General features: G+C 38.9%; 193 protein-coding genes and 1 tRNA gene (1 of these 194 running past the window's edge). 119 read left to right on the top strand and 75 right to left on the bottom strand.

Annotated features, from left to right (window positions below):
• Window positions 1-118 precede the first annotated feature (118 nt).
• Window positions 119-189 (top strand) — tRNA-Cys (locus QNI15_RS03955).
• 139 nt (window positions 190-328) lie between these two features.
• Window positions 329-1,693, top strand: coding sequence for a phage integrase SAM-like domain-containing protein (locus tag QNI15_RS03950; RefSeq protein WP_314030638.1), 1,365 nt, complete (start codon window positions 329-331; stop codon window positions 1,691-1,693).
• 653 nt (window positions 1,694-2,346) lie between these two features.
• Here QNI15_RS03950 and QNI15_RS03945 read toward each other — a convergent pair.
• From QNI15_RS03945 to QNI15_RS03925, 5 genes are all read right to left on the bottom strand, one after another.
• Entirely contained in the window at window positions 2,347-3,657 is a 1,311-nt protein-coding gene (locus tag QNI15_RS03945; protein ID WP_314030636.1) for a hypothetical protein, read from the bottom strand.
• 369 nt (window positions 3,658-4,026) lie between these two features.
• Window positions 4,027-5,406, bottom strand: coding sequence for an AlbA family DNA-binding domain-containing protein (locus QNI15_RS03940; RefSeq protein WP_314030635.1), 1,380 nt, complete (start codon window positions 5,404-5,406; stop codon window positions 4,027-4,029).
• A 220-nt stretch (window positions 5,407-5,626) separates the two neighbouring features.
• Window positions 5,627-5,998, bottom strand: a complete 372-nt coding sequence (locus QNI15_RS03935; protein WP_314030633.1) for a DUF3846 domain-containing protein — start codon at window positions 5,996-5,998, stop codon at window positions 5,627-5,629.
• A gap of 48 nt (window positions 5,999-6,046) precedes the next feature.
• Entirely contained in the window at window positions 6,047-6,262 is a 216-nt protein-coding gene (locus QNI15_RS03930) for a hypothetical protein (RefSeq protein WP_314030632.1), read from the bottom strand.
• A 64-nt stretch (window positions 6,263-6,326) separates the two neighbouring features.
• The gene (locus QNI15_RS03925; protein WP_314030631.1) at window positions 6,327-6,707 is read right to left on the bottom strand and encodes a hypothetical protein; all 381 of its coding nucleotides are present in this window, start codon (window positions 6,705-6,707) and stop codon (window positions 6,327-6,329) included.
• A 135-nt stretch (window positions 6,708-6,842) separates the two neighbouring features.
• On the opposite strand from QNI15_RS03925, the gene QNI15_RS03920 reads away from it, so the two are divergent.
• The 16 genes from QNI15_RS03920 to QNI15_RS03855 all read left to right on the top strand — a co-directional run bounded on the left by QNI15_RS03920 (window position 6,843) and on the right by QNI15_RS03855 (window position 22,231).
• Complete coding sequence (locus QNI15_RS03920; RefSeq protein WP_314030630.1) at window positions 6,843-7,226, top strand: DUF2493 domain-containing protein; 384 nt, start codon at window positions 6,843-6,845, stop codon at window positions 7,224-7,226.
• 386 nt (window positions 7,227-7,612) lie between these two features.
• Entirely contained in the window at window positions 7,613-7,909 is a 297-nt protein-coding gene (locus QNI15_RS03915) for a helix-turn-helix domain-containing protein (protein ID WP_314030628.1), read from the top strand.
• 90 nt (window positions 7,910-7,999) lie between these two features.
• On the top strand, window positions 8,000-8,977 hold the full coding sequence (locus QNI15_RS03910; protein ID WP_314030627.1) for a putative phage abortive infection protein: 978 nt from the start codon (window positions 8,000-8,002) through the stop codon (window positions 8,975-8,977).
• Between the two features lie 47 nt (window positions 8,978-9,024).
• Window positions 9,025-11,178: a KAP family P-loop NTPase fold protein gene (locus tag QNI15_RS03905; protein ID WP_314030625.1), complete on the top strand. Its 2,154-nt coding sequence runs from the start codon at window positions 9,025-9,027 to the stop codon at window positions 11,176-11,178.
• A gap of 606 nt (window positions 11,179-11,784) precedes the next feature.
• Window positions 11,785-13,623, top strand: coding sequence for an ATP-dependent nuclease (locus QNI15_RS03900; RefSeq protein WP_314030624.1), 1,839 nt, complete (start codon window positions 11,785-11,787; stop codon window positions 13,621-13,623).
• 465 nt (window positions 13,624-14,088) lie between these two features.
• A complete protein-coding gene (locus QNI15_RS03895) occupies window positions 14,089-14,301 on the top strand; it encodes a hypothetical protein (protein WP_314030623.1) in 213 nt (70 codons plus the stop codon).
• 108 nt (window positions 14,302-14,409) lie between these two features.
• A complete protein-coding gene (locus QNI15_RS03890; RefSeq protein WP_314030622.1) occupies window positions 14,410-14,703 on the top strand; it encodes a hypothetical protein in 294 nt (97 codons plus the stop codon).
• A 154-nt stretch (window positions 14,704-14,857) separates the two neighbouring features.
• Window positions 14,858-16,342: a hypothetical protein gene (locus tag QNI15_RS03885; RefSeq protein ID WP_314030620.1), complete on the top strand. Its 1,485-nt coding sequence runs from the start codon at window positions 14,858-14,860 to the stop codon at window positions 16,340-16,342.
• Window positions 16,343-16,441: 99 nt separating this feature from the next.
• Window positions 16,442-17,500, top strand: a complete 1,059-nt coding sequence (locus QNI15_RS03880) for a hypothetical protein (RefSeq protein WP_314030619.1) — start codon at window positions 16,442-16,444, stop codon at window positions 17,498-17,500.
• Between the two features lie 79 nt (window positions 17,501-17,579).
• Complete coding sequence (locus tag QNI15_RS03875; RefSeq protein ID WP_314030617.1) at window positions 17,580-17,867, top strand: transposase; 288 nt, start codon at window positions 17,580-17,582, stop codon at window positions 17,865-17,867.
• 154 nt (window positions 17,868-18,021) lie between these two features.
• Window positions 18,022-18,171 carry an IS3 family transposase gene (locus QNI15_RS38960; RefSeq protein WP_390902156.1) on the top strand — a complete coding sequence of 50 codons (150 nt, stop codon included), beginning with the start codon at window positions 18,022-18,024 and terminating at the stop codon, window positions 18,169-18,171.
• A 76-nt stretch (window positions 18,172-18,247) separates the two neighbouring features.
• Window positions 18,248-18,499, top strand: a complete 252-nt coding sequence (locus QNI15_RS03870) for a DDE-type integrase/transposase/recombinase (protein WP_314030914.1) — start codon at window positions 18,248-18,250, stop codon at window positions 18,497-18,499.
• Window positions 18,500-18,614: 115 nt separating this feature from the next.
• The gene (locus QNI15_RS38955) at window positions 18,615-18,821 is read left to right on the top strand and encodes an integrase core domain-containing protein (RefSeq protein ID WP_390902158.1); all 207 of its coding nucleotides are present in this window, start codon (window positions 18,615-18,617) and stop codon (window positions 18,819-18,821) included.
• A 378-nt stretch (window positions 18,822-19,199) separates the two neighbouring features.
• Entirely contained in the window at window positions 19,200-19,505 is a 306-nt protein-coding gene (locus QNI15_RS03865) for a helix-turn-helix domain-containing protein (RefSeq protein ID WP_314030615.1), read from the top strand.
• Between the two features lie 136 nt (window positions 19,506-19,641).
• Window positions 19,642-20,847 carry a phospholipase D family protein gene (locus tag QNI15_RS03860; RefSeq protein WP_314030614.1) on the top strand — a complete coding sequence of 402 codons (1,206 nt, stop codon included), beginning with the start codon at window positions 19,642-19,644 and terminating at the stop codon, window positions 20,845-20,847.
• On the top strand, window positions 20,840-22,231 hold the full coding sequence (locus QNI15_RS03855) for a hypothetical protein (protein WP_314030612.1): 1,392 nt from the start codon (window positions 20,840-20,842) through the stop codon (window positions 22,229-22,231). Before QNI15_RS03860 ends, QNI15_RS03855 begins: the two co-directional genes overlap by 8 nt.
• 3 nt (window positions 22,232-22,234) lie before the next feature.
• On the opposite strand, the gene QNI15_RS03850 is transcribed toward QNI15_RS03855, so the two are convergent.
• Window positions 22,235-26,458: an NACHT domain-containing protein gene (locus tag QNI15_RS03850; RefSeq protein ID WP_314030610.1), complete on the bottom strand. Its 4,224-nt coding sequence runs from the start codon at window positions 26,456-26,458 to the stop codon at window positions 22,235-22,237.
• A 387-nt stretch (window positions 26,459-26,845) separates the two neighbouring features.
• Between QNI15_RS03850 and QNI15_RS03845 the strand changes: the two genes are divergently transcribed.
• The 5 genes from QNI15_RS03845 (at window position 26,846) to QNI15_RS03825 (ending at window position 28,940) form a co-directional block, all read left to right on the top strand.
• Complete coding sequence (locus tag QNI15_RS03845; RefSeq protein ID WP_314030609.1) at window positions 26,846-27,265, top strand: hypothetical protein; 420 nt, start codon at window positions 26,846-26,848, stop codon at window positions 27,263-27,265.
• Window positions 27,266-27,430: 165 nt separating this feature from the next.
• On the top strand, window positions 27,431-27,757 hold the full coding sequence (locus QNI15_RS03840; RefSeq protein WP_314030608.1) for a hypothetical protein: 327 nt from the start codon (window positions 27,431-27,433) through the stop codon (window positions 27,755-27,757).
• 2 nt (window positions 27,758-27,759) lie between these two features.
• Window positions 27,760-27,945 carry a hypothetical protein gene (locus QNI15_RS03835; RefSeq protein WP_314005108.1) on the top strand — a complete coding sequence of 62 codons (186 nt, stop codon included), beginning with the start codon at window positions 27,760-27,762 and terminating at the stop codon, window positions 27,943-27,945.
• An 82-nt stretch (window positions 27,946-28,027) separates the two neighbouring features.
• Window positions 28,028-28,318: a hypothetical protein gene (locus QNI15_RS03830; RefSeq protein ID WP_314030606.1), complete on the top strand. Its 291-nt coding sequence runs from the start codon at window positions 28,028-28,030 to the stop codon at window positions 28,316-28,318.
• Between the two features lie 100 nt (window positions 28,319-28,418).
• Complete coding sequence (locus QNI15_RS03825) at window positions 28,419-28,940, top strand: N-acetylmuramoyl-L-alanine amidase (RefSeq protein ID WP_314030604.1); 522 nt, start codon at window positions 28,419-28,421, stop codon at window positions 28,938-28,940.
• Between the two features lie 194 nt (window positions 28,941-29,134).
• On the opposite strand, the gene QNI15_RS03820 is transcribed toward QNI15_RS03825, so the two are convergent.
• From QNI15_RS03820 to QNI15_RS03810, 3 genes are all read right to left on the bottom strand, one after another.
• A complete protein-coding gene (locus tag QNI15_RS03820; RefSeq protein ID WP_314030602.1) occupies window positions 29,135-29,689 on the bottom strand; it encodes a hypothetical protein in 555 nt (184 codons plus the stop codon).
• Between the two features lie 285 nt (window positions 29,690-29,974).
• Window positions 29,975-30,571: a hypothetical protein gene (locus QNI15_RS03815; protein ID WP_314030601.1), complete on the bottom strand. Its 597-nt coding sequence runs from the start codon at window positions 30,569-30,571 to the stop codon at window positions 29,975-29,977.
• Between the two features lie 131 nt (window positions 30,572-30,702).
• Window positions 30,703-32,349, bottom strand: coding sequence for a leucine-rich repeat domain-containing protein (locus tag QNI15_RS03810; RefSeq protein WP_314030599.1), 1,647 nt, complete (start codon window positions 32,347-32,349; stop codon window positions 30,703-30,705).
• 607 nt (window positions 32,350-32,956) lie between these two features.
• Here QNI15_RS03810 and QNI15_RS03805 point away from each other — a divergent pair.
• The 7 genes from QNI15_RS03805 to QNI15_RS03775 all read left to right on the top strand — a co-directional run bounded on the left by QNI15_RS03805 (window position 32,957) and on the right by QNI15_RS03775 (window position 47,629).
• Window positions 32,957-36,397 (top strand): hypothetical protein, encoded by a 3,441-nt coding sequence (locus QNI15_RS03805; RefSeq protein ID WP_314030598.1) that lies wholly within the window; start codon window positions 32,957-32,959, stop codon window positions 36,395-36,397.
• Between the two features lie 129 nt (window positions 36,398-36,526).
• Window positions 36,527-37,753, top strand: coding sequence for a hypothetical protein (locus QNI15_RS03800; RefSeq protein ID WP_314030596.1), 1,227 nt, complete (start codon window positions 36,527-36,529; stop codon window positions 37,751-37,753).
• Between the two features lie 125 nt (window positions 37,754-37,878).
• Window positions 37,879-39,633 carry a hypothetical protein gene (locus QNI15_RS03795; protein WP_314030595.1) on the top strand — a complete coding sequence of 585 codons (1,755 nt, stop codon included), beginning with the start codon at window positions 37,879-37,881 and terminating at the stop codon, window positions 39,631-39,633.
• A 92-nt stretch (window positions 39,634-39,725) separates the two neighbouring features.
• Window positions 39,726-45,224 carry a DUF6443 domain-containing protein gene (locus QNI15_RS03790; protein ID WP_314030593.1) on the top strand — a complete coding sequence of 1,833 codons (5,499 nt, stop codon included), beginning with the start codon at window positions 39,726-39,728 and terminating at the stop codon, window positions 45,222-45,224.
• 1 nt (window position 45,225) lies between these two features.
• Window positions 45,226-45,795, top strand: a complete 570-nt coding sequence (locus QNI15_RS03785; protein ID WP_314030591.1) for a hypothetical protein — start codon at window positions 45,226-45,228, stop codon at window positions 45,793-45,795.
• A gap of 205 nt (window positions 45,796-46,000) precedes the next feature.
• Window positions 46,001-46,996, top strand: coding sequence for an RHS repeat-associated core domain-containing protein (locus QNI15_RS03780; RefSeq protein ID WP_314030589.1), 996 nt, complete (start codon window positions 46,001-46,003; stop codon window positions 46,994-46,996).
• Between the two features lie 6 nt (window positions 46,997-47,002).
• Window positions 47,003-47,629 carry a hypothetical protein gene (locus QNI15_RS03775; RefSeq protein ID WP_314030587.1) on the top strand — a complete coding sequence of 209 codons (627 nt, stop codon included), beginning with the start codon at window positions 47,003-47,005 and terminating at the stop codon, window positions 47,627-47,629.
• Between the two features lie 513 nt (window positions 47,630-48,142).
• Here QNI15_RS03775 and QNI15_RS03770 read toward each other — a convergent pair.
• Window positions 48,143-48,334 carry a hypothetical protein gene (locus QNI15_RS03770; protein WP_314030585.1) on the bottom strand — a complete coding sequence of 64 codons (192 nt, stop codon included), beginning with the start codon at window positions 48,332-48,334 and terminating at the stop codon, window positions 48,143-48,145.
• Between the two features lie 92 nt (window positions 48,335-48,426).
• Between QNI15_RS03770 and QNI15_RS03765 the strand changes: the two genes are divergently transcribed.
• The 8 genes from QNI15_RS03765 (at window position 48,427) to QNI15_RS03730 (ending at window position 53,658) form a co-directional block, all read left to right on the top strand.
• Complete coding sequence (locus QNI15_RS03765) at window positions 48,427-49,533, top strand: RHS repeat domain-containing protein (protein ID WP_314030913.1); 1,107 nt, start codon at window positions 48,427-48,429, stop codon at window positions 49,531-49,533.
• 14 nt (window positions 49,534-49,547) lie between these two features.
• Window positions 49,548-50,117, top strand: a complete 570-nt coding sequence (locus QNI15_RS03760) for a hypothetical protein (RefSeq protein WP_314030583.1) — start codon at window positions 49,548-49,550, stop codon at window positions 50,115-50,117.
• A gap of 232 nt (window positions 50,118-50,349) precedes the next feature.
• The gene (locus tag QNI15_RS03755; RefSeq protein ID WP_314030582.1) at window positions 50,350-50,547 is read left to right on the top strand and encodes a hypothetical protein; all 198 of its coding nucleotides are present in this window, start codon (window positions 50,350-50,352) and stop codon (window positions 50,545-50,547) included.
• A gap of 44 nt (window positions 50,548-50,591) precedes the next feature.
• Entirely contained in the window at window positions 50,592-51,086 is a 495-nt protein-coding gene (locus QNI15_RS03750) for a hypothetical protein (RefSeq protein ID WP_314030581.1), read from the top strand.
• Between the two features lie 512 nt (window positions 51,087-51,598).
• Entirely contained in the window at window positions 51,599-51,721 is a 123-nt protein-coding gene (locus tag QNI15_RS03745) for a hypothetical protein (RefSeq protein WP_314030580.1), read from the top strand.
• 22 nt (window positions 51,722-51,743) lie between these two features.
• On the top strand, window positions 51,744-52,142 hold the full coding sequence (locus tag QNI15_RS03740; protein WP_314030578.1) for a hypothetical protein: 399 nt from the start codon (window positions 51,744-51,746) through the stop codon (window positions 52,140-52,142).
• Window positions 52,143-52,401: 259 nt separating this feature from the next.
• Window positions 52,402-52,830 carry a hypothetical protein gene (locus QNI15_RS03735; RefSeq protein ID WP_314030577.1) on the top strand — a complete coding sequence of 143 codons (429 nt, stop codon included), beginning with the start codon at window positions 52,402-52,404 and terminating at the stop codon, window positions 52,828-52,830.
• 456 nt (window positions 52,831-53,286) lie between these two features.
• Entirely contained in the window at window positions 53,287-53,658 is a 372-nt protein-coding gene (locus QNI15_RS03730) for a SnoaL-like domain-containing protein (RefSeq protein ID WP_314030575.1), read from the top strand.
• A gap of 399 nt (window positions 53,659-54,057) precedes the next feature.
• On the opposite strand, the gene QNI15_RS03725 is transcribed toward QNI15_RS03730, so the two are convergent.
• On the bottom strand, window positions 54,058-54,759 hold the full coding sequence (locus QNI15_RS03725) for a helix-turn-helix transcriptional regulator (protein ID WP_314030573.1): 702 nt from the start codon (window positions 54,757-54,759) through the stop codon (window positions 54,058-54,060).
• 128 nt (window positions 54,760-54,887) lie between these two features.
• Entirely contained in the window at window positions 54,888-56,894 is a 2,007-nt protein-coding gene (locus QNI15_RS03720; protein ID WP_314030572.1) for a PAS domain-containing protein, read from the bottom strand.
• Between the two features lie 268 nt (window positions 56,895-57,162).
• Here QNI15_RS03720 and QNI15_RS03715 point away from each other — a divergent pair, with 268 nt between their 5' ends.
• The 3 genes from QNI15_RS03715 (at window position 57,163) to QNI15_RS03705 (ending at window position 60,026) form a co-directional block, all read left to right on the top strand.
• On the top strand, window positions 57,163-57,339 hold the full coding sequence (locus QNI15_RS03715; RefSeq protein WP_314005143.1) for a winged helix-turn-helix transcriptional regulator: 177 nt from the start codon (window positions 57,163-57,165) through the stop codon (window positions 57,337-57,339).
• Between the two features lie 266 nt (window positions 57,340-57,605).
• Entirely contained in the window at window positions 57,606-58,949 is a 1,344-nt protein-coding gene (nhaA, locus tag QNI15_RS03710; RefSeq protein WP_314030570.1) for a Na+/H+ antiporter NhaA, read from the top strand.
• A 120-nt stretch (window positions 58,950-59,069) separates the two neighbouring features.
• Window positions 59,070-60,026, top strand: a complete 957-nt coding sequence (locus tag QNI15_RS03705; protein WP_314030568.1) for a calcium/sodium antiporter — start codon at window positions 59,070-59,072, stop codon at window positions 60,024-60,026.
• A 600-nt stretch (window positions 60,027-60,626) separates the two neighbouring features.
• Here QNI15_RS03705 and QNI15_RS03700 read toward each other — a convergent pair.
• Window positions 60,627-61,415 carry a molybdopterin-dependent oxidoreductase gene (locus QNI15_RS03700; RefSeq protein WP_314030567.1) on the bottom strand — a complete coding sequence of 263 codons (789 nt, stop codon included), beginning with the start codon at window positions 61,413-61,415 and terminating at the stop codon, window positions 60,627-60,629.
• 20 nt (window positions 61,416-61,435) lie between these two features.
• Entirely contained in the window at window positions 61,436-62,122 is a 687-nt protein-coding gene (locus QNI15_RS03695; protein ID WP_390902155.1) for a cytochrome b/b6 domain-containing protein, read from the bottom strand.
• Window positions 62,123-62,462: 340 nt separating this feature from the next.
• Between QNI15_RS03695 and QNI15_RS03690 the strand changes: the two genes are divergently transcribed.
• The 4 genes from QNI15_RS03690 (at window position 62,463) to QNI15_RS03675 (ending at window position 64,566) form a co-directional block, all read left to right on the top strand.
• Window positions 62,463-63,062 carry a sigma-70 family RNA polymerase sigma factor gene (locus QNI15_RS03690; protein ID WP_314030565.1) on the top strand — a complete coding sequence of 200 codons (600 nt, stop codon included), beginning with the start codon at window positions 62,463-62,465 and terminating at the stop codon, window positions 63,060-63,062.
• A gap of 29 nt (window positions 63,063-63,091) precedes the next feature.
• The gene (locus QNI15_RS03685) at window positions 63,092-63,367 is read left to right on the top strand and encodes a zf-HC2 domain-containing protein (RefSeq protein ID WP_313982087.1); all 276 of its coding nucleotides are present in this window, start codon (window positions 63,092-63,094) and stop codon (window positions 63,365-63,367) included.
• Window positions 63,368-63,441: 74 nt separating this feature from the next.
• On the top strand, window positions 63,442-63,783 hold the full coding sequence (locus tag QNI15_RS03680) for a hypothetical protein (RefSeq protein WP_314000922.1): 342 nt from the start codon (window positions 63,442-63,444) through the stop codon (window positions 63,781-63,783).
• A gap of 96 nt (window positions 63,784-63,879) precedes the next feature.
• A complete protein-coding gene (locus QNI15_RS03675) occupies window positions 63,880-64,566 on the top strand; it encodes a peroxiredoxin-like family protein (RefSeq protein WP_314000920.1) in 687 nt (228 codons plus the stop codon).
• A 442-nt stretch (window positions 64,567-65,008) separates the two neighbouring features.
• On the opposite strand, the gene QNI15_RS03670 is transcribed toward QNI15_RS03675, so the two are convergent.
• On the bottom strand, window positions 65,009-66,313 hold the full coding sequence (locus QNI15_RS03670; protein WP_314030563.1) for a spondin domain-containing protein: 1,305 nt from the start codon (window positions 66,311-66,313) through the stop codon (window positions 65,009-65,011).
• Between the two features lie 619 nt (window positions 66,314-66,932).
• The gene (locus tag QNI15_RS03665) at window positions 66,933-67,568 is read right to left on the bottom strand and encodes a PH domain-containing protein (RefSeq protein ID WP_314000916.1); all 636 of its coding nucleotides are present in this window, start codon (window positions 67,566-67,568) and stop codon (window positions 66,933-66,935) included.
• Window positions 67,569-68,230: 662 nt separating this feature from the next.
• On the opposite strand from QNI15_RS03665, the gene QNI15_RS03660 reads away from it, so the two are divergent.
• The 5 genes from QNI15_RS03660 to QNI15_RS03640 all read left to right on the top strand — a co-directional run bounded on the left by QNI15_RS03660 (window position 68,231) and on the right by QNI15_RS03640 (window position 75,724).
• Window positions 68,231-69,742 carry a serine hydrolase domain-containing protein gene (locus QNI15_RS03660; protein WP_314000914.1) on the top strand — a complete coding sequence of 504 codons (1,512 nt, stop codon included), beginning with the start codon at window positions 68,231-68,233 and terminating at the stop codon, window positions 69,740-69,742.
• 96 nt (window positions 69,743-69,838) lie between these two features.
• Window positions 69,839-70,153 carry a hypothetical protein gene (locus QNI15_RS03655; RefSeq protein ID WP_313982125.1) on the top strand — a complete coding sequence of 105 codons (315 nt, stop codon included), beginning with the start codon at window positions 69,839-69,841 and terminating at the stop codon, window positions 70,151-70,153.
• Window positions 70,154-70,402: 249 nt separating this feature from the next.
• On the top strand, window positions 70,403-70,741 hold the full coding sequence (locus QNI15_RS03650) for a YrdB family protein (protein WP_314000912.1): 339 nt from the start codon (window positions 70,403-70,405) through the stop codon (window positions 70,739-70,741).
• Window positions 70,742-71,970: 1,229 nt separating this feature from the next.
• Window positions 71,971-74,517, top strand: a complete 2,547-nt coding sequence (locus QNI15_RS03645; protein WP_314000910.1) for a DUF5686 and carboxypeptidase-like regulatory domain-containing protein — start codon at window positions 71,971-71,973, stop codon at window positions 74,515-74,517.
• Window positions 74,518-74,584: 67 nt separating this feature from the next.
• A complete protein-coding gene (locus tag QNI15_RS03640) occupies window positions 74,585-75,724 on the top strand; it encodes a BamA/TamA family outer membrane protein (RefSeq protein ID WP_314030562.1) in 1,140 nt (379 codons plus the stop codon).
• Between the two features lie 219 nt (window positions 75,725-75,943).
• Here QNI15_RS03640 and QNI15_RS03635 read toward each other — a convergent pair whose 3' ends face one another.
• The gene (locus QNI15_RS03635; RefSeq protein WP_314030560.1) at window positions 75,944-78,940 is read right to left on the bottom strand and encodes a beta-L-arabinofuranosidase domain-containing protein; all 2,997 of its coding nucleotides are present in this window, start codon (window positions 78,938-78,940) and stop codon (window positions 75,944-75,946) included.
• A 475-nt stretch (window positions 78,941-79,415) separates the two neighbouring features.
• Here QNI15_RS03635 and QNI15_RS03630 point away from each other — a divergent pair, with 475 nt between their 5' ends.
• Window positions 79,416-80,276 (top strand): aldo/keto reductase, encoded by an 861-nt coding sequence (locus tag QNI15_RS03630; RefSeq protein ID WP_314000904.1) that lies wholly within the window; start codon window positions 79,416-79,418, stop codon window positions 80,274-80,276.
• Between the two features lie 84 nt (window positions 80,277-80,360).
• Window positions 80,361-80,756, top strand: a complete 396-nt coding sequence (locus QNI15_RS03625) for a (R)-mandelonitrile lyase (RefSeq protein ID WP_314000902.1) — start codon at window positions 80,361-80,363, stop codon at window positions 80,754-80,756.
• Between the two features lie 446 nt (window positions 80,757-81,202).
• On the opposite strand, the gene QNI15_RS03620 is transcribed toward QNI15_RS03625, so the two are convergent.
• On the bottom strand, window positions 81,203-81,910 hold the full coding sequence (locus tag QNI15_RS03620) for a hypothetical protein (RefSeq protein WP_314000900.1): 708 nt from the start codon (window positions 81,908-81,910) through the stop codon (window positions 81,203-81,205).
• A gap of 629 nt (window positions 81,911-82,539) precedes the next feature.
• Here QNI15_RS03620 and QNI15_RS03615 point away from each other — a divergent pair.
• The 4 genes from QNI15_RS03615 to QNI15_RS03600 all read left to right on the top strand — a co-directional run bounded on the left by QNI15_RS03615 (window position 82,540) and on the right by QNI15_RS03600 (window position 87,614).
• On the top strand, window positions 82,540-83,973 hold the full coding sequence (locus QNI15_RS03615) for a TlpA family protein disulfide reductase (RefSeq protein WP_314030558.1): 1,434 nt from the start codon (window positions 82,540-82,542) through the stop codon (window positions 83,971-83,973).
• Between the two features lie 158 nt (window positions 83,974-84,131).
• The gene (locus tag QNI15_RS03610; RefSeq protein ID WP_314030556.1) at window positions 84,132-84,587 is read left to right on the top strand and encodes a hypothetical protein; all 456 of its coding nucleotides are present in this window, start codon (window positions 84,132-84,134) and stop codon (window positions 84,585-84,587) included.
• Between the two features lie 407 nt (window positions 84,588-84,994).
• Window positions 84,995-85,843 (top strand): DUF6624 domain-containing protein, encoded by an 849-nt coding sequence (locus tag QNI15_RS03605; protein WP_314000895.1) that lies wholly within the window; start codon window positions 84,995-84,997, stop codon window positions 85,841-85,843.
• 247 nt (window positions 85,844-86,090) lie between these two features.
• Window positions 86,091-87,614 carry a T9SS type A sorting domain-containing protein gene (locus QNI15_RS03600; RefSeq protein ID WP_314030555.1) on the top strand — a complete coding sequence of 508 codons (1,524 nt, stop codon included), beginning with the start codon at window positions 86,091-86,093 and terminating at the stop codon, window positions 87,612-87,614.
• Window positions 87,615-87,768: 154 nt separating this feature from the next.
• Here the strand turns inward: QNI15_RS03600 and QNI15_RS03595 are convergent, their stop codons facing one another.
• The 4 genes from QNI15_RS03595 to QNI15_RS03580 all read right to left on the bottom strand — a co-directional run bounded on the left by QNI15_RS03595 (window position 87,769) and on the right by QNI15_RS03580 (window position 89,745).
• Entirely contained in the window at window positions 87,769-88,317 is a 549-nt protein-coding gene (locus tag QNI15_RS03595; RefSeq protein ID WP_314030554.1) for a dihydrofolate reductase family protein, read from the bottom strand.
• A gap of 138 nt (window positions 88,318-88,455) precedes the next feature.
• Window positions 88,456-88,734 carry a hypothetical protein gene (locus QNI15_RS03590; protein WP_314030553.1) on the bottom strand — a complete coding sequence of 93 codons (279 nt, stop codon included), beginning with the start codon at window positions 88,732-88,734 and terminating at the stop codon, window positions 88,456-88,458.
• Window positions 88,731-89,048, bottom strand: coding sequence for a hypothetical protein (locus QNI15_RS03585; RefSeq protein WP_314030551.1), 318 nt, complete (start codon window positions 89,046-89,048; stop codon window positions 88,731-88,733). Before QNI15_RS03585 ends, QNI15_RS03590 begins: the two co-directional genes overlap by 4 nt.
• Before the next feature lie 115 nt (window positions 89,049-89,163).
• On the bottom strand, window positions 89,164-89,745 hold the full coding sequence (locus tag QNI15_RS03580) for a dihydrofolate reductase family protein (RefSeq protein ID WP_314030549.1): 582 nt from the start codon (window positions 89,743-89,745) through the stop codon (window positions 89,164-89,166).
• Between the two features lie 312 nt (window positions 89,746-90,057).
• Here QNI15_RS03580 and QNI15_RS03575 point away from each other — a divergent pair, with 312 nt between their 5' ends.
• From QNI15_RS03575 to QNI15_RS03545, 7 genes are all read left to right on the top strand, one after another.
• Window positions 90,058-91,002 carry a ligand-binding sensor domain-containing protein gene (locus QNI15_RS03575; protein ID WP_314030547.1) on the top strand — a complete coding sequence of 315 codons (945 nt, stop codon included), beginning with the start codon at window positions 90,058-90,060 and terminating at the stop codon, window positions 91,000-91,002.
• A gap of 176 nt (window positions 91,003-91,178) precedes the next feature.
• Window positions 91,179-92,270 (top strand): alkaline phosphatase, encoded by a 1,092-nt coding sequence (locus QNI15_RS03570; RefSeq protein ID WP_314030546.1) that lies wholly within the window; start codon window positions 91,179-91,181, stop codon window positions 92,268-92,270.
• A 23-nt stretch (window positions 92,271-92,293) separates the two neighbouring features.
• Window positions 92,294-92,602: an immunity 53 family protein gene (locus QNI15_RS03565; protein ID WP_314000875.1), complete on the top strand. Its 309-nt coding sequence runs from the start codon at window positions 92,294-92,296 to the stop codon at window positions 92,600-92,602.
• 264 nt (window positions 92,603-92,866) lie between these two features.
• Window positions 92,867-93,952, top strand: coding sequence for a Gfo/Idh/MocA family protein (locus tag QNI15_RS03560; RefSeq protein WP_390902157.1), 1,086 nt, complete (start codon window positions 92,867-92,869; stop codon window positions 93,950-93,952).
• Between the two features lie 323 nt (window positions 93,953-94,275).
• Complete coding sequence (locus tag QNI15_RS03555; protein ID WP_390902154.1) at window positions 94,276-95,271, top strand: aldo/keto reductase; 996 nt, start codon at window positions 94,276-94,278, stop codon at window positions 95,269-95,271.
• A gap of 122 nt (window positions 95,272-95,393) precedes the next feature.
• Window positions 95,394-96,707, top strand: coding sequence for an XdhC family protein (locus QNI15_RS03550; protein ID WP_314000874.1), 1,314 nt, complete (start codon window positions 95,394-95,396; stop codon window positions 96,705-96,707).
• Window positions 96,708-97,101: 394 nt separating this feature from the next.
• Window positions 97,102-98,001, top strand: a complete 900-nt coding sequence (locus tag QNI15_RS03545; RefSeq protein WP_314000871.1) for a helix-turn-helix domain-containing protein — start codon at window positions 97,102-97,104, stop codon at window positions 97,999-98,001.
• Between the two features lie 153 nt (window positions 98,002-98,154).
• Here QNI15_RS03545 and QNI15_RS03540 read toward each other — a convergent pair whose 3' ends face one another.
• The 4 genes from QNI15_RS03540 to QNI15_RS03525 all read right to left on the bottom strand — a co-directional run bounded on the left by QNI15_RS03540 (window position 98,155) and on the right by QNI15_RS03525 (window position 102,961).
• Window positions 98,155-100,395 carry a xanthine dehydrogenase family protein molybdopterin-binding subunit gene (locus QNI15_RS03540; protein ID WP_314030542.1) on the bottom strand — a complete coding sequence of 747 codons (2,241 nt, stop codon included), beginning with the start codon at window positions 100,393-100,395 and terminating at the stop codon, window positions 98,155-98,157.
• 36 nt (window positions 100,396-100,431) lie between these two features.
• Window positions 100,432-100,887: a (2Fe-2S)-binding protein gene (locus QNI15_RS03535; RefSeq protein ID WP_313982159.1), complete on the bottom strand. Its 456-nt coding sequence runs from the start codon at window positions 100,885-100,887 to the stop codon at window positions 100,432-100,434.
• A gap of 254 nt (window positions 100,888-101,141) precedes the next feature.
• Complete coding sequence (locus tag QNI15_RS03530; protein WP_314030540.1) at window positions 101,142-101,927, bottom strand: helix-turn-helix domain-containing protein; 786 nt, start codon at window positions 101,925-101,927, stop codon at window positions 101,142-101,144.
• Entirely contained in the window at window positions 101,924-102,961 is a 1,038-nt protein-coding gene (locus QNI15_RS03525; protein WP_314000865.1) for an SDR family oxidoreductase, read from the bottom strand. The genes QNI15_RS03530 and QNI15_RS03525 overlap by 4 nt, the downstream gene beginning before the upstream one ends.
• 316 nt (window positions 102,962-103,277) lie before the next feature.
• On the opposite strand from QNI15_RS03525, the gene QNI15_RS03520 reads away from it, so the two are divergent.
• The 13 genes from QNI15_RS03520 to QNI15_RS03460 all read left to right on the top strand — a co-directional run bounded on the left by QNI15_RS03520 (window position 103,278) and on the right by QNI15_RS03460 (window position 122,492).
• The gene (locus QNI15_RS03520; RefSeq protein WP_314000863.1) at window positions 103,278-104,342 is read left to right on the top strand and encodes a sensor histidine kinase; all 1,065 of its coding nucleotides are present in this window, start codon (window positions 103,278-103,280) and stop codon (window positions 104,340-104,342) included.
• Between the two features lie 133 nt (window positions 104,343-104,475).
• Complete coding sequence (locus QNI15_RS03515) at window positions 104,476-105,984, top strand: TlpA family protein disulfide reductase (protein ID WP_314000861.1); 1,509 nt, start codon at window positions 104,476-104,478, stop codon at window positions 105,982-105,984.
• 35 nt (window positions 105,985-106,019) lie between these two features.
• Window positions 106,020-106,715 (top strand): LytR/AlgR family response regulator transcription factor, encoded by a 696-nt coding sequence (locus tag QNI15_RS03510; protein ID WP_314000859.1) that lies wholly within the window; start codon window positions 106,020-106,022, stop codon window positions 106,713-106,715.
• 220 nt (window positions 106,716-106,935) lie between these two features.
• On the top strand, window positions 106,936-107,586 hold the full coding sequence (locus QNI15_RS03505; RefSeq protein ID WP_314030538.1) for an RNA polymerase sigma-70 factor: 651 nt from the start codon (window positions 106,936-106,938) through the stop codon (window positions 107,584-107,586).
• Window positions 107,587-107,662: 76 nt separating this feature from the next.
• Window positions 107,663-108,730 carry a FecR family protein gene (locus QNI15_RS03500; RefSeq protein ID WP_314000855.1) on the top strand — a complete coding sequence of 356 codons (1,068 nt, stop codon included), beginning with the start codon at window positions 107,663-107,665 and terminating at the stop codon, window positions 108,728-108,730.
• Between the two features lie 100 nt (window positions 108,731-108,830).
• Window positions 108,831-112,421 carry a SusC/RagA family TonB-linked outer membrane protein gene (locus tag QNI15_RS03495; protein WP_314030536.1) on the top strand — a complete coding sequence of 1,197 codons (3,591 nt, stop codon included), beginning with the start codon at window positions 108,831-108,833 and terminating at the stop codon, window positions 112,419-112,421.
• Window positions 112,422-112,515: 94 nt separating this feature from the next.
• Window positions 112,516-114,135 (top strand): RagB/SusD family nutrient uptake outer membrane protein, encoded by a 1,620-nt coding sequence (locus QNI15_RS03490; RefSeq protein ID WP_314030534.1) that lies wholly within the window; start codon window positions 112,516-112,518, stop codon window positions 114,133-114,135.
• 78 nt (window positions 114,136-114,213) lie between these two features.
• Window positions 114,214-115,356, top strand: a complete 1,143-nt coding sequence (locus tag QNI15_RS03485; protein WP_314000849.1) for a SusE domain-containing protein — start codon at window positions 114,214-114,216, stop codon at window positions 115,354-115,356.
• 17 nt (window positions 115,357-115,373) lie between these two features.
• Window positions 115,374-116,519: a SusE domain-containing protein gene (locus QNI15_RS03480; RefSeq protein WP_314000847.1), complete on the top strand. Its 1,146-nt coding sequence runs from the start codon at window positions 115,374-115,376 to the stop codon at window positions 116,517-116,519.
• 180 nt (window positions 116,520-116,699) lie between these two features.
• Entirely contained in the window at window positions 116,700-117,875 is a 1,176-nt protein-coding gene (locus QNI15_RS03475; protein WP_314030532.1) for a glycoside hydrolase family 76 protein, read from the top strand.
• Between the two features lie 129 nt (window positions 117,876-118,004).
• On the top strand, window positions 118,005-120,305 hold the full coding sequence (locus QNI15_RS03470) for a GH92 family glycosyl hydrolase (RefSeq protein WP_314030530.1): 2,301 nt from the start codon (window positions 118,005-118,007) through the stop codon (window positions 120,303-120,305).
• A gap of 297 nt (window positions 120,306-120,602) precedes the next feature.
• Window positions 120,603-121,250 (top strand): FadR/GntR family transcriptional regulator, encoded by a 648-nt coding sequence (locus QNI15_RS03465; protein WP_314000841.1) that lies wholly within the window; start codon window positions 120,603-120,605, stop codon window positions 121,248-121,250.
• 42 nt (window positions 121,251-121,292) lie between these two features.
• Window positions 121,293-122,492, top strand: a complete 1,200-nt coding sequence (locus QNI15_RS03460) for an MFS transporter (RefSeq protein ID WP_314030528.1) — start codon at window positions 121,293-121,295, stop codon at window positions 122,490-122,492.
• 191 nt (window positions 122,493-122,683) lie between these two features.
• Here QNI15_RS03460 and QNI15_RS03455 read toward each other — a convergent pair whose 3' ends face one another.
• Complete coding sequence (locus QNI15_RS03455; RefSeq protein ID WP_314030526.1) at window positions 122,684-123,337, bottom strand: hypothetical protein; 654 nt, start codon at window positions 123,335-123,337, stop codon at window positions 122,684-122,686.
• Window positions 123,338-123,341: 4 nt separating this feature from the next.
• Window positions 123,342-123,848, bottom strand: a complete 507-nt coding sequence (locus QNI15_RS03450) for an RNA polymerase sigma factor (protein ID WP_314000835.1) — start codon at window positions 123,846-123,848, stop codon at window positions 123,342-123,344.
• Between the two features lie 294 nt (window positions 123,849-124,142).
• Between QNI15_RS03450 and QNI15_RS03445 the strand changes: the two genes are divergently transcribed.
• Window positions 124,143-124,829 carry a DUF421 domain-containing protein gene (locus tag QNI15_RS03445; RefSeq protein WP_314000833.1) on the top strand — a complete coding sequence of 229 codons (687 nt, stop codon included), beginning with the start codon at window positions 124,143-124,145 and terminating at the stop codon, window positions 124,827-124,829.
• A gap of 82 nt (window positions 124,830-124,911) precedes the next feature.
• Here the strand turns inward: QNI15_RS03445 and QNI15_RS03440 are convergent, their stop codons facing one another.
• Together QNI15_RS03440 and QNI15_RS03435 are read right to left on the bottom strand one after the other, a co-directional pair.
• Window positions 124,912-127,554, bottom strand: a complete 2,643-nt coding sequence (locus tag QNI15_RS03440) for an ABC transporter permease (protein ID WP_314030525.1) — start codon at window positions 127,552-127,554, stop codon at window positions 124,912-124,914.
• Window positions 127,551-127,886, bottom strand: a complete 336-nt coding sequence (locus tag QNI15_RS03435; RefSeq protein WP_313982180.1) for a PadR family transcriptional regulator — start codon at window positions 127,884-127,886, stop codon at window positions 127,551-127,553. Before QNI15_RS03435 ends, QNI15_RS03440 begins: the two co-directional genes overlap by 4 nt.
• Window positions 127,887-128,342: 456 nt before the next feature.
• Between QNI15_RS03435 and QNI15_RS03430 the strand changes: the two genes are divergently transcribed.
• Complete coding sequence (locus QNI15_RS03430; RefSeq protein WP_314030523.1) at window positions 128,343-131,756, top strand: VCBS repeat-containing protein; 3,414 nt, start codon at window positions 128,343-128,345, stop codon at window positions 131,754-131,756.
• A 113-nt stretch (window positions 131,757-131,869) separates the two neighbouring features.
• On the opposite strand, the gene QNI15_RS03425 is transcribed toward QNI15_RS03430, so the two are convergent.
• Complete coding sequence (locus tag QNI15_RS03425) at window positions 131,870-133,726, bottom strand: glycoside hydrolase family 2 protein (protein WP_314030520.1); 1,857 nt, start codon at window positions 133,724-133,726, stop codon at window positions 131,870-131,872.
• A gap of 283 nt (window positions 133,727-134,009) precedes the next feature.
• On the opposite strand from QNI15_RS03425, the gene QNI15_RS03420 reads away from it, so the two are divergent.
• Together QNI15_RS03420 and QNI15_RS03415 are read left to right on the top strand one after the other, a co-directional pair.
• Window positions 134,010-134,546 carry a leucine-rich repeat domain-containing protein gene (locus QNI15_RS03420; protein WP_314000825.1) on the top strand — a complete coding sequence of 179 codons (537 nt, stop codon included), beginning with the start codon at window positions 134,010-134,012 and terminating at the stop codon, window positions 134,544-134,546.
• A gap of 56 nt (window positions 134,547-134,602) precedes the next feature.
• A complete protein-coding gene (locus QNI15_RS03415; RefSeq protein WP_314030519.1) occupies window positions 134,603-135,334 on the top strand; it encodes a leucine-rich repeat domain-containing protein in 732 nt (243 codons plus the stop codon).
• 46 nt (window positions 135,335-135,380) lie between these two features.
• Here the strand turns inward: QNI15_RS03415 and QNI15_RS03410 are convergent, their stop codons facing one another.
• Window positions 135,381-136,616 (bottom strand): hypothetical protein, encoded by a 1,236-nt coding sequence (locus tag QNI15_RS03410; protein WP_314000819.1) that lies wholly within the window; start codon window positions 136,614-136,616, stop codon window positions 135,381-135,383.
• 334 nt (window positions 136,617-136,950) lie between these two features.
• Between QNI15_RS03410 and QNI15_RS03405 the strand changes: the two genes are divergently transcribed.
• Window positions 136,951-137,862: a hypothetical protein gene (locus QNI15_RS03405; RefSeq protein WP_314000817.1), complete on the top strand. Its 912-nt coding sequence runs from the start codon at window positions 136,951-136,953 to the stop codon at window positions 137,860-137,862.
• Between the two features lie 135 nt (window positions 137,863-137,997).
• On the opposite strand, the gene QNI15_RS03400 is transcribed toward QNI15_RS03405, so the two are convergent.
• Window positions 137,998-138,414, bottom strand: a complete 417-nt coding sequence (locus tag QNI15_RS03400) for a DUF1761 domain-containing protein (protein WP_314000815.1) — start codon at window positions 138,412-138,414, stop codon at window positions 137,998-138,000.
• Window positions 138,415-138,807: 393 nt separating this feature from the next.
• Here QNI15_RS03400 and QNI15_RS03395 point away from each other — a divergent pair, with 393 nt between their 5' ends.
• Window positions 138,808-139,497 (top strand): helix-turn-helix transcriptional regulator, encoded by a 690-nt coding sequence (locus tag QNI15_RS03395; RefSeq protein ID WP_313982186.1) that lies wholly within the window; start codon window positions 138,808-138,810, stop codon window positions 139,495-139,497.
• 512 nt (window positions 139,498-140,009) lie between these two features.
• Here QNI15_RS03395 and QNI15_RS03390 read toward each other — a convergent pair.
• Window positions 140,010-140,936 (bottom strand): DUF808 domain-containing protein, encoded by a 927-nt coding sequence (locus tag QNI15_RS03390; protein WP_314000811.1) that lies wholly within the window; start codon window positions 140,934-140,936, stop codon window positions 140,010-140,012.
• A gap of 425 nt (window positions 140,937-141,361) precedes the next feature.
• On the opposite strand from QNI15_RS03390, the gene QNI15_RS03385 reads away from it, so the two are divergent.
• The 6 genes from QNI15_RS03385 (at window position 141,362) to QNI15_RS03360 (ending at window position 150,138) form a co-directional block, all read left to right on the top strand.
• Complete coding sequence (locus QNI15_RS03385) at window positions 141,362-144,070, top strand: c-type cytochrome (RefSeq protein WP_314030517.1); 2,709 nt, start codon at window positions 141,362-141,364, stop codon at window positions 144,068-144,070.
• Window positions 144,071-144,100: 30 nt separating this feature from the next.
• On the top strand, window positions 144,101-144,901 hold the full coding sequence (locus tag QNI15_RS03380) for a 3-keto-disaccharide hydrolase (protein WP_390902153.1): 801 nt from the start codon (window positions 144,101-144,103) through the stop codon (window positions 144,899-144,901).
• A 472-nt stretch (window positions 144,902-145,373) separates the two neighbouring features.
• On the top strand, window positions 145,374-146,672 hold the full coding sequence (locus QNI15_RS03375) for a peroxiredoxin family protein (protein WP_314000807.1): 1,299 nt from the start codon (window positions 145,374-145,376) through the stop codon (window positions 146,670-146,672).
• Between the two features lie 172 nt (window positions 146,673-146,844).
• Complete coding sequence (locus tag QNI15_RS03370; protein WP_314030515.1) at window positions 146,845-148,692, top strand: MutS-related protein; 1,848 nt, start codon at window positions 146,845-146,847, stop codon at window positions 148,690-148,692.
• 201 nt (window positions 148,693-148,893) lie between these two features.
• On the top strand, window positions 148,894-149,601 hold the full coding sequence (locus tag QNI15_RS03365; protein WP_314030513.1) for a hypothetical protein: 708 nt from the start codon (window positions 148,894-148,896) through the stop codon (window positions 149,599-149,601).
• Window positions 149,602-149,823: 222 nt separating this feature from the next.
• Window positions 149,824-150,138 (top strand): GNAT family N-acetyltransferase, encoded by a 315-nt coding sequence (locus QNI15_RS03360; RefSeq protein WP_314030512.1) that lies wholly within the window; start codon window positions 149,824-149,826, stop codon window positions 150,136-150,138.
• A 263-nt stretch (window positions 150,139-150,401) separates the two neighbouring features.
• Here QNI15_RS03360 and QNI15_RS03355 read toward each other — a convergent pair whose 3' ends face one another.
• The 4 genes from QNI15_RS03355 to QNI15_RS03340 form a co-directional block, all read right to left on the bottom strand.
• Window positions 150,402-150,617 carry a hypothetical protein gene (locus QNI15_RS03355; RefSeq protein ID WP_314030511.1) on the bottom strand — a complete coding sequence of 72 codons (216 nt, stop codon included), beginning with the start codon at window positions 150,615-150,617 and terminating at the stop codon, window positions 150,402-150,404.
• 544 nt (window positions 150,618-151,161) lie between these two features.
• Window positions 151,162-153,558: a GH92 family glycosyl hydrolase gene (locus QNI15_RS03350; protein ID WP_314030509.1), complete on the bottom strand. Its 2,397-nt coding sequence runs from the start codon at window positions 153,556-153,558 to the stop codon at window positions 151,162-151,164.
• 416 nt (window positions 153,559-153,974) lie between these two features.
• Complete coding sequence (locus QNI15_RS03345) at window positions 153,975-154,712, bottom strand: SDR family oxidoreductase (protein WP_314030508.1); 738 nt, start codon at window positions 154,710-154,712, stop codon at window positions 153,975-153,977.
• 74 nt (window positions 154,713-154,786) lie between these two features.
• Window positions 154,787-155,677, bottom strand: coding sequence for an AraC family transcriptional regulator (locus QNI15_RS03340; RefSeq protein ID WP_314030507.1), 891 nt, complete (start codon window positions 155,675-155,677; stop codon window positions 154,787-154,789).
• A gap of 81 nt (window positions 155,678-155,758) precedes the next feature.
• Between QNI15_RS03340 and QNI15_RS03335 the strand changes: the two genes are divergently transcribed.
• Window positions 155,759-156,688 (top strand): leucine-rich repeat domain-containing protein, encoded by a 930-nt coding sequence (locus tag QNI15_RS03335; RefSeq protein WP_314030505.1) that lies wholly within the window; start codon window positions 155,759-155,761, stop codon window positions 156,686-156,688.
• 109 nt (window positions 156,689-156,797) lie between these two features.
• Here QNI15_RS03335 and QNI15_RS03330 read toward each other — a convergent pair whose 3' ends face one another.
• The 8 genes from QNI15_RS03330 to QNI15_RS03295 all read right to left on the bottom strand — a co-directional run bounded on the left by QNI15_RS03330 (window position 156,798) and on the right by QNI15_RS03295 (window position 163,589).
• Window positions 156,798-157,787 (bottom strand): aldo/keto reductase, encoded by a 990-nt coding sequence (locus tag QNI15_RS03330; protein WP_314000788.1) that lies wholly within the window; start codon window positions 157,785-157,787, stop codon window positions 156,798-156,800.
• Window positions 157,788-157,853: 66 nt separating this feature from the next.
• Complete coding sequence (locus tag QNI15_RS03325; protein WP_314000785.1) at window positions 157,854-158,714, bottom strand: AraC family transcriptional regulator; 861 nt, start codon at window positions 158,712-158,714, stop codon at window positions 157,854-157,856.
• A gap of 220 nt (window positions 158,715-158,934) precedes the next feature.
• Window positions 158,935-160,215, bottom strand: a complete 1,281-nt coding sequence (locus QNI15_RS03320) for a hemolysin family protein (protein WP_314030502.1) — start codon at window positions 160,213-160,215, stop codon at window positions 158,935-158,937.
• 221 nt (window positions 160,216-160,436) lie between these two features.
• Window positions 160,437-160,850 carry a hypothetical protein gene (locus tag QNI15_RS03315; RefSeq protein ID WP_314000783.1) on the bottom strand — a complete coding sequence of 138 codons (414 nt, stop codon included), beginning with the start codon at window positions 160,848-160,850 and terminating at the stop codon, window positions 160,437-160,439.
• A gap of 197 nt (window positions 160,851-161,047) precedes the next feature.
• A complete protein-coding gene (locus tag QNI15_RS03310; protein ID WP_314030500.1) occupies window positions 161,048-161,425 on the bottom strand; it encodes a hypothetical protein in 378 nt (125 codons plus the stop codon).
• Between the two features lie 154 nt (window positions 161,426-161,579).
• Window positions 161,580-162,161 carry a hypothetical protein gene (locus QNI15_RS03305; protein WP_314000779.1) on the bottom strand — a complete coding sequence of 194 codons (582 nt, stop codon included), beginning with the start codon at window positions 162,159-162,161 and terminating at the stop codon, window positions 161,580-161,582.
• On the bottom strand, window positions 162,151-162,663 hold the full coding sequence (locus QNI15_RS03300) for an RNA polymerase sigma factor (protein WP_314030498.1): 513 nt from the start codon (window positions 162,661-162,663) through the stop codon (window positions 162,151-162,153). The genes QNI15_RS03305 and QNI15_RS03300 overlap by 11 nt, the downstream gene beginning before the upstream one ends.
• Before the next feature lie 200 nt (window positions 162,664-162,863).
• Window positions 162,864-163,589, bottom strand: coding sequence for a hypothetical protein (locus QNI15_RS03295; RefSeq protein WP_314030497.1), 726 nt, complete (start codon window positions 163,587-163,589; stop codon window positions 162,864-162,866).
• Window positions 163,590-163,997: 408 nt separating this feature from the next.
• Here QNI15_RS03295 and QNI15_RS03290 point away from each other — a divergent pair, with 408 nt between their 5' ends.
• The 8 genes from QNI15_RS03290 (at window position 163,998) to QNI15_RS03255 (ending at window position 172,494) form a co-directional block, all read left to right on the top strand.
• A complete protein-coding gene (locus QNI15_RS03290) occupies window positions 163,998-166,727 on the top strand; it encodes a TonB-dependent receptor (RefSeq protein WP_314030496.1) in 2,730 nt (909 codons plus the stop codon).
• Window positions 166,728-166,818: 91 nt separating this feature from the next.
• Complete coding sequence (locus tag QNI15_RS03285; RefSeq protein WP_314030494.1) at window positions 166,819-167,865, top strand: hypothetical protein; 1,047 nt, start codon at window positions 166,819-166,821, stop codon at window positions 167,863-167,865.
• A 60-nt stretch (window positions 167,866-167,925) separates the two neighbouring features.
• A complete protein-coding gene (locus tag QNI15_RS03280; protein WP_314030492.1) occupies window positions 167,926-169,059 on the top strand; it encodes a phytase in 1,134 nt (377 codons plus the stop codon).
• Between the two features lie 336 nt (window positions 169,060-169,395).
• On the top strand, window positions 169,396-170,013 hold the full coding sequence (locus tag QNI15_RS03275; RefSeq protein ID WP_313982222.1) for a hypothetical protein: 618 nt from the start codon (window positions 169,396-169,398) through the stop codon (window positions 170,011-170,013).
• 301 nt (window positions 170,014-170,314) lie between these two features.
• Complete coding sequence (locus QNI15_RS03270; protein ID WP_314000767.1) at window positions 170,315-170,611, top strand: hypothetical protein; 297 nt, start codon at window positions 170,315-170,317, stop codon at window positions 170,609-170,611.
• Between the two features lie 358 nt (window positions 170,612-170,969).
• Entirely contained in the window at window positions 170,970-171,560 is a 591-nt protein-coding gene (locus QNI15_RS03265; RefSeq protein WP_314030490.1) for an RNA polymerase sigma factor, read from the top strand.
• Window positions 171,557-172,000, top strand: coding sequence for a hypothetical protein (locus QNI15_RS03260; RefSeq protein WP_314030489.1), 444 nt, complete (start codon window positions 171,557-171,559; stop codon window positions 171,998-172,000). Before QNI15_RS03265 ends, QNI15_RS03260 begins: the two co-directional genes overlap by 4 nt.
• Window positions 172,001-172,077: 77 nt before the next feature.
• Window positions 172,078-172,494 carry a hypothetical protein gene (locus QNI15_RS03255; RefSeq protein WP_313982227.1) on the top strand — a complete coding sequence of 139 codons (417 nt, stop codon included), beginning with the start codon at window positions 172,078-172,080 and terminating at the stop codon, window positions 172,492-172,494.
• A 132-nt stretch (window positions 172,495-172,626) separates the two neighbouring features.
• Here QNI15_RS03255 and QNI15_RS03250 read toward each other — a convergent pair whose 3' ends face one another.
• Both QNI15_RS03250 and QNI15_RS03245 read right to left on the bottom strand, forming a co-directional pair.
• The gene (locus tag QNI15_RS03250) at window positions 172,627-172,944 is read right to left on the bottom strand and encodes an HNH endonuclease (protein WP_314030488.1); all 318 of its coding nucleotides are present in this window, start codon (window positions 172,942-172,944) and stop codon (window positions 172,627-172,629) included.
• Window positions 172,945-173,318: 374 nt separating this feature from the next.
• Window positions 173,319-174,839, bottom strand: coding sequence for an RteC domain-containing protein (locus QNI15_RS03245; protein WP_314030487.1), 1,521 nt, complete (start codon window positions 174,837-174,839; stop codon window positions 173,319-173,321).
• Between the two features lie 68 nt (window positions 174,840-174,907).
• On the opposite strand from QNI15_RS03245, the gene QNI15_RS03240 reads away from it, so the two are divergent.
• From QNI15_RS03240 to QNI15_RS03230, 3 genes are all read left to right on the top strand, one after another.
• Entirely contained in the window at window positions 174,908-175,282 is a 375-nt protein-coding gene (locus tag QNI15_RS03240; RefSeq protein WP_314030485.1) for a hypothetical protein, read from the top strand.
• 24 nt (window positions 175,283-175,306) lie between these two features.
• Window positions 175,307-176,089 carry a hypothetical protein gene (locus QNI15_RS03235; RefSeq protein ID WP_314030483.1) on the top strand — a complete coding sequence of 261 codons (783 nt, stop codon included), beginning with the start codon at window positions 175,307-175,309 and terminating at the stop codon, window positions 176,087-176,089.
• A gap of 78 nt (window positions 176,090-176,167) precedes the next feature.
• Window positions 176,168-177,400, top strand: a complete 1,233-nt coding sequence (locus QNI15_RS03230) for a hypothetical protein (protein WP_314030481.1) — start codon at window positions 176,168-176,170, stop codon at window positions 177,398-177,400.
• Between the two features lie 157 nt (window positions 177,401-177,557).
• Here the strand turns inward: QNI15_RS03230 and QNI15_RS03225 are convergent, their stop codons facing one another.
• The gene (locus tag QNI15_RS03225; protein ID WP_314030479.1) at window positions 177,558-178,124 is read right to left on the bottom strand and encodes a cupin domain-containing protein; all 567 of its coding nucleotides are present in this window, start codon (window positions 178,122-178,124) and stop codon (window positions 177,558-177,560) included.
• Between the two features lie 413 nt (window positions 178,125-178,537).
• Here QNI15_RS03225 and QNI15_RS03220 point away from each other — a divergent pair, with 413 nt between their 5' ends.
• Complete coding sequence (locus QNI15_RS03220) at window positions 178,538-179,620, top strand: leucine-rich repeat domain-containing protein (protein ID WP_314030477.1); 1,083 nt, start codon at window positions 178,538-178,540, stop codon at window positions 179,618-179,620.
• A gap of 45 nt (window positions 179,621-179,665) precedes the next feature.
• Here QNI15_RS03220 and QNI15_RS03215 read toward each other — a convergent pair whose 3' ends face one another.
• Both QNI15_RS03215 and QNI15_RS03210 read right to left on the bottom strand, forming a co-directional pair.
• Window positions 179,666-180,004, bottom strand: a complete 339-nt coding sequence (locus QNI15_RS03215; RefSeq protein WP_314030475.1) for a hypothetical protein — start codon at window positions 180,002-180,004, stop codon at window positions 179,666-179,668.
• On the bottom strand, window positions 180,001-180,588 hold the full coding sequence (locus QNI15_RS03210) for an RNA polymerase sigma factor (RefSeq protein ID WP_314030912.1): 588 nt from the start codon (window positions 180,586-180,588) through the stop codon (window positions 180,001-180,003). The genes QNI15_RS03215 and QNI15_RS03210 overlap by 4 nt, the downstream gene beginning before the upstream one ends.
• A 131-nt stretch (window positions 180,589-180,719) precedes the next feature.
• Here QNI15_RS03210 and QNI15_RS03205 point away from each other — a divergent pair, with 131 nt between their 5' ends.
• Both QNI15_RS03205 and QNI15_RS03200 read left to right on the top strand, forming a co-directional pair.
• A complete protein-coding gene (locus QNI15_RS03205) occupies window positions 180,720-181,067 on the top strand; it encodes a DUF6249 domain-containing protein (RefSeq protein WP_313982238.1) in 348 nt (115 codons plus the stop codon).
• A gap of 83 nt (window positions 181,068-181,150) precedes the next feature.
• Window positions 181,151-181,771, top strand: a complete 621-nt coding sequence (locus QNI15_RS03200; RefSeq protein WP_314030473.1) for a DUF3471 domain-containing protein — start codon at window positions 181,151-181,153, stop codon at window positions 181,769-181,771.
• A gap of 127 nt (window positions 181,772-181,898) precedes the next feature.
• Here the strand turns inward: QNI15_RS03200 and QNI15_RS03195 are convergent, their stop codons facing one another.
• The 4 genes from QNI15_RS03195 to QNI15_RS03180 form a co-directional block, all read right to left on the bottom strand.
• Window positions 181,899-182,570 carry a DUF4241 domain-containing protein gene (locus tag QNI15_RS03195; protein ID WP_314030471.1) on the bottom strand — a complete coding sequence of 224 codons (672 nt, stop codon included), beginning with the start codon at window positions 182,568-182,570 and terminating at the stop codon, window positions 181,899-181,901.
• 421 nt (window positions 182,571-182,991) lie between these two features.
• The gene (locus tag QNI15_RS03190) at window positions 182,992-183,681 is read right to left on the bottom strand and encodes a hypothetical protein (protein WP_314030469.1); all 690 of its coding nucleotides are present in this window, start codon (window positions 183,679-183,681) and stop codon (window positions 182,992-182,994) included.
• 567 nt (window positions 183,682-184,248) lie between these two features.
• On the bottom strand, window positions 184,249-184,560 hold the full coding sequence (locus QNI15_RS03185; protein WP_314000735.1) for a hypothetical protein: 312 nt from the start codon (window positions 184,558-184,560) through the stop codon (window positions 184,249-184,251).
• 3 nt (window positions 184,561-184,563) lie between these two features.
• Window positions 184,564-185,349: a serine hydrolase domain-containing protein gene (locus QNI15_RS03180; RefSeq protein ID WP_314030467.1), complete on the bottom strand. Its 786-nt coding sequence runs from the start codon at window positions 185,347-185,349 to the stop codon at window positions 184,564-184,566.
• Window positions 185,350-185,954: 605 nt separating this feature from the next.
• Between QNI15_RS03180 and tkt the strand changes: the two genes are divergently transcribed.
• The gene (tkt, locus tag QNI15_RS03175; protein ID WP_314030465.1) at window positions 185,955-188,015 is read left to right on the top strand and encodes a transketolase; all 2,061 of its coding nucleotides are present in this window, start codon (window positions 185,955-185,957) and stop codon (window positions 188,013-188,015) included.
• Between the two features lie 415 nt (window positions 188,016-188,430).
• Here tkt and QNI15_RS03170 read toward each other — a convergent pair whose 3' ends face one another.
• Together QNI15_RS03170 and QNI15_RS03165 are read right to left on the bottom strand one after the other, a co-directional pair.
• A complete protein-coding gene (locus tag QNI15_RS03170; protein WP_313982248.1) occupies window positions 188,431-188,622 on the bottom strand; it encodes a cold-shock protein in 192 nt (63 codons plus the stop codon).
• 504 nt (window positions 188,623-189,126) lie between these two features.
• The gene (locus tag QNI15_RS03165) at window positions 189,127-189,318 is read right to left on the bottom strand and encodes a cold-shock protein (RefSeq protein WP_313982249.1); all 192 of its coding nucleotides are present in this window, start codon (window positions 189,316-189,318) and stop codon (window positions 189,127-189,129) included.
• 200 nt (window positions 189,319-189,518) lie between these two features.
• Between QNI15_RS03165 and QNI15_RS03160 the strand changes: the two genes are divergently transcribed.
• Entirely contained in the window at window positions 189,519-190,478 is a 960-nt protein-coding gene (locus QNI15_RS03160; RefSeq protein WP_314030464.1) for an IS5 family transposase, read from the top strand.
• A 347-nt stretch (window positions 190,479-190,825) separates the two neighbouring features.
• Here QNI15_RS03160 and QNI15_RS03155 read toward each other — a convergent pair whose 3' ends face one another.
• The 14 genes from QNI15_RS03155 to QNI15_RS03090 form a co-directional block, all read right to left on the bottom strand.
• Complete coding sequence (locus QNI15_RS03155; RefSeq protein ID WP_314030463.1) at window positions 190,826-191,332, bottom strand: hypothetical protein; 507 nt, start codon at window positions 191,330-191,332, stop codon at window positions 190,826-190,828.
• A gap of 21 nt (window positions 191,333-191,353) precedes the next feature.
• On the bottom strand, window positions 191,354-191,947 hold the full coding sequence (locus QNI15_RS03150) for a DUF6892 domain-containing protein (RefSeq protein WP_314030461.1): 594 nt from the start codon (window positions 191,945-191,947) through the stop codon (window positions 191,354-191,356).
• Between the two features lie 5 nt (window positions 191,948-191,952).
• The gene (locus QNI15_RS03145; RefSeq protein WP_314030459.1) at window positions 191,953-193,536 is read right to left on the bottom strand and encodes a WGR domain-containing protein; all 1,584 of its coding nucleotides are present in this window, start codon (window positions 193,534-193,536) and stop codon (window positions 191,953-191,955) included.
• A gap of 49 nt (window positions 193,537-193,585) precedes the next feature.
• Window positions 193,586-194,671, bottom strand: coding sequence for an ATP-dependent DNA ligase (locus tag QNI15_RS03140; protein ID WP_314000725.1), 1,086 nt, complete (start codon window positions 194,669-194,671; stop codon window positions 193,586-193,588).
• Between the two features lie 54 nt (window positions 194,672-194,725).
• Window positions 194,726-197,734, bottom strand: coding sequence for a DUF4132 domain-containing protein (locus QNI15_RS03135; RefSeq protein ID WP_314000723.1), 3,009 nt, complete (start codon window positions 197,732-197,734; stop codon window positions 194,726-194,728).
• Between the two features lie 56 nt (window positions 197,735-197,790).
• The gene (locus tag QNI15_RS03130; RefSeq protein WP_314000721.1) at window positions 197,791-198,591 is read right to left on the bottom strand and encodes a lipoyl domain-containing protein; all 801 of its coding nucleotides are present in this window, start codon (window positions 198,589-198,591) and stop codon (window positions 197,791-197,793) included.
• A gap of 338 nt (window positions 198,592-198,929) precedes the next feature.
• Entirely contained in the window at window positions 198,930-200,321 is a 1,392-nt protein-coding gene (locus tag QNI15_RS03125; RefSeq protein ID WP_314000719.1) for a hypothetical protein, read from the bottom strand.
• 138 nt (window positions 200,322-200,459) lie between these two features.
• Window positions 200,460-201,098: a hypothetical protein gene (locus QNI15_RS03120; protein WP_314000717.1), complete on the bottom strand. Its 639-nt coding sequence runs from the start codon at window positions 201,096-201,098 to the stop codon at window positions 200,460-200,462.
• Between the two features lie 193 nt (window positions 201,099-201,291).
• Window positions 201,292-204,282 (bottom strand): DUF4132 domain-containing protein, encoded by a 2,991-nt coding sequence (locus tag QNI15_RS03115; RefSeq protein WP_314030457.1) that lies wholly within the window; start codon window positions 204,280-204,282, stop codon window positions 201,292-201,294.
• A gap of 423 nt (window positions 204,283-204,705) precedes the next feature.
• Window positions 204,706-204,888 carry a hypothetical protein gene (locus tag QNI15_RS03110; protein ID WP_313982263.1) on the bottom strand — a complete coding sequence of 61 codons (183 nt, stop codon included), beginning with the start codon at window positions 204,886-204,888 and terminating at the stop codon, window positions 204,706-204,708.
• A gap of 144 nt (window positions 204,889-205,032) precedes the next feature.
• Complete coding sequence (locus QNI15_RS03105) at window positions 205,033-205,407, bottom strand: hypothetical protein (protein ID WP_314000713.1); 375 nt, start codon at window positions 205,405-205,407, stop codon at window positions 205,033-205,035.
• Window positions 205,408-205,502: 95 nt separating this feature from the next.
• Window positions 205,503-206,183: a response regulator transcription factor gene (locus QNI15_RS03100; RefSeq protein WP_313982264.1), complete on the bottom strand. Its 681-nt coding sequence runs from the start codon at window positions 206,181-206,183 to the stop codon at window positions 205,503-205,505.
• A 114-nt stretch (window positions 206,184-206,297) separates the two neighbouring features.
• Window positions 206,298-206,528, bottom strand: a complete 231-nt coding sequence (locus tag QNI15_RS03095; protein ID WP_314000711.1) for a hypothetical protein — start codon at window positions 206,526-206,528, stop codon at window positions 206,298-206,300.
• 108 nt (window positions 206,529-206,636) lie between these two features.
• Window positions 206,637-208,010 carry a HAMP domain-containing sensor histidine kinase gene (locus tag QNI15_RS03090; protein WP_314030455.1) on the bottom strand — a complete coding sequence of 458 codons (1,374 nt, stop codon included), beginning with the start codon at window positions 208,008-208,010 and terminating at the stop codon, window positions 206,637-206,639.
• 275 nt (window positions 208,011-208,285) lie between these two features.
• On the opposite strand from QNI15_RS03090, the gene QNI15_RS03085 reads away from it, so the two are divergent.
• From QNI15_RS03085 to QNI15_RS03070, 4 genes are all read left to right on the top strand, one after another.
• The gene (locus QNI15_RS03085) at window positions 208,286-208,972 is read left to right on the top strand and encodes a hypothetical protein (protein WP_314000707.1); all 687 of its coding nucleotides are present in this window, start codon (window positions 208,286-208,288) and stop codon (window positions 208,970-208,972) included.
• 189 nt (window positions 208,973-209,161) lie between these two features.
• Window positions 209,162-210,538, top strand: a complete 1,377-nt coding sequence (locus QNI15_RS03080; protein WP_314030453.1) for a hypothetical protein — start codon at window positions 209,162-209,164, stop codon at window positions 210,536-210,538.
• A 1,237-nt stretch (window positions 210,539-211,775) separates the two neighbouring features.
• Complete coding sequence (locus tag QNI15_RS03075) at window positions 211,776-212,576, top strand: DUF5684 domain-containing protein (protein WP_314005427.1); 801 nt, start codon at window positions 211,776-211,778, stop codon at window positions 212,574-212,576.
• A 45-nt stretch (window positions 212,577-212,621) separates the two neighbouring features.
• Complete coding sequence (locus tag QNI15_RS03070) at window positions 212,622-213,158, top strand: hypothetical protein (protein ID WP_314005429.1); 537 nt, start codon at window positions 212,622-212,624, stop codon at window positions 213,156-213,158.
• 1 nt (window position 213,159) lies between these two features.
• On the opposite strand, the gene QNI15_RS03065 is transcribed toward QNI15_RS03070, so the two are convergent.
• The 4 genes from QNI15_RS03065 to QNI15_RS03050 all read right to left on the bottom strand — a co-directional run bounded on the left by QNI15_RS03065 (window position 213,160) and on the right by QNI15_RS03050 (window position 217,491).
• Window positions 213,160-213,618 (bottom strand): hypothetical protein, encoded by a 459-nt coding sequence (locus tag QNI15_RS03065; protein WP_314005431.1) that lies wholly within the window; start codon window positions 213,616-213,618, stop codon window positions 213,160-213,162.
• Window positions 213,619-214,050: 432 nt separating this feature from the next.
• Window positions 214,051-214,647 (bottom strand): hypothetical protein, encoded by a 597-nt coding sequence (locus QNI15_RS03060; protein ID WP_314030451.1) that lies wholly within the window; start codon window positions 214,645-214,647, stop codon window positions 214,051-214,053.
• 12 nt (window positions 214,648-214,659) lie between these two features.
• The gene (locus QNI15_RS03055; protein WP_314005434.1) at window positions 214,660-215,532 is read right to left on the bottom strand and encodes an NAD(P)-dependent oxidoreductase; all 873 of its coding nucleotides are present in this window, start codon (window positions 215,530-215,532) and stop codon (window positions 214,660-214,662) included.
• A gap of 255 nt (window positions 215,533-215,787) precedes the next feature.
• Window positions 215,788-217,491, bottom strand: a complete 1,704-nt coding sequence (locus tag QNI15_RS03050) for a T9SS type A sorting domain-containing protein (protein WP_314030449.1) — start codon at window positions 217,489-217,491, stop codon at window positions 215,788-215,790.
• A gap of 785 nt (window positions 217,492-218,276) precedes the next feature.
• Here QNI15_RS03050 and QNI15_RS03045 point away from each other — a divergent pair.
• The 10 genes from QNI15_RS03045 to QNI15_RS03000 form a co-directional block, all read left to right on the top strand.
• The gene (locus tag QNI15_RS03045; protein ID WP_314005440.1) at window positions 218,277-220,673 is read left to right on the top strand and encodes an ABC transporter permease; all 2,397 of its coding nucleotides are present in this window, start codon (window positions 218,277-218,279) and stop codon (window positions 220,671-220,673) included.
• 244 nt (window positions 220,674-220,917) lie between these two features.
• Window positions 220,918-221,805, top strand: a complete 888-nt coding sequence (locus QNI15_RS03040) for an NAD(P)H-binding protein (RefSeq protein WP_314005441.1) — start codon at window positions 220,918-220,920, stop codon at window positions 221,803-221,805.
• An 86-nt stretch (window positions 221,806-221,891) separates the two neighbouring features.
• Window positions 221,892-222,806 (top strand): helix-turn-helix domain-containing protein, encoded by a 915-nt coding sequence (locus QNI15_RS03035; protein ID WP_314005443.1) that lies wholly within the window; start codon window positions 221,892-221,894, stop codon window positions 222,804-222,806.
• 148 nt (window positions 222,807-222,954) lie between these two features.
• Window positions 222,955-223,533 carry a Crp/Fnr family transcriptional regulator gene (locus QNI15_RS03030; protein ID WP_314005446.1) on the top strand — a complete coding sequence of 193 codons (579 nt, stop codon included), beginning with the start codon at window positions 222,955-222,957 and terminating at the stop codon, window positions 223,531-223,533.
• Window positions 223,534-223,707: 174 nt separating this feature from the next.
• Window positions 223,708-224,565: an SDR family oxidoreductase gene (locus tag QNI15_RS03025; protein WP_314005447.1), complete on the top strand. Its 858-nt coding sequence runs from the start codon at window positions 223,708-223,710 to the stop codon at window positions 224,563-224,565.
• Window positions 224,566-224,621: 56 nt separating this feature from the next.
• Complete coding sequence (locus tag QNI15_RS03020; protein ID WP_314005448.1) at window positions 224,622-224,996, top strand: nuclear transport factor 2 family protein; 375 nt, start codon at window positions 224,622-224,624, stop codon at window positions 224,994-224,996.
• A 333-nt stretch (window positions 224,997-225,329) separates the two neighbouring features.
• A complete protein-coding gene (locus QNI15_RS03015) occupies window positions 225,330-225,701 on the top strand; it encodes a glyoxalase (protein ID WP_314005451.1) in 372 nt (123 codons plus the stop codon).
• Window positions 225,702-225,832: 131 nt separating this feature from the next.
• Entirely contained in the window at window positions 225,833-226,648 is an 816-nt protein-coding gene (locus QNI15_RS03010) for an SDR family oxidoreductase (RefSeq protein ID WP_314030447.1), read from the top strand.
• Between the two features lie 98 nt (window positions 226,649-226,746).
• On the top strand, window positions 226,747-227,649 hold the full coding sequence (locus QNI15_RS03005; protein WP_314030445.1) for a helix-turn-helix domain-containing protein: 903 nt from the start codon (window positions 226,747-226,749) through the stop codon (window positions 227,647-227,649).
• 152 nt (window positions 227,650-227,801) lie between these two features.
• On the top strand, window positions 227,802-230,686 hold the 5' portion of the coding sequence (locus QNI15_RS03000; protein ID WP_314030443.1) for a S41 family peptidase. Its footprint extends 406 nt past the window's final position; only the first 2,885 of its 3,291 coding nucleotides appear in the window; it begins with the start codon at window positions 227,802-227,804; its stop codon lies beyond the right edge, outside the window.

Raw genomic sequence — 230,686 nt, 5'->3', positions numbered from 1 at the left:
CCTCAGGCAGGCTTTTTTGCTTTTAAAGTATATTTTTTTGTGAAAGATTTTTTTTCTGTGGCGCTAATTGTTTGGAAAATGTAATATTATTCCTACTTTTGCGTCACGAAAAACGAATGGTCCTGTGGCCGAGTGGCTAGGCTGAGCTCTGCAAAAGCTCCTACAGCGGTTCGAATCCGCTCGGGACCTCACTCTACTGAATAGGCTTGATTTACTGCATGTAAATCAAGCCTATTTGCTTTTTAAGCGGTTCCTGTTGGATTAGCTGGATTACCCGTCGGTTACTCGTTCGGTTACTCGGTTACTCACCTAAATTTTTACCAACACCATGTACACCTTTTCGTTATTATTCTGGCTCAAGAAGGGCCGCCAGCCTGAAACCCGTACTATTTCTTTACGCATTACCGTTTCCGGTATAAGTGTAGAGTACTCCACCGGAATTAAGATTACTCCGGAGCAATGGGATAATGAAATCAAACGTGTAAACCTGCGAGCTTTTTCTACCAAAGAAAGGCCCTTGGCTGTTCAACACAATAAACGCCTGGACGAGATAGAAGAAGGTATTCGTCAGATCGAAAAAGAATTTCGTATCAAGAAGAAAACCATCACTGCCCAAATCCTTAAAGACGCTTACGAAGGCGGAGCTGTTACTGCAAAAGAAATGCAGTTTCTGGAAGTGTTTGACATCTACCTAGCTGAGATGGAAAGCAAAGTAGGCTTGGTAGGAGAGAACTCTGCTGAAACACTACGTACCTACAAAACCCGACGCCTCAATGTAGGTGATTTTGTCGAATCTGAGTTTGGGAAGAAAGACATCTATCTTTCAGAAATAAAAAAAGACTTTAATGAAAGGTTCAAGCTACATCTGCAAACCCGTCACTACTGTAAACAACTTAAGAAAATAGGCTTGGGTTTTGGACAGATCAAGAAGCATTTGGAAGCTGTAGAGAAGGTATTGGAGTTTGCTCAGCGTCGGGATTATATCCAACAAGTAAACATTCATAAGGTGACTGTGAAAGTGCATTTGTTTGAAAACAAAGAGAAAGTGTTTCTGACCAACGATGAGCTGATCCGTTTGCAGAATCATACCTTTACACTAGAAGATTTGGAAAGAATTGGGTACCCACATGCAGAGCGGAATGATATTGTTTTGCAGACCATTCGGGAATGTGCGGATTGTTTTATAGTGGGTTGCTGGACTGGCTTGGCATATAGTGAACAGGAGATATTGAATGAGCAGGATCATATTCATATGGGTATGGACGGGCGTAAATGGATTAAGATTATCCGTAAAAAGCAAAAGCACCTGAATCCTAAGTTTACCTGGATTCCTATTTTGCAAATGCCTCAACAGATCTTTGCCAAGTATAAAGACCATGCACTTTGTCAGTTGAAAAATCGCTGTCTACCAGTACCCTCCAATGCAGAATACAACCGAACCTTAAAGCTGATTTCTCAGATACTGGGTTTTAATAAGTTGTTGACAGTGCACGTAGCCCGCAAAACCTTTACTACATTGTTTGTTAATTCTGTGCAAAATCCTCAAATGGCAGCTTTGATTTTAGGAGATACTGAAGAGGTGATGAAACAGCATTATCTATCTGTTCAGCATCAGACCATTTCTGAAAAGATGGGAGAGTTTGAGCGGACAATGCAGGAGAAGCAACAGGAATGGGTGAGGAAAAGTAGCTAACTCTCCCAAGAAATGATAAATGGACTACCTGACTCATAACTAGGTAGTCTCTGGTTTAAGCCCATACTGGTCAAACTAAGAATCAAAGGGTTACGATTTGAAGAAGTCGTACCCCTTTTTTATTTGTATATAATTTGCATCTATCCTAACGATGCGGAACTTGCCTTATATTTAAGATAAATAATTAGGTAATTGCAGAAGAGACATATTTGTAGAAACAGAAAAGTTATCTGACCAATAGATCAGAAGATTCCGCGTGTGACTTTTGTAGATACAATTGATTATCAGATTTCTAAAATGAAAGATATAATAGTATTTTTCTTGCCCAATAAATACATATCTTAAATTTGAGCTAGACATTTTCATCAATTCAGGCAGCGACAAGTCGAGCAACGGGCCATGAACAATGGCAGAAGGGCAGCAGAAAATTGCCAGCTACAAAACCAGTCCTGGAGTTTTCCACAATTCACAGTTTTGGTAGTAGTAATTGAAAAAATATTTAATTCAAATTTTCTCTCTCAAACTTGTTTGAAAACGGGGGAGTCGACATGGATAACTTTATCGTGTTACCCACAAGTGCTTCACTATAATAGCAATAATTTAAGATTTTTAAAAGGAAATTAACTATAGCGCTTCTTTTGAGCCTTCACATATTAATTTGTTATGACTTTAGGCGAAATTAAAATTTTATCATACTCTTCAGAAAGTATATTTTCATCAATAGCTAGCTCATCTAATATCAACTTAAATTTCGCTTTTACAAAAGATATGGTATTCAACTTTTGATCATTACCAGAGAAGATCCAAGAAGGATAAAGATATTCTTCTCTCTTTCTTAATTCTAACTGATTAATTATTGTAATTTTAATCGAATTCCAGATATCTACTTTTTCACGTTCTAATTTCTTAAAGATTTTATTCGCTATTTGTTTTTGAAGAAATTTATTGCTTCGTCCTTTATCACAATATATAATTAAATAATCTTGTGCAAGTCTTAGTAGACCCTTATTTGTGTATGTTTCAAATAGAAAATTTATTAGCATAGAGGCTGTGTTTTCTTCATCATAAGATCCAAGGTTTTCTTTAAGATGTATTAGCGCAATCTTTGTTATTTCAATTTTATCTGTTTTCGCAATTTTATTTATAATAGTACTTTTATGGTTTTTGATCTTTTCGAGAAATGAGAATTTAGTATAATCTTTCCAATGTCTACTTTTAAGTTTATCAACCAGTTGACTAATAAAATAATCTGTTTCATTATCTAGACAAAAATTAACTAGAATATCATATTTTTGTTGTTTTAGATAATCGGTTTGAGCGACATTAAAAATATTAAGAGTATTTTTACTTAATTTAATAGAAGGTGCTGATTGTTGCAATATAATACTAAATTGTACCGTAATTGTTTGATCTAGAAGACATGATACTATTGTTTGCCATCCGGAATTTTGAGTTTTTCCATTCTTCCTAGGTAGGCTTTGATATTCGGAAGTGTTGGAATAACATCTATTCATCGTTGAAGCTTGCTGAAAAGTATACCAGATAAAATCATTAATTGCTACTTTTTTTTCAATTAAATCAAATATGTTGTCTTCACCATGAATTACAATACAAGTTTGCCTTAATCCATTTCTAACAGATGATATAATATTGTCATTAAGTGTGTTATATGAGATAAATACTCCGAGTGTTCCTTCAATTTTCGAATTAACCTTTCCAAGAAAACTGAATAATTTAGAAGCTGCTAATGTAGCAGTCTTTTCCCATTTGGCTTCAATAAGGAAGATTCTTGAATGAACTTCAATTGCTCCATCAATTTGTTGTTCATTATCAGCAGTTTTGTACGAATTTGTTAGAAGTATATTTTGATCTTCACAGATTTTAAGAATTAATTTTTCAAATTCAAATCCTCTTTTTCTAGGTTTTAAAGTTTTTATCTCATCAAACTTTTGTTTATAGTCCATTTTTTAGAGTAATAATTAATAAAATAAATTTCCCCAATTTATACGGTTAATCTTTCTGTAAGCGAGCTAGATAGATAATCGAAAGCTCATGAATGGTGTTTTAATAATGTAAGGTAATAGATTTGAATAGAGCTATATAGATTACATTCTTTTACTTAAATATGTGAGAAAAGAGATTATTTGGCTTTTATCGTGCTTTTATAGTCTTTGAATAGTACAATACTTAGGATGGGATTGCTCAACTCGATGCGGATATGCACTACTGTAGACTCATTGATTTCCTGAAATAGAATTATTTTATTTAATAATTGTCTTTTTTGTTTTGTAAGAGCTGCAAGGTTGTTTTTATAAACTTTTACGTAAAAACTTTCATTTCTTAAATAAATAGTCGTCTAATATACAAGCACAAATTCTAAATGTTTGTGAAGCGTTTGATTGTTTTTTTACATTATTAGCCCTTCGTAGTTGCTCAACAAAATACCCAGGTTCTTGCATTATTTGATTCTTGGTTAAATTTGTAAAAGCCTCAAGAGTAAGTTTTAATAAATCACCAGAATAATAGTTGTCACTCAAAAGCCTTATATTTCTTAAACTGTTATAAATCATTGTTCTTTTTACTTGCATTTCTTTATTAATATTAAGATTAATACCTCTAGACTCAACTATTGATTGAATATTTTCTCTTAATGATAAAGAATCATCAATTGGGTCTTCTAAGTCGTTAAGGATTTTGCCTATAGAGCCATATTTATACTCTCCTAATCTTTCAATTACCTTATTTCTTGTATTTTCATTAACTTCTTTTTCTGTGTTTCTAATGTATTCAAGTGCTTCTAGTGAAGATTTATCCATTAAACTAATAAAGAAATGTATTGGGAGATACTGAGTTGTTTCACGCAATACCTGATCTAACATTGTTTCTGGGTGGTCACATTTATTAGAAAAGAAGGTGTCAAAAATTGCTTTTTGGGTTATTACATAAGGGACATGTTTTTCTTTGATAGTTTTTTCTTGATCTACCTCAATTTGTCCTTTGATAATATAAGCTGGTGCACCTTCATCATCCACTAATTTTCCTTCTTTAATTAGATTTAGCTTATGCAAAATCCCTTCACTTAGGTAAAGTTTTAAGTTATCTTCACTTGATTGAATTTCTCCTGTCCTTGTGTTTAAAATAGCTATATTTTCATTACCCAATTCTACTATTTTTTGAAAAGTCTCAATTGTTTTAGTGATTTTATTAGTTATTTCAGTGAGTAATATCTTACGAAGTTCGCCTGCACCTATTCTACCTGTTACAGCTGAATATCGAAAATAAATTTCTCCCATATTGGACGTACCTGCATTCACCTTAAAAATAATAGGTTTGGAAGATGCTTCTTGGACTAATAAAAAACCAATAAGCTTTCCAATATATCTTTGTGTAAAGAATAAAAAATCAACTTGTCCGTCAAGTGAATCCCTTACTGGAACACTAACATATCTATTATCAAGATTTTCATATTCATCCTTTATTCCCACTAATTCTTTGTTATCAGGGTCTATTCCAAAGATTAAAACTCCTCCAATATTGTTTGCAAAACCCGATATTGTCTTCAGATAGTCTTTATTAATAATTTGACTTGAAGTTTGTAAAGATTTCTTAAATTCAATCTGATTATCTTCCTCCCAGGCTGTCATTGGATTTGATTTTGTGAAATCTACACTACCATAGAAGCCATCCAAGATTGCTTGTTTTTCAAGAACCATATGAGTTTTTTACGAAAGAGTACGTGTTTGTAACTTTTATAATGTAACTGCAATTTGTAGGTTCTTATATTGATATGAAAGGGTATTTTTACGGTATTTTAAAGGAATATTTACAGTATTGTTCATGTTTAAGAAAAATATTATATAAATAATAAATAGATGAGTATTTAAAATTGGTATTTCACTAATGTGAAATACCAATTTATCTAAGGAGTTTTTTCTAAAGTGAAATAAACGTAATTTCTGGCTCTGAGTTTGATTCACCTTCTTTATAAAAAGTGATATTCTCCTTCACCCAATTTATAAAGTTACATCTGACACTGGCAGTATTGCCCATTGTATCAGCACCTACTATCATTCCATTGCCTGCTATGGGTTTTCTGAATCCAGACAAAGACCAGTAGCCAGGATGCTCATTGTATAAGCCATCATCATCTACATAACATCCGTGATACTCATCCAAATGAAAATGTGAAACCAGATCACAATGAATATGTTCATAAAACGCGTTGAGAGTATCCACTTCAGGGATTTCAACAATATATACTGATTGAGTAGCAACGTCTATTTTTATAGCTTGTATAGTATTCATGAGTAATAAAAAATGAAGTGAAAAATGAAAGAGAAAGGAATGCTACCATTAGGCAGCATCTGAAAAACGGTATTCGTCCCGGCCAAACTCCCAGCATTCCAGGCGCAGGTTTTCATACAAATTAGGATCTTCAAAAAATGGAAGTAGCTGTACATCTTCTGATCTGGCAGTAAGGCCACTTATCATCACATCGTCATCTTCCGGACTATAGATATATTCAATGAGCAGACCCGGATACTTTTTAGAGGAATGGTAAGATTTCATATATTTGCACCAATTATTTTTATTGTTATTTGAGACAGGCCCGCTCCATAGAGCGGGTTTTGTTTTAAGCAGCAGGCTTCTTTCCTTCAGGCCAGAGTGGAATAATTCTAGCTCCTGTTTCCTTCTCTCTTTCTGCAACTCTGGCAGGTTCCAGCAAATTCATGCTGTACTGAATCTGAAAAAGCTGCATCAATTTCTTGGTTGCCTTAATCTCTGCATTGGTGAACTCATATACTTGTATTTCATGAATTAAGCCTAACTCATTGTCTATTGCAAAGCGTTCTTTGCAGACTGAAACTGTAAGAACTTCGTAGCTAACATAGTTGTCCAGGATGGTAACAACCCGGCAGCGTGCAGATGATCCGCTACCAAACACACCGATAAAGGTGTGAGCTCCTTGCACCTTATAGGCACGACGAGCAAGTGATGACTGATTTGATTTCATTCTTATGTTTTATTGTTATTTGATAGTATAAATATAACATTTAATATTGTTTTTTGCAACTTTATATACAGTTATAATTGTTTTATATGTGTATTTTAAGTAGTTTTATACAATAAAAATAGTTATATTTGTGCTATGAAACTAGCAATAACAGGAAGTAGAAGCATAGAACACTGTACTGAGTTATTGGCAGAATTAGAAAGACTGCCCATTACAGAACTGATACATGGCGGAGCTGTAGGAGTTGATCAACTCGCAGCCAACTGGGCAACAGCTAAAGGAATCAAAGTAACAGAAATAAAGCCCGACTACCAACGGTATGGAGCAGGAGCTCCACATATACGCAACGCAGAGATTATACAAAGAGCTGACAAAGTACTAGCCTGTTGGGATGGAGAAAGTAAAGGCACTGCCAGCACCATAAAGAAAGCAGATGCAAAGGGAAAACTGCTCAAAGTAATTTTGTATAGAAATGTAAAACAACCAGAACTATTAAGTAATCAGATAGTGCTCTTCTAATAGGAGGCTAAAGACTCCATAAGTGGCTAACCCGACGAAGGAAAAAATCAAAATCCGCCACCTGCGTGGAAACGCAAATAAAATCTTAGCCGAATAGTTTTGATGTGAAGATACGGAACGGCCAGCTAGCTAACCCGCATAAAGACAAAAGACAAAACCGCCAAAACAAAAAAGCGGCAGCCACACGCATAGACGGCACCAGGCAGGCAAGGCCGAGCGAAGCGAGCTCTGTAGTAGCCTTGACTGCCTGGTGATGGCTGTGCATCTTGTTTTTGTTTTGGTGGTTTTGTTCCTCTATTTTGCGGGTTAGCTAGCTGGTTTTAGACGCGAAACAGCGAATTGAGTTGTTAACCAAAATCAAGTATACTTTTATAAACCTATACCATATGAAAACACCTGGAGAGATTCTGGACGAAATAGTAGAAGCATTGGGGATTAATTATGTAGACCTGGCAAAATCCATAGGCGTAAGCCGTCCGGATATATTTTACAATGTAAGAGCAGGCAGAGCGAAACCAAGCTACGAAACATTACAATCCATTGCCAACGCCTATCCTCAAATCGACTGTCGGTTTTTGTTGACAGGACAGGGAAAACCACTTGTTAAAACAATAGAAGCTCCAAAGGATGAGTTTAAGGAATACATTAAGCGTATTCTGAAAGAGATTAATGAGGAGAATTAAATGTATATATTTCACGGAAAATATTTTAGATTTAGAGACATATATAAAGGTCAATCTGTAAGTGCTATATAGATTTCTTCTTGTCTCATTATGAATTCTTCGAAGAATAATAATTATGAACGAAGGGCTAGACGTTTTATTCGTTTTGCCATTTGTATTTTTATCTTTTTAACCCTTGTATTTATTTTTAACTCAACAGAGTTATATTTTGGAAAAATTGATCCTGCTATTTGGGGGCAATTTGGTGATATTGTTGGAGGATTGATCGGAACTATATTTTCCTTGGTTGGAGTCTATCTTCTTTTTGAGACGCTAAAGGAACAACGAGATACTTTTGTAAAACAACAAATTGAAACCCGTTTTTTCGAGTTACTCCAATTACATAAAAGCAATGTCGAGGAAATGGAATATAGAGATAAACGAGGGAGAGCGGTATTTAACATCATTAAAGATGACTTTCATTATTTATTTGACTATGTTGGAGAGGAGATTTATACTGAGGCCAAAGCAAAAGAATCGGGCAAATCTAGTAAGGAATGGCAAAGTGCATGTATAGAGATAGCCTATCAAATTCTGTTCTATGGATTGGAAAAAGAATCTTTTCAACACAGGAAGAATTCTCTAAAAAGTATTATTACAGATCTGGCTTTATTTGATAAACTACACTATAGATATCTAGACCCTTTGCTTTCTGAACTCAAAGAAAAAGGGATTGAATATGATTTAATATGGTTAGTTTATGAAGGTCATCAAGCCAGACTTGGACATTATTACAGACATCTTTTTCAAGTGGTTAAGTATATTGATAATCAACAGCTTTTGTCAGATACTGAGAAATATCATTACATAAAAGTATTAAGGGCTCAATTATCTACTCAAGAACAGGCATTATTACTTTATAACTCCCTTTCTAATATGGGAAGTCCATGGAAGGTGAACGAAAATAGAGAAGCAGATCTAATTACTACTTATCATCTTATAAAGAATATTCCAGCAAAATATACAGGTGTAATAAACCCAAAGGAGTATTATCCGGATGTAGATTATGAAGATAAACAATCATTCTGAGTAAATACAATCCATTAATTATTTCACAACATACCTAGCTTTGTAGAATGAATGTTGAATTTCTTTCTGATAATCCTATAACAAAGGCAGAGGATGATAAATTGCAACGTTATACGTTTTCAATGCAAATTGCCAATATTATTTTAAATAGAAGAGATAAAGATAGCCTAACAATAGGAATTTTTGGAGCATGGGGTGAGGGAAAGACATCTGTTCTTAACTTTATTCAAACAGCTTTAAAAGATTCAACGCTAGGAAGTGATGTCATTATTTTAGATTTCAATCCTTGGCGTTACATAAATGAAAATACATTACTGAGATTCTTCTTTAAAAAGGTGGTTACTGCTTTAGAGACAGATTCAATGTTATCTAGTAGTAAGGATAGTGAGGAGCTAAGAAAGTTTAGGAATGGCGGAATGGATATTTTGAAAGACCTTTCGCAGATAGGAGATAACATTAGTGATCTGGATCTTGAAAGCATCAAAGCTAGAATTGATAAATATTTAAGTAACCATAATAGAAAACTGGTAGTATTTATTGATGATATTGATCGGCTTGATAACAAGGAGATTTACACAACTTTTCAATTAGTTCGTTTAATAGGAAATTTTGCTAATACCACTTATATTCTAGCTTTTGATGAACAAATAGTAGCCTCAGCTATTGGGGAAAGATTTGGAAAAGGTGGCTATGAATCAGGAAGAAGTTTTCTGGAAAAAATAATTCAGGTTCCATTAAAACTTCCTAAAGTAAGACAAGGAGACCTAAATCTGTATTGTATTGAGCTTATTACTCATAACCTTTTACATATTGGAATCGAGCTGTCTGAGAAAGACTATCAACGTTTTTACAATTTATTTACTTCATATCTCTCAATAAGACTAAGTACTCCAAGGCAAGCAATAAGGTATAGTAATGCTTTACTGTCTGTAATGCCATTACTTGAGGGAGAGGTAAATAGAGTTGATTTGATGCTAATGGAGGCAATAAAAGTTTTATATCCTAAACATTATAATTTCATTTATGAAAATGAAGATTTGTTTGTTGGGAATTTAGTGCAAGAAAGACGTAATCAACACTATAAAAACCAACTCCAAACACTTACCACTTTTCTGAACGAAAAAGAGATCCAAGCAATTGAAGATCTTTTAAACATCTTATTCCCATTGACAAGGGACGAAGATCATATTGTATGGATGGAGAATGAGGATTATACAAAGGAACCATATTTAAGGCTAGTAACAGGAAAGCACATTGCTTCTGCAATCCATTTTAACAGATATTTTTCATATTCATTAGGCAAAGATGAGTTATCAGATTTAGCATTTGAGAAGTTTATTCAAAATTTATCTTCACATTCATTGGAAGAGAATACAAAACATATGGAGTCTTTGATTAATCAAAGTTCACCTAGTACTTTCTTTGAAAAATTGAGATTACTAGAATATGACAAAGGATTAAGAATAGAAATCGCTAGGCTATTGACAAAGATTATCGCAATTAATAGCCAAATGTTTCCTGGATCATCCAACATAATTACCTATTATGACCGATATCATACAATTAAAGCAAGAGTAGGTGCTTTTATTTATGCGTTAATTCGAAAATATAGTACTGAACAAGTGTCTCAGTTCGAATGGGCAAAAGAATTAATGATTGTCTCACAACCATTTGATTTCGCATATAATATAAATAGTTGGTTAAGAAGTGGAGAAGATGAACAAGAACAACTATTTACCTATCAACAATATGTTGAACTGGCTAAAGTATTGAAGGATAGGGCTATAGCAGAGGCTGGTAATAGTCCTATCTTTGTTATTTTGCCAGATTTAACTGCCGCTTATCTATTACGGTCATGGGCTGAGTATAATAAACGAGAAATGCATGAATATGTTGAGAGTTTTTTGAAAAATGATTCTTCAAATGTCAAAGCATTAATACGGTCTTTTAGCCGTACTGGATATAGTAGTTTATATCCAGATCCCTTTAAAATAAATTTTGAGAAAAATGATTATCTACACTTTAGAAATATTTTCGATGTAGATTTTGTATACGAAATAATTAAAAAGGAATATAATATTGAGTATCCTCTCAGAGATATTATTTGGAAAAAGGATTATGAGAATGGCCTTACAGAGAATGATTTAATAAATCATTTTGTCCATTGGTATGGACTTGATCAACAAGGGCAACTTTTATAAACCATTAAAATTTATGGGTAATTGTAACAACGCTCTATTATCTCAATCACGAGTTTGGGCTCTAACTGCGAAAAAAGCACTCAAGAAGCTTGCAAATACTAATCCGCAAGATCATGAAAAGATCCAAACGTTTAAGGATATGTATTTTGCTGCCCTTAATCAAAGCAACAGACTTAGTAGCGAAGCAAGTTTAAGAAATAACAAAATTAATGAGATAATTGCTCAAGCCAGATCAAGTCAACAAGGTCTTATAAATTACCTAAACTTGATTCATGAAATACCGTCCAAGGTATAATCTGTCAACAAGGATTGGAAATTTATTATCTTGTCAATACTATATTTGAGGTATTTTGAAATATAAAAGCTGGCTTTTAAGCCAGCTTTTATATTTTATCAGTTGTAGGTCTGATAAATAATGACATCCATGCGAGATCTCATCATAACTAAAATAATGTTTAATAAATACCGTAAAAATACCCTTGTTGAGTTAATAAGTTTAATACACATTGCATTTTAAGTTGATACATTCTGTAGAAAAGGTATACTTCGGACTACAAGATATGTGGTTGCTTTAGGTTTTTATTACTCACATTATTTGCATTATTTATGTTGTTAACGCAGGCCATCATTAAGAATTACAGAGGTATAAATGGAATTAAAACAATATCATTTAATAGTTTCAATTGTATAATTGGTCGTAATGATGCTGGTAAGTCAACAATTCTGAAGGCTCTAGATGTATTTCTTAATGAAAGCAAGTTGAGCAGAGCAGATTTCAATATTGATACTGACGACAATCAATTGGCAATTGAACTTATATTTGATACCAGAGAGAATCAGATTTTTTTAGGAGAACAAATAGCAACGACTTTAAAGAAGGAGGAATTAGTTGATGAAGCAGGTTTTTTGCGTATTAAAAAAGTATGGAATGTTACTGATACTAGTATAAGTAATGTTAAAACTTTTATTTATAGAAAAAAGTATGGAGGAATCTATGATTTGATTACTAAAACCGAACCCCAACTCATAGAATTATGTAGAGATAATTGGATTGAAACCTCAAAAGGAAATGGAGAAACATATAACAATGTTGAGAAAAGAGAAAAGTTGCGAGTGAAGTGGCAAGAAAATTCAATTCCATATTCATATGAATATGAGGACATCCCATCAACAGGTTCATCAAAGATAAAACAGATAGGAGATTCTATTAAAGAGGCTTTGCCTGCACTACAATATTTTAAAGCTGATACATCTTTATCTGACAATGATACTGCTATCCAAAAATTTTTTAAAGATACAGCTTCAAATCTTATTTACGATATAATAGACATTGCTGAAGTTGAAAGAACAATTGAGAAGAAACTAGGAACTGTACTAGCCGCGATTACTAACAAAATCAACTCTATAGTAAAAGCTGAGGAAAAAGTAGCACCAAAAATAACTTATGATTGGAGTAAAATTGTTTCTACTTCTTTTGTTAGTAGTGCTTCTGGAACCAGCATTCCTTTATCATCAAGAGGGGATGGGTTTAGAAGAATTACGATGATGTCCTATTTCGAATATCTCGCAGAAAATAATCGAACTGACGAATCACAACAAATTATATTTGGATTTGAAGAACCCGAGACCTTTTTACACCCAGCAGCCCAAATTGACCTCTTTGAAAAATTAATGTCTCTTACTGAGAATAATTATCAGGTCGTTATTTCTACCCATTCACCTACAATTGTTTCTAGTAGCAAAACAGAAAATCTTATTCATATTTCCAGAACAGGACATGAATATAATATAATTCAGGGGGATATAGATTTTAAAGAATTAGCAAAAGATTTAGGAATAAAGCCAGATAATACATTCACTCCTTTATTTTCAACTTCAAAGTTGTTGTTCTTAGTGGAAGGGATAGATGATGTACAAGCCATGCATCACCTAGCAAAATTGTATAAAGAAAATAACTTGATTCAGGCTTCTTTTAAGGAACTTGATATTACGATTATTCCACTTGGAGGATGTGATAGCGTTCAGCATTGGGTCAATCTTGATTTGTTTACCAAGTTAAGTAAACCATACTTCATCTTTCTGGATAGTGATACGCCAGATAAGTATAGTACTTCTCCCAATCAAAGTAAGTTATTAGCAAATAGTCTAATTGAAGGACAGGATTTTCTTGTTTCCAGAAAACGTTCATTGGAAAATTATATACATCATACAGCTTTAAAAAGACTTGTTCCCAAATCACAATTATCATATGGGGATTTTGATCATGTGAAAAATTTATGTAAAGCTTATCCTGATGATATTGTAAGAGGTCTCATAGGTGGTAAAAATGTAACAGAGAAACATTTTTGCAGTTTAAATTTTGATGAAGTAAGAATGACTTGGAATGGTGAAGACGGGGATGAGTTCTTACACATATATAGTATTATTGTCAACAAACTAAGATAAAATATATAAAAGCTTCTTTTCCTATTAGAAAATCTTTTTGGTATAATTTTGCCTCAGTCATTTTTTATTTAAGCTATCTATAAGAACTTTCTATTTTGCATCACGTAGCTCCACTTTTATATAAATAGCTAGTATAAAAGTGGAGCTATCGTTCTTGTTATTATCAGCCCACTTTATATTATTCTCACTTTCTTGAATTATAAATCTATAAGTAGCTCCATTTATTCGAAATTGCAATAAATCAGGATTAGATAGACTGAATTGTCAAAAAAACACTTCCCATATATCCAAGAAAAATCATAAAAATTTAATTTTTACTATATATTCTACTTATTTTATTTGCACCTGTTATCGGTTTGGGTTATTTTTGCTTTTAGAGATTCGGACCTGAGAATTGATCAAATTTAGGGCTGAATTTTCACTAGTCTATTTACTTTTTTTAGTGCTTCAAACCGTACAACTTTCATGAGAACCGTAAAATTATCCGTCGAAAAAGGTGTTCCTATTGGCCATTTACGCACAAAAGCTGCTTTATTGCAGAAACGATCCTTTCCTTTTTTGTTACACACGCTTCTGTTACCTGTAAAAAGCCTTCTGGCAAGTGCCTTGTTTGTGTGTAGTAGTACCCCGTTATTTTTTAGTAATACCCCAAGTATCCCCAGTCGACCGGGACACTAACCTGCCCTCCGCAAAAAAGTACAATTATCCAGTTGTACACCCTGCCTCTGCATTCTTTTCACATTATTCATTTTTTTTATTCCTATCCAGGTATATACTATGGACTTATTGCGCATACCCCAGGTACTCGAACAATTACAAACTGAGTTGGCCTCATTACAGGCAGAAGTAAGACGATTGCAAGCCAGTCACACCGGTCAGGCCAAACGCATCACCATGGCTGATGCCGAAAATCAACTGGGCGTTTCGCGCTTTCATATTCGCAGACTGATCGGAGCCGGTATCATTCAGAGTGGTCAACGCATTGGTGCTGGCAAAAATGCCAAGTGGACCTTTGACTATCAGGAGATTTTACATCTGGTCAAAAACCCGTCGTTCCTCAACATCGAATCTGTTTCCTAAGTACAGGTAATCTCTTTGTCGTTTCTCATTCCCAATGCACAGGAATTGCTTCTGGCTGCATTTGCCTGATCTAACCATCAGGTGGTGGAATTCTATTGCCTAAACCCAATCGTCTAATTCATTCATCTTTTCACCCTTTTTATCACATATCACTATGCAATACACACTTGTTTATCATGACCTGCTTGAACACTTTGATCTTTCAATGCCTGAATACGCACTGGTATATTTAATTGATGGATTGTCGGCTCAAAACGGATGGTGTTTTGCCTCACGGGAGGAAATGGCCAAACGGGTTCGGATGGGTTCGCGCTGGGTATTTAACTCCTTGCATCAGCTAACAGAAAAAGGCTTGGTGGAGGTGGATGAAAAGTCACGCTTTATCCGGGCAAGCAAAGCCTGGAAAGATGCCTTTCGCAAATGCCAGAAAGAAGGAGGATTACCTACCCTCACTTCTGAGCCAGATGCCGAGCTAGATATTGAAGCTTTGTATAAAATTCACAAGCGAAACATTCAGTTAAAATACAGAGAGTCGGTGCATAATTCATCTGATGGTCATGCACAAGCTACACATGTACAACCTATACAAGAGCCTGTGAACAGTTTGCAGACTGATACTGAACAGAATCAGGATACTATGCCACATTTTCACATTACCCATGCAAAGAAGGATACTCAGCCTATGCAGTCTTCACAGAGTAGTTCTGTCCAAACGATGAACGTACCTGTGAAAGATATGCATACTACTGAAATGAGTAAGCAGACAGGTTCTGAAATTCCAACAGAGGCATCTGGTACAATCATGCAGTTGGGTTCTGAACAAACTAGTGAGCAGCTTATGTATTTGGATCGCTTGGCTTGTGAACCAAATGCACACTATAATAACATATATAGTAACAGTAATAATTACAACTATAAAAACAAAAATAATAACAATACAATAACAGAAAAAAGCGCATGCGCGCAAGATTTTCAATTTTCAAATCAGGAAGAGTTTTCTCAAAAAGAAAAAGCAGGGGAGAAGCTAGAAAATTTTTTGAAGAGCGAAGAACAGAACCAAACTGTTGTAGAAGCTGCTATAGTAACCCCTCCCCAGGTTGCGCCGGCCCCCTCCCCTAAGAAAGATACTCAGTCCGAAGGTCTCCCTATCCTAAAAGTAAGCAAGCCCCAACACGCCGGCCAGCAGAATGAACCTATGCAAAATGTTCATAGCCTTAAAACCGATTCTAAGGCTACTCCAGTCGATCCGTGTCTTGTGCCCTGTCGAGAGGGTTATCTGAGACAGTTCGTGGCTTATAAATGGGTCTATGGGCGCGACGACAAGTTTCTCAAACAGGTATTGGAACAGATCCGCTACAAAATCGCTGTACAATGGCAGCAACCCGATCTAAATCTGGCAGAGATTCCTGATGAATCAGTAATCCATTCCTTCCAGAGCCTACTGGAAAAGATTCCTACCTGGTATCGGGACAATGGGCATACAACACCAAACGACCTGAACCGGTTTTTCGAAAAGTACTATGCCGCTATCAAGTCAGGCAATGGGGGAGGGGATCGGGGACCTTTTGCGCCTTTGCAGGATCAGGAGTATGAAACGGTGCAGTTGCTACTCCAGTCCAGGGGAAGACATAACCGATAGAGTCTACAGAACTTCCGGTGTATGAGACTGTTCCGCACCAGAGGCTACAAACACTATAATTCCCATTTAATTTTTATACACTTTTTTAAACTGTAAGCTATGACAACGATTCAACGTGGGAACACGGTTCCCTCCTCTGGTTCTCAATCGCAATCGGGTTTTTTGTATGAGAAAAGCCTGCTCAAACAGGCTGATACCCGCATTGACCGCCTGCTGGAATGGCAACGGCAAAACAATCTGCCTGTGCACCTTACGACCGACAAAAAATACCAGATCTATGCCTCTACCTTGCTTGAAGCGGTGAATGGGATAGCACAGAAAGATGAGGCCATTCTGTACAATACCCAGCGACTGGATGCAGACCTATCGGCCATCATTGCACAGATGCATCAGTACGCTACCTGTGAAAATGCCCTGCGAGCTCCGTCTCTGGATGTATTTGCCCGATCACAGAGCGATGAAACCGTAAATCGATTGTTGTTTGTGCTCATCAAGCAGTTTACCGAATCGGTTACTGTCAAACATACGCCAGCACTGACACAAACGGTAGAAATGGCAAGTCTGGTACAACTGGAGTTCAGGGATCTGTCACTGACCGATGTGCTGCTATGCCTTCGTAATACCAAAAGTGGTAAGTATGGGCAGCTCTATGAGTCATTTGATTTTATCAAGCTAGGGGAGTTTCTGCGAAAGTACCGTCAGGAAAAAGAAGCCTTGCGTGATCAGAAACACAAAGACCTGAAGTATTCGCAAAGTTCGATTTTGTATGACATTGTGAGCAACCTGGACAAAGCCCCTGAACAGTTCAGAGAGCCTTTCCAAAGCCTGTCTGCTCAGAAGATTGCCCAGAAGTTGTCAGCCGAACAGGACACCAAATCAACCACAACCAACAGGCCTGAGATAGGGGTAGACCTGGATGCAGTATTTGCAGAGGCAAACAAACCCACTTCCAAAATGCCTCGGCCTAAGCCGTTGACAGAAAGCGAAAACCGCCAGCGAATTATAGCTGAGCTGACGCTGTATATGGACCATATGACCGAACAGGAATACCTCTATTATGTGGATTACTACGAAACGTACCGACAACCTGAATTGGTCGAATGGCTCAAGGCAGAATGGAAGAAGGTTCAGGAAAAATCCAAAACCAAAGCATCTTAAACAGAGGGTAAAAATGTGCTACTCCCCAAATTTAGGACCACTAGTTAAGATGAAAAATAAAAACTAAACTAGTGATCAAATGAAAGGAAAACGCAAAAAATATACGGCCAGCTTTAAGGCTAAAGTAGCTCTGGAAGCCATAAAAGACAAGCAAACTTTAGCGGAATTATCCAAGAAGTTTGAGGTTCATGCAAATATGATTAGTAAGTGGAAGCAAGAGTTTTTGGAGAAAGCTACCTCTATTTTTGAAAAGGATTCTGAGCAAGAATCAGAAGAAAAGATTGATCCTGATCCCTTATATGCTCGAATAGGAAGGCTTGAATTAGAAAATGAATTTCTAAAAAAAAGCTTGAAAAAGCTTCATTAACTGAGCGTAGATCCATGATAGAGCGAGAAAATCAACTTAGCATTCGGATTCAGTGTGTTTTACTGAAGCTCCATCGAAGTGGACTCTACTACCAGGCAGCAACAGAAACAAGTGAAAATTTAGCGAACCCAGATGCAGGCTCTGTCGCGGGTTAATGAGACTATTGGATGAGCGTTATCTAAACTTTCCAACTGAGGGCGTTTTGCAAATGCAGGATTATTTGCGATCTGAGGGATATGTAGTTAATCATAAACGAGTCAGAAGACTTTTACGAATGACGTTGCAGAGACAATGGGAATATTAGCTATTTATCCCAAGCCCAATCGAACCTGAGATCAAGTCTCATTTGAGGTTCAAGTAAATTAGGAAAAGCAGAATATATTTATCCATATTTACTTAAGAATCTGTTCATTACAGAAAAGAATCAAGTTTGGCAAATAGATATTACGTACATACCTATGAGTAAAGGTTTTATGTATCTGGTTGCAATTCTAGATGTTTACTCCCGTTTTGTGGTAGGTTGGGATATTTCCAATAGTATGCAGGCTGAATGGGTTATTAATACGTTACAGATAGCTATTATCTCTTATGGAAAATGTCAAATTATCAAATGGAGCATGACGCTCCGATGATCAAGGTAGTCAATTTACCTGCAAAAAATGGGTTGAGTATCTGAAAAATGAAAACATTCAAATTTCTATGGATGGAAAAGGAAAACCTCAACCAGGCTTGATCTGGGATTGAGCTATCGACAATGTTTTTATTGAGCGTTTGTGGAGAACGGTAAAATATGAATACCTTTACTTAAATCCTCCAGAAGATGGCTGGCAATTGTATCAAGGGCTAAGCGAGTTCTTTGAAAGGTACAATTATCAAAAACACCACCAAGGCATTGGTCGGAGCACACCAGCTTCACGATTTTATTCAATAAAGGTAGAATCTGTTTTCAACTAAGAATTACCACTTGTTGGTCCTAACATTAGGGAGTACCTCAAAAGCAATTATCTGGAATGTTGACCGGAGTTATGTTCACACTGAGTAGTGACCGTAACTCCGGTCACTCAGAAGAAATATCCGAACTATGGTCAAAATTGTAAACGATAGTTGAGTAACCAGAGAAATGTTCAGCAAGGCAAGTGAACAGAAATCAAATCACTTTTCAAAATGACCGGAACTTTGTTCGCTTTTGGTTTTGACCAGAGTTCCGGTCGTTTTTCGTTTTGACTGGAATACCAGTCGCTTTCCAGAAATATTCGATCTCTGTTCACTTTAGAGAATGACCATACTTCCAGTCAAACTCTTGGCTGACCATAGTTCCAGTCACCAACCTGCATGACCGTACTTCCGGTCAGCAGACAAGCAACTAAATACACACGAAACCAAACCAGCCATACCATGAATCTAAAAGACATCGGCGAACGCATCCGCCTCTTTCGAATGGACATACTCAACCTCTCCCAACGCGAATTTGCGCAACGCATGGGAGTAGCCCAGGGCAATCTGTCTTCTCTGGAAAAAGGTCACCAGCTACCAAGTTGTTTTTTTCTCTGGTGCTTACATGCCACCTATCAGGCCAATGTGCATTGGCTATTTACTGGAGTAGGAGAGCCGGTGGTGAAAAATGCAATATCTAGTTAAGAAATACCTCATTTGGGGTATTGACATTAAGCAAGTAAAACACTCCTTTTACTTGCTTAAATTAACAGAATATAATTAATTGATATTGAATTTAGAACAACTTGATGATAAGCCTTCTGGAAATATCTTTTTTATCATGAAATTAATTATAACTCCAAATGAACTCAGTAAGGAGTTTGAACGTCTTGCAAAGCAATACAATGAATATTATTGGACTGTAGCATGGGCAGGGGCCAGTTCTAAACAATTTGATAACTTAAGAAACAATCAAGACAAAATTCGAAAAATTGTTGTTGGGTTGCATTTCTACCAAACTCATCCTGATTTTATTTCCTTCTTCCTTAAAAACGAATATGTTCGTTTTGTCCAACAACCACAAGGTACATTTCATCCTAAAGTTTATCTGTTCTACAATACAAACGAAGATTGGGAAATACTAATTGGAAGTGCAAACTTCACTAATGAAGCTTTTACTAAAAATACGGAAGCTATTACTCTTATTAAAAGTAGCGATGATCCTAAAAATGAAGTATTAAAAACTGCATTTGGGTTAGTCAATTCAGCCTGGAATGATGCAAGACAATTCACAGAAAAGGAACTTGAAAATTATCAAAAAACATGGAAGAATCTCCGTCCAAAGCTCAATAGTCTTTCAGGATTATACCGAAGTACAGGAAACCGTAAAGTAAAGCCCATTTATGAAGTACCAGTCACACATATGACATGGGAAGAATTTATTGAAAGAGTTAGGACTATAGATCCTGATGGTGTAAAGAGACGGCTAAAAGTAATCGAAACCACTAAAAAAATGTTTGAACGAAAAGTACATTTCTGTGATCTTACAGATGATGAAAGAAAGTTTATTGCAGGAATTCCCAATAAATTTAATAAAAATGATCGTGAAGAGATTTGGGCATATTTTGGAAGTATGAGAGGGGCTGGGATTTTTAAGAACAGGATTATTGAAAACGATAAGAATATATCATCAGCTTTAGATCAAATTCCATTAAAGGGACAGATAACCAGAGCGCATTATGACAATTACATACAATATTTTACTAAAGCATTTGATGGAGATTACATCGCTACTGCAACAAGGCTTTTAGCGATGAAAAGACCTGATACATTCTATTGTCTAACTTCCAAAAATCAGAAGCAGTTTTGTAAAGACTTTGATTTAGTTTATTCAAATATAGATTATATAGGTTACTGGGAAGATGTAATTGAAAGAATTTATGATTCAGAATGGTGGCTTAATCCAAAGCCTACTACACAGGAAGAAATAGAAATAAGTGAGGCAAGAGCAGCCTATCTGGATGCGATCTATTATGAATATGAGTAACGCAGTGAAGTTTAACTCTTTCTTATTATTTCAAATGATTGATTCTTTTACAAATCTTCCGCAAACAATTGTCTCACCACTTGCTATTGATACACCCAATCAAGCAATCACATTATATCAAAGTGAATTCATTTTACAACAAGATCAATATACCTCAACTGTAAATGGTACGATTAGCCTTAATTGGTTTCCACGACCAGGTGTCATTTTTAAAGGTATAGTACAAACCAATCTGAAAGATGTCTTTTTGATGATGCAATCAAGTAAGGGTCTGGAAGTAGTTGTTGATGGGTTAGTAGTGTCAAAAGCTATATTGACAAATCATTCTTCTTCTGAGTCTTCAACTTTGGCTGGAAAATGTATAGGGGAAATGATTCTGAATGATAAGTCTGTTTCTGTTGACAAAGTACGATTTGTAGTTCCGAATCTTCGTGATTTTCATGGAGAAGTAACACAATCTTTGTTAGATTCAGGAAAGCTAAAAGCATTTAATAGTAGATTATACTTTGAAAATAATTCTTTTGAAATTGTTCTGGATAAATCCCCGCAATTTCCAGTTATAAAAAAACTACTCGAATCACAAGGCGGTTATGCTATACTTTACTCAGGAGAAATAATAAAAAAGAAAGGAGCAATCAATTATCAAGATGCCCAAGATCTGATTAGTTGTTTTTCTCGATTTCTAGCTTTTTTAAATGGTAGGCGGACTAGCCCAATTTTATTAGAAGGTATTTTTGATGAGGAAGTCAAATGGACAGAAGTTTCTCCACGAATTATTGATCAATACACTCATTATGTTCCTTCCTGGCCTACTCAGCATTCCACAACTGGCCTAAATGAGTTATGGCAAAACTTTTCCAAATTGTGGGCTGAGGAAGAAGATTTTATTGTAACAGCACTCCACTGGTATGTTGAGGCTAATGGCAATTCTGGATTTGTAGAGGGATCTATTGTAATGGCCCAAACTGCATTAGAACTGATTTATAATTGGTTAATTATAGAGAAAAAGAGAATGATTATAGGTCAGGATGCAGAAACGCTTTCAGCGGCTAATAAAATCAGACTTATACTTTCACAATTGAAAATAAGCCCACAGGTTCCAATTGCTCTCTCTTCATTACAGTCATATGTCAGTAGTGAAAAGTTAGAAGACGGAGTCGAAGCATTCGTTCAAATCCGTAATGCGATTATCCATTCTCAAAGTAAGAAGAGAAAAACGCTGGCTGAAATAAGCAATAACGCAAAATATGAAGCCCTTCAAATGGCACTTTGGTATATTGAAGTTTCTTTGCTTTATATTTTTAGTTATAAAGACAAATATTTCAACCGTTGCTCTGGCGAACAATGGGCAGGACAAGGGGAAGAAGTAGTACCTTATATATAATAATCATATGCTACAATCCAAAATAAAACTTCTTAAAGTTGCCATTGAGTTTGAAAGTGTTAATGCTTGTTGTTCAAAATGTAATCTCATAGCTTCAATTGATCTCAATGTTGAACTTTGTGGTATAGGAAAATGATTACCATAAAACCAGCCAACTAAATAAAGTCCATGTTGAGCTTTATAGTGATTCAAATAGTCATCTCTTAACTGTTTTTCCATAGCATTTTCTAGTTCTCTATGCCAACAACCTTTTGTTTCAATAACAACTTGTACAATGTCTTGTGTGTATGGGACAAAAGCAGAAACATAAATATCGGTTCGTTCTCCATCCCCTAATCCTGTACCTCTTTTAATCTCTACTTCTCTTTGCGCAATTATCCCTCTATTATGCAGGTCTTCCTCTAAATGATTTTTTACATAATCAGATAGTTGATTTTCATCTTTGTGTGTTGGTTGTATATTAGTATTCCAGAGAAACTGTGCAGCCGGTGTTTCACCTTGAAGTTTTTTCTGGAGCCGATCTAATGATTGACAGACAATTTCTAGAAGATCATTTCCATTATTGACAAATCGTTTGTCTTTATTTTGTAATACTTTTTTAAGAATACTAGGATGTTCAGGTTTCCATGTATTCTTTCTCATATTTTCTTTTGCATCAATCAACCTCCAAGGAAGATAGATCTCATTTGGTAAAGATTCAATTACATTGGAAAGAACATTTATTGATTCTATTGACCCATATTGAATAAGATATGTCAAACAACTATTCCTAATATCTGCAATATGATCACGATCTGAAGGTGAGTAAGCTCCATCATGTATAGGATCTTCATCGGTTGGAAATACTTGATATAACCATATCAATAATTCCCCTAATTGAGGCAGTATCATTGATCCATTAAACATGGAAGGTATTTCTCTGCCTCGAATGTGATAGGCAGTAGATAAAAATAACTTCTCACCTAGCCCTATATCAGACTTTATTAGTTTAAGAATACTATCCCAGCCAAATAGATCACCATGAGCAATCATCAGTCCGCCACAAATAACATTTAAAATATCAGGCTCATCCTTAGGTACAGATAAATCTCCAACCTTCTCTAATATGTAATCTTTAATATAGTTAAACTGTTCTTTAACCATGTATTTAAGAATCGAATGCTTATTATCAATCCTGTTTTTGTCATCATTAAGTATATCAATAAGGATCTGAGCCGTATTCTTGTCAAAGAATTTTGATGAGAGTAAGGATAATTTCTGTAGTTCAGTATAAATAAGCCCATGGTCGTTATTCATCTGCTCGAGAAGTAATTTTAACTGAATTTGAAACTGACCATAATTCTTTTCATGATATGCATTTGCAAGAAGTAAATCTGTTTCTGACGCTTCACTAGATCTATCAAGATATGACCATAAAATCATTGAGCCCCAATGATCGTAGAAGTCAAAGGGTAAGTTGTTAATAAAGCCAGGATTATAGGTTAATATTAAATGTAATGCTTTACACTCATGTATAGTGGAATAAAATATCTTTCCATTTCGAAAGTCAGAGATTGAATATCTTTTATTTTTTGTGCTATCAAAGATCCTATAGGCTTCTTTGATAATATCTTTTTGCAATTCCTCTGATAACTCATGCCATACACCCAACTTTGCAATATTTAACTCGAAATGATTTTCATAATATTCGCCATCTTTCTTAATTAAACTAACATAGTACATAAGTTGGTACCAAGATTTTAAATCAGCATCTTGTTTTTGTACAGATTTGAGCTCTTTGTTAATTTGTTCAAAAGGGGAAAACTTTGATTCCCTTTTTTCTCTCTTAACCCGTTGTTTTTCATATTTTTCAGAATCTTGATAGTATTTTATTGTTTCTTTTATATCTTCAGATTCCAAATCGATAGGTTCAAGGTATCCTTTGAAACTTTCCTTAAATTCTGTAAATTGATCAGCAAGAGAAAAAATGGTTTCAACATATTGTTGTGAAAGGGTATTAATAGGGAGAATAGATCTTATCAATAGAGAGATTTTACTTCTTACAGCACTTTCCTTTTCAATTTGCAAGATCTCAATTAACCAATCCCAATCCGATAAGATAATCAGTGGATTGCTGTCATGTATTCTAGTAAGTCTAAAAATTAATTTCTCATCTATTAACTTGATAACCTCATAAGTTACCTTTCTTCTAATAGAATCATCAGATATGACAGAAACCTTGCGATAGAGCGAGAGTAATTTGATTAGAAATTTAGCGAGTAAGTGAGCTATTCCATCAATGTAGGATTGGCTCCAGGCTTTATTAAGCAAATTGTCTATGAATAATTCGAAATCATGATTGTGATTATTTATATTCGTTTGTATCACGTTGTTGGATAGAAAGGCATTAAGAGCTATTTCTAAATCATGGTCAGGTATTTGTTCTGCCAATTGATCAATGAAACTTCTGTAAGCATGTCCTTTACTCCGCTTTTTAAACTCAGTTAATCCTTCAATAACTGTGGTTACAGAAACCACTCTTGGATAAATAATTTTTAAAATAGTACCTTTAAGATCATCATATATGTCTTCTTCCTGAGGCTCTAAGCCAAGATGGACCAGTTTTTTTATCCAATTGTCGTCTTTGGTAATAGCTAAAGCCTCAACAGCATAAGTACGTAATCCTATTGTTTCGGTTTTATCTTCAATTACTTTCCAAAGTTCTTCTTCTAGTCCATAGACTTTACAAGCTTCTATAATTCTTGTCGTTAAGCGACGTACAACATAATTTTTTGTCTTATCTTCAAGATATGGCTTGAGTTGAGAATCAATCTGAGAGTGAAATAATTTGGGGTAAAAGGTCTTGTCCTGCCATTCATCTGCAATCTCCTTTTTATCCGTCAAATTCAGCAACGCATCCACAATAATTCGCTTTTTCTCATCGTCTAATAGATGATCCTCTATTCGTAAAATAAGTTTTGGTTGAGTCTGAATTATAAGTTCAAGAAATTCGGGATTCATGCTGCATAACCATATTGCAGTTTCTTCCAATTGTGGCACCAACTGATAAGGAGAATATTCGGTTGATAAGAAAAGCTGTTTTAATTGTGTAATAGGTAAATGTAGTAGATATATATGCCAAGCAGCTAGGAATTCTTCATAGGTTTTATGCGACCAAGTTAGTAAACCATTACTTGTAGCCGAGAAAAGGCTTGTAACTTCTAAAACTTCCCTAAATGCGCTATCATCAATAGAATGATCATCAACATTTATCTGGAAAGAATCCGTTATAAAACTACTAGGAGACAGAGCTTCTGTGGTAGTGTGATCCCAATCTTTGGCTATGCCTGCTTTATTGGAGAATGTTGTATAAGCAGCTAAACGGGATGCAATGAGAAGACGTTTTTTAGGATCAAGTTTTCCGGTTTTTCCAGAACGTTTTCTTTCTTTATTAGTTTCAATACAGAGTCTTTCACAACCTGTTTGATAAATATCAGACTTTAAAACACTCTTCTGATTTAATTGACCCTCTTTGAATGATTGTAATAAAAATTGAAGAGTAATGGGCTTGATAGCCATAGCAGCTAATTGCAAACTAGTTAACCGCTCAATAAATAAATCCTCATCTAGTTCGTTTATCTTAGCAGCTTCTCGTGCTTGTGCTTGAGATAATAAGGCTAATTCGAATTGAAATACATTATTTTCATCTGATCCTTTTGGATTAAATATAGCTTTTAGTTCTTCTGTAAAGGAACTATCCCATACGGCAGTTCTACATGTAATTCTAAGGTTGAAGTTTTTATAATGTTCACCGGATTTTTGTTTGACACTTTTTAACCATTCCCGAATTGCTCCATATAGAACAGGAACATGTAATAGGGCTTCATCTAGACTATCGAGAATGAGAAAGAAATCTTTCTGATAATTAACTTCCTCCCAATGTTTAAAAGCTTCACTGGTTTCGATAGCTTTGATAATATTATCACTATTACTATGAATATTCAAAGGCTGTAAAGCAAATAAGCTTTCTGGATTAGTAGGCTTATATTCGTTTATTACGGTACTTTTTCCACTTCCTGGCTCTCCCATTAATATTAAACATTGCTTATCTTCAAGTTCTTCGATTTTGAATGCATTCTTGGTAGTGTAAGGACCATCATTTAACTGATAAAATGGAAATCCGTAATAATCGTGATTTCTAGTAGTTCCTGTTGAAACCCAAACTCGCTGCCAAGGATAAGTAACCATTTAAATGTGTGTTATTTTATGCAATATCTATTTTCTACTGTAGTCTTGCAATCCCCGAAAGTGGGTAATTTTAGGTATGTATCTACTTGCGAGTTACTTGTTAATCAAACTCTGTTTTGCCAATACCATACTTACTACATAGTCTTCAATTGACTTTAAAATCTGATTTATTTTGTTGTTAGACGACCATTATAATTGGGTGACCATAGATCGGATGATCCGAACTATGGTCAGTTTTGTATTGTCCAAATCCCGATCTTTGTATCACTAATCCGGTCAGAAAAAGACAACGCAACCGAAACTTTTTACCCTGTCCATTCTTCTGCATCCGGATATTTTTTTATCTGTTTTTTTAACTATTTTTTTCATCTAACCCTTTTTCAACCTATGGCACTAAGTGTAGCCTTATTAACCTCACAAGCCGATTGTGACAAAGTCCTTGATGAGCTGTCAGGCATCAAAGGCAATCTGGAATTTCGTCAGATTTCGCTTACCCGCAGCAAAGACAATGCAGCCGACAGAGCGTCAACCATCGATGCAGACCTGGCTGCTGCTGAAGCAGAGGTAGAATCGTTGATTTCGATCATCGCAGCCCTTCCTGAAAGTGCCACCAAAACCGAGATGGAAAACCGGAAGGTACGTGCCGACTATCGGTTGTTCACGCTACAGCAACGGAAGGCTCAGTTTGGTACTACGGCTGTGATTTTGTATGAATCCGAGTTGGGAGAGATTGAACAGCGATTGTCTGTGGTAGATGGCTCAATGAGTGAAGTAACCACTCGTAAAGCTGCTTTGCCAGCAGGCTAAACGATAGGCAACGAGTATACGCAGAGGCAGCGTAGACAATAGCAGAATAGGTTGGTGGTTTTGGGGAAGCAGTTTGGTCATTGGCCAACTGCTTCTTTTGTAACCGTTCTGTTGTGAGTACGTTTAGCTGGTTCTGCTTTGTTTCACCCTTTATTCATTCGTTTTATGAAACTACTGATTCTGATTTCGGCTTTGTGTTTTGTGGTGGGTTTGGCTAGTGGCCTGTTTGTAGAGCATCATTTTAATCTGCCTGAAGTATATGATTGTGAAGTGATTGACTACAGCCAGATTGAGCAAATTGTAGCCAAACAGGTAGCCAGTCATCCGGTGCAAATGCTGGATGTAGAGAAGATCAAACATGTCAAGAGCTTTACCTATGCACCTATCTATTCTGCGCAGCTTGTCCCACTAACTACGGGAGTGACAGTTCAGGATTCGGTCTTAAAACAGATCATTACACAGGCGGCTTTTCTTCATCCTAAACCCAAGTAGATATGGCAAAATCGATATACGACTATATTCAGTTTGTATTGGACAACTGGAAAACATCCACTCTTGGGCTCTTTACCTTTTCAGGATACCTGCTCTGGATGATCAACCGGATCGACACACAATCTTTCGTTTCGCTACTGGCTTTTATCTCTACTGTCGGATTCTTCTCTATGCGAGATCCCAAGTAATACCCCAGAGGACAGACATAGCGTTGTCCTCTGGTTTTTATCCTTCTTACTTATCCATTACTCTTTATCAAACCCTACCAAAATGACTATCGCAACTACTGCCGTTCAACCTGTTTGTGAATCAAACCTAACCGTTGACAACATCTGTCTGACCCTTGCCAAAGAACAGTTAGCCTTTGAGAAAAAGCTGCTTGAAAACGAAAACCAGCGCCTGCAATTACTACTCGAAGATACCCAGCTACAACTGGAAATGCTCAAGGAACAAAACGAAGAGCTGGAAGGTGAAAACCAGGATCTGCATATGGAAGTCACCGAACTGATCGATCAACTCACCGATCTGACAGACCGGGTTGATGAGCTAATTGTCCTATAATCACCCACAACCATACTCACTCACAGGATCATTTGGGTTGTTCAACAATCCGAATGATCCTTTCCTCAAACATCGCTTCACCCGCTAAATCACCCCAACCATGAAATTCCAATACTTAATCATTCACTGCACCGCCACTCCCGCCGGACGCTGGGTATCTGCCGAAGACGTTAAACGCTGGCACACCAAACCCAAACCCTACGGCAACGGCTGGAAACAAGTCGGCTACTCCGATCTGATCCTGTTAGATGGCTCGCGTCACCAGTTCGTCAAACATAACAACGACCAGATAATAGACTCTTTTGAGATCACCAATGGGGTAGCAGGCATCAACTCCATTTCCAGACATCTGTGTTATGTAGGCGGTCTGGATTCTTCCCACAAAGCCCCTCTAGACAGCCGCACCCCTCAACAGATCTCAACCATGTTGGACATAATAGGAGAAGTGCTATGCTATGCACCCAATGTCAAAATTGCTGGGCATAATCAATTTGATAACAAAGGCTGTCCGAGCTTCTTTGTCCCAACCTGGCTCAAGCAGCTAGGCATCCCCGAACATAACATCGAGTGGCGTGATCCGTTTGGCTATGAACGGTATTTTAAACAGCAATGGAAACGATAAAAAATGCAAAAGCCGACTCTGTAAAAGTCGGCTTTGTTATTTAAAATCAGTGACAATATTAACTCAATGGATTTTTTACCTGTACGTAAGGATGTATAGGTACATTTCTGCTGTTTAACCTTATTTCTGTTGACTTTAAATAGCCTTCTTCAGATGAGTTGGGTAAATAGCAAGTTGAGATAATTGGTATTGTTTTACCTGAATTTATTAAAAAAGTTATTTAAATTTACTCCAACACCTGCAACATTGGGTTTTAGTTCAATATTATCTAAATCCCATAACTTCTGCCAAAAGGTTTCTTTTTCCCCGGAATTCAATTTTTTTTCTTTTTTTATACTTCTTCGTAGTGCATCAAGCTTTGATTTGAATTCAGGAGTATAGTCTGACTTATTTAAATAGTTTTCCTCAAAATTCTCTAGTTCTTCAGTGAATGTCAATGGATGAGTTTCTATAAATTTATTGCAAATCTCAATATGTAACCAAATAGATAAACTACGTAGTCTAGACTCATAACCTGTTAGTTTTAAATCTCCATCTTCTATTACTAAATCTCCGTTTTCAATAACTAAGTCATCTTCTTTCTGAAGATCGTTTAGGAGGTAATGAATATCTTTGTATAGAATTTCAATAAAATTGCGGTTTTCGCTTCGTAATGGTTCTAAAACCTTTTCTATATACTCGTCTAAAGACTTTTTATCTGTATTTCTAATTTCCTCAATAAGAGTTAAATAATCATCACGTTTTAGCATAGTTTAGTAAAGGTGTAGCCATAGTGGCAGATTAACAATAGTTTTAAAATTAGTTTTGATAGAATTAATATCTGAAGATAAGTTTTACAGGCCTTTAAGTTGCATTACAAGGAAACAAAAAATTAATTAGTAATCAGCTTGGACAATGAGATAGAAATTTCTATGTCAAATATTGAATATAGAGTTAGTTTGTACCTGAATGCTATTTTTTAAGTTTTAGAATAACAAGAACTCATAACTATGCGATTAAAGATTTGTTTTCTGTAGTTTAAACTGATAATACTTTTACTTTTTTCCTCCCCCTAATCCAGCTCCCAGACGAAACACCCAGGGAGAATTATAAAGCTGTTTATTAAAATCGTTGTTGTTGTAATTAAAGTTATAGAGCACTGTGATCTGGAAAAACGATTTCCCACCCGTATTCATGTTTAACGACAATCCCGCCAGAGGGTTCACCACCCAGTCACGCCTTTTGTCTTCTCTGTCATCAAAATAAGGGTAATTCAATGCCTCAGTCTCTGCCTGTAAGAACAAAGGCTTATATAATCTTCTGGCTACAAATACCCTGCCTCCATATACATGCATCGGACCCGGTTTACTAGTAGCCACTGGAGAAACCAACCCTTCTTTGTTGTAAATATAGGTAGGACCCAAACCTGCTACCAGGTTGTCTGTGAATTTATACCCCAACAGGGGAGAAGCATTGATCAGTAGCGGTTTAATCTGAAAGCTGACATTGCCAGCAAATACCCACGGCCTGTTTTTTGCCTTTTTCTTTTGATCGCTTCGGGGAGTATACAACGAATCGGATTTACTCGTCTGTGCTAGAAGAGGTGTAGTTGCCAGAACAAGAAAACAGAGTAAAAGGAGGAAAGATTTCATTAAGACATTTCAAGGTAGGTATGGAAGCAAACAGGGCAGTTCTAGGATGTTAATGCCCTGCTTTTAGTATACGGTTAGGTGGTGTATTATACTCTGATAGATCAGAGTTTGATGTGTTATAATCAGATGTATTATAGTCCAGACAGCGAAACCACTTTGGTTTTCATCAGACTCATCCGGAGCTTATCCAGTTCAGTTCGTGACAGAAACTGAGTAGGTAATTTCAGATCATGCAAGCTGCTTAAGCCATTAATCTGCTCTGGCAACGAAGTAATCTTATTGGACCAGACATCGAGTGATTCTAATTTCTCGAGTCCGCCAATGGAAGACGGCAAGCTCGATAACTGATTGGCTGACAGATCCAGTGAGGAAAGGTTTTTCAGTTTACCAATGGATTCGGGCAAACTGCTCAGTTTTCCTCCTGCCAAATTCAATTCTTTCAGATTGGCTAGTTCGCCAATAGACGAAGGAAGTTCAATGAGTGGATTTTCATTCAACGAAAGGGATTCTAGTCCTTTGAGTCCATCCAGAGCAGGCAGTGTTTGTAAAGCGTTCTGGGACAGATTCAATGACTGAAGCTTTTCGAGTTTACTGATGGATTCGGGCAGTGAGGTTAGTTTATTTCCAAACAGATTCAACTTTTCCAGTTTGGAAATATCTCCCAGAGAGGATGGCAGTTTCTCCAGCTTATTTCCCATCAGATTCAACTGTTCCAGGTTATCAAGCTTTCCAATCGATTCTGGCAGAGAAGTTAACTGGTTGCCTGTTAGATTCAGCGATTTCAATGAAGATAAATTGCCTAGTTCTGCCGGCAGAGAAGAAATCCGGTTCTGTAACGCTGTTAGCGATTCAAGTTTGGAAAGATTACCTAGTTCAGATGGCAGCTTTTCGAGTGGATTGAGTGAGAGATTCAGGTTTTGCAGGTTGGGCAGCTTTCCAATTGAAGCAGGTAACTCCTTGATCGAATTATTAATCAGTGACAAATCCTGCAATTTAGTTAGCTTAGTAATCTGATTGGGCAGTGTCGTGAGTGCCCCATTGTCTACCGAAAGCGATTGCAGATTTTTCAGACTACCAATCGATTCAGGTAGCTGAGTCACTTTGCTCAACGCTAGTTTATACACCTGATCCGGATGAGCTAGCGCTTCTTCCAGTGACTGAAAGGTTTTAGTCATAGCCAGTTCATCTTTGGAAAGCAGGCGATTAAGTTCTGCATTACCCCGAATTTGCAGGCTTTTCAGATTAGGCAACGAATCGATCTTTTCAGGTAGAGACGTCAGCTTGTTATGAGTCAGCGAAAGAAATTGTAGCTCTTTGAGTTGAGTAATCGATTCTGGCAAAGAAGAGAGTTGATTTGAATCGGCTTTGAGCACCTGCAGTTGTTTCAGATTTCCAATTTGAGATGGAAGTGTTTTCAGATGTGAACCTGATAGATCTAATACTTTCAAATTAGGAAATGAGCCAATTGAAATAGGTAGAGAATCTAGATTAGCTAGTTTAAGCTTATAAATCTTCTTAGGATTTTTGAGAGCTTCTTGCAAGGAAGTATATACTGGAGATTTTACAAAAGCGAGTGAGTCTGTTCTATTTACATCAGAAAGAGCCTTGCCTTTGTTGTTTTTTGTGTTGGTAACCGTACTTGATTTAAAGGAGGAATGGGTACCAGTCTGTCCATTTAGGTTGTTTATTCCTACTGTTTCTATAGCTGTCAGTAAGAGTAAATAGAAAAAGATTTCTTTTGTAAAGTATATATAAAAACAGGTAGATAAATGGTTCATAGGATAACAAAGTGAGAAGGTGGTTTCTGGTTAAGTAATATTTATACTTATATGGCTGCCTGTCAAATAATTAGTGTTTTTTGGCTTTGTTTTTCATGTAATAAAATGCAAATATATTGATAATTTTTGATCTATTCTTTGAAAAAATAAAATTAAATATTCAAGCTTTAGTTGATGTGATATTCATGAACTATTAAGTATGAAAAGTTGATTTTTTTTGATTTTATGGCATATAACTAGTAGAAATTTTGATTATTTATTGATTAAAAGTAAATGATGTTTACTTTTAATTCATTTTTGACACTAGCCTATTTGTTTTTGTTTTTCTAATTTTTACATGTAATATAAATATTTTTTTTCGACTAAATATTTGCTTTTCAACAATCCCTAAAAGACCTTTGCGGCCTAATAGTTTACTCCTAATTCCTTTTCCGAAAAGCCATCATCATATTTTATGAGAAAATCATTTATAAGAAACAAGATATTTGCGAATTTTTCGATTCTGTATAATTTATGCTTTTTTTTGACATGTTCTTTTGTTGCGAATGCTCAATCAAGCGTTGAAAGAAATAACGTAATTCCTACAGAACCCACGATTGCTTCTTTGATGAAGTTTACTGAGGTTCCTATTACTTATTTTAACGGTACAACAGATGTAAGTATACCCATTTATACTTTTCAGTCAGGTGATATCAAAATTCCCATTACCTTGGCCTATCATACTAGCGGCATAAAAGTAACGGAAGAAGCTAGTTGGACAGGTTTAGGCTGGAATTTGCAAGTCTCAGGAGCTATAGTGCAAAGTATTATGGGAGTACCGGATTCATCACAAACAATGATGGATCCGGTAAACCCTAATTTTCCACCTTTTATAAACACTGATACCATTGCTCATCATGTGATTAATAATGGTACCTGTTTTAAAAATGAAAATGGCGTATTTGTAGATCGAAGAGGAGATCTGACTTCAACAGGAGGTGATTGTACTATTCCACATGATTCAAGGGACTTGAAGAGTGTTGAGTTTGACTTATTCTCATACAACTTTTTAGGGCATTCTGGAAAATTTATTATACCAGGTAGAGCTTACACAAATCAACCTCTAACTCCATTAGATCAAAATAACATCCAATTTAGTCGCTATAACACATATGGCTTTATGGCCAGAACGCCAGATGGCTTTACCTACATTTTTAATGATATTGCCATGACTTCTACTTTAGCTTTCCCTGGTCGATCAGGGGTAGATAATCAGACAGATTCATATACTTATTATCTGAGTAAGATTATTTCGCCAACAGGCAAAATTGTGGAGTTCAAATATAGAAAGGTGCTTTCTAGAATAGCACCAACTGGTAGTCATACTTTTAGATCAAGCCGACTTGGAATTGTTACTCCATATCCTCGCTGGAAATACACTGAAGATCCAGGGATTTATGTTTCTCTTTATATGACTACAATAGAGACCTTATATCTGGAAGAGATTCAAGCGGACAACGGATCTGTTAAATTTATTTCCAGTTCCAGATTAGATATTGAGAATGGTCTTAAACTGGATGCAGTTGAGATATATCAAAAAGGAAATACGATCCCCCTAGAAAAAGTATTATTCAATTATGATTATTTTATGAGTGGTGATACAGGTTCTTCCATTATCCCTTCTGGAAGCGTGCATCCTGATTATCCTTCTGAATATATGGGAAAAAGGTTAAAGTTATTATCTGTAAAAACAAATGATTTGCCACCATATGTTTTTACATATGATTCAACCCCTCTGCCCAGTAAAATATCCTCATCTCAGGATATATGGGGCTATTACAATGGGAAATATAATGTTAGTCTGATACCTTCTTATGAATTAGTACAATATTTTCAATCTGGTTTGTATCCAAGTTTTTTTGAAGACAACGAGATAGGATTTAATGAGCAACTTGGTGATAGATGGGCTGATCCCGTTTATATGCAAGCTTGCATTTTAAAAAAGATCACTTATCCTTTGGGAGGGTATACTTCCATAGCATATGAACCTAACACATTTATACCTCCAATCCGGGAGATAGTAGTCACACAAGATGTAAGTAAAGGGGCAGCAGACATAGGAGTGGGTGTTAAATCAACAGATATTGAGCTTGTGAGTATAGGGAAAGATGCGTCGGGAAATGAAATTCTTAATCCAGTTAAACTCGAAATAACACTTTTGTGTTGTGGAGATCAGGCAAACTGTGGAATGTGTTCAAGTTATTGCAACCCCTATACAGATGATGTACGATATAAGGGTCGAAGTATATATTGTTTGTTGGAAAAGTACGATCCTGCTACAGATAAATGGATTTTATCTGATGATAATATATTTGACAGAAATCATCCAGCTTATTCCACTCAAATATCCTGTCAATATACAGTTAATAAAAGTTTAAGTCCCGGTAAATATAGAATTACAGCCAACTATCCGGATGATTTTGTGCCAGGCAGCCCTGGTAATAAAATGGCAACAATAACCATGAAATATAAGATACCTGATCCTACAAAAAGGCGTAGTATAGGTGGTGGTTTGCGTGTTAAAAATATCATCAATTATACAGAAGATAATAAAGTAGCAAATGCTCGTTATATGAGCTATTCAGAAGGTACGCTTATGACATTACCTATTTTCTTCCTAGAACCTAGTTTTCGACCGAATACGTCATTTCCTTTTGATGAACTTCCTTGTGTATATAATCCTGTATTGATATGTGGCGCCTGTATACAAGGAATTATTGTTCCATTCGATTATTTTTCAAAATCTATATATTCTAATCCTGTAAGTCCTCATTCTTACTCTGCACAAGGTGGATTAGTAGGTTACAGCCAAGTTACTATTGAGTATGATGAAAATAAAAAAAAGGGGAAGACTGTTTATTCCTATAATTTAACGCAGGATTCCTATGATAGAAGTATCCGTATAGCAGGTATACCCTCTGTTCATAGTCTCAAAAATGGGTCTATTAGTGAGATTATAGATTTTAAGTATGAAAACGAAACATATACACCTGTAAAGAAAATATCAAATGATTATAGAATTGATGGGAGTAAACTATACTGGTTATTTAGAACAGATTATTTTTATTCCTATGCTGCTTGTGCTACTGGAGAAAATCCTTCGTTAATTGATCTGGTAACGAGGCAAGAGGTGTATGACCCCAGGAGAGTGTATACTTATTTTTATCCCCTTCAAAGTGGACATCTTAATCTGATTAAAAAAACAGAAATAGTATATGACACAGATAAAGAAATCCGTGTTTTATCACAATACAGATATAATAAAAATCATCAGACTATTGAAGAAAAAGCATATAGTAGTAATAATCTTCCTTTAAGTAAAATATATTCCTATCCATCTGACTATAAGGTTGCTAATGGTATATTGAAAGAAATGCAAGATCGGAATTTGATCATATATCCTGTTGAGACGCTGACAAAAGTAAATAATAAAGTTACTCAAGGTATATATAATGAGTATTATTTGCATGACAATATCATCTCTCTTGGTCAAGTCCATGCTTTAGAAACAAATGTACCAATAGATAATTTTGTAGAATCTAAAGAAAATAATAGTAAAAGTGATCTCTATGTTCCTAAATTACTTAGTCAATACAATAAGTATGGCAATCTGATCTCACAGGCAAAAACAGATGATATACCTATTGTCTATTTGTGGGGCTATAACTCCAGCAACCTCATTGCTGAAATTAAGAACGCTACTTTTTCAGATGTATTATCAGCCCTCAAATTGGATCAACTTACATTGAATCAATATGCTAGTGAGCAAACTCCTTCTGAGAAATATACTCAAAAAGTGAATGATCTACGTCAAAATTTGCCTACTGCATTAATAACCACCTATTCCTACTTGCCTTTGGTAGGAATGAAAACAATGACAGGGCCTGATGGTAAAACACTTACTTATGAGTATGATTCTTTACAAAGGCTACATCTTTTAAAAGATCACAAAGGGAATATCATCAAGCAATATCGTTACCATTATCAGGGGCAGGCTCCATTAGATTAATTGATTTTCTATATGCTGGCTAATATAAATCTAGTTAGCCAGCTATTCTCATTCTTATTTTGGATTAACCATTCCTTGAACAAGGAAGCTCATATCCTTTTGCTTTTACCTATTACCTCTGTAGTTATCATGCATATACTGAAATTCTTTATCTATATTTTACTTTGCCTCTGGCCTATCATAGTGTTCGCTAAAATACATGAGCCTAAAAGGGTATATCACTTACCCTGTGATAGTATTTCATCTTCCAGCCAATCGGCAAAGAAAGTTGAAGTAAATCTACGCACGCAAGGAGGATTGCAGGTGGTGGGTTGTTCCCAAACCAAAGTGGCCATGCGTTTAGCCTCTCAGTCATCTACTCTAACTGCTACACAGGCTAATACCCTGCCTCAAGAGCAAACTGCCTCTGCCTTTGTGACCAATACTACTTCCGACAAAAAGCTGGATACACTCTTATACCGGTTAGAAAGCATGGATGGGTGGCATGTATTTTCCAAAGAAAGTGATGCCATTCATCAGAAGTTGCAACTTGCCTTACCCGATAATTACCAACTCAGTTCGAAGGTCGAAAAGGGAGATGTGTCTCTTTCAGGAGTGAATGCCACTGTTGATATGCAAATCGGGCAGGGTAACCTGAGTGCTTCCCAATTACAGGGATATCTGTATGCTACTTTGCAGGAAGGTAATTGCACTGTTTCCAATGCTACACTAGAGGGAAGCCTCTCTACTCAGAAAGGCGATATTCTACTTTCAGATGTGAGTGGGATGCTTCAGGCTAGTAGTCAGACTGGTAAAGTAATCTATCAGTATTCACCTGCTTTTCTCTCACAGAAAGGCACAGGCTTTCGTCAGCAGATTCTCTTTGGAGATCTGCAAATCAGCTCCTTGCCTGTGAATGCTTCCTTTGCGCTGGAAAAAGGCAATGTACAGATTGATCAAGCCAAAAAGAATGTGGACCTGGCGGTTAAGCAGGGAAATATCACTATTGGTTCTGCCTTAGGTAATTCTGTGAGTGCCGTTACCGAGAAAGGCAATATCTCTTATACGCTTTCTTCTTCAGTCAGTGAGCAAAAGCTGATTCTGGTCGCTGCGCAGGGAGATATTACCCTAACCTTACCTTCCGGTTTTGATGGGGCACTGCAAGTCCATCTGGTTCAAACTTCTTCTGAAAATATATCTTCTGTAAATACATCCATGATCAGTGAATGGGAGGTAGGAACTGTACAGGAAGGAATTCAGCAAGATGCCAATGGACTATTGCTAAGTAAAGAAAGTCACTGGAATAAGGCAGGCACAGGTAAGATTACCATTTATCTGAAAGCGACCAATGGAAAGATCTATTTGAAAAAGGCATGATGGCTAATTAATCTGATGAATGCAGAACAGATGGATAATTGACTCCAACCTGTTAGAGTCTACAAACAAATCTATACTACTCGATTCTTACTACTACCATTCTTACTACCGAAAATACACAAACTATGTATATTCCTATTCTTTCTGCTGTCTTCTCAGTTAGTATGTCGGTTATTAAACGACATACTAAACAAAAGGGCCAGCAGGTAAACCAAAAGCGAAGCTATTTCCATTTCTTTTATATACTACTTCTAGGGAGTCTGCTGCTATCCTTTAATAGCCAGGCAGCATCTTACACCTGGAATGGATCTGTAAGCACAGACTGGAATACGGCTGCCAACTGGACACCAGCGGCTGTACCGGCTTCGACGGATGATGTGACGATTAACACCGTGAGTGTGAACCGCTACCCGGTTTTAGCGGCCAATACAACCCTGAACAGTTTTACCCTTAATTCGGGTAGTATTGACCTGGCTGGATTTATCCTCACCTGTAATGGGACAACCACCCTCAAAGGAGGAACGTTTGGCTCTTCGCTCACCAAAGGCGAGATTAAAGCGCTGGGTGGTACTACTTCCTTTGGCTCGGCTACTACGTCGGTTACCATCAATACACTGGTGACCGTGATCGGACCCGTAGTTTCCGGCATGCAAAATACCACTTTCAATGAGATCGTAAATATTACCAAAAATGGAGGCTATCTGGAATCAGCTAATGGCAATAATGTCTTTAAAGAGAATGTGACTATTACCATGACCGATGGGTTGCGCTGGGCACTGGCTCAGAACTATCCCGATACTTTCTATAAAGACCTGACCATTACCATTAATAAACCCAATTGGAATTATGGAGTTGTGATTGGTAAAAGCGTTTACAAAGGCAATATTACCACCAACATTCTCACTGCCGGAGTGTATCTGTATGGCACACAGGAGGCGACAGGTAAACTGATAATTGGTCAGTTAGGGGTGCAACCCTATTTGTATCTGACTAATTTCATCAGTCAGACAACCGATCCTCTACTGATCGAACTAGCCGGATTACCAGGGGGAGGGAACGGAGGATGGGTAACGCTGGAAAATTGTGTGTTTTATGGGGATGTGCGATTGGCAGGTTATCAGCTTTCCTATAAGGGGTGCACATTTTTTAGAAGAGCGATCCTGCAGAGAAGTACCTGGGTCAATGGAGTGCCCAATCCTGCCCGGGCCAGCGATTGGACTACTTCCTGGACACCGACAGCCAACATCCCAACACCTGTTGCCAATCCGGTCAATATTGGTTCAGATGGCATTTTGCTCAATACCTTTCACGGACCGGTTTATATTATGGGAATAGGCTGGACAATCAGTGGATTGGGCAATACGACTGTACGCTCTGTGTTTAATGAAGAAGTTACGATAAACAATGGTGCCAATGGGTATACGTTTAATATCTCAGCCAATACAACAGCGGATGTGTTTAATAAGAAACTGATTCTGACAGGATCAGGGTACAATATGCGTTTTGGTACCAATGGCGCAGTAACCACATTAGGTGAAGGTGTTATCCTGGATGCCACTGGTTTGTATGGGGGATTGCAGTTGGAAAAGATTGTTTTCAAGGGAACTACTGAGAGGCAATTAACGCTGACAGGCACAACATCGGCCTATTTTGGAACTGGCTTTGTCAGTGAAGGTCCGCTGACAGTGACAGCTCCCCATCTGTATTTTAATGGAGGTAAGTTTTTAAAGTCCTCCACTTTCACCAAAACAGTGGCAGGGGACAATGTCAGCACAGGTGGGAATGTGTTTACCGATAAAGCGCTGATTCGTAACCGGGCTTCTTCAGGAACCATTCAGATGGCTACTCAAGTCAAAGATCAGACTGTAAAAAGCCAGTAGTTCTCAGATAGAAAGCTTGATAGACTGCCTGTCTGATTCTTTATCCTTTACAACCTTATTGATCTTCTATGTTTTTGTATATACAAGTTAGTATGAAACCGATTTTTTCCTGGCAAGGTTACCGAATGGGTATACTTATGCTGGTTTTATTGTGCAGTAGCTTATTGGGGAGTGGATGGGCTACCTATGCTCAAAGTGTACCCAAAGAGCTGAATCTGAACTCGTATCAGTCTCCGGCCCGTGCCAGTGAGAAAATCAATGTCTACTCCGGGCTGGGTATTGGAGCTGGAGCGGATCTGGATATGCAGATTGTCACACCTTTGAGTGGGGAGCTGCCTGCACAGGAAAAAGCCCTGATTACCACCGTGGCCAATCAGGTCATTTCAGTGGGAGAGTGTGCTTCCCTTTCTGCCACCGCCAGTTCAACCGCTGGCAATGCGTTGCAACTGGATGGAGTCAATGACCTTTTGAGCATGGGAACTGCTTCAACGCTTGCTTTTGAATACAATCAGAAATTTACCATTGAAGCCTGGTTTAAAACCTCTTCGGCTGCTGCTCAGATGATCGTGGCTAAAATGAAGAATACAGCTCCTTATCGGGGTTATAACCTCTATATCAGCAGTGGCAAACTTTCCGTTCATCTTTTGAACACCGTATCTACCAATGGATTTCAGGAAATTACCCAGAACAGTTTTGCGGATGGCCAGTGGCATCATGTAGCCTGGGTCTATAAAGGAACCGGTACGGCTGCCGGCAGTGAGATTTATGTCGATGGAGTCCAACAAACTACTACCGTTTCCTATGATACTGGTATAACAGCTACCACAATAGATAATACGACACCGTTTGTGATTGGAGCGCGGACTAATGCCTATTACTTTGCCGGACAGATCGATGAAGTCAGAGTGTGGAATACCGACAGAAGTCAGGCCGATATTCAGGCCGCTTATCAGCAGAAAACAGATCCTGCCAGTGCCAATCTGGTTGCTTACTGGTCGATGGATGATTCACCTGTGAGCTCTACGATTGCCAATAGTGTAAGTGGTGGGATTACCGGAACGCTTTACAATGGAGCTGTGCTGATCGCTTCCACACTGAATCTGAAAACAAGCAATGCCGCTCTTACCTGGACACAGGAAGAAGGACAGACCACAGTGTTAACTCCCCAGACAGATGGGAGCATTCCTATCTGTCCCCAGACTGCAGGCACGTATCGCTACAAGGTAAAGCTTGAAAATGACAATACCCTGGCTGAAACCGTAACCATCACCGTACAGGAAGCCCTGCCTTCGGTAGGATTGCCAGCTGAAACCGATCGCAACTTTGTAGTGGAAAACACCATTCTCAAAGAAGGACAAACCGATGAGAATACGATTAAGAACCTCTCAGCCAAAGATCTCTCTCAGAAAATATCCTATGTGGATGGTTTGGGAAGGCCGATTCAATCAGTGGCAGTACAAGCCGCACCGGAAGTGAATGGAGAACGCAGTGATATAGTCACTCCGGTTGTTTATGATAATTTTGGCCGGGAAGTTCTCAAATATCTGCCCTATGCCGCATCGGCAGTTAATGCCTCCAACCCCCAACTTCATTTTCAGTCAAATGCTGTAAACAATCAGAAACTGTTTTACGACCAGTTAAAAGGAGAAGGACCTGCCTATGCTGAAACAGTCTATGAAAACTCTCCCTTAAACAGGGTGCTGGCTCAAGGGGCTGTAGGTACAGACTGGCAGATAAATAACAGAGTAGATCTATATGCTACCGAGAATAAAATTGCACGCAAAACAGAGCGAACCAATTTTGAAAATGAAGTGCGTTTATGGAGTTATGATCCCCTTAGTGGCATCGCCTCAAGTCAGAGTGGGAGTGCTGGCTATTATTCTCTTGTGACTACGAATGGGCAAAGTGAGGGACAACTTTCTGTTGTAGAAGCCACAGATGAACATGGTAAAAAAACAATAGAATACAAAGACAAAGAAGGCCAGCTAGTGTGTAAACGGGTACAAAGTAGTAGTAGCCCTGCCTCATTAACAAATCTAACCGAATCACAAACTTCTGGTTGGGCTACCACCTATTATATCTATGATGATTTTGGTCTTTTGCGCTATGTTATTCCTCCCAAAGCCACGGATCAGATTGAGCAGTCAGGTGTGTATTCGGTTGGGTTTAATGATCCGATTACCCAACAATTGCTTTTTGCTTATGACTATGATGAGCGTAAGCGCTTAATCCGTAAACAAGTACCGGGAGGTGGACTTTCCCAGATGGTTTACAATAGGCGGGATGAACTGGTATTGACTCAAAGTGCTTTACAAGGTTCTGCCCTTGGATATAAACCCAATTCTTTTGCTCAGGATCGAATTACTAATCAATGGAGTTTTACCAAGTATGATGCCTTTGGTCGGGTAGTAATCACAGGAACCTGGATTGCTCCACCTGGAGTTACCCGCCTGGATTTACAGGATCAGGTTAATGGTCAAACTCAGCTATGGGAGACTCGTAGTACAGAAAGAATTACCTCTTCTGAAATTTCTGCCAATAACACAGGGTACAGTCACGATGCTTTTCCTAAAACAGGTTTTATACCACAAATCATCACCTTTTATGACGATTACAATTTCTTACCTGAAGTAACTAGCCTGGCCTATAACACTCAGGTAATTCCGGCAAACTTTAACTCGAGTGCAGATAATGAGCTTCGCGGGAAAACAACGGGTACTTATACAAGCCTTTTGGAAACACCTACCGGACAGACCATAAAAGGGCTCATGAGTACAATCTATTATGACAGTTATGGGCGGGTGATTCAGACGTTGGCTGAGAATCATCAGGGAGGAATAGATATCTCAGCTAGCCGCTATGATTTTTCAGGTAAAATACTCGAAACCTTTACCCGACATCAGAATCCGGATGTATTGGATCAGAGTAGGCAGACACTGACCACTCGTACCCGCAATCAGTATGATCATGGGGGTAGAATCACAGCTTCCTACCAGAAAATAGGCACCGGCGTAGAAGAAAAATTATCGGCTATTACCTACAATGCCATTGGTGAAATGATACAAAAAAAGCTAGGTCAATATTCGCCTGCCTATGGTAGTACTTCTTCAGAAGGAAACGCACTGCAAACTGTCGACTACAGTTATAATATCCGGGGTTGGATGACTGCTATTAATGGAGGTACGCTCGCAGGAGGCGATAGTGATGATAAGTTTGCGTTAGCCCTTTCCTATACTAATCCGCTTTCGGGTGGCCAAGGGCAGTTTAACGGAAATATCTCCTCCCAAAAATGGATATCCAAAGCAGATGGCATAGAAAGAAGTTACAATTACTTCTATGACGGGATGAACCGTATCACTTCTGCTACCTATGCTTCTACTAAGAGTGGAGAACACTATGATATGCCACTGGTCTCCTATGACAAAAACGGCAATATTGAGAAACTTATCCGGCTGGGAATGATTGCCGGAACAGCTAGCAGTGCCACCGGTTGGGGAGAAGTGGATAAATTATCCTATTATTATCAGGGCAATCGTCTGTTTAATGTAGCGGATGATGGCCAGTATAAAAATACGGGTTTAGCCGGAGATTTTAAAGATGTAGCCAATCTTTCAACAACAAAGGAATATGACTATGATGAAGCGGGAAATATGTTCGCTGATGCCAATAAAGGCATTCAGAGCATTCTCTATAATCAGTTAAATCTGCCTACTTACATTCAATTTCAGAATGGAAATACGATAACCTATTTCTATACCGCAGCGGGTGTGAAATATAAAAAGACGACTAGTACAACTGTTAACACGGATTATATAGCAGGGATGGTGTATGAAAGCAGAAAGTTGCAGTTTGTACCTACAGCGGAAGGAAGAGCTTTACCTCCCGAACTGGTAGGAACTACCGATTTTGCCTATGAATACCACTACCAGGATCATTTAGGTAACCTGAGAGTAGCTCTCCGGGAAGCTGCACGTATCGCTCCTTTTTATGCCACAATGGAAGATTCTCGCAAGGAGTACGAAGAAAGCCAGTTTGAGAATCTAGCTACTACTCGTAATGGGGAAAGGGCTCGTACTGGAAATAAAGCTGCTAAACTCTATTCTTCTGCTTCTTCCCCTACAACTGCTCCCGCATTGGGACCATGGAAAACGTTGTATGTAAAGAAAGGAGATAAAATTGATGCAGAGGCATTTGCTAATTATGCATCCAATAGTTCTTCGGGTACTCCAGTAGGTTTGTTTGCCTCACTAGGTAATACTGCCAATTCAACCCCTGCAACGGGTAGTGAAACTAATAAAAATATTTTTACTAATTTACAGATAGGACTCAGTCATAATTTTGCGATGCCACAGGCAGGATCAGAGCCGGTAGGATATCTAAAAATGCTCATCTATGATAAAAACTATCAGCTAACATCAGCCAGGATTCGTCAAATTACTGAGGCAGCAGAAGAGGGTTGGGAAGATTTACATTTATCCTATGTCGCACAAGATGATGGCTATGTGCAGATTCTGGTAGCTAATGAAAGTGAAAGTCCGGTTTGGTTTGATGATATCAAAATTAGTTACAGCAGGGATCTGATTGTCCAGGAAAATCATTATGATCCATGGGGACTCAATCTGGTCGGCATTGAAACACAGGGGAATCCAAATTATCAGTTTCAATATACTAGTAAAGAGAAGCAAGAGGAGTTAGGTCTCAATTGGATGGATTATGGCGCAAGAATGTACGATGCACAACTCGGTCGTTGGCATGTTATTGATCCATTAACTGACCAAATGCGAAGATTTAGCCCTTATACATATACTTTTGATAATCCAATAAGGTTCATTGATCCGGATGGTATGGCACCCTCATATAATTGGGGTACAAAACGTTATGAAGAAGAGGATGGTACCGAAGTAAATTGGGATTATGTACAGAATTACTATAGTATAGGTACTTATTCTAGTACAAAAGGTGAGCCATTAACTGTTGATAAACTAAGAGAAATTGCTAAAAGAAATGGTGTCACTGATTTAATTGAAATTGGAGATGTTTTTGAAAATGCATTTTTTGAAGCTGCACAAGGGTGGGTCAAGTACAATGACAAGCCAACCAAGGATAATAACTTTAAAACCTTAGAGTTTCAAAGCAATGTTAGAAAAGAGTTTGTGAGACCTGATGGTCTTGGGCCTACTGCGACATATTGGTTTGGCACAATGAAGAACCGAGTGGAAAATAGTGCGTTTTATGATACAAAATCAGGCGGTACCCTTTTAGATGAGAATTATAGTGAAGATAATCCCAAACAATTATTAGCGATGTTAGAAGTTCTGAGTAGGAGCCCCGCAAAAAGCTTTGGAAATGCAACACTATTTTTAATCACTCCGTATGGCGTTCCTGTCAGTTTGAGACAAAAAGCCCAACAGTATGGTGTTAATGTTATAATGATTCATCCAACACTATATTCCAATGGAAAAATTGCTTTTGAAAAAGCATATATCCATTACGCTGTTCCACATGGTTCTTTTGGGCAATTTGGAGGAAGTGTTGAAATCGGAACAGTATTGGGTTTTACTAAAGCTGTTGACTTAAAATGGAAAAAATAATATGCAAAACTACATTTTATTAATCGGAATTGTTTTTTTTACTATATTCAAATCGTATTCTCAAAACAATATTTCAAAAATGAGCATATCTGAAAACTTTAATGATTGTATAAAGATAAATCGTTCGGATGGTGTTGAGCCTGATTTTTTAAATAAAATAACTGATTATAATAATCTGCTTATACAAAAACTACAAAGTGATTCTGTTATTCTAAATGGAAAATTAGAAAGCATAGCTGAGCTTGAAAAGATGATGAATATCATTTTTAATCAAGATTCTTCTTTTGCTGCAGACATGAAATTTGCAATTTTGGCATATTGCGGTGAAGTTATTCGTAGAGAAGTTAATGGAGAGTGGGATCTTTTATTAGTTAAAGATGAGATAGGAGAAAGATATTTTCCAGTTATTAAATTTAATGATACAGAATACGATTTTTATGGGCATATAGAAGACTATTTTTTAAAACAAAAAGAATCTCGTAGATCCCTATATACAATTATTAATTCAATTGTAAAACCTGTACATCTTCCTGTAGAAAAAATGAATTCATGGTTTTTTCCTCGCCTATAGCTTCTTTCTATAGAAGAAAGTCTTTTGTATTAAAAGTACAATTTGAAATTAAAAATTAGTCTAGCTAAAAAATGTGGTCGGGAGAAATTTCGACCTTTTTTTATGAGAAAAATGATCTTTAAACCTTTAAAAAAGATACATTTCAACAATTCTCTATAACATTTGTAGCTTCAATATTCGAGTTCATTTATGAGCAGAGCTACATTTGTTCCATGTAGCCACAGAAGACGGGTATGTGCAGATTCTGGTAGCTAATGAAAGTGAAAGTCCGGTTTGGTTTGATGATATCAAGATTAGTTACAGCAGGGATCTGATTGTCCAGGAAAATCATTATGATCCATGGGGACTCAATCTGGTTGGTATTGAAACGGGGGGAAATCCGAATCATAAGTTTCAATATAATGGGAAAGAAAAGCAAGAGGATTTTGGGTTGAACTGGATGGATTATGGAGCCAGGATGTATGATGCACAGTTAGGTAGATGGCATGTGATTGATCCAAAAGCAGATTCTATGCGTCGGTGGTCTCCCTATAACTATGCCTTTGATAATCCCATGCGTTTCATTGACCCAGATGGAATGGTTCCTGGTGATATATATTCTTCAACAGGGGAACATCTAAAAAATGATGGAAAAGATGATCATAAAGTCTATGTAGTAGATAACAGTAAACTAGTTAAAGGAGATGGTGTGATAAAATGGGCAGTGAAAGATCAAGTCGAAGTACAAGGATTAACTAATGAAGAATTAAATCTAAGAGCTTCTCTTACAACATTAAAGCAAACAGAAGCCGGAAGTAGTAATCCTTCCTTAGATTACAATAGTTGGAATCATGGTAAAAACTTCACAGAAGATTCATATGAAGAAAATCCTGATGCATACAATAAACATCCAGGAACAAATCCTTCTAGTGGGGGATCAGCAGCAGGCGCATATCAGTTTCTCAAAAGATTCTACAATGAAGCTGATTTTAGCCCCCAAAATCAAGATAAGGCGGCAGTAAAGAATATGACTTCTTCTAGTTATGCTGCCGCAACATCGGGAGATATGGGTGATTTTAAAAATACAACTTCAAGTAGGTGGACATCTTTACAACATTGGACTGCTCCTCAATTACAAAAAGTTTTTAATTCAGCAAGAGCACAAGAGTTATCAGGAAAGTCAACGATTGCTACTCCCGTTGGTCAACTATTAAGAAAATAAATAATTATGCTAAATACTAATTATCTCTCACAAGCAAAACTGATTATAGCTGTAGTTTTATTTATACTCTTAGGATGTAAAAATGAATCTACTAAGGGCACTTCTGTAGTTTTCAAGCAAACAACAAAGACTAATCTTGTAAATTCTATTTCAGAAGAAACTGTGATAAAAACGCTAGAAAACAACGTCTATTCCTTAAGGCTAGAAACTCGTTTTTCTACTGATACATTGGATATCGTTGATTATAAAGAAGATATTTATAGTAGTCCCATTATCTTACATCAAAAATTATATTTTCTTAATCATGATAAAGTGATTAAGGATTATAAGTTGCCTTTCAGATATATAGAAAAAAGAACCATACATAAAAATAAGTTAAATGCTTTGCAAACTCCTATATATGAAATCTGTTTATACAAAACGAAAACAGCGGACTATTATCTAGTATCTGGATCAGATTATTGTAACGGTTCAGAATGTCCAGAGTTCACTGGGATTTATGCTATGTCTGGACAAATGATTTATGAGGGATTTTCAACTATAGAAAACAAAACTTCTCTACAGGAAATACTTTTGAAGTATAATATTAAATTAGATACTCTAGCACACTGTATAAAAACTGATCAATATTAAGTTCTAATCTGTCAATTACCTATAAAATACCGTAGACTCTATCTAAACATTTAATAATAACTTTGACTATCATAAATGTCAGATAACTAGATTCATATAAAGCCCTCATTTCTATGAGCAGTTGTTGAAGATAGGATTTATTAACGTAGAGCTAAATAGAATGTAACTCTAGCATGACATACAAAACTGGTTTAAAATTGATTTTAAACCAGTTTTGTATTAGAAAACAAAAATCATTTAGAATTAAATATAAAGGCTAAATATAGTCTACATTAACAAACGATATATCTGTCCTGTTTATTTGTCATAGTCTTTAATTGTATATACTACTTTTAAAAATGGCCTCTATTTTCTAATGTATATGTTTTAATCTGTAAGAGAAAATAGTATTTGATTATTGAGATGTAATCTGCTGTAAACTAGTGTGTTTAAGATAAGATGTTATGCATTTATTTTCTTCTTCTTACTTATCTTTTCCTAAATATCCTAATTAACTAAATTCCTAATTTACGCTCAACTTTTGTTGCATTCCGTTTTAAGTAAAAAAGCTTCAATCATTTCCTTGACAATCTTCTTCGGTTCATTGGGTATAGCTTCCAATCGTTTAAATTGAGAAAGCAATTCCTTATCACTAATCATTTCCTGTGCTGATTCCTGATTAGTATTACTCATCGGAGGATTTGTAACATATAACTCCTTTTTCATACTATCCAATCCGCCAAATTACGCAAGCTGCTTCAGAAGGCTAGGAAGAGTTATACTTATCCCATGTAGCCACAGAAGACGGCTATGTACAGATTCTGGTAGCCAATGAAAGTGAAAGACCCGTTTGGTTTGATGATATCAAGATTAGCTATTCAAGAGATCTGATCGTTCAGGAAAATCATTATGATCCGTGGGGATTGAATCTGGCTGGCATTGAGAAACAGGGTAGTCCTAATGATAAGTTTCAGTATAACGGAAAGGAAAAGCAGGAAGAGTTTGGCTTGAATTGGATCGACTATGGAGCCAGGATGTATGATGCACAGATTGGCAGATGGCATGTAGTTGACCCAATGGCAGAACAAGCACGCAGATGGACTCCTTACCGGTATGCATTCAACAACCCACTACGATTTATTGATCCGGATGGTATGTTTGAGGATGGCAGGATCATATCAGATCCAAGTGAGATCATTATCATCATGGGAATGCTCAAAACTGCTTATCCGAATGGGCATGATGATGATAATAGAAAAAAGAAACCTGATTTAAGTGCGGTAACTGAAGTTGAAAATGTATTAAAAGGGAAAAAATGGATTAATTTCCATGCTACAAAACATCGGAATTGTAATGAATGTGCAAAAGAGCAGAATGCTCAGGCAAATGCAAGAGCGTCTGGTGCCACAAAGACAATAAATATGTATATACATAAGCGTAGACAAGATGAATCCGGAAATAAAACAACAGCTGTAGATCTTCAAAAAGGAGTGAATGTTCTGATAAATACTTTAAAAGCTGGAAAGCCTGTCATGATTGGTGTGATGTATGAGTACCAGTATGGTGCAGATCATAATTCTGATCCCCATGAGTATAAAGGTGATAATTTAAACGTTGCAACAAATCATTACCTAACAATCGTGGGTATGGGAAGAGAAAAAATTGATGGAAAATATGTTGAATATTTCTCCTATTATGATAATTATACGGATAACCTTCAATATGGAACATTTAAAGAAAGATCCTTTGCTGAGATGGAAAAGCAAGCAACAAATCTGCAAGCCAATAGATTTTATCTGAAAACAGATGAAGAGGGAAAATGGTATTTCATTGATGACACCAATCCACCTATAAATGGCCCTTCACATGCGACATATGGTACAGGCCTCCCTTATATTTTAACAGAAGTTCGACCTAATTATTAACAAAATAGACCACTATGAAGCGTTCAACATTATTTTTACTCCTTTTTATTGTCTTGGTTTCTTGTAAACAAGCTTTGCCATCTATTTTAGACAAGTTTATAGAGACAAAGGATAAAATGGCAGTACCTTTTCCCAATACTAATCCAATCAGCGAACAAGATCTGGATTTACTGATGGCAACCAATGAGGTAAACGAACCAGTCTATAATGTAGCCCATCACTATTTTTATGGATATAAAAAAAAGCTGAATGAACAGTTTTACTTGCTATCTATTAAGGATACCTATATGCCAACTTATCGGTTTACAAATTATTTGACTAACTGGGAAGATGTCTATCTCTGTATTTATGATGTATCAGAAAATAAAGTAGTCTCTAAATTAAGAATAAAATCATCAGATCCTATTGCTACTTTTTGTGAAGAAGAAAACAATATATACACGTTAACTTCAGATTATGGGCTTTTTCTTTGTGGTGGACTAGATTGTGAGCATATTGAAAGAGAGAGGAAAAGAGTTACCCATACCTATAAGATCATAGACAATCACTTCCGACTCGTAGATAATCGGGAGAAAAAAAAATAAATGTTTACCTCCTTTCTTCAGGATTCTATACAATCCAGAATTATCTAGAATATAAAATCAATCCCTCACTTGTTACAGGTGAGGGATTGATTTTTACAAACCTATTCTAAGTGCTAAACATAGATGTCAGAGTAATTAGTTGACGAAGCGTTGATATTAATTACTCTGACCTAATCCAACCAATCATAGCTACAACTTTTTTGTAGCCACACCCTTAAATGCTTGCTCCTGTTTGATATTACCTCAGATAGATGTTTTTGACAGTCAGTCAGTAAAATATGATTTTAATTCGGATTGGGGTGCTACAGCTGCATTTAAACCAGGTTCTTCTTTTGGTGAAGGTTTTGAGTTTTGCTCTGCTCAGGTAATTAAGAAAAACGATATTGGGGAAATTTATATATTTTGGTTATTCACAGATTTCAAGAAGTAGGAAAATCTGCTTTTTTCTACCTAAAAAGCTATAAAGTTTAAATAATGAATCTAATAAACGTTTTGTCTATCTGGCCTATTCTACTTTATGGGATTACAATTATTGGTTGTGACCATCCCTGCAGAAATGTAGAGGATGAACTCGTAAAAAAGTTGTCATCCTATAAACATGTAAGGGATATTTTGGTAGAACAGAAGGCACTTTTAAAGAAAAGAATGATTAACCCTGATAATGAAGTTATTCTATGGATTACGAAAGATGAATTTGAAAAACTTGTCAAGGAAACTTCAAATGAAAGACTAAAAGAAGTATATGCTTTATGGGATGAGAAATTAGTAGTAGAAGGAGAGAATAAAGTTATAATCTTTGATTCTAACTCTAGAACTCAATTCTTAGTGAAACAAGGTAGTAATCTTCGTCATTATATTGTCTATGATCCACAACATAGTCTATCCAACATTGGCGTCACAGATGATATTTTTCACCAAAAGATAGATAATGACTGGGAATATGTGATCCAAAAAGAAGATGATTTATAAAGTTTTTTAGTATAGCCCTATAGTATGCAACAATGCCTTTAGGTTATATGAAGTGTCAATCCGCCTATGACACAGTGAAAATCTCTATATGAGGTGATACTAGAGAGTAAGACATAAAACGATTAATATAATCAAAATTACAAACAATATTTATCCTTCAAAAAGATAGAGAATACACCTTTAAAAATGCCTGATTTTTACTATATTTACGTCGGTTACTCAATCAGTTACTCGCTTTTGAATTACATCTGTAAATCAGATATTTATACAGTAAAATGAAGTCCGCTCGGGACCTCTTAAAATCACGAAAACCCTTGATTTATGAAAATAAGTCAGGGGTTTTGTGTTTTTAAGCAGTTGCTGTCGGATTAGCTGGTACTTTATAGAGGAGACGGTAAGTTTTCTGTAGAAGAAAACGTATTAGTATGCAATCATTTCAAAAGTATACCAGTACTTTTATTAAAAACAATAGGTTACTTTTGATAAAAGTTTGTGAATCACCTTATGCAATTATGAGTATACTTTTTATCCTTTTCTTTTTGACTATAGTTGCTCCTTCGTCTGTTACAGATACTTCAGAGGCATATCTGTATCAAAAGGGATTCGACTACACTCAGGTATTTGTCTCAGGCTAATCCAGGGGGATTGCATGATAGTATGTATGTTGCAAACCAAAAAATAAAACCAGGTTTTGATGGGATTGTCTGTGAGTATGTGCAACGAAATTACAAGATATCCAAGCCGGAAGGTATAATGGTAAGGGAAGATGGACACATATTAAGACATGTGGTGGATTCACTAGGAAAGACTATTAAAAAGAAATATCCCAAAACGCCTGTAAAGGTAAATGACATTCCCAATTTTTATTCAGATAAGGAAGCTGGGAATATTCTCTTCTTCTCGGAAATTGAACATCAGGCTGTATTTGCAGAACTTAAGTACTTTGACTATTCGTATACTCATAGGTGGTCTGGAAAATCAATCCTTTTCTACATTACGTTTGATAAAATGGGTACTATTACTGCTATCTATCATGGGTATGTGTTCAATGACTAACCTGAATTACAGTAACATCAATAAACATCACATAGAGCAAAAGCAAATTTCTCTTGCTCACATCCATATACGATAGTCCTACAAACTGGAACATACAAGCCACTCCTTACCATAAAAATCCTGGTTTTCCGGGATTGACTCTTCCTACCTATTGCCCTAGTTTTGCTACTGTAGCTGATCAAACATCTCTACTACTTACAAGTGGCAGCTAACCTGCCTTATTCAATCATTTTTCCACAGACCCTACCTGTTACATACTATGAAAAGATACCTGATTTGTCTTTGTTTATTCTTTTCATTGGGATACAGTATTGCCCAACAAGCTGCTTTGAAAGCAGGAAACAAGGTTTTTGTAGAGAATACCTCTAAAAATGAAAATGCTATCCACACCGCCGAGCAGTTGGAGGCACAACTTAAAGAGTGGGGATACTGGAAGGTAGTCGACAAGAAAGAAGCAGCAGACTTTCAAATCAAAATCGATGTTACCGCATCTAAGGGCATCACCTTAACCTCCTGGGGTGGAACTTCTGTTATGCTGGTGGCAAAACTGGTCGATTCGAAAGGAGAAGTAATGTGGGAATCCAATGCTTATAAATCAAGCCCAAATGGTACTAACGGATTTAATTCCAGCAAAGCAGTAGTAAACAAGCTCATACGTGAACTGAAAAGTAAGTTTGCAGGAAAATAAATCGCTGATAACACAAGCATGATTCATTCCGGCTGTTGTATCTGAATAAAACCCAAGTCTATGTTTTTAAAATGTGGGCTTGGGGTAATTTTTGAGAACTATTCTCTCTTCATTTGTTTATTGTCTCTTTCTTAATTCTTCCTACCATATTACTTTTTTGTCACAGCACAGCGTGATAATCCAAAAAGGAAACTTTTTCCGATCCTTCAATCCGATAAAGAAAACTCCCTCCCTGTCCTTCTGAAAGAAACTCCCCTACACACCTGTCACGACTTGCTTGCCACGCAACTGCGTGGGCCTGAGCGGGACATGTGTGACAAATAGAGTGATCTCTGGTTTCTGATAAAAAATGGCAATTCAAGCCGAAAATAGTGTAAAAGTTTTTAGCACCTTAGACATACGGTTGTCTCACTACCAAATTACGTTTGCTCCTGATCATTTAATTCATCAAAAATTATGACAACACAACAAGTAGCAAACCGGTATTATGAGCTCATCCAGAAAAACCTTTATGAGCAAATTCAAAATGAACTTTATGCTTCGGATGCAGTCAGCATTGAGCCTGAAAACGACTCTAAGCTTCCTTTGGTAGTGACAGGAATAGACGCACTCAGACAAAAAGAAAGTCTATTTTTCTCTCAGGTTGAGCAAATGCACAGCAGCTACATGAGTGAACTGGTTGTTTCTACCTTCTTTTTCTCGATGATGACAGGAATGGATGTTACCATGCAAGGCAAACCCAGAAAGAACAAAGAGCAAATCTGTGTATTCGAAGTCCGTAATGGAAAAATTGTCAAAGAACAGTTTTTCTACGACGATTTTGCCTGATTACTCCTGAAGATGAGTGATCCCAAATTTTGGATAAGAGTAAAACCCAAGCCTATATTTTTGAAAATAGTGTAGGCTTGGGTTTATTTTTGACAAATCTCTCTTCCTGAGTTTGATTATTGTCCCTTACATTATTTTTCCACAGGCTCCTTCATTTTTTGCTTGCCCAAAAAACAGGGCACCAAACGAGAGTTTGGTGAGCCAGATCTGTGCGTGAGCAAAAAAGGGCACCTTTTCCCGATCCTTCGGCCCGCAAGGCCAAAGGCCAACCTCGCGGGAAAAGGAAGCCCTACGCACCTACACTGCCTTTCACGATTGAAGGCATCGCAACTCTCTTTGTGACATTTTTTCTTAATTTCTTACTGATATCCTTTTACTCAAAATTCGCGATGACTCATGTTAGTTTCCAAATGCCTTATCCAGGTATTGAGTGAAGGTTATTTTTTGAGGTTCAAACCCTGCGTTGGTAATCAATAGTTTATCTATATTTACTAACGAGAACGAGCGTAGTTGCTGTCTTAGCTGGCAAAACGCGACCAATACCCATTCATTGTATTGGTTACTGTAGATAGCAAAAGGCTCTACACTCCGCTGGGTACACTTGCCTGCTTTATTAGTATAGTCAATACGAATCACTAAGCAATCAACCAATGCTTTTTGAATGTCGATCAAATACTTGCTTTTGGGAGTCTGATCAATATACGTATTGGAAACGCCCATTTTCTGTTCTAACCTTTCGGTTTTGCTTAAAATTATGTCCGGCAGTACAGATCGTACTTTTCCTGTAACTTCAGAAAATAGCTGGATCAGGGAAGAGTCCTTGCTGGACTGTATAATGAGTTCGGCAGTCAACAATGCATTTGCCTCCTCTTCGGTAAACATAATAGGCGGTAGCCTATAGCTATCCATAATACGAAACCCTTTACCTTCTTCGATAATGATGGGAACACCTGCCCTTTCAAGAGTTTTCATGTCTCGGTAAATGGTTCGGTTGCTCACGCCAAATTTATCCGCCAGCTTTCGGGCTGTGATTAATCGTTTTGACTGCAACTGAGTTAAAATGGCAGTCAATCGGGTAAGCCTTTTTATATCGTTATCCATCGATATGATTTGATACGTTGTATGAATATAGTCCCAAGTATTACTAGATTCTTATTCTTGTACTTAGGATGGTAACGCCTAGCTGTAGCTAATTGTTTTCCTGAAGCCATACTGCAGCTATAGCTAGATCAATTGAATAAAGAACTTCTTTTATCAATAAATGAAGAAATGTCAATGTTGAGCGTGGTATCTTGCCTTTTTTGAAGATACTCATAATTCAACTCACGAATAAATTTGTCCATCTCTTCAGAAATAACATAGAGTTTTTGAGAGATTTCTCTACTCTCTGTTTCGCTAAGTTCATTATCGATAATCAGTCTGGTCAGGCCCATTATTGAGGCGATAGGTCTGCGGATTACGTGGCTAAGATCAAAGATAAACTGCTCAATGGATGCAATATAATCAACCAGAGGAGTGATATCTGCCGTTGCACCATACCATATGATTTTTCCATCCTTATTTTTTTCCGGAATTGCCTGTAACCAGCGCCATCGTGTATGTTCTCCTACAACCATTCTATACTGGATGCTAATGATAGTTTGTGTTCGATAGGCCTCTTTCAGCACTTGATTAAACTTCGCTTTATCATCCACATGTAGTGCTTCTATTAACTTTTCAGGCTGTTTTGAGATATCTTCAAAATCGAATGTATGATTGTATATATCAGTTCCACGGTTCATAAAAAGCACGTTGAACTGTCCGCTTTCTTCTATCTCAAACATATAAGTATTCCCTGGAACCTGGCTGGTGATTTTTCGGATTAACTGTTCGCTTTGTTTAATCTTCTCTTCCGCTTCCCTTCTTTCGGTTATATTATAGCTAATAGACAGATATTGATAGATCTTTCCGTTTTCATCTAAAAATGGGATAATGGTCGTATCGACCCAATACAAAGTATCATCTTTTGTCTTATTGCAGAATTCTCCCCTGTAGGGTGTTCCATCCTGCATAGCAATTTGCATTTCTGTAAAATAGTCAGGTGAGTAATTATCTGACCAGATAAAACTGTGATGTTTGCCCATCAATTCTGCCGGAGTGTATTGGGTGGCTTTACAAAAGTTTTCGTTTACAAACGTGAGTTCAGCGTCTACCCCTGAAATGCTTACGATAGCAGCAGTATCGAGTGCATACTTATATGCCTTCAATTCCGCACTGCGTTCTCTGCGTTCCAGGTCAACTTTAAGCATTTCGACCAGCATATTGATCAAATTGCGTTCTTCTTCTAAAAACGGCCCCTCATCCCTTTCGGGCATAGGCTGCAGATATACAATTTCAATACTGATTTTTCTTCCTTTTGCTGTTGTCATCTCCGCCATCTGATAGAATTCGCAGGGGATGTAGTTATCTGTGGCATAGGATGTTGTATCCACACAGATACGAGCTGCTGTCTTTGTCGGATACTGCCAGCCCAATGGTAGCAGCTGAACTATCTGTCGTAATAGTGTATCAGTTGTTGCTTCTTCATCCTGCAAGATGCGACTTACCTCATAGAGCGTTTTTAGTTCTTTTACGCGTTCTTTCAGATCATACAGTATTTCATCTTTGAGTATTTCTGCCTTTTCACGTTTTTTTATTTCCAGTTGTAAGGCAAGCAAGCTGGTACGCAGGTGATTGGTAGAATAATATTGTAGAGCGAGAACGGTTCCAAAAGGAATGATATTGCTAATCCAGCGACTTATGGGAGTATGTTTGACAGTAGCAACAGGTAATAAGCCAATTACTTCCAGGTAGGCCAGCACAAAGTCTGTAGTGATTGTCAGTAAACCAATGGCTAGTCCGCCCCGCCAGCCAAGCAAGAATCCAGCAGTAAGAATAACACTCATTTGAGATATAATACCGGGTGCCATAATTCCTCCTGCTGAGTAACAGGGAATGGTAACATATAACCATAGCATAAGGCTAAGTGACCAACTCGCCAGGCGTGTATAGCCCAAATGGTTTATAATAAGGTTAAAAGCTGCAATAGCTAATGAAGTAGAAAGCAGTGTTAGCCATCGGGGTGATAAATCAGGAAAATAGAAAAACCCTATACAAACTATCATCCCTGTTACCAGTGTCCAGATAATGGCTAGTACATAGACCATATAGCTCTGGAAGTCTTTTTCCTTATCAGGAACAAAGAGGAAGTTTCTCATAAATATGCGTTAATTACTTGTGAGTAACGCTGATTGAGTTTAAGTTTATGACAGACCTTCTTATATGCTAGCTGGAAGATGAAATAATGGGTATTATTAAAACTAAGCATAACTACTTTGTGTTCGAACACGTAATCTATAGTTAGTCAACAGTTTTCATAAATTCAAGTATATTTTTAGTTATTTCATTCCAAAGAGTTGCTGGATGGCAAAGGCAACTGGAAAATATGTTCCTATACTATATTTCGTAAGGTACAAAAGGCCAGTAGTGTTACAACACATTATTGTTGCAGACAGGCAAGTGCTAATCAATCAGTTGAATGAACGATTGCATCATGAGTTTAGCAGTAAGATTGCCTTTGATACTAAAACACCCAAGGTAGAGTATCAACTTACAAAACTGGCTAAAAGCTTGCTTCCTGTTATAGGAAACCTGGGGAAATGAGGAGAAGAAAATATACCAGAACTGGCGCAGGCTTTGAAACAATGATTTTGAAACCTTTGTCTTATCTGTTGTTTTACTATGTTTTCTTCTGAGGATTCATGTTCTCTTCAATCTAAACCTCGGGAAAAGGATTGTTATTATAATACCAATCATGGTGAAAGCCTGCCAATTACTATATTCTCTTGAATACTTAGCATGAGTTGCCATTATTTTTTAAATACGTCTATCTTTGGCCCAACTGATTGATACCATACATTCACTGGCTTATGAGCAATTCTGTAAAAAAACGCATCCACCCTCTGGTTAAACCTTTTTCCGACTTTATTCAAAGCGAAACTTCCGGAGGGATTATTCTTTTGATTGTCAGTGCTCTTTCATTGATTCTGGCAAATATGGATCAGGGTATTGCCCGCTATTTTCCTGCCATATGGGAGAGTCATTTTCATATTTCATTCAATGGATTTGAAATGAACAAATCGCTTACCCATTGGATTAATGATGGACTGATGGCCTTGTTTTTTCTTGTAGTCGGATTGGAAATTAAGCGGGAAATTTTGGAAGGAGAGCTATCGAGTATAAAAAAAGCGGCATTACCGATGATTAGTGCGCTGGGAGGTATGGTAGTTCCTGCTATTCTGTTTGCCCTTATCAACTGGAATGCACCTACCCGTAGTGGCTGGGGTATTCCGATGGCAACCGATATTGCCTTTGCCCTGGCAGTGTTGCTTTTATTGGGTGATAAGATTCCTTTGTCACTGAAAATATTTCTGACTGCTCTGGCTATTGTGGATGATTTGGGAGCTGTGATTGTCATTGCTGTGTTTTATACCAGTCAGCTTGACTTTACCTATCTGCTCTATGCCGCACTGGCCTGGGGTGTTTTGTTGGCACTCAACAAAGCAGGCGTACGTACCTTAAGCATTTATTTGCTTATTGGTCTGTTTCTTTGGTATTTCATATTACAATCAGGTATTCATGCTACCATTGCGGGTGTATTGCTGGCTATCAGCATTCCTTTTCGTATTCGGTATCCGAAAAACCAACTGGTAGAAATGATTGATGACCGCTTGCAGATAATCAAGGACAATCTGCACTCTGAACAGTTACAACCTCGTACAATCAGTGAAGAACTGGAAGATCTCAATGAAAAGATTAACTCTCCGGCTCAAAGGCTCGAACATCAACTGCATCCGTTGATTGCTTTTCTGATTATTCCTCTCTTTGCTTTTTGCAATACCAGTTTACTAATTAATACCGATGTTTTTCACCAGGTATTTTCGCCTATTGGAGTAGGAATTATGGTAGGGCTGGTTGCCGGAAAGCCTCTAGGGATATGTTTATTTGCCTATTTTTCCGTTCGGTTGGGATGGGCTGCCCTTCCCGCAGGTGTAAGCTGGAAACAACTGATTGGTGCAGGTATATTGGGTGGAATCGGCTTTACGATGTCTATCTTTATTACGCTGCTGGCATTTGAAAATAATCCCGAGTTTCAATCTGTTGCCAAAGTTTCCATTCTGCTGGCCTCCCTGATTGCAGGACTAACTGGCTATTTTCTGCTGCGTGGACAAAAGTTGCTACCTGTCGTAGCAACCACTTCGGATGAACAATAACAGTGAGTAATAAGACTTTGCAAAAATGACAATGGAGTAGTGCAAGATTAGTTGGGTTGTTCAATGTTTTTATCTGGTATTTGCCAGATTATATAGTTATCTATCTTCTTTTGTGTTTATATGATTGCTCTCTGGATTGGTGTTTTTATTGTTAGCTTACTTGTATTAATTCTGGCAGCTCGTTTCTTTACCCAGTCTGCCGAAGTAGTAGGACATGCTTTAGGAATGTCTCCTTTTGCTGTAGGAGTAATTATTGTAGCGGTAGGTACTTCTTTGCCTGAACTGATTTCTTCGCTAATAGCTGTCAGCAAAGGATCTTCTGAAATTGTAGCAGGCAACATTCTGGGGTCAAGTGCCTCCAATCTGCTTTTTGTGATGAGCCTCACCTCTATGTTCTCTAAAAAATCTATTCGGTTGGGAGATCAGTATATTTTTATTGATTTACATTATCTGGTCGGATCTGCAGCCATGTTAACGTTTATCATGTGGGATGGACTCATTACTCCCATAGAATCGTTGTTGCTATTGTCGGGGTACATTATCTATACGATTTATCTGTTAAAGGAAGGCGATACCGAGAAAGATATTACGCTGGACCCGGTTGTGAAACAGGCTCAATCACAAAAGAAATTCAAGGCAAAAGATTTACTTATTATCGCTGTTAGTGTTGTTTTTATTTTTCTTGGAGCTAACTATACCATCACTGCGCTGGAGGTTATTGCAGAGGCTCTCTCAATCAGTAAGGCGGTTGTTTCTGTCACAGTTTTATCACTGGGGACAACTTTGCCTGAAGCGGTAGTCAGCATTACTGCTTCCAGACAGGGAAAAGCCGATATTGCAGTTGGTAATATACTAGGTTCGTGTATTTTCAATGCTATGGCTATTCCAGGAATTACAGGTCTGATAGATGGCATTAAAGTACCTGCTGAACTGCTTTCTTTTCCACTTCCTATTTACCTGACAGGAGCTGTTTTGTTTTATTTAATTACACAGGATAAACGCATTTCTCGTTGGGAAGGAGCTTTGTTTCTGTTATTTTATATTCTTTTTATCGGCAAGGTAGCCCATCTCTTATAGTAATGACTGTTATCATACTATTTGATAGATCGATAGCAATAGTTGACAGACATGGTAGGAAAGCTGACTGTTTGCAGAATAGTAAAAAACAATTCTGGAGGAATAAACTATAGATTATATCAGAATACGATGGTTCACATCCACTAAACAGAAAATTTCATTTACATCAGATGATTCATTGTGAAAAGAACATGGGTCATGCCGATATGTCATTGAGAAAGGATAATACATGTCACAAAGAGAGCAAAGACAACTTAAATAACGAATGGCCGTGTAGGTGCGTAGGGCTTCTTTTCTCCGCGAGGTTGGCCTTTGGCCTTGCGGGAGGAAGGATCGGAGAAAAGTGCCTTTTTTTGCTTCGTTTTTTGGGCAAGCAAAAAATGAAGAAGCTTGTGGAAGAAACAAGATTGGGATAATAAACCAACTCAGAAAGGAACGTTTCTCAAAAATTACCCTAAGCCTACACTTTCAAAAGTATAGATTTGAGTTTTATTCAAATCCAACATTCGGGATGACTCATGGTGAAAAGAAGGATGGATACGATACCCATCCTTCTTTTATATACATACGGATAGTGTTTGACTAGTTATGTTAGAACCATTATAACCCTGAATAGTAATCATATCCCTGTTCAGCCCAGAAGTCTCTCGGACGCGTATCGCTAAATGTGATCCTACCAATTCGTTTCAGATTCTTCACACCATATTTAACCGGAATAATCAACCGCAGAGGGGCTCCATTTTCAACCGGTATGGGATGGCCATTCATCTCGTATGCAAGAATAGTCTGGGGATGCAGGGCACTTTCCCGATCTATCCCTACATAATATTGTTCATCAGGAGTTTGCATGCCAACATAGGCTTTCTTCGATTGAGATTCAAGGTTAAAATGCTGGATAAAGTCACTAAAGCTCAAACCGCCCCAGTGCTGAATCTGATCCCAGCCTTCTATGCATTTGAACGAATAGATGATTTCTGTCTTCGGTAATTTTTTGAGTTGCTCAATCCCTATAGTAAGCAACTTACCTGCTTCTTTCTCTACTTCGAGTTGCCAGTCCTGAACGCGAAATGTTTCATCTGTAAGGCCTATGTCTCCATTTACCCGAACATCCGTTGCCGCCATCGATTTGGGATATGTTTTTACCAGATGGGTGTTACTGTATACTTGTTTGAAAACCTGCTCAGAGGTATTGAGGGCATCGCGTAGAGGTTTGTGTGCACCCGCAGTGATACCTGAGATTTCTTCAGGAGAATTATATAACCATTTCCATGCACCTAGGCCCAAACCTGATAGTGCAAAAAAGCTTGCAAAAGAAATGAACGTACGTCTTTTGATCTTTTTATCTATAGTCGCTTCAAGTGAAGGTCTCTTTAATTCTTTATTTTCCATACGAGTATTGAACAGGAGTTTTATTCATGAGAAACATGGGGAAGAAGATTTTCATCGGTCATTGGATTCACCGGCGTTGTCACGTTGGGCTGATCTACCACTTCAAATCCAGCTATCACAGCCCGGAAGTTATTCCATCCGGCACGAATTACCTGAGCAAGATGAATAACAAAGAAGAGTACATATCCTATTGTTAAACCGAAATGCTCAATTCGAGCCAGGTGATACCCCCCACAAAGCCATGTGAGCCAGTTGAGCTGAACAGGTTTATAAATAGCCAGCCCGGTAACAGCAGAACCTATGCCCATTACAATGATGGCCGTATAAGCAATGCGCTGAGCAGCATTGTATTTGCCTTGCAGGGGAGCTGTTTTCATTAGATGCAGATCATACAAAACTACCTGCCAGGCTTCTGCAAAGGAATGTCGGTTGGGTAAGAGTTGTTTCCATGAACCAGAGAAAATTGTATAGAGCAGATACAACGCTCCATTCAGCATAAAAAACCACATAAACAAAAAGTGGAATGCCATTCCTTCTGCCAGACGCTGTGGAATAGCGAATACGTCATAAAACCACTGCGGAAAGAAATGAATCAGGGTATAGTCGAAAATAGTGATAGTGTATACGTCATTAGCCCAGTAGATCAGCAGGCCACTCCAGATCATAACAGTCAGAACAGGGAAGTTTACCCAATGGGTCCACCTCATAAGGAAGGAATGTTTTTCTTTGATGACTTTCATAGATACCTTTTGGATTAATATATATCTTTCGGATTATTGGTCAGAACAAACTATACTTCCGCATTTAGGTGTTGCTGGTAACATTAGAATACTGGAAAGGTGTTCAGAAAACGTTACTCTATTTCCAATAAAAGAGAAATGTACTATTTTCATATGCCCTGTTGATTCGATTTTCAGGTTTAGTCGGATCACAGAATAAAACCTTACATTTTTTTTTGCTTTTTTTTGTAAGGTTTTTCTCTAGCCTCCGACTAAAGGGTATCCCCTTTGGGGATAACAAACCCAATGCATACTATTTTACGTATCCATGCAAGCTGAAAACAAGGATTTTAACATCACAACCGATCTACCCATTAATCCACACCAATGGGTAAGTCGCTATGCCGATTATTTGTATACTTATGCCTTATCCCGACTTACGGACGAGGAGTTAGCCAGGGATCTTGTTCAGGAGACCTTTCTGGCTGCCCTCGAAAGAGCAGATCAATTTAAAGGTAGCAGTACAGAAAAAACGTGGCTTACGGCTATCCTAAAATACAAAATAGTAGATGTATATCGGAAAAAATCGTCCCAGTTCCTTCACAGTACAGATAGCGTTAGTGCAGAAAAGCAACAGGAAGACTTTTTTGATCCGGATGACGGACACTGGAATATAGCTCATCGGCCACAGGCTTTCGGAATAGAAGATCAGGACCCATTCACCCAGAGTGAATTTACCCATATTCTTCAGCTTTGTATGAAAAAGTTGCCAGCCCTCTGGCTTTCAGTATTCACAATGAAACACATGGATGAAGAAGAGACTGATGCTATTTGCACGGCCTTAAAAGTAACTCCCTCAAATTTTTGGGTTATCATCCATCGTACAAAAGTAAATCTAAGGGCATGCCTTCAAAAAAACTGGAGTTAGCCAATACATATACATGTTAACCTATACACATGGGACCATTGAAGAAAATACAATACAACTGCAGAAAGGCTACGTTTCTGATTGAAAAGAAACAACTGGCCTCTCTGACGCTTCGGGAAAAACTGGAATTAAGGATTCATCTGGCAGGCTGTTCGATCTGTCGAACGTTTCAAAAACAAAGCATTCTGATTAACAGAATGGTAAAGGATATGTTTACCAATTCCCAACATCAGCAATTTACACTCGATGATGATTACAAAAAACAACTTCAGGACAAAATTGATCAGCAGCTAAATAAAAATTAAATCTTTTTGTAAGGTTTCTCAGAAAGATGCGACTAAAGGAGAAAAACAGTTTCCATCTACTAAACCTTATGACAATGAAAAGCCTGAAAACATTTCTCCTGACTGCTGTTGCAGTAGCTTTTGTAACCATTCAGACCAATGCCCAGACAACTCCTTCTACATCAAAAGATACGTCTAAAATGGCAAAAGGAGATCATTCCAAAATGTCTAAAATGGATCACAAAATGGACAAAAAGATGGATAAGATGTCTGATAAAAAAATGTCAGATAACAAGATGTCCAATAGTAAAATGTCTGATGATAAAATGCATTCCGACAAAATGAGTGGTAATAAAACAACGGGAAGTAAGATGTCTGATAAGGATAAGATGTCAGACGATAAAATGAAGAAAAAAGGGGCTGCCAGTAAAATGTAAAGCCTGAATACCAGGTTCAGCAGATTGTCTGCTGAACCTGGTATTCAGATTATTTATTTCTATTCAACTCATTCCAGTCATATTAATTTCACTACTATGAATCATTCACCAAAGCCTCTGGAAAGAAGGCTTTTTGTTTTTCTGCTAGCAATGTGTCTAACAGTTGGCAGCCAGACTCTGATGCTGGCAAAAACTAATCGCTATCCTTCATCTGGTACTGATCCTTTAGATTCTTCTATCGTCCAAAAGCCAACAGATATCAGTCCCTTACTGATTGGAGAGTCTGTTCCTTTGGCTTCTCTTCCTGATGTTACAGGAAAGATGATTAATCTGAAAGAAAAATTAAGTCAAAAGCCAACGATCCTTATCTTCTATCGGGGTGGATGGTGTCCTTTTTGTAATAAGCAACTGGCCGGTATTCAAACGATTGAAGGTAATCTGCGTACTATGGGTTACCAAATCATTGCCATTAGCACTGATAGTCCGGAATATCTGGCAAAAACAGTAAACCATGAAAAGCTGACCTATACGTTATTGTCGGATAGTGATCTTTCTGTTTCCAAACAATTTGGGATTGCTTATGCGGCCCCTGCCAATTATGAGAAAATTCTACAGGAAGGATCAAAAGGAAAAAATGTCGATAAACTTTTGCCTGTACCCTCTGTTTTTATTGTGGACACAAAAGGAGTCATTCAGTTTGAGTACATCAACCCGGACTTCAAACAACGAATTAGTCCAGCCATGTTGCAGTCTGTTGCACAGGCTCTTAAAAAAGAGTTGTAGCTTTTGGATTTTGTTCTGCTACAATAGATACACATGAGTTTTCTCGAATATTGAGGAAAATGATTTGACTTTACAGCAGAACCCATTGTAAAAAATAAGCTACAAAGAGAGCAAAGGAAACTTTAATCGCGAGTGGCCGTGTAGGTGCGTAGGGCTTCTTTTCTCCGCGAGGTTGGCCTTTGGCCTGTGGGGGGAAGGATCGGAGAAAAGTGCCTTTTTTTGCTTACTTTTTTGGGCAAGCAAAAAAGTAAGAGGTCAATGGAAGAATGATGAAAGGGACAATAAACCAACTCAGGAAGAGAAATGTGTCAAAAATCAATCAGCGCCTATACTCTTTTCAAAAGAATAGGCGCTGATCTTGTAAAACAAACTTTCATCTAAAATTGCGAATGACTCATATTGGGCAATATGTCTTACCCTTTTCTGATTATATCCATGTGATTTACTGAAGTGTCACTTTAAGTATATCTGTTATGGCAGGCAGTGTTGTAAACGCATTGGGATTCGGTACTTCCGCAATGGCTTGGGACTCTTTTAAAGGTGTACCTGCCAGATTAAACTGAGTGATTCCGGCTCCTGGAAACTGATTAATGGCTGTGCCATCATCATAGAGTTTGATCGTGGAGGTAATATCTCCTTTTGTGGTGGCATCCACTCCATTATCAGCCGACGCAAAGAACCAGTCGTTGGAAAAGCCATACATCGTGGCAATAGCTATTCTATCTCCCGCTGAAACAGAGATCTGCTGTGAAACCATTCCACCCTGTTGATTGCCAATAACAGGAAGCAAGACTTTGGTACTGGGAGCTGGCAATACATACACAGCTTTAATCCCAGGTTTTCCTTTCAGATAAGCCGCTAGTGTATCTGCGTTGCCTTGCTGAGCCAACGGTTTCAGACCTTGTCCCCGATCCACTTCACCTGTCTTGTAGATAGGATTATCTATTCCATTGTAAACCACTACCAGCACAGGTGAAAGAGGTGTAAAAATACCTGTCATACCTTTGATATAAGTACTCAATACAGAATTGTCACCAGCCTCTGCAATATTGGTCAACCCATTGGCTGTAGGCTGTCCACTGGTGTAGAGAGGATTCGCATCCAACAGGTTTCCCCCAACTATATACGAAACCGCCCATACACCGGGACTAAGAGGTGTTTCGTTGGCTGTGCCACCAGAGATGTTTTCAAGGGTAAGGGTAAACTGAGAATTACCTTTGTATTGCAGGGTAGCTTTTACCAGTTTGGACGCAGGAAGATAGGCATTGCCTTGTGCATCCGAACCGTTTACTTCTGTAACAGACTGGCTGTCTACAGTGCCCGGATGGTTCACTGTAGATCCTGGCTTTTGATTGATTCGTGTACCATTGTCCCATAATTTAATCTGTGCAGAAACATCTCCTTCTATTGGCATTCCATTGGAGTCATATAGCAAAATACCTGGGTTTGCTGGGGCAAAAAACAAGTCATTGGACCAGCCATACATGGTAGCGAAGGTGATTGCCTCTCCCTTGGCTGCCGAAAACGAAATGCTAACCATCTGTCCCGGAAGAATCACAGCTGGAGAGCCCGTTCCCTGAAAAGTACCTGACTCTACCAAGGGTTTTGAGTTGAGCACATTCTCTACAGTGATAGTTGTTTGTTGTGATGGTGTTACAGCATTGTTATTATCATCTTTACAAGCTGAAAGATTACATGCTAAAAATGCCACTACTGCCCAGCGGCTGATGTTTTGAAAATAGTTCATAAGGAATGTTTTTCCTTCTTTGTCGGGATGGAATTGTTTTCCTTACAAATCTTCTGTAAAAAAATGTAAAGATGATTACAGGTGAGGATAGTGAGAGGATTTGTATTTATTTTTGGTGTTTTCTATTGTTGTATCCTAAACGACTTTTGTAAGTAGGAGAAAGTAGTATCCCTTCCTTTCTGAGGAATAGCATAAAATTAATGTATTCGTTTTTACGGCTATGTGGTTTATTGATCTTTCTGATTGGTTTTGCCACAACAAGTTTTGTCATCTGAAAGGTGGCTCGGGTCAACCCTGTTCCGACCTTGAAAGTCCAATAGGTATAAGGAGTTTTCCAGTTTAAAGAGACAATTTCTTTTTTCGTCCTTCAGGGTATTTTACTCCGAAGGCGCTTTGATGGAGTCCGGTAGGGAAGAGCAAAATTCATTTCAACATAGCATCCAGGTTTAGCTTGGGAGTGGGATCTACACACCATGATGTGACAAACTTTCTGGAAGCTGCCTTGGAGTATAATGCCCAAATAACAATGGGAAATAGAAGTACGAATGTTCAATTGAGCACATCTACCTCATCTCGGCAAACCCTTCTTAGCTATTCGTACTTTATGGGTTGTATGTTTTTAATCTTCTTTTCTGTCATATTTAGTTTTATAACCTGGATTTGTCTCTGGTCTTAATGCGTTTGGATAATTAAAATCTGTTTTAATATCTACTGAGGTTTGTTTAACTAATTTGAAAACTTCATAAGGATTTTCAATTGCACACCAGGTGTCATAAAGTTTTGTTGTGTTCCCTTCGTCAGTATGTGTCCTACCACTAAAAAATCTAATAGTTCCAACATTATACATTCTTTCAATTACATTTACTGTTACTTCAATATCAGAAATTTTGTCGTAGTCAATTGTTTTAAAGTCAGTTCCAATAAAACCTGTTCTCATCATTACTCTTTTGTTTGAGTAGCCATAAGCTGTGTTTGAAAATGAAAATAGTCTGTTTAGAAACACATAAAGGCCTTGTATTAATGGAATGAGGCCAAATAACCAAAAAAATGGGCTTGCACTATTTTCTTCATCATTTTTAAAGTTTATAGTTGTTAACAGCCAAACAATCCCAAATGCAAGTGTAAAAAGTGCTGCTCCAAGTCCTGAAAAAATGTAGGGAATAAATTTGGGTTTTCCTATCCACAAAATATCTTCGTTATTGTCTTTGACACTATCAAATTCTGGAAGTAAATTTTTATCAAAAGCGTTACTCATATTTTTAATTTCTAAATGATTTATTCTGTTTAGTATTACTCATAACCTGACAGCCAACGACCAGGTATTACCAAAGGGTTGGAATTAGTATTTTGTCAGCCGAATATAAAGTTTGAATGTGCACTATTACTAATTTTACTTTCGTCATGCCCTAATGTAGCAATACTTTTGTTATGCCTAATGCTTTTTTGTCTGCCTTTCAAGTTCATCAATGACTGGATCTGCTGTCTTAATCATAAGCTTTCATTATGTATCTCACGATTTTCTTTTTGATTCTACACATATAAAAACATGTGTTTTCAATTTTACAGATGTATATTTAAAACACGTAAAAGGTAACTTCTTAATTTTCCTCAGATAAGAAAGAATATGTTTTATATCTCATATTACCGGAGCTACTCAGAATAGAAGAACATCTTTACTGGTGATAACAGCCTTGTCCCGTCCTGAAATAAGTTGACAGTTCGTAAATCTGATATCGAGCCTACAAATCTTTAATAACTGTTCAGAAACGAATACTATTTGTCCGAATCCGGACAAGTAGGAGAGGGTTAGTACGCCATATTGATAGATAAATCCCTGTTTTCAGTGATGGCACAAGCATTGTAGTGAGATGATACGAATTGTTTCGTACTATATGTTTCGTACTATAAAACTGCCTTATGAAAACATTGATTTTTATCTTGACCATTACTTGTTTTATTTCTTCAAATCCCCTTTATGCTCAGCACCATCTGCAACAGATTGATAGCTTAGTGACAAAGCAGTTTGCCAATTATGAGCTGGCAGGTAATATCCTGATCGCCCAAAAAGGAGCCATCATCTACCAGAAGTCACTAGGGTTGGCGGATGTGAGAAATCACGTGCCTGTGGATGAGCACTCTGCTTTTCAATTAGCCTCAGTCTCTAAACTATTTACCTCGGTGGCTATTCTTCAGTTGAAGCAGAAAAGAAAACTCAAGCTGGATGATCCAGTGAAAACCTATCTTCCCACTTTCAGGTATTCGGATATAACCATTCGGCATTTACTTTCTCATACGTCTGGATTAACCGACTTTCAAATGTTGGAAAAGCCCTATGCAGCCGACACTGCTAAACAATTTACCATTGCTGATTTAGTGCCTGCCATTAATCAGGATGATAAAGCCATTCTATTTAAACCCGGAGAAAAGTGGAGCTATTCCAATAGCGGCTATGGTTTACTGGCTTTAATCGTGGAAAAGGTGAGTGGGCTTTCCTTTCCGTCTTACTTAACTAAGTACATCTTTCAGCCAGCGGGTATGAACCACACCTATGTCAATACCCCGATTTTGAAGGTAGCAGACAAACATCGGGTGAAAGGGTACGATTATCCTTCCTATGCTCCCTGGATTCGGTATCGGGTTGATTCCCTACCCCACAACCGCATTGAGTTGTATAATCTGGGTGGAATAATCGGGCCGGGCAATGTGATTAGTACTACCAGCGACTTGCTCTTATTTGATCGGGCGCTGTATGGTTCTAAATTACTCAAGCCTTCCACCTTACAGGAAGCCTTGACACCCACCCGACTCGCTAATCAGGAGCTAGCCACAGCCGGTTGGGGGAAAACGGACGCTTATTATGGGCTGGGTTGGATGATTTTAAAAGATACAACATATGGTAAAGTAGTTTTTCATAGTGGAGGTATGCCTGGAGCTGTTACGTTGTTTCTACGTAATATCACCAAAGACCAAACGGTGATTCTGCTCAACAATGTAACGCATCGTGGCACTCATCCTATTGGGGTTTATTTGTTTGAGGTGTTAAATGGTGGCTCTCCGACAGGGAACAAACAATCTCTGGCAAACCTCTATACCCGAACGCTGTTCAAGACCAATGCTGAAGAGGCTCTGGCTAAACTCAACATACATAAAACCGATACAGCGCATTATTATCTGAATGAGCAGGAGATGAATCGGCAGGGGCTCCAACTGTTCTATCAGGGGTATCAACCGGCAGGTTTGGAAGTCTTGCGATTAAATACGATTTTGTATTCTGCTAGCTGGAACGTTTACGATAGTTACGCCCAGGTGTTAAAAGCCGTTGGACGACGGCAAGAATCTATTCTGATGTACCATAAATCACTAGAACTAAACCCGAAAAATAAAGGAGCTGAACAAGCATTGGCAGAATTACTACCAGATAAAAAGTAGACCTGTACAAAGATTTTGGTTGTCTCTATGATTTTCCCATCATTGGTGATAATATCAACGATGGGAAATCGAAATCAATACTTTTAGCCAAATACAATGCAAAATATACATGAATTCGCAATGTCATTTTATAGGATAACAAAAGTTTGTTTACACAATTATACGAATCCAGATGGTGAATTATGGATCGAAATATGCGGATTCTCAAAAGACTTAGTAGAAAGAAAGATTATTTTTGAAACAGTTTCTGGAGTACATCTTGAAAGCGAATGGGGAACCGGTCTCAATTATAGTTCATCTATTATCGTCATAGATGATATTACTTCCGCTCAGCTTGAGAATAAGAATTATCATATTCAAATCTTAGAAGATTCTTTGACCTTTTACTGTAAAAGAATTGTCATAGAATAACAGTTTAGTTATGGTTGATTTACATGTTTGATATTTCATTTTTTCCTCGTTGATATTCTCATTGGTATTATAGCCAAGTTGAATGATGGTGAAAGCTCGTTAGTGAGAATACCAACGACAGGAGCAGAATTTAGATTGCCGGATGGTCTACTGTGTAGGAAAAAAAGCCAACTTAGAGTGCATGAGTTAGAACTATCCTTACTACTTGAGGCAGTTGTATGATTAATCTAACACACTTGTACAATTAGTATGCTGGAACTATTGAAGGGATTGAACAAGATCGTTTATTTTCTATTGGAGTTGAGTATGCTGGCCGCTTTGGGATATACAGGTTTTCAAAGCAGTCAAACCTTTTGGAAATATATTTTAGCGATTGGATTACCGTTGATAGCCGTCATTATTTGGGGAATATATCTGGCACCTCGGTCTGAACACCGTTTACCAATTCCTTATCGGGCTATAGTAGCACTGGCTCTTTTTGGCATGACTACTTTTTTGTTGTATCGTACGCAGCATTTCCGACTAGCCATTGTCTTTGGGCTGGTAGCATGTATCTGTCAAGGGCTAGCGTATTGGTGGAAGCAGTAAATTGGGTTTGTTCTAAGCTTATACAACCGTTGTTTGAAATAAGCGGTGTGAATGATACTAGATGGAGCGTAAGTGTTATTCCCTGATATGACCAGACCTCTCCAAAAGAAAGTAAAACCATGGCAAATACCTCTCCTGTATAGAACGTAAGGGCTACCTACAGATACGGTCAGAAGTTTATTGAAATCCTCTTGTTTTTATGTCTTGTTTTGTAGTTAGTGTATTGCCCTATAAAAAGAACGATCTACTTTCATTAGTTCTTTTGTATTGGGCGAGGTGATGAAATGTGTATACTTTTTTAAGAAAATATCCTTTTAGTAATATACTTACATACATTTTTTTCTCAAAAAACTATTAATGATATTTGTTGCTGTTTAACCTTGGTTTTCCAAGGTAGTGGCTTATGTGTCTTTGAAAGTGCATGTGCAATAAAGATTATTAGACCATCCAAGATCCTAAATGGGAATGATAAAGATTTTGTTTTTTAGGCTTAGTGTCAGTTTTATGAGTTACTGAATAAAGATATATGAAATTGTCGGGTGATTGTCTATGAATTAGATTGGGTTAACGAAATTGGAGGGTGAATTAAAAAGCGAATATTCTGAAATGAATACATCTCAAACCAGATAGGATTCGATCAGTTTAGTTGGCAATTGAACAGATCAATGGGCGCTTATCAGATTGTTTAATTCATTGTGTGCTTTAAAAGTTAAAAACAAACAACAACTTCCTGAATACTTACTCAGTAAGGGCTTCTAAAATAATTCAATAAACGACAATTCTTCCAATTGAAAAGGACACAAAGAGGTGAAATGTTCCAGTTTCTTAACAGATCCCAGTCGAAAATGTCATTATGTGTGATTCTAGACAACCTATTAGAGCTATGATCCTATAGTTATGACGTTGTTAAAGATAATTTCAATTCGGAACACGAATTTGTCTTTTCATGGATAGTTTTCGCTAGTTCAGTCAATATGACAATCCTGAGCAGTTTAATTGCCCTTATTTTGCACAAGTAATACCACTTACCAATAAAAATGAAATGTAACTCAATATGTAGGTGAGGCTCAGCAGTTAGTGCTTTTAGGTAGGTATGATGATGAGTATATTTTAAAAACGGATAAGAGTTTTTCTACTATATAGGAAACAACATTCACAGATTTTCTTGCAACTATAGGTTGATACATACAACCAACTATGAAAAACCGTTTAATTCTAATTATACATTTATGCAATTGATTTTCTGCTGGTTGAGACAACAACTGCCAGGCGTATTATTTTGTTTTATCATTACACTATTTTCCTTCCTTTGTAATCCTCTGCAGGCACAGTATACCATAACTGGAAAAGTCACCGATGCCCAGACAGGTGATCCCATTCCATTTGCCAGCATAGCCCTGAAAGGAACTCCTATCGGTGCGAGTACTTCCTTTGAAGGATTTTATACGATTAAAACCAAAAAGTTGACAGATTCGCTCATTATCACATCCGTAGGATATACTATTAAGACAAAGGCCATTGATCCAAGTCAGGCAACCCAGACAATCAATATACAGCTAGCTCCTTCTGTTACACAACTTATCGAGGTTGTGGTAAGTGCAGGTGAAAATCCTGCTTTTGCCGTACTAAGACGGGTTAGGGAAAATCGGTTTCACAATGATCCCAAACGACTGGCTGCGTACCAATATGAAACGTATAGTAAAATAGAAGTAGATGTAGATAACCTTTCCGAAAAATTTAAAAAGAAAAAAATAGTCAAAAAGATTACCAAGGTAATTGATGAATTTGATAAACTTGCTGGGGAGGATGGTCAGCCGGTACTACCTATGTTTTTGTCTGAATCCATATCGGATGTGTACTATATAAATTCTCCCCAACGGAAAAAGGAATATATCCGCAAAACCAAAGTGTCAGGAGTAGGAGTAAAAGATGGAAGCTTTGTTTCTCAGTTGATTGGAAACTCATTCCAAAACTATAACTTCTATGAAAGCTATGTGAATATTGTCCAGAAGGATTTTGCTTCTCCCATTGGCGAAAACTGGAAAGGTGTGTATAAATATTTTCTAGCTGATAGCTTATGGATGGATAGCGTATTTTGCTATGAGATTGAATTTGAACCTAAAGTGGCACAGGATCTGGCTTTTACCGGTAAGATGTGGATTGACAAGAAAACCCATGCCTTATACCGCATTGATGCTGCTATTGGCAGACAAGCCAACCTGAATTATATTGAAAAAATTAAAATTCAACAGGAAATGCAGCCTACGGCCGAAGGTGCCTGGCTGCCTGCCAAAATCAGGACAACCTTTGACATTGCTGAGGTTTCTAAAAATTCAGCCGGGATGCTGGCCAAGCTATATGTATCCAACCGAAACATGGTTGTCAATCAGCCTAAGCCTTTGAGCTTTTATGATTTGCCTGTAGAGATGGCCGAAGATTTTGCTGACCATACGGCACAATACTGGGCCGAAGCTCGTCATGATTCGCTTAGTGCAGAAGATCAACAAGCATTGGCGATGATTGATTCAGTACGAGATATACCCGTAGTACGTACATATGTACAGATAGTGGATCTGGCTGTCAATGGCTGGAAAAAGGTGGGCATACTCGATATTGGACCCTATCTGAGTATGATTGCTTATAATCCTGTGGAGGGAGTTCGAACCCGTGTCGGCTTCCGTACGAATACCGATTTTAGTAAACGTTGGATTTTACGGGGATATATGGGGTATGGGTTTTCTGATCATAAACTTAAATATGCCGGAGAAATCAACCATATCTTATCGCGTCGTCGGTGGACAGTCATCGGCATGAGTCATTCCTTTGATATTGAGCGGGTAGGCATTACACAGGAAATAATCGGGAATAACAAACTATTTTATGCTTTCACTCGTTTTGGGTCGCGAGGCAGTTATTACCAGACAGAGAATAAGGTGTTTATCAAATCTGAACCTGTAAAAGGAATCATACTTTCTGCTGCTTTTGTGGGAAATCACTTTAATCCTGTTGGCTTGCCTTATTATAATTTTGGCTACTATCCTATTAATGGCGATGCACATCTGAGGAATGAATTTCAAGACAATCGCCTAGAGCTTGAACTACGTATGGCTAAAAATGAGACCTATGTGATGGATGGAAATGAGCGTCTTACGTTGGGGACCAAACGTACGCCTGTGCTTACCTTCCGGTATACAAGAGGGATAAGGGGCTTTTTAGGAGGGGATTTTAGTTATGATAAGTTCTATGCTTCTGCTTTTCAGACATTAAGGATAGGCCAGTTTGGCCGTTCTAATTATCGGCTTTCAGTAGGATATACCCCTTCCCGCTTGCCTTATCCGCTATTATTTACACATTTGGGAGGAGGGGGAGTCCGTAATCCACTCTATAACCGCTTTTCCTATAACATGATGGGGTTCTTTGAGTTTGTCAGCGATAAGTATGCCTCGCTGATGTGGGATCATAATTTTGAAGGCTGGTTATTTAATCGTATTCCAGTTATACAGAAACTCAGATGGCGGTTAGTTGCCTCTGCCAATATTTTATATGGTGGACAACGGTCTGAAAATAAAAATGTAGTTCCGGCAACTGATCCGGATGAAAACCGGATACTTGAATTTGGCAGGCTCAGACCTTCTGTTCCCTATGTAGAAGTGGGATATGGCATTGATAATATCTTCCGGGTATTGCGTATACAAGCCTTTCACCGACTCACATACCTTAACCATCCACATGTCCATCCATTTGGAGTTAAAGCATCTGTACATTTTCATTTTTAAAGCAGTAGCACTATTGTATTATACTTATAGTATGTAAATAAAAGGCTTCCTGAACTTATTTAAAACAATGAATAAAATAGCAAATAGCTGCTATCTATGGACTGTTATTGGGTTTGTTTTTAGTGTACTTATCTCCTGTGCTTCCATTGGTACCTATGCTCAGACTGCTAAAGATACCCTTACAGGAGCAGGCAAAGATACGAACATATTTAAAATGAAAGTTCTACCCTTGCCTACCTTGTATTATACACCTGAAACCAAAACATCTTTTGGTATACTAAATTTATTTTTATTTAGAGTCAATACTTCTGCACGTGTTTCTGCTATTGATTTTTCAATTGTATATACTCAGCGTAAACAACTGCTTATTGACCCAACCTATACCATTTTTACACACAATGAAAATTATATCATTAATGGTGGCTTTGTGTATTCAAAGTTCCCTGATTACTTTTTTGGTGTAGGAAACTACCGCAATGATCAGATGCATAATAGAGAATTTATTGATTATAAAACACTTCAATTTCATAATAGGGTACTTCGAAAGATTCATAAAAGATGGTTTGCCGGATTGCAATATCAATTCTATAAAGTATTTGACGTTCACTTCGATGCGAATTCCCAATATAACGAAGGCAATGTAACCGGATTCAACGGAAGTACTTCCTCGGGTTTGGGATTGATACTACTTTATGATAGTCGGGATAATGTATTATCAGCTTCGAGAGGGGGATATCTGGAGTTGTCCAATCTATACTACAACTCTTTTCTGGGTGGGAACTCCCGCTTTCATTACTATAAACTTGATCTGCGTAAATATTATTCTTTTACGAGACAACTTACATTGGCAGCACAGATACTGGTTAACATCAATGAGGGCCAAACACCCTTTAAACAAATGGCGCAAATAGGAGGTAACCGGACACTGAGAGGATATTATACCGGACGATTTCGTGATAACCATGCCTGGGTCATTCAGGGAGAGTTGCGTTACTTTATCTGGCCCCGGTTCGGGGTAGCTGTTTTTGGAGGTGTAGGAAAAGTTGCTGCAACACTTGGTGAGATGGATTTTACAGGTTTAAAAGGATCTGTTGGAGGAGGAATTCGGGTGAAAATGCTTCGAAAAGAGAACTTCAGCATTCGCCTGGATGCCGCTGCCGGACGAAAATCGAATGGGTTTTATGTGAGTATAGCAGAGGCATTTTAACCAGAGCGGGAATACTTTAAAGGAATTGTTGTTTCCTGCCAGTTTTTTGTACCTGATTAGCTCCCACAATTGGGGATTTTTGAATGCAGCAACAAGTAGCGTGATCTCTTTGACTATGAATTGCATTGTAAACAAACATGGAAGAGATAAACGACAAAGCCGATCTTTCAAAGGATCGGCTTTAGGATTTAGTAACTCTTTTTCAAACAACAGTTTGATCTATTTTAAGGTCACATCCAGGTAAACCGAATGACGTCCATAGGTTTCATAAAAGGGTTTAAACACTACTCCATTAATAGTAAATTCTAACTGCTTGGGATCACCTTGTATGGACTTGCTTAGATCTTCAGCATCCAGGGTTATTTTGTGCCAGTCCTTTCTTGCTTCGGGCTCCTGAGCTGCCAGCAATATAGGTCCATAAAACAAGCTCGCTATATTCTGCTGATCCATAACCGGGTCCAGATGAAACTGAAAAGGCATTTGTAGTTCTATTGTATCACCATCTTTCCATGTACGGCTTATTGTCAGATAGCTGCCAGGCTTAGTCTGAAGTTTTTGCTCTTTGCCATTAATTTTTACATTAAAACCTTTGGTAGCCCAGCCTGGCACACGCACATTGATATCAAACTTTCCACTACCCTTAATAGTCAGACGAGTATTGTCTTCCTTTGGAAAATTCGTTGATTGATCCACTGTTATATTGCGTTCTTTCCACTTCAGTGTTGACGGGATGTATAGGTTGATATAAAGTGCCTGGTTGTCTTTGCTTTTAAAGTAGATTGAATTTTGTAATTTAGTACTACTCTCTAGGGCTGTACCATTGCAACAGGTAAAACCTGTCATATGTGCATTACTAAATTGTTTGACAGATCCTGGTCTGAGTGGTACGTGGTATGTATTGGCAGGGCTATCTTTATCTACCGAAGCAAGTATATGGTTATACAATGCACGTTCGTAATAATCCATAAGCTCTCCCCGCTGGTCAAACAGAAACAGGTTGCTGGTCAGTTTTAACATGTTGTAGGTAGCACAGGTTTCGTTTTGTCCTTCAGATGAGAATCCGTTTTCATACAGTGTGCCCGGCTGACTAATGAAACATTCGGCATTGGCAGGATTACGGGCACCGGCAATGCCTCCAATGCTATACATATAATCATTAACTGCTTTATACCAGAAGTTATCGGCTATCTTGTAATAATCAGGATCTTGAGAAACCCGATACATTTCAATACTTCCTACAATCTGAGGTACATGTTGATTGGCGTGCAATCCACGAAACATATCTACATTTTTAGCCAGTCCATGTGAATGATTTGCATCACCAAAGAACACCCGGATATTATCAAATAGTTGTGCTGTTTTCAGATACTCCTGCTTACCTGTAATCCGGTACATGCGGGCCATTACTTCATTCATGCCTCCAAACTCACCGGCAATGTAGGTATTCCACATTTTTATGAGTGTATCTGTGGGCACCTGGCTCAGGCGGGCATATACCCAATTTCCCATGCCCATAGCTGTTTCAAGTGCTTTTTTATTATGGCTCACTTCATATACATCCAGTAAACCTGCCAGAATTTTATGCAAGGTATAGTATGGTGCCCAAATCTGGGTTTTCTGTCCGCCATACTTGGCTCCTTTTTCCAACATAATAAATTGATCCGGAGGATACGCACTTATGAATCCTTTTCCCCAGTTCCAGTAATCGGTACGAATACCTTCATCGCTAAGATCCGAGTCGTAGGTTGATTTTCCCGGTCCATAAGGTACTGCTGTCGGATCTGAAACCTGTGCGCCACCTGCTTGTTTTGCCTTGCCGGATAGTTGGGCTAAATCGTACAGGGTGTTTACCATATACTCCATCTTTTGGGAGAAATTGGCCTGAAGAGCCTTGTCATATCCTGTGCCTGCATACGCTTGTGCAATGGCTGTAAGGTAATGCCCTGTAGCATGTCCTCTTAGTTTGGTATCCTGGCTATCCCATACTCCCAAAGGTGTGGCTCCTTCGGGTTGTTTCTGACCAAACGCATGGCGAAACATATAGAGAAAGGAGTTAGGATCTGTCTTGGCGAGTGTTTGTATAAATTTATCGCGATTTTCGAGAAACTTTGTTTCGTGTCCGGCAGGATCATCTTTTAGAGAAACCTGGGCCAGATCAAAAGTTTCCAGTTTTAAAGCTGGTGTGGCAGACTTGCCAGGATCTTTTATGGTTACAAATGCTTTCGGCTGAAAATTTGTCCCTGCTACATGTCCAGTCACAGTATAGGTTCCAGGCTTACTAACTGCCGTATTGTCGATAGGAGCAGGCCACATAACACGTACATCCGGACCTTTTTGGTTATTCTTGTACGTTCCTGGTACATGACTTGGTAATCTTGGCAGATTTCCTGTTTCTGTTTCTACTTTTACATCAGCCACCTGAGTTAAATAGGCGGTATACAATTGGGCTTCTGTTGGAGAAAAATGTGGAAGGTCATCTTCTTTCTTAGCCGTCGTATTTACCGAACCTACATTGAGTCCTTTTTGTGCATTGCGATAAATGTCGGCAACCTGTTTGTTGGTCAATGGGACACGATAGATACGAAAATCGTGTATTAGAGCATTCAGATAAGGATCTGATGGCACGAGTGATTTTCCGATATAAAGTAGTTTTTCTTTTGTTTGCTTTCCGAATACATCTGTTAATTCCAGTGGGATATCTTTGGCTTCACTGACAGGCTTACTATCTACATAACTGATCATCGACTTTGACGGAATATCTATCACAACAACAAGGTGAACCCACTTATTCTGTTCGATAGCTGTGGAAACTGCCCCCCTTTTAGTAGCTTTTTCTGTGGTTATCACTGCCTGATAGTCTTTCTGGGTAGTTGTGCCAGCAGGAGCTGCAAAAAAATGGTGGATAGCATCCTTTCCAAAATCAAAGAAACGTTGGCCGGTCTGGTTCGAACGAAGATAGATCCACCCTGAGATACTAATTGATTCCAGATCTGTTAATGCTTCTCCAGGAATTGTAATAAACGTATTGTTCTCTCCGGAGAGCGACAAAACTTTTCCAAACCGATTGTCATTTACAAATTTGACTCCACTACCTTGAACTTTGGCATGTAGATTATTTCGGGACCAATCTTTGGCATCTCCATCAAATACATAGCGTGCAATCATTCCCGTTTCCCCTATTCCATCTAGTATCTGGTCTCCATTTTGGGCCTGCACAGTGTTAAAACTCTGGGACAAAACAGTAATAAAGAGTGTGGCACACAAGAATACTTTGTACATTTTCATATGTAAATCATTTAACAATAACTTTTATCTGGCAATAGGAGTATTAACTGAATTTTTTTCGCTTATAGTCGTTCAGAACAAAAAAATGAACTTTTGCAAAACAGTGTATCTAGTAAATAGTTTATTCATTATAAAACTAGGATTAAACTGAATATTGCGATACGTTTATTTTAACGACTGATTATAGGATATTAACATGTATTCTGCACATAAAACAAATATACCGTTAACTTCAGCAATTTACAGGCTACCTCTTTGCGCACGAATTCATTACCTGTGTTTGGTTAGGCATGGTAGTTAAAATGATATAAACAAAAGAGAATAGTATTACTGAACTGCCATATGAGTACACTATAGTATTTGATTTCAAGTAAGTTGAACATATAAAACAAAGGAAGTAATACCTATGATTTTACAGGAAACCTATACACTATACAATGGCGTTCAGATCCCCAAACTAGGTTTGGGAACCTGGTTGATAAACAATGAAGCAGTTGTACAGGCAGTAAAAGATGCTGTACAGATAGGCTATCGTCATATTGATACAGCACAGGCATACCAGAACGAAAGGGGAGTTGGAGAAGGCATTAAAACCTGTGGGGTAAAGAGAGAGGAGATTTTTGTGACTACCAAGCTTGCTGCGGAAATAAAGTCATTCAATGAGGCTGTTGCATCTATTGATGCCTCCCTTAGCAGATTAGGGCTTGAGTATATTGATATGATGATTATTCACAGTCCAAAACCCTGGCCTAAATTTCACGGAAGTGATCCTTACTTTGACGGAAATCGTCAGGTATGGAAAGCACTGGAAGAAGCGTATAAAGCTGGAAAGCTTCGTGCCATTGGCCTTTCAAATTTCGAAAAAGCGGATATTGATAACATAGTTGAGTCCTGTTCTGTCAAACCAATGATAAATCAGATTTTAGCACATATTAGCAATACACCCAAAGAACTGATTCAATACTGTCAGGATAAAGGCATTCTTGTAGAGGCATATTCACCAATTGGACATGGCGAATTGGTAAAGAATCCCAAAATAGCTGCCATAGCAGAAAAGTACAATGTTTCGGTACCTCAGTTAGGTATTCGTTACGATCTGCAGCTTGATCTGCTTCCACTTCCTAAAACTTCCAATCCGGAGCGTATGAAAGCCAATGCAGAGGTAGACTTTGTTATCTCTGAAGAGGATATGGAGTTCTTAAAAAATATGGAACAGATTGAGCATTATGGAGAGTCCAGCAAATTTCCTGTATTTAAGAAGAAGTAAAGCAGATCTTTCTATTTGATCCCGTTTCGCTTAATCGTACAGATACATACGTTCAATTACACAGGATAGTTAAATCAGAATAGCATGCAAATAACACGAATTGGTTCAAAACCTTCTGCTAAAGGACCGGAAGATTGGTTTAGTGGAGCTGTACGTATAGATCCATTGTTTGATCCCAATGAGGCCCGACGTGCAGCTGCCGCCAGCGTTACATTCGAGCCGGGAGCAAGAACAGCCTGGCATACACATCCTCTGGGACAAACGTTGATTATTACAGCAGGTTGTGGCTGGATACAAAAGGAGGGTGGGCCTGTTGAGGAAGTCCATCCGGGCGATATCGTATGGTTTGAGGCGAACGAAAAGCACTGGCATGGAGCTACTCCAACCAACGGAATGACTCATATAGCCATACAGGAAAATCTAAACGGCAAAGTTGTTGACTGGATGGAGAAAGTAACAGATGAACAGTACCGTAAGTAATCAGTGTCTGGAGTAATCCAAATGGTGACTGGAGTAATCCAAATGGTGACTGGAATTCAGGTCATATGACAACAATATCCGAACTATGGTCAAAATGGTAATTGATGGCCGAGTGACTGGAAAACTGTTCAGCAAATGAAGTGACCATACTTCGAATCATTTTTACTTTTGACTGGTATTCTGTTCACTTTTGAAAATGACCGGAACTCTGTTCACTTTTTGTTTTGACCATACTTCCAGTCGCTTTTTAGTTTGACTGGAAGTATGGTCACTTTGAAAAAATATCTGAACTCTGTTCACTTTACAGAATGACTATATTTCCAGTCACGATTGTCAAAGACTGGTATTCTGTTCACTTCAAAAAAACAGAAGCGAAGCGTTGTGGGAGGTAAGGTGTTTGCTCTGGAACAAGAGCTTTGATAAATTTGTATGAGTTCCTGCAACGTTTATCTAAACTTGGAATAAAACTCATCAATATCGACACCTGTATCCTGTTCCCAATTTTCCCAGAATCCATATTCTTCCTTTTTTGACTTTACCCATTGGCCATTTGTATAATGCCACCGGATGTAGGAAACAACAAACTTCTTGTCTTCCTCTGTTGGGTTACTGGAATTGGGATTTGTTTGCTGATAGAGTATTTCCTTTGGAGTGGTTCTATGTGAAATACACCATCCTCTTTTCAGGCTTGTCATAAATCCACCTTTGTCGAATATATAGTGTATCCCTTTTTTATCCATCTCCAGGAAAAAAGAAACGGGACCATTGTATGATCCTGAGCCTTGAGAATCATCTTTTGTTAAAACGAACGTTGGCTTGTTTGCATCACCATACAAGAAGACTTTGTCGACCCTGGCAGTAGTTGCATCCAATTGTTCACGATATACAATACGCAAATGATTGTCCACAACAAGAAGTTGAGCTTTTTTAAGGTTGTATGTCTGTTCCATTGTTGAGTCTGATGTAAAGCCAGGAACGGTAACCCCTTTGCCATAGGCATAATAAGTGAGAGTTCCATTGAGGCCATGTAACCTTTCATCCATCACTATTAACAATGTATTATCAGTTTCTTTGATAGATGAGTGACCTTTTACAACTTGAAAAATCTTGTATCCTTTCAATTCGAAATCTCCAATTCTTGTAAGCTTCGACAAGAAACTAGAGTCAATTAGCCTCTCTGAGTGTATACTGATTTGTTGATATTTATACGATATGTTTTGGATGTTTTGTCTTTTGGATTCGGAATTATTCACATTCGTTCTATTCTCTGATTTGGAGTCTTGCGGCATTTCAGCTTTTGCTATTTCGTTCGCCAGAACAACTAGCCCTGTTATTACTACAAATAGTATATAATGTAGTGCCCGATGTCTGGTTTTACTAAGCCTGTTAATTGTGTCAACTAGTGTCAATATCCCTGAAATCAATAAGATACTATGTATAGCCATCTTTTACTAAATAGATATAGTTTTTTGTTGAAGAATACGTCTTATACGCCAATTTGTTAAAAATGTCAAATTTATTTTCTTTAAATGAGGTTTTTTAATGTATATTACTGTGTAAAATAGTTTACGCTGATATGGCTTCAGAAGTTTGCTATGAATACATTTTTAAAGTATAAGTATTTTTGGCCTGTAAGGTTAATGTAGATCAATCATAAAATCGCATCCAGTATAGTATTTTAATCTCATTCATTATTACTGACCATTTTCTCGTGCTATTAGTGTTCTCTATAAAGTGATAACCAGGTAATACACTTAGTGTACTACTATTGACCTTCTTCAACATGTATCTACTATCGAAAAAGAAATGGATGAATGTGTGCCTTCTTATTCTGTTTGTGGGCAAATGGTATCATGTTGCAGGTCAACAGACTGATTCTATAGTTGTTAAGTCTGAAAACCCTGGAAGTGCCTATCCGGAATTTTATCATATTGCTAGCTTTTGGGATAAATATGGCGAGAATTATGCCATGCATCTGAAAGAAGATCAATCTAAAATGACTTATCGCGGGTTTAAACCCTCTATTCTGCTAGTAGCTGCTGTACAGGCGCAGATTCCTGTCTATATCAGACCTAACCAAACCATCACCATACAAGAGTCCAGGAACACTGTTGTTGTTAAGGGGCTTCCTGCCTGCGAAATGGAAATAATGCAGAAATTAAACAAGAACAATCGCCTCGTTTTTAGAAATTCCTTGGGGAATGAATGGAATAGTGTGAGTGATTTTGAGCAGGTAGGAACCTATTTCGAAAACCGATATCAGGAACAGTTACAACGTTTACAGCAGCTTTCGGATAGCTGTGAGGCAGGAAAAGATTTTGTGTTTTGTGTTCGGAAGCAGATTACACAAGGATATCTGGCAGATTTATTTTCGGTTGTAACTGAAGGTAAAATACCATATGAAAAATTACCTGAGAGTTATCTGGCGAGAATAAAGCGTTTACGTTCAGAGGTTATATCAATGGTGGATGAGTACGGCTTTTTACATTATCAGGATCAGGTAGTATTTAATTATAACCAGTTTCTTTGTAGAGAATCGCTGGGTAAAAAGGAAGAATTCAAAGCACAATGGGACACTGCTCAGAAGGTTTTTAAAGGCAAAACCCGGGAGTTTCTACAATTCAGGCTGTTGAAGACCTATCATAATCAGAAGGTAAAAAACTTCGATGTGTATCTGACTCAGTTTAAAAATGTAGCCCAGGATAAAGACTATATAACCTACTTGGATAGATTGTTTCAAATCAATAATTATCACTTCAGTCCGGAAGAACTAAATACAACATTAACTGACCCAAGCGGTAAACAGATTTCCTGGAAAGAGATTCTGGTGAAAAACAAAGGGAAACTGATGTATACCGATTGCTGGGCAAGCTGGTGTGGACCTTGTAGGGCAGAAATGAAATATTACCCAGACTTGACACAGTCCGTAATCGGAGATACAGAAAGTGAGCCTCTGACAGCTTTTGTTTTTGTATCCATTGACCATGACAAGGCTAAATGGTTGGCGGCCATTGACAAACATAAGCTAACTAATCACCAACATTATGTTATGTCTCGCACGTCTGCTCTGGGAAAATTTTTCAAGCTAAATACGGTGCCTCATTATTCGATTATTGATCGGGATGGAAAAGTTATTCTGTATGATGCCCCACGGCCCAGCGAGAAAAAAATACAAGATCTTCTCCTGCTTCTTCAAAGTGATTTGGCAAAGTATTAGATAGGAGCAGAGTTACCTGTTTCTTTACATAACTGCACAAGAATCCATTTATCGCTTTTGGACTGATTTACTGAGTGATTATGTGCTTCTGATTTACCTGGTATAGTTTTAGTTCTTTGTTATGAATACTATCTTGTCAACCAAAATAAGCTATTCATATGCGTTGGGTTATTGGTTTTCTTATTGTGTTCAGCTTCTGGTCTTTTGTGGAATTGGAACAAAATGAAACACAGCTTAATTTTTCTCTGATGGAAAGGAGAGATGCTGCCTCTTTCAAGAGTTGGAAAAATGTAAAAAGTGGCTCTGAACTTCACTACAAAAAATTTATAAAAGATGATTCCCTAGCAGATCCACACAGACACATCCTGTATGAATTCAGATTTCCCAATTTAAAATCAAGTCAGAGATATAATATGGAAATAGTATCACTCAAAGGAAAAGATACAGTGTCTGTGACCAAAGGAAATCTGAAAACCGATGATGTCTCTCCGTATGTTTTTCAAGAATCTATGTATGGAATTGAGAAGCAGATAATTACATTGAATGTTGGTCGGGCATCCAAAATTACATTTACTGTATTTTTTGATATTGAAAATTTTGTGGGCGAAGGATGAGTTGTCAACTTGCCTATCTCAATTCCTCTATGGTACAAGTAAGATTTTTTATGTTTGATCTGATGGCTGATTTCCTTTAGTAATTCCTATCTGGAAAATTTTGTATACCTAAGCCTGATCCACATAAAGTCTGATATGTTGTTAATGTTGAACAAAAATGACAAATTAGACAAAGGTGGTTCAACTCTGACATCCACTTTATGTAGTCAGAAGTGACACTATGGATTATCCTCCTTGGAAAGATAAAGTCCAATAGCATTTAAGTGCCTTCTGATAGTGGTATTTTTTCAAATAAAACTACTTTTTTATTGGTTTTTATCGTTTTATTTGAGATTTTTTCATGCATACACCCTTGTTTAAGTGTGTATACATGAAAGGACACTTATTACCTGTTAATAAAAACACCAATGAGACAAATTTTTATAATAGTATCATTTTTCCTTCTTACACTTTCCTCCTGCAAGACTGCTGAAAGACATAAATCGGATAACTTAAGAAAACTAAGCGATAAAGAGATATTGGAACATGCTAAGGCCAGAAACTATGTTACAGATAAAACTATCTTTACAGATAGCCTGGGTACTATTAAGTCCAGGGAAAGTGTTCAGAAGGAAAGTTCTGATGAGGTTTTTGGAGATTTTTATGTAAATGTGAAGGATGAGATAGTTAAAGTTGTATTACGGAAAGCTACTAGAGAAGATAAAATTTTAGTTGAAAAATTAAAAGCGGCTTTTGAAGAAAGTGAGCCCATTTCACTAGTCAGTGTTAATTGTTCGGAGATTGCTACTATTATGGATCAGGTTTACGAAACGGATCAAAGTAATCGAAGTGAGGGTACTGTTAAGGACAATGCTATTGATAAGAAAAACCAGCAGCTAGTGATAAGTATAATTGAAAATTGTGGTTTCCCAACAGCGGAAGTACATGGCAGCAAGAGTGTTGACGCAGCATTTCTTGTCATTCAACATGCAGGAAAAAATGTACGGGAAAAATACTTTCCTCTAATCAAACGGAGTGCGGATAAAGGTGATTTACAGTGGAGTAAAGTTGCTTTAATGGAAGACAGAATGTTGATGGACAGAGGCGAAAAACAAAAGTATGGTTCACAAGTGACAAAGGCCAACGGAAGTGATAAATGGGTTTTGTATCCCCTGCAAGATCCGGAAAATGTGAATAAAATACGGGAAGAAGTTGGATTGGGGCCAATAGAGGAATACCTGGAACACTTTGGTATTGACTATAGAAGAGATAAATAAGAAGCGTAGCTAACACTGGCAGAACAGCAAAGGATGATCATGTACAGCATTGTATATCTCTCTATTGCCATCAGAATGTAATTCTAGTAAAGACCTTATTTTTAATGGCTTAACTTGTGGATTAAATACAAACGCTTCGTTTCTGAAATATAAATTTGCCTCTAACGAAGCCATACATAAATGTAGTCTTTAGATTACAGCTATGTCTTACTCAAGGATTCTTCTGCTCTTTCTATGAATCCCTTTTATGAGACGATACCTATACGCAGCTATTTATTTAGTTTTTTGCCTGTCTCTATGTCCTGCCTGGGGACAAAAAGAGGCTACCATCTGGTATTTTGGCAACCGTGCAGGGTTGGATTTCAGTAGTGGTGCACCCCGTGTAATTACTGATAATGCCATGAATACTGCAGGCGGTAGTGCGGTTATGTGTGATGCACAAAGTGGTGCTTTGTTGTTTTATACCAATGGCTACCGCATCTGGAACCGCGATCACCAACCGATGAAAAACATGGACACTACCTATCCGCTCGACTGCCCTAACGGAAAGACCCAGGCTGCCGTGATTACTCCTGTACCTGGTAACCCTGGCAGATACTATGTATTTTCTCTACATCCGCCACTCGGCACTGTGATTGACGGACTGTACTGTTCATCAGGAGCAAGCTCACAACAAGCCTGTGTATTGAAATATTGTGTGATTGACATGGCTGGTGATCAGGGAAGAGGAGAAGTAATTGTGTCTAATAGAGTATTGGATACAGATCTTACTGAAAAGATGGCGGCTGTGCGCCACACCAACGGGCGAGACTATTGGTTGGTTACCCACCAGTGGCAGAGCAATCAATTTCGCAGTTATCTTGTTTCCGCACAAGGAATTGAAGGGGCTGTTGTTACAGCGATTGGTTCACAACACAGCTCAGAGTTCTTTGCCTTTGAATTGGGTGGGCAGTTGAAGGCATCTCCCAATGGCAAAAAAATTGCTGTTGCCCTTCCTTCTTTTGAAGCCTTTAACTATCCTCTTGAACTGTTTGACTTTGATGCGAAAACGGGACATCTTTCCAACCTAATTAACCTGGGTGGTATTATCTCCCAATACGGTCTTTCTTTTTCTCCAGATAACTCCAAACTCTATGCGCAAAGTCTGAGTCCCTGGGTAAAGAAACCTCTTGAACTGATTGTTCAATACGATTTACAGGCAGGTGATTCTTCTGCAATCATCGCTTCACGTAGGAGTATTATCGATGGCAATCCTTACACTAATATCCACGATATCGCTGTTCAACCCTACGTTGCCATGCAACTGGCACCAGATGGGAAACTCTATGGTATTTTTTCCGTCTCAGGAGAGCCAGATTCCCGGCGCATGGTGGTGATCGCCAATCCTAATGCAAAAGGGTTTGATTGTGATGTAAATGCTGTCTCATTTGATTTTCCTGTAAAAGGCTTCTGGGCAGGTTTGCCTAACTTTATGGATAGTTATTTTAATAATCTGACTCCCCATAATACTGTGGATGGAGACTGTACCAGTAGTAGTGTTGTAGTTTCTCCTAATCCAACTACAGGCGAAATTAATCTCCAGATGGATGGGTGTAATGATCCTTATCAGTTACACATTTATGACATAACAGGTCGATTGCTTTCCCAACAGCCGATGCCTGGAGGTAGAGACAATATCCGGTTGGATGGATTAGCGAAGGGATTGTATATCCTCGAGTTGGTATTTGAAGAAGGAAAACAACGAAAGATTACTAAAGTGGTAAAACAATAAGCTTTATTTACAGTGTTTCACGAAAGATTCTAATAACTTCATCTTACGTTGATTGTAAGTGTGTTCACTTTACAGAATGACTGGTGGTTCAAACTCAAAAAATATCCAAGTTGCTCACTTATATCTTTAAAACAATACCCTCATTTTATAGTGGCTACATCTTGCGGGTATAGTAAAGCAATACCTCTCCACCACCAAAGGTTTTAGTCTTTAAGAGGTTAAAAATAGTGCTGTTGTTTACATTTTCAAATAATGGCAAACCGCCTCCTGCCAAAACCGGATGAATACACAGTTGGTATTCATCAATCAGATTCAGTTTCATGAGCTGTATAATCAAACTCCGGCTACCCACTAAAATGTCCCCATCTGATTGTTGTTTGAGGGCTAACGCAACTTCTTCAATAGGCTGACTGGCTAGTTGGGCACTATCCCATTCGGTTTCTTTGAGCGTATGTGAAAAGACGATTTTTGGAATTTTGTCTATCGCCAAAGCAAAGTCGTCCATTGATTTTTCACCGGAAGGACTTTTTACCAGATCTTGCCAGAATTTCATCAGTTGATACGTTATTCTGCCATATAGAATCACACCTGAGTCGGTTAACAGTTCCTGATAATGTTGATGTATTTCTTCATCTGGCTCTGATGCTGTATGATCACAAAATCCATCAATTGTCATATTGATTGCTGCAATTATCTTTCTCATATCTGTTTTAGTTATTTTACATTAAGAGTCATTTGTGAACATAGTATAATGCCGGGTTGCAGCTATCGCAATCTAATACGATAGCTGCAACCCGGCATTATATAAAGTTTATTGAAGGAAAAACTTGTCACCTGCGAATCAACACTGAAATACAATATGTTGTAGAGGATCAATTATTTCATTCACATAAACTTCTATATCAGCTATATTATTTTCTCCCTGTTGTGCTTCAAATTCGCCCAAGAGATCACCTATATACTCTTCTTCTACTTCTGTCTTGTTTTTTAAAATTATTCGTATCCGGATATCTTGATTTTCTGTTAGCTCAAAGGAAACACTTAAAAAATTGTCATTTATATTTCTGTGTAATGCATCACAAAGCAGACATGCCTGATATTTCATATATACATCTTTCATATAACCTCGCTTTTGGAAAAAAGGAGATAGTGCAGCCATGTATAATATTTAGGCATCCATTCCCCTTTTGTTTCATTGAATTTTTCCCTTGTTAGATATATCTCTTCAAAAATTATAGTATAGTCAGGCAAGTCCTTATAAATTTTGCCTTTATTATGCTCTCCAAGTTCGGTTTCTGCCAGTAACACAATCTGAATGGTAAGGTTTTTCTTTTCTACTACATAGCTTACGTCCAAAATATTTGATCCGGCATTAATCATAAATGCCTGCATTAAGGCATAATGGATACGTATATATTCAGTGTTATATTCCATACTATTAGTGAAAATCCAAGTCTACTTTGTAGTATGTTAAAAGAACTTAAGCAATTAAGTGATTTTGCAATGTAGACCCATCTTTAGAGTATTTTTAGTAGTATTAGTGGGTGTGTTATTGTCTCTCTACTATGTAATTTAGTTCCGTTACTCCACAGCCAAAGCGATGAGTAGTTAATAATTTCAGGTTTACTTTGTCTTTGATACCGGTAAACAGTGGAATACCTTGTCCAAGAATAACAGGATTCACAAATAGCCAGTAGCCGTCAAGTAAGTTCTCCTGAATAAGCGCATGGGTGGTTGTCGGACTGCCAAAAACCAGGATGTCTGCACTCTCACCATTGCTGGATTGTTTTAGTTTATGTATTTCGTTCGCAAGGTTATCACTAATAACTTTTGTATTAGTCAAATCGGTGTCTTTCATTGTTTTTGATAAAACAACCTTGCGAGCTTTATTATACCACTTTGCATGTTCAATATCATGTTTGGATGCATCCGGCTTGTCTCCTGCAGTTGGCCAGTAACTTTCCATCATCTCATACGTTACCCGTCCATATAAGGCAGTATCGCCTTCACCTATCCGCTTCCCGACATAATCAAAAATTTCTTCATCAACCTTAATCCAGTTCATCTCTCCGTTTGGTCCTGCTACAAAACCGTCAAGCGATATGTGCATAAATGCAATAATCTTTCTCATTTTTTCATGATTTGTTTAGTGTTGTAAAATTGGGTATTTAAGTGGTCGAACGCGAGTGTAAATACGACATTTTGCAGTGGCATTTGCGGCAAAATCAATCAAAAACTTTTCACTTCATTAACAAGTCATTAACCTGAGCCCAATACAAAACCTTTTAAGTTTGTTGTTCTTCACATATACCCAAATCATCATTTGTTCAGAGCATTAATGACAATTTCAATAATGGGAAAATACTTCTCGAAACTCCAGGCTTCTACTTTTCTAACCATATTACTTATGAGCAGTCACTGCATCGGACAAGCTCAAGCAAACATGCCCAAGAAAAAAGAAAATGAATCCAACACACTATCTGTCAACAGCCAAAAATTTATAAAAACCCAGAGCCTGAATAAAGGTGACAATGTTCATTGTAGCCTGCAAGACAAAGCGGGTAATCTTTGGTTCGGCACCACAGCCGATGGTATTTATAAATATGACGGAAATTTTTTCACCCATTTCACGATGGCAAATGGACTGAACAGCAATACGGTTTGGTGTATGTTGAAAGATAAAAGCGATAAGATTTGGATAGGCACCTCCGATGGTATTTGTCTTTACAATAACAATAAATTTACTAAAATTCAAATCGCTCTACCAACTGATACGATCCGTAGTGACTATGAGGTATGGAGTATTATGCAGGACAAGAGTGGAAAACTATGGTTTGCAACAGGTGCTGGTGTTTATGTATATGATGGAAAATCATTCGTTTCATTTACTGTTACCGAAGAAGTAAAAGATTGTAGTTTTAAAATAGAAAAGATTTTAGAAGATAAAGCTGGTAACTTCTGGTTTGGTGGGCGTTGTAATCCAGGCGTATATTGCTACGATGGAAAGACCATAACCCATCTTAAACCAAATGGCGATGATTGGGTTTGGCCCGTTTTGCAGGACAAAAAAGGGAATATATGGTTTAGTAGTTGGAAAGGAGCCTACCGTTATGATGGCAAATCATTTAAAACCTTTACAAAAAATGATGGCTTAGCTGATAATGTTGTTACTCGAATTATGGAGGATAAGAAAGGAAACCTTTGGTTTGGTGGTGGACTTAGCCGTTACGATGGTAAATCTTTCACCCGTTTTACAACAAAAGATGGGATAACGAATAGCGGTATCTGGACAATTTTGGAAGATAACTCTGGAAATTTTTGGATAGGGACAAATGAAACAGGTTTGTACCGCTACGACGGAAAAACATTTACTAAATTTTCGAAATAAATACTTCAATAACATATATTCAAATGTGAATTCACATTTTGATAAAATTAAAAATTCTAATTTTTAGATGACAGGTTCTACTTTTGACCTTTTGCAAAAAAGAGTTCTCAATGTAAGCTAGATTACTCTGTTTCTACTAATAATCTCTTACATTTTCATTTAACCACTTAACCCGAATGAAAATACGTTTTTTCTCAACCCTACTAGTTACTATCCCGTTTCTTACTCTTTGTCCTTCTTTTGCTCAAAAAAATGCGAAGTCCAAACACCCTAAGAATGTTATTCTGCTGATTGGGGATGGCATGGGAACTGCACAGATTTATGCTGGCCTTACGGCCAACAAAGGTTCTTTGAATCTGGAACGATTCCCCTATGTAGGCTTCCATAAAAACCAGTCTGCCGATGATTATGTAACCGACTCCGGGGCAGGGGCAACTGCTTTAGCTATTGGCTATAAAGCTAATAACGGAGCCATTGGTGTCGATTCTACCAATCATGCCCGGCCTACCATACTGGAAATTGCCGAACATAATAAGTTGTCTACGGGCTTGGTCGTGACTTGTTCTATGACACATGCCACACCAGCTTCTTTTATTGCCCATCAGCCGAAGCGGACTATGGTAGAAGAAATTGCCGCTGATTTCCTGAAAACAGATGTGGATGTATTCATTGGTGGTGGCCGAAAACATTTTACCCAAAGGGCAGATGGAAAGAATCTGGTAGATAGTCTTCGGGCCAAAAATTACCAGATTGCCAGTTCACTTCCTGAGGTGACCAAAACTATATCGGGCAAGCTGGCAGGTTTTCTGGCAGATGAAGAATTGCCTAAATTTTCAGAAGGCAGAGGCGACCAGTTGCTTCAATCTACCCAAACAGCTCTTCAACTACTGACTCAAAACAAAAAAGGGTTCTTTCTGATGGTAGAAGGATCTCAGATTGACTGGGGCGGACATGCCAATGATACTCAGTATATCGTTAATGAAATGCTTGATTTTGATAAGGTAATCGGAGCTGTATTGGATTTTGCTCAGAAAGATGGAAATACCCTGGTGATTGTTACAGCCGATCATGAGACAGGTGGTTTTGCACTGGTAGGGGGTGATATGAAAACCGGGAAGGTAGAAGGTCAGTTTGTGACCAAACACCATACTGGCGTGATGATCCCTGTCTTTGCCTATGGCCCTGGATCTGAAGCTTTTTCAGGAATCTATCCGAATACAAAGATTTTCGACAAGATGCTAAATGCTTTTGGGTTCAAAGCTTACTAATCATCAAATTAATCATTTGTCATATGAATGTTTTAAAATGGCTTGAGGACTGGTATGCTAATGAATGTAATGGGGATTGGGAACATGGCTTTGGAATTAAAATTGAGACACTGGATAATCCAGGATGGAATGTTACAATAGATTTAGAGGAGACAGCTTTAGAAGATGTGGTTATTCCTTATCAATACTTTGAAAAAGAGGAAGGTGATTTCTATGGTTTTAAGATAGAGAATAAGCAATATAATGCATTTGGCGATCCATCCAAACTAGAGTTTCTATTACTTAATTTTCAAAAGATTGTTGAGGATACTATAAGAGACTCTGAGATGTAATACCCTTTACAGACCAGGAGTGAAATAGCTCCATTTACTTCTGGTCTTTTATGCTATAATCTGCATCCAACTATCACTATAAAAATAGTTGGCTCAGAGAAAGTGTATACGCTAATTGAACTGCTTTGAAAAAAGTTAGTTGGAAATGATGTGATCTATCGCTTAGTTCAGTTTAATTTACAGTGTCTCAATAGAACCTACTATTCTGGTTCCTGTTTCAACGTATCTAAACTACTTTCGATAACATCACCACTCATGAGCCGTATGAAGTATGTATTGATTATTCTTTTTTCAGCTATGGTTGTCATAGAAGCTACTGCACAAAACCCAGTTCGTTTGGCTATTGCCGGATTAAGTCATGGGCACGTGGATTGGGCATTTAATCGTCAGAGCAAAAATGATACGAAAATTGTAGGTATCTACGAGCCCAATCCCAATCTGGTTAGTCGCTATATGACCCGGTACAAGCTTGACAAAAGTCTGTTTTTTGATGATCTGGCTAAAATGCTGGATCAAATAAAACCAGAAGCCGTGTCAGCTTTTGGTGCCATCAGTGATCACATTGTGGTTGTACGTGCCTGTGCTCCCAGAAAAATCCATGTAATGGTTGAAAAACCGTTGGCAACTACTTTGGCAGATGCAAAGGAAATTCAAAGTCTGGCAGAGAAAAACAATATTAAAGTGCTGACCAACTTTGAAACTTCCTGGTATGCCAGCAACCAATATATCAACGATTTGTACCAGGCAGGGAAACTAGGAGAAATCCGAAAAGTAATGGTCAATGATGGACATCAGGGGCCTAAGGAGATTGGAGTGAGTAAGGAGTTTTTTGATATTCTAACCGATCCTGCTAAAAATGGGGCAGGTGCTTTGTTTGATTTTGGTTGTTATGGAGCCAATCTGATGACATGGTTACTAAAAGGGGAGAAGCCTGTTTCTGTGACAGCTGTTACTCACCAGAACAAACCCAACGCTTATGAGAAAGTAGATGATGAGGCTACCATTATTTTACAATATGCCAAAGCACAATGTATTATCCAGGCATCCTGGAACTGGACTTTCTCACGTAAGGATATGGAAGTATATGGAACGATGGGGTATGCAGTGGCAGTAGATCCTGTAACGATCAGAGAACGTTTGCAGGAGAAAGCACCTGAAGAAAGAAAGAAAATAGAACCCCGTCCGGCTCCATTCACAGATCCTTTCTCTGTTCTGGCAGATGTAGTACGAGGTAGATTAAAACTGGACAAAAATGATTTGTACGAATTGCCTGTCAATGTAACGGTAGTTGAAATCCTGGAAGCTGCTAAAAATTCTGCTCAGTCAGGAAAGACTGTTTTGTTGAAATAAATTAATCACTTTCGTTGGTTTTTGTCCTTCTAAAACAATCTTTCCGCTACGGAGGGACAGGCGTGACAAGACCAGCGGCCTTTGGATCTGGAGTGTGCTTTTGCTCGGAAACCGAACTCTATTTGCCATGAGGTCCTAACTCATACACAATCTGACTTAGTGGTTGACTGGAATCAAAAATTTCTCCTAAGCAATAGAAGTAATTTTGCTCTGAATAACTTCCTACGAAAATTGTTTGATTTCCGTAGGAAGTTATTTGATTTTCATTGTTTTGTGTTTGGAGGTGAAGTTACTTTTGTACCATCATTTTAAATCTATAGGTTATGTCTGCACAATTGCCAATACGTAGATTAGGAACCAGCGGACTGGAAGTCTCCGCAATCGGTTTGGGTTGTATGGGGTTAAGCTTTGGATATGGCCCTGAAACAAGTAAAGAAGATGCTATCAAATTACTATGCAAGGCGTTCGAACTGGGTGTTACTTTTTTCGATACTGCCGAAGCCTATGGCCCCTTTGCAAATGAAGCGCTTTTAGGCGAGGCACTGGCACCGTTTCGGGATCAGGTGGTGATTGCAACCAAATTCGGATTCAAGAATGGAAAAACGGATTTGGGCCTGGACAGTAGCCCACAGAACATCCGGAATGTGACAGAGGCAGCGCTCAAACGATTAAAAACAGACCGGATTGACCTTTTGTATCAACATCGTGTAGATCCGGTTGTACCCATAGAGGATGTAGCAGGAACAGTGAAGGAGCTGATCAAAGAAGGAAAAGTAAAATATTTTGGTATGTCTGAAGCAGGGGTAGACAGCATCCGCAGAGCACATGCAGTGCAACCTGTTACAGTGCTGCAAAGTGAATATTCTCTCTGGTGGAGAGAACCTGAAAAAGAAGTATTTCCTACACTGGAAGAGCTAGGGATCGGTTTTGTTCCCTTTAGTCCGCTTGGCAGAGGCTTTCTCACAGGTACCATCAATGCAAACACTAAATTTGACCCAACGGATTTTCGAAATATAGTGCCCCGATTCAATGAGGAAAATCGAAAAGCCAATCAGATTGTGGTAGAGAAGCTGACGGAGTTTGCCAAAAAGAAACAGGTCACTCCTGCACAGATAGCTTTGGCTTGGGTGCTGGCTCAAAAGCCCTGGATTGCTCCGATCCCAGGTACTACCAAAATTCATCGGTTGGAAGAAAACCTGAAGGCTGCGCAGATAGTTTTAACTAAAGAGGATCTACAGGAGATTGAGGAAGTATTTTCAACTATACAGGTACAGGGAGCCAGATATCCTCAACACTTACAACAAAGAGTCGGTAAGTGATGTACACCTACACTACAGATGCCGACATGAAGAAGATGGCAGGATGTAAATAAAACTTTTTAATTAGAGAAAAGCGATGTAACATATCCGTTTGTTATTAATATGGTTACTTTGAATAACTAATGAATAAGGCATCCATTGGCAAAAGCAGTGGATGCCTTATTTTGAATCTGCCCTGTTCGTTTGATTTTCGTAATAATTGGTTTGATTTTCGTTGTTTTCTTAGGAGTTATTCCTATAGTTTTGTATCTGTGTTAAAGTGGAATCTGGATAACAGTACTATGAATGAACTGCATACTATCTGTGAAACATACCGTAACCTGGATCTGGGTAAACAAAATGTGGCTCTGGCTACTGTGGTTCAGGTAAGAGGTTCTTCTTACAGAAGCCCTGGTGCCCGTATGCTTATTATTGATGATGGCAGATGGTTTGGCTCTATCAGTGGAGGATGCCTGGAAGGAGATGCCTTGCGTAAAGCCCGCCAGGTTATGCGGGAGAAAACACCCCTATGTGTTACATATGATACGAGGGATGATGAAAATAAAAACCTTGGCATTAATTTAGGATGTAATGGGGTGATAGATGTGCTCTTCGAAGCGGTAGACCCTGATGATATGGCTAATCCCATTCATTTTTTTGAGCAACTGATTAATTTACAGCAGGAGGTTGCTGTGGCTACTATCTTTTCAGGTAATGAAGCATTTCTTGGGAAAAAAATGGTAGTGAAACAAACTTTTGCCATAGACGAGAATATTCAGTATCCAGACCTTTGCTTCCAGCTTGAAAAGGACCTGATAGAACTGCTGGGAGCCAAAAAATCCAGAGCCCAACAGTATACGGTCGGCGAAGAGACGTTTGATATATTTCTTGAATTGATACAACCTCCCATTCAGTTACTAATTTTTGGAGGTGGATTTGATGCCCGTCCTCTGAGTCAGCTGGCTAAGAACCTGGGGTGGAGCGTAACGGTTACTGACGAATGTGTAGCCCATATTGCACCCGTTTTCTTTCCTCAGGCAGATACGCTTTCACTTTGTCACAGAGAATTTGTAGACCAGGAGTTTGTAGTCCAGTCCAACACTGCCTGTGTACTTATGTCTCACAATTATGAGTATGACAGGGATATCCTGAAAAAACTGCTAAAAACTACTACTCCCTACATTGGTATCCTGGGACCGAAAAAGCGGTTTGAGAAAATGATAGCTGAATTTACCGATCAGGGTATATATTTTTCGGATAAAGATTGGGACCGGATTCATGCTCCGATAGGACTGGACATAGGAGCAGAAACTCCTTATGAAATTGCTGTGGCCATTACAGCTGAAGTCATGGGAAGATTCACCCGTCGTCAGGCTGGTTTTCTCAAATTGCGGCAGGGACCTATCCATCATCGTGATACCCAAAGCGATCAGGTTTTTAAAGAGGCTACTCTTTGAGATAAGCATACCCCACTCAGTATCTCCTTATGCCAGAATATAAATCTGGCCTACCTTCTCTTATCCGCTCCAAACTGGATATTCTTTCGACAAACAACTTATTTTCTCGCCCAACTGCGATAAACAGGCACCCAATGTTATATCGTAGGGGCAATTTGTCGATTGTCTAAAATATATATGTGTGTAAAATAGATTGACGATCTTTAGTCTGCTGTTTTACCACTTTTTAATTTCTACCTGATATGAACCGAAACCAAACCTTTACAAACCAGCCACTGCCATCTTTCTATGGCATACAATCAATGTGGGCTTTAGCCATACATAAGCAATTACTCCAGAGATCATTGCAGCTACACTAGACTATTGTTTTGTTATACAGTTTAACATTGATCCTATGAATAAGGTAGAAACCCTGGAAGAATTATATAAGCAAAAGTTTAACCGATTGCCTGATCGTATGGGTAATGGCATCGGGCATTTCAATCTGTTTCGCTTAGAGCCTTTAGTGGAAGGACAACCCACTTCTATTCCCTACAAAAGACGTGACTATTATAAAATTATGTTCGTTGTTGGTAAAAGTAAGGTGCACTATGCTGATAAAGTAGTGGAAGTACACAAACAGGCCTTATCTTTTTCCAATCCTCAAATACCCTATAAATGGGAACATCTGGACAATATCCGGCAGGGTTTTTACTGTATTTTTAATCAGCAGTTTTTTCATCAGTTTGGCGATCTGGCTCAGTATACCATTTTTCAACCGGAGGGCACACATATCTTTGAACTGACTGACGAACAGGTAAGCAGAGTACATGCAATCTATGAACGGATGTTTGAAGAAATCCATTCAGATTATACATACAAGTATGACCTGCTACGCAATCTGGTGTTTGAACTGATTCATTTTGCTATGAAAATACAGCCCGCAGCCCGAAGTGAAAAGCAACAATTAAATGCCTCTCAACGAATTGTATCTCTATTTTTAGAACTGCTGGAACGACAGTTTCCGATTGATCAGGCTCATCAGCAGGTAAAGTTGCGGGCAGCCTCTGATTTTGCCAATCAACTCAATATTCATGTGAACCATTTGAATCGGGCGATTAAAATGATAACCCAGAAAACTACTTCACACCTGATTGCCGAACGTATTCTACAGGAAGCAAAGATTCTTTTAAAACACAGCAACTGGCAGATATCAGAAATTGCCTATGCATTACGATTTCCGGAAGTCACGCATTTTGATAACTTTTTTAAACAACATGTAGGCGTCAATCCTTCCAGATTCAGAAATAGTTAGCTAACTATTTATCTGAACTCCTGTTCTAGATCGTAGTTTGATTAGAGATAAGATATATTCATAGAAGAAGAATAGAGTGCATCTGTTAAGGAACTTTCTAAATAGATTTTATCAGGATTCTGAACCATTGTATTCAGAATCCTGATGTGTTTTCTACGAATTGGAAAACTCTGTACTGAAGGGTTGGTTATAAAATCGTTTACCTGTGCTTTTGTACAAAGCGTTGGCTACAGCCCCAAATACAGGTGGAAAGGGTGGCTCTCCCAAACCTGTCGGATCAACTTCACTCTGAATAAAGTGAACATCTATTTTCTTGGGGGCCTCATTGTTACGAATGATGCGGTAATTATGAAAATTACTCTGTTCCGGAGCCCCTTCCTTGTGAGTCAACGCCCCATACAATGCATTGCCAATACCATCTACAACGGCACCCTGTACCATATTAGTGGCAGCATCCGGATTGACAACAATGCCACAATCTACCACGCTGGTTACTTTTTCGACATAAGGTTGTCCATTTTTCATAACCATATCTACAACATGAGCAGCATACGAGTTGTGGCAAAAATAAGCTGCTACACCTCGACCGTATTTGCCGTTTTCGGATTTTCCCCAACCCGATTTTTCCCTCAATAATTGCAAAACAGCTGCATACCGATCCGCATCATATTCATTAGTTGTTCCTACCGGATTTTCCTTTGCCCTTTTCAATAGTTCCAGACGCATCTCAATAGGATCTTTTCCCATTGCTTCTGCCAGTTCGTCTAAAAACGATTGTTCAGCTGCCGCATTAAAATTAGAGCCGGGAGCCCGAAAAGCTCCAACAGTTATATTGGACGGAATCTCCCAACCTTCAACCATATAGTGATCCACGGCTCCAGCCGGAAAACGATTGGCATGCACCGGATGTTCAGGAATACCTCCTCCTTTGACATGAAAGGCTATCAGATTTTTATTGGCATCCAATGCTGCACGATAAGTGGCTGTATACATGGGGCGATAGATACCATAGGTCATATCATCTTCACGGGTATAGATGAGTTTAACAGGTGCTTTCGCCTTCTGAGAAATCAAGGCGGCTTCTACCAGATAATGATCATAGGCTCTGCGTCCAAACCCACCACCCATCCGGGTCATTTGTATGTCAATTTTTTCTATTGGCAAGCCTAATCGTGCTGAAAGAGTTCTTTCTGCAAATTCGGGAGCCTGAAGTGGTCCGGCCAGTAATGCTTTTTCGGTAGTGACATGGGCAAAGAAGTTCATAGGCTCCATGCAATTATGAGCCAGAAAAGGTGCGGTGTATGTGCGTTCGATTACTTTTGCCGCATTTTTGAAAGCTGTTTCCGGATCACCGTCTTTTCGTAAAAGCTTGGCAGATTTAGCACTCATCTCTTTCATTTTTTCCAGGTGCCCCTTTGTGTTTTCAAGCCCGGCCGGAACCAGTTGTTCGACTTTACGTCCAAACATATTTACAGTTTCTTTCTTTTCAGGAGTGAGTGTCCATTCGACTTTCAGCTTCTTGCGGGCATTCATTACCTCCCATGTGCTTTTACCCACTACAACTACCAGTTCATTAAAGGAGCATGTGTCAAAACTATCTTTTGCATATGTATCCGGAAATACATCAATGGTAAAAGCTGCTGTAATGCCTGGCATTTTCAGCGCTTGTGATGCATCAAACGATTTTAACTGCATGCCAAAAGCAGGTGGGTGAACCATCATCGCAATGAGCATACCTTCCTGCTGATAATCTAAACCAAACAAAGGTTTGCCGGTAACTATTTTTTTGCTTTCAACATTCTTTTGTGCTTTTCGAACAATGTTAAAGGATTTCACTTCTTTTAGCTTAACATCTTTGGGTACAGGAATCGCTGCTGCTTTGCTACTCATCTCTCCATACGTAGCAGTTTTTCCGCTTGCATGCGACAACACACCTGCTTTTGTCATTACTTCGTTTACTGGGACACCCCAAGTTTGTGCAGCCGCTTGCTGCAACATCTGACGGGCAGCAGCACCCACTGTACGCAGTGGTTTCCAGGCCTGCCGTACTGATTGACTACCTCCACTAAACTGGCGAGCATATAGGGAAGAGTCAAATGGTGCGATCTCAACCACTACATTGTTCCAGTCTGCATCCAGTTCCTCTGCAATCATCATGGATAATGAGGTCATTACGTTTTGTCCAAACTCTGGATTAGGACACATGATTTTGATCACATTATCTGGGGTAATTTTAATATATCCACTTAGCTGATTCCATTGTTCAGAAAGCTGTAATTCTTCCATCTTGTCAGTAGAACGAAAGCTTGACAACCAGGTAAAGCTTAACAATAAGCCACCACTGGAGAGTAAGGAAGATTTCAGAAAGGAACGCCTGCTATATGTATTTTCCATCTTTTTCGATTATAAGCAAAATGAAAGACTGTAAGACTATTTTTTAGCAGCCGATTTAATGGCTTCCCGAATACGCAGATATGTACCGCAACGGCAGATGTTGCCGCTCATAGAGGTTTCTATCTCTTCATCGGTAGGATTGGGATTACTTTTCAATAATGCCGCTGCACTCATAATCTGACCAGTCTGGCAATACCCACACTGAGCCACATCGTGGTCAATCCAGGCTTGTTGTACAGGATGATCACCCGTAACAGACAATCCTTCAATCGTTGTAACTTCCTGTTTGTTTACTACGGAGACAGGGAGTTGGCAGGAACGAACGGCTACTCCATCCAGATGAACAGTGCATGCTCCACACATTCCGATGCCACAGCCATATTTGGTGCCTGGCAAATTCAGATGATCTCGCAAAACCCAAAGGAGAGGCGTAGTAGGATCAAGATCTACCTGTCGGATTTTTCCATTAATTTTCAGACTAAACTTAGCCATAATTACTTGTTTGATAAATAGATAGGGTACTATAAAAGTACTCATCTGATAGGTTTTAACCTTACAGAAATCAAACAATAAGCTATGATTTTCAAACTATTGATTAATGGATTAAAATAGTAGTTCATCATTAAATTGGTTGGCTATGATGTCGAAGCTTCAATTTCAGATGTCAGTGAGATTTTGTCTTATTATTTTAGTAAAAGTGGGGTATCTTTGGTGTGTATGTGTATGTTCATCAGTAGTTGATTAGGTCATCTACTTTCTGTAAGCTTCGATGGGGCATGGCCAAAGCGTTTTTTGAAGGCATACGAAAAATGGGCTAATGTTTCAAAACCCAATTCCAGATAGATATCTGATGGTTTCCACTTCTTAGTATCAAGCAGCAAGTACGCCTCCTGCAATCGTTTTTGAATTAACCAACGATTAGGGGTCTCATTGTATATTTTTTTAAAGTCTCGTTTGAAAGCCGACAAACTGCGTCCTGTCATATATGCAAAGCGTTGTATACTCACATTAAACATAAAATTGCGGTTCATAAAGGCCTCCAGATTGATTTTTTCTGGGATGCTGTAGTCAAACAAGATATCTGCGAGCTTCGGCTGATCCCGTAACAGAATAAGTAGCAGTTCTTCAGACTTCAATTCTTCAAATGCTTCATCTAATTGCATCACATCTTTGTAATATGGCTTTAATGAATGAATAAAAGAATGAATTAGTTCGGTTGTTTGAATCTTTACAAATCCATCATTTGTTTTACCTGTTGTTGTTTTTAACTTTTTATGTTTTTTCTCAAACTGTTGAAGAAAAGCTTCCTCAAAGCACACTATTATAGGTTCAAATTCTTCTATACTGTCCGATAAAATGTATTTTGCCAAACGATTTCTTTGTGCCATACCACATTCTCCCGCTTTGAAGGTATAACGTCTATTTCCATCAAAAAAACTAATTTCGCCTTTGATAATGTAAAAGAATACATGGTCAGGTATAAACTGCTCTTTTAATATGCTGGATTGCTTGTCTTTCGCTATATCTCTCATTTTACAATTCCATATTTAACCATACTTTCTAAAGAAGCAAGTATAGTTTGTTCTTGTGTTGCTATGGGTGTCCAATCTAGAATCTTCTTTGCTTTTTGGTTACTTACATTTCGGTTCACTTGCAGAAGCATAGTAGCTTCTTTGGCTCTGACATTAAATAACGATGTAAAATACAGAATCCAGTCAGGAAGTTTTTTAGTAGAAACATTTTTGGCTATATCCGGCATCTTCTTTTTCAGAAATGCTGCTATTTCAGGGATTGAAATCTGCCCATCTGCCGTGGCGATAAAGCGTTGTCCGTTTGCTTTGGGATTGGTCATAGCGCGGATGTGCAAGTCTGCTACATCTCTTACATCAACAACATTTAATGGAATATTGGGTATGGCCTTCATCGAGCCATCCAATAAGTGTTGCAGAAGGTGAAAACTTCCTGAAATATGAGCATTTAGTGAGGGCCCTAAAATAGCTACCGGATTGATTGTTGCAAATTCCAATGTTCCTCCATCCCTATCCATAAAATTCCAGGCAGCCCGCTCTGCCAATGTTTTTGATTTTTCATACACTGATAATCCTCTCACATTAGTGTCAGTCCAATCTGCTTCAATAGTTTGCCTGCTCTTGTCGGTCTGACTAAAACCTACTGCACCAAAGTTAGATGTCATTACCACACGTTTCACCCCTTCTTTTTTAGCAAATTTCAAAATACGAAGGATGCCTTCAACAGCTGGACGAATAGCTTCATTTTCGTCTTTGGGAACATTAAAAAATACAGGTGAGGCTACACTCAATACATGAGTACATCCTTTCATGGCTACTTCCCAATTGTCATCTCTGGTTAGTTCTGCTTCTATAAATGAAAGTTGGTCAAATGATGTAATGCCGTGAGATTTCAGTGCTCCAATCAATTGCTCCTTAGTTGTTAAGTTACGAAGTGTTGTCTTTACATGGTAACCTTTTTGCAATAGCTGAAGAATAATGTGCATACCTACAAAACCAGTTCCTCCAGTCACCAATACAGTTTCTTTGTTTTCCATTTTGTTAAAATTTTATGTGACAAAGCTCGACATAAATAGATCCGTCGGTTTACCTGAGAAGTCCAAAGTTACTTTCCTGAGAAGTCCAGATAGTTGTGGATTATACAGGAAAAAGCAGGTGAAACTTTATTGAACTACTCTGTTGCATAATTATTTCCTACTGAAATCAAAGTCTCAAAAACTTGGTGCTATCTCAAAACATTGAGAAGGACTGAATTAGAAAGCTACATTTCACCCCAAACTTTACACCTTTCCCCACATTTATTTTTCATTCTGTTTGATGTGTACTTCTTTTGATGCAACTAACAAACAAGAAATGATAACACTGTCTACCCTTGCAAAAATACCCTCCTGGCTTCAATGGCTATTACATTCGTTTCTTATATGGTTGATAATCACTACAGCTGATGCAATAGATTTTCTCTACCGAATACATATATACGGACCGTATCTAAAACATGCAGATGGAACGGAAGTTACCTTGTGGGAGCGGTTTGAAAAACACAATATCAACCAGAAGTTTGGAGTGGTTGTATTGGTCGTTATCCTTTTGACAGAATGTAACTATCACTACTTTTTTACCAGAGTCCGGTTGAGAGTTTTTCTTTTGACCACATTGGGAACAGGGTTATTCAGCTGGATTTTTGTTCAGATTATTCAGCAACGATGGAGTATCTCTGAACTGATAGCTCCAGACAATCTGCTACCTGTTTTGTGTATAGCTGCCTATGTATTTGGGTATGCAATACTTCGAAATTTTATTAGTGAGCGAATCCGTCAGTTGCAGAAGCAGTACGAACAATCTCAAACCGAACTCTCTGCTTTAAAGGCACAGCTTCATCCACATTTCTTTTTCAATACCCTAAATATGATCTATGGTACTGCTATGCAGGAAGAGGCCGTCCGAACAGCAGGAAATATTGCTCAGCTTTCTGGACTGCTGCGCTATGTGCTCAACGAACATGCAGAGGAGTTTACCCCCGTAGCCACAGAATTTACCTTTCTGGAAGATTACATTGAACTACAGAAAAGTAGAATTCCAAGTCGGAGCAATATCCATATTCATACCCAACTGGACTATGATCAGCTATCAGTTCGTATTGCCCCATTACTATTGCTCCCTTTTGTCGAAAATGCTTTTATGTATGGAATCAGCATAGACAGAGACTGTTACATTAAACTGTTGGTCTCTGTCAAAAATAAGCAGTTGATTATGGATATAGAAAATAGTCTGCTACCTGTTCATGCCATAGAGAAAGGACATGGTACTGGAATTAAAAATGTTAAGAAACGGCTGTCTTTACTCTATCCCAGCCATCAGCTTACCATTCAAAAGCAGAAAGACTTTTACAAAGTTCAACTTGCCCTAAATCTGTCCTGATTACCCCACTTTCTTTATTCTTTTTGATCATCACTGCTTGTCTTTTAACAAGCGAAAGGAGCTCTATTATCCTTTTATTCCGGATATATTCAACTCTGTATCCATTTTGTAATCTTACTAAAATAGTCTTTTTATGATCCGATTCTATACCTGGCTGATGCCTTTGTTTATCTTACAAGGGCCAGCAGTTCACATTCCTCTTTATGCTCAAATGTTACTCAGTGGAACTATTCGAAATGTTTCTTCTGATACTCAGATAACAATCAATATTCCTTACGACAATTGGTATCATACGCAAAACTCTATTTCACTTTCATTGAAATCAGATGGAACCTTTGCAACGACATTACCTGTGCACAAGGCGCAAACCTTTTTTATGGATATAGAAGGAAAACGTATCTATTTGTATGGACAACCTAATCGGAAACTTTTCATTAGCTATGATGCCAAAGCTGAGGAAGCAACTCTTTCTTTTGCTGGATCTCTTGCAAGAGAAAATACATGTTGGCTCACACTCGGATTCACTTTCTATAAACTCTTTCCTCAAAACTGGAACGATACGTTAACAAAGCCTGAGGAGATCTTTTCACAACTACAGCAAAATAAAGAAAAAACTCTGGCGAATCTTTCGAAATTAACGCAGAAGACCTCTGGTCCGTTTCAGCAGTTAACCCGGTGGAACCTGACTTATTTTTCTATTAGTAAGCTTTGGGATATTCTTTTTGAGAATGGATTGTTAACTACTGCAAACCCTGTTGCAATTAACATAGACTCTTGGCGTAAAGTCCTTATCCAAGCCTATGCCAGTGAACCTTTGTCTAATTCTAAAGCCTTAGATGCCTATCATTACCAGCAGGTTATCTCATATTATCCACACTATTTTAAGTTAAAGGCGGCCTCCAAACAAGAGTTTATACAACAATGTGAGACTCTCTTCCAAAAGCCTTTTGCAAAAACCAAGCAACAGATGCGCCAGCATGGTAAACGATACCTGGACTACATCGTTATCAAACAAACGCTGACAGGTAAATCTCTGGAACGCGCCATTGCTTCTTTTCTTATCAGTGGCATACAGATGGGAGATCTGACCTATCAGGCGGAAGCTTATGAGGACTTTGTGAACAGTTTTCCTAAAAGCAGTTACAGGATGCCCTTAAACAAGTACCGGAAAATGTACTTGGAATCCAGCGATTCAACAGCCTTGTCCGGGGTTGAGTATATAAACAAACCCAGTACTCTTCAGCAAATCCTTGAACTTCATAAAGGACGTATTATATATGTTGACATTTGGGGAAGCTGGTGTACTCCATGTCGGCAACAATTTACTTTCGTTAAGCTATTGAAAGAGACATTTAAAAACCAACCTGTTGACTTTGTGTATATAGCTATAGAAAAAAGAACACAAGCTGAGAAAAAGTGGAAAGAGACTATAGCATTTTATAAACTTGAAGGACAACATGTACTCGCAGATAAAACACTTACAGAAGAAATTAAGGAACTATATGAATCAGGGCAGGGCGTGGTCTTTCCCTCTTACTTACTTTTTGACCGACAAGGTAGGTTAGTTACAACTCATGCATCCCCACCCTCTTCTACAACTAAACTTTATCAGGAAATCGATACCTTGTTAAAGACAAAGTAGGCACTGAAATCCAAACGTAGAGAAAATTTATAGATATGCAATTAACAGGCATAGTGATTGATGATGAACCCATGGCTCTACAGATTATGGGTTCTCTGGCAAAGCAGGTCCCATTTCTAACTATAAGCGCTACTTTTGTGAGTGCTACAGAAGGACTTACCTATCTTCAGCAACATGCAGTAGACATTCTTTTTCTAGATATTCAGATGCCTGATATCACTGGCATTGAGTTAGCGAAAATGGTTCCAGACAGAACAAGGATTATCTTTACTACTGCGTATGCAGATTTTGCTTTACTCAGCTATGAACTTGCTGTTACAGATTATTTACTCAAACCCATCGCTTTGCCTCGATTTCTGAAAGCTTGCCATAAAGTTCAAGAGTCTATAAAGGCTTCTGTACTATCACAACCACAGTCACCAAAATTATCTTTGTTTGTAAAAAGTGGCTACGATTTGGTGAGCATTGATTTGGAACAGTTACTGTATGTAGAAGCAGAAGACAACTATCTGATGTTTTATATAGGAACGAAACGTGTGTTAACACGGATGACACTTTCAGAACTTCTGCACAGATTACCCGAACATAATTATATGCGTGTACATAGATCTTATATCATCTCCCTCAATAAAATCGAAAAGATAGAACGGCACCAACTGACTATTGCAGGCAAACAAATTCCGCTATCAGGAACATATCGGACAGAGTTGCTGCTGCGTCTAGGGCAGTAGGGTATAGATATTCTTTCTGGTAAGGATACTCAACCTATCTACTCACTTGCTTTAGTCTAATAGTACAGCATATAATATGGAGGCGAGTTGTTCCAGAATTGTAATATATGTCAATTTAGAAGTTTGAAAGTAGATTTTATGCAATTATTTCCGTTTTTAATTTTATTTTAGAGATATTGCAGTGTTTTAGTTGATACAATTCGTTTGTCTTTGGCTGCATATGAAACTTAACACGATACAAATCAGAGATTTGCAGGAACGACTCTGCAATAACGACCAGGAAGCTTTTGCCGCTTTGTACCGTTTGTTTTTTATGCGCTTGTTCCAGTTTACCAAGATGTATGTTCACAATCGGGAAACAGCCGAGGAATTGGTAAATGACATTATGCTAAAATTGTGGCATCGTCGTAGCGAAGTACTTAAAATTCAGAATCTGGAAACTTATCTGTTTGTATCTGCTCGTAATAAGTCTCTTAATTACTTGTCTCAGCGTTCCCCTTTTCATATTTCACTTGAACCCGAAAGTGGTGAGATTGAGATTGTCAACACAGATGATCCCGAAAAAATACTGGAATGGCGTCAGATTTATGAATTGCTCATGCAAGCCGTTGAGGAATTACCAGACCAGTGCCGTACCGTTTTTAAACTCATCAAAGAAGAAGGTATGAGTTACAAGCAGGTAGCAGAAATACTGGATCTGTCACCACGTACGGTAGAAACTCAGCTGTTTCGTGCTATGAAAAAATTGCACAAGTCATTAGATAATTATATGGATACCAATACAAGGTCTTCTAAGCTTCCTGGTTCTTCTTCTATACTACCTCCAGAGAGCTCTATTGTGCTTTTGATACTATTTTTGGATTTTATTTAATTTTTTTCTGACTGCTTGTAAGTAATCTTCTTCGTTTTCCTGTCTATACTAATGGACGTCCGCCATTAACATTAGTATGAACGAAGAACGAATACTTTACCTCTTTACCCGAAAACTTGCGGGTACCCTTACTTCTGACGAATCAACTGAACTGGAATCATTGCTGATACTTCATCCGGCAATGGTGCAGAAGCTACAGTTGCTTGAGCAATTCTGGAATGATCGTACACAAACCAGCACGGTCAATGTAGAAGTGTCTCTGCAAAAAGTAATGCGTCAGATCCATGCCTTACCAGCCGAAGCAGAATTTGTGGAAGAGAAAGATAGTGCTATTAGTATAGGTAAAACCTCCTGGTCAGTGTGGCGATGGCTATCAGCTGCAGCTATTGTCGGACTTGTATTGGTTAGCGCTTGGGTAGGGTATCAGTATAGTGGTTTGAGTAGACATATTTCTTTGATTGAAAAGAAAAATGCGAAAGGGGTAAAAAGTACCATTGAGTTACCCGACGGTAGTAAGATATGGCTTAATGCCGATAGTCGGATAACCTATCCGCAGGCATTTAATGAAAAAACACGGGAAGTACATCTGTATGGAGAAGCCTTCTTTGACATTCGGAAAAATCCTTCCAAGCCTTTTATTATTCACCTGACACAGGGTACAGTGCGGGTACTGGGTACCTCGTTCAACATTCGGGCATATGAAGATGAAGACAAGATTGAAACCTCGGTAGCTACCGGAAAGGTGGCTTTCATTCCCAAAGCAGCAACACAGCTAACTAGTGATACAGTATTTCTCAGACCTAATCAGAAAGTCCTTTATAGTTTTCGCTCAGGTAGGCTTATCACACAAGCTACTCAGAGCACGGACGACAAAGCTTGGATTGAGGGTCGCCTGATTTTCAAGTCGATGACACTGGAAGAGATTGCACAGCAGCTAGCACGTAACTTTGGTAAGAAAGTCGTTTTTCGCAGCGAAGAGGCTAAAAAGTATCGGCTCACGGGAGCATTTTCCAACAATACGTTGGAAGAAATAATGTTTTATCTCTCTAAAACCAGGGATTTTAGCTATCAGATTACCAATGAAGAACTGGTGATTGGCGAAAATTCCCAGCAGCCCGGTATATCTGAAGAAACAGACCAATAAAACACACAAAGAAAATTTTATTGGAGTATGAGATACTATTTCTAAAAGGCAACTCTCACTGTTGCCTTATTTAAAAATCACTTCTTAATCCTTACGAAAAATGCTACAATTTTCTACTCATCCCCGTTATCACTTACTCCGGTGCAGCTGGTTTGGGTGTTTTCTGGGTTTTGGCTTGCTTACCACACATGCACAGATAGCCTCATCGGCACCCTTGCGAAAGTATAGTCAAAGTAGTATAACGCTACAAGGGAATACATCGTTGCAGGAATCTACCATTACTCTACAAGTATCCAATGAAAAGTTAAGTTCGGTATTTGACAGAATTGAGAAGCAAAGTCATTTTGTGTTTGTCTACTCAAATGATGAGATAAATACTACACAACGCATCAGCTTGCATGTACAGCAAAAGCAATTAAATGAAGTTCTCAATGAGTTGTCTGGAAAGTTTGGATTTACATTTGAGATCCTAAAAGACAAAATTATTCTAAAAGGAAATGCTGAGTCTAAGGCTAGTGATCAGGCACACACCATATTGCCTGGTGAAATGCTCAATTCCCTGGAAGCTCGGCTTAATGCTACCCGTTCGCAATTTGCAGACATTACCATTACAGGAAAAGTTATCAGCGAAAATGGAGAAGGAATGCCTGGGGTAAGTGTTTCTATTAAAGGCACGACCATAGGTGCGTCTACTACCGTAGATGGTTCATATACGCTAAAAGTACCTGACAGCCAGGCGAATGGTGTATTAGTGTTTTCCTTTATTGGCTATGTGTCCGAGGAAGTGGCTATTTCTGGCCGTACAAAAATTGATATTACATTGCTACCAGATATTCAGTCATTGAGTGAGGTAGTTGTAGTAGGGTATGGTACCCAACAACGTAAAGATTTGACTTCTTCAGTAGCTACACTTGGGAAAACAGATATTGAAAGTCGTCCGACTACGAATGCCTACCAGGCCATGCAAGGACTGGCAGCCAATGTGACTATTCAGCAAAATACGGCTGAGCCTGGAGCTGTACCTGTATTCAACATTCGTGGTGTAGGATCTTTTTCATCCAACAACGAACCGCTCATCATCATTGACGGACTCATTGCCGGAAGTTTAGGAATGGCCAATTTAAATCCAAATGATATTGAGAACATTACGATTCTAAAAGATGCCTCCTCTGCAGCTATTTATGGTTCGCAAGCCGGTAGTGGAGTAGTTTTAATTACGACCAAAAAAGGTAAAACTGATCAGAAACCGACTGTTCGCTATAGCACCCTGATTGGCTGGCAAAATCCAACTACATTACCCAAAGCGGTAGAGGGATGGGAGTTTATGACCCTGAAAAACGAAGCATTGATAAACAGTAGTCTATCTCCACAGTTTTCTCCTCAACAGATTCAGGAACAACGTGAGAAAGGTTCCTATCCCTGGATGCTTGACGAAGAATTTCGCAAAAACGCTCCACAGATCAAACACGATCTGTCTGTGAGTGGTGGTGGAAAAAACACTACCTATATGGCTTCATTTGGCTATCTGGATCAGGACAACATGCTCAATAACAAATATGTGCGTGATGCCGGCAATGAGTTTTACTACAAACGCTACAATGCCCGCCTGAATCTGACTACGCAAATCAATAAGATGCTCTCGGTAACAGTGAATACCGCCTATGCTAAAGCATCTACCCGTAGTACGCCATTTTCAATGGGAAATATTATACGTGATGCTTTGCGCACACCACGTATCTATCCATTGGTAAATGAAGATGGTACATTTCCTACTACTGCTAGCTTTTCCAATAATAACCTGGCGCTACTCTCTCAAGGTGGGTTTAATCTGATGGAAACAGATAATCTGGTGGGTACACTGGATGCTACCCTTACTCCACTGGAAGGCTTACGCTTTAATATGAATATGTCCGGAAATTTCTTCCAGTATAATCAGCAGACACAGATTCGTGCCTTTACCTACAGTTCACCCTATCCATCTGATCCGCCACGAAATAATGAACAGGTGAAACAAGCTTGGAGAGATTATAATACCAATATTTATTTCACAGGGCAGTATGAAAAACAGATAGGTAAACATAGTGCCAAAGTGCTGGCTGGCTACCGAAGTGACTACTCTTCATCTACTAGTTTTAATTATGAAGGGAAATTTTACCCTGAGCTCTATTCACGTCAGCTAAATGGAGTACCTTTGAATAGCTCATTGGTTTTGCAGGGAGATTTTTTGAGAAATGCACAAGGGCAGATTCAAGGAGGTATAACAGATTATGCACGTATGGCAAATCCTCAGCTGGGTGTATTAAATTCTGTTTTCGGTCGTCTGAACTACGGGTATGGTGATCGTTACCTGTTTGAGTTTACCTGGCGTTATGATGGCTCTTCCAAACTGGCTCCTCAAAGTCGTTGGTTATTTTACCCGGCAGCTTCGGTTGCTTGGCGATTAACTAGCGAGCCATTTATGGGTGATATTGCCGATCGGTTTGGAACTGTTAAAATACGTGCTTCTTACGGGAAAGTTGGCAACTCAGGTATTGGCGGTTACTTATTTATTCCTCGTATATCACCAGTAAGTGGTGCGTATACCTTTAATAATGTGAGTGTAGGAGGCGTGAATATTCAACCATTTAATCCTGAGCTGCGCTGGGCTTCAGTAACCAATGCAAATATAGGCGCTGACTTTGAATTGTTGAAAAACAGCCTGACAGTGTCGCTGGATTATTTCCGTTCAATTAATGAAGGCAATTATTATGCTCCTGTGGTTCCGGGTACTTTCGGACAAAGCTCGCCTGTGCAGAACTTTGCAACCGTACTTAACCGGGGCTGGGAAATTGCTGCTACCTACAATCTGGTAACCGGCCCTGTAAAGCACTCATTCTCTGCTAATCTGGCAGATAACTTTAATACCATTCAGAAGCTTGGAACTGATGAAATCAATGAAGCGGATTCCCGAACTATTCAACGCGAAAGATTTCCCATTTCCTCATACTATATGTATAAAAATGATGGATTGTTCCAGACCTATGAGCAAATCCAGAATTCAGCCTTACAACCTTTTGCACAGAATGGACAACCACAGCCCGGTGACATTAAGTTTGTCGATAAAAATGGGGATGGGGTGATTGATGCCAATGACCGGTTTATCATGGGTAATCCGTTTCCACGTTATACTTATGGATTTACCTACCGGGCTTCATACAAAGGTATTGATCTGACTATCTTCCTGCAAGGTGTTGGCCAACGGTCTCAGTATTTGCGCGGTGATGCAGTGGAAGCTTTTCACAACAACGAAGAGCATTTGTATGTACAGCATAAAGACCGTTGGACTCCTACTAATCCAGGTGCTACCTATCCACGGCTAACAGCTACCGTAGGTGCCAATAGTAATAATGTGGTGTATTCAGATTATTGGTTGTATGATACACGTTATCTGCGGGTGAAAAACCTCCAAGTTGGCTACTCTTTCCCAAAAGAATGGCTAGATAAGGTAAGTATAGGATCGGCGCGTATTTATGTATCTGGACAGAATCTGCTTACCTGGGTGCCTCAGCGTTTTCGTCGATTGGGTATCGATCCGGAATTTACCCAGTTTGGTAATAATCTTTCTTATCCTATTGCCAATTATTCCGCCATTGCAGGACGTAGCTACCCTAACAGTCGTGTTGTAGCCATTGGTCTGGATGTAAGCTTCTAATACAGGTATGCCGAAAAATAGTATAGCTGAAAAGTGGAAAAAACGGCAGCCTTCTTTTGCAATGACTATTCATTTTTGTAGACATTCTTTCGACATGAAAAAATATATTTTATTAACCACATTTGTACTGTTCGCCTTGCAGAGTTGCCATAAACTGGAGGTTGGCTTGGCAAACGATCTAAACGAAAAAGACTTCTGGAAAACGGATGCTGATGCCCTGGCAGTGATGGCGTCGTGTTATGCTAGTATGGGTAGTGCCGAAGGTTTTTTCTATACCGAATCACTGAGTGATAATTCATTTACCCGGCAAAGTGATCGTTACGGTGGGGCTAAACAAATAGCTAGTGGGAGTTATGACCCATCATTACCTCTGTTAAAGAATGAATGGACTGATCGGTATACTTCTATTCGTAAATGCAACCAGTTTTTAGCTAACGTATCGCGGGTAACTGCACTATCAGAAACTCAACTCAAACGGTATCAGGCTGAGGTGCGGTTTATTCGGGCTTATTCCTATTTCTTACTGGCAACCTGGTATGGTGATGTTCCGTTTTTTACTAATGTATTGACCATTTCTGAGTCTCAAAGTATTGCTCGCACTCCTAAAGCGGAAGTGATTGAGTTTATAATTAGTGAACTGGAAGGCATTCAGGCTGATCTGCCGATTAACACGGCTTTGCCTGCTGCTGAAAATGGACGGGTAACACGTGGTGCAGCTATTGCCCTAAAAGCTCGTGTAAATTTGTTTGATGGTAACTGGCAGGCAGCCGCAACAGCTTGTGAGGAATTAATTGGCAAACCGGAAAATGGAACATACAGCTTGTTCCCTTCCTATGCAGGTATCTTTACAGTTGCTAATGAATACAACTCAGAGGTTATTTTTGATTTACAGTTTGGCGCCAATCGATTGTATGATACTCAGCGTTTCTTTGTTCCTGTAACAATTGGACTACGTACGGATATCATGCCTACACAAGCTTTGGTCGATAATTACATCACAACCAATGGAAAAGCGATACAGGAAGCAGGGTCAGGCTATGATGCCAGCAATCCGTTTGCCAATCGTGATCCACGACTGGCTGCTACGATTGCTACAGATGGTTCCAAATATCCTAACTTTGCTTTTAACTCACCTGCTGAGATCGAGGTTAAAACGCTGCCTAATACATCTCCCAATGATGTCCTACAGCCATTTGCTTCTGCTACAGGCTATTACTGGCGTAAGTACTTTGATCCTACTGCCACGTCACCAGGTAATTCGGGGCTGAACCTGATCTATTTGCGTTATGCGGATGTGTTATTGATGTATGCTGAAGCTAAAAACGAATTGAATCAGTTGACAGCTACTGTATGGGACCAGACCATTGGCGCGCTTCGTCGTCGTGCAGGATTTACAGATAGTGGTGCGTTAAACTTCCCTAATGCACAGCAGGCCGCTTTGCGGGATATTGTACGACGGGAGCGTCGTTCAGAGCTAGCTTTTGAATCACTGCGTATATTTGATATTCGTCGCTGGAAAATTGCTGAGACTGTACTGAATACTCAGGTCAAAGGTATTGCCATTCCAGGAAATGAACTGCCTAAAGATGCCAATGGCAATATTCTGGTTGAATCCAGGGTATTTGATCCTTCCAAGCATTATTTATGGCCTATTCCACAACTGGAACGTGACCAGAACAAAAACTTACAACAAAACCCCGGTTGGGGACAGTAAACAAATCGGCAGATACAGCCTTGTTTCCTGTTGAGCAAGCTTTATCTGCCTAAACTTTACCTTTTGAATCGATCGATTATGACAAAAATACATTCGTTTCTTTCATGGATTGTTTTGCTGATGCTGGGGGCTATGGTGAGTTGTCAGGATGAGTCAAAGGATCTAGATCTGACGTTGACACCAGCAAATATTCTATTCACACCAGCCGACAATATTTCGGTAAAACTTCAGCCGACTACTTCAGCCTCTGTAGTATTTGAGTGGGAGCAGGCCAAAGCGGAAGATGGCACACTGGTATTATACGAAGTGTTGTTTGACAAAGAAAATGGCGATTTCTCCAATCCGGTAGCTGTCGTTTTATCTGACGGAAGTGGCGCTCAAAATCGTTTGACACTGAGCCACAAAAACCTGAATAAGATTGCAGCAACAGCGGGCATTGCCTCACTAACAAGTGGCAAACTGAAATGGACAGTAACTTCTTCCAAAGGGCCTAACATTGTGCAGTCTACCAATGCACGCACCTTATCAGTGGACCGTCCTGCTGGTTTCGCAGAGGTTCCAACAACGGCTTATTTGACAGGTTCTGCTACAGAGACAGGGACTGATATTTCCAAGGCTTTGCCATTAAAGAAGACTAGCGAAGGTATATTTGAGATTTTTACTTCGCTTAAGGCAGGAAGTTTTAAAATTGTAAGTGGTACTACTAATGATGCAAAAGTTTTTTCGGCAACCAATAACTTGAGTGCACTTGCAGAAGGTGGCGAAACTACCATTGAAGGTGATACCAAGCTATACCGGCTGGAGTTTGACTTTAATAATGCAGCTATGACAGCTACTGAAATTACGGAGGTAGGCTTATGGATTGCTGCTCAGAATAAGGTGACAGTAACGCTGCCTTACGTTGGTAACAGCACCTGGAAGATAGAAAATACGCCTATTGAATTCTTTCAGTTTGACTGGGGTCGTGATGAACGGTATAAGTTTCGTCTGAAAACAAAAGCTAATGGAGAGGAGAGCGAGATCTGGTATGCCAGTCAAAGTTCAGATAATTCCCGCCCGGTAACAGGAACACCTGCCTCATACTTTTATCTGACACCCAAACCTGCCAGTCAGTGGGATTATAGCTACAAGTTTGCCTCAGAGGTGGATAAAAGTAATGTAGATATCACGGTTTATTTTCAGCCTACTGCAGAATACACACACAAGGTGGTTGTGCGGTAATTAATTCTAACAGAACAATGCTTAGAAAACAATATATATCCCTACTATTTACAGGAATACTGGCAGTGCTTATTGGACTGCCATCCTGTAACAAAGATGACGATCCCAATCTGAACCTGACTGCACCGGATAGTTTACGGGTACCAACTGACAATGCTTTTGTCAAGTTAAATCCTACAACCAATGCATCAATCATATTCGAATGGAAGCCGGGTGTAGCTGCTGATGGCTCTCTGGTGATGTATGAACTCGCGTTTGACAAAGAAGATGGCGATTTTTCTAATCCGGTTTATAAAATGGCTTCGGACGGGAATGGTGGACAGAACAGAGCTACGCTTTCACACAAGGATTTGAATAAGGTGGCCAATCTGGCTGGTATCGCTTCGCTTGCTAAAGGAAAGTTGAAATGGACGGTGCTGGCTTCCAAAGGAAATAATGTGCAGAAATCATCTGCAAGTCGGGTTCTGGAAGTAGAACGTCCTGCCGGTTTTTCGGAAATTCCTGCGGATGTATATATCACAGGTGATGCCACTGAGTATGGTGCCGAGCTAAGCCAGGCAGGTCGTTTAAAACAGATCCGGGCTGGTGAGTTTGAGATTTATACAGCGTTAAAAGCCGGTACGTATCATTTTGTCAATAAGAAAAGTGGAACACCTGTATCCTTCTCTATTACAGGTAACCTGATTCAGGAAGATGGCGAAACTACAGTAACGGGTGGTGCCAAAGTATATCGCATCAATCTGGATTTTAATAATGCTGCTGCCAAACTAACCGAAATCAAAGAAGTTGGATTGTGGTTCTCGCCTAAAAAACAGGTGATTGTCACACTGCCCTATATAGGAAAAGGGGTCTGGAAAGTTGCCAATACCCCAATTGAGTTTTTTCAGGAAAGTTGGGGTCGCGACGAACGATATAAGTTTCGCCTGACAACAAAAGAAGGAAGCAGTGCTGATGCAATGGAATTTATGGGCAGTGTCAATGCAGATAATCAGCGACCTACCTCCAGTACGCCAGCTAGTTACTTTTATCTGGTACCTGTCAATAATTCGGATTATGATTACGCCTTCAAATTCCGTAGTGAAGCAGACAAGTCAAATGCTGATGTTACTGTTTTTCTGAGTCCGGATGTAGATGCGTATACTCATGAAATAACCGTGAAATAACATTTTAGACTACATATAATCACAAATGGTATCCAAAGGCAACAACGAACCTGTTGTATTTGTCAATGGAGCTTTATTACAAGGGGTTACCCAAGTGAACATCGGGCAGCTTGTCCGATGTTCCTTTTCCCTTATCTGTTTTATTATTTGTCTTTACTTAGCATCTCTTTCTTTTCTGGTATGGCAATTTTCCCTAGATCATTTATACATAAAGCTGTTTTTGCTGCTTCATTTCTTTTGTTGGGTTCACTAACGTCTTGCTTTAAGGCACCTGACGACCCAATGACCAACACAGGTGGCAATTCAAACAATAACCGAACCTACAACTGGACGGCTATTGCCGATAGTGCCCAGTTAGGACTTAACTCGCATTACTGGTATGCTTCTGGTAAATTCTTTACCATGCAGATGGGAGGCGCTGCCTTTAATAGTAACTATTGGCCCAATGCACATGCACTCGATGTACTGACCGATGCCTATCTTCGTAAAGACAAGGATGCGACCATTAAACAACAAATGGATGCGTTGATTGAAGGGGTAAAGGCTGCCAATGGCAATAGCTACATTAATTACTATTATGATGATATGTCGTGGATGATGGTGGCTAGCCTGCGCGCTTATGTGGCTACAGGTGATGAACGTTTCAAAAGTGTGGCTGATGTTTTGTGGACCGATGTGAAAGGAGGATGGGATAATGTGACTGGTGGAGGTTTATACTGGCGCAAGGATAGGGCTAATAAAAGTACTCCTGCAAGTGGACCAGCTTGTGTCTTTGCAGCACGGTTATATCAGGTTACCAAAAATGCAGATGATCTGGCATGGGCAACTAAGCTATACAACTGGCTGCGGACAAATATGATCCAGTCCAATGGCGATGTATGGGATGGTATTAATACAAGTGTCACTCCTTATGAGCCCGATACCCGGTTGTTTACCTATAACTACGGAACTGTGCTCGGGAGTGCCCTTGAACTCTACAAAATCACTAATGACATTAGTTACCAAAGCGATGCTATATTAATTGCCGATGCCGCTCTGGCTCGACTTACCCGAGAGAATGTGTTGGTTAATGGTGATACTGGCGATGGTGGGTTATTTAATGGCATCTTTGTGCGCTACCTTACCCGTTTGATTATCGAAGGAGACTTGCCTTCTACCAAACGAACCAATTATATCAATTTCTTGAAAATTAATGCACAAACGCTTTGGTCTAAAGGAACTACCATGCCTGACATTCTTTTTGGTCCCGATTGGAAAGTAGCACCTGGATTAACTACCAGCTTAACACCTCAACTTAGTGGAGTTATGCTGATGGAGGCTATGGCAGAACTGAAAAAACAAAGTTTGGTGAATTAAGATAGTTCGTTCACACCAATGCAAAGTAAGGTCAGTGAAATAGCTACAACACATCGCAATGGATGGTTGTGAAGAATACTTTACAACCATCCATTGTACACTTTTGAAACGGAAATATACTTTCAAACCATGCATAAATTTAGTAAAACTATTTCTGGTAGCTTACGGGTAGCTATTACAGTGTGTTGTTGGATGGGGATGGTGGGATTTATGACTGTCATAGCTAACGGCCAGACAAAAAGCCAAACCAAGCCTACCACTAGTGGTAAGGGACAGTCTGGTAGTAAGTCAACAGGTAAGGTACAGACAACAGGAGTGACTCGTTATGTAAATACTTTTGTAGGAACAGCTCCACTTACTGATCCAAAAATTCTTGGATACAAGCTCCCTGAAGGTTGGCGGTCTTGGGCAGGATTAACTTTTCCGGGTAGCTCTCTTCCCAATGCCATGGTTCAACTGAGTCCGATGACCCGCTATCAGCCAGCCGGAGCAGGTTATCAGTATGAAGACTCAGTGATTGTAAGTTTTACTCATACCAACAAAGGGCACTGGAACCTGGGGAATATTCCCATTTTACCACTTCCTCAATCCGCTTCTCCTTCTATTTCTGGAAAGGTAGGCGAGGATAAGAATAATACTGAACTGATTTATGGCTCCAGGTTTACTCATGGCAATGAACGTTCGTCACCTGGTTTTTACCAGGTCTATCTGGAAGACTACCAAATCCAAGCTGATTTGACCTCAACCTTGCGATGTGGCTATCATCGGTATACATTCAAAAATAATACAGGCAGAAAGATCCTGTTTGATCTCTCCAAAGCTCTTAGTCGGGTATCAACCTGGACTATCGAGCAGGCTGGCCCAAAAGCTGTGCAGGGGTTTCAGAGTGGAGAAAATGTGTATTTCTATGCTGTATTCAACACCAATATTGAGAAGCTGGAAGTTAAGGATGCCGGTACTAAATCAGGTTTTGCCATTGTACATTTAGCTAATGGTAGTAAGGGTCCTGTCGATCTTAAAATTGGCTTATCCTTCGTGAGTGCTGCCAATGCTAAACAAAATCTGGAACAGGAGATTGGTACCAAGTCATTTGAAACCATTCGCCAGCAGGCAAGCCAGCAATGGGAAACACTCCTGTCTCAGATACAGATAAAAGGAGGAACACCTGCACAGAAAGAAATGTTGTATTCCTGTCTGTACCGTTCCTTGCTTTGGCCTGCACTACGTAGCGATGTAAACGGTGAGTATACTGATGCCAAAAGACAGAAAGCAAAAGCAGACTTTGATTACTACACGGAGCCCTCTCTATGGGATACTTACCGCAACAAGGATGTACTGCTGGGGTTGATATCTCCTAAGGTAGCCCTGAATGTAATTAAATCCATGAAAGATGTAGGAGAGAAAACAGGTGTGATGCCTACCTTTTTTCATGGAGATCATGGTACCTCATCCATTGCCGGAGCTTATCTACGGGGTATTGACGGATTTGATGTGAAAGCAACGTATCAGCTATTATTAAAAAATGCTACAGTTCCTGGACCTGCACGTCCCTACCTGACCGAGTACATGGAAAAAGGGTATATTTCTGACCCTGACGTTGCTAATCCACATGTAGAAACCAAAGCCAAGGCAGGTGTGTCTAAAACACTTGAGTACTCCTATGATGATTACTCGCTGGCACAGATAGCAAAAAAGCTAGGTGATTCTGCTAATTATAAAATGCTGATAACCCGGTCAAAGAATTATAAAAACATGTTTGATCCTTCCACCCGTTTTATGAGAGGGCGATTGGAAAATGGAGAGTGGATCAGAAACTTTAATCCGCAATATCCTTATTATGAATATATGTATCGGGAGGGTAATGCCTGGCAACTGTCTTTCTTTGCTCCACATGATATGCAAGGACTGATTAACCTATATGGAGGTGCGAAAGGATTTGAATCCAAACTCGACTCCTTGTTTATTGTACCCTGGAATCCAACGTATATCGCACGAAATGTAGAGACAATGATTGGTCAGTACTGCCATGGCAATCAACCTGATCATGAAGCCCCTTTTGGGTATTACTTTATTGGCAAACCTGAGAAAACTCAGAAGATACTCGATTATATTTTGAATAATCTATATGGTATAAAGGACGGACTAACGCTGGCAGGAATGGATGATGCCGGTGAAATGTCTGCCTGGTATGTACTCAACGCATTAGGATTATATACCTTTTCAGCCACAGATCCGGAGTATCTGGTTACTGTACCGCTTTTTGATCAGGTCAACTGGAAAACCTCTACTGGCAAACAACTGGTAATTCGTAAACCATCTTCAGGGAGGGATTTAACTTCTATACAGGTTAATGGCAAAACAAATCAGGGGTATTTTGTATCACATGATCTGTTTACAAAAGGAGGTACAATTACGGTTCAGACGAAATAGAATCTATAGTTTGGAGTATGACAGATTTTCTGTAGCCAGAGAGTCATAGTATTTAACTACTGAGCTTTTCTCAAAACAGCTCAGCAAATAAAGTCAACATTCTTCTTAGAGTATCAAAGGCTATGACTTATCAAGTTATAGCCTTTTTTCTATTCAGTTTCTCTGATAATGGAAAGTAGTAGACCGATACGTATGAAATTGAAAAGTTAAAAGACTACTTTTCTAAAAAAAACTCTTGTAGAAAATGGAAAATGATAATAGCTTTGCCTGACATCAGATCATCTGACGACTAGCCCGATGCTGCAACGAAAATCCTTAGCTCAAGAAGTAGCCGACCTTATTAAACAAGATATTCAGGCGGGAGTATATAGTGTGAATGAAAAGCTACCTTCTGAGCCAGAGTTAATGAAAAAATTTGGCGTAGGAAGATCTTCTGTGCGTGAAGCTGTCAAGTATCTCGAGCAATCAGGATATGTCAATGTAGTACAGGGGGTTGGAACACACGTTATTAGCACCACCGGACATCAATCACTTGTAAGTACCCTTCAGCAAGCGGATTTGACTGAATTATTAGAAGTACGACAGTTTCTTGAGACAAAGATTGTTGAAAAAGCCGCTTTAAACCGCAACGAAGACCAGTTAGAAAGAATGCATGTTGTACTTCAGAAGCGCAACCAGTTTGCCAAGGAAAGTCGGCCTGAAGAAACGGTCAAAGCGGATGTTGAATTTCACACGATTCTTGCCGAAAGTTGTGGAAACCGTCTCTTGTATGAATTGTATAAAGTAGTGTCTGTACACCTCGCTCAATTTTTCACTGAGCGATATCTGGAAACAGAAACCTTTCTAAGAAGCCAAAAGTTGCATGAAGATCTCTTTGTACAGATAAAGGCCCAAAATCCGGTTAAAGCCCTTAAAATTATAAAGCAAATAATTGGAACCGTTTAATTTTTTACTCTAAGTCATCAGATGATCTGATGAGGATGTCTTATGAAAAATACAGCTTCACTTACCTACGCAAGCACTACCACATATAGTATTCTGTTTGCAATTAGTGTTTCCCATTTGCTCAATGATGTGATTCAATCAGTCATTTCTGCCATGTATCCTATGTTAAAGGAAAATTATGCACTCAGCTTTGCGCAGATTGGTATTATCACTCTGGCTTATCAACTTACTGCCTCGATTCTACAGCCTTTCGTTGGTTCTTACATAGACAAAAATCCATTTCCCAAAGCTTTGATATTTGGAATGTGTTTCTCTATGACAGGACTTCTTACTCTGGCTTTCGGACGAAACTTTTATACTATTTTAGGAGCAGTTAGCCTGGTTGGAGTTGGTTCGTCTATTTTCCATCCGGAGGCCTCCAGAGTTGCCCATTTAGCTTCTGGCGGAAAGAAAGGACTTGCCCAGTCTATTTTTCAGGTTGGTGGAAATTTAGGTAGTGCCATTGGTCCATTACTAGCCGCGCTGATAGTTGTTCCCTTAGGGCAATCCTATATTAGTGTATTTGCCATCATGGCTGTTTTCGCTATCATCATTCTTAGCTATGTAAGCAAATGGTATGAAGTGAATATGATCCCTAAGAAATCGCCCAATATGAAACAGGTTGGTGTATCTTCTACTCCTAAATTTACCAAAAATACTATTGCCTATTCCATTGTCATTTTGTTGGGGTTAATGTTCTCGAAGTTTTTCTATATGGCTTCTATGAGCAACTATTACACATTCTTCCTGATTGAGAAGTTTCACCTTACTGTCCAGCAATCACAAATCTACTTGTTTGCCTTTTTGGGGGCTGTTGCTGTTGGGACAATTGCAGGAGGTCCGATTGGCGATCGATATGGGCGAAAAATAGTAATCTGGGCTTCTATTTTAGGTGCGGCACCCTTTGCTATGCTTTTACCCTACGTCAGTTTAGAAATGACCGTTGTATTATCGGTTATTATTGGGTTGTTGATTGCGTCAGCATTTTCAGCTATTCTGGTCTATGCTACAGAATTGATCCCTGGTAAAGTTGGATCTGTTGCAGGACTTTTCTTTGGTCTCTCTTTTGGTATGGGTGGTATAGGTTCTGCTCTATTAGGGTGGCTCGCGGATATGAAAGGAATTATGTATGTCTTTTCTATTACACCATATTTGCTTCTGATAGGATTGGTTGCCTACTTCCTACCAAAAATTGAACGTTAAGCGAATGATAAGTAGACTAACTCTTAGGCCGTTATTTCGTGTATGTAGGATAACCCACAAGACTTACCATTTTGTTGGTTCATGCTATTAAATCTGGCTATTGAACTCGTAATTCAATTATGAGTTCAATAGCCGGAGGGTAAATCATCCATCTTTCTTTATGGAAGAAAATAGGTATTTAAATCAGAACGTTATTGCCTAACAGTTGAGTAGTCTTTAATCTGGTCTAAAAGCTCCATAGATTTACGTATAGGATTCCACTCAATTCCATTAAAAATCAATTTGAACCATTTTTTGTCTCTATTTTCGTATGAAATATTCCGATATAACCAGATGGAAAGAAGAGTAAATCCAGCTGTGAATCCTATTTGTAGCGTATAAAAGAGAATGCCGCCACTTTCTATGAGAGATTGGGTTAGGTAAAAGGTAGTCCAGACTGGAAGCTGAAGAAAAAGAATACGGGTAACCCAGATAGTAGACGCTTGCAAGTGGGCTATCCTTTCCTGTGTAGTCAGAACAGGTTCATCGATATCTACAAGTTCAATAAGAACCCACTGATACAGATAGACGCCTATCGACAGTTTGGTAAGCAACACCTGAATGCCTGCCGAAATCAGAAAAAAGGGACTGGCTACAGGAAATAGTAATACAATAAGTGTATCTACAAATACTACCCATAAAATGCCTGCCAGAATAGCGAAAATTTTTAAAGGTCTCATCGAAGTTAGAAACGAGCGAACTTTTATTTTGGTAATATCCTCAGCATTTTTTCGGTTTAGCAACAGGTTTTCGTTTAGTTTCTGATCATACGACTTCCAGATAGTAAGAATATCAGTGTTTTCCATATGTTTAAGTATTTATAGTTGAAAATTTTTGTTTAAGCTGTTGTTTTATTCTGTATATTTTAGTTGATACGTTGGTAGACGTAATACCAAGAATCTGAGCTATTTCTTCCTGTGGAGTATCTTCCAGATAAAGAAGCATCACAGCTCGGTCTATCTCTTTGAGTTCTTTTATGAATACCTGAAGTCTTTCTATATCTACATGGGTATCTTCTACTTCGGTTTGCTCATAAAGATGAATAACCTCTGGTAATGAATGATTGATCTGATGTCTGCGATGTTCCTTTCGATAAAAAGAAATAGAAACATTGAGTGCAATGGTATACATCCATGTGGAAATTTTGTAGGTTGGATCATATTTTTCAAAAGCAAGCCACAACTGGATAATAATCTCCTGAATAAGATCTTTTCGATTCTCTTTATCTTTACAATAGGAGTTGGCTATTTTATAGATAATACCTTTGTGAGTGTCTATCATATCCAGAAATGCCTGCGCATTGGGTTTTATTGTCATCCTGTTTCATATGTAAAATAGTGAGTACAAGCTTGTTTGTTATTGTATACAATTATTCGCATAAGGTTAAGAAATATCACATCTTACAAAGGTTTTTTGTAGAGGATAGCTAGTATGTAGATTATCTGCCGACTAGAATAGCTGATTTTTAAGTGTGTAGTGTGATACATTTTGTAATTGTTTCAAAACTTATCTGCTTGTATAAAGTTATCTGGGTACATCTTTTTATCAAACAGGTAAGGGGTATGTATCACTAGAGCCTTTGACAGATAACTTTACAACGTTTCAAATACTATGCAGAACGAATGGGCAGAGATTTTTATAAAAGATTTAGATTGGACAATAGTGTTTCAAATAATAGTGAGAACATTTATTATGTTCTTGCTGGTGATTACTTTTTTGCGTTTGTCAGGCAAGAAAGGAATTCGCCAGTTATCCCTTTTTGAGGTGGCAATTATTATTTCGCTGGGGTCTGCTGCAGGAGATCCTATGTTTAGTAAAGAGGCAGCCATTCTGCCTTCACTGATTGTGATTGTAACTGTATTGGTGTTTTATCGGGTTATTATCTGGCTCACAAGCAAAAGTGAGAAGATAGAGAGTATGTTGGAAGGCGATCCTATTTATATTATTGAAGAGGGAGAGTTTATACTGACTAACGACAAAGATGCTCAATATGCCAAAGATGAATTTTTTGCAGAGATGCGTCAGCAGAATATTGAACATCTGGGGCAGATCAAAACAGCTATTCTGGAAACCAATGGGACTATTAGTTTTTTCTATTACCCGGAAGAAGAGGTTAAATATGGATTACCTGTGATGCCCAAACTATATGTGCAGAAGGTACAATCTATACCAAATAATGATCCCTATGCCTGTTCCTATTGTGGTCGTGTTATAGAGGAAACACATTCAATAAAAGCTTGTACCAAATGCCATAAGTCCGAATGGGTTGCTGCTATTAATACTCTCCGCATTACCTGAACAGCACAATTACATCATATCAGGAATTAAGCTAATGTAGCATTACCTGATAAGTTAACTGTCTAAGAAGTCATTTGGCAGCCTATTCTCCTTTTAGTACTTGGGCAGGATTGATTCTGGCTGCAATAAACGTTTGAGAGCTAATCAGTCCCAATGCTAGTAGAATAACAGCTACAACACCACTTGCCATTTCCATCCATCCAATGGGAGAGTGGTAGGCAAAATGTATAAGGACTACACTGTCAAAAAAGAAATAGGTTACAGGTAAGGCAATCAATGAAGCCAGTAGCAGCAGAAAAAGAAAGCTTTTTCCCATCTGATACATGAGGCCTGCTTCACTAGCTCCTAATACTTTGCGAATGCTAATTTCTTTTAAACGGGTTTCTGTTGTAAAGACTACCATTCCCAGTAGCCCCAGGGAAGCAATACAAACAGATAAGAACGTAATAAATCCGATTACTCTGATCATAACTGAAAACTGACGATAAGCCTTTTTGATCTGATCGTCATAGAATTCTGCTTCCAGGGGATGAACCTTATCAATTTTTTGCCAGGCATTCTCTATATGTGCCATAGTAGTAGAGAGATCTGTTGATGTGATTTTGACATTCAGATATCCGTTCTGTCCGTCAGCTGAATAACGGAACATTACTGGTTCTAAGGTGTTCATTACTGTACCATAATGAAAGTCTTTCACTACCCCCACAATGGCCAGTTTTTTGTTTTCAACAACCAGCCATTCTCCTATGGCTTTTGCCGGATTGTTGGGTGAAATGTTAAAGCGCCTGAGAAGTTGTTCATTGACAATAATTTCGCTTTCCTGTGCTGTGTTTGCTTTAGGAGTAAAGTTTTTCCCAGCTATAAGATGATGATCGTGAAGTAGCAGATACTGCTCATCCACCATATTAAGCCATGTCATGGATGAGTCCTGTGTATCTTTGTATTTCACAGATGAGCCATGGGCACTCCCAAGACTGGTTATCATCATTGATTTGGATATGGCCTTGACTTCAGGAATTTCTCTTAGTTCTTTTTCCAGCAAAGCCGCTTTGTTCCCTTGCATACGGATATTAAGAATATTTTCAGTTGTAAATCCGAGATCAAGTGTAATAAAACCCTGATACTGTTTGTAGCCAACCAGAGTAGTTGTAATGAAAATAAGCGAAAGAGTATACTGAATCAGAATCAGCGCTTTTCGGAGATTTACATGACGGAACAATGTCCAGCCGGAAGCACCTTTGAGAACTTGTACAGGATTAATGGCAGAAAAGAATAGTGCTGGAAATAGGCCTGCAGCAGTACCCACGCCAACCGAGAAAAGGAGAAAATATGCGAATAGCTTAGGGGAGAACTCTAACGATACCAGATTGGAAATAAAAGGGTCCAGGTCCAGAAATTGCTTCTGCAAAAAATAAAATAATACGAAAGCAAAAACGAAAGCCAGTAGTGAAATTAGTGTAGATTCAATAAGAAACTGGCCTACTACATGGCTTTTCATAGCACCAATCAGTTTTCGAACGCCCACTTCACGGGAACGACGCAATGAACGGGCAATGGACAAATTGGTGTAATTGAAACAGGCAGACAGAATAACGATCAGTGCAAAGCCAATCAATACCCAAACCACTACAGGAGAAATATGAGGCCCAATGGAGTTTTGTAGCATAGGGCCAAGTGCAATCTGTTTAAGCGGTTGAAGTGATACCGAGATTTTTTGATTGATCAGTTGTTTATTCTCTGTTACATTCAGGTGATCCAAAGTAGTCTGTACAGATATCGGAGTTATATCAGGATTCAATACTATATAAACGTAATTCTGCCAGATATTACCCCAACTGTAAAACGCTGCATCTTTACTGGGATGGTTCCGTTCTATACTGGCAAAAGAGACCAGTGCATCAAACTGTAGATGAGAAAGTTTAGGAATGGGATTGGTAATACCTGTTACTTTATAGTAGGTGGTATCAAAACGGACCAGTTTTCCCATAGGATCTGCTTCCCCGAAGAGTTTCTCTGCCATTTTGGGTGTTAGGACCAGTGAATAAGGATCTTTCAGGGCTGTAGCTGGATTTCCTTTGAGTAGAGGAAAGGTAAAAACATTGAAAAAAGAAGAGTCAGCCCACATAGCTCCCATAGGAAGTGTAACCGAACCTACAATGGCATCTCCCCAAAATCCGCTTCGCAAAATGGTCAGATGCTTGATGGCAGAAGTGGTTTTTCCTATTTGTTGGCCTACTTTAACGGAAGTAGAAGCCAGATCAACAGTAGGCTGGTCGGCAGGGGTATAATGGGTAATGATGCGATAGATGTTCTCTTTATCTGCATGAAATTCATCGTAAGAACGCAAATCGTGGATAAAGGCAATAACCAGTAACCCAACCGACATACTGACGGCTAGTCCGATGATGTTGATGACAGAAAACAGCTTATTACGCACCAGATTGCGACGGGTGGTTTTCAGATAACTATTCAGCATAAGATAGTGAATAAAGAGATTGAAAAAATCAGGTTTCCGAATGGTATAAGGCCGGCAAAATTTTACTACATCCAGACAATAGATGATTTTGGCCCACCTGGTTCCATGTGTCTTGAGATTTCGCTCAAAGTATTCATTCAAATCACCCTCCAGATCTTCTACAAGATCTGTCCGGCAATACCAGTGAAGCAGGTTCTGTGCCCAGCGGGGTGGGATAGCACCAGAGGTTGCTTTGTTTAGTTTGTTCATATAGAACCTTCCAGATTAAAACCTTTTATAAGTTGCCAAAGCGTTTCACGTACTTGTCTGGTTTTGGTCAGAGCCAGTTTGCCTGCTTGTGTTACTTCATAATAACGTTTCCGCTTCCCTCCACGGGTAGCAGTTGCCTCACCCAGATGGCTTTTGAGCAGTCCTTTTTCTTCGAGTCGGTTTAATACCGCATGGACGACCCCCAGTTTCGCACTACGTTCAGTATATTTTTCCAACTCATCGCAAATAGCTACACTATAGGCTTCAGTGCCTAAGGCTGCTACTGTGAGTAAGACCAGTTCTTCATACTCTCCCAGATTGGTTCCTTTCATAGTTTGGTATAGCAGATTGGAGTAAAAGCCGATAAATAGTTAATTCATTAAATGTATGTAAAATAAAAGTTATTTCTTCTATTTTGTATGTAAAATATTTTTTCGACCTAACTATAGATATATTCCAGTTGAAAGAAAGACTTCAATAGTTGGTTTCGGTGTCTCAAAAATTCGATTTCATTTGAGATATGCTTGTGTTCCTCTTTTATATAGGAAATTGGAATCTTAATTAGCGTGATTTGTGCTGGATAAAATGTATAAGTTAACTTGTCTGTATACAAACTAGATAATGAGAAGAACTTCTTTCCTGCTATTTTACTAAATTAACCCGGAATTCTGCAAGTGAACATGGTACCTAAGGAATGACTTCCGGGAAAATATTTTCATGGTATACACTGAACAGAAAAGCTAAAATACACCCTATTCTACTCTACCACTGTTATTAACTCTAAACGAATGCATTTCCAACAACGACTTATATCTGTTGTGATTAGTTCGTTGTCATTGTTGCTGATACAATGCCAACCCCAGACAGAATTGTTCACCAGGCTCTCAGAAAATAAAACGGGTTTGGATTTTAGCAATCAGATTATCGAAAGTGAACACAACAATATCATGACCTATGAGTATTCCTACAATGGAGGAGGCGTGGCAACAGGTGATATTAATAATGATGGACTAGCAGATGTGTATCTGTCAGGAAACACTGTACCTAACAAGCTTTTTCTAAATAAGGGCAATTGGAAATTCGAAGATATTACGACCACCTCTCATCTAATAGAGAAGCAGGGATGGAAAACCGGAGTGACAATGGCAGATGTAAACGGAGACGGCTGGCTGGATGTATATATTTGTTATTCAGGCAATACAGAAAGAGAAGGTAAAGGAAAACCAGTGATCCGGGACCATCCGATGCGTGCCAATCAGCTCTTTATTAACCAGGGTTGTGAAAAGGGTGGGATTCCTGTTTTCAAAGAGCAGGCTAAAGAATTTGGATTAGATGCTGTCGGAACTTTCTCCACACAATCTTATTTTTTTGATATGGACCGGGATGGTGATCTGGATATGTTTCTGCTAAACCACGCCAATACATTTTACTCCTCTCTTTTTAATGTAAAAAAGCTTCGTGGCTTACGTCATCCCTATTTTGGTAACCGGCTCTACCGAAATGATAATAATATTTTTACCAATGTGAGTGATAGTGCACTGATTCATGGCAGCGGTTTGAATTTCGGATTAAGTGTCTCCATAAGTGATCTGAATCAGGATAACTGGCCTGACATTTATGTGACCAATGATTACGATGAACAGGATTTCTGTTATATCAACAATGGAAACGGAACTTTCCGTGAAGTATCTCATACGATATTTGCCCATCTGTCCAAAAACGGTATGGGATCAGACATAGCTGATATCAACAATGATGCATTGCCAGAGATATTTGTAGCGGATATGTTACCGGAAGACAATCACCGGCAAAAGCTTTTGAAGGGACCTGATGAATACGACAAATATTCACTGGCTGTTGACAGCGGATATCATCATCAGTATATGCGCAATACCCTGCAACTCAACCGCGGATTTGCTCCTGACACACTGCCTCGATTCAGCGAGGTGGGACAACTGGCAGGTGTCTCAAATACAGACTGGAGCTGGGCTCCCTTGTTTGCAGATTTTGATAACGACGGATTCAAAGATCTTTTTATTACCAATGGCTACCTGAGAGATTACACCAATCAGGATTTTATCCGCTATACAGTTGCCGATGCTGTGGCTCAAGCCAGGGCATCTGGCAGGGATATTCCGGTTCTGAAGCTGATTCAGGAGATGCCTTCAACCAAACTGACCAATTATTGCTTTCGTAATACAGATGGGCTACATTTTGAAAATGTAACCAGGCAATGGGGCTTTACTCATTCCTCTGTATCCAATGCTGCCTCTTACTGTGACCTGGATAATGATGGGGATCTGGATCTGATTGTCAACACACTGAATGATAAGGTAAGTGTATTTCAAAATCAGCAGGAAAAATTTGCCAAAAACAATTTTATAAAAATCAGACTCATAGGCAAAAAGCCCAATACTTTTGGTATAGGGGCAAAGGTGTGGATTACATTACAGGATAAAACGATTTATCAGGAAGCCTATTTTAGCCGGGGGTATCAGTCGTCTGTAGAACCATTGCTCACCGTAGGTATTGGCCAGTCTGCGGTGAAAGAGATTCGTGTACAGTGGCCAGATGAAAAAGTCACTATCGTATCCGCTCCATCTATCAATCAACTTATTGAGATAGAGCAAGAAAAAGCACAACCCAACTCTAAGATAGATGACTTGCTGACACATCGCATAAAGGAACCATTACTCAGCCCGGTAAAAGATGGAATTGACTTCAAACATAGTGAGAATGGATTTGTGGATTTTAAAATGCAGCAACTTCTTTCTTACCAGCTTTCCCGTCTAGGAGGCAAGCTGGCAGTAGGTGATGTAAACAAGGATGGGAATGAAGATGTGTTTCTGGGTGGAGCAGCTGGCCAGTCCGGACAATTATATCTGGGAACAGACAATGGTACACTAGTAAAGTCTGCTTCTGAACCTTGGCAAACAGATCGGGTAGCAGAAGATATAGGATCTGTATTTTTTGATGCGGACGGAGATAAAGATTTGGATCTGTATATTGTGAGTGGAGGCAATGAGTTTTCTCCTTCAGACCTTCTTTATCAGGATCGACTATACCTCAACGATGGCAAGGGAAATTTTGCAAAATCACCGGATGCATTACCTTCTGAGCAAACCAGTGGAAGTTGTGTGGTTGCCATAGACTATGATAAAGATGGTGACCAGGATTTGTTTGTGGGAGGACGAATTGCTGCCCAGCAGTATCCGAAAGTTCCCAAAAGCTTTTTGTTACGAAATGATTCCCAGCCAGGCAAGGTTCGTTTCACAGATGTAACCGCTCTGGCTTCCGATCAATTGTCAAATGCTGGTATGGTTACTGGCGCCATATGGACAGACCTCAATGCAGATACCTGGCCTGATCTGGTAGTAGTAGGTGAGTGGATGGGGATACGCATGTATATCAATCAAAAAGGGAAACTCAAAGAGTCTACCAGCAGCTTTGGCCTTCCGGATAGCAGGGGATGGTGGAGTGCTATTGCCCAGGCTGATGTAGACCAGGATGGGGATATGGATTTGTTACTGGGTAATGCAGGTATAAATATGCAACTGCGTGCTTCTGAAAAGCAGCCTTTGCGTTGTTATGGTGTAGACATCGATCAGGATGGCCGACTTGATCCACTGGTATCCTTCTATGTTCAGGATAAGAGTTATCCGTTGGCAACACGTGATGAGTTGCTGGGACAGGTAACGCCAATGCGAAAACGGTTTATTAATTATGGTGCCTATGCTGATGCTACGGTAGAAGATATTTTGTCTCCAGAATTGCGTGCTAAAACTCAGTTATTGGAAGCTGTAGAACTTCGTTCATGCTGGCTGGAAAATAAAGGTAATAGTAAGTTTGCCTTAAAACCACTGCCCGATTGGGCTCAGTTCTCATCTATTAATGGTTTTCTTTCCAGTGATTTTGATGGCGATGGAAAAGTAGAAGTATTGGCTGCAGGCAATTTTTTCCCTTACAAAGTGCAACTGGGAAGATCAGATGCCTTAATGGGTGTACTGCTTCGGTTTGAAAAGGGTGAAGTACAACCCATTTTAGACAAACCTCTCTGGTTGACAGGTGATATACGGGATATGGCCTTCATAAAATTCAAGAATACCTCTTCCAGAGTAGTGGTGTCGCGCAATAATGATTATGCCACCTTGTATGACTACAAATCTGCAAATGTCAGTACTAAAATTGTGCACAGCAAATAGAATGGATAATATATAATTGATAGGTTTTATTGCTAAATAGCTAGATAAAAAATGCCCCTGTTGATTAAGCAGAGGCGTTTTTTATTTAGATATAAAAATGAGAATTAGTTGTTCTACGGTTTGATTTTTCCCAGTGAAGGATTATAGAGTTTACTATGTATTTGTTTCAACTGAGCTTCTGGCATTTTTATCACTTTCCGGTCATAGGTCATCAAACCATTGGTTTCTACTTCTACATCAGTGGTCTGGGTATATACGGCTGCTGATAACCCTTGTCCAATCAGCTTTTCCAGGCTTTCAATAAAGGACTTGTACTTATCAAACATTTCCCCCTTGTTTTTAAAGGTTTGGTAACCCCAGTTATCTTTCTGTTGCCAGGTATGGCCTTCCAGAGGTAGACCCAAACCGCCAAACTCTCCCAATACAATTATCTGTTTGGCTCCAAACAAATCCGGACGAGGCATTGCAGGCTCAGGATAATTGTGCAAGTCCAGAATATGGCCTGCATCATAAAAGTTGCCTCCACTGGCACTATTTACAAGGCGGGAAGGATCATAGTCCTGGGTCCATTTGGTAATCTCTACTGTTTTAAATTGTCCCCAGGCTTCGTTAAAGGGTACCCACACCACAATAGACGGGAAGTTGTAGGTTGCATCCATAATCGCTTTCCATTCTGTACGGTAAATCTTTTCCGAATCAGCTGTACGCTCCTTTTCCGTAGCCCTACCTATGATGCCTGGCCTGGAATCCCATTCATTGCCCATGTCTCCGCTAGGCATATCCTGCCATACAAGCATACCCAATTTATCACAATAGTAATACCAGCGGGCAGGTTCCACTTTCACATGTTTACGAATCATGTTAAAACCCATCTCTTTGGTCTTTTCAATGTCAAACTTAAGTGCTTCATCTGTAGGAGCAGTATATAAGCCATCCGGCCACCATCCTTGGTCTAGCGGTCCATACTGAAACAGAAACTGATTATTAAGCAGCATTCTGTGTACATTCTGACTAGCCGTTTGCATGGAGATTTTCCGCATGGCAAAATAGGTTTTCACTTCATCCACTACCTTGCCTCCCCGGATCAGCACCACTGTCATATCATATAAGAAAGGACTATCGGGAGACCATAGTTTGGGATTGTTCAGTTTTAATACAGCATCGGTTCCAGCAGCAACCTCCTGCTGAGCAACAGACTGCTTGCCATCATAGGCTACCACACGCACCTTATCATTGGGCTGTGCCTTTTGCAGTTGAGCTTTAACTGTAAGTGTTTGCTGGTCAATATTGGCTGTATGACGAGTTGATGCAATATACGAGTTGGGAACAGCTTCCATCCATACTGTCTGCCATATACCCGTTACTGGTGTATACCAGATGCCATGTGGATTTTTTATCTGCTTACCTCTGGGTTGTGGTCCGTCACTGGTAGGGTCCCATACCCGGATCGTGATCTGCTGTTGGTTACCTTTGGCAAGCAGAGCGGTAATATCAAAGGAGAACGGATCATAACCTCCCTGATGGGTACCTGCTTTTTTACCGTTTACATAGACATCGGTTTGCCAGTCTACCGCTCCAAAATGCAGTAATACTGTGCCTTTTCGGAGATTAGCTGGGACAGATACCGTACGATGATACCAAAGCACACTATCTTTTCCAACGGTTTTACCTACTCCGGACAAAGCAGATTCAATTGCATAAGGTACCAGGATTTGACCGGAAAAGGCGGTAGGTAAATTTTCTGACTGCCCTTTGGGTTGAAGGGAATAGTCCCATAAGCCATTTAAATTGAGCCAGTTGTTACGAGTCATCTGAGGGCGGGGATACTCTGACAAAGGAGTAGAAGAGTTTACTTTTTCTGCCCAGGAAGTAGTGATCTTACCTTCTACTACTTTCCAGTTACCTGATTGTGCAAGCACAACGGCTACCTGAAAATACAGTAGACAAAGAGTAAAAAATATTCGTTTCATAAAGGTTGTAATTAATGAAAAGTGTTAAGGGATACAGGCAAAATGCAACTATAAAACGAATAAATAAAATTTTAATCTCGAATATAAGGCCAGGAATGCTAGTTGATTATCATTGGAAATCAGATGAAGTGTAACAGTATAAAAGATAGTTTTTGAGATTATATTACTAAAAACAGGTCAGAAGCAAATTGAAGCTTATTTATGGTGAATTTATACTCAACTTACAAGCTCAATCCTAGGTAGCCTCGATCCATTAACTGAATACTGTTTTTACTTTATATTTATGCAAACTGTTGAAGAAGAAAATTTATACCGTCTCTTGCGTTCTGAAGAAATAGAAAACATCTTACTAGGGCTAGAATTAGCTAAATCACTTCAAATCAGTATAAAAACGTTTCTTTCGGAAATAAGACTGTTAGCGGAGTGTAGTTATGTTGAAAAAGGGGTATCTATAGAAGCACAGATACTTCATGTGAATCAATGCACAATTCTGAAACTATATCAAAAAAAGTTGAAGAGTTTGCCTGAGTCAATCGACAAGCTTTTCAAATTAATGCAATTAGATATATCCTCCAATAATCTTACGACGCTACCTGACTCAATTGGGAATCTTACCCAGTTGTGGTACCTATCTGCCAATAATAATCAATTTATCCAGCTTCCGGAATCCATAGGTAGTTTACGGAATCTCACGCGTCTTTTTTTGTCAAAAAATCAACTTACAGCCCTTCCTGATTCAATAGGGCAGCTTATAGGACTGCAAGAACTACACCTGGATAGGAATCAGCTTATGGTACTTCCTCCTGCAATTCAAAGCTAAAGGATCTATACTCTTTAAATGTAGAGAAAAATCAGCTGAGCGAACTTCCTGAATGGATGAGTAGTTTGCAAAGTCTAAGGCAACTGATTCTGGCTGATAATAAACTTACTATACTGCCTGAATGGATAGGGCAGCTAACTTTGTTAACCAAATTAAATATCTCCAAAAATAATTTTACTCTGCTTCCAGACTCCATTGGCAATCTGAAACAGTTAACGCAGTTGTACCTAGGGAGTAATCAGTTAATAGAACTTCCTGATTCAATAGGAGAATTTACTCATCTAACCTATTTTTCTATATACAAAAATCAGCTTACTCAATTGCCAGAATCCATCGGAAAGTTAACCGAATTGACAGAATTAAACATTTCCAATAATGAACTTACCTGTCTTCCGGAGTCTATTGGTAGCCTGAAAAGTCTGAACTATTTAAACATTTCCAAAAATCAGCTTACTACCTTTCCTGAGTCTATTGGAAATCTTACCTATTTATGGCATTTGAATGCTTCTGAAAATAACCTCACAATCCTTCCTGAATCGATTGGACAGCTTAAAAGATTAAAAGGCCTGGATTTATCAAAAAATAAATTGACTGTACTACCCAATTTGCCAGGAATGCTAAAGGGATTGAAAAAACTAGATCTATCAGACAATCAGCTTACTGAGCTTCCTGCATGGCTGGGAAAACAAAAACGGTTAACCGATTTGGATGTATCAGGCAATCCACTCTCTGTAGCGATGCAACAACAACTCAAAACATGGTTACCTAAGTGTAAAATTACTTTCTGACAGGATGTGGTTTGTAGATCAAATGTTATGCGCAACTATATAACTACTAGGGAAACATACTGAATATGACTTGTTTGTTATCAGAGAGTTTGATGTTTTTTACTGCGCCACCTCCTTCAAAACCAAAGGCAATGCCTACCACTTCAAGATCTTGTGAGGGAAGATCCTGAGTATAGGCAACCTGGCTGTCAACAAGAAATTCGAGTTTGTTGGTTGTGGTTTGTATATCAACTTTTACCCAGTGAGACAGATCTGCTCCAAATCCGGAAAGGTCGTGAACTCGACCATCTACTAGTCCACGACCATCATATAGATGAGATGTAGACACACAACCCTTAGCAGTGATGGGTATATTGAATGGTATTCCGTTTGTTACCAAAAATACAATGGCTTTTCGGCAGCCTCCCATATTACTTATGGAACTACCCTTTACCATTGCACTGAAATTAACTTTGGTAGCCTTTACAGGCTGAAAATTACCTACATTATAGAGTTCTGCGCGATAAGGTTTGACATCTGGTCGTAGAGAACGGCGGGTATAACTGCTAACAGGAATCTCAAGCCTGTCTTTATAGACAAATTCGTTTGATTGTAAATACAGTGGCTCTGATCTCTGGTCAATAAGTCCTAGCCACCCATCTGATTGTATGAGTAGTGGATGTTTCCTGAGTAGCTGATCCCCCATTAAAAGCCTGGCTTCGTAGAATCCAGGTTTATAATAGATTGAAGTAAATGTATTGCCTTTGGCACTTACTTCTCTTTTGGTTTGCGCATCCCATGATTGTTGAATATATAGAGGTGTTGTGGAACTATCCACTTTATAGTTAAAAATAACGGTGTTAGGAATAGAGTGAGTCAGCGGTCGGCTACTAAAAACGGCGTGTGGTATTTTAGTTTTTTTGGTAAAGGGCTTATAACTCACAACACAAAAAAGCAGGATCATCGCAAGCAGAACTCCTGTCCCCAATACTATCGGTCTGGATGGTCTTTTAGTAAGTATGGGCTTTGAATCTGGTAGGGTTGGTGCTGCTTGTTTGAAACTTTGCCAGTCTGGATACCCTGCATATACAGCCAGTGCATCCAATGTCGTTTCAGTTGGTAAATGAGGGTAATGTACTTTACCTAGTACTCGTCTGAGAGTGCTTTCACTTAGATTTACACCCGTTTTCTCCAGAATAGCTTGGTTTAACCGACTGAAATTCTTTCCAGTCCATTCGTTAACAGGGCCCCAGTCGAGACTATCTGTAATGGTTTTGACTAATCTTTGGCAATGTATGTCCATCAAAATCTGCTACAGGAAAAATAGAGGATGTTGGAAGTTACCAAATGCACTATTCATTTCCAACATGTCTCTATACCCAGACACATGTTTGCTTCATTACTTCTTATCACAATTGGCCTTTACATTCTATATATCTGACTGTTGAGGGGAATCATATATTTTTAGGAGCAGCCAAGATATGTTTTTTAATTATTTGAAAATCAGTGTGATATATCTTGACGGAATTTGATTGGTAAGAAAGAAAAGGCTTTCATGAGAAGAAATTAGCTTTGGCAGTGTAGATCTATTCTCATCTTTTATCAACCACTGTATTACTATTCAAACTATTCTATCTATGCGTATTATTTTCAGTATTTTTAGTTGTTTAATGTTACTGGCTTGCTCTAGCCATAAAGCACAATCCGACTTCTGGGATGGTCCGAATGCTTACCTTGGTCAATCACAACCAAGTGATACACCTTTGTGTTTTGCTCCACACTTGTTAACCGACTCTGGCTATTTTGTTCTGGCCAGAGTTGCCTTTTCACCTGATGGAAAAGAATTCTTTTATGGCAGTAACAACGAATGGTACAGCAATCAGCACCAGCGGCTCAATTACTTTCGTTTTGACAGTATTGCAGGAAAATGGGAGGGACCTTTTTTGCTTGCCAATCAATATGGTACACCTACATTTAGTATGGATGGGAAAACTTTACTTGTTACTGACAATACAGGTATTCAGCAAATGCAGAAGAATGCTTCTGGTTGGAGTTCGCCTCAACCCTGGCTTAAGCGGTCATATGTTTTATATAACTATATGCCAACTCTAAGTGGAAGAGCTTATGTAGGTAGTAATGGTACCTGGGGTTCGTCGAATGATTCGAATGCCTGGAAATTTGCTGTATTGCCTGCTGATCCGAGAGATACATCCATTCACAACCTCGGAGAACCATTAAATTCTCCAGGCTTTAATGGTGATTTATATATAGCACCAGATGAATCCTATATGATTATCAGTGCCAAAGAAACTAAGGACTTTGAAAGTGAACTATGGATTAGCTTTGCGAGAGCAGACAAAACATGGACCACTCCACAAAGTTTAGGACCTGCTATTAATAATGGACTGGCTCATCGTTTTGGACAGTATGTTACTCCTGATGGCAAATTTCTGTTTTATACCAAAGGTACTAGTGAAAAAGACTGCGCTGTATACTGGGTTCGATTTGACCATTTGTTAACAGAATTAAAAGCTAAGGCAGGACTGTAGCCCATATTTACCATCACTCATATTTACTGATCTGTTATTGTGCTCGATATCTATGAGATTTGATTGTAGTTGTAAGTAAAAGGCCTGTAGAGTGAGTTTACAGGCCCTGGTATCTACTCCTTTAGTAACTAAAGTCTACTTCATCGCAAGTAGAATGATACTTACAAGTATAATACCGACCAGATGATAGCTCCCACTAATTAGTCCATACAGAATGGGACGAGGTATGTTGGGATTGATGGCAATGTTAACAGTATTGGAAAACAGATAGCCCACTCCAACAATGACAGCAAACTGGAAAGCGCTCTGATAGGTTTCGATATGCAAAGCATATACTAACAGCGCACTGGCAATAGTGATGACCAGACAACATAAGGCAGGTCCTACAAAGAAAATAGGAGCTGTACTTTGTGTTGTATCATTTTCTTTACCCAGTGAAATCTTATATAGTTTAGGAAAGAAGACAGTAAACCATAGTGCACCCAGAATGAAATAGATAACGAATGCGAGTAGAACACTTAACCAGGAAATATCTGTTAGTATAGTAAACATAGTAGCGTTTTTATTTTATGATGTTTTTTAGAAAAGGTTTGCCTTATACACGGCTTGAGAAAGAAATAGTCCAGACAATTACGAAAGGATGCAATGTGAGATTGGGTACTTTTGTTCAAACCGATTTTTGTAGTGTATACGTAAAGGATTAGTAAAGAAGATTAGTAGATTTTGCGATACGCTTAGCTGACTTGTGCTTTTCATTGGTGACGATTTTAGTGATAAAGAATTATATATTACTGCTGCAAAGAAAAAGCTTCTGGTGACAGCCCTATGTCAGAGGTGAACTTTACGAATACAAAAAATTTTCCCGTTGTATATTTGTCCTTGCTTTATATAAAACACTAATTAGAATTAACGGCTGGCAAGCAATAATCACAGGTACTAGTAATTATGGAGAGCACCGATACAAAACGAATTGCACGATTGACTGCTATTCTTACTCAGTTACAGACAAAACGACTTTTAACAGCATCCGAACTGGCACTGAAATTTTCAGTGAGTGTAAGAACGATTTATCGGGACATTCGGACACTGGAAAAAGCAGGAGTACCTATTTTAACAGAAGAAGGGAAAGGATATATGCTTATGGAACATTACAGGCTTCCACCTGTAATGTTTAGTGAAAATGAGGCGAATGCCCTTATTCTTGCACAGCAGTTGGTTCTGAAAACAAAAGATGCTTCATTCATCAACGATTATTCAGAAGCTGTCGAAAAAATTAAAGCAGTTTTAAAGCATAACCTGAAAGACAAAGCAAATTTATTGACTCAGCGGACACATACTCCCCAACTCAAGGGTATTGAAAGAACAAGTAATAATTTGTCTTCCTTACAATTTGCCTTGACCAATTTTTATCTGGTAAAAATAGAGTATATAAATGAAGGGGATAAAATCTCAGGCAGAACTATTGAACCCTTCGCTTTATTAAGTACTGAAAACTGGTTGCTGGTTGCCTGGTGTCGTTTACGTAACGATTTTCGGTATTTTCGTCTTGACAGAATACAAAAGCTGGAAATACTCACCGAAAAGTTTACTCCTCATACGATGACTTTGCAAGAGTTTTTTGACCGATATCATTAGCTGTGATCGTTTCATTTGTAGGTGTAGCATTAAGGAAAAGAGTTGGATGTCCCTACAGGCCTTATACTATTTTAATCAGTTGGAGAGTAGGAACAATGCTGATTTGTTACTGTACAACAGGAACTATGGTCATGTTGAAGAAATATCCGAAGTATGTTCAATACAAATGACTGACTGGAAGTATGGTCACTTTCACGTTTGAAGACTGAGTGATCGGAAAACTGTTCAGCAACACAAGTGACCATACTTCGAATCACTTTTACTTTTGACTGGTATTCTGTTCACTTTTTGTTTTGACCGGAATACCAGTCGCTTTCAAAAAATATTCGAACTCTGTTCACTTTTATCTTTGACTGGAAGTATGGTCAGTTTGCAGAATGACTGGAAGTCTGTTCAAACACAAAACATATCCGAATACCAGTCAGACTATTGGTTGACTATAGTTCCGGTCACCAAACTGCATGACTATATATTTTTTGATCACTTTGTCTGAAAATAGTTTATTATTTGAGTCATTTCTTGTTAGGAAGAATCTTTTTGACCAATGCCACAATCTTATCAATAATAAAGCCTAGCATAAGTCCGGCAATACCACAGGCCAATGCCTTGGCAAACCAAGCGAGTATGGGTATTTTAACTAAGTACTCCTCTAGAATGTGCAATAAATGACTGGTAAATGGAATCCCATGTGCAATGATTTCGGCACCAACCCAGAGCATAGCTGCTGTACCTATATATCCTAAAAGTTGTAGGAAGTGTGGCATAAACTTTACAATGCCACGACCAAATTTTTGCATAGCAGGACTATAGTTATCTCTGGTCAGGCTTACGCCTATATCATCTGCTTTTACCAGTAATGCCACAAATCCATATACAGCAACTGTAATAAATATAGCTACAGCCAACATGACCACTATCTGATTTACTATCGATTGTCCGGTTACCTGACTATAGGCAATCGCAATAATTTCTGCCGATAGGATAATATCAGTACGAACAGCACCATTGACTCGTTCTTTTTCCAGTTGCTCTGGTGTAATGACTTTTGTTTCTTCTTGTTCTTCGGTATTGGTGTTATGAGATTTACTAAACAGAGAATACACCTTTTCATACCCTTCAAAACACAGATAAGCTCCTCCTACCATCAAAATGGGTGTGATAGCCCAGGGAGCAAAATAGCCAAGTAATAAAGCCGCTGGACTTAAAATAAGTATTTTATTGATCAATGACTTTTTTGCAATCTGGTAGATGATGGAGAGCTCGCGGGACGGATCAAGGCCCACAACATACTTTGGGGTAACCGCTGTATCGTCAATCACAATACCGGAAACTTTTCCGGTTGTCTTGGCTATCTGAGTAGGTACATCATCTAAACTGGCAGCACTGGTCTTAACCAAAGCCGAAATATCATCTAATAAAGCAAAAAATCCTGAAGGCATCTTGTATAGTATTCACTTGGTTTGTGTCAAAAAAGTTGTCTTATGTCTACTTATACAACTTTAATGCCTCCCATAGTAAGTGAAGTTTACAGCTATTTTACTACAGAGTATACAGATAATACATTAGCCTCATCTAACACACTATCGGATTGGCACATTTCTTAACAGATAGCTTGTATCTGATAGCAAAATTGCCTGGCATAACCAGCACCACCTCACAATGCTTCTCATGTATCAAGGCAAAAACAATCGCCTTGTTCTGTCTGAAAACATAACAGACAATGACACGTTTTTAAATAATCTCTTGTATTTTAAGGCGCGGCAATCCAATTGAGGTCTGCTCATGATCTTTATAGTATGTGCATCTTTTCTAAATTAGTCGTTTGTACCATTTCCCAGACCATTTTACCCTCAATCCCAATTGTATGTTCAGAAACTATCTGTCCTTAAAGCTACTATCCATTGCGTTAATGGCCCTCATGACCACCGCATGCAGTGGGGATAAGGATACAAAAGAATCAGACCTGAAGCAGGTTAGCACAGGAAATCCTAAGCTTGATAAACTTAAACTACCTGATGGCTTCCGGGCAGAACATCTGTATAGTCCCTCAGAAAATAAGCAAGGTTCATGGGTATCAATGACTTTTGATTCCAAAGGTCGTATGATTGCTTCCGATCAGTATGGAAGTTTATATAGGTTAGAATTACCGCCTGTTGGTGACACCACTAAGCCAAAGGTAGAAAAGCTTATTATTGGGAACCAACCCGATACGATAGTTTCCATGGGGTATGCACAAGGACTGCTATATGCTTTTAACAGTTTGTTTGTAATGGTTAACAGTTGGGGAACAGCTGGTGATGAAAACAAAGAATTTGACAAGCTTAGCGGCCTTTACCGACTCGAAGATACTGATGGCAACGATCAGTTTGATAAAATTACACTGATGAAACAGCTCAATGGGGATGGAGAACACGGACCTCACAGTATTAAACTTTCACCTGATGGCAAGTCGCTGTACATAGTGGCAGGTAATTACACCAATGTTCCTGAAATGGATGCCTATCGATTACCCCGCAACTGGCAGGAAGATAATATATTTCCCTTGATTAAAGATCCCAGAGGTCATGCCAACGACCGGATGGCACCCGGTGGCTGGATTGCGAAGGTAGACCCGGTTACAAACCGTTGGGAATTAATTAGTGCAGGATTTCGAAATACCTATGATATTGCTTTTGATGATCGGGGTGAATTGTTTGCTTATGACTCCGATATGGAATGGGACTTTGGTATGCCCTGGTATCGGCCAACCCGCATTCTGCATGTCACCAGTGGCAGTGAGTTTGGCTGGCGTACAGGCAACAGTGTATGGTCTCCGACGTATCCTGACAACCTGCCAGCTATTCTCAATATTGGACAAGGCTCACCCACCAGTCTGGAATATGGCAGAAAGTCTCATTTTCCGGAAGTCTATCAGAAATCGTTGTTTGCCTTTGACTGGAGTTTTGGCATTATCTATGCGATTTCAATTAAACCCAATGGTGCTACCTATAATGCAAAAGGAGAAGAGTTTGTTTCCGGATCTCCCTTGCCTTTGACTGATGGTGTTTTTAGCCCGGATGGCTCTCTGTATTTTTTAACGGGAGGGAGAAGACTGGATTCGGATTTATACCGGATAAGCTATACAGATGCTAAAAACAAGCCAGCTGATAATACTGTGGTTGCTGAGTTGAATGAAGATACCCGATTACGAAGAAGTCTGGAGCAGTATCATGGAAAGCCACAGCCTGGTGCTGTAGAGGCTGCCTGGCCTAATCTGAAGCATAAAGACCGATCTATTCGCTATGCTGCCCGCATCGCCATAGAGCACCAACCCATAAGTGAATGGCAACAGCGAGCCCTGAACGAGACTGATGCCCAGACAGTGATTGAATCCATGATAGCACTAGCTCGTCAGGGCAAAAAGGATACAAAGACTGCCGTGTTAGAGGCACTTACCCGCATTGACTACAGTAAATTATCCGAACAGCAGCAAGTGGATCTGTTACGGGCCTTTGAGCTGGTTTTTGCCCGGATGGGAAAGCCAGAAGGCAAAATAAAAGAAGAGGTAGTGAAGTATTTAAATCCGCATTATCCCGCTCAGACAAATACAGTGAACCGTTCACTGAGCAAGGTGCTGGTGTATATAGAGGCACCTGGAGCTGTAGAAAAAACATTGGCTTTGTTGGAAAAAGCAAAAGACGATGCTAGTGAGAAAACGGTAAGTAATTCTTCCGACCTGATCCTAAGAAATCCACAGTATGGATTAGATATTGCAGGAATGCTGGCTAAAGTACCACCTGCCCAGCAAACCTATCTGGCTACTGTGCTGAGTACAGCAAAAACAGGCTGGACTCCAGAATTATACGAGAAGTATTTTGCCTGGTTTAAGAAAGCATTCGGGTATAAAGGTGGCATGAGCTATATTGGCTTTATCAATAAAGCACGTGAGTCAGCTTTAGCCAGTGTACCTAAAAATAAGTTTGAGCATTACAATAAATTATCCGGTGGGGATCTCGTCACTCAGTCAGGGAATGAATTGGCTACTCTGGTTTTACCCAAAGGCCCCGGTAGAGACTGGAGTGTAGAAGAGGCCAAAGCTGTTATCGATAGTGGATTAATCAATCGGAATTTTGAAAATGGGAAGAACATGTTTGCTGCTGTGCTTTGCCAGTCCTGCCATGCCATGCGGGGTGAAGGTGGAACTATTGGCCCTGACCTGACACAGTTAGGTACTCGGTTTTCTACAGACGATATGCTGGAACATATCATTGATCCCAATAAAGAGGTGTCGGATCAGTATGCATCTACTGTATATACCTTGAAGGACGGCAGTTCTGTTTTGGGTCGCCAGACCAATGAAAATAAGAGTACGTTCTTTATTTCTCAAAACCCTTTTGCGCCTGATGTAATCCGGGAAATTCCCAAAAAGGATGTGGTCAGTGTTAAGATTGCCCGTTCTTCCATTATGATGCCTGGATTAATCAATCGACTCAATCCAGAAGAATTGAAAGACCTGCTGGCTTTCCTGATGGCAGGAGGTAATAAAGAAAGTCCGGTATACACAAAAAATAACCAGACAGCCCAACGTAAATAGCCTTTATCCATTCTGAAAGCGACTAGTCCTATGATAAAAAGAATAAAACTACCTCTCTATCTGGCAACGGCTATCCTTAGTGTGTTGCTGGCTGGAATGGGTAAAACTCCTGTTTTTAGCCAAACTAAGGCAGACAAATCAAGCCCGAAAAAAGATAAAGAGGGTTTTGTATCCATATTTGATGGAAAAACACTCAATGGTTGGGAGGGAGATGCCAGCTACTGGCGAGTAGAAAATGGGAGTTTGGTAGGTGAAATCACACCTGACAAACCGTTGAAAACTAACTCATTTATCATCTGGAGAGATGGAAAGCCTGGAGATTTCGAACTGAAAGGGCAATTTCGGATCACAAAATCCGGTAACTCAGGCATTAATTACCGGAGTGAGCAACTGCAGCAAATTCCCTTCGCTCTCAAAGGTTATCAGGCTGATATTGATGGAAATAACCACTATACAGGGCAAAACTATGAGGAACGGGCCAGAACAACATTGGCTTACCGGGGCCAGAAAACAACTATTAATCCGCTGGCGCATCCCTCTGCAAATCTGTCGGATGATATAGAAAACAATGCGTGGAAGGGTCTCTATGTAACGGATTCGATTGCTACGGCAGAATCTTTGAAAAATGTCGTTAAAAGCGAGGACTGGAATGAGATTCGTCTGGTAATCAAAGGGAACCGTCTGCAGCATTACATCAATGGGGTGCTCATCAGCGATGTAACGGACAATGACACGGCCAATCGTAAAATGGCAGGATTGTTGGGTATGCAGGTGCATGTGGGTCCACCCATGAAAGTAGAATACCGTAATTTGAGGCTGAAAGGATTGTAAGCGAGCTACTATTTCCAGTTTCGTTATTCATAATCTGGTTGATGTAGCCAGAGATTTTCGAACATACTACTATATGAAAAGCCAATCTTTCATAGGATTGGCTTTTTATTTCTCTCTGCCTCTGATTATACTTACTTATTCAGTTTGCAATGCTAAATAAGCAGAACATCTGAAAATAGCTTGAATAAAATCCGAGTTTTGGCAGGTTATTTTAGAAGCAGGATGAGATAAAGCGAGTTACCTGTTGTGGAATGAATATTATCTATTAATACCTTGTTTATTTTATGATAAAATTATTCTGATGTATAGTAGATATTTTGAAATTCTAGTTTGATTATAATGTCAATTAAAGCAAAAGGTATAGATTTGGTTGATACTTCTCTTTCAAGAGTTATATATCACTATAACAAAAGATGAGTCATTAAGTTGATAGCTTTTCTGTTAGACATATTCATACAATAGCTGAAAATATATGAAGGGCGTATTTCTTTTTTTTCTTAGTATTTTAAATGTAGCTATTGTCTATAGCCAGAATGTCACAAATCCGTTACTCATTCAGATTCTGATGGGAAAGCATACTAGTGATAGCACATCAGATATACAGACACTGATGAGCTTTGATTCTAATACTGTTTGGAATAAAGCTTTTCCTGATTTGAAAAATGTTCCTAAAGACTTTGACAGTGTCAGAAGAGTATCTGAGTTTATCGATTACGGGCAAGTGATTTATCAGGCTTATAAACGGGGAGATATGCCTTTTTCATTCTTAAAGGGAGTTATTCAGAAATGGGGAGTAGATACCCTCAGTTGCACACCTGTTACTATTACTACTTACATAAGAGGTCTAATCGGAAAAAAACGAAATACCTGGTATTATATCCTGGATGAGGATGGGAATGGTGATTTAATAAATGACAAGCCCGTTAAATTAAAAAAAGTCTCCGGGACACTTTTTAGTGGTAAAGAACATATTATTACATTTCAACGGTTTCAGGATGGCCAGATACAAACCTCCTCCACAAAGATTAAAGTATTAGATGTGCAAAATAATAATGGGGAATTTAGGAGTTTGAATTATCGGTATCTGGAAAGTAGGAAAGGGCTATTTACATATCATAACACGTCATATACTGTATTACTCTCCTCCAGGTTTCTGAGTGGTTTCAACTATAAATCTGAGCCACAGATTTTTGTTAAGAATAATAAGAATGGGATTACTGTAGGGCCTTTTAGAGAAGGCGATTATTTCAATCTGGATTCTGATACTCTTTTTATTAAAGATGTAAAAAAGGATGGTGAGGTTATTACTTTGAGTAAAAATGCAAACTCAAGAAGTATTTCTTCTACCCAAAAAGGATATTTAGCCCCTTTATTTGCAGGAATGACTCTAAATCAGGATTCAATAAAATTGTCTGATTATAGAGGATCATATACATTACTATATTTTTGGAATTCTACCTGTGGCGCCAGTACTTTCCGATTGGAGGAAACAATTGTACCATTAGTAAATAAAATAAATTCTTCACAGCCTAGACTAAAGGTTTTAGGAGTTGCTCTAGATTTTCCAGAGGCTGTTTCTTCTTATATAAAACAAAAAAAAATTGACTGGCCTCAAATGGTTGCTTCTGCTAATAGCCCTATTAAAGAGTTATATAAAATAACTCATTATCCCACTATCTTCCTTGTAGATCCCAATGGGGTTATTGTTGAAAGCTTTTTAGAAGAATCACTTACTATTAAGGAAATATTGCTATTACATTTGAAAAAATGATAATAATGCCCTCACCCTTCCCCGCAATAGAATCATTAGTTAAGATGAAAAATAAAGTTTAAACTAGTGGCCCTAATTTGAAATATAGTGCATGCATACACAATGTTTATCCATTATACTCATTGTTATATTGCATATAAAAAGTTGAAATTAACTAGTGTACATACGATCTATGGATCTATATCATCAAAAGATTGCTCAGTATCAGGATACTCTTACAAAAACGGAAGCAGAATTAAGTCGTCTTTCTTTGCTACGGATAGCTGTTTTTCTGGCTTCTGCCATCGTTGTGGTTATACTGGCAAACAACAGGGCATTAGCTCCATTGCTCATTGTGGCTCCGGTTTGTTTAGTTGTGTTGGGTATAATGATTAAACGTTACAATGCATTGCTTTATGTGAAGAAGCAAACGGCCTTTCTTAAAGAAGTGAATGAACAGGAGGCAGCGAGGTCAAGCAATCGATTGTCTGATTTTCCTACAGGAGAGATCTTTGTCAATAGAGAACATCCCTATGCGGCTGATCTGGATGTTTTTGGAAAACATTCCCTTTTTCAACTGATCAATCGGACAACAACAGAATCCGGAAGCATGCGTCTGGCTGAATGGCTATCCGAACCCGCTGCGAATACTAGTATTCTGGAAAGGCAACAGGCTGTAAAAGAACTGACTCCAAAGGTGGAATGGCGACAGGACTTCCAGGCAGCAGGTATGCATCACCAGAATGCAAAAAGCGATTATGCCAAACTGCTTACCTGGGTAGAAAAACCAGAGGTATTGCTTCCTCATCGAACGAAACATTTGGTGACGGCAATTTCACTTGGTGTCCTGACTGCTGTTGCCACAATCTATGCACTGGCTAATATCTTTAGTTCGACAGCCTTGCTGGATATGATTCCTCTTCTAGTACTTCTGGTAATCAATTTTTTTGTATTAAAAAAAGTAGAGCCTCTGGCAGAGGAGACTATTGACAATACACACCAGAATGTAAAAATACTGGCAGGATATCAGGCTTTGATTACCCGAATTGAAACAGAACAGTTTCATGCCCGACTGCTTGTTCAGCTACATTCTGTTTTTAGTCAGAACAACTATTCTGCCGCACAGGAAATCGACAAACTAAAAAATATACTGGATGTATTTAAGCTAAGAGGTACCAGAGCCAATCCGGTAGGAAGAAATCCTTTTTATACTGTCTATTTTAACACCTTCTGGCTGCTGGATATTTACCTGATCCTTCAGACAGAAAAGTGGAAGCACAAAAACAGGAATTTTCTTAAAGAATGGATTTCGTCTGTCAGTGAGTTTGAGGTTTTGAATAGTATAGCAGGTTTTGCTTACTCCAATCCTTCCTTTATCTTTCCTCAAATACAGGATGAACTCTATGTGATTGAGTTTAAAACATTGGGCCATCCCTTACTACATCCTGATCGGAGGATTTGCAATGATTTTACTTTAAAGGGTAGGGGAGAGATTGCTGTTATTACCGGATCTAACATGGCCGGGAAAAGTACATTTCTGAGAACTGTTGGCCTCAATCTGGTTCTGGCTTTAATGGGTGCTCCCTGTTGTGCCCAATCCGGGCGAGTGTCTAATATGATGTTATTTACAAGTATGCGTACACAGGATAATCTCGAAGAAGGGGTATCTTCGTTTTATGCAGAGCTCAAGCGAATAGAACAATTACTGAAATTATTGGAGCAGCAGCAACCATTATTCTTTTTATTGGATGAGATCTTTAAAGGAACCAACTCCCAGGATCGATATAGAGGAGGTGTTTCTCTAATCAGACAATTAAACGAACTCAATGCTTTTGGTATTATTTCGACACACGATCTGGAACTGGCAAAGCTAGCCGCCAACCATATGATTGTAGCTAACTACAGTTTCAATAGTGCCATTCGGGAAGGTAAAATGATATTTGACTATACCCTTACTGAAGGGATTTGTACTGACTTCAATGCAAGTGAATTAATGAAAAGGAGTGGCATCCGGATTCTTTCAGATATTGAGCAATTATGATGAAGTTAACTGCTCGGAAATCGGACTTTACTTTATTTATGGGACCTGTTGTGATTGTGCATGCTGGAATAAATAAATTGTTTGTAAAGTTTAGAGTGCTATAGGAGCAATTTATTATCACTAAGATCATGTGATGATTCTACGGGAAAAATCGTAAAATTGCCAAAAAATCTTCTGCTAACTTTTACAAAGTAACACTCAATGAAAACATTCTCTACCAGCTATTTGGCATCGAGATTGACTCGATATTTGTATGTCTTGGTTAGTATCTTAGTACTTTCTTCTTGTAAGAAAGACGAGGAGCCTGTTCTGTTATATCCCTCTATTTATCATACTAAAGAAATTTTTGTTACTTCTGATGTCCGTCTTTTTACAAAACAAGGTGAAGTAAAAGATCAAGCCATTATTACTGATTTTACAAATCGTTTCCATGAGCCTTGGGATTTTATTAAACCTAAGTCAGGGGTAATTGCTTCTAGTGATAGAGATACTGTAAAGATTCTGGCAAAGGATAATGCTAAGATAGGTCGTTATGCAGGAAATTTTCATGTAGAGTTTCATGATAACATGATCTATTTTGTACCTCAGGATACTGCAAGATTTGAGGTAGATTACATGTATGAGTTAATGCTGGCTATTCAAAAATATAAGCCTTTGTACGAAAACAGATTCCCTGTTTCTACTTCATCAGGATATAAAACTATTGCTCAAAGTGTAGTAGGTAGCTACGCAAAGTATACTTCCAGCCAATTAACATTTCCTATGCTTTCTTTTCTGCTTACACAACGTGGAGGGTATAGTTATTACTCAGCAAGATATAATAATTCCTTTGACCCTACAGGATATAAAGCCTTGAATACCGGAGATACACTGGTTGTTCAGGAATCTGAGTTGATATATGAAAAATAAAGAGGTCGTTTACTTATGTTTATAGGTAAATGTGCATCTAATCTAGTAAATAGCCCTTATACAACAAAAATAAGCTGGTTGTATAAGGGCTATTTACTGAAGCAGGCTGTATTAAGTCCCATGGTTTATCTTCATAAATTTGCAGAGAAGGCTGGAGCAGATCTTTGGTTTGTCTTTTGAACTCATTTGACTGTAGAAACCACGTAAAAATTGAATGAGAATATGAATTTCAGAAATCCAACAATTAAGGATTTAGAACCGATATACCAGATTGAAAGTATATGTTTTCCTCCAAATGAAGCTGCATCCTTGGATTCTTTTTCAAAACGACTTCAGGTTTTTCCGCAACACTTTTGGTTATTAGAAGACAATGAACAGCTTATTGGCTATATCAATGGCATGGTAACCAATAATCAAACAATTGTAGATGAGATGTTTGCTCAGGCAGAATTGCACAATGACAATGGGGCCTGGCAATCTATTTTTGGGATTGCGGTATTGCCAGAGTATAGAAATAATGGGTATGGGGTAAATTAATCAATTTCCTTATTGAGAAAGCAAAAGAGCAAAACAGAGCTGGCATTACATTGACTTGTAAAGAATACTTAATTTCATACTATGAGAAATTTGGATTTGCAGATTTAGGTATATCCCAATCTGTACATGGTGGAGAAATCTGGCATGACATGATTCTAAAGTTCTGACCTTAAGAAATAGTTTTTTCTCTATATGGATGAAAGATAACTAATACATAAGATTATCTCGTATAGGATCAACTTTGTTATTTTCTTCTTCAGGAATTAGGATGATTTGTGAATATATCGACGCCAACCTGTAACGATTAAGTTTCCCGCTATAATTCCCAGAGGTACTCCTACCAGATGCCACATCAACATGCAAATTCCTGCTCCACAAGGACCTGATGATGTGCAAGCTTCTGCTGCAAGTGTTGAAATAATAAATGTAGACCCGAAAATTCCAATGAGAGTACCTAAAAATGTATCTGTTTTTTTCATAGTTTGTGTATTGATGCTATATATACGTGTACCAGATGAATGATAACCATTATTTTATCATATAACAATTTTTCTTCAAAATTCTTATTTACTATTCTGTTTTAGAGTATAAAGATCTTCTACATTAATAATAAACAAGTAAACTGATTTGTAAGGATATACATGAATCGTCCCGAATGTTGGATATGAGTAAAACCCAAGCCTATGCTTTTGAAAAGTATGGGCTTAGTGTAATTTTTGAGAATTACTCTCTCGTCATTTGTTTATTGTCCCTGTCATCATTCTTCCATTGACCTCTTACTTTTTTGCTTGCCCAAAAAAGTAAGCAAAAAAGGGCACTTTTCTCCGATCCTTCAACCCGCAAGGCCAAAGGCCAGCCTCGCGGAGAAAAGATTCCCTACGCACCTATACGACCACTCGCGATTGAAGGCATCACAATTCTCTTTGTAACTACTTTGTTTCTCTTTTTTTAAAGGATGTGATATTGTTTTCTCCAACACTCGGGATGACTCATGTTTTCTTCTCCATCCATTTTTACAAACTACTACTGTTTGTCTTTAGGTTTGTTACCCATTTGTAGCAATAAAGTTCCTCCATTTGTCACAGACGAAAATGGGATAAAAGGTGTTGCAAGCTTCTTCCCATTCAAAGAAAACGACTGTACATACAGATTTTCTTTGTTATTGTTTCGAGACTCTATCACAAATTGTTTTCCTTTATAGTATTTGTTGTTAAGCTTAATCACAATACGATCAAAAAGCGGGCTGCCTATTCCAAAGCTAGGTGTTGTTTCTGTAAGACCTTTTACATCAAATAGTCCCATACTAGCCATTACATACCAGGCTCCCAGTTGTCCCTGATCCTCATCTTGCCCGTAACCATATCCGTGTACAGGCTCAGTTCCATAAAATTCATTGCAGATAGCCCGTACCCATTTCTGAGTCAGAGAAGGTTTTTCTGAATAATTGAATAACCAGGAAATATGCAGATTGGGCTGATTGCCATGATTGTATAAGCCTTCCAGACCGGCAAAGGCATCTATGGTCTTTCCTCCACCAAAAACAGCTTTCTGAGAAACAGTAAAAATGCTATCAAGTCGTGCATTGAATCGTTCCTTCCCAACTTTTGCAACCAGACTTTCGGGTTCATGAGGTACATAAAATGTATATTGCCAGGCATTACCTTCCTGAAATCCCCGCCATACCTGTGTTGGTTTGAAGTTGTCAATAAATTTTCCGTTGGCATATTTGGGGCGCATAAACTGTATCTGGGGATCATAAATTTTCTCCCAGGCTTTAGACAAGGGCATTAACTTGGCATAATCGTTTTCCTTTCCCAACAGCTTTGCCCATTGAGCAACAGCAAATGAACTGAAGGCATATTCAAGTGTGTGTGAGCCTGAGAAGCGCCAGGCTTCATCTGGGGCCGCCATTGTATCCAGGTGATTCACAAAGCCATATGTCACAAAGCGTTCTACATCCAGTTTGCCTGCACCTCTCGGACGATTGTTCCCATCTATCTCATTTTTTAAAGAAGCTTCATAAGCCATATTTACATCAAAATCCCGGATTCCACACATATACGCACTTGCTAATGTTAGACTGACAAAGTTAGTCCCTACCCCCGACACATATCTGCTGTTGGCAATACCATCACCCAGCCATCCAGCATCTTTATAGACAAGCAACTGACTTTTGACAAACTCTGAATAATATTCGGGATAAGCCAATGCCCAAAGCTGAGTGAGGTTCCAGAAGGCGCCCCAGATCGCATCCGTATTGTAATGATGATGGAGTGGACGTTTGTTTTTATCTAGTGGAATCTGGCCTATGGTCCCATCATTTTTTGGATAGGCTCCATTGACATCACTAGCCAGTCCCCGACCCAGCAATGCGTGATAGAGGCCAGTATAAAATTTTACTTTGTCTTGTTTGTTAGGTGTTTCTACCTGAATGCGGCCCAGATAGGCATTCCATTTGGCAAGGGCCTGCATTTTTGCCTGATCAAAGGTAAGGGCAGGAGCTTCAGTCTGAAGATTCAGCCGTGCATTTTCAATAGAAGTATAAGAAAGCCCTGCTTTGATCGTAATAGATTCATTTGCTTTAGTTGAAAAGGTTAGATATAAACCGGAACCCTCACCCACAATTTCTGTCTTGCCTGCTTGCTGCTCATTACCTTTAAACACACCAACAGCCTCTGGCTTTTTATCAACAACCGCTGAAAAATACATACTTACTTCTGCTCCGGGCTGATATTTTTGAACATATTCTGGCAGTGTAGTAACAAACCCTTCAATTCGTCCATCGGGAGTAATATATACCTTAGCATCTTTTACACGTCCGCTTTCTCCCTGGCGATTTCCAATATCAAATAAAATATGTGACTCACGTCCTTCCGGAAATGTATACCGATGAAAAGCTACCCGCTCGGTAGATGTCAATTCAGCTTTGATACCATACTCTTTCAGTACTACTGAATAGTAGCCAGTTGTTGCGTGTTCATCTTTCCTATCAAAAGCAGAACGATAGCCTTCCATTGTGTTTTCCAGCTTTCCTGGAATAGTTTGTAGCTTACCGTTTATAGGCGCAAAGACAATTCCGCCAATCTGAAACTCGTGAAAATTAGCAAAGCCTTCAATGGACTCATGCCTAAAATCATATCCTACTGCTTCCCATCCTGAGTTATTACCATAATGTCCGTTGGTTGACGGGGCGGGCTTAGCCATTCCAAAAGGAATAGCTCCAGGGGTAAAATGAAACCAGCGACAATGTGCCGTCCCAATATGTGGATCAACAAACGAAGAAACATCGGTTTGATTTGTTTGGGCTAAGGCACAATTGAAAAAGATTGCTACCGGAATAAGTGTTGTTACCAAAAATAGTGCAATTTGTTGAATGGTTGGTCTTCGGCAGACCGATGAAATAAGATAGGTGTAGGACATGAGTTACTTAACTTTACTTAGCTGTTATGAATAGTTCTGTTCTAAGTACCCATCACATTGGGTACTTGGAAGTTTTATAAGATTCTTTCCTATGATTAGTTTATTGATGTAGTTGTGGAGCAAGATAGTAAAATTCCGTGTTGTTGTTGAAGTAATCTGCGAACTGAGTTGGAATAATTTTACACATTTTTGTGTAATGGTTGTAGGAGATGGTTTTACAGCTGTAGAAATGTAAGCTAAGCACAACAAGTATTTTGAGCTTACTCTTTCTGTGCTGATGTAGTGAGTTTATCAGTTGCGTTGTAGATTATATCAGTATATTCTTCCTAAAAGAATAAAGCCTAACGAGAACTACACTCGTTAGGCTTTATCAATTGAAGTAAAAATGGCTTTCCTATTGTACTAATACCTGCATTTTACCATGCACTGATTCCAGTTTCAGGTGAATTATCATCACTGAAAAATTGACCTGTAGGGCCATCCGGACCAAACGTGGCAGCTTTTACTACTCTGGCAGCCGCATCGGGTATCGTGCCGGGACCGGAATGATGATTAAAATCGGTCGCAGTATACCCTGGGTCAACAGCATTTATTTTAAATGCAGTATCACGTAGATCATAAGCCAATACGGTAGTATAGGCATTAAGAGCAGCTTTGGATGGAAAATAACCTGCTAGTTTAACATGGTAGTATTTCCATGCCGGATCATTCTGTAAGGTGATTGAGCCAAGACCTGAGGTAACGTTTACAATTCTTGGTTCAGAAGATAGCTTTAGCATATCAATAAATGCCTGGGTAACTGCTATAACTCCAAAGAAGTTGGTTTCAAAAACCTGTCTGATGAGATTGATATCTGTTTCCAGTGCAGGTTGTGGCAAGATACCACTGACACCTGCATTGTTAACCAGCACATCCAGCACTTTTGTTTTTTGACCAAGTGTCTGGCGTGCTGCCTGTATAGATTCCAGACTATCTACATCAATCTGGATAGGCTCTACCTGCGTTAAACCTTCTGATTGTAACTGACTCACTGCTTGTTGACCTTTTTGCAGATCTCTGCAACCCAGATATACATAATATCCTTGTTGTAATAATTGTCTGGCTGTTTCAAAGCCAATACTTTTGTTGGCTCCTGTGATGAGTACTGTTTTCATATGTTTGTCTTAATTTGAATAACAGTACAAAACTACAGTGTGTAACGTGCCTGGAAGTGACACATCCAACGGTATTACTGGTACATTTTACGGGTAGTGTCCCGATAGTCCGCAGGAGTTACACCTGTTTCGCGTTTGAAGAATCGATTAAAGTAAGAAGCATCCGAAAAGCCCAGATCAAAGGCAATTTCCTTTAAGGAATCATTAGTATGAAAGAGCAGCCTTCTGGCTTCCAGTATCAGCCGATCATGGATATGTTTAATTGCAGGCCTTCCACTTTGCATTTTTACCATCTCACTTAAATGTCCGGCTGATAGATTGAGTAGGGATGCATAGTCACTTACCTCATGCAGTTCGCGAAAAGACTCATTGAGTTTTGCCTGAAAGCTTTGTAAAACAGGCTTGTTCGCTGTATTATCTTCATCCGTAAATTGCTCTGTATACAGGCGACTCAGATACGTAAGCAATACTGTCAGGTAAGCTGCCAGCATGCGTTGCTGCCATTCACTGGGATGTAGGTATTCACTGGTGATCTTTGCCAGGATGTCTTCTACAAAAGCAGTATCTGTCTCAGTAAGTAATAGTTCATGACCGTTTCGGGGATTTTGGATCAATGGGAGATTACTTAAGGATGCATTTTCCTGAAACGACAAAAACTCAGTAGTAAAAGCAATGCCAGTACTCCATAGATGATCAATGCTATCTTTTACAATAACCTGGTGGGGTACTGTAAAGTAGATAGTATTGTCTTTAAGTGTATAGGGGGTCATATCTATCCATTGACGACCACCTGCTTTTCGAATAAAAACGAACAGATAATAGTCCTTGCGGTGAGGTATCAGAAGTTCTGACTGATCAGGTAAAGTACCCTCAAAGTGATACATCCTGAAATGTTTATTGGCCGTTACATCGTCTGGTTGTAAAGAATAAATAGGGACTTGCTGAATATCATTACCTAAATACATGGCGTGAATCTATTATTTTGTATCATTATGCAATTTGCTGTATAATTCAGGAAAAGTAAATATTTTATTCTGTATAACCCCATGTCGCTTAGTCAGGAGGAACAAGAGAATGTATATCGGCTTTTATACTCAGGGCAGTTGGACAGTATTCAACTAGGATTAAAGCTGGCAAAAACATTAAAGCTAGACATTCAGTCATTTCAAACAGTTGTTAAAGATCTCTATAAACGGATTTATCCAGATAAGTATGTTTCTAAGATTCCATTAGTGCGGCAAATTAATGGCTTGTATCAGCTAAAGAGAATGGAAATGAAGGATTTGAATAGTCCGGAGATCTTACTTCTGATTATGCATCTGACTCAACTTACCCGTTTAGAAATCAGTGAGAGCCAAGTAACGAGTATTCCTCCTCAGATTAACCAACTAACACAATTGGAAGTGCTGAATATATCCTTTAATAAGTCATTGACTAGCCTTCCGGATGAGATAGGTAATCTGACTCAACTATACAAACTGGAATTTTGGCATAACAATCTGATTACATTACCCGAACAGATAGGTAATCTAAAACAGGTAGCTTTGTTGAACGCAACAGACAACCAAATGGAAGAGTTTCCTATTGGGATCACTCGTATGTCAGGTCTGGAAGTACTAGCCCTTTTACAAAACAAAATTCGTGTTTTACCTCCTGAAATTGGTGATCTGACAAATGTAAGTAGTCTCTATCTGGCATATAACTGTCTTACGACTTTACCCGCTGAAATAGGGAATCTGCCAATTCTTCTTGAATTAGAGGTAGGAAGAAACAATCTTATCTCAATTCCAGCAGAAATAGGAAACCTGACTAAACTAATGTCTCTGGGTTTATCTTATAATCATCTCACAAGCCTACCTGTTGAAATTCGTAATTTGATAAATCTGAAAGAGCTTAGTCTGAAAGGTAATCCAATGAGAGAGGAGACAGTTGCAGAAATCAGATCCTGGTTGCCAGGTTGTAAAGTCTCTTTCTAGGTGTGTAGAAGATTAAGTTTTTTATGTTGTTGCTGTTCTACTATACTTACTGGTTTGAACATCTGCTCCAACCAGTAAGTAACAAAATGTTTGACTTTATTTGCTCTAATCATTTATTTAAATCCTGCATAAATCTTTCAGGATAACGATTGCCAGAGACGATTCCTGCTGGCATAATAGCTTCAATGGTCTGTAAGTCCTCTGTGGTAAGCTGCACATTTTCAGCTGCACTATTTTCTTCCAGGTATTTGATGCGTTTGGTGCCTGGGATAGTAATGATATCATCCCCTTGAGCAAGCACCCAGGCAATAGCTAGCTGAGAAGGAGTGCAGCCTTTTTCTGCTGCCAGCGTTTTGATCTTTTCTACCAGTTCCAGGTTTTTATAAAAGTTCTCTCCCTGAAAGCGTGGCATATGGACACGATTGTCTTTCAGATCCTCGGGGGTTTTGAATTCACCAGTTAAAAATCCGCGACTCAGAGGTGAATAGGCAACCAGACCTATACCCAATTCACGAATTGTTGGAAGTACTTCCGCTTCAATCTCGCGGCTCCAGAGAGAATATTCAATCTGTAGAGACGTAATCGGATAAACACTTGCCGCTTTCCGAATGCTTTCAGCAGAAGCTTCAGACAAACCAATATATCGAACAATACCTTTTTGCACAAGATCCGCTAGTGCACCCATCGTGTCCTCAATAGGAATAGTGGGATCTACCCGTGCAGGCGTATACAGATCAATGTAATCAGTTTTGAGACGCTGAAGACTAAACATCACCGCATTGCGGATGTAGTCAGGATGGGTATTTACTGGACCACGACCCATTGATTTGTTAGGACCAGGAGCAACCATTTGACCCGTTTTTACAGAAAGAAAAGCTTTGTCCCGTTTACCTTTTATTGCCTGAGAGATAAGTTCTTCGTTATGTCCCATCAGGTAATAATCTGCAGTGTCCAAAAAGTTATGTCCGAGTTCCAGGGCTCTTTCGATGGTAGCGATAGATTCTTTGTCATCACTTTGTCCGTAGGCACCAGACATTCCCATGCAACCTAAACCTATTGCGGATACAACAGGGCCATTTTTTCCTAGTTTTCTGTTCATGATTTACGTTTTTAGTAATAGAACAAAGATCAGGAGAACAGTACAAAAGGAGCCGGACAAAACGTATTAGTACCCTGACAAATCCTGAACAAAGATATTGATGGTTTTACCGGTTACCTTTTTAAACAGACGGGAGAAGTATTCCGGATCATTGAAACCCAGATCATAGGCCAGTTCTTTGATAGAATGACTTTCTGAATAATACAGACGGCGTTTGGCTTCCAGTATGAGACGATTGGTTATAAATTCTTTGGGAGAAAGTCCGGAATAGTGTTTAACAATAGTATATAAGCTGTTGGTATTAAGCGTCAGTTCCTCTGCAATATTCTGTATTGGGGTATGGTCAGTGAGATTGTTTTCTACATAGAGTTTAAAAGAGATGTATTTGGATAGCTTTTCATCTACAGGACGTTTGTCTGTCGCAAAATAGGCAGTGTTGATCTCTGTTAACAGGCTATTGAGATGTGCAAGAATGAGTTCCGGATCTGTATCCATTTCGTGGAGTAATTCTTGTAATATTCCGAAGATAGATTTTAGTCTCGTCGCTGCTGATGGGGTAAATGAGATCTTTTGGTTATTGAGTGGATTGATCAGAAAAGGATATTGTTTGGGTAACAGGGATAAACAACTTTCATCAAACCCGAGTTTGAAATAGTCGGTACCTTTTTGGCCAGATGGCAGCTGGTGGATCTGGTGGGGAAGGATGAATAGAAGTTGGTTGTTTTTTATTTCAAATTGTTGGAGGTCAACGCCGTGCTCAGTAAAACCTTCAATCATAAAGAAGAAAAAATAATGATTTTTGCGATGAGTAAGACCGTACTGGTTGGCAATTTCCGGAGAGAGATGTCCGAATGTGGGAGAGATAAGAAGGATAGGAAGCCGGTGATTTTGTTTATAAAGAGTAAGAAGTGGTCCGATGTCCTGCATAGTCTTTTAGTTGATATTGATTACACGCCAAACAACTTTTTGTAATCCTCTGTTCAGCATTTCTTATGCATATTTTGTGAAAAGTATAAAAGATAGTACAGAGTGTATAAGTGAAACGGTATGTATGCAGCCTGATAAACCTAAAAGAATGGCATTTTCACTGGACAGTTTCCAGAGGTAATGCCATTCTTTTGAAAAATATAACTTTGTTACGCTGTTATTAAATATTTTGGCTCACCAAAAGTTTGTCAATTCGATTGCCATCCATATCTACTACTTCCAGTTTATAGGTATGCCAGGTAAAGACTTCACCTGTTTTAGGTATGCGGCCTGCCAGATCAAGTATCAAACCTCCAACCGTATGAAATCCTGCTCTGTCTTCGTCATCTACGTCATCTAGTTCAAAGTAATGAATGAATTCATCTACTGGTAGGCGGGCGTCAACCAGACAGGACCCATCTTCTCTGGTAACAATCCATTTTTCTTCTTCACTGCCTCCTTCACCTTCTCCAACCATTGCCATAAACAGATCTTGTAAGGTTACCAATCCCTGAACCGTACCAAATTCATCTATCACCACAGCTGCCGGAACTTGTGCATCTTTTAACAATTCTAGTATCCGAAAGGCATCCATGGATTCAGGAACAAATACAGGTTTAAGCATAACTTCTTCCAGACGGCTAAGCTTTTGCTGAATCAATGCATCCAGCAACTTTTTTGTACTTACTACTCCTTCTATCTGATCAATGTTTTCTCGTCCGATCAGGAAAACTTCCTGATCTGTTTCTGCTATGGTTTTGAGATTTGTCGCTAAGGAGTCTTCTATATCCAGCCAGATAAGGTCCAGTCGGCTGGTCATTACCGATCCCGCCTTCCGGTCTGAGAGATTAAAAACGCGTTCTACAATATCCTGTTCAATTTCTTCAAATATACCACTGCGGGTACCATGTCCAATCAGAGAGCGTATTTCGGCTTCCGTGACAGGTGCTTCTTCTGATGTCTTTACCTGAAAGATGGTTAGAAGGAACTCTGTTGACTTACTTAATAACCAGACAAATGGTGCTGTAACTCTGGATAAGATGTCCATAGGACGTGCTACCAGCATGGCTATTTTTTCGGGTGCATTCATCCCGATTCGTTTGGGAACCAGTTCACCTACTACCAGTGAGAGATAAGTGATTAACAATACCACAAGTGCTAACGCAATAGTTTGACTATATGGCGCTAGAAGCGGTATTTTAGCGAACGTAGGTGCTAACATCTCTGCCATACTGGCCCCTCCAAACACACCTGTTACAATACCAATTAGAGTAATACCTATCTGCACTGTAGATAAAAAGGTATTCGGTTCACCTGCAAGTTTCAATGCAATACGGGCACCACTATTACCTGATTTAGCTGCCTGTTCCAAACGGGTTTTTCTTGAAGAGACAATGGCAATCTCAGACATAGAAAAAATGCCATTGAGGATAATTAATAAAAGTATGATAAGGAGTTCCATGTAGACATTTTATGAATATAAATACTAATTGTAACCTCAGCTTTTTTGATTTTTTAAATTGTGACAGCTTTTAATGGGCTGAAGGAAATAAAATCAGGCCTGTTTTTTGAGATTGAAAAACAGTGATTGAGGCTAATTACTTTGAAATCAGAAACCAGAATAAAATATACCATGCTCCACATGGTATTGAGTGTGGAATACTAATTTAGTAAAGGAATACTTTATCCCAAAAGAGAGAAAGCCCTAGATTTAGGAGGAGGGGAAATTGTATCGGGTTGGTGATCAGGGTAACAACATTCCTGATATACAGTTAATACCCGAGTAATTTCAGCACCATTTTCTGGTGTAATAACAAAAAAAGGTGCTATATATACATAATCAACTATCTTCTGAATATCTGAGTGTTCATCGGCCTCGTCATGTTCTGGGATTGCATTAATATGTCCCAGAAAGTTTTCGACAATCAGTTCTGCAAAACTTTCAATGTCATTTACCGACAAATCTTCCTGAACAGATTGCACAATACGGGAATTACCTACATAAGCATCCGGCGAGTCGATACTGAAATTTAACACCCATAGTGCTATCAAAAAACTGAGTATAGCTTTCACACTATATCGTGAGTGTCTTTTCATCAAATAGTTTGCTTTTTTGCAAATATAGAGGAATTGTCTCAGGGGTTGTAACGTCGTTGTTTATATTTTATATGTTTAGTGGCAGGTCTGTTCACGATAGATAATACTTTCAAACAAAGCAAATCACTCTGCATCCTTATTGCAGAGTGATTTGACAAAGGTTTACATAGTTGTAGTAATAGGAGTAATAAAAGACTTTACTTTATTGCCTTTTGTAAAATGTCTGTGTTTTTAACCAGTGACAAAAAGAAGGCGGTACCCGACTGCAACCATTTCCCGGTAATACCCTCTGACGACATTGATCCCTCATAAACTATACCCAGATCAGTAATTTCAAACTTTACATTCGGATAGTGAAAGCTCGTAGTTGTTACTAACAAACCTGCAGCATTTTGATCAGGACTATCCAGTGTGGCTTTGTATTCATTGTTAATTTTAGTCACGTGAAAGACGATTCGTAAAGGTTTACCCTGTATTTGAAGACTCCCGTTCCACTCTCCAGCCAGATCCTGACTATATAGTTTAGTGACGATCAGGAACAAAACGATTGCTTGCAAAAGTGTTTTTGTTTTCATTGTTTGTGTTGTTTAAATGCATAGTTGTTAGTATGGAGTAGGATATACAGATGTATTTCTGTTTGTTGGAAGATATGGCTACAGCTGTCCCTATAGGACATACTCTCCCTGCCAGATAATTAGTTATCCGTATCGTCAGTCTTTTATGATCTGTCTAATGAGTTTGAATATCAGATGGAGTGTTTGTTTTCAACTGATTCTGCAACGTTTCCAGTTCTCGTTTGCGGGTTTTGTAGAGATTATGCTCCCAGCCTGTTGTGTAGTGTACCAGAGCCAGAAATATAAACAATACGACGGCTATCCAGATAGGTTTTCCATTTTCAAAAAGAGAAAACAGCACGAGTATACCAATAGGTACTATGTTCCATCTTCCCAAAAGAGAAATATGTACCTGATAGGTGGCTACAGAAAGTGCATGCTCCATATCTCCCTGTATAGATCGATCAAACCGCTTGTTGCCATGAATCCGACGGATACGGCTTATCAGTATATACAAACCACTAACCAACATCCAAGCTGCAAGTAGATAGAGGGATATACTCGACTTATTGATACTGGCAATAAAGCAGCCACAGCCCAGGTTTACAATGATTAGCAACAGCTCACTGATCTGAGTAATGTGAAACGCCTGCTGTTTTTTTTGCTGAATACGTTCATGCAGCGCCTGCTCATCAATGGTATAGAGAGGCTGATTATTTTGTAGATTCCAGATAGTCTTCATTTCATTAAAGTCCATAATCGTTTTTAACTTTTGTGATAAGATGTTTTTTAATCCGGTTAATTCTGACTCCTACATTGGACTCAGTTATACCTACAATGCCCGCCATTTCCTTGTAACTAAAATCATCCAGTAGCAGTAAGGCAAGAGAGCGGTCAATTGCATCCAGTCGGGAGATCTGCTCATAAAGCCAGTCCAGCCGTTCATCTGTCTTGGGATTATTTTCCAGCAAAACTGGCTCAGATATATTTGTCTGATCCAGTGTTTGTGTCTGATTGTGCTTTTGTTCTTTGCGTACCCATTTAATCGCAATATTCAATGCAATACGATAGATCCATGTTGTCACAGCTGATTCTTGACGGAACGCAGGAACAGAATGCCATACCTGAATCACAATCTCCTGAAAGAGATCTTCCTGATCCATTATATTAAATGCATAGGCTCTGACAACTTTAAAGATGACTCCTTTGTACTGTTTTAACCAGATTTCAAAAATATGCTTGTGTTCCTTTTCCGTCACGGCCGTGATAGTTTTGCTACTGTTTACACAATTAGTACTACTTACAGAAGCGTTTCTTACAAGGAGTAAAAAAATAATCATACTGCTTGTAGAAAGAAGCAGGAGTCAACAAATTTTCAGATTTGGGTAATAACTACTGGGTCTATTTACTGGTAGATTGGAGGGGGCAAAGCGAACGCTGGTGGAAAGTAGGCAATACTCTAGTGAATAAACTGTCTATGATTCTTTGTCCAGTATTTTTTAATAAAATCCCATTTGTCTGAGAAGGTAGGAATGTGTTTGCTATAAGGTAGAGTTTTGTATAGTATATGGCCTTTGTTTTTGATTTTATAGATCTTTATTTGGCGAGGGTTTTCTTTTGGATTTTCATATTCGCATCCTCTTCCATCTATAAAGCCTATATCAATTAATTTAAAATCTACTATTTTAGACAGATAACTTTCCCAGTTATAATCGGCACAACCTGCTCGTGCGTATGAATAGAAATAGGGTGTGTTTTTTATTTGCTGAATGTCTAAATCACAATTTTCCAAAAATCTGTATTTCTTCGTCTTCTCATCGAACAAATAAGTTTCACACACGTTGGGAACATTTGTGAAGCCAAAAATCCGAATATCTTTATTCCCATCCCCATTGATATCTAATATATCTGCATAGAAATAATCTTTTCCAAATTTAATCAGAGTATCTCCCTTTAGAGTAGTTAATCCGAAAAAACGATTATTGGGAAATGAATATTTGATAAGTTTTTGACGATTTATGTTTAAAGTGTCAACTATGATTTCTTCTTTGGGTTCAGCAATAGTATTGGTCAGCTGATTTTGTAAAACAGTGCTATCCTGTGGCTTTTCATTTGTGTTTTTATCAGAATCTGTGTGACAGGCAATTAAAAATAAAGTGACTAAAATGAGATAACAGTATTTCATGAATCATTGGATAGGTAGGGCAAATATATAATTTACATACTACATATTTCTTTACTTCTCTTGAATTCCATGGTATAACCTGATTCTTCTTCTATACTGTTGACTTAAGACAAGAGCCGCAGATAAAATTCTTCCTATACTTAGCTTCCTGATGACAATCCTCTATCAATAAGTGTAACTCATGCATTGAGAAGGGTATCCTGTTACATAACACTTTGGTAACATCCTCATTACAATTTGATATTACAAAGCAACATGCTGATTATTAGTTGTTTGTGTTAATTTGTTGCCTCTTTGTTGCTTTCTGTAATGGCCCTTGTTGCTTTTTTGTTTACGCTCTACGTGCTGGTTTGGTGAGGCATTGCTGCACTTTTGCAGAGTAATCATTTGTGGCAAACTACCCAAAGTATGAAAAAAAAATGTACATTCTTTATCCTTCTGTGGCTGTGTTGGTATGTAGGCGCAGCACAGGGAATTATCAAAGGTAAAGTAATAGATGACCAGAATAATCAGCCATTACCTGGAGCTAGTATCACTGTGGATGGAACCAATGCCGGTGCTTCAGCTAACCTGTCAGGCGAGTTTGAACTGAACGTATTTACGTCAGGTAAGGTTGACTTGAAAATATCTTATCTGGGGTATAAGCCTTCTACGGTTTCTGTTGAAGTTGTTTCGGGCAAAGTAACTACTGTCACTATTCCTCTTCGAAATGAGAGTTTTGAAATTCTTGGTGTGACCATTACAGGGCAGTTGCAAGGGCAGGCACGTGCCCTGAATCAGCAACGTACTGCCGATAATATTAAAAATGTGGTATCAGCTGATCAGATTGGACGATTTCCCGATCCTAACGCTGCCGAAGCATTACAACGAATACCCGGTGTAAATATTGAGCGTGATCAGGGAGAAGGTCGTTATGTATTGGTACGTGGATTATCGCCACAGTTTACCAATATCAGTGTAAACGGAGAGCAAATCCCTTCGCCAGAAGCCGGTGTACGATATGTGGCACTGGACGCAATTCCTTCTGACCAGCTATCATCGCTGGAAGTCTCCAAGTCATTAACTCCGGATATGGATGGAGATGCCATTGGAGGATCTGTCAATCTGATAACTCGTACGGCTCAGAGTGGAATCACAACACTGAATGGTACACTGGCAGGTGGCTATAATAATCTGATGAAACATGGCAACTGGCAGGGTTCCTTACAATATGGGCAACGATTAGGCAAAGAGGAAAAGCTGGGGGTGATGCTCAATATAAGCCATTATACCAACAATCTGGGGTCTGACAACTGGGAACGAGATACCCGTGATAATGTAGCCGAGCCGGAAGAGCATCGATTCGAATTACGGGATTATGAACTTACCCGTACCCGCTTTGGTTCCAGTGCTACTATTGACTACAAATTCAATCCAAACCATCAGGTGTATGTACGTGGGCTATACAGCCGGTTTACAGACCGTGAATGGCGCCGCCGCTATGTATTTCTGCCAGCAGATGATGAGGTTGAACATATTACCAAAGATCGCTTTGAAGCTCAGTCTGTGACCAGTATCAATGTAGGAGCCAACCATTTATTTAGAAAGTTTACACTGGATTATGAAGGATCGTATTCCTATGCTACACAGGATACTCCTTTTGACAATGAAGCAGGTTTTATTGCCAGCGATGTTGCCTCTGACATTACGTTTCAGACAGATTACCCTAGATTGTCTTCAGCCCATTACCTGGACAATACACTGTATTCGTTTGATAGCTTTGAGACTGGACACACTTTTGCGAAAGACCGGAATATTACCGGAAAGTTCAACCTCGGAATTCCGTATCAGTGGGGAGGCAATGCGGGTTTGATCAAGGTAGGTGGTAAGGTGCGTTTTAAGGAGAAGAGCTATGCTATCACACAAAATAAATACGAAGCATTGAGTGATATTCCGGATCTGTCTTTCTTTGAAGGTGGTTTGCTGGATAAAAACTTTATAGGCAACCGATATCAGTTAAGCCCTAGCGTATCTATTCCTTCTTTTATTCGCTACTTTAACGCTAATCCACAGAATTTTGAATTGCAGATTGAAGATAAAGCCGCTGATGAAGCACTGGAAAGCTATACTGCAACTGAAGATGTCTATGCTGGATATGCAATGGCTCGCCAGCAGTTTCGTAAGTTAATGGTGCTGGGTGGAATTCGGTATGAACGTACGAATGTAAGTTATCAATCCAGCGATGTTGTATTTGCTCCCAATGGTGATTTGCAACAAATACTTCCTGTAAGTGGAAAGAGTAATTATGAGTTCTTTTTACCACAGTTACATTTTAAATACAGTGCTAATGAACTGACAAATATCCGCTTAGCAGGAACATTTTCTTATGCTCGTCCTAACTTTGATCAGATCATTCCTGCTCAGGAAGCTAGTCTGGAAGACCAGATTGCAACAGTAGGTAATGCCGCTTTACAACCTGTCAAGGCATTTAACCTTGACCTCTTAGCTGAACGATACCTGGGTACTATCGGTATTATTTCTGGTGGATTCTTCTACAAAAAGCTGGATAACTTTATCTATACCCGTCGGTTTACCGGAAGCTATCCGCTCAATTCAGCTACGCCAATAGCTACGGATCTATTGATTACTCAGGTACAAAACGGTAAGACAGCAGATTTGTTGGGTGTAGAATTGGCTTATCAGCAAAATCTGAATTTCTTACCAGGTGCTTTGTCTGGTTTGGGTGTCTATCTGAACTATACCTATACTCATTCTTCTGCTATTGTACAGCGCAATGAGGCTCCGGAAACTGAAACGCTGAATCTGCCCGGACAGGCTGCTCATGTAGGCAATGCATCTCTGTCCTATCAATACAAGGGATTTAGTGCCCGGGCTTCCCTGAATTTCAATGGTCGCTACCTGTCTGCTACCGGAGCTACACCAGCCGATGATATCTATGTGAAAGACCGTATGCAGTTGGATGTGACTCTTGGGTACACAATCACAAAACAATGGAGGGTCTTTGCTGAGTTTATGAACCTGACCAATCAGCCATTCGAGACCTATGCTGGTACTCGTAACTTCACTACCCAACGTGAATTTTATGGTTGGTGGACTCGCTTTGGAATCAAATTTAACATACTGGATAAAACGAAGTAATCCATTGATGCAGCATTGCCAGTTTGGGCAACATCCATAAACTGACGATGCTGCAGACAATAGCCTGTCACAACTATAAACTGACAACTTTATGAATAAATATACCCGAGTAGGGTTGGCATTGCTAACCTGTGGGCTGTTGGCTGCCTGTGATAAACGCCACGACGATGTAGTAGAACCGATTTCACTGGAAAAATTCCCGAAACAAATTGTAGTCAGTGATGAGGGCGATGGGGATATAGAAGACGAAGATAAAGTAAGCATTGCTATTGAACTGCTTAAGCAATATGACCCATCCGGTGAAGAGCTGGAAGGGGTAGTGAACCCTCTAAAAGAGGCAGTTACTGTGTCGTTTGAAATCAAAGATCTGGAAGGGTTCAGCAATCTGTCTGACTATGTGAAAGGGGGAACTGCATTCTATGAGATTGATGACTGTACAACTTCTGAAGATGAGTCTGTAGATTTGAATTTTTCACTGGACCTGGCTACTGGTAAAGGTTCCGTTGTGTTTCCAGCCGGTGTAGAAAGTATTGAAATCGAACTGGAAACGGATGAAAATTTTTTTGATGACAAGACTCTCAACACAGAAAAACGTGGCTTTACTTTCGCATTGACCGGAATAAGTGCTTCTACTGAAAATGTGGTTGTGAATACAGCCAATGAGTTTGCCTACCTGGTATTGGATGATGAAGCTGTTTTTGGTGAATGGGAAGTTGATGCCAGTGATGCCACTGAATTTGCCGCCTTCAAAAACCTGTTTGGATCATTTGATGAGTCCATCGCTAATCTGGAAAGCACAGATGTAGACAAGATTGAAATCGAATTCGGATACGAAGGTTTTCAACTGAAAGTAACCCTTAACGAAACCGAACCCGATGAGTGTGATGCATCTGAACTGGTTAACAAAGAAATCGAACTGGAAGGGGAGTATGGTGGATATATAGAAGATCTATTTGCGACATTAAACGGTTCGTTGGAATTTTCAGAAGAAATTGAGCAGGAAGATGGAAAGGTTGTGGAGTTTACACTGGAAGGTGAATATGCCATTGATCCGGTAAATACGGAAAAGTTAACATTGACGTTAAAAGGGGAATATCTGGATGATATTCCTGAAACTACACTTCATCTGAAGAAGTAACCCCGGTATTTTTGATCGAAATTAGTTAAGTCATTTGTTTTTGATACTAGATAACAATCCATGAAATATATTTTCTTGCCTGTAGTGCTGTTGTGTATGGCTTGCGGGTCCAACTCAAACCAAACCACAACATCTACCCAACCATCTGCAGATACTACACATACCTTTAGTCCAGTGTATGATACAGCAACAGTGATTCAGCCTGTTTATACTACTGACACTACTCTATATGATACAGACGATCCTGCCATCTGGATCAATCCAGCTAATGCCAGTGAGAGTCTGGTATTGGGGACTGACAAGAATGAAAACGGAGCGTTATATGTCTATAACCTGAAAGGAAAAATCATCGCTGATAAGGTAGTAAAAGGATTGAAACGCCCTAATAATGTGGATATAGAATATGGTGTGATGATAGGGGGGAAGCTCACAGACATTGCAGTGGTGACCGAACGCCTTACCCACAAACTACGTGTGTATAGCTTACCATCCATGCAGCCTGTAGATGGAGGTGGCTTACCTGTTTTTGAAGGAGAACCAGCTGATAACGAATTTCGGGATCTGATGGGAATTTCCTTATATAAGAATCCAGCCAATGGAAAAATATATGCTATTGTTGGCCGGAAAACAGGCCCATCTAAAGAATACCTGTGGCAGTATCTGCTGGAAGATAATGGAAAAGGTCAGCTAAAAGCTACTCTGGTGCGTAAGTTTGGTACCTACAGTGGAGCTAAAGAAATTGAGTCTATTGCTGTAGATGATGCGTTGGGATATGTATACTATTCAGATGAAACTGTGGGTGTACGCAAGTATTATGCAGACCCGGATAAAGGAAACGACGAACTGGCTTTGTTTGCTACAACGGGTTTTAGTGGTGATCATGAAGGTATTTCTATTTATGCGGTAGATGATAAAACAGGCTATATACTGGTATCAGACCAGCAGGCTGACAAGTTTCATATCTTTACTCGTGAAGGCTCCAGCGAGAATCCACATCAGCACCAGTTGCTGAAAGTAGTAAAAGTAGCTTCTCATGAGAGTGATGGCTCGGACATAACTGCATTGCCACTAGGTCCGGACTTTCCACATGGCTTGTTTGTCGCCATGTCTGATAACCGAACCTTTGGGTTATATTCCTGGGATGCTATCGCAGGTAAGGATTTAAAAAAAGCTGAATCTGTTAAAAAGCCATAGAGGAAGAATATTCCTCTATACTCCTGAATGGAATGTTCTTCCTTCTATGTGAACGAATTACTCCCTTCTTATCCTCCAGAACGGAACACTCATACTTATAAAGCCCTCTATTGTCCTCCTGAAAGGATCTTCCTGCCACGCATCAGTGTGGGCGTGAGCGGGATACGTATGACAAATAGAGTAATGTCTAATTTCTGAGTAAATAGCTTCAAGTACAAAAGCCGATTCTGTAAAGGATCGGCTTTTGTACAATACAAGCAACGGTATCTTTGCTTTTTATTTGCATTATCTGCTCTATCTTTGCCGGATAATCCTTATCTCTAATCTGAATTTGCAATGTTTTTAAGTACTCTGGTTATTGCCATTATTGCATTCATTATTGCTGTTGCAGGTTTTTTTCTTTATAAAAACTATGCATTTCGAAACGCAGGCAAAAAAATAGCCAATGCCCGTTATGAAAGAATAGAATCTCTCCATCACCAGCTGGAAAATAAACAAACTCCCTCTCCTGAGGAAATGCATAGATATGCCAGCAATCTGCTAACCCGTGAAATGACATTTTTGTTACTGAAGAAGTATAACAAGACCCAGTTGTTTCCCAAAGAGTTTTATACAATTGAAAAAGGAGCTGCAAGTAATCTGGCAAGTTGGCTGGAGTTTCCAACAGAGTTGGATGCTTGTCCAAGTGAACTAGAACATATAAAGCGGGTTATATTGAGTTTGTATGATGCTCAATCAGAAATGTATTATGAAGTATTTCGTTTCAGAATCAATCAACCCCACTGGGCTGCAAAAAATGGATGGATGCTGGGAGTAGTTGGTCCGTATACAGCTACCAGTCAACCTTATGATCCTCCCCAGGCTACATTTAGTCGTTTAAGCAAACTATCTGATAATATAACTCCCGAACAGGAAGTGCAGTGGGTGCATGAAACCATCTATAAAGCGCATTGAGTGAACTTCTGTGAAAGGGTAAGAAAACAAGGGAATAATGTCTGAGAACATTCCAACGATAAAGATACTTGTAACACTTCTCTGACAGGTTGATAGTGAGGACTTTCACAGAAAAGTAAAATTCTTCATTTACCAGATCAACTTTGGGAGGATTAATAGAATGTGTACGCCTCGCTATGAGGTTTTGATCCTACAAGGATGAAAGCTGTAGGATTACATTACTATCTATCTTCTAAAATCTAACCTTTGAAATACCCATCTGATGCTATTTCGTCAGATGGATAAAAAACGTAAAAACACTATGTACAAAAGTCAAAGCGGACTCATGCAACATGACGCTGAAGAAGTTGCGAAAATCAAATTTGAAATTGAGGTGGGATGCAAAAGTATCTTTGTAGAAAGCTGGGAAGCAGCTATCCTGTTCTGTGAACAACAATATGATGCAGATCATACTCCTCCTACTGAAACTCCAAGAGATGGATGCTGGATTTCTAACGACAGCTATATTACCATTACACCAACTGATGAGGTATCTGTGCGCAGTAAATACTCTGCCAAAGATGAGATACATGTGTATCCGGAAGCCTTTGTCTTCTAGATAGAAAAACAAAATAATACAATTTGACAATTTAAGAGCCTGCTTTAGCCAAAAAGCAGGCTCTTTCACTATTTTTTGGATGTTTGTTGACTATCCCTATGTTACTGTAGTCACAGAGTGTCACTACTTTTAATTTTGGATGTATATTGCTCCTGATAGTGAGGATCAGTATAGTAGGAGTAAACAGATAGTACAACTTACAGGAATTTCTTTTTCTCCTCTATTTCCTTTCTGAAGGACAGGCTGCCGAAAATCTATTTTTAGCTAATGCAAAAAAATATTCCCATTTGCCACTTTTCTTGCAACATCTTTCTGCCTGCCCTGTCACATTGCATAGAACACTACACGTTGAACTACTTTGGAAGATAAGCTTTTGGTTACTAGAGTACTGCAGGGTGATACCCAGACCTTTGCTGTCATTGTGAAGACTACTGAAAGACTAGTCGCTCAGATTGTATTTAAGATGATTCGCAACGCTGAAGCCAGAAAGGATATTGCACAGGATGTATATCTGAATGCCTACAAAAATCTTTCCCGATTTAAGTTTCAATCAAAGCTCAGTACCTGGATTGCACAAATAGCTTATAATGCCTGCTTAAATTACCTTGAGAAAAAGAAAATAACCTTATTTGACAGCACCTTTACCCAAGAAGAATCGGACGGATCGCAATTGGAAAGAATAGCTGGCACATTGGTAGATACTGCTGAAAGTGAAGTAGAAAGTAAGCTGTTCCAATCCGAACGTACTACTATTGTCTTGGCAGCTTTGGAGAGGCTTCCACCTGTTTATAATACATTGATTACCCTATATCATTACGAAGAACTGAGCTATGAAGAGATTGCTCAGATTACAAAGTTGCCAATTGGTACAGTAAAAAATTATTTATTCAGAGCAAGAAAGCTTTTAAAAGAACATTTGCTGATAAAATATACTAATGAGGAAATATGATGACAGAACATCTTTCAGAAGAGGAAATACAACAATATGCGTTAGATAGCACAGCTTGTGGTGAGGCTGTAAAAGTACATGTGCATGCATGTCCACACTGCAGACAGAAGGTTGAAAATTATCAATTGCTTTTTATGGCTATCAAAGCACAACCTCCAGCTACCTTCGATTTTGATTTGACCGAAAGTGTGCTTGAAAAGCTACCACAACCCAAGAAGTCATTGGGTAACGTTTTGGTTTCTTTCATTCTGGGACTTGCCATTCTTGGAATGGGATGTCTGTTGTATTTTTTCAGGGGACAACTAGCAAGTCTGTTTTCAGGTATTGCTTCTTTGACAATATATCTGATTCTGATTGCATCGCTAGCTATTTTCGGATTCCTGTGTATAGATAAATATATGCGATTTGTAAAGCAAACCAAAAAGCTGAATTACTATTAAGTTTTTGCAACATCCTATCCAGTGACCTGTCTAATTTTCTATAAAACAACTCAACTATAAAATAATACTTCACTTCAATGAAAAAGATACTAGTGTTATCCATGATCATGGCTGTTCCTTTAGCTGCAAATGCCGAAAATGGCTCATACATTAATCAGGAAGTTTTCAATATTTGCTCTGTCATTTTCCTGATAGGTATGGGCATGCTCTTTCTGCTGACAATCCTGAAAAGAATACTCGATTTTCGTCTGAAAAACAAGATTGTTGAGAAAGGTATCGATCACACTATGGCTGCATCCATCTTAGAAACCAACCCTCAGGAAGGTCGAAACATAAACATCAAATGGTTCGCCATTCTAGCTGGACTGGGCAGTGGTCTTACTCTTATCCATTATACCTTACCATTGGGCATTCATTCCATGGCTATCATGTCTTTTTGTCTGGCCGTGAGCTTTCTAGGTTATTTCTTTTTCCTCCGACAGACTGAACGGTGAGATATGTAAAACAAAGACTCGTAACTCCCCTCCTTAAAAAGGGGAGTTACGAGTCTTGGACTTGCATTTATCAAATGGTTGAGAAACTAATATGGATAGTAAATGGAATAGTATGTTAATCAGGAAACACTCTTACAAGGTTTCGCTTTTCTGGACCGCCAGCTCTTTACTTGAACCAATCAGCCGGTACAAGTCATTTGGATGTAAGTCAGGTTCCCATTCTTTGCCCTCAGAGATATGAAACTGTTCAACTTTCATATGGCAAGAACCTTTACAAACGGTTATTCCGTTTTCTGCAACATAGCCACCATTAGGCATTTCGTTTCTGTCTGTAATATGGTGTGCATCCAGCAACTCCTCTGGTTGTTGAGTTTGACAAACCTGACAGGTAAAGTTATCCCGCTTAAAAACTGAATTACGGAACTGTTGTCTGATTTCTTTTTTGCTCATGTTTCTGGTTGGCTACTATTCTTTCTTGATATCTGCAGTAGAATGCTAAAAGTCAAAGTTAGTACAATATCTCCTTATCGATTTAATAATAGTATAGTTCTGATAAATAAAGTAAGCGCTGATTTTCTATTTGTTGGTCTGTATTCACATTCACTTTCTGTTCTGACCAGACTTCCAGTCAACTCTAAGGGCTGACCGGAAATCTGGTCAAAATGACAATCGAAGGCTGAATAAATTGGGAAAATGTTCAGTAAGAGAAGTGACCATAGTTCGAATCACTTTCCAAAATGACTGGTATTCTGTTCACACCTGTTTGTGAGCATACTTCTGGTTACTTCTTCAATGCACATATATCTTTCAGATCAGAACCCAAATCATATTTCTTCTCTAGTCAGATAGTTTTTGAGTGTGGTTTGAAGTTTATCTAAAAAAGAAGTTGGGTTATCACTGGAATATCCGGTTTTGATAGCCTGCAAGGCTTGACTGCGGTTAAGAACCGATAGTCTAAAAAACTGCTGAAACGTATGTAATGCTTCTTCCTTTGTTTTATAGCTGATTTTTCCACTTTCAATAAGTGCATAGACCAATTCTATAAATTCAGCTTGGCTACCAGTCCATTGTATAGTTGGAGTATCATTCTGTAATAGTTCACCAGTAGAGTCAATAGTTGTTATGGCTTTTATTAATATCTGTTGTATTGCATTTTGTTCTACTCTCGAATTCAAATACTCTGGAATGAGACCTTTCAGAGATTCCAGAAAAAAAGATTTACTTAGAGCATCCTGAAACATTTCGGATTGAGCCGTAAGGTTAGTAAGAGCTACGAACAAGCCTTTTGATTTTACCTCTATCGCAAAGATATTTCCTTTTTCGTGAGCATATTCCAGGATCTTCCTCGCTTTTGATTCATGCATATTATTGGCTAGTGCTTTCTCAAAAGCAGATTGCATTGGTTCACAACACGCTTTTTTGCTTTTCGCCCATTCCAATGCAAATACTGTATGATCATGAGTGAGATGGGCATATTCTGAAAGAGAAGCAAAGTCACCAGAGGTCAATACATAGTCTGTAAGATTTCGTAGAAAGTTAAAATGGTTTGCTGTTTGTGAAAGCTGGTAGGTAAGAAATGGTTCAGCTGCATGAGGAGGGTGATGGGACCCTAGCTTTACTAAAAAAGACTCATCATAACTTGTGTATTTTCCACTTATTTCCTCAATATCATATTCCATATCCCCTACACTATATCCATTGATAACAGAAGACTGTAGAGGTGTTGACTCCAATCGATCTACTGCCCATACTTTAGCTCTTTGTTTATGTTCTCGGGAAATATAGGTATCCCCACAAGCAATCTTTACAAACAAAGGATCTGTGAGCACATACTCTATAAGACGTTTAAGAAATGCATAGGGATTATCTGAAAATCCCAACTGGTATTCCAGAAAATCTATACACTTGGATGGAGGACGATAGGAAGAGAGCTTTTTTAAAAACTCCACATCATAGACAAATTGGTCTTCTGCTCCATTATCAATGATACTGTATTCTTTGTAGCCAAACGCATAATGAAACTTTATGTTTGTGGTGTTGACTTTATTTTCTGCCCACTCCAATGCATACTGACGATTTTCTTGCTTTATATACTTTGTTCCATCATCTATAGTTGTCTCACTAAATTCATCACCAGTTAGAACATTGCTAATAAGACGATACAAAAATTTAACAGGATTAGAACTATTTTGTAACTGGTATTCCAGAAAGTCTTCGCTTGTATGAGCAGGTATATAACCAGATAGTTTGGTTAAAAATTTAAGGTCATAAATCTGCTCAGACTCATCTCCGATGTCCCATAGATCAAATTCTGTATTTCCGGTTTTGTACAAATAGCGGTGCATAAAATCTTTTTTATCTTGTACCAATTTAGTATCTAGACGCAAATTTAGCTGCATTAAAACAACATTCCATGTACAGAGAAAATTATTGCCAGCGCAGAGCCCTCGAACTATATACGTCAGGTAAGACAAAAGCTGATGTCATTACTATGTTGAGAGAGGAAAATGCGATAGAAACAGAACTGGATAGGCTGGCCGACAGATTTTATCATGATTACCTGTTTCTGCAAAAAGAGAAGCGAAAACAAAGACGTCAGAAAGCAGAACAAAATATTATGATTGGTAGTGTTTTGTTGATTGGTGGATTCATTTTGACTGTGCTGAGTTACATTCTGATTGGAACTGGAACATATATCCTATGTATTGGTGCTTTGGTTTCGGGAATAGTCTATTTAGGAATGGGTTTGATAGAAAAGAATGATTTAAAGAGAGACGGCACTTCCTGAAAAGTATTAACTGGCTATATTACTATGATAAGACATATATTTTTTGTCATTTTTAGTCTTCTCCTAACCCATCACTTGTTTGGTCAGGTGCAGCATGAACTAATGGCAGTTCTTAAGAAGAAGAATCTTACCATACTGCGACAATACACTGACAGAATAAACCACAATACTAAAAACCGAAAGGCTGGCTGGGAGTATATACGGGATGTAACACCTGGTTATCAAGAAGGTGTATATCATATGGAGGAGTGGGTGTCCAATAAAAATGATCTGAATACACAAACTATCTATACCTTCCGCGTTGCCTTTATTCTTGCTAAGGAAACAATATGTTTTTATAATCTGAGTGTCGAGAAGAACCGCAAAGTAGAGAATAATTGGGTTCCGTATTTTGAAACCATCGATTCATTTAAGGATGATAGCTTATACCAGCATTTTAAAAACGAGTTTAAGGCATTATTTCAGACGGCTCTTGATGAAAATGATCTTTTTACACATGACCTCACTTATGGGAAGCATTGTTACAGGTCCGGAATACCTCCTGAAGGACGAAAAAAGATAGAGGTATTTGTACAGAATAAGGACAAAGATAGTTTGTTACAATGGCTGCATTCACCAAATACTGAAAAACAGGTATATGCCATAGATGGACTCTATCAACTCAAAAAGCAGGGTATCTCACTAACCCAAAAGGAATTACAACAAATACAATTTGTGACTCATAAAAAAGGCAGAGTGTATACTTGTCAAGGCTGCTTTTTGGGTTCAGAGAACATTAGTGAAATTACCAAAGAATTCAAATTCTGACAGGTACATACAAATGCTTAATTTCATTAGATTCAGTAACGTTGCCTCATAATTAGTGTGTTATTTGTTCAGCTACCTATGAAAAGTCTATTGGTCAGTGTAATTATATTCTTATTAGTTAGTGCGTGCGCCAAACAGGAAAAAGAAACACAAAGCAAGGATAGCCAGAAAGGGAAGCAGAAGTATCAAAAAATACGTGAGAGAACCGTTTCTTTTGGCTATGATAATGACATAATAGGTTATAAAAAGACAAATGACAACAACTTCCTCTTTTATATAAAAGTAGATCCTCAGAAAGTCAATACAAAGGAAGAAGCTGAAAGAAATGTCAGGTATTACTTTTTGAAAGTCAACCCACAGGGAGATACAATCAGCAGTATACCTGTTTCTTTTGAATACCATTTGGGAAACTATGTTGAAAGTGAAGATAGCTACTATGTGATTACTACGGCTTTGCTAAATGGCGGAAAATACACAAGAGATTTTCTAAATAGATATGACAAACATTGGAAGCTTATATGGTCACGAAGAATTGATAAACCCAAACGTGCGGATATTTCCACAGTTCTAACATTGACTCCTAATAAAGAATTGCTTGTGATAGGTAATCAATGGAATAGGAAATACACAATGAATGGTCTCACCATTATGCGTTTTACTCTGGATGGCAAGATGCTTACGGAGAAATTTATTCCGGCAGAAAAACGTAGTAATCCTGTTTCTCTTATCCCTTCAGCAGATGGAACCTACTTTCTAACAACCTGGAAATATCATCCTACATCTAAATACCCTTACAATTTACTTTGGCTGTTAAAACTGAACCAGCAAGGAGATACTCTCTGGACAAAAACGTATACTGATCTTTATCCAGGACCAACTTTGCTGACTTGTAAAGGTGATTTGGTTTGTTATGGCAGACAGATTGTTTCACCTTACGGACAAGATATATATTCTTTTAAGGTAGTTGTTCTTGACCAAACTGGGAATATAAAATGGCAAAAAGTATTTTTTCGACATGCATATCTGGGAACGGGTGATATTGTAGAATCCTCAAACGGTAATTATTTGTTCACAGGAGTAGTACATCCACTTGCCACTAGTGAAGGAAGTGGATCTCTGTTTGAGTTAAATAAAAATGGTGATTTAGTGTACCAGAAAAAATTTGAATACGATTATATACGAGATGGTGTCCCATTTTTAGTCGAGTCAGAGAAACAACTGTTATTGATAACAGAGGATCAGATTGATCGATTTAAAAAAGATAGTGATCCGTATCACCATATAATACGAATCACCAGTATATCAGAATAAAAAGATAAATTATCCTCATTTACTAAATGTTTTAATCAATAGGAAAGCTATAAAGTCAGAACTGGCTCTGAACAGTATTACAAGGTATCGCTTCACTTCTTTTTTTGTCCGCTTTAGTAATGCTCCTTTTTCATTTTTTCAGATACCGTTTAAAAAACTATTCAAGCTTCAACGGAGGACCCACTACTTGCATTTCATTTTTTGAAAATTCAGATGCTATCTCAGCTGCTGAGGGCTCATGATCCAGTCCCGCAACATTCACAAAAAAGTTTTCCAGTTTTCCTGCCGGCTGCAAGATTACCAGCATCTTCCCTTTATCTGCTGCCTGAGTCCATGCATGGGGAACCTGACGAGGCAGGAAAATACTGTCTCCCGCTGTAAGATGGTATTTGTCTTCACCAACTTTAAAAAGATAAGATCCTTCTATCACATAAAATATCTCATCCTGTGAAGGATGAACATGCAGAGGAGTTCCTCTTCCTTTACTTAAAGACGTTTGTTCAAAGATGGCTAAATCTCCATTAGTATCACTACCTGATATTTTTACATCAAGAACGTTCTGATTGACACCTTTTAAGGTTAGATGGCCATATTTTCTTCCTTCACCTGCACTAATCTTAAATCCTTTGTTTATTCTGTCAACACTATTTTTGATCTTACTCAATGCTAAAAGAGGATAACCAATAAGGGAGAGAATAACAGTAAGAAAGGTGTAGCGTTTCATAAATGGGTTGTTTTAAGGTTTGAAGACTCTGGTATTTTTATATCGTAGAAATGGTATTGGGGAAATGTAACAGATCAGGTATATACTAGAGAAAGATACCTGGATAAGAACTATTTTCATATAACCCTTTTTCTCATTTAATTACATTTTACTACAAAAACTACGTGGTTGCCTTACCCTTTTGGGTAATGTATAATGCTTTGATTGTGAATTGTTTGTGTTAAATGGTTAGGTAAGATTTAAGTAGTTGAAGCAGTGAGGCTGTGTAGAATAGTATGTATCTTAGCCCCAATACTGAATTCCATTAATTTGACTATAGAGCAGGAATAGCGTAATATGACTCAAAAAGAGTAGCAAATTGTTAAGACGTGTGGTTACTCGCTTTTCTGTATTCCTGTCATTTAATTAGCTTCATGTCATTACTAGAAAGAGAAAATCTATTCCGTTTGTTACGGTCTGGTGAACGGGTAAATGCCTTATTGGGACTTACTCTCGCTGAGGAACTGAATGTAGATATTCAGCCTTTTCTGGAAGACATTGAGATACTATACTCATGGATGTATAATAAGCAGGATACAACCACTATCGAGACAGCACAGAAAATTGTGACTATATTTTCCTGTGAAAAGCTGGTTGTTTCTGATTGGGACCCGGAAGTGAATGCTGTACCTATACCTGTACAAATAGGCTATCTGCTCAATGTAAAGACATTGAGGATCTTGGGAGAGATGATTGACAATATTCCTGCAGAAATAGGAAAGTTAACACAACTGACTGAATTATATATTGCTGGCACCCAAAAACTCAACTCACTTCCTACTAATATTGGAAAGTTACATCAGTTGCAATCATTGACTCTATTGTTACATGGTTTTCAGGATTTTCCAAAAGAAATACTATCGCTTACAGCGTTACAATACCTCAATCTGGAATCTAATTTTCTTACTCAGCTTCCCACACAGATTGGACAACTCACTCAACTGACCGAACTGCGGTTGGTGAGTAATCAGATTGAGAGATTACCAGCAGAGATTGGTAGCCTGGTACATCTCTCCGTACTTGATATGAATCAAAACCGATTGACTTCCCTTCCCGCTGAGATCGGAAATCTTACCCGGCTTGAGACATTATTCTTTTCTGTCAATTTATTAGATACATTGCCCTCCGAGATTGGCAAGCTAGTGCGAATTGAAAGAGTATTTCTGGTAGAAAATAAATTTGAACAGTTTCCGGTTGTACTGACACAGCTTACTCAGTTAAGAGATTTGTATCTGTCTAAAAATCACTTGCGTGTTATTCCTGCGGACATTGGCTTACTCACTCAATTGGAAATACTGATTCTGGATGAGAACCAACTGGAGTCTTTGCCACCAGAAATAAGTAAGCTGACTAAACTGAAATATTTAAATCTGGTAGGGAATCCACTGACAGTACAGGCAAGGGCTGATGTAACCAAATGGTTACCGAAATGTATCATTCAATTTGAAGGTTCCTGAGCCGATAAGATATGATACCAGCACATATTATACAATTAATCCTATCTATATCTTTGACAGGAGCATCTTTTTGGTCATTTGGATCAAAATGCCTATACCGAGTATTAATGCCAGCAGAGAGCTTATCACAACAGCCTTTATCTGGACCGTATCTAACATAGAGAAAGACCATAGAACAATTCCAGCTAACATTGCTGCAATAATTTTTCCTGGCCAATGTGCCATTGCTGGTTTTTTCGTACTGACTATTGAAATTTGCTCCTGTTGATAGGTATCAACAATCAGAGAGGTAAGCTGATCTGAAAAAGAATCAGATGGAACCTCCATACCCTCTTGTTTCAGAATTGTCCGCAGTGGGTCTTCTCTAAGTCTGGTTTCTTTCATAACAGATCTTTTATTTCCTCATCTAACACTCTTTTCAATTCCTGTTCCAGTTGCTTCCTGGCTCTTAGCAACTGCATCTTGATTGCCGACGTTTTCTTGTCCATGATCTCACTGATTTCGGCAATACTTTTGTCGCCCATGTAATATAATGTCACAACCAGATAGTCATCAGGCATCAGGTGACTTAGTGCCTGTTGAACATATTTTTTTCGGTCCTGGTTCTGAAGGTCATTCCATTCAACATGTGCTTCTGTTTTCAATGACTCCTGCAATAGCGTTGACTCAATCCCAATATGATTTATAGGCTGACACTTTCGTTTGGTTAATGCAGTATTATACACAATGCGGTAGAGCCAGGTAGAAAACTTAGCTGTTTTATTAAACTTGTTAAGGGAGGCAAACGCTTTCATAAAGGCATCCTGCATCACTTCTTCTGCATCTTCTTTGTTGTGAACAATCTTCAACGCAATGGTATAGGCCATATTAGTATACCTTTTTACCAGATAGGTCAGTGCCTGCCTGTCCCCACGGATTGCTTTTTCCAGTATCTGCTGTTCCTGTATGGTATCGCCTGATTGTGTCATCAAGGTATTAGACTATTGATCTAGCCGATTGGTCACACATTTTCTTTTTTTAATAAAATACATCCTACTAATGTGACCATTTGGTGATACGTATAGTCTTATGTGAAAAATAACAAAACATATCTACTTATATGCAAGTAACATCAGCCATTGTATTAATTGCTCTACCACTTATTCTGACAATTTTTGGTATCGCTTACTATTACATTACTGCCCGTAACAAAGAACGGATGAGTGTTCTGGAAAAGGGTTTACCTCCGGACTACTTTAAAGATACTCCCAATTTTTTTCCTTTTATACTCATGCTTGGTATTGTAAGTACAGGCATTTCATTAGGTATCGCACTTGGAGCATATTTATGGTCACTGGAAATTGAGGCGATGAGAGGTTTTATCTTCCCTTTTGTCATTTTCTTTTCCTTAGGTATCAGCCTGATAGTCTCCTACTTTGTACTAAAGTCTATACAGAAAAAAAACTGATTTTTACTCTTTACTACTTACAACTATGACTACACTCAAATTAATAGCCTTCTATCTTTGTATCCTGTTCGTTTCAGTTCCGAATGTTTTTTCTTAATCCGGAAAAGATAGCTATTCCAAAGAATTTGATATGGGAGAAAATATCCCTTTCATCTATCGATCTGGCATCATATGGAGGCGTTTATAAATCGGAGACAGAGGGAGAACGAATTATTGCCTATAAAGATGACCGACTGGTATTGTATTCCAAAGGAGGAGAGAAAGTCGAGTTAGTACCTTATGCCAAAGATAGATTTTATTTGTCCAATCAACTGGCTACGCTGGAGTTTACTAAAGATATCACTACAGATTCCTGCTCATTCATTCTACAGAGTATAGGTACCCCTGTCTTCTGGAAACGTACTGAGAAAAATGTTCAAAAGTATAGTGCCATTCCACTTTCAGTTGAGGCATTGAAAAGATACACAGGTGCCTATCAGTTTGTACCTGAATTTGTTATTACTATTACTCTGGAAGGAAATACATTATATGGAAAAGCAACCGGACGGGGTCAGATGAAACAGGAAATTCTTCCGTATGCACCAGACAAATTTTTCGCCAAAAATCTGGATGCCACGCTGAAATTTATGCTAAATGAACAAGGTGTAATTACAGGAATGATTCTATTTCAGAATGGTGAGAAAAAGGCGCAGAAGATCAATTAACTAAAAGGGCTACTATAAATAGGGTAGAGGTGAAGACAATAGTACCTCTACCCGAAGTAGTCACTTTTGGGTTTGAGTAAACCCAATCAGATTTTATGTGACAAGTTTCTACTGGATATGTAGTAGTCTATTGTGCTATACTCTCCACCATAAAATCAATGGTAAGTTCAACAATCTCTTTGTGGTGGTTCAGTCCCCAGTAAGCAGGGTATAAACCATCTCCCCAGCCAGAGGCAAACATCATCACATTTAAATCAGATTGTGGATCTGGAAAGTGATTATTCCAGTCCCCATCCAGGGAAGAATACTGGTTTTGAGAAGAGTACGATTCAAACTCATCTGCCAGGATATCGTCATAGTAACTCTTCTCTGTGTTTGTATGAAGCTCATTTATTTTCTGCTGATACAACACATTGGTTTGTTCATCCAAAAAGCAAGCTAGTCCGGCATCCACTGCGAACCCGAAAAAATCATCTTCCTCCAGCTTCTGGAGTTCATCGATATCCATATCTTCAGAGACTGCCAGTAGCCATTGAGTAGCTGTTTCCGTGTTAAACTTAATCTTGGCAAATGCAATACGATAATGCTCAGGTTCTACTTCCCGAATATATAACACAACCGGGTATTTGCCAGGGGTAACGGCTTTAACAAAAGGTTTACCTTCCGCAAGAAAAAAAGGATCTCCTGCTATGATTCTTCCTGTAGGCAGGTTTAGTTCTCCAATCGGTACTTCGATCAGCTTTGTCAGGTTATTGGACGCAGACAAATCAAAATAGATTTCTATGTCGTTGTGGTTCATTATAAAGTTTTTAATTCTGAACTTGTTATAGTGTAATTTATAAAGCTGCAATGGCAGACTTTGTTTAAACTACCTCACTGTATTAGGATTTGCTGTTTACACAATAGTGTGGACAATTTTGAGAGAATCGGGGAGAAACTCAAGCCTTTGTGCAAAGATATTTTCAGATACCTTTAGACGACAAGCTGAAACGAAAAGCTCCCAGGCCTGTCATTTCTGATAGGGTAGTATTAAGTCTGTCTTAACAACTGAATATCTTTCTACTGATTCGGAAAATGGGGTGTTCCAGAAAAATACAATCTCCTCTTAAATTTGATAAATAGCAGACATATCCTCAGATGTAGCAAACACACTGGTCAGTTAGTACTAGCAAATAACACTACAAATCTTTTGTAATACAGCTACCAACTGTATCGGAATATTATTTCCTGGATTGTTGTGTTTTTAATTCCTTGATAAAAGTTTCATATCCTTCTATATCATTTACAATTTCCCAGGCACGCTTGTATTCAGGTATACCATTCCGATATCGGTTGTCCAGCCATGAGTATATCTCTGTTTTATTCATTTTAAGTAAAACCATTTTTTCCAATGCCATCACATGAAGGTGATTGAGCACCACAGCAGGTTCAGATGCATACTTCTGGCGCATAGCAGATACCTCATATACAGACCGAGTGTAGGTATGCATGATCTCATGAAAAAGTATTTCAGGAAAAGCCCATAGCGGTCTGGGTTTCTCAGCAGAAGACAAAAAGTTTTTCATAGGAATAATAAGCGGAGAGCTCATTGCTGTAAAATCGCAGGCTGTAAGTGTTGCCTGCATTTCCTTATAAGGGAAAGGAAGTCGGATTTCATTGAGTGCTGTTTTCAGATATACAGGTCCTTCCGTATCCCACAATTTCTGAAACTCGTTCAGCCTTCTGAGAATTTCATCGGCGTCTTCCTGTTTGACAGGCTTGTTCATTGATAGTCCGCATTCTTTGTCAAATGGACCTCCGTTCTTGAGATAAATCAGATAGATCACAGGAGTCTGCACTGAATTACTCTGACTTTTCGCAAGAGTAAGTGCAGATAAAACCAGGCAAGCAGATAAAATAATTTTATGCATAGATTTGTGGTGTTAAAAAATAGTGTTTTTAAGAGTGTACCCACTAAATCTTCCTGGTACAACCCTATCTCTGTTATTAGTAGCAAAAGATAAGGGGTTGGTAATCATGTGGTTTAGTAAAAGTAGGCGTGTAGTCTGGCTAATAGCCTCTTTAACACATATACTCCGCAGCTATCTTTTGTTTAGAAGTCAAGATGTATAACAGTTCAGATAAATGTTTTGCTAAGGCTTTGGACAACATCAGCAAAAAAATCAAAAGTATATGCCCTGATTTAGCACGATTTCAGATCAGCTACTTAAATCAAATGATGAAGCTGTTTAAATAAATTTTAAAGCAGCGAAAGGTAAGATTTTGTAGCGAGCCGAGTTATTTACCTATAGACCAATCGCAACATAGCCAGCGGCTATGGACCGGAAAATAGGCGAAGGCGCAGCCTATGTGTTTTTAGTTCTTAAAGAACTTTATTATTATCTGCCTTTGCAGCCTTTACTAATTTGTTTAAACAGCTTCGATAGCTAAAGCATCCAGACAATCATTGTAGGTGCAAAATTTTTGAAAAAATGGCACTACTTATTCTGTATAAGTTTTGTACCATATTTTTTCAAAACAGTTAGAAATTTGCTGCGGTCTTCCAGGTAGATATTGCTCATCAGAATAATGCCCATTTGTTTCGTAAACAGGATATTGGTACTTACTCCCGGATCGTCCCCATCGTGTCCTATAAATCCATCGTTATACAGATTCCACAATACTCCCTTGTTACGGTTTTTTAAACTAAAGTTTTCAGGCAAATGATCTGCTGAGAAGGCTGGAGTGAACATCAGATGGTATGAGTCTTTATCAAGCAAGGTAGAGCGCCCTGCCAGACCCCGTATCATTTCCTATACATAGTTACTCAAGTCCTGTGCTGAGGTACGTAAGCCTCCATCCGGATAGGTAATTAATGAGTAAAAGGGAATGGCAATTTCAGTAGTAAAATAAGGGGTGGCATGCTGGTTCTGTATAGGCTTTTCCAGAAACCAGCTGGAGTGATGCATACGCAAAGGTTTTAAAATGTTGGTCTGAGTAAAGTCGGCAAAGGACATTCCGGCTTTGACTTCAATCAGATAAGCCAGTAATGCGGAGCCGATATTACTGTAACTGGACCGGGTACCTGGTGAGGAAGGATAAAAGTTCTTCTGTGTATACAATGTCCCTTTCGGAGTAAGATAATTTTGCAGGAAACTTTGTAGAGTTGTATCCTGTATACCGCCTACGTACCCATATTGGTGCATGAAAGTCTGTAGGATAGGGTCAATGGTGGCAGTGTGCCTAAACAGGTAGGAACGATGATAAATACTATCATTATCTATAATACCAGAGGTATGCGTAACTAAATGTTTAATCAGAATAGGCTGATTGGGAAAAGAAGGATTCGCTACCTTGAAAGGAAGTATGGTATTGATGTCAGTCTCCAGGGTAAAGTATCCTTTTTCAATGGCTTTCATCAGGGCAACAGCAATGAAGGTTTTACTAACCGAACCGATATTCTCAATCGTATTTATCGTAAAGGGTTGCTTGTTTTCCCTGTTTGCCCAACCAAGAGATTTTTTGTACACAATTTTATCCTGATTTACGATCACCACGCTCACGCCTGGCAGTTTAGCTTCCGCACTTAATTTTGTCAATGCCAGATCCAGGGAATCACGATAATTTTGTGCCAGTAAGACTGCTGATTCTGCTTGAAAGAGCAGAAAAAAGAATAGGATTTTAACAAATGTTGGATGTACTTTTAGTATTGAATAGAATTAAGAATAAGGACTGTCAGGAATCTAAAAGAGGTGTTTTTCTCCATTTTGGCAATAAAAATACAGTTTTGTTTCACCAATCCTATACTTTCAGACTTATCACCCGAATTTATTAAAAGTATCCTGATAAATCCTAAGTGGTTTCTACTAGTAGTGAAAACATCCACTAATAAAGAGATACATGAATCTATTATTTAGGGCAACACCCAATAAACATTTTTAGGGTAACTAATAAGTAAGAATACTGGAATTAATAAAAAATATCTGAGAAGCCTATTGATGAGGCATGCTTTTTTGGTGAAACCCTATATCATAAGAGTTCATATGATAGAATTGATAAATAGCATAAAACAGTAAAAGCCTCCTGTTTTCGGGAGGCCTTTGCATTCATACTAGCCAGCTTGTTTATACTGGTAAGTTCAACTTCTACCCGCACATCAATCTCTTTAATAGTCTACTAAACAACACAAACACCTTAAACCAGTATGATAGCTGAACAAACTCCTGACATAGATACCTTGTGTATCAACACCATTCGCTTTCTATCAGTAGATGCTGTGCAGAAAGCAAACTCGGGACACCCGGGAACACCCATGGGGGCAGCGCCTATGGCGCATGTACTCTGGAGTCGTATAATGCATTACGATTCGCAGGACCCTGACTGGCCCAACCGGGATCGGTTCATTCTTTCTGCAGGACATGCCTCTATGTTGCAATACAGTATCCTGCATTTAACCGGCTATGATCTGTCGCTGGATGATCTGAAGCAGTTTCGTCAGTTGGGTAGCAAAACTCCAGGCCATCCGGAAGTAGACATTACGCCAGGAATTGAAATCACTACTGGCCCGCTGGGTCAAGGATTTGCCAATGGAGTCGGATTTGCTATCGCCCAGAAATTCCTGGCTTCCCGGTACAACAAGCCTGGTTTTGATCTGTTCAATTACCGCATTTTTGCTATTTGTTCTGATGGTGATCTGATGGAGGGTATTTCCTCTGAAGCGGGTTCACTAGCTGGTCATTTGCAACTGGGTAATCTGATTTATCTGTATGACGATAATCACATTTCCATTGAAGGTGATACCAATCTGGCTTTTAGTGAGGATATTGTCAAACGATTTGAAGGGTTTGGCTGGCATGTACAGGTACTAGAAGATGGAAATGACCTGAAAGCATTGCAGATAGCTATTGACGCAGCCATTCAGGAAAAGAACCGTCCGTCTATTATCAAAATTCGTACCCATATTGCTTATGGTAGTCCCAACAAAGTGGATACAGCTGGTGCACATGGCTCACCATTGGGTGAAGAGGAAATCCGTCTGACGAAACAAAATATGGGATGGGATCCGGACAAACAATTTTATGTGCCTGAACAAGTATATACCTATTACAATCAAGCTGCTTCACAGAGCAGAAAGCATCACCAGATATGGAAAGAACTATTTGATCAGTACCGTAAGCAGTTTCCTGAACTGGCTGATGAATATTTGAATCTACGTCAGTTTCACTATCCACAGGGATGGCAAGAGTCAATACCTGTTTTTGACCCTGCCAAAGAATCTTCCATGGCAACCCGTTCGGCGTCGGGAAAAGTTATCAATGCTTTGAGTACTATATTTCCAACCCTTATGGGTGGAGCGGCTGATTTGTCCCCTTCTACTGATACATTTATCAAAGGCTCGGATAGTTTTCAGGCTGGTAGTTACCATGGTCGTAACCTGCATTTTGGCGTACGGGAACATAGTATGGGCGCCATCATCAATGGCATAGCTCATACTGGTGGTATTATTCCCTTTGGGGCTACGTTTCTGATCTTTTCAGAATATATGCGGCCACCCATTCGGATGGCTTCCATTATGCGTTTTCGCCCTATCTTCATTTTTACTCATGACAGCATTGGTTTAGGAGAAGATGGTACAACTCACCAACCAATAGAACAGCTTATTTCTCTGCGTTCAATTCCTGGTATTATTGTCCTGCGTCCGGCAGATGCTAATGAAACAGCACAAGCCTGGAGAGTAGCTCTTGAACATACACAGGACCCTGTACTGCTGATTCTTTCACGCCAGAAATTGCCTGTATTGGATCAAACTAAATATGCTCCGGCAAAAAATCTGGAAAAGGGAGCCTATGTACTCAGTGATGCAGAGGGAACACCTGAACTGATTCTGATTGCAACAGGCTCAGAAGTATCACTGGCTCTGGAAGCCCAGCAGAAGCTAACCAGTGAAGGTGTCCGCGTTCGGGTAGTAAGCATGCCTTCGTGGGAGTTATTTGATAAACAAGAGGCTACCTATCGCAATAGTGTGTTGCTACCTGAAGTGCGTAAGCGTATAGCCATTGAAGCAGGTTCTCCACTGGGATGGCACAAATACGTTACTGATGAAGGAGGTATTATCGGGATCAATCGTTTTGGGGAATCTGCCCCTGCCTCTGACCTGATGAAAGTTTTTGGCTTTACAGTAGACAATATCTGTGAGAAGGCAAGGCAATTACTTGCTGGAGAAGACATTACGCCTCAGGTGAAAGAAATAGCATCACACAAATAAAGTGTATCCTGGCAAAAGAAAACTACGGACTACCAACCCATTGGCCTGCTATCAAATAATGGTCAATGGGTTATCCGTTGCATCTTATAAGAGTAAGATTTGTGCATAGCCTTTTTTGAGCAGAATTCCACAACTTAGTGATTGAATAAAACTATGCCCCGTTATAGATAAAATATACGCAACAACTTATCTGAATCACAAGTCACAATAAATAACCTTGTAAATATGAATCTTTGGGAATGGTTGTTTGATGGGGAATAATTCTTAGTGTAAGAAAATAATTAGTCTGGAAAAGAAGTTTATGCTTTTCCATTTTAAATCTAAACCATAGATTGATAAAGTTGCGACTGCTATAAACAAAAAAAGTCTCTTTCACAGAGACTTTTGTGTAAAGGGATTATATATGCCAGATATATTAAGCCAACTGAACATTAACTGCATTCAGTCCTTTTTTGCCCTTCTCAACTTCAAAGGTAACTTTATCGTTTTCTTTGATTTCGTCAATGAGGCCTGACACATGAACAAAAATATCTTCATTGGAAGAGCTGGATTTAATGAATCCAAAGCCTTTTGTTTCATTAAAAAACTTTACTGTACCTTCTTGCATTAAATTAATTTTTTAAGTGATTTTATAAAGTTAGAGCTATTTGATGAAAATAAAAAATATAATACAATAAATATTTCATAATCAGGTGAATATGGTTTGTTGCTTCTCGAAATCGGGTTGATTGTCAGAGTACTAATCTGTAAGAAAACATCCACTGGCCAGGCTAGTTTTTATACTGAGGCTGATAAGGATTCAGAAGATCTGAAAAGCCTATTTATGTATACCCCTGAATTATCAGAATGACCCTAAGAAATGATACGGTTATTTTTCTGATTGAAAATAATAAGAGAAGCTTTAGTATCCTATAGGTAAAACAGGATAGTCAGAGCATATCTGACAAGCACCTACACGCGCTAGCTTATTATATGAGAAGGGAGTTTTCCTTTTGAAAGGAAAAAAGATTGTTACCCATAAACATGGCTGCCAATGTTCATTGTCTCTGCCATATTTATGGGTACTTCATGTAGCATCTGATCAAAATAAATGGATTATTAAAGTATGCTACTAGGCTAACTGAACATTAATAGCATTCAGACCTTTCTTACCTTTTTGTACTTCAAATGTCACCTGATCCCCCTCTTTGATTTTGTCAATGAGGCCTGACACATGAACAAAAATATCTTCATTGGAAGAGCTGGATTTAATGAATCCAAAGCCTTTTGTTTCATTAAAAAACTTTACTGTACCTTCTTGCATTAAATTAATTTTTTAAGTGATTTTATAAAGTTAGACAGAGGAATCGAGCATAAAAAGACTTTCAGAATAAAAATTTAAAAATCAGATAATTTCTCATTCATTAGCTCTAAGAAGCTGTCTTAAAATAGGTAGAAACAAAAAAAGGCATTGAAAAAAGTTGAATTTTTGTCGTGACCAAACTCCAAAAAAACAACTAGCCAATGCCTTCATCAAAGAAAAAACAAAAAAAGAAATCGACCAAAAAAACACAATCAAAAACCACAGACACAAAGTCGGCAGATTTATCGAAAGCATCCACTCAAATAGTCAAACAGAAGGTAAGTGGACAGAAGGTAAGTGGACAGAAAGTATATTGTAGTGATTTAAGTGAAAAAGCCTGGAAAAATCTTGAACCTTTACTGCCTAAAAAACAAACAGGTAAAGTGGGCCAAACAGGTAAAGTGGGTCGTCCAACCAGCGATCTTCGCTTGATCATCAATGGAATCTTATATGTGTTACGTAGTGGCTGCCGTTGGGCGATGTTGCCCAAAGAGTATCCTTGTTTCAAAACCGTATATAGCTATTTCTGGCGTTGGAGCCGGGAAGGCATCTGGCAAAAGATCCAGGTGGCCTTGGTCAAGAAAGTGAGAAAAAAGGTAAAAAAACGAAAAGAAAGACCTTCTGCTGCCTGTTTAGATAGCTGTTCGGTAAAAACTACCCAGATAGGCGGAGAGGAGAGAGGTTATGATGCAGGCAAAAAGGTAAAAGGCAGAAAACGGTTTATTCTCGTGGATACAGTCGGTTTATTACTGGCTGTCATTGTGGTAGGAGCACATACAAGTGAAAAGGCAGGGGCTCAACTACTGCTTGAAAAGATCAAATCATCAAAGCGGCTTTCCAATCTGTGTCGAAGAATCAAACTGGTTTGGGTTGACGGAGGTTATCAGGGAAATGAACTGGTCCAATGGGTTAAACACGTTTGGAATTGGAGCTGGCAGGTGGTTAAGCGAAATGAAGATCAATCCGGCTTTGTAGTTTTGCCCAGACGCTGGGTAGTAGAAAGAACTTTTGCCTGGTTATCTTTTCACAGACGACTCAATAAGGACTATGAAAAGACAACCCAAAGCAGCGAAAATTTCATTTACATTGCGGCTATCGATCTAATGTTAAAAAGACTCTAATACTATTTTAAGACAGCCTCTAATAACTATTGAAAAACAGATAGCCACAAAAGAAGATATAGATGAATAAATTATCAAAGTCGTTTCGTGGTATGAGTAAGGGCAGTCTATGTATTTTGGTTCTGTAAGAAATGTGTTGATATTTACTTTGGTGGTTTTTAAGTAAAATTGACAGAAGGTAGCTTGCGAAAGGAATTGAGAGATCAATCTATGGATACACTACTAAACAATTCCTGATTAGAGTTTTACATGTTTGTAGTCACAAGTGTGAAACCATTCTTTTAGCTACTTGCTGGGATTTTCACTCAGAGAAACGAATATCTATATGGAACTTACTTTTGGCTTGTTTATAGTTTTTGACAATAGTTGTGGTATTTTTCTTCGCTGATTCCAAGTCGCCTTAGCCAGTTGGCAAAGTAAATTGTTAGCTCCTTGGATCGTATATGGGAATGCTGATGGTAGCATTCAAAATCTTTTCGGTTCTGTATTTTATCCGCTACCAGCATCTGATTCACTTCCTTCAGCGGGCTCAGTCGGATCTCTTCCAACTGGGTAATAATGCGGGTAGAAAGGTATTGATTGGCAATATTTCGGTATTCCATTACCAACAGAATAGCTCTGTTGTCCAGATTATCTAACGAAACGTTTGTATAATTTTCCAGTAATGAGTCATCTCCCTGAAATACCGGATGCAGACAATACGCACGCTGAGTAGTTAGCTCTGCCTGTTCCCATACCAGAATCTGTAGACCTTCGTCAATGTGATTTAGTAACGGCACCTGACTTCTGGTTGCTTTTCGGTTTCCATATAGAGTTTTAATGAGTTGGTATTCGGGAGTTTCCTGTATTTGCATAGGATTAAAGAACTCTTTCTTTCAGCGAATAGTATTTTTCCAGTCTGGTGAAACAAGTAACTCACAATGGCTTTCCAGTTGTTGTAAAACATCAGCCAGTTCTTTTTTGTCTTCAGGAGTAAAGGACTGCCAGTTATACACCTCCACCTTTTTAAGGGAAGGTATATGAAGCAATGCCTGATAATGAGTAGCTGTATAAAAGTCAATAGAGAGCTTTTTCAACTTTGTTAGCTGTGTCAAGGGCTGCAGATCAATTTTGCTTGCCATAGCACCCAAACTTAGCTTGTTGAGGTTTTTGCAATTTTCGATTCCCTCCAATGAATGAATTTCCAGTTCATCCAACTGAGGTTTTATATCCAGAGAGAGGTAACTATAGGTGGCATGATCTCCATCCAGACATAGATATTTTATTGCCTCTAAATCTTTTTTAGGGATTTGCAGGCTCAGAAAGAACTGTAGTATATCTCTATTAACCTCGTAGTTCAGTTCGATCAGCTTGCCAAAATTCTGCTGGCAAAACTGATCGAAGTCTTTATCCCAGCCAAATCCATATTGTTCTCCCAGAGAAATGGATTCATCTACTATAACCAGTTGCAGGTTTCTGTCTGTAAACATGATATTTATATCTGTAACAGTGATTTCAAAGGGGGATAGTCGCGAAACTCCGCAAACATGGCAAGGGTCTGTATCTCGTTTTTCATACTTTTGATGTTGTTATACTGGTGATCAATGGCGTGTTGTACACACTCAGTTGCTTTCTCCAGTTGATTCATTTCTACATACAAACAGGCTGCATTGAAAAAGATAGCTGGATTTTGAGGGCCATATGGCAGACATTTGGCTAGAAACTTCTCATTTAACTCATTGTTGACAGGCAAGCCGGTATTGTCGTTTTGCAATACCCATAAGGCATTACAGAACATTTCCAGACGCTTTGTACAAGGTTGAGGGGGCTGGATGTCCAGTGCAATCTCATACATACGTTGTGCCTCTATGTAGTTAGATGCGTGTAGGGTGAATGCAAATCCACCAATATTATTCATCACGTCACAGGATATACAGTCGCCACTAAAAGTATGGAAACCAGGAGATAATTGGGCTGATTCCTGATTGGAGAGTCGTTGTATCAGATGATCAATTAATTCTTGATTATTTACTTTCAGTGCTGCATATAAAATCTTTCCAACCTTGGATGTTATAAAGTGATAATCTGTTATGATCGTATCCAACATCTGGTCGGCTAGTTGATTGACTTTTGCGTAATTCTTTTCTTCAATCAGATTTTCCAGTACCTCCTTGCAAGCCTTAAGGATACCTTCATTTTCTTTGTGTTGCTGATAATAGGCAATTGCTTCCGAAAGATCTTCGTTTGCAAATAACCATTTCAACTTTACATCAGGAAAGATATGATCGATAAACCTTTCAGAAGGTGTGTCAGGTTCTACATCCCCAAAGTTAAAGATACCTGAAACTGCATGCTTAAACAGATTCTTTTCTTTATCAGACTGGGTGTAGGTATTCGGGTCTTGTTGCCATTGCTCAAGCAGTTCAGGAATAGATTCCAAACTAATCCGATGCCAGGCAGATAAGTTAGTACCACCCGCTTCCCAATCTTCCCGCCTGAAAACAAACTCAATGGGACAAAACTGTTGAATTTCAAGCAACCAGCCTTCAATGTCCTGTTCAAAAGCATCCAATGCATGTGGAGTAGCTGAATATAGATCACTTTTGTCAGTATAAGGTATTGCTTTTCCTGGAGTAATATCTTCTATTTTGAACGGTGATCCTTCGTATGCTGCCTGAATATATAGATTCACAAACTGTTCACTGGCAGCATGTAACATCCGTCCGGTAAAGTCGTCTTTGGTAGGTTTGATTGGTGCAGGAGCCAACTGAATGATCTTTTCTATTTGTTCGTAGGTTGGTTGAGTCACAAAACGTACCAGTATCTCTGCCCATTCAAAATAACGCCCATACCCAGCACCAAAGAAAGGGAAAGGAAAGTCCCGAAGTTGATATCCTTCCTTTATCTTTTTCTGGCGGATTTTTTCAAACTGTGCCAATGTGGTTTTCTCATCAGTGAACTGTTTAACAGTAGCTCGGCCCCGTGTTCCAATGCGACCACTGATGGTCGTAAGGATGTTGGCAAGTTGTCGGATCTCGTAAAATTTTGTGTGTTCTGGCAATTCCAGATAGGCAATCATACTAAAAAATGTTTATCGATATTGAAATAGTAGAAACGACCTCTGTATTTTACTCCTCTTCCTGATCCGCTTTGTACTTGAGCTGAGAAACGATACAATCATCATAGTCCAGATCAACACGCTTACCCAGATAAACGGGCTGATATACAGAGCCTGACTCTTTGAATGCATACAGATAGCGTACTTCTACAATATCACCTTCCTCGGGAATATCAAAATTGATCGAAATGGTTACGTTTCCTGCTTTTACCAGTGTACCCTCTTTGTACAAGCCCAGGGCTACACTGCGTTTATTATTGACTGCTGCGACTACAAATGACGCCGTTGCATAAAACTTATGCTTGAGTTGTGTCCCTCCGGATGCTGGTCTACCAGGAGTGTAGACGGATGATTTTAGCTTGAAAATAATACCTTCTTTTTTCTGTGTATGCAATTTCTCATACAGACTTTTCTTAGAGGCCAGATCCTGAGCAGAAGCTGTTTCAACCAGGAATGGAGCCTGTAAAGCTCTTTGCAAGGTTGTTAGTTTTTCCAATCGACTGGAGAGTGGCAGAGGACGAATATCTTCGTTATTGAGTTCCAGTAAGTCAAAGGCATAAAACGTTTCCCCAATGGCTTCTCCATCCAGGATAAAGTCTGTTGGGTGAGATAGCAAGCCTTGAAATACTGCCGGAAAGCCAACAGATAATCCTTTTCGGTTAATGGCAATCAGTTCTCCATTGCGTTTGGCAAGCAGTAATCGTTTGCCATCGTGTTTCTCCTGTGCCAGGTACAAGTCATCTTGTATATATCTGTCTACATCCTCTATCTCAATAGAGTTTAGTAACTGACAATAAATTCCTGTATCATTTTGTTCACGGTCGGTGCGTTGGTAGGCTGCTACAGGCGCTGAAAGGTCACCAGCATCGATTATCTCTTTATATCCTTTGGCAGTTTTTTCCTTGACTAGTTTGTCAAAGATCTTCTGGGCAGCAGGCAAATCTACAGGTGTTTGAGTTTTGGTTCCTGTTTGAAGTGTAGTGCCTCGTCGTCCAAAGGCAAAATTAACCAGATAGCCTGTGCCATCTGGTTCTAGTGTAACCTGATATATTTTGTCAGAAGAACCCTCCCGATAATGAAGTGAAATAGACTGCATAATTTTTTAGTAGGATAGAATGGTGTAGTATTTCGAATTGAGTTACTTAAATTTTTATTGAGCCACCTCTTCTTTTGGTACAATCTGCTCTAGTTCGCTGAGTACTTCTGAGTACACAATAGGAGGGACCTGTCCTAACGGTATATGAGGTTCTTCATGCCATTTGTCTGAAAGTTTCAGGAAATAGAGATTGCCAAATTCAGCTTCTCCACTATCTTCGTATCCCACAAATAGCTCACCGGATGTTTCGACAATCGCCTGAATGCCTAGTTCATGGAAGAGTTTAGATAAGGAATAGATGTCCCCATGATCACCAAGCTCCCAAGTAATCCAACCCAGTCGTTTGAATGTTCCTTTTACTTTGTTGGCATTTCCTGTTTTACCTGCAAAGGTTTCTATCTCTGTAGACGTTTTGTCCTTTTCTTTCAGAGAGATAATTGGTCGTTGCAACTGAGGAAAGATTGTTTCAATTCCCAGATCAAAAAACTTCTGAATCCAGGCAGTTTTTTCTTCTTCTGACAGGCTGATCGGATGCACCATGCCAATCACTTTGTCTTCTGGTAACATAACTTCCTGATCATCGAGAGAGAGTAAGGTGGTATCTTCGGCACAATAAAAAGGTTGTATCAATGTCCCATCTGAATCAAAGATACCCCAGAGCAGATGGGTAGCATATACAAACATGATTGGATTACCTACAAAGAACTTCTGCCATTTTTCGGGTTGCCATCTCCGTTGAATCACCAGATACAGTTCCATACGGCCTGATTGTGACTTAACTACATCCCGAATCTCCTTGCCTATTTCTTTAAACTCTTCGAGTAATTCTTTATCTGTTCCCTTCGGTGCTGACTTGAGCAGTTTACCGTCTTCGTTTAAGAAGGCTAGTTTAAAGTCTTTATTGACAAAAGCTCTGTATTCATCTTGTCCAACTTTGAAGGTTTTATACATGTTCTCAAACCCAAAATCTGGTATAATGCTGTCGGCCAGTTCGTTCATATCCATGTTCAGTTCCTCTGCGGCTACCTGTAAGGCATTCAGCGCAGCTGCTCCGACATTTCCATTTTTGTTTTTGTATTTGCGGCTAAAGAATTCTACTGTTCGTAGCGCTTTGTTACTGCCAATCAGTGCTAATGCAACAACGCCATATTCGGCCATTTTACCCCTGCTGGTTTCTACCCATTTATTGATTTGTGTACGAATCACATCTATCAGACTATCATCGCCCAGCAGGCCTGCTAGTGTGAGACAGTATTTCTGTTTGGCATCACCACCGTTATCAATAAAGAGTGTGAACAGCTTTTTGGCAAATGCACCATTATTTTTTCTGTCAATGCGTAGAAGCAGAGGTCTGGCTTCTATATCTGTACGAATCTCTTTCGCACGACTCATACGATAAAGTAAAAACAACACCTCGTCTGGGGTCAATGTCCTTCCTTCTGTAAACTGAATTGTTGGAAGATCATCCACTTTTAACCAGGGAACAAGCGGTGCATCTAGTTTACCTCGTTTTTGGGCTCCTGCTATCAACTCAGCTAGTTGAGCATCTGTGATGTTCTGATACCGCCTTTCACCTAATGCCTCAAGCATCACATCGCGGGCATCATCGTTTTTCTCAGAGTTGACAGTATCCAGCAGAATCTTCTCCGCTTCAGGGGTTTTGATACGGGAAAGAATCATCGCTACTGTTTGTCGCACATCCGCCGATTTAGCGTTCAGCAATTCCTGACATTTATCTAAGGCTGCTTCACCCAGTTTAGCCAGTTCAGTAGTCGCAATCATACGGATGGCTTTGGACTTGTCTTTGGTCAGGTTCCATACTTTGTTCCGATGTTGGGAATAGTCATACTGACCTAGCAATTCAAGCAATTTTTTTAATGTTTTACCATCACCTTTATCAGTAAGTAATCCCAGTGCCAATACATCTATACCCTCTTTGCCGAGATGTTTATCAATCACAGATAGTGCCTTAGGTTCAATATAGCCAATGGCTATTGTTGTTAGCAGATCTACAGCAGTTTGCCGGGCATTGGCAGTGTCATGCTGAAAAATATCATCTAGTATAACAGCACTGAGCACATGTGCAGCTTCTTTGCCATTCTCATCAAAACCCCAGTGACAGGCATCTCTATACCCCCAATAGGTTCCTTTGCTCTGTTGAATATGTTGATTGATCTGTTTCAAATAGTGATGAGCTTCATTGAGTTGTTCAGCCCGGTATTTTTCAGGGAGTGCATTGGCTAATCCACGCAGGATAAGATATTTTAGACTGAGTTCAGTAACATAAGGAGTGCCTTTTTTATAGGCATTTAGCAGTTCACTTTCGTGCAGTGGGGCATTATAGTCTGCTATGGATACCGCATTGGCCAAATTCAGATACGTAGTGGTGCCACGTTGATGATAAATAAAATCTGTTAGATTATAGTCTGTATTTCTAGCCAGATAGTTCACAAGTTTCTTACTCCAGTCATCACTGTTATGGTAAGTAATGAATGCCTCAACGATCACATCTTTATAGTCTTTGAATAGGGATGCTATGTATTTGCCTGCTGCATTACTTAAAATGATTGGTGCACGATAAAAATAATTGTAGTAGGCAGTACCTGTACCATAACATGCATTGGCTAGTGAATCGATGATACCTTTGTCTGTAATACTGGCCTCTCGAAGTTTTGTGGCATATTTGATAAGCAGAGTATCATCCTCCGTGGAAATAATAGCATCTGCTATTTTTCTCAGAAGCGGTTCGATTAGTTCTGGTAGTACAGGTGATGTCTGAAGTGCTGTAAATATACGTTTGTCTTGTTCATCCAGATGTTCTAAGTCTTCCAACTGATTAACAGGGGAAAGCAGTGCGTCAAACTGTCTGAAGTACCAGACTTCACCACTATTACCTGTATTTACGTCTGGAACCTGTGTGGTTTTCCCCGAGAGATAATCTATAACTTCCTGAAGGATTGGATAGAGATATTGTTTTGTTTGATCGCTTGTATAGGGATAAGTCTGTATTTGATGACGAACCTGATTTGCTGTCTGCTCAAGTTGCTGCTGGGTAAATGCCATAATGGAATGTAGTGCTGATTGGTATAGTAAAAAATAAATGACGGAGTTTGTATATTTTACAGGTTGCCTGCTATAAGCGCTATGCATTGATCTGACTGAGCAATAGTACCCTCGGGAAGTAACCATACCAGTTTACCTGTTGCTGCCGACCGAATTTCTATCATTACTTTGTCTGTGGATAGTTCGCACAGAAGTTCGGTTTCTTCTACATGCTCTCCAATATCTTTAAACCATTTGTCAATGATTGCTTTATAGCCCGGTTCTGAAGGATTTTCCGGATAGATAGGTATGGCTTGTGGAAACTTCAAACGGGCTATTTCATAGGAGTGCAGATTCAACCGAGGTTTTCGCAGGATAGGGTCTCCATACGGGTTATGTATAGGTATATAACCTGCCATTAGTTTTTGTTCTATAGCTGTCTGACGCGCTTTTTCAGCTTCTTCTTTTTCCTGTTTACGTTTTAATGCCAACTGGTCAAGAAAAATGTAGTCGCCATTCAGTATATCAGCTGCGTAATTTTCCAGATAGTACGCACACCCATAAAGTTGTTCAGTCTGACTTCCTGTTATAGGTACTGTGGGTATACGTTGCCTGCAGATATATCCAATGTTGAACCACTCTGTTTCTGAGATATTTTTGCCTATACATACGTTTGCATTCATTCCCCAGTGAATGCCTTCTGCTAAAATCCGAATCTGAGGAGATTCAAACTGGATTTGAAAGGGATTCTGGTATTCTTGCAGTGAGTAGTCTGCTTCTTTAAAACCGAAGTTGAGGCAGATGTGAGCAAAGGCTTTTCTGGCTTCGGTTTTAAAGTGGTTTACTGCTTCTATATGTTCTTTGTGAAAGTTTTTCATAGTGGTGGTTGAAAGATCATTGGGGGCATTTCTATTGTATCTGGTTGTGCATAATTATTCAAAATATGGTATTGTTGTGTTTGAATGTAAGAAGTTAGGTTATATTTATCTGTCGTATTGCTACTACTTTTCTGGGTTTATTTATTTGTTCTTCATTCAATCCCTCAAAGATTTTTTTCTTTCCTGTCCTTCTGAAAGAATCTAGTGACAAGGCCGGCAGCCTTTACTTTTGGAATCTGTTTTTTCACTCAGAGATCACTCTATTTGTCACAAGGTCCTTTTCAGGAGGACAAAAAGGGAGTGCTCTCCAGAGGGAGGACAAAATGTCTATCATTATCTTACCAGACAAGGGGTGGGTTTTCTTTCCAGAACAGGTAGCGTTTGATGTCTTTGTAGCAGGTGTTGGTGATGGCGAAGTCGTCTTTACGTCTTTCCTGGCGGTTGGTTTCATCCCGGAACAGGTCTTCGTTTTCGTGGAAGAGTTCGGTACAATCGTATACTGTTATCTGTCCGATATAGCTGGCTACTACCATTTTGGTTCTGTCTGGAGAATAGTCGATGTCCATAACGGTTCCTCCTATATGCAAATAGCCATATAGGTTGCCATAATAGTCTCTGAACCACATATACCCATCGTTACAGCCCAATGCATATCCCCACTGGTAAAGTCCTGCAGAGAATACCCATTTACGGTCGTCTATGTAATTGAGGGTAGGGTCAGCGTTATAACCGGATGCGTAAAAGTTGGGAGTAAGATTGGCAAGTGGAAGCGCAATAGATGCACTTCTTGAGATATGGCAGGAACACAATAAAACTTGTGGACCTGAGTTTTCAGTATCTGGCTCTTCCTCAATAGTTGTATTGAAACGTGCCAGATTTGGATAGGATGAACGAGGCTCTACAGTAGCGATAGTTGTCCATTGTCCATTAATCTCTTCAAATAGCAGATGAGGAGAGGATTGAGTACCTGTTATCATATATTTTCCATCCGGAGAAACATCTACATGTGGGTAGTCATACCGAAATGTAAATTCTTCTCTGTGAGTATGGGAAGAGTTCTCTTCCGTTTCAATGAAGTGTGATGTTTGTTCCTCCAATACAAAAATACCTTTGGAAGTGGCTATTGCAACCCGTTGCCCGTTAGGAAAAACTACTATCTGCTGAATCCCAAATTCTGTAAAGTTGAGATTCGATAACCCATCTTTTGGACCCTTCAATCCATAAGTAGAGGGTGAGGCAAACGTTTTAATACTGTGGCCATCCCATCCTTCAGTTACTTCAATGTAGTCAGCATATACCCGGGCAATGTATTTTTTATCGAATGATTTCCCAATCATCAATACATCAGGCTGCAATTCAAAGGTGTTTTCAGAAATGAGGTAGACCCGTCTTGGCTCGTACCAATCACCTATTGTAGTTACCAACCGCATATCAGGTAATATAATCACTTGAGATACACATTCCGTGATTCCAGTCCAGTCTATGGGATCGTTGTCCGGAGGAAATAACTGACGGAGTTTATCAAATTCCCCATCTTCATTATGGTAATAAATCTGATCCATCACAAAGGCCGTCATATCTTTCCGTGTGTCTTCCGGGCACGGAGTATCTGGTTTTACTTTGTCAATGTATATTTCGTCAAGCCAGTTATTGAGTTTGTCCTTAAAAGACTTTCCTTCATTGATCCAGCGCTGTGAGGCTTCTATGATAGAGGCAAATTCTGTTTGCATAGTTGTAAGTTCGTTGTACAGGTGATTTGGAAAGGAGAAATCCGATGATTTTATTTCGGTGATACCTTAGCTGGTTTGCTGATGTATAGGGAATATAAAGATTGTTCCTGGATAACTCTGATAACAGATGGCTTTGTGTTAATCAGGCTCATTGTTGTATTTGGTTTCAAGGTCCTTCCAGATTTTATCCAGATAGAGTGAAGCTAGTCTTTGGTGTTGCTGATCGGTTTTATCTGCAAAGTAGCTTTCATTGTCTTTAAACCGGATGTAAGCCTGTACTGTATCATCACCCCAGACAAAAGGATAGACAATGACAAAGTCAGAGTCATCCAGGTTCTTGTAGGTTTCTATACTACGCAGAAATCCTAGTACAGGGATCATCTCCTGATAGTTTTCAGAAAATTGAAAGATAGAGAAGTACCAGGTCTGTGTGTGTGGATTGTATTCTGAATGGGTAACAGATGGCTTGTATTCTATCCAGTCAGTAACAATTCCCTGATTGGTACTCTCTTCATTATAAGCGTCCAGAAGATCAGTTGTAAACTCAGATTTTCCATACATTTCACGGCTATCCCACCATTCTTTCCAGCCTGGCTGGCTTTCGAATGTCGCTACTGGGGCTGCCAGGAATTTATTCAGGTTTTCCTGTGTGATACTGATTTTTGCCAGCAAGGAACTGAGTTCTGACATAGATGTATTTTTTATGAGTGTAGTACTAAGTATTGATTTGTAGTGGGTATTTGCTTTACTTTCTATAGCTGGTAGTTTATGTTTCATAGCTTTGGAGGAATAACAATAGCTTCAGGAGTAAACATCCTCCTAACTCTATTGGCTTCAGAAAAAATATCGTTTTTACTGTTCTCCAGAATGTGCTTCCCGCTGTAGTGGGAAAGTCACTCCTGGAGGACAGTAGGAAAGAATCCTTTAGAAATAATAAAAGCGAAAAGTTCTCTCAATAAGATAACAGATGTTACTCCTTGCCTTCTTTGCTCTCTGCCGGAGGTAGAATTTTGCGCAGGTCTGCCATTACCTCTGAATATACAATGCCTGGAATGTTGCCAAAAGCTAGTTTGTTTCCATAATTTTCAGATGCATAGGATTCAAAATGTAATCGGCCCAGATAGGCATCCTCATCATAGTAGCCTACTGTAATGCCTTCTGTTTCAATTTTTGCACGTACCCGTAGGTGAGGGAATGCTTTTTCGTAAGCTGGTACATAGCCACCATCACTTACTTCTGCACGACGCCAGCCGAGTTTTTCCAGTGTCTTGGCCAGATAAAGAGCTCCCTGTTCGATTTTTTTGCCTGAGAATGTACTGGATTCTACAGCTGCTTTTTCTTTTTCATCAATTGTAATAACTTCCCGTTGCATCTGAGGGAAAATAGGCTCGATATGCAGGTCAAAAAACTTCTGATTCCATGCTTCCCGTTCTTCTGGAGTGATCATCAGCGGATGTATCATACCAATGGTAGCCGTTTCTTCCGATAGTTCTACTTCCTCATCTTCCAGACTCATCAGACTGGTATCTTCTGCACACCAGAAGGTGGTGAGTAATTGTCCGTTTGCATCAAATGCACCCCACACCAGACGGGTAGCATAGACAAACATAATTGGGTTGCTCAAAAAGAACTTCTGCCATGCTTCCAGTTCCCATCTGCGTCCGGTTACCATATATTGCTCCAGGCGAGGTGATTGCGATTTTACTACATCACGAACTTCTTTGGTGATTAGTTTAAACTCATCCTGAACTTCTTTAGCTGTTCCTTTAGGGGCTGACTTTAGTTTTTTGCCATCTTCATCCAGGAATGCCATTTTAAAGTTGACATCAATAAAGGCACGGTATTCAGAATCATTGACAGTGAAGGTTTTGAACATACCATCAAAATCGAAGTCTGGGATAATGCTGTCGGCCAGTTCGTTCATATCCATGCCTAGTTCTTCGGCGGCTTCTTCCAGTGCGGCATGGGCTGCACTTCCTACATTGCTGTTTTTATTCTGGTATTTACGGCTAAAGAATTCTACTGTCCGTAGGGCTTTGTTGCTGCCAATCATTGCCAGAGCTCCTACAGCGTATTCAGCCATTTTACCTCTTGAGTTATCTACCCAGGTATTTACCTGATTACGCAACAGATTTACCGTTTCGTCATCTCCCAGGAGCCCTGCCAGTGTGAGACAATATTTTTGTTTGGCATCAGCACCATTGTCGATGTAAAGTTTGAATAGTTTTTTAGCAAAGTCTCCGGATTTGCTTCTATCTATCAGTGAAAGCAACACTTTTGCTTCCAGATCAGGACGAATACCTTTGGCACGGCTCATACGATACAGCAGGAATATTACCTCATCAGTAGTTACTGCTGTACCGTCAGTTTTGTAAAGTGTTGGTAGTGCATCTGGTTTTATCCAACTAATGGGTGATTCAGAAATTTTGCCACGTTGTTTGGCAAATTCTATCATATCTGCCAACAGCTTGTCGTTTGCTTCGCCATAAAGCTTGTTTGCCAGTGATTCAAGCATTACATCACGGGCATCATCGTTTTTCTCAGAGTTAAATGCTGCAGACAGAATAGCAATAGATTCTTCTGTATTGATTTTGGCAAGGATCAGAGCTGCTGTTTGACGAGTGTCGGCTGTTTTGGCGTTAAGCAGGTCTTTTGACCGGGCTATAGCTTTGTCTCCCAGCTTGCTTAACACTGTAGCAAGCATGAAGCGTATTCGTTTGGATTTGGTTTTGGTTAAATCCCACAGGCTATCTTCAATAGATGAGAAGTCATATTTCTCTATGATCTCAAACAATGTTTTGAAATATTCATTTCCTACATCTTTTGGGTTTTTACTGAGAGTATCAGGCCAATATTTTAAAGCATCCGCACCAAACTTTTCATCCAGAAATGTCAGGAAGTCAGGTACCAGAAAAGGGGAGTTTTTTATAAAAGGAACTAGTCGTGCCTGTGCGGCAACAGGATCACGCTCCAGCATGTCTTCAAATGACAACACTGTCAGGTACTTACGTTGATTATCGTCCCAAGAGTATTCATCGCTATACCCCCAGGTGCCTTTAGTGGCTCCTGTTTCAAACTGATCCAGGTAGTCTTTATAAAACTTTGTTAGTTGAGACTCATATTTACCAGGAAATGCCTTGTCCAGTTTTTTCCAGTTTGAGTATACATCAATTGGGTCAATTTGTTGTTGCTTGATCTGCTTTTCTATTGCTTTACTTATTTCTTTCTCAAAGAAAGGAGCATCTTTTTCCAATAAGAAGTTGACTACATCGCTGTCAAGGCCATTGTGGTGATACCCGCTTTTGGGTACGATAAATTCATCTACATATTCATTGAGTGTTTCGCGGTGGTGATAATACAGAAGACGGCATAGTTCAAATCGGCTGTTGTCTTCTTCTGCATTGGCATCCATCACCAAACGTGCTTGTTGAGGCAAAAAGGATAGGACATATTTTCCGAAGGATGATGGCTTGTCTGTTTGTGGATTTTCGGTATCGTTAGCACCCTCTTCATAGAGAAAATACGGATCATCATAATTATCCATGCCAAACATCAGAATATCTTTGTCCTTCATGCCTGATTTTTTCAGGATAGGTGCTAGTTGTGCCATTACATCAAACTCGCCTGATTGAGCAATCTGATCACGCATCCAGTATTCCATCCACCAGGATAGATCTTTGTTATTTTTGTGAAAGACAAAGGATAGAATCCGTTCTTCATATATACCCCAGGATTGAGCAACAGGTATCAGGTTAGGAAGGTCACGAAGTCCCCAGGAGTAAAAGTTCCAACCTACATTGCGCATATTAGGCATGGTGGTTGTTTTTCCCAGGATAAAGTCTTCTACTTCCTGCATGTGTTTGATATAGTCAGCATCATTGATAAATGAGTTTTTCTGCTGAGCATCTTTTGCACGACAGTCGCTAAAAAATGCCTCGACCTGTTGAGTTGTGAGCGCCATAAAAATGAAAGAGTGTAATGTATTGAATAGATATAAAAATAGGGTATAGTAATCGGTGCGACAATATTATATAATGGGTTTTAATTATAAAAATATTTTTAAAATAAATAATAAAATAATTTTTGGTGTTAAAGTGAGTGATATTAATTGAAATATATAATGATACAAAATTTAATATCACTTATTACGCAGGAAACTGCTGTATGGCAGGTAGTTAATATTTGTATATACCAATGCTTACTGTGTTATGTGACAGACATAGATACATAGAATTTATTTTTCTCTGATGGACTGATCTTCGGGAGAGTAATTACAGATGGACCTAGTATGTTTAATAACTCTGTAAATCTATTCTGAAAGAGTACAATAGAAATCCTGTTTGTCTGTATAATAAAGAGAAGAGTAGCTTTACAGACTCGTATGTTAAAAATCCGGAACATAAGTATACTGAGCAATACGATGTAAAATAAAGTACAATGGTTCTGTCTCGTTCTGAAACAGTATCTTCCAACTTTGTGGAAGATGCATAAAACAAACCTCTGACTCTATTATCAGCATCAGATCATGCAGGGCTGCTATACCTGATACGATTATACTCTTCTGCACATTTTTGTTTTTCCGGAATGGAAGCAGAACATGTCTTTAAACGGAAATTTGCATTGGAAGGTTAACTGGTAGGACATGTTTTCTCGATACCAGGATTTGTTGTTGAAAGAGGTGATTAGGAGATAAAGTATCTATACCTGATAACTACCCATATTGAGTCTGAAGAAAGTTTTTTAGCTGATTTTTTACTTTTGACCGCTCAAGGGAATGTATAGAAAGGAGTAAAGGACGTATAGATAAACCATTTCCTCTTGGGTTCCACTCGATGATAATCGATTGCCTTCTTCGTTCTCTTGATTTTTTTCTGAGTAGAGGGATCGGAATGTTATCAGATAATTCGATTGCTTTTTCTCGGGGGCTGTACCAGATAGTTATACTACTAAACCTGGACAATTGTAATTCAATAAATTGTTCCCAGCTCCCTTGTCTTAGTGTAAATACATACTCTGGAAAAGCTCCCTGAAGATCTGTTAGTATTATTTCCAGGTTGATGAATGGTTTCTCTATGTCAATAAGCATATAAAACATCTGTTGAGCGGACACACAAAGATACAATATATGCAACTTTACTGCTGCGATTAAAGTTAACAATAGAACCCGTTTCTGAGCACAGTTTATTCCTGTATACTGTATCCCATTCCAATAATGGTATGTATTAGCTTATGTTGCTGTCCGTGGTCAATTTTTTTACGCAGGAAATTGATATAGGTGTCAATCGTATTGCTGGCAGGGTCCATATTGGCATCCCAAACCCGATCGGCAATATCTATACGTGATACAATCCGGTTGCGGTTGCGCATCAGGTATTCCAGTAACATATATTCTTTGGCCGTTAATGCAATATATTTGCCTCCTCGTTGCACTATACGACTTGTCAGATCCATTTCCAGATCGGCAACCTTTAACAGATTTTTCCGACTCTGAAGCTGGTTGAAGGAGCTACGGCGATGCAGAGCTGTCAGGCGCATAAGGAGTTCTTCAAACTGGAACGGTTTAACCAGAAAGTCATCGATGCCAGCTGCGTATCCAGTTGCTTTATCTGCCAGACTACCCATAGCAGTGAGCATCAGAATAGGAGTTTGCTGGTTTTCATTACGCAGTGCCTGAGTCATAGCATAGCCATTCAGTTTAGGCATATTGACATCTGCTACAATTACATCATATTCATTGCCAAATGCCAATTGTAGCCCTGCTTCCCCATCGTTGGCAATGTCAACCAGATGTGCATTTTCTTCCAATCCTTTCTGAATGAATGTTGCCAGGCGCACTTCATCCTCAACTATCAGAATTTTCATAGCTTTTCATTTTAGAGACGAAAACAAGACATTTTCCTGTTTTCGTCTGAACCAATTAAATGTCTATATCAGCAGAGAGTTCTCTGTATATTTTCATACTGTGTTACAGATGCATTACTGTTTTTTTGCATGATCTGTCTTCTTGTGTACAGAGGTTTTGTGGTATTCTTTATGTACAGTGCTTTTCTCTGTGTGTCCCATATTTTTTTCGGCCTTATTGCCTTGATTTGTAGCCATGTTCTCTTTCTTCTCCTGCTTACTGTTTTTCGCAGGGGTAGTTTGCGCAAACATAACGCCACTGAACAGAGCAGCTACCAGAGTAGCCAGCATGAATCTCTTTTTCATAAGAAAAGGATAAGTGTGAGTGAATCGTGTCAGAACGTTTGTCTGACATTCTGTGATAAAACTACTTCTACCTTCTAAAAATGATTTTAAATTCAGATTAAAAAGACATTAATCTTCTTTCCAGGTAGGGAGAGTAACTGTAAATACAGATCCTTTGTCTTTTACAGATTGTACCACAATGCTTCCTCTGTGGATCTCCAGAATACGTTTTGCCAGGGGTAGACCAATGCCATATCCTGCAATTTTACTGTGTTGACCATTGCGGTAAAATGCGTCAAAGATATGTTCCAGTTCTGCAGCAGACATACCTATACCTTCATCACAAACATTTACCAACACCTGTTGCTGACCAGCCTGTATGTTTACAACCACCTTTTTATTGCTACTGTACTTGCAGGCGTTTTCCATAAGGTTTTTAAATACCAGCATCAATAGACGGGCATTGCCCATGACCAGCATTGCCTCATCAGTATCGCCTATTGTGGCAAAGTCAATATGAATCTGATAGTCGGGGTGATTCTCCTTAAGCAAATCGGACGCTGCCCAAAGTTGTTCATCCAAGCGCAGGCAGGAAAAAGAGACAGACTGGGCATCTGCATTGAGTCGGGCCAGTTCCAAGAGACTATTGACCAGAAGTATCATCTGGTTTACATCATCCTGAAACGATTTCAGGGTTTGTACATATTCTTCTGTAGTTCGTTCTTTAAACAACGTTACCTGTGAATTGCTGAGTAGGATAGCCAGTGGAGTGCGTAGTTCGTGACTAGCATAGGAGATAAAATTAAATTGTTGTTGATATGCTTTCTCTACTCTATCCAGTAGTTCGTTAAAAGCATGAGACATCTGTCCGATTTCATTGTTGAGATTGGATTCTGACAATCGCTGATGAAAGGTAGGCCCCGAAATTTGCTTCATCTGACTGGCAATACGACTCAGTGGAAGTAGGTCACGTCGCATGAAATACCAGGTGGCTAGCCCTTGTAATGCAATCAGAATCAGAGAGCCAAGAATAAGAGTAGTTCGTAGTTTTTTCTGTTTATTAAAGCCTCCCAGATCATATCCGGCTGCTTCCAGAATAAGAAGTTTTCGGGAAGGATTATTCCTGCTTACAAATAAGGTATGTTCATAGCCATCTTTTCGAAATTCAACTTCCTTCTTTAAAACCTGTTTCTGGTAGGCTTCATTCAGATGCGCCACTGCACCTGTTGATCGGAAAAGTATGGTTCCAATAGAGTCATAGATAATGATCTGTCGTTTGCTGTAAGGGTCATCCTGTAAGGCTTCCAGTAAACGGAGCTGTTCTTTGCTGCTTCCTTTGGTAAAAATAAGTTGTTCCATGTTCAGTGCAGCCTGACGTAACCGATGATAGAATTCATCTTCCCGGTAGTTCGAATAAAACCAGTAAATGTTTACTGAAAAAAGGACCAAGCCTGTAATCAGTAACAATGACATGCTTAACGAGTGTTTTTCAACTATACGCATACTATAGCTTCAGATAATAGATGGCGGCGTAATGTAGCATATAGTTCGTTTTGTACTTTCCTGAGATTCTTCTCTTTCTCAAAATTAATTGCATTTTAATCTGGGTTCAATCAGAATTTGAGACACCAGACCCAACTTAGCTTTATCAAACGGGAGATTTCTGAAAGGTGTATCCAAACAGACTATCTCCTACTGGAAGGAATCAGATATGTTTGGCATCCTTTGTTTGTGATGCTAAACGCTCTTACTAAACACAACCTTATTTTTTATCAGATATGAAAAGCACTATTCTTTGTGAAGTATTGCTGGCAGGTTTGCTGGTAACTTCTGCCTGTGAACAGAAAAAACAGGAAAGTCGGGGAAATACAGCTTCTAAAGAAGTAATAGATACCACCGGAGCCATTCCGATGGATGAACTGCAAACGCAGGTTATGGCCGTTGATGAACGTCCTTCAGATGTGCATCTGATGACAGCACTGGATGATTTCAGTCATAAAAATACACAAGGGGCAGCTACACAGATTCAGGAAGGAATACTGGCGCTGAAGGAAGAAACGGCCAGGTATACCGGACAGGGCAAACAAGCTGTACAAAGTGCCATTCAAACGCTCGAAAAACTGAAGGAACAAATTGAAGCTGGAAAGCTGACAAATATAGGACCATTGCAAAATGCTGTTGCACAGGCTCAGAATACTGTGACACATAATTTGTTCTTTGCCGTAGAGGAGACCTTTGTTCCTGAAAAACAAAATTCGACAGCCCGATTGCTTACCGTTGCTGTAGCACACTTGAGACAGAGAGTCAACAAGGATACTTCGTCTCTTAAACAGGAAGGAGAGGCTTTACTCAAGGATGGTGAAAACCTTGAAGCCAGATTACAAAAGGGGGACAAGATAAGCACTACGCAACTAAAAGACTATACTGCCCGTTGCCACAACTGGCTGGAAAAACATAACAGCTAGACGATAGCTTTTGTACAGGAGTTTTTGTAACAGATTAATTAACACAGAATTAAGTGCTGCAGAAAGATTCTTGGCTCCCTCTATATCTTCTATTTCCGTTTATTGGTTTTATTTTTTAAGCATATGAAAATTCATTCATTTCAATATTTGATTACTAGCTTATTGTTGATAAGCTGCCTGCAAAGTACTATGGCTCAAAATGCAGAGTCTCCTGCGACTAATCAGACAGAGCCAGTTGCCACCCTGACTCAGCAATTGCAAAATCAGGATAAGGATATTGTTGCTTCCATAGCTCCCTATGATAGTGCTACACGTGAGGCTATTCTGACTGCGAGTGAAGCACCTCAGTTACTGGCACGTATTTCAAGGATGCAGGCTCAGACAAGCCAGCAGTTTCAGGATTTGATTCAATCACATTCCCAAAGAGAGCAGGATCATTTTTACCAGGTTGCCCGTTATCCTCAGGTAGTACATACCCTGGCAGGTCTGGGAAAAGGTAGCTCTGAGGCCAGTGTGAAGGCAATGGTAGAAGATCAGAATGCCAAAGAAGCGTTATGGAATATCTATCATCACCATTTTGCGGATCTGGTAAAGATAGATCAGATGAATCAGAATGCGGCTCAGACATTTGATCAGTTGACTGCATCGTATAGTACTGCAACTCAGAATGCATTTAATAAATTAATTGATATGCCTGAGGTCTTGACATTGTTAACAGATCATATGGACCTGACCATGCAGTTGGGGGATAGTTTTAAAGCAGATCCGGAACAGGTACGTAACCATCTGGCTGAGTTACATACTACATTGCAGGCAAAAAATCAGCAGGAGGTATCCGCTTATCGCCAGCAACTGGAGTCTGATCCGCAGGCTTTGCAGGAACTGCAGAAGTCGTCAAAAGAATTTGCTGCTGACAATCACTACGCCTATACCGTATCGGATACTGTTATCCCCAATGCAGCGACTACAACCAATTACTATTATGGGGTAAGTCCTTATTCGTATTGGTTTGGCTATCCCTACTGGTATGATTATGCTCTATGGTATCCAATGCCATTGTATATGCAAACTGGCTTTTACTTTGGTGCGGGTGGCAATCTGATGGTTTTTGGGCTACCTTCTTTTGCGTATTCAAACTGGTTCTTTACCTACGGATATCACCGCTATCCGGCATTGTATCACGCATATGGCAATTTTTATCATCAATATGCCCCTCGTGCGCCCTACATGCCTTTTCATAATGCCTTCTGGAATGTTGCCCGTAATCACTATGTGCATAATCCTGTAGCTCCAATGGCTAGCCGGACTGATCTAAACAGACGAAATTTCCTGCCTCAACATCAGGCTATTGTGCCTCAGGGAAATGTACGGGAGCAACCTCTGCGTTCCGGACGAGTTCCTGCATTGGAAAATTCCAGTCGCATGGATCATTTCCGGGCTAATGAATCACATGCCCAGGCATGGGGATCGTTTCGAGGAGGTCAGGGATTTTCAGGTGGATTCGGTGGTGGCTTTGCCGGAGGCGGTTTTCATGGCGGAGGATTTCATGGGGGTGGACGGCATTAATATGAGAGTTTGTTTTATAAAATCAGAGCCTATGTTTTTGAAAAGAGTATAGGCTCTGATTAACTTTTGCGCAATCTTTTTAGTTGAGTTTGTTTATTGTCCTTTACATCGTTCTTCTTGTGGCTCCTTCATTTTTTGCTTGCCCAAAAAAGGACAATAAATGAGAATTTGTTGGGCCAGGATGTGTGCTAGCCGCAAAAAAGGGCCCTTTTCTCCGATCCTTCCTCCCAGAGGCCAAAGGCCAACCTCGCGGAGAAAAGAAACCCAACGCACCTACACTGCCTCTTACGATTGAAGGCATCACAACTCTCTTTGTAACTTCTTTGTTTCTCCTATTATAAAGGATGCAATATTGTTCCTTAATATTCGGGATGACTCATGTCTTTAGAACATACTAATAGGGGAGAGTAAGTTGTATTCTTCCCTGTTATTTTATTTTACCAAAATCTTCTCTTAAGTAAATACTTTCAATCTTTTTCGCTTTAGTTATGGAATAAAAAGACTGACTAATAGGTTCAGTTAGAAGAATTATGATTTTAACAGATTTGGCCCTCGCCAACATAAAAGGACCAGCCAGAGAAGCTGGAGAAGAAAAAATAAACCGAATGTGGTTGTAGTCAGAAGGTTAGATTTACTATCTATCCAAGTCAGAACCTGTTCTTCTATACTGTCTTGAATAGAAAAGTATACAGACGGAGTCCATATCCTCCAGGTAAAGAAAGGGAGTATAATGGCTCCAATTAAGAGTAAACAAAAGGAAATGATAAAATGAAAGACAACTGTTTTGGTTTTAAATATTATCCTTCTCCAATAACGGGCAACTATATAGAGTAGCCAGATGAGCAAAAATGGCACAGTTGCTACGATTAGTATGTTTTCTATTACAAGATAACTGCTACTAATTGTAAGCACAAGAGTTATATAAATAACCTTTCCTACTATAAAAAGATGTTCTGGCAAGTATTTCATCAGCTAGAAAGAGTTTTCAAATATGCCATTTAAATGCCTATGGATGTACTAATTATTCTATCTATTTCTATCAATAGCATGTAAGTTGTAGTTTCAATATAAGTTCGTGAAATGCTCTTTTTCAAATCAGCTTATAATTCTTACAAACACCTTTTCACTCCCCAATAACCCTTTCAGATTAATTCTATATTTTGTCTTATGTGTGATTGTTGTGAAACATGATTATTGGTAGTGTTTTATCCGAAGTCCATAAATCAACATATATCTCATGAAATATTATCTGAAAATTGCCTCAGTATCCAGTTTGGTGTATGCATTATTTTCTATCATAGGAAATATAGTTCTGATGTTTTTGTATAAGCCGGAGGAACAAAACTGGATGGATGCACTCATGGTGGTGGCTTTGCCTATGAATGGTATGTCTTTCCTACTCTTACTCTTTACGCATCTATATTATTTTCGAAATGCTACTCAAATCTCACTAAAGGATATACTGATTATCTCTATTTTGGTGATTTTTCTTTCCTATGTAGTAGAGTACCTGGTTAATGTAGCTTTTTATGTAGGCTACTTTGAATCATTACCTAAAATCAGGCATGATACGCAAGGAATATTGGGTTTAATAGACTCCTTTGTGCATAATGAACCTTATATGCCTTCCTTTGCTGCCTTTCGCTATATGACTGGGCTGATTACAGAGCCTCTTAGTGCATTGTTTTTGAGATGGGATCTGGTAGGCTTTATAGGAGGACTTACAGGTAATAAGCTGTTTTATACATTGATACTGCTCTATGGGGAAAGTTTATTCTTTCTATTCAGGAAATACAACAAAGACCCTTGGCTGGCAATTATTCCCTTTCTGAATAACTGGATACTGGTGGAGATTACGCAAAAGCCCAAATGGTGGAACCTGGTATTATGGATTCCCTTTGTCAGACATATATTCCTGTATTTCATCAATGCAGAACTTGCCAAAGATGCTCAGCGCGATTCGTTGTATGCAGTAGGTATGACGCTGATGCCACCTCTGTTCTATGGAGACATGTATTTGAATGAGCAAAAGGGGTAATTTGTTTTTATCTATTTTTGTGTTTTCATTCATTACCGCAATCTTGTGATTGACTATTTTACTTCTCTTATTAGTCAGGGATATTCTTTTTTTCTGATTTGGTTAATCGTATTTATTCTTCTTGTTAAAGTCTATTTTGATGCTTATCAAAAAGAAGCTGTTACTGTGTTGGAGGCAATGAATCTGCTCATGGCTGTGTGCGGCTTATATGTCTTTTACTTTTGGTTTCATGAGGCGTTTACTTACTTCATGAGCAATCCCTATTCACGATATATATTTATAACGCACATTAAAGAGCCTTATGGCTCTGTCGTATGGATTACAGCAATAGTAGGGAGTGTCTTGACTCAACTTTTCTGGATACCAAAACTTCGCCATAACATGGTGTTATCACTATTTATATGGTTATCCCTTCATATTGAAGCCATACTTATATTTATAACCTCGTTTTTTAGTGATTACTTGCCATCTGGCTGGATTATGGAGCCAGTTTCTGTAGGGCAACAGATTCTATCCAGAGTACTTTATATAGGAATGGTTGCTGGAGTTTATTTCTTTTTGTGGAAACGAAAGAAGAAATAAATCAATGAATAAGCATTCTATTCTTATTGAAAGTCTTTATTTTATCAATTGCAGCAAGTAGGACAATCACGCATAACACTCCTCCAATACCCCATTCTTCCAAATGGAAATAGGGTATCCAATATTTATAAAAGTATTTTGGGTCAGGTTGTCTGGTGTAGGTCATAAATGTTAGACGAAGTAGGCCAATCCGAATGAGCATTCCAAGCCAGTATCCTATGAAAAGTAAGCTTGTATATATAATCCACCATTTCCATATGACTTGTTTCTTTAAAATATATATCAATCCTAAGCCACAATAAGGGATAACAAAGAAAGATGTAAGAGCATAATACCAACGAGTCTCAGTACTATCAGAATCATCCCAAATAATATGATAGCTGTCTGAGTCATTGAATAGAAGACCCTCTATCAGGAAGTGATACATCTGAGGACGCAGTTGTTTGAAAACGCTTATCATACAGCATGATAAAAAGAAACTAGCTACTAGCAAATACACTATTTTAAGTAGTGGTTTAAGGATTGATGAAGAAGATGTTGAATTCATGTTTTGTTTTGCTTGTTTCAGATCACATCTTACTGAAATTTCTATTCTTTCCCATGAACGTAATCCGGATATTTTTCCAACATGACTGGAACTCCGGTCAACTTGATAAAAGTAAAAACTGTGATTTGTTTTCGAATCAAACTAAAAAGCGACCATACTTCGGATCACTTTTTAGTTTGACTGGAATACTGGTCGCTTTTCAGAAATATTCAAATAATGTTCACTTTTTTCTTTGACCAGAATTTAGTTCACTTTCGCCAATGACTGGAGTTCTGGTCGCTTTGCTCAATTATCCGATTTCTGGTCAATTTTTATGTTGACCAGAAATCGGATAGTTTCAAGTTATTAATAGCCTACTAATGCTACATAGTCAATATTTTCTTCTTCCATATAATCCAATGAGAGAAGTATTTTACGCAGATCGTGGACAATTTCTGGTTCATCAGCGGAATAAAGAGATATAAAGTACCTACCCCAATCAAAAGGGCGTTCAGTCACTTCGGTTATCTGACTGCCAAAGCTTGGGTTCTGCCGTATCTTTTCCAGAAAAGTAAGTGTTGTTTCTCGCATTTGAGAAATATGTGTCCATCCTTCATGAATACTGTCATAATTTACTTCCCACTCCTTCTGGACTTGAATTATTTGCTGTTTTAGATCGGGTATTTTTGTTAAATCATTTGCCTCTTCTGCCAGATAAATTTCATATTCCAATTCTTGAGTATCAGGTTCGTAATTAATCGGATAACTCCAGTACGGAGTCAGATCAATATGTAACAGTGCCTCTATCTGTACTAACTCTGACTGTGCAAATGCATGAGGTCGGGAGTGAAACATCGCAAAATCTCTGCTTAGAAATGCCTCTTCTTCATTAATCTTTTCCACTATTCTGGCTTTTTTGGTACAACTTCGTGTCTTTGGAGCTAAAAATACATCATATCCCATGGCTCTATGAATCTATTTGGTGAACAAGCGCACGACAGAAGTCATATTTTCCTGACCCAGCTTTTGGGAAATAGCTTTCTGAAATACTTGTTGGGCTGCCGTCGCCATTGGAGATGATTCCGGTGCTCCTGCTGTTGCAAGGATATAGGAAAAGTCTTTTTCGATTAACTCTACCGGAAATTGTGGCGTAAAGTTCTCTGTTAGCATGGTGCTTGTGAGGTATCCAGCTACTGGGCTCCATACAGAAGTTTTAGAGATGGCTGCTAATGCATTTTGTGCATCCATACCTGACCGTTTGAGTATTCCGATTAATTCGGCATAGGCTGCCACCTGTATACCCAGTAATGCATTGGTAGTTAGCTTTACCAATGCTCCCGAGCCCCAGGCCCCTACATATTGAATTGTAGCTCCCATGGCTTTCAGGATGGGTTCTGTCTGGGTAAAGATTGTGTGATCACCTCCCACAAAGAAAACCAGTTGGGCTGCATCTGCCTGAGGACGTGAGCCTGATACAGGAGCTTCCAGAAAGGAAATGCCTTTTGCTGTTATTGTGTCCGCTAGTTCTTTGATCCAGACAGGTGTTACTGTCGAACTTTCAATCGCAATAGCTTCTTTTTTCATTCCCTGAAGCGCCCCATTTTCCGGGTCCAGCCATACTTGTCGGGATGCTTCGTCGTCTCGAACCATTGCCAGCACAAAGTCAGCTTGTGCAACTGCCTCTTTGGGAGAGTTTGCCTGTGTGGCTCCTTCATTAACGAGGTCTATAGCTGCTTGTGGTGTACGGTTCCACACTATGACCCTGTGACCAGCTTTGATAAGGTTTTTAGCCATACGAGAGCCCATAGCTCCAAGACCCAGTACGGCAATGGTTGATGTAGTACTCATTGTTTTATCGTTTTTATAGGTTTAAGAGGTGTAATTGTTTTCAGGAAATTTTACGAGACAAATCTGATTGTAAATTTATATACCATCCATTTCTGTATTTGTATAATCTGGCAATACATCTTTGTAAAGCTTGCATTTTTATAGTCAGATTCAAAGTGTGTCTGAGGACTTATCGTATAGCTGAAAAATAAACTGGGTGGCTTGTCAGGCCACCCAGTTTAACTTCGACAATTCTATGAAATGTAATCTGTTTGCTTACTGCTTCACAATCTTAAACTGCTCGCGCAATCCTGCATTTCCAGTAATACGCACCAGATACAAGCCTGGTTTTAAGGAAGATCCATTCAACAGAACAGAGTGATTTCCTTCTGTTTCATAGTTGGCAATAACGCGTCCTTCCAGTGACACTATCTCTACCTTAGCTTTGCCATAGCCACTATGCAATTGTACTTGAAAATCTCCGGCAGACGGATTTGGTGAGACAACCGATTTTTGAGGCAATTCAACTTCTGGTGAACCTATCCGGGCTGCTGATTGTGAACATCCTGTTGTAAATACAGTGAAGTATTGCTGACGCAAAATAGTGCCTGATGCATTCTTCGTGGTTGCTTCAATCAGATACTGCTGATCAGCCGACAGTTGTTGAATGACACCCGCAATAGAAATTGTTTGCGTTGCTGTTGTTCCATTGAGAGCATACGTATAGTCCTGAACAAGCTGACGCGGATCATTTTTCAATATTTTTACAATAAGCGTACGGGCAGTGGAGTCATTGGCATTTACCAATACACTCTGATTGTCACAGATAGTTACACTTTGATTGTTTGCTGGCCATAGGATCAGAGAAGTTGTGCCTTGATCAGGGGCTGTTGTAAAGATGATTTTCACCGTTTTACCTGTTCCAGAAATATCTCCTCCAGCTCTTTCTATCACATACAATATTTCCAGTTCATAGGTAGTTGCTGGTTTCAAACCTGGTATTTGCCATGTAGAAATGGATGGAGTGCCTTGTAATGTAACAAATCGATAATCTTCTCCCTGATTATCTGCCGGATACTTGTCAATTTTATAGGAATACAAACTCACTGTGATGCCATGACGATCTAGACCTGTTGGTCGTTGAACAGTAATTGTTGGAGAGGTAGATACATTTGTCTGACCATTAACCGGACTGATAACAGTAATAGAAATGTCAGCTGCCAGTGGACGCGGCTTAATGATGATAGGGTATTCGCTTTGGCCAATGATATTCTGTAAAGAATCCTTAGTTGTCAATACCATCCGAGCAGCATAAGGTGTCTGGCGTATATATGCTACATTCGATTGTAGTTCTACATTAGTTAAAGCTGTTTGTGCTGTGAGGCCTTTGCTTATTGGAAATGGATCTCCTGGAAACAGGGAGGTAAGCTCTTGGCCAGTCGCTACATCGAAGATTTCAGTAGAGATATAACGGGCATTAAGGTTATTGGCGTTTACTGTCCACTTTGCTGCATCAAAAGTAATTGCACCTGTTAAATATAAAGTATCCCCTGGACTTGGGGATACTAGCAATGGGCTAGCTGTTTGTACTGCTGAAGTAACGGAAGAAGTAAAAAATGTAAAATATTCCTGCTTAAGTAATGAGTTGGCTACGTCAACTGTTTTTAACTCAATGAGGTATTGATGATTAGGTTCCAGTGGATTACCATTGGAAAATGGAAAGAGAAAAGGTTCTGTTGTTTGATCGGTAGATGTAAAGGTATGAGAATCTTCATACACCAACTGCCGGGGATCATTTATAGATACCTTAATGTAAAGCTTCCAGGTTGTAGGTTCATTGGCATTGACATTAAACCCTGACAAGGTATTCAGATTAATGGTGGCACCATTCTGAGGTGCGAGCAATAAGGGAGAATTTACTCCATAGCTGGACATAACAAAGCTGCTAATAAATACCAGCAGCAGATAAAAATGTTTCATAGTGTTTTTAACTAAATAAGATGGATGAAAGGATGAAAAAAGTGCTTATTGTACTCTGTAGACGTTCACAAAAAAGTAAAATATGTGCATATAGTAAGTTAGTGTGATAGTTTCATCCTTTAATGACTTTTCGTTTTTAAAATAAACACGCTAAATGAGAAATATTTTTAATGAAATTTTATGACTAATAAAACTTGGGGGATTTGTAGAGTTTTAGTCTGTTTTGTGTTTGTAAGTGGCACCTAGCTAGTGTTACTGTAAAGATTATTCTAGGTTTTTCTTCAAAAAAAACGGTGTTCTATCTGTATTGGGTATTTGTTACTTTTCTTGTCTGTCAACTGATAAGGAGGGAATGGAAATTAAATATTGTTGTGACAGATTTCAGTTTTAGTAGAATATGAGAGCTGGATTTTGGCTAAAGGTAACAGGATATATTTTTAACTTATTGTAAGACACGAAAACTACAGATTATATACAGAGCCAGCTTCTGTTACTAGGTAAAGAAGTTTCTATTTTACTTATTTTTGAATCAACTCTCAATAGTGAGTCATACCAAATTTTGTCCGAAAGCGCACAACTCATGTCCGCTTCTGAACAGAACGCTCCTGTTACTGTGCTATAAACTATCCTTATTAGGCAAATACGCTCATTGTCAGAACCTGGCAATGCATTTGTAGTGTATCCAACCTATCACCAGATCAGTTCTTTCTCATCATTCTTATTGGGTAATCGAAAATCTCTGAATAAAATAATCAGTATAAACCCTAACCTGTAAACTCTGCTTTATGCTTAAAAATTATTTTAAAACAGCACTCAGGAATGTATGGCGACACAAAGGCAATACCTTTATCAATATTGCTGGTCTTATGGTTGGCTTTGCTACTTTTCTACTCATCTTTCTGGTGATTGCCTATGAGCAAAGCTTTGATAATTTTCATACAGATAAAAACAGCATCTATCGGGTGGTGCGGATGAGTCGGGAGACTGAAAACAGGGGATACAGAACGGGTGTGCCAGTTCCTGTAATAGCTACATTACGTAGTGAATTTCCTCAACTGAAAAATGTAGCTGCCATTATGGATGCGTATGATGTACAGGCCAACATTGCGGGTACTAATGGAGCTACAATGAAAAAGTTCAAAGAACCTCACGTTGTCTTTGCAGAGCCTACCTTCTTTCAGATGTTTGATTTCCCATTGGTACAAGGCAATATGCAAGCACTTGCTGAACCTAATACGGCGTTACTAACAAAATCTGTGGCTGCCAAATTTTTCGGCAGCTGGCAGAATGCTGTAAATAAGACATTCAGAATGTATGATCTGGATATAACAGTATCCGGTATTCTGACTGATCCACCTTCTAATACAGACTTTCCGTTAGGAGTAGTGCTGTCATATATAACTTTTGTGAAGATGAGTGGGATGGACAACTGGAGTGCTATCAATGATGCAAACTATTGTTTTGTCCAATTGAATGAAAACGCTTCTACTGGGCAGTTTGCCAGCCTCTTGGATGGATTTGTTACTAAATACATTAAACCTGTTGATATCGGATATATTCTTGCCCTACAGCCTTTAGATGAAATACATTTTGACGAACGATATGGGAATTTCACAGGTCATATTTTTAGTAAAGATTTGATTGTAGCATTGAGTCTGATCGGTCTGTTTTTACTAGTTATTGCCTGCATCAATTTTATTAATCTTACCACTGCCCATGCACTTAATCGTGCACGGGAGGTAGGTGTGCGTAAAGTACTAGGCAGCAGTCGTTCACAACTGATGATACAGTTTCTGGGTGAAACCGGTATTATTACATTGCTGGCTTTGCTAAGCTCCATCCTTGTTGTGTATAGCTGTGTGCCACTGGTAGCTGATTTTCTGGATATATCTTTGTCCATGTCTGTTTTTCTCAGCAAAGAACTGATCCTTTTTGTTGCGTGTGCCTTTGTGATAGTGACTCTTCTGTCGGGATTATATCCTGCACTAGTCCTGTCCGGATTTAAACCCGTTTTTGTATTGAAAGGTGTCTTGAAGTCAACTCGTCATGGTATTTCCTTTAGGCGTGGCCTGGTAGTTTTTCAATTTGTTATTGCACAGGTTCTTATCATTGGTACGTTAGTCATCGCCTCACAGATGAACTATTTCCGAACGGCTGATATGGGCTTTACTAAAGAGGCTATTCTCAATGCCGGAGTTCCTGGAGATAGCCTGAGCCAGACAAAACTGGAGTTGCTCAGAGATGAGTTAACCAGAATACCGGGTATCCAACAAGTGAGTTTTAGTACATTTACACCTTCTGTCAGTGGTGGGTGGGCTGCTGATCTTCGGACAGAAAGTAATCATAATCCATCACGTCCCGATATGATTGTTGCTATGAGACCTGCTGATACCAGCTACTTCCGTTTGTATAATCTATCATTGGTAGCAGGACGGATATACTTTCCCTCTGATACGATACGTGAGTTTGTGGTCAATGAAACTGTAGTTCGTAATCTGGGTATCTCCAATCCTGCAGATGTTATTGGTAAACGAGTCAAAGTGGCTGGAAAAACAGCTCCTATTGTAGGTGTTGTAAAAGATTTTCATCCCAGATCCCTTCATGCTGCGATTGATCCGGTGGTGATGACAACAATGAAAAATGAGTATGGGCTGGCAAATATCCACATCTCTATGAGTCAGGCAAAGAATGTGATCATGGATATGCAAAAGATATGGGCTAAATACTATCCGGAATATATATTCGAATATGATTTTCTGGATCAGTCTATTGCTTCTTATTACAGACAGGAGAATCGGTTGTCTACCTTATACTCTGTATTTTCAGGCATTGCAATTTTTATTTCCTGTTTGGGTCTGTATGGATTGATTTCTTTTATGGCTGTGCAGCGTAGAAAAGAAATTGGCATTCGCAAAGTGCTGGGTGCTCCTGTCAGTGATATTGTCTTGTTGTTATCAAAAGAGTTTACACTGTTGATTGTGATTGCCTTTTTGGTGGCAACTCCGATTGCCTGGTATTTTATGCAACAGTGGTTGCAACAATATACTTATCGTATTTCCATAGGCATTGGCTTCTTTGCAGCTACGCTTTTGGGGGCCTTAGTAATAGCCTGGATAACTGTTGGATATACAGCTGTTAAAGCTGCGTTGGCTAATCCAGTTAAGAGCTTGCGTTCACAGTGAATCTTATCTCCATTTGAGGCTGGATGTGTTTTGTGTTCAGCCTCAAATAGATGGTATATAGTGTTAACTTCATTCTTTCTCTATTTCTTTATCAGCTTAAACATTTCCCTGCCATCTGTTACTTTCTTTCACTATACATGCAAATTCTTGTTTTGACTACAACAACCACGAATTAGGCTACAGTTGGTTTTTAGATGTTGTGGACCTTTGTGATACAAACGTTCACAACACAAAAAACAAAAACATGAAAGTTGTCATCACAGGTTCGTTAGGAAATATTGGGAAACCACTGGTAAAAGAACTGGTACAAAAAGGTCATACAGTTATGGTGATTAGCAGCAAGTCAGACAAGCAGAAAGACATCGAAGCAATTGGAGCTATAGCAGCTATTGGAGTATTGGAAGATGTAGATTTTCTGGTGTCGATTTTTACAGGTGCAGATGCTGTGTACGCTATGATACCCCCCAACTTTGCTACAACAGATTCTCGTGCATATTATCAGCAGATTGGTAGAAATTATGTGCAGGCTATCCGGCAGACAGGCGTAAAACGGGTAGTGCATCTGAGTAGTTGGGGAGCTCATCTGGATAAAGGCACCGGATTTATTTTGGGTTCACACGATGCAGAGTGTTTGTTGAATGAATTGAAAGATGTGGCTGTTACACACCTGCGGGCTGGGTTTATATACTATAATCTGTATAACTTTATAGATATGATCAAGAGAGCTGGTTTTATTCGTTCAAACTATGGGGATGATGATAAGATCGTCATGGTTGCCCCTGAAGATATAGCCAGTGCTGCTGCTGAAGAACTGGTAACTGTTGGTACTGGTGTAAACATACGTTATGTGGCAAGTGGAGAATATACAGCCCATGAAGCCGCTTCGATTCTGGGTGCCGCTATTGGTAAACCGGATTTAAAGTGGGTTACTGTCAGCAACGAACAGATGCAGGCTGGTATGGCGCAACATGGAGTACCATCTCATATTATCATAAATTCTATTGAGTTGGGAGCCAGTATTCACAATGGTACCCTGAAAGAAGATTATGAGCTACATAAACCGTTGACTATGGGAAAAGTGAAGCTGAAAGATTTTGCGAAAGATTTTGCTGTGGCTTTTGCAAAAAACTAAACGTACTTATCCCAGAGGGGATATTGTTGTTATCTCCTCTGGGATGTATTTAAAGTCATGAAGTGATATTATTTATCTGTCAGGCAATGAAAAATATACAACCCTATTCCTTCCGGACCATAACAGAGTATCATCAGTTTATGGATTTGCCCAAACCCGAACATCCATTAGTGAGTGTGGTTGATTTTAACCATATCAAACGATTGCCAGACAACAAACCTAACAAATTTGTTCAGCAGTTTTATTCCATTGCACTCAAACGAAATTTCAATGGTAAGATCAAATATGGTCAGCAGGAGTATGATTTTGATGAAGGTGTAATGATTTTTATTTCACCTGATCAGGTTTATTCAATCGAAGCAGATAAAGAGTCACAACATACAGGATGGTTGTTGCTTATGCATCCTGACTTTTTATGGAATACACCTTTAGCGAAGGCTATCAAACAGTATGAGTATTTCAGCTATTCGGTCAGTGAAGCCTTGCACTTGTCAGAGAAGGAGGAAATTGTTGTTACCAATATCATGCAAAACATTGAGCAGGAATATCACGCAAATATTGATACCTTTAGTCAGAAAGTGATGATTGCTCATCTGGAGTTATTGCTGACCTATGCGGAACGGTTTTATCATCGACAGTTTATTACCCGAAAAGTAACCAATCACAAAATCCTGAATCGACTGGAAGAGATTCTGGCTGAGTATTTCAATAATGAGACAGTAGCCGAAAAAGGACTGCCTACAGTACAATACATTGCGGATGAATTACATATGTCACCCAATTACCTGAGTTCAGTTTTAAAAGTACTAACCGGACAAACTGCTCAGCAACATATACACAATAAATTGATAGATAAAGCGAAAGAAAGATTATCAACTACAGATTTATCTGTAAGCGAGATAGCCTATGAACTGGGGTTTGAACATTCTCAGTCTTTTAGTAAGTTATTCAAGAACAAAACCAATCTCTCTCCACTGGAATTCAGGCAGTCTTTTCAATAGGTTAGACAAAATAAATGAGAATATACATACACTCAGGTGAGGGTAATTCTAGCGAGAACTGTATCTCTTCAAAATCAAAAGGTATATTTGCAAACAGAATACCTATAGATTGGATAAGAGATTAGTTGTATGTTAGTGCCTGTTTTGTATGTACGATATTTTTCATAAATACCTTGAGGAGAAAATAACCCTGACTTCAGAAGAATCTGAACGCATTCGATCATTTGCTATTATAAAAAAGTTACGTAAAAGACAGTATCTGTTACAGGAAGGCGATGTTTGGCAATATCATGCATTTATTACCAAAGGTTGTGTACGGACTTATTCTGTGGATGACAAGGGAAACGAACATGTAATCGGTTTTGCTAGCGAGAACTGGTGGACAGGAGATCGGGAGAGCTTGCTTTCCGGAAATCCTTCACGGTTTAATATTGATGCCATTGAAGACAGTGAAATTGTTTTGTTTACTAATGCCAACTTTGAACTACTTTGTTCCGAGATCTCTGCCTTTAATAATCTGATTAATTCCATTCTGCAACGAAGCTTTGTTGTTGCTCAGAATCGTATTGAAGCAGCTTTGAGTTATACAGCAGAAGAAAAGTATCTCAACTTTGTAAACAAATACCCCGGCTTTGCAACTCGTATACCTCAGAGTATGATTGCCTCTTATCTGGGTATGACCCCCGAAACATTAAGCCGGATACGAAGTCAGATTACCAAAAAATAGTCTTTTTCTATAAAGTAGCTTTTATTGAGGCTTCTTTTTTATCTGTTTTTGGCAGGCACTTTTCTCTTGATCCAGATCAAGAACTTTCTTATTCTACATCAATGTGAAGGTCGGACTGTTGTGGCACCTTTGTAACATCAAACAACAATTACAAAACGTAAAACAACAGAAATCATGTCAAAAATAATTTTCATTACAGGCACCAGCACCGGATTTGGTAAACTTACTGCTATCACATTAGCCAATGCAGGTCATTCAGTTATTGCAGGTATGCGTAACGTAGAAGGCAAAAATGCAACTGCTGCACAAGAACTGGCTGCATTACCCAATATTGAAGTTGTAGAGATTGATATCACTAGTGACAGTTCTGTACAACAAGCCTTTGAAAAAGTTCTGGCTAAATATGGTAAAATAGATGTGTTGGTAAACAATGCAGCTGTAAGCGGTTTTGGTTTGCTGGAAGGCTATTCACTGGACCAGATCCGTCAGATGTTTGAAGTAAATATGTATGGGGTGCTACGTACCTATCAGGCCGTGTTGCCTTCTATGCGTAAAGAGAAAAACGGATTGATCATCAATATTACTTCCGGAGCCAGTGGACATACACTACCATTTATGGTTCCTTACTTAGCCTCCAAGTTTGTTGTAGAAAGCATCACCGAAGGAGCACAGGACGAACTGGCAGCTTATGGGATTGAAAATGTAAGTATTCAGCCGGGTGTATATCCTACAGAAATGACCAATGGTGCAAAAGCAGGTTTTAATGCTGACAAAGAATCTATAGTAGCTGAATACGGAGAAGAAGCCACAGAGAAGTTTAATGCATTGGGACAGGCATTATTTGGTAAGATGGCACAGTTCAATATGAATCCGCAAACTATTGCTGATGGTATTCTGGAACTGGTAAACATGAAAAAAGGCTCTCGTCCGCTACGTTTTCCGCTGGATGCAATTGCTCAGGGTACTGATAAAGAGTTTATCCAGTCCCGTGCGGATATTAAAGCTAAATGGTTAGCTGCTTATAGTGGTTAACACTTCGATACATTAGGTAGGCATCATAATTTTATAGAGAAACAGACCCATACAGTATGGCAATGATAACAAATTTTGAGATCGAGAAACTGGTAGAGAGTCATCTTGAGCTCTGGAACCAAAAAGACCAGACTTCACGTAATGTGTTGATGCAGGAAGTGTATGCGACTGATATTGAAATGGTAGATCGTCACTTTATTGCTGTCGGCCATGCCCATATCAATGAGTTTATACAGAATCTCCAGCAGAAAAATCCCAACTTCCGGTTTTCTCATAGGTACCCTATTGATACACATCATAACATTGCCCGTTTGTACTGGCAGTTTGGATCAAAAGAGAAGCCAGACGTAGTGACAGGTATGGATTTGTTTGTGATTGAAAAGGATAAGGTGCAAAAGCTGTATGTGTTTGTTGATGAGCCGAATAAATAAGTAAAGCCATTATTATTTTAACAAAACCTATACTAACCTCAGTCAGATAATAAATTAGTTATCTGACTGAGGTTTTTTACTCTGAGAAGATAACAGAAGTATTATGCTCAGGAAGGAAATATTGGTTAGCTTGGTGTTGAGGTAGCTGATTGTCAGTATAGTATATGGAGCGTTTGTATCTGAATACAGACAAGAGGGTAATACTATACCGGAAATTTTATAAATTGTGCCTTCAATTGCCTCTGTGGCAAATGGTCATTCTACTATAAACAGGAGAAACAGCAGCCTCCATTTACTACTATTAAATTTACTCAATAAGTAAGAATGACACTTATGGAACACAAAGCTATTTCCATCCGGCCCTTCATCGGTGCCGAAAATTTCCAGCTTTCACGTAGCTTTTATCGGGATCTGGGTTTCCAGGAAAGCGTTATTTCTCATGATTTCTCCTACTTTTATACAGAAGGGGTCGGGTTTTATCTGCAAGGACATTATGTCAAAGACTGGGTAGATAATACTATGCTTTTTCTGGAGGTAGACAATGTGGAGAGATACTGGAATGAACTGCTGGCTCTGGATCTTACTAGTAAATACAAAACGGTAAAACTCTCACCGATCCGAAATCAGGAGTGGGGGCGGGAGTGTTTCGTGCATGATCCTTCTGGCATACTCTGGCATTTTGGTGAATTCTTCAAAGAAAAGTGAGGAGATACAGTGAGTATACATACTATTCGGTGAAATGTATAATTCCTGCCGTGAAAGATATAAGGTCTTAAAGCCGTTGTTGGTACATCTTTGTATTGTCAATTACGATACAAAATACAACGATCAACAACATGAAAAAGACAGTTTTAATCACGGGCACCTCATCAGGATTTGGCCGGAAAACTGCTAAATTGTTTCAGCAAAACGGATGGAATGTTATTGCCTCTATGCGCTCACCTGAAAAGGAACACGAGTTAAGTAGTTTAGATAATGTCTTGGTTACTCAACTGGATGTGCAGGACTCTAAGTCTATTGAAAATGCCGTAAAAGTAGGTATAGATACATTTGGAACAATCGATGTGTTGGTAAACAATGCTGGCTATGGCTTGATGGGGGTTTTTGAATCTGCCACCAGAGAGCAAATCCAGAAACAATTTGATGTCAATGTATTTGGGATGATGGAAGTGACACAGGCTGTGCTACCTTATTTACGCAAAAACGGCAAAGGAGCCATCATAAATATTTCCAGCTTTGGAGGGATGATTGGGTTTCCGTTTACAAGTTTGTATGCCAGTTCGAAATTTGCTGTAGAAGGTTTTTCAGAAGCTTTATCCCATGAACTGGTAAAACTGAATATAGCAGTTAAAATCATTGAGCCCGGTGGTGTGCATACAAACTTCCGTAATGGACTGGATCTAATTAAAAATGAAATACCTGAGTACAACCCAATCATGGGATCATTCTTCAGTCGATACGCAAAGCCTACCGAGCACCTGGCTAAAGCAACGCCAGAAGATGTAGCCCTCACCATTTATAAAGCGGCAATAGATGAAAGCACTCAGCTTCGCTATGTAGTTGGAGAAGATGCTCAGTTATACATTGATACAAAATGGAAAAATTCCGAAGAGAAGTTTATCCAGTCAGTGCGAGATTTCTTTCTTAACTGAGAAGAAGTATCATATGATTGATAAAACCAGAAAGATTTGTCTATAGCGCGGGTCTTTCTGGTTTTGTTCCAGAAAAGAAAACAATGAGATTGTCAGGCATGAAACCGACATATATAGACATAGAATCCATCGCCGTAGTTCACAGGTTTTACAATTGTGGTACTCTCCAACATCCACTGATAACGGTGATTGATCTGACGGAAACAAAACCTGACAGACCCAAAGAAGAAGTATATTACAGAACAGCCTTTTATACGGTGATGTGCAAGCGGTTTGAAGGAACAATGAAGTATGGTAGATCCTATTACGACTTTGAAGAAGGGTCTCTGATGTTTACAGCACCCAACCAGGTAATTGCTTCCAGTCCGGATATCCAGGTTTCGGAGGGATGGGGTTTGTTTTTTCACCCGGCATTATTGGTTGGAACCGAACTAGGGAAAAAGATTCATGAGTACTCGTTCTTTCAGTATGATACAAATGAAGCATTGCATATCTCTGCTGAGGAAAAAACGATATTGCTGGATTGCCTGAATAAAATAAAAAGAGAGTACTCCCAGAATATGGATAAGCATACCAAAAGTCTGATTATTGACAACTTACAAGTGATGCTTACCTATTGTAATCGATTTTATGACAGACAGTTTTTTACGAGAGAGTATGTAAACCATGATATAGTGCAGAAGTTTGAGCGAATGCTAATTGACTACTTCGCTCAGGAAACACTTGTAGAGGCTGGCTTACCCGATGTGAAATACTTTGCCTCACAACTGAATTTATCTCCCAACTACCTGTCAGATCTGTTAAATCGTTTTACAGGTAAAACCACACAAGAACATATTCATTTGCAATTGGTAGACAGAGCAAAAACGCTGCTTTGGGGAACTGAAAAGACCATCAGTGAAATAGCCTATAATCTGGGCTTTGAACATCCTTCCCATTTTACAAAGCTTTTTAAATCCAAAATCGGGATTTCACCCAAGGAGTACAGGCAGTTGAATTAAGGTGTAGATAGAAAAGTAGTATTATACTTTTCCGTTAAACAGCCTTTTCCGGTTTCTTATCATTATCAAATGCATATTCTTCAAAAAATAGATTGATAATATACGATGGTTTGTGGAAATTTGAAGTTGACTTATTTGCAAACTAATCTACCATGCACCGCCTTTATCAATTTCTGCTCGGCATTGCCATGCTAATGCCTGTGGTCGTGAAAGCCGACCAGAACCCACTGTGGATGCGCTACCCGGCTATTTCACCGGATGGCCAATTTATTGTATTCAGTTATCAGGGCGACCTATATAGAGTCGCTGCTGCTGGTGGTCAGGCTATTCCGCTGACATTAAGTGAAGGACACGATTTTATGCCTGTATGGTCACGCGATGGCAAACAAATTGCTTTTGCTTCGGATCGTTATGGGAACTATGACGTTTTTGTGATGCCATCTACCGGAGGTGCAGCTACTCGTCTTACCTATCATTCGGCCAATGACCTTCCCAGTGATTTTACCCCAGATGGAAAGCACATTATCTTTTCGTCATCACGTACAGATGCAGCCAGCAATGTACAGTTTCCCTATGGTATCCTGACAGAACTGTATAAAGTATCTGTTGCCGGAGGTCGTGCGCAAATGTTGTTGACTACACCTGCCGAACAAGCTCGCTACAATCGGTCAGGTAACCGATTGGTATACCATGATAACAAAGGATATGAAGACCCTTGGCGCAAGCATCACACTTCCTCTATCTCACGTGATGTATGGGTATATGATGTGCCAACAGGCAAACATACACAGCTTACCACTTTTAATGGAGAAGACCGAAATCCGGTATTATCACCTGATGAGAAAGATATCTACTTCCTTTGTGAAAGCAGTGGATCATTTAACGTACACAAAATGTCGGTAGATAAACCTGGACAGGCTACTCAGGTAACCAAGTTCAGTAAACATCCGGTTCGTTTTCTGACTATGGCTGAGAGTGGTACGTTGTGTTATGGTTATGATGGAGAGGTTTATACACAGACAACAGGTGGTGAACCCAAAAAAGTAGTTATTCAGATCCTGAATGATACCCGCAATGTGTTGGAAAAGGTAGTACCAATCAACAGTGGTGCTACTGAAATGGCGCTTTCTCCTAATGGGAAAGAGATTGCATTTGTATTTCGTGGAGAAGTATATGTTACTTCTGTAGAAGGAGGAGTAACCAAACGTGTGACCAACACCTCAGAACAGGAGCGTTCTGTTAGTTTTAGCCCGGATGGTCGTACATTATTATATGCAGGTGAACGAAATAACAACTGGAACATATACAAAAGCTCTATTATACGTAAAGAAGAGCCTTATTTCTATTCTTCTACTGTACTGAAAGAAGAGCCCGTAGCCGCTACAACCGCGGAAGAGTTTCAACCTTCTTTTTCTCCGGATGGCAAAGAAGTAGCTTATCTGGAAGAACGTGTTACCCTAAAAGTGATTAACCTGGAATCCAAAGCGACCCGTGTTATTTTGTCTGCTGATAAAAACTATTCTTATTCAGATGGAGATCAATATTATACATGGTCACCGGATGGCAAATTTTTCCTGGCAACCTACTCTCCAAGCAACATGTTCAGTGCAGAAGTTGCTTTGATTCCAGCTGATGGTAAAGGTAAACTAGTGAACCTGACAGAAAGTGGATATAGCGACGAATCACCCAAATGGATGATGAATGGCAAAATGATGATCTGGTTTTCGGATCGTGATGGTATGAAAAATCATGGTAGTTGGGGTGGTGAGAGTGATGTATATGGTATGTTCTTTACCAAAGAATCATGGGATCGCTACAAGTTAAGCAAAGAAGACTTTACATTGTTGAAAGAGAAAGAAGAAAAAGAACAGAAAGAAGCTGCCAAGACTAGTGAAGCAGAGAAAAAAGACGATAAGAAGAAAGCTGGTGAATCGGCTAAGAAAGAAGATAAAACAGTAAAGATTGAATTTGAAGGACTGGATGGCCGTAAGTCTCGTCTGACAATCCACTCTTCCAATTTGACAGATGCTGCCGTATCACCTAATGGAGACAGATTGTTTTATATGTGTCGTTTTGAGAAAGGCTATGATCTGTGGGTGACCGACCTGCGTTCCAGAGAAACCAAAATTCTGGCTAAGCTGGAAGGCGGACCTGGCAGCATTGATATGACTAAAGATGGTAAATCTATTTTTGTGAGCTCGGATGGCAAGATCATGAAGATCGATGCAGAATCAGGCAAAAGAGAACCTATCACCATCAATGGTGAAATGAACCTGAATACAGCTGCAGAGAGAGCTTATATATTTGATCATGCATGGCGTCAGGTGCTGAAGAAGTTCTATGTTACCAATTTGCATGGCGTAGATTGGGATTTCTATCATACTGCCTATGCTAGGTTCCTGCCTCATATCAACAACAATCGTGACTTTGCAGAGATGTTGAGTGAAATGCTGGGCGAATTGAATGCGTCCCATACAGGTTGTCGGTATGCACATCCTCAGGTTAATCTGGATGCAACCGCTTCACTAGGATTGTTCTATGATCAGGAGTACGATGGCAAAGGACTGCGTGTAGTGGAAGTGATGGGCAATGGGCCACTGGCTAACGCTCAGTCCAAGGTAGAGGCAGGTACCATCATAGAAAAAATTGATGGAGAAGAAATTACTACTGAAATGGATTATAATAAACTGTTGAACCGGAAGGCGAATAAGAACGTACTGTTGTCCTGCTATAACGAAAAAACAAAGGTGCGCTGGGAAGAAACTGTTAAGCCAATTACTTTGCCTCAGGAAAGTGAACTTCGCTATCAGCGTTGGGTGACTACTCGTCGCAAAGAAGTAGAGAAGATGTCAAATGGTAGTGTGGGATATGTACATATACGTGGCATGAATGATGCGAGCTACCGCACCGTTGTAGAAGAAGTATTAGGAAAATGTGCAGACAAAGAATCGTTGATTGTCGATACCCGTTTCAACGGAGGCGGGTGGCTGCACGATGATCTGGCTACATTCCTAAGTGGTAAAAAATATCTGGATAT

It is taken from the genome of Xanthocytophaga flava (genome assembly GCF_030068545.1).
Lineage (GTDB): Bacteria > Bacteroidota > Bacteroidia > Cytophagales > 172606-1 > Xanthocytophaga > Xanthocytophaga flava.
Note: the sequence above shows the minus strand (reverse complement) of the source record. Positions and strands in the feature narration are given on the sequence as shown.

What these genes read in the sequence shown, in the direction of transcription:
- QNI15_RS03950 (WP_314030638.1), top strand. Translation starts at nt 329, where the DNA reads ATGTACACCTTTTCGTTATTATTCTGGCTCAAGAAGGGCCGCCAGCCT.
- QNI15_RS03945 (WP_314030636.1), bottom strand. Translation starts at nt 3,657, where the DNA reads ATGGACTATAAACAAAAGTTTGATGAGATAAAAACTTTAAAACCTAGA.
- QNI15_RS03940 (WP_314030635.1), bottom strand. Translation starts at nt 5,406, where the DNA reads ATGGTTCTTGAAAAACAAGCAATCTTGGATGGCTTCTATGGTAGTGTA.
- QNI15_RS03935 (WP_314030633.1), bottom strand. Translation starts at nt 5,998, where the DNA reads ATGAATACTATACAAGCTATAAAAATAGACGTTGCTACTCAATCAGTA.
- QNI15_RS03930 (WP_314030632.1), bottom strand. Translation starts at nt 6,262, where the DNA reads ATGAAATCTTACCATTCCTCTAAAAAGTATCCGGGTCTGCTCATTGAA.
- QNI15_RS03925 (WP_314030631.1), bottom strand. Translation starts at nt 6,707, where the DNA reads ATGAAATCAAATCAGTCATCACTTGCTCGTCGTGCCTATAAGGTGCAA.
- QNI15_RS03920 (WP_314030630.1), top strand. Translation starts at nt 6,843, where the DNA reads ATGAAACTAGCAATAACAGGAAGTAGAAGCATAGAACACTGTACTGAG.
- QNI15_RS03915 (WP_314030628.1), top strand. Translation starts at nt 7,613, where the DNA reads ATGAAAACACCTGGAGAGATTCTGGACGAAATAGTAGAAGCATTGGGG.
- QNI15_RS03910 (WP_314030627.1), top strand. Translation starts at nt 8,000, where the DNA reads ATGAATTCTTCGAAGAATAATAATTATGAACGAAGGGCTAGACGTTTT.
- QNI15_RS03905 (WP_314030625.1), top strand. Translation starts at nt 9,025, where the DNA reads ATGAATGTTGAATTTCTTTCTGATAATCCTATAACAAAGGCAGAGGAT.
- QNI15_RS03900 (WP_314030624.1), top strand. Translation starts at nt 11,785, where the DNA reads ATGTTGTTAACGCAGGCCATCATTAAGAATTACAGAGGTATAAATGGA.
- QNI15_RS03895 (WP_314030623.1), top strand. Translation starts at nt 14,089, where the DNA reads ATGAGAACCGTAAAATTATCCGTCGAAAAAGGTGTTCCTATTGGCCAT.
- QNI15_RS03885 (WP_314030620.1), top strand. Translation starts at nt 14,858, where the DNA reads ATGCAATACACACTTGTTTATCATGACCTGCTTGAACACTTTGATCTT.
- QNI15_RS03880 (WP_314030619.1), top strand. Translation starts at nt 16,442, where the DNA reads ATGACAACGATTCAACGTGGGAACACGGTTCCCTCCTCTGGTTCTCAA.
- QNI15_RS03875 (WP_314030617.1), top strand. Translation starts at nt 17,580, where the DNA reads ATGAAAGGAAAACGCAAAAAATATACGGCCAGCTTTAAGGCTAAAGTA.
- QNI15_RS38960 (WP_390902156.1), top strand. Translation starts at nt 18,022, where the DNA reads ATGAGACTATTGGATGAGCGTTATCTAAACTTTCCAACTGAGGGCGTT.
- QNI15_RS03865 (WP_314030615.1), top strand. Translation starts at nt 19,200, where the DNA reads ATGACCGTACTTCCGGTCAGCAGACAAGCAACTAAATACACACGAAAC.
- QNI15_RS03860 (WP_314030614.1), top strand. Translation starts at nt 19,642, where the DNA reads ATGAAATTAATTATAACTCCAAATGAACTCAGTAAGGAGTTTGAACGT.
- QNI15_RS03855 (WP_314030612.1), top strand. Translation starts at nt 20,840, where the DNA reads ATGAGTAACGCAGTGAAGTTTAACTCTTTCTTATTATTTCAAATGATT.
- QNI15_RS03850 (WP_314030610.1), bottom strand. Translation starts at nt 26,458, where the DNA reads ATGGTTACTTATCCTTGGCAGCGAGTTTGGGTTTCAACAGGAACTACT.
- QNI15_RS03845 (WP_314030609.1), top strand. Translation starts at nt 26,846, where the DNA reads ATGGCACTAAGTGTAGCCTTATTAACCTCACAAGCCGATTGTGACAAA.
- QNI15_RS03840 (WP_314030608.1), top strand. Translation starts at nt 27,431, where the DNA reads ATGAAACTACTGATTCTGATTTCGGCTTTGTGTTTTGTGGTGGGTTTG.
- QNI15_RS03835 (WP_314005108.1), top strand. Translation starts at nt 27,760, where the DNA reads ATGGCAAAATCGATATACGACTATATTCAGTTTGTATTGGACAACTGG.
- QNI15_RS03830 (WP_314030606.1), top strand. Translation starts at nt 28,028, where the DNA reads ATGACTATCGCAACTACTGCCGTTCAACCTGTTTGTGAATCAAACCTA.
- QNI15_RS03825 (WP_314030604.1), top strand. Translation starts at nt 28,419, where the DNA reads ATGAAATTCCAATACTTAATCATTCACTGCACCGCCACTCCCGCCGGA.
- QNI15_RS03820 (WP_314030602.1), bottom strand. Translation starts at nt 29,689, where the DNA reads ATGCTAAAACGTGATGATTATTTAACTCTTATTGAGGAAATTAGAAAT.
- QNI15_RS03815 (WP_314030601.1), bottom strand. Translation starts at nt 30,571, where the DNA reads ATGAAATCTTTCCTCCTTTTACTCTGTTTTCTTGTTCTGGCAACTACA.
- QNI15_RS03810 (WP_314030599.1), bottom strand. Translation starts at nt 32,349, where the DNA reads ATGAACCATTTATCTACCTGTTTTTATATATACTTTACAAAAGAAATC.
- QNI15_RS03805 (WP_314030598.1), top strand. Translation starts at nt 32,957, where the DNA reads ATGAAGTTTACTGAGGTTCCTATTACTTATTTTAACGGTACAACAGAT.
- QNI15_RS03800 (WP_314030596.1), top strand. Translation starts at nt 36,527, where the DNA reads ATGCATATACTGAAATTCTTTATCTATATTTTACTTTGCCTCTGGCCT.
- QNI15_RS03795 (WP_314030595.1), top strand. Translation starts at nt 37,879, where the DNA reads ATGTATATTCCTATTCTTTCTGCTGTCTTCTCAGTTAGTATGTCGGTT.
- QNI15_RS03790 (WP_314030593.1), top strand. Translation starts at nt 39,726, where the DNA reads ATGAAACCGATTTTTTCCTGGCAAGGTTACCGAATGGGTATACTTATG.
- QNI15_RS03785 (WP_314030591.1), top strand. Translation starts at nt 45,226, where the DNA reads ATGCAAAACTACATTTTATTAATCGGAATTGTTTTTTTTACTATATTC.
- QNI15_RS03775 (WP_314030587.1), top strand. Translation starts at nt 47,003, where the DNA reads ATGCTAAATACTAATTATCTCTCACAAGCAAAACTGATTATAGCTGTA.
- QNI15_RS03770 (WP_314030585.1), bottom strand. Translation starts at nt 48,334, where the DNA reads ATGAAAAAGGAGTTATATGTTACAAATCCTCCGATGAGTAATACTAAT.
- QNI15_RS03760 (WP_314030583.1), top strand. Translation starts at nt 49,548, where the DNA reads ATGAAGCGTTCAACATTATTTTTACTCCTTTTTATTGTCTTGGTTTCT.
- QNI15_RS03750 (WP_314030581.1), top strand. Translation starts at nt 50,592, where the DNA reads ATGAATCTAATAAACGTTTTGTCTATCTGGCCTATTCTACTTTATGGG.
- QNI15_RS03745 (WP_314030580.1), top strand. Translation starts at nt 51,599, where the DNA reads ATGAGTATACTTTTTATCCTTTTCTTTTTGACTATAGTTGCTCCTTCG.
- QNI15_RS03740 (WP_314030578.1), top strand. Translation starts at nt 51,744, where the DNA reads ATGTATGTTGCAAACCAAAAAATAAAACCAGGTTTTGATGGGATTGTC.
- QNI15_RS03735 (WP_314030577.1), top strand. Translation starts at nt 52,402, where the DNA reads ATGAAAAGATACCTGATTTGTCTTTGTTTATTCTTTTCATTGGGATAC.
- QNI15_RS03730 (WP_314030575.1), top strand. Translation starts at nt 53,287, where the DNA reads ATGACAACACAACAAGTAGCAAACCGGTATTATGAGCTCATCCAGAAA.
- QNI15_RS03725 (WP_314030573.1), bottom strand. Translation starts at nt 54,759, where the DNA reads ATGGATAACGATATAAAAAGGCTTACCCGATTGACTGCCATTTTAACT.
- QNI15_RS03720 (WP_314030572.1), bottom strand. Translation starts at nt 56,894, where the DNA reads ATGAGAAACTTCCTCTTTGTTCCTGATAAGGAAAAAGACTTCCAGAGC.
- nhaA (WP_314030570.1), top strand. Translation starts at nt 57,606, where the DNA reads ATGAGCAATTCTGTAAAAAAACGCATCCACCCTCTGGTTAAACCTTTT.
- QNI15_RS03705 (WP_314030568.1), top strand. Translation starts at nt 59,070, where the DNA reads ATGATTGCTCTCTGGATTGGTGTTTTTATTGTTAGCTTACTTGTATTA.
- QNI15_RS03700 (WP_314030567.1), bottom strand. Translation starts at nt 61,415, where the DNA reads ATGGAAAATAAAGAATTAAAGAGACCTTCACTTGAAGCGACTATAGAT.
- QNI15_RS03695 (WP_390902155.1), bottom strand. Translation starts at nt 62,122, where the DNA reads ATGAGGTGGACCCATTGGGTAAACTTCCCTGTTCTGACTGTTATGATC.
- QNI15_RS03690 (WP_314030565.1), top strand. Translation starts at nt 62,463, where the DNA reads ATGCAAGCTGAAAACAAGGATTTTAACATCACAACCGATCTACCCATT.
- QNI15_RS03685 (WP_313982087.1), top strand. Translation starts at nt 63,092, where the DNA reads ATGGGACCATTGAAGAAAATACAATACAACTGCAGAAAGGCTACGTTT.
- QNI15_RS03680 (WP_314000922.1), top strand. Translation starts at nt 63,442, where the DNA reads ATGAAAAGCCTGAAAACATTTCTCCTGACTGCTGTTGCAGTAGCTTTT.
- QNI15_RS03675 (WP_314000920.1), top strand. Translation starts at nt 63,880, where the DNA reads ATGAATCATTCACCAAAGCCTCTGGAAAGAAGGCTTTTTGTTTTTCTG.
- QNI15_RS03670 (WP_314030563.1), bottom strand. Translation starts at nt 66,313, where the DNA reads ATGAACTATTTTCAAAACATCAGCCGCTGGGCAGTAGTGGCATTTTTA.
- QNI15_RS03665 (WP_314000916.1), bottom strand. Translation starts at nt 67,568, where the DNA reads ATGAGTAACGCTTTTGATAAAAATTTACTTCCAGAATTTGATAGTGTC.
- QNI15_RS03660 (WP_314000914.1), top strand. Translation starts at nt 68,231, where the DNA reads ATGAAAACATTGATTTTTATCTTGACCATTACTTGTTTTATTTCTTCA.
- QNI15_RS03655 (WP_313982125.1), top strand. Translation starts at nt 69,839, where the DNA reads ATGCAAAATATACATGAATTCGCAATGTCATTTTATAGGATAACAAAA.
- QNI15_RS03650 (WP_314000912.1), top strand. Translation starts at nt 70,403, where the DNA reads ATGCTGGAACTATTGAAGGGATTGAACAAGATCGTTTATTTTCTATTG.
- QNI15_RS03645 (WP_314000910.1), top strand. Translation starts at nt 71,971, where the DNA reads ATGCAATTGATTTTCTGCTGGTTGAGACAACAACTGCCAGGCGTATTA.
- QNI15_RS03640 (WP_314030562.1), top strand. Translation starts at nt 74,585, where the DNA reads ATGAATAAAATAGCAAATAGCTGCTATCTATGGACTGTTATTGGGTTT.
- QNI15_RS03630 (WP_314000904.1), top strand. Translation starts at nt 79,416, where the DNA reads ATGATTTTACAGGAAACCTATACACTATACAATGGCGTTCAGATCCCC.
- QNI15_RS03625 (WP_314000902.1), top strand. Translation starts at nt 80,361, where the DNA reads ATGCAAATAACACGAATTGGTTCAAAACCTTCTGCTAAAGGACCGGAA.
- QNI15_RS03615 (WP_314030558.1), top strand. Translation starts at nt 82,540, where the DNA reads ATGTATCTACTATCGAAAAAGAAATGGATGAATGTGTGCCTTCTTATT.
- QNI15_RS03610 (WP_314030556.1), top strand. Translation starts at nt 84,132, where the DNA reads ATGCGTTGGGTTATTGGTTTTCTTATTGTGTTCAGCTTCTGGTCTTTT.
- QNI15_RS03605 (WP_314000895.1), top strand. Translation starts at nt 84,995, where the DNA reads ATGAGACAAATTTTTATAATAGTATCATTTTTCCTTCTTACACTTTCC.
- QNI15_RS03600 (WP_314030555.1), top strand. Translation starts at nt 86,091, where the DNA reads ATGAGACGATACCTATACGCAGCTATTTATTTAGTTTTTTGCCTGTCT.
- QNI15_RS03595 (WP_314030554.1), bottom strand. Translation starts at nt 88,317, where the DNA reads ATGAGAAAGATAATTGCAGCAATCAATATGACAATTGATGGATTTTGT.
- QNI15_RS03590 (WP_314030553.1), bottom strand. Translation starts at nt 88,734, where the DNA reads ATGAAAGATGTATATATGAAATATCAGGCATGTCTGCTTTGTGATGCA.
- QNI15_RS03585 (WP_314030551.1), bottom strand. Translation starts at nt 89,048, where the DNA reads ATGGAATATAACACTGAATATATACGTATCCATTATGCCTTAATGCAG.
- QNI15_RS03580 (WP_314030549.1), bottom strand. Translation starts at nt 89,745, where the DNA reads ATGAGAAAGATTATTGCATTTATGCACATATCGCTTGACGGTTTTGTA.
- QNI15_RS03575 (WP_314030547.1), top strand. Translation starts at nt 90,058, where the DNA reads ATGCCCAAGAAAAAAGAAAATGAATCCAACACACTATCTGTCAACAGC.
- QNI15_RS03570 (WP_314030546.1), top strand. Translation starts at nt 91,179, where the DNA reads ATGAAAATACGTTTTTTCTCAACCCTACTAGTTACTATCCCGTTTCTT.
- QNI15_RS03565 (WP_314000875.1), top strand. Translation starts at nt 92,294, where the DNA reads ATGAATGTTTTAAAATGGCTTGAGGACTGGTATGCTAATGAATGTAAT.
- QNI15_RS03560 (WP_390902157.1), top strand. Translation starts at nt 92,867, where the DNA reads ATGAAGTATGTATTGATTATTCTTTTTTCAGCTATGGTTGTCATAGAA.
- QNI15_RS03555 (WP_390902154.1), top strand. Translation starts at nt 94,276, where the DNA reads ATGTCTGCACAATTGCCAATACGTAGATTAGGAACCAGCGGACTGGAA.
- QNI15_RS03550 (WP_314000874.1), top strand. Translation starts at nt 95,394, where the DNA reads ATGAATAAGGCATCCATTGGCAAAAGCAGTGGATGCCTTATTTTGAAT.
- QNI15_RS03545 (WP_314000871.1), top strand. Translation starts at nt 97,102, where the DNA reads ATGAATAAGGTAGAAACCCTGGAAGAATTATATAAGCAAAAGTTTAAC.
- QNI15_RS03540 (WP_314030542.1), bottom strand. Translation starts at nt 100,395, where the DNA reads ATGGAAAATACATATAGCAGGCGTTCCTTTCTGAAATCTTCCTTACTC.
- QNI15_RS03535 (WP_313982159.1), bottom strand. Translation starts at nt 100,887, where the DNA reads ATGGCTAAGTTTAGTCTGAAAATTAATGGAAAAATCCGACAGGTAGAT.
- QNI15_RS03530 (WP_314030540.1), bottom strand. Translation starts at nt 101,927, where the DNA reads ATGAGAGATATAGCGAAAGACAAGCAATCCAGCATATTAAAAGAGCAG.
- QNI15_RS03525 (WP_314000865.1), bottom strand. Translation starts at nt 102,961, where the DNA reads ATGGAAAACAAAGAAACTGTATTGGTGACTGGAGGAACTGGTTTTGTA.
- QNI15_RS03520 (WP_314000863.1), top strand. Translation starts at nt 103,278, where the DNA reads ATGATAACACTGTCTACCCTTGCAAAAATACCCTCCTGGCTTCAATGG.
- QNI15_RS03515 (WP_314000861.1), top strand. Translation starts at nt 104,476, where the DNA reads ATGATCCGATTCTATACCTGGCTGATGCCTTTGTTTATCTTACAAGGG.
- QNI15_RS03510 (WP_314000859.1), top strand. Translation starts at nt 106,020, where the DNA reads ATGCAATTAACAGGCATAGTGATTGATGATGAACCCATGGCTCTACAG.
- QNI15_RS03505 (WP_314030538.1), top strand. Translation starts at nt 106,936, where the DNA reads ATGAAACTTAACACGATACAAATCAGAGATTTGCAGGAACGACTCTGC.
- QNI15_RS03500 (WP_314000855.1), top strand. Translation starts at nt 107,663, where the DNA reads ATGAACGAAGAACGAATACTTTACCTCTTTACCCGAAAACTTGCGGGT.
- QNI15_RS03495 (WP_314030536.1), top strand. Translation starts at nt 108,831, where the DNA reads ATGCTACAATTTTCTACTCATCCCCGTTATCACTTACTCCGGTGCAGC.
- QNI15_RS03490 (WP_314030534.1), top strand. Translation starts at nt 112,516, where the DNA reads ATGAAAAAATATATTTTATTAACCACATTTGTACTGTTCGCCTTGCAG.
- QNI15_RS03485 (WP_314000849.1), top strand. Translation starts at nt 114,214, where the DNA reads ATGACAAAAATACATTCGTTTCTTTCATGGATTGTTTTGCTGATGCTG.
- QNI15_RS03480 (WP_314000847.1), top strand. Translation starts at nt 115,374, where the DNA reads ATGCTTAGAAAACAATATATATCCCTACTATTTACAGGAATACTGGCA.
- QNI15_RS03475 (WP_314030532.1), top strand. Translation starts at nt 116,700, where the DNA reads ATGGCAATTTTCCCTAGATCATTTATACATAAAGCTGTTTTTGCTGCT.
- QNI15_RS03470 (WP_314030530.1), top strand. Translation starts at nt 118,005, where the DNA reads ATGCATAAATTTAGTAAAACTATTTCTGGTAGCTTACGGGTAGCTATT.
- QNI15_RS03465 (WP_314000841.1), top strand. Translation starts at nt 120,603, where the DNA reads ATGCTGCAACGAAAATCCTTAGCTCAAGAAGTAGCCGACCTTATTAAA.
- QNI15_RS03460 (WP_314030528.1), top strand. Translation starts at nt 121,293, where the DNA reads ATGAAAAATACAGCTTCACTTACCTACGCAAGCACTACCACATATAGT.
- QNI15_RS03455 (WP_314030526.1), bottom strand. Translation starts at nt 123,337, where the DNA reads ATGGAAAACACTGATATTCTTACTATCTGGAAGTCGTATGATCAGAAA.
- QNI15_RS03450 (WP_314000835.1), bottom strand. Translation starts at nt 123,848, where the DNA reads ATGACAATAAAACCCAATGCGCAGGCATTTCTGGATATGATAGACACT.
- QNI15_RS03445 (WP_314000833.1), top strand. Translation starts at nt 124,143, where the DNA reads ATGCAGAACGAATGGGCAGAGATTTTTATAAAAGATTTAGATTGGACA.
- QNI15_RS03440 (WP_314030525.1), bottom strand. Translation starts at nt 127,554, where the DNA reads ATGAACAAACTAAACAAAGCAACCTCTGGTGCTATCCCACCCCGCTGG.
- QNI15_RS03435 (WP_313982180.1), bottom strand. Translation starts at nt 127,886, where the DNA reads ATGAAAGGAACCAATCTGGGAGAGTATGAAGAACTGGTCTTACTCACA.
- QNI15_RS03430 (WP_314030523.1), top strand. Translation starts at nt 128,343, where the DNA reads ATGCATTTCCAACAACGACTTATATCTGTTGTGATTAGTTCGTTGTCA.
- QNI15_RS03425 (WP_314030520.1), bottom strand. Translation starts at nt 133,726, where the DNA reads ATGAAACGAATATTTTTTACTCTTTGTCTACTGTATTTTCAGGTAGCC.
- QNI15_RS03420 (WP_314000825.1), top strand. Translation starts at nt 134,010, where the DNA reads ATGCAAACTGTTGAAGAAGAAAATTTATACCGTCTCTTGCGTTCTGAA.
- QNI15_RS03415 (WP_314030519.1), top strand. Translation starts at nt 134,603, where the DNA reads ATGAGTAGTTTGCAAAGTCTAAGGCAACTGATTCTGGCTGATAATAAA.
- QNI15_RS03410 (WP_314000819.1), bottom strand. Translation starts at nt 136,616, where the DNA reads ATGGACATACATTGCCAAAGATTAGTCAAAACCATTACAGATAGTCTC.
- QNI15_RS03405 (WP_314000817.1), top strand. Translation starts at nt 136,951, where the DNA reads ATGCGTATTATTTTCAGTATTTTTAGTTGTTTAATGTTACTGGCTTGC.
- QNI15_RS03400 (WP_314000815.1), bottom strand. Translation starts at nt 138,414, where the DNA reads ATGTTTACTATACTAACAGATATTTCCTGGTTAAGTGTTCTACTCGCA.
- QNI15_RS03395 (WP_313982186.1), top strand. Translation starts at nt 138,808, where the DNA reads ATGGAGAGCACCGATACAAAACGAATTGCACGATTGACTGCTATTCTT.
- QNI15_RS03390 (WP_314000811.1), bottom strand. Translation starts at nt 140,936, where the DNA reads ATGCCTTCAGGATTTTTTGCTTTATTAGATGATATTTCGGCTTTGGTT.
- QNI15_RS03385 (WP_314030517.1), top strand. Translation starts at nt 141,362, where the DNA reads ATGTTCAGAAACTATCTGTCCTTAAAGCTACTATCCATTGCGTTAATG.
- QNI15_RS03380 (WP_390902153.1), top strand. Translation starts at nt 144,101, where the DNA reads ATGATAAAAAGAATAAAACTACCTCTCTATCTGGCAACGGCTATCCTT.
- QNI15_RS03375 (WP_314000807.1), top strand. Translation starts at nt 145,374, where the DNA reads ATGAAGGGCGTATTTCTTTTTTTTCTTAGTATTTTAAATGTAGCTATT.
- QNI15_RS03370 (WP_314030515.1), top strand. Translation starts at nt 146,845, where the DNA reads ATGGATCTATATCATCAAAAGATTGCTCAGTATCAGGATACTCTTACA.
- QNI15_RS03365 (WP_314030513.1), top strand. Translation starts at nt 148,894, where the DNA reads ATGAAAACATTCTCTACCAGCTATTTGGCATCGAGATTGACTCGATAT.
- QNI15_RS03360 (WP_314030512.1), top strand. Translation starts at nt 149,824, where the DNA reads ATGAATTTCAGAAATCCAACAATTAAGGATTTAGAACCGATATACCAG.
- QNI15_RS03355 (WP_314030511.1), bottom strand. Translation starts at nt 150,617, where the DNA reads ATGAAAAAAACAGATACATTTTTAGGTACTCTCATTGGAATTTTCGGG.
- QNI15_RS03350 (WP_314030509.1), bottom strand. Translation starts at nt 153,558, where the DNA reads ATGTCCTACACCTATCTTATTTCATCGGTCTGCCGAAGACCAACCATT.
- QNI15_RS03345 (WP_314030508.1), bottom strand. Translation starts at nt 154,712, where the DNA reads ATGAAAACAGTACTCATCACAGGAGCCAACAAAAGTATTGGCTTTGAA.
- QNI15_RS03340 (WP_314030507.1), bottom strand. Translation starts at nt 155,677, where the DNA reads ATGTATTTAGGTAATGATATTCAGCAAGTCCCTATTTATTCTTTACAA.
- QNI15_RS03335 (WP_314030505.1), top strand. Translation starts at nt 155,759, where the DNA reads ATGTCGCTTAGTCAGGAGGAACAAGAGAATGTATATCGGCTTTTATAC.
- QNI15_RS03330 (WP_314000788.1), bottom strand. Translation starts at nt 157,787, where the DNA reads ATGAACAGAAAACTAGGAAAAAATGGCCCTGTTGTATCCGCAATAGGT.
- QNI15_RS03325 (WP_314000785.1), bottom strand. Translation starts at nt 158,714, where the DNA reads ATGCAGGACATCGGACCACTTCTTACTCTTTATAAACAAAATCACCGG.
- QNI15_RS03320 (WP_314030502.1), bottom strand. Translation starts at nt 160,215, where the DNA reads ATGGAACTCCTTATCATACTTTTATTAATTATCCTCAATGGCATTTTT.
- QNI15_RS03315 (WP_314000783.1), bottom strand. Translation starts at nt 160,850, where the DNA reads ATGAAAAGACACTCACGATATAGTGTGAAAGCTATACTCAGTTTTTTG.
- QNI15_RS03310 (WP_314030500.1), bottom strand. Translation starts at nt 161,425, where the DNA reads ATGAAAACAAAAACACTTTTGCAAGCAATCGTTTTGTTCCTGATCGTC.
- QNI15_RS03305 (WP_314000779.1), bottom strand. Translation starts at nt 162,161, where the DNA reads ATGGACTTTAATGAAATGAAGACTATCTGGAATCTACAAAATAATCAG.
- QNI15_RS03295 (WP_314030497.1), bottom strand. Translation starts at nt 163,589, where the DNA reads ATGAAATACTGTTATCTCATTTTAGTCACTTTATTTTTAATTGCCTGT.
- QNI15_RS03290 (WP_314030496.1), top strand. Translation starts at nt 163,998, where the DNA reads ATGAAAAAAAAATGTACATTCTTTATCCTTCTGTGGCTGTGTTGGTAT.
- QNI15_RS03285 (WP_314030494.1), top strand. Translation starts at nt 166,819, where the DNA reads ATGAATAAATATACCCGAGTAGGGTTGGCATTGCTAACCTGTGGGCTG.
- QNI15_RS03280 (WP_314030492.1), top strand. Translation starts at nt 167,926, where the DNA reads ATGAAATATATTTTCTTGCCTGTAGTGCTGTTGTGTATGGCTTGCGGG.
- QNI15_RS03275 (WP_313982222.1), top strand. Translation starts at nt 169,396, where the DNA reads ATGTTTTTAAGTACTCTGGTTATTGCCATTATTGCATTCATTATTGCT.
- QNI15_RS03270 (WP_314000767.1), top strand. Translation starts at nt 170,315, where the DNA reads ATGTACAAAAGTCAAAGCGGACTCATGCAACATGACGCTGAAGAAGTT.
- QNI15_RS03260 (WP_314030489.1), top strand. Translation starts at nt 171,557, where the DNA reads ATGATGACAGAACATCTTTCAGAAGAGGAAATACAACAATATGCGTTA.
- QNI15_RS03255 (WP_313982227.1), top strand. Translation starts at nt 172,078, where the DNA reads ATGAAAAAGATACTAGTGTTATCCATGATCATGGCTGTTCCTTTAGCT.
- QNI15_RS03250 (WP_314030488.1), bottom strand. Translation starts at nt 172,944, where the DNA reads ATGAGCAAAAAAGAAATCAGACAACAGTTCCGTAATTCAGTTTTTAAG.
- QNI15_RS03245 (WP_314030487.1), bottom strand. Translation starts at nt 174,839, where the DNA reads ATGCACCGCTATTTGTACAAAACCGGAAATACAGAATTTGATCTATGG.
- QNI15_RS03240 (WP_314030485.1), top strand. Translation starts at nt 174,908, where the DNA reads ATGTACAGAGAAAATTATTGCCAGCGCAGAGCCCTCGAACTATATACG.
- QNI15_RS03235 (WP_314030483.1), top strand. Translation starts at nt 175,307, where the DNA reads ATGATAAGACATATATTTTTTGTCATTTTTAGTCTTCTCCTAACCCAT.
- QNI15_RS03230 (WP_314030481.1), top strand. Translation starts at nt 176,168, where the DNA reads ATGAAAAGTCTATTGGTCAGTGTAATTATATTCTTATTAGTTAGTGCG.
- QNI15_RS03225 (WP_314030479.1), bottom strand. Translation starts at nt 178,124, where the DNA reads ATGAAACGCTACACCTTTCTTACTGTTATTCTCTCCCTTATTGGTTAT.
- QNI15_RS03220 (WP_314030477.1), top strand. Translation starts at nt 178,538, where the DNA reads ATGTCATTACTAGAAAGAGAAAATCTATTCCGTTTGTTACGGTCTGGT.
- QNI15_RS03215 (WP_314030475.1), bottom strand. Translation starts at nt 180,004, where the DNA reads ATGAAAGAAACCAGACTTAGAGAAGACCCACTGCGGACAATTCTGAAA.
- QNI15_RS03210 (WP_314030912.1), bottom strand. Translation starts at nt 180,588, where the DNA reads ATGACACAATCAGGCGATACCATACAGGAACAGCAGATACTGGAAAAA.
- QNI15_RS03205 (WP_313982238.1), top strand. Translation starts at nt 180,720, where the DNA reads ATGCAAGTAACATCAGCCATTGTATTAATTGCTCTACCACTTATTCTG.
- QNI15_RS03200 (WP_314030473.1), top strand. Translation starts at nt 181,151, where the DNA reads ATGTTTTTTCTTAATCCGGAAAAGATAGCTATTCCAAAGAATTTGATA.
- QNI15_RS03195 (WP_314030471.1), bottom strand. Translation starts at nt 182,570, where the DNA reads ATGAACCACAACGACATAGAAATCTATTTTGATTTGTCTGCGTCCAAT.
- QNI15_RS03190 (WP_314030469.1), bottom strand. Translation starts at nt 183,681, where the DNA reads ATGCATAAAATTATTTTATCTGCTTGCCTGGTTTTATCTGCACTTACT.
- QNI15_RS03185 (WP_314000735.1), bottom strand. Translation starts at nt 184,560, where the DNA reads ATGATACGGGGTCTGGCAGGGCGCTCTACCTTGCTTGATAAAGACTCA.
- tkt (WP_314030465.1), top strand. Translation starts at nt 185,955, where the DNA reads ATGATAGCTGAACAAACTCCTGACATAGATACCTTGTGTATCAACACC.
- QNI15_RS03170 (WP_313982248.1), bottom strand. Translation starts at nt 188,622, where the DNA reads ATGCAAGAAGGTACAGTAAAGTTTTTTAATGAAACAAAAGGCTTTGGA.
- QNI15_RS03165 (WP_313982249.1), bottom strand. Translation starts at nt 189,318, where the DNA reads ATGCAAGAAGGTACAGTAAAGTTTTTTAATGAAACAAAAGGCTTTGGA.
- QNI15_RS03160 (WP_314030464.1), top strand. Translation starts at nt 189,519, where the DNA reads ATGCCTTCATCAAAGAAAAAACAAAAAAAGAAATCGACCAAAAAAACA.
- QNI15_RS03155 (WP_314030463.1), bottom strand. Translation starts at nt 191,332, where the DNA reads ATGCAAATACAGGAAACTCCCGAATACCAACTCATTAAAACTCTATAT.
- QNI15_RS03150 (WP_314030461.1), bottom strand. Translation starts at nt 191,947, where the DNA reads ATGTTTACAGACAGAAACCTGCAACTGGTTATAGTAGATGAATCCATT.
- QNI15_RS03145 (WP_314030459.1), bottom strand. Translation starts at nt 193,536, where the DNA reads ATGATTGCCTATCTGGAATTGCCAGAACACACAAAATTTTACGAGATC.
- QNI15_RS03140 (WP_314000725.1), bottom strand. Translation starts at nt 194,671, where the DNA reads ATGCAGTCTATTTCACTTCATTATCGGGAGGGTTCTTCTGACAAAATA.
- QNI15_RS03135 (WP_314000723.1), bottom strand. Translation starts at nt 197,734, where the DNA reads ATGGCATTTACCCAGCAGCAACTTGAGCAGACAGCAAATCAGGTTCGT.
- QNI15_RS03130 (WP_314000721.1), bottom strand. Translation starts at nt 198,591, where the DNA reads ATGAAAAACTTTCACAAAGAACATATAGAAGCAGTAAACCACTTTAAA.
- QNI15_RS03125 (WP_314000719.1), bottom strand. Translation starts at nt 200,321, where the DNA reads ATGCAAACAGAATTTGCCTCTATCATAGAAGCCTCACAGCGCTGGATC.
- QNI15_RS03120 (WP_314000717.1), bottom strand. Translation starts at nt 201,098, where the DNA reads ATGAAACATAAACTACCAGCTATAGAAAGTAAAGCAAATACCCACTAC.
- QNI15_RS03115 (WP_314030457.1), bottom strand. Translation starts at nt 204,282, where the DNA reads ATGGCGCTCACAACTCAACAGGTCGAGGCATTTTTTAGCGACTGTCGT.
- QNI15_RS03105 (WP_314000713.1), bottom strand. Translation starts at nt 205,407, where the DNA reads ATGCTTATTGACATAGAGAAACCATTCATCAACCTGGAAATAATACTA.
- QNI15_RS03100 (WP_313982264.1), bottom strand. Translation starts at nt 206,183, where the DNA reads ATGAAAATTCTGATAGTTGAGGATGAAGTGCGCCTGGCAACATTCATT.
- QNI15_RS03095 (WP_314000711.1), bottom strand. Translation starts at nt 206,528, where the DNA reads ATGAAAAAGAGATTCATGCTGGCTACTCTGGTAGCTGCTCTGTTCAGT.
- QNI15_RS03090 (WP_314030455.1), bottom strand. Translation starts at nt 208,010, where the DNA reads ATGCGTATAGTTGAAAAACACTCGTTAAGCATGTCATTGTTACTGATT.
- QNI15_RS03085 (WP_314000707.1), top strand. Translation starts at nt 208,286, where the DNA reads ATGAAAAGCACTATTCTTTGTGAAGTATTGCTGGCAGGTTTGCTGGTA.
- QNI15_RS03080 (WP_314030453.1), top strand. Translation starts at nt 209,162, where the DNA reads ATGGCTCAAAATGCAGAGTCTCCTGCGACTAATCAGACAGAGCCAGTT.
- QNI15_RS03075 (WP_314005427.1), top strand. Translation starts at nt 211,776, where the DNA reads ATGAAATATTATCTGAAAATTGCCTCAGTATCCAGTTTGGTGTATGCA.
- QNI15_RS03065 (WP_314005431.1), bottom strand. Translation starts at nt 213,618, where the DNA reads ATGATAAGCGTTTTCAAACAACTGCGTCCTCAGATGTATCACTTCCTG.
- QNI15_RS03060 (WP_314030451.1), bottom strand. Translation starts at nt 214,647, where the DNA reads ATGGGATATGATGTATTTTTAGCTCCAAAGACACGAAGTTGTACCAAA.
- QNI15_RS03055 (WP_314005434.1), bottom strand. Translation starts at nt 215,532, where the DNA reads ATGAGTACTACATCAACCATTGCCGTACTGGGTCTTGGAGCTATGGGC.
- QNI15_RS03050 (WP_314030449.1), bottom strand. Translation starts at nt 217,491, where the DNA reads ATGAAACATTTTTATCTGCTGCTGGTATTTATTAGCAGCTTTGTTATG.
- QNI15_RS03045 (WP_314005440.1), top strand. Translation starts at nt 218,277, where the DNA reads ATGCTTAAAAATTATTTTAAAACAGCACTCAGGAATGTATGGCGACAC.
- QNI15_RS03040 (WP_314005441.1), top strand. Translation starts at nt 220,918, where the DNA reads ATGAAAGTTGTCATCACAGGTTCGTTAGGAAATATTGGGAAACCACTG.
- QNI15_RS03035 (WP_314005443.1), top strand. Translation starts at nt 221,892, where the DNA reads ATGAAAAATATACAACCCTATTCCTTCCGGACCATAACAGAGTATCAT.
- QNI15_RS03030 (WP_314005446.1), top strand. Translation starts at nt 222,955, where the DNA reads ATGTACGATATTTTTCATAAATACCTTGAGGAGAAAATAACCCTGACT.
- QNI15_RS03025 (WP_314005447.1), top strand. Translation starts at nt 223,708, where the DNA reads ATGTCAAAAATAATTTTCATTACAGGCACCAGCACCGGATTTGGTAAA.
- QNI15_RS03020 (WP_314005448.1), top strand. Translation starts at nt 224,622, where the DNA reads ATGGCAATGATAACAAATTTTGAGATCGAGAAACTGGTAGAGAGTCAT.
- QNI15_RS03015 (WP_314005451.1), top strand. Translation starts at nt 225,330, where the DNA reads ATGGAACACAAAGCTATTTCCATCCGGCCCTTCATCGGTGCCGAAAAT.
- QNI15_RS03010 (WP_314030447.1), top strand. Translation starts at nt 225,833, where the DNA reads ATGAAAAAGACAGTTTTAATCACGGGCACCTCATCAGGATTTGGCCGG.
- QNI15_RS03005 (WP_314030445.1), top strand. Translation starts at nt 226,747, where the DNA reads ATGAAACCGACATATATAGACATAGAATCCATCGCCGTAGTTCACAGG.